207 protein-coding genes, 1 tRNA gene, 1 pseudogene and 3 riboswitches (2 of these 212 only partly in view) are annotated in these 230,686 nt (G+C 66.0%); of the genes and pseudogenes, 96 read left to right on the top strand and 113 right to left on the bottom strand.

The genetic code is table 11. The features are described from left to right. The 4 genes from A5785_RS07745 to prpD form a co-directional block, all read right to left on the bottom strand. On the bottom strand, nt 1-600 hold the 5' end (the start) of the coding sequence (locus A5785_RS07745; protein ID WP_064865611.1) for a pyruvate carboxylase. 2,790 nt of this gene lie to the left of the window's left edge; only the first 600 of its 3,390 coding nucleotides appear in the window; it begins with the start codon at nt 598-600; the stop codon falls past the left edge of the window. 116 nt (nt 601-716) lie between these two features. Then, entirely contained in the window at nt 717-1,847 is a 1,131-nt protein-coding gene (locus A5785_RS07740; RefSeq protein ID WP_064865609.1) for a bifunctional 2-methylcitrate synthase/citrate synthase, read from the bottom strand. Further along, a complete protein-coding gene (gene prpB, locus A5785_RS07735) occupies nt 1,844-2,791 on the bottom strand; it encodes a methylisocitrate lyase (protein WP_064865607.1) in 948 nt (315 codons plus the stop codon). Before prpB ends, A5785_RS07740 begins: the two co-directional genes overlap by 4 nt. Beyond that, entirely contained in the window at nt 2,791-4,302 is a 1,512-nt protein-coding gene (gene prpD / locus A5785_RS07730) for a 2-methylcitrate dehydratase PrpD (protein WP_064865605.1), read from the bottom strand. Before prpD ends, prpB begins: the two co-directional genes overlap by 1 nt. 118 nt (nt 4,303-4,420) lie before the next feature. On the opposite strand from prpD, the gene A5785_RS07725 reads away from it, so the two are divergent. From A5785_RS07725 to madC, 11 genes are all read left to right on the top strand, one after another. Next, a complete protein-coding gene (locus tag A5785_RS07725) occupies nt 4,421-5,875 on the top strand; it encodes a short-chain fatty acyl-CoA regulator family protein (RefSeq protein WP_005205835.1) in 1,455 nt (484 codons plus the stop codon). 178 nt (nt 5,876-6,053) lie between these two features. Further along, nucleotides 6,054-6,566, top strand: coding sequence for a L,D-transpeptidase (locus A5785_RS07720; RefSeq protein ID WP_231895445.1), 513 nt, complete (start codon nt 6,054-6,056; stop codon nt 6,564-6,566). Nucleotides 6,567-6,659: 93 nt separating this feature from the next. Continuing rightward, entirely contained in the window at nt 6,660-7,151 is a 492-nt protein-coding gene (locus A5785_RS07715) for a hypothetical protein (RefSeq protein WP_005205837.1), read from the top strand. A 99-nt stretch (nt 7,152-7,250) separates the two neighbouring features. Further along, a complete protein-coding gene (locus A5785_RS07710) occupies nt 7,251-8,630 on the top strand; it encodes an 8-oxoguanine deaminase (protein WP_064865602.1) in 1,380 nt (459 codons plus the stop codon). Nucleotides 8,631-8,658: 28 nt separating this feature from the next. Continuing rightward, nucleotides 8,659-9,504 (top strand): FAD binding domain-containing protein, encoded by an 846-nt coding sequence (locus A5785_RS07705; RefSeq protein WP_064865600.1) that lies wholly within the window; start codon nt 8,659-8,661, stop codon nt 9,502-9,504. Continuing rightward, nucleotides 9,501-12,329: a molybdopterin-dependent oxidoreductase gene (locus A5785_RS07700; RefSeq protein ID WP_064865597.1), complete on the top strand. Its 2,829-nt coding sequence runs from the start codon at nt 9,501-9,503 to the stop codon at nt 12,327-12,329. The genes A5785_RS07705 and A5785_RS07700 overlap by 4 nt, the downstream gene beginning before the upstream one ends. A 183-nt stretch (nt 12,330-12,512) precedes the next feature. Then, nucleotides 12,513-13,790 (top strand): Nramp family divalent metal transporter, encoded by a 1,278-nt coding sequence (locus A5785_RS07695; protein ID WP_064865194.1) that lies wholly within the window; start codon nt 12,513-12,515, stop codon nt 13,788-13,790. A gap of 321 nt (nt 13,791-14,111) precedes the next feature. After that, nucleotides 14,112-14,822, top strand: a complete 711-nt coding sequence (locus A5785_RS07690) for an MgtC/SapB family protein (protein ID WP_197500809.1) — start codon at nt 14,112-14,114, stop codon at nt 14,820-14,822. A 190-nt stretch (nt 14,823-15,012) separates the two neighbouring features. Beyond that, the gene (mdo, locus tag A5785_RS07685) at nt 15,013-16,284 is read left to right on the top strand and encodes an NDMA-dependent methanol dehydrogenase (RefSeq protein ID WP_005205843.1); all 1,272 of its coding nucleotides are present in this window, start codon (nt 15,013-15,015) and stop codon (nt 16,282-16,284) included. A gap of 132 nt (nt 16,285-16,416) precedes the next feature. Beyond that, nucleotides 16,417-17,514 carry a MadB family AAA-type ATPase gene (locus A5785_RS07680; protein ID WP_064865594.1) on the top strand — a complete coding sequence of 366 codons (1,098 nt, stop codon included), beginning with the start codon at nt 16,417-16,419 and terminating at the stop codon, nt 17,512-17,514. 1 nt (nt 17,515) lies between these two features. Beyond that, nucleotides 17,516-19,051: a MadC family VWA domain-containing protein gene (madC, locus tag A5785_RS07675; protein ID WP_064865184.1), complete on the top strand. Its 1,536-nt coding sequence runs from the start codon at nt 17,516-17,518 to the stop codon at nt 19,049-19,051. Between the two features lie 10 nt (nt 19,052-19,061). On the opposite strand, the gene A5785_RS07670 is transcribed toward madC, so the two are convergent. Then, a complete protein-coding gene (locus A5785_RS07670; RefSeq protein ID WP_064865591.1) occupies nt 19,062-20,291 on the bottom strand; it encodes an acyl-CoA dehydrogenase family protein in 1,230 nt (409 codons plus the stop codon). Nucleotides 20,292-20,421: 130 nt separating this feature from the next. Here A5785_RS07670 and A5785_RS07665 point away from each other — a divergent pair, with 130 nt between their 5' ends. Continuing rightward, entirely contained in the window at nt 20,422-21,093 is a 672-nt protein-coding gene (locus tag A5785_RS07665) for a (2Fe-2S)-binding protein (RefSeq protein WP_005207834.1), read from the top strand. 78 nt (nt 21,094-21,171) lie between these two features. Here A5785_RS07665 and A5785_RS07660 read toward each other — a convergent pair whose 3' ends face one another. Further along, on the bottom strand, nt 21,172-21,990 hold the full coding sequence (locus A5785_RS07660; RefSeq protein ID WP_005207835.1) for a CbtA family protein: 819 nt from the start codon (nt 21,988-21,990) through the stop codon (nt 21,172-21,174). Between the two features lie 24 nt (nt 21,991-22,014). Then, nucleotides 22,015-22,242, bottom strand: a complete 228-nt coding sequence (locus tag A5785_RS07655; RefSeq protein ID WP_005207836.1) for a CbtB domain-containing protein — start codon at nt 22,240-22,242, stop codon at nt 22,015-22,017. Between the two features lie 22 nt (nt 22,243-22,264). After that, a riboswitch (cobalamin riboswitch) is annotated at nt 22,265-22,419 on the bottom strand. Between the two features lie 53 nt (nt 22,420-22,472). On the opposite strand from A5785_RS07655, the gene A5785_RS07650 reads away from it, so the two are divergent. Next, nucleotides 22,473-27,140 carry an ATP-dependent helicase gene (locus A5785_RS07650; RefSeq protein ID WP_005207837.1) on the top strand — a complete coding sequence of 1,556 codons (4,668 nt, stop codon included), beginning with the start codon at nt 22,473-22,475 and terminating at the stop codon, nt 27,138-27,140. Then, nucleotides 27,133-27,945, top strand: a complete 813-nt coding sequence (locus tag A5785_RS07645) for a DNA-formamidopyrimidine glycosylase family protein (protein WP_064865173.1) — start codon at nt 27,133-27,135, stop codon at nt 27,943-27,945. Before A5785_RS07650 ends, A5785_RS07645 begins: the two co-directional genes overlap by 8 nt. Nucleotides 27,946-27,955: 10 nt before the next feature. Here the strand turns inward: A5785_RS07645 and A5785_RS07640 are convergent, their stop codons facing one another. The 5 genes from A5785_RS07640 to A5785_RS07620 form a co-directional block, all read right to left on the bottom strand. After that, nucleotides 27,956-28,378: a pyridoxamine 5'-phosphate oxidase family protein gene (locus A5785_RS07640; RefSeq protein ID WP_005207839.1), complete on the bottom strand. Its 423-nt coding sequence runs from the start codon at nt 28,376-28,378 to the stop codon at nt 27,956-27,958. A gap of 85 nt (nt 28,379-28,463) precedes the next feature. Continuing rightward, nucleotides 28,464-30,206, bottom strand: a complete 1,743-nt coding sequence (locus A5785_RS07635; RefSeq protein ID WP_005207840.1) for a glycerol-3-phosphate dehydrogenase/oxidase — start codon at nt 30,204-30,206, stop codon at nt 28,464-28,466. 36 nt (nt 30,207-30,242) lie between these two features. Further along, complete coding sequence (locus A5785_RS07630; protein ID WP_005207841.1) at nt 30,243-30,728, bottom strand: hypothetical protein; 486 nt, start codon at nt 30,726-30,728, stop codon at nt 30,243-30,245. Further along, nucleotides 30,725-31,972, bottom strand: a complete 1,248-nt coding sequence (locus A5785_RS07625; protein ID WP_141630927.1) for a hypothetical protein — start codon at nt 31,970-31,972, stop codon at nt 30,725-30,727. The genes A5785_RS07630 and A5785_RS07625 overlap by 4 nt, the downstream gene beginning before the upstream one ends. 282 nt (nt 31,973-32,254) lie before the next feature. Beyond that, complete coding sequence (locus tag A5785_RS07620; protein ID WP_005207843.1) at nt 32,255-33,658, bottom strand: NAD(P)H-quinone dehydrogenase; 1,404 nt, start codon at nt 33,656-33,658, stop codon at nt 32,255-32,257. Between the two features lie 166 nt (nt 33,659-33,824). Between A5785_RS07620 and A5785_RS07615 the strand changes: the two genes are divergently transcribed. Then, nucleotides 33,825-34,307 (top strand): gamma-glutamylcyclotransferase, encoded by a 483-nt coding sequence (locus A5785_RS07615; protein WP_039856596.1) that lies wholly within the window; start codon nt 33,825-33,827, stop codon nt 34,305-34,307. 34 nt (nt 34,308-34,341) lie between these two features. Here the strand turns inward: A5785_RS07615 and A5785_RS07610 are convergent, their stop codons facing one another. Together A5785_RS07610 and A5785_RS07605 are read right to left on the bottom strand one after the other, a co-directional pair. Continuing rightward, the gene (locus tag A5785_RS07610; protein ID WP_005207845.1) at nt 34,342-35,508 is read right to left on the bottom strand and encodes an amidohydrolase; all 1,167 of its coding nucleotides are present in this window, start codon (nt 35,506-35,508) and stop codon (nt 34,342-34,344) included. After that, nucleotides 35,505-36,218 (bottom strand): enoyl-CoA hydratase/isomerase family protein, encoded by a 714-nt coding sequence (locus tag A5785_RS07605; protein WP_064865582.1) that lies wholly within the window; start codon nt 36,216-36,218, stop codon nt 35,505-35,507. The genes A5785_RS07610 and A5785_RS07605 overlap by 4 nt, the downstream gene beginning before the upstream one ends. Before the next feature lie 58 nt (nt 36,219-36,276). Here A5785_RS07605 and A5785_RS07600 point away from each other — a divergent pair, with 58 nt between their 5' ends. The 4 genes from A5785_RS07600 to A5785_RS07585 are packed head-to-tail and all read left to right on the top strand — an operon-like array spanning nt 36,277 to nt 40,384. Then, entirely contained in the window at nt 36,277-37,089 is an 813-nt protein-coding gene (locus tag A5785_RS07600; protein ID WP_064865580.1) for a purine-nucleoside phosphorylase, read from the top strand. A 17-nt stretch (nt 37,090-37,106) separates the two neighbouring features. After that, nucleotides 37,107-38,819: a phospho-sugar mutase gene (locus A5785_RS07595; protein ID WP_064865653.1), complete on the top strand. Its 1,713-nt coding sequence runs from the start codon at nt 37,107-37,109 to the stop codon at nt 38,817-38,819. Between the two features lie 48 nt (nt 38,820-38,867). Next, on the top strand, nt 38,868-39,536 hold the full coding sequence (locus A5785_RS07590) for a hypothetical protein (protein WP_064865651.1): 669 nt from the start codon (nt 38,868-38,870) through the stop codon (nt 39,534-39,536). A gap of 53 nt (nt 39,537-39,589) precedes the next feature. Beyond that, nucleotides 39,590-40,384 (top strand): ABC transporter ATP-binding protein, encoded by a 795-nt coding sequence (locus tag A5785_RS07585; RefSeq protein WP_064865578.1) that lies wholly within the window; start codon nt 39,590-39,592, stop codon nt 40,382-40,384. A gap of 47 nt (nt 40,385-40,431) precedes the next feature. Here the strand turns inward: A5785_RS07585 and upp are convergent, their stop codons facing one another. After that, nucleotides 40,432-41,055 (bottom strand): uracil phosphoribosyltransferase, encoded by a 624-nt coding sequence (upp, locus tag A5785_RS07580; RefSeq protein ID WP_064865576.1) that lies wholly within the window; start codon nt 41,053-41,055, stop codon nt 40,432-40,434. Nucleotides 41,056-41,159: 104 nt separating this feature from the next. Here upp and A5785_RS07575 point away from each other — a divergent pair, with 104 nt between their 5' ends. From A5785_RS07575 to A5785_RS07565, 3 genes are read left to right on the top strand one after another with little or no spacing between them, the layout of a single operon-like run. Then, on the top strand, nt 41,160-41,483 hold the full coding sequence (locus tag A5785_RS07575; RefSeq protein ID WP_064865573.1) for a type VII secretion target: 324 nt from the start codon (nt 41,160-41,162) through the stop codon (nt 41,481-41,483). Continuing rightward, a complete protein-coding gene (locus tag A5785_RS07570) occupies nt 41,480-42,427 on the top strand; it encodes a C40 family peptidase (RefSeq protein ID WP_064865570.1) in 948 nt (315 codons plus the stop codon). Before A5785_RS07575 ends, A5785_RS07570 begins: the two co-directional genes overlap by 4 nt. Before the next feature lie 57 nt (nt 42,428-42,484). Then, nucleotides 42,485-43,783, top strand: coding sequence for a hypothetical protein (locus tag A5785_RS07565; RefSeq protein WP_064865568.1), 1,299 nt, complete (start codon nt 42,485-42,487; stop codon nt 43,781-43,783). Nucleotides 43,784-43,813: 30 nt separating this feature from the next. Here the strand turns inward: A5785_RS07565 and A5785_RS07560 are convergent, their stop codons facing one another. Further along, on the bottom strand, nt 43,814-44,941 hold the full coding sequence (locus A5785_RS07560) for an adenosine deaminase (RefSeq protein ID WP_005207855.1): 1,128 nt from the start codon (nt 44,939-44,941) through the stop codon (nt 43,814-43,816). Between the two features lie 186 nt (nt 44,942-45,127). Between A5785_RS07560 and A5785_RS07555 the strand changes: the two genes are divergently transcribed. Next, nucleotides 45,128-45,493 (top strand): hypothetical protein, encoded by a 366-nt coding sequence (locus A5785_RS07555; RefSeq protein WP_005207856.1) that lies wholly within the window; start codon nt 45,128-45,130, stop codon nt 45,491-45,493. Nucleotides 45,494-45,689: 196 nt separating this feature from the next. Here the strand turns inward: A5785_RS07555 and A5785_RS07550 are convergent, their stop codons facing one another. Both A5785_RS07550 and A5785_RS07545 read right to left on the bottom strand, forming a co-directional pair. After that, nucleotides 45,690-46,970: a thymidine phosphorylase gene (locus A5785_RS07550; protein WP_064865565.1), complete on the bottom strand. Its 1,281-nt coding sequence runs from the start codon at nt 46,968-46,970 to the stop codon at nt 45,690-45,692. A gap of 1 nt (nt 46,971) precedes the next feature. Beyond that, a complete protein-coding gene (locus tag A5785_RS07545) occupies nt 46,972-47,373 on the bottom strand; it encodes a cytidine deaminase (protein WP_005207858.1) in 402 nt (133 codons plus the stop codon). Nucleotides 47,374-47,593: 220 nt separating this feature from the next. Here A5785_RS07545 and sdhC point away from each other — a divergent pair, with 220 nt between their 5' ends. The 8 genes and pseudogenes from sdhC (at nt 47,594) to A5785_RS07505 (ending at nt 55,551) form a co-directional block, all read left to right on the top strand. Beyond that, complete coding sequence (gene sdhC, locus A5785_RS07540) at nt 47,594-48,001, top strand: succinate dehydrogenase, cytochrome b556 subunit (RefSeq protein WP_005207859.1); 408 nt, start codon at nt 47,594-47,596, stop codon at nt 47,999-48,001. Nucleotides 48,002-48,013: 12 nt separating this feature from the next. Then, nucleotides 48,014-48,472 carry a succinate dehydrogenase hydrophobic membrane anchor subunit gene (locus tag A5785_RS07535; RefSeq protein WP_005207860.1) on the top strand — a complete coding sequence of 153 codons (459 nt, stop codon included), beginning with the start codon at nt 48,014-48,016 and terminating at the stop codon, nt 48,470-48,472. Nucleotides 48,473-48,486: 14 nt separating this feature from the next. Next, a complete protein-coding gene (sdhA, locus tag A5785_RS07530) occupies nt 48,487-50,247 on the top strand; it encodes a succinate dehydrogenase flavoprotein subunit (protein ID WP_005207861.1) in 1,761 nt (586 codons plus the stop codon). Then, nucleotides 50,247-51,029, top strand: coding sequence for a succinate dehydrogenase iron-sulfur subunit (locus A5785_RS07525; protein WP_005207862.1), 783 nt, complete (start codon nt 50,247-50,249; stop codon nt 51,027-51,029). Before sdhA ends, A5785_RS07525 begins: the two co-directional genes overlap by 1 nt. 183 nt (nt 51,030-51,212) lie before the next feature. After that, nucleotides 51,213-51,632, top strand: coding sequence for a hypothetical protein (locus tag A5785_RS07520; protein WP_005207863.1), 420 nt, complete (start codon nt 51,213-51,215; stop codon nt 51,630-51,632). 759 nt (nt 51,633-52,391) lie between these two features. After that, nucleotides 52,392-53,898, top strand: a pseudogene (locus A5785_RS07515) (APC family permease). Beyond that, nucleotides 53,888-54,826 carry a universal stress protein gene (locus A5785_RS07510; protein WP_005207867.1) on the top strand — a complete coding sequence of 313 codons (939 nt, stop codon included), beginning with the start codon at nt 53,888-53,890 and terminating at the stop codon, nt 54,824-54,826. The pseudogene A5785_RS07515 and the gene A5785_RS07510 overlap by 11 nt, the downstream one beginning before the upstream one ends. Next, nucleotides 54,823-55,551, top strand: coding sequence for a type 1 glutamine amidotransferase (locus A5785_RS07505; protein ID WP_005207870.1), 729 nt, complete (start codon nt 54,823-54,825; stop codon nt 55,549-55,551). The genes A5785_RS07510 and A5785_RS07505 overlap by 4 nt, the downstream gene beginning before the upstream one ends. Nucleotides 55,552-55,557: 6 nt before the next feature. Here the strand turns inward: A5785_RS07505 and A5785_RS07500 are convergent, their stop codons facing one another. Then, nucleotides 55,558-56,175 (bottom strand): TetR/AcrR family transcriptional regulator, encoded by a 618-nt coding sequence (locus tag A5785_RS07500; protein WP_039856574.1) that lies wholly within the window; start codon nt 56,173-56,175, stop codon nt 55,558-55,560. 53 nt (nt 56,176-56,228) lie between these two features. Between A5785_RS07500 and A5785_RS07495 the strand changes: the two genes are divergently transcribed. From A5785_RS07495 to A5785_RS23655, 3 genes are all read left to right on the top strand, one after another. Then, nucleotides 56,229-56,675: a PaaI family thioesterase gene (locus A5785_RS07495; protein ID WP_005207873.1), complete on the top strand. Its 447-nt coding sequence runs from the start codon at nt 56,229-56,231 to the stop codon at nt 56,673-56,675. A gap of 70 nt (nt 56,676-56,745) precedes the next feature. Beyond that, entirely contained in the window at nt 56,746-57,447 is a 702-nt protein-coding gene (locus A5785_RS07490) for an NAD-dependent epimerase/dehydratase family protein (RefSeq protein WP_005207874.1), read from the top strand. Then, nucleotides 57,447-57,674: a hypothetical protein gene (locus A5785_RS23655; protein WP_005207875.1), complete on the top strand. Its 228-nt coding sequence runs from the start codon at nt 57,447-57,449 to the stop codon at nt 57,672-57,674. The genes A5785_RS07490 and A5785_RS23655 overlap by 1 nt, the downstream gene beginning before the upstream one ends. 18 nt (nt 57,675-57,692) lie before the next feature. Here the strand turns inward: A5785_RS23655 and A5785_RS07485 are convergent, their stop codons facing one another. Beyond that, nucleotides 57,693-59,114 (bottom strand): NAD(P)/FAD-dependent oxidoreductase, encoded by a 1,422-nt coding sequence (locus A5785_RS07485; protein ID WP_005207876.1) that lies wholly within the window; start codon nt 59,112-59,114, stop codon nt 57,693-57,695. Further along, nucleotides 59,114-60,613, bottom strand: coding sequence for a gamma-aminobutyraldehyde dehydrogenase (locus tag A5785_RS07480; protein ID WP_039856576.1), 1,500 nt, complete (start codon nt 60,611-60,613; stop codon nt 59,114-59,116). The genes A5785_RS07485 and A5785_RS07480 overlap by 1 nt, the downstream gene beginning before the upstream one ends. 122 nt (nt 60,614-60,735) lie before the next feature. Here A5785_RS07480 and A5785_RS07475 point away from each other — a divergent pair, with 122 nt between their 5' ends. The 3 genes from A5785_RS07475 to A5785_RS07465 all read left to right on the top strand — a co-directional run bounded on the left by A5785_RS07475 (nt 60,736) and on the right by A5785_RS07465 (nt 64,022). Then, the gene (locus tag A5785_RS07475) at nt 60,736-61,188 is read left to right on the top strand and encodes an Lrp/AsnC family transcriptional regulator (RefSeq protein WP_005174049.1); all 453 of its coding nucleotides are present in this window, start codon (nt 60,736-60,738) and stop codon (nt 61,186-61,188) included. Further along, entirely contained in the window at nt 61,185-62,558 is a 1,374-nt protein-coding gene (locus A5785_RS07470) for an aspartate aminotransferase family protein (RefSeq protein WP_005207878.1), read from the top strand. Before A5785_RS07475 ends, A5785_RS07470 begins: the two co-directional genes overlap by 4 nt. Before the next feature lie 99 nt (nt 62,559-62,657). After that, nucleotides 62,658-64,022 carry a D-alanyl-D-alanine carboxypeptidase family protein gene (locus A5785_RS07465; protein WP_005207879.1) on the top strand — a complete coding sequence of 455 codons (1,365 nt, stop codon included), beginning with the start codon at nt 62,658-62,660 and terminating at the stop codon, nt 64,020-64,022. A 5-nt stretch (nt 64,023-64,027) separates the two neighbouring features. Here the strand turns inward: A5785_RS07465 and A5785_RS07460 are convergent, their stop codons facing one another. From A5785_RS07460 to A5785_RS07450, 3 genes are all read right to left on the bottom strand, one after another. After that, nucleotides 64,028-65,083, bottom strand: a complete 1,056-nt coding sequence (locus A5785_RS07460) for a YhjD/YihY/BrkB family envelope integrity protein (RefSeq protein ID WP_005207880.1) — start codon at nt 65,081-65,083, stop codon at nt 64,028-64,030. 69 nt (nt 65,084-65,152) lie between these two features. Beyond that, nucleotides 65,153-66,205, bottom strand: coding sequence for a tryptophan--tRNA ligase (gene trpS / locus A5785_RS07455; protein ID WP_039856578.1), 1,053 nt, complete (start codon nt 66,203-66,205; stop codon nt 65,153-65,155). Nucleotides 66,206-66,285: 80 nt separating this feature from the next. Continuing rightward, complete coding sequence (locus A5785_RS07450; RefSeq protein WP_039856608.1) at nt 66,286-67,131, bottom strand: exodeoxyribonuclease III; 846 nt, start codon at nt 67,129-67,131, stop codon at nt 66,286-66,288. Between the two features lie 144 nt (nt 67,132-67,275). Between A5785_RS07450 and A5785_RS22840 the strand changes: the two genes are divergently transcribed. After that, nucleotides 67,276-67,467, top strand: coding sequence for a (2Fe-2S)-binding protein (locus A5785_RS22840; protein WP_005207883.1), 192 nt, complete (start codon nt 67,276-67,278; stop codon nt 67,465-67,467). Between the two features lie 95 nt (nt 67,468-67,562). After that, nucleotides 67,563-68,048 carry a bacterioferritin gene (bfr, locus tag A5785_RS07445; protein ID WP_005207884.1) on the top strand — a complete coding sequence of 162 codons (486 nt, stop codon included), beginning with the start codon at nt 67,563-67,565 and terminating at the stop codon, nt 68,046-68,048. A 73-nt stretch (nt 68,049-68,121) separates the two neighbouring features. On the opposite strand, the gene A5785_RS07440 is transcribed toward bfr, so the two are convergent. Then, nucleotides 68,122-69,366: an MFS transporter gene (locus tag A5785_RS07440; protein ID WP_231894917.1), complete on the bottom strand. Its 1,245-nt coding sequence runs from the start codon at nt 69,364-69,366 to the stop codon at nt 68,122-68,124. A 115-nt stretch (nt 69,367-69,481) separates the two neighbouring features. Further along, nucleotides 69,482-71,272, bottom strand: coding sequence for a cutinase family protein (locus tag A5785_RS07435; protein ID WP_064865563.1), 1,791 nt, complete (start codon nt 71,270-71,272; stop codon nt 69,482-69,484). Nucleotides 71,273-71,586: 314 nt separating this feature from the next. Beyond that, a riboswitch (SAM riboswitch) is annotated at nt 71,587-71,735 on the top strand. Between the two features lie 62 nt (nt 71,736-71,797). Here A5785_RS07435 and A5785_RS07430 point away from each other — a divergent pair. Together A5785_RS07430 and metX are read left to right on the top strand one after the other, a co-directional pair. Next, complete coding sequence (locus tag A5785_RS07430) at nt 71,798-73,120, top strand: bifunctional o-acetylhomoserine/o-acetylserine sulfhydrylase (RefSeq protein WP_064865561.1); 1,323 nt, start codon at nt 71,798-71,800, stop codon at nt 73,118-73,120. Nucleotides 73,121-73,149: 29 nt separating this feature from the next. Beyond that, nucleotides 73,150-74,298: a homoserine O-acetyltransferase MetX gene (gene metX / locus A5785_RS07425; RefSeq protein ID WP_064865558.1), complete on the top strand. Its 1,149-nt coding sequence runs from the start codon at nt 73,150-73,152 to the stop codon at nt 74,296-74,298. Nucleotides 74,299-74,358: 60 nt separating this feature from the next. Here the strand turns inward: metX and A5785_RS07420 are convergent, their stop codons facing one another. The 3 genes from A5785_RS07420 to A5785_RS07410 form a co-directional block, all read right to left on the bottom strand. Further along, entirely contained in the window at nt 74,359-75,885 is a 1,527-nt protein-coding gene (locus tag A5785_RS07420) for a hypothetical protein (RefSeq protein ID WP_064865556.1), read from the bottom strand. A 255-nt stretch (nt 75,886-76,140) separates the two neighbouring features. Further along, a complete protein-coding gene (locus tag A5785_RS07415) occupies nt 76,141-76,464 on the bottom strand; it encodes a DUF3017 domain-containing protein (protein WP_064865554.1) in 324 nt (107 codons plus the stop codon). Next, complete coding sequence (locus A5785_RS07410; protein WP_064865552.1) at nt 76,461-77,345, bottom strand: bifunctional methylenetetrahydrofolate dehydrogenase/methenyltetrahydrofolate cyclohydrolase; 885 nt, start codon at nt 77,343-77,345, stop codon at nt 76,461-76,463. Before A5785_RS07410 ends, A5785_RS07415 begins: the two co-directional genes overlap by 4 nt. 139 nt (nt 77,346-77,484) lie before the next feature. Here A5785_RS07410 and A5785_RS07405 point away from each other — a divergent pair, with 139 nt between their 5' ends. Further along, the gene (locus A5785_RS07405; protein ID WP_039856582.1) at nt 77,485-78,441 is read left to right on the top strand and encodes a serine/threonine dehydratase; all 957 of its coding nucleotides are present in this window, start codon (nt 77,485-77,487) and stop codon (nt 78,439-78,441) included. Between the two features lie 102 nt (nt 78,442-78,543). Continuing rightward, nucleotides 78,544-79,008, top strand: a complete 465-nt coding sequence (locus A5785_RS07400; protein WP_039856609.1) for a tRNA (cytidine(34)-2'-O)-methyltransferase — start codon at nt 78,544-78,546, stop codon at nt 79,006-79,008. Between the two features lie 113 nt (nt 79,009-79,121). Here the strand turns inward: A5785_RS07400 and A5785_RS07395 are convergent, their stop codons facing one another. The 5 genes from A5785_RS07395 to A5785_RS07375 form a co-directional block, all read right to left on the bottom strand. After that, nucleotides 79,122-79,349, bottom strand: a complete 228-nt coding sequence (locus A5785_RS07395) for a DUF167 domain-containing protein (RefSeq protein ID WP_005207899.1) — start codon at nt 79,347-79,349, stop codon at nt 79,122-79,124. Between the two features lie 66 nt (nt 79,350-79,415). After that, a complete protein-coding gene (locus A5785_RS07390) occupies nt 79,416-82,682 on the bottom strand; it encodes an error-prone DNA polymerase (protein ID WP_039856584.1) in 3,267 nt (1,088 codons plus the stop codon). 210 nt (nt 82,683-82,892) lie between these two features. Next, complete coding sequence (locus tag A5785_RS07385) at nt 82,893-84,284, bottom strand: MFS transporter (protein ID WP_039856610.1); 1,392 nt, start codon at nt 84,282-84,284, stop codon at nt 82,893-82,895. A 5-nt stretch (nt 84,285-84,289) separates the two neighbouring features. Beyond that, nucleotides 84,290-84,865 (bottom strand): cysteine hydrolase family protein, encoded by a 576-nt coding sequence (locus A5785_RS07380; RefSeq protein WP_064865549.1) that lies wholly within the window; start codon nt 84,863-84,865, stop codon nt 84,290-84,292. Nucleotides 84,866-84,891: 26 nt separating this feature from the next. After that, nucleotides 84,892-85,320 carry a MarR family winged helix-turn-helix transcriptional regulator gene (locus A5785_RS07375; protein WP_064865547.1) on the bottom strand — a complete coding sequence of 143 codons (429 nt, stop codon included), beginning with the start codon at nt 85,318-85,320 and terminating at the stop codon, nt 84,892-84,894. Nucleotides 85,321-85,537: 217 nt separating this feature from the next. Here A5785_RS07375 and A5785_RS07370 point away from each other — a divergent pair, with 217 nt between their 5' ends. Next, nucleotides 85,538-87,457 carry an SDR family oxidoreductase gene (locus tag A5785_RS07370; protein WP_064865545.1) on the top strand — a complete coding sequence of 640 codons (1,920 nt, stop codon included), beginning with the start codon at nt 85,538-85,540 and terminating at the stop codon, nt 87,455-87,457. Next, nucleotides 87,454-88,521 carry an alanine racemase gene (locus tag A5785_RS07365; protein ID WP_064865542.1) on the top strand — a complete coding sequence of 356 codons (1,068 nt, stop codon included), beginning with the start codon at nt 87,454-87,456 and terminating at the stop codon, nt 88,519-88,521. Before A5785_RS07370 ends, A5785_RS07365 begins: the two co-directional genes overlap by 4 nt. Nucleotides 88,522-88,703: 182 nt before the next feature. Here the strand turns inward: A5785_RS07365 and A5785_RS07360 are convergent, their stop codons facing one another. Continuing rightward, nucleotides 88,704-90,287 carry a DNA polymerase Y family protein gene (locus tag A5785_RS07360; RefSeq protein ID WP_005207906.1) on the bottom strand — a complete coding sequence of 528 codons (1,584 nt, stop codon included), beginning with the start codon at nt 90,285-90,287 and terminating at the stop codon, nt 88,704-88,706. Next, nucleotides 90,287-91,198: a hypothetical protein gene (locus A5785_RS07355; RefSeq protein ID WP_064862283.1), complete on the bottom strand. Its 912-nt coding sequence runs from the start codon at nt 91,196-91,198 to the stop codon at nt 90,287-90,289. Before A5785_RS07355 ends, A5785_RS07360 begins: the two co-directional genes overlap by 1 nt. 212 nt (nt 91,199-91,410) lie before the next feature. On the opposite strand from A5785_RS07355, the gene A5785_RS07350 reads away from it, so the two are divergent. Continuing rightward, complete coding sequence (locus A5785_RS07350) at nt 91,411-91,620, top strand: hypothetical protein (RefSeq protein ID WP_156528008.1); 210 nt, start codon at nt 91,411-91,413, stop codon at nt 91,618-91,620. A 61-nt stretch (nt 91,621-91,681) separates the two neighbouring features. On the opposite strand, the gene A5785_RS07345 is transcribed toward A5785_RS07350, so the two are convergent. Next, nucleotides 91,682-92,713: an Rv2578c family radical SAM protein gene (locus tag A5785_RS07345; RefSeq protein ID WP_064865536.1), complete on the bottom strand. Its 1,032-nt coding sequence runs from the start codon at nt 92,711-92,713 to the stop codon at nt 91,682-91,684. Nucleotides 92,714-92,818: 105 nt separating this feature from the next. Between A5785_RS07345 and A5785_RS07340 the strand changes: the two genes are divergently transcribed. Then, nucleotides 92,819-94,135 (top strand): serine/threonine-protein kinase, encoded by a 1,317-nt coding sequence (locus A5785_RS07340; RefSeq protein ID WP_064865534.1) that lies wholly within the window; start codon nt 92,819-92,821, stop codon nt 94,133-94,135. Nucleotides 94,136-94,138: 3 nt separating this feature from the next. On the opposite strand, the gene A5785_RS07335 is transcribed toward A5785_RS07340, so the two are convergent. Then, nucleotides 94,139-94,834: a response regulator gene (locus tag A5785_RS07335; protein ID WP_064865531.1), complete on the bottom strand. Its 696-nt coding sequence runs from the start codon at nt 94,832-94,834 to the stop codon at nt 94,139-94,141. Beyond that, nucleotides 94,831-96,159 carry an ATP-binding protein gene (locus A5785_RS07330; protein ID WP_231895444.1) on the bottom strand — a complete coding sequence of 443 codons (1,329 nt, stop codon included), beginning with the start codon at nt 96,157-96,159 and terminating at the stop codon, nt 94,831-94,833. Before A5785_RS07330 ends, A5785_RS07335 begins: the two co-directional genes overlap by 4 nt. A gap of 82 nt (nt 96,160-96,241) precedes the next feature. Between A5785_RS07330 and A5785_RS07325 the strand changes: the two genes are divergently transcribed. Continuing rightward, nucleotides 96,242-97,597 (top strand): PspC domain-containing protein, encoded by a 1,356-nt coding sequence (locus A5785_RS07325; RefSeq protein WP_064865527.1) that lies wholly within the window; start codon nt 96,242-96,244, stop codon nt 97,595-97,597. Next, on the top strand, nt 97,594-97,845 hold the full coding sequence (locus A5785_RS07320; protein WP_372495556.1) for a hypothetical protein: 252 nt from the start codon (nt 97,594-97,596) through the stop codon (nt 97,843-97,845). Before A5785_RS07325 ends, A5785_RS07320 begins: the two co-directional genes overlap by 4 nt. A 26-nt stretch (nt 97,846-97,871) precedes the next feature. Here the strand turns inward: A5785_RS07320 and guaA are convergent, their stop codons facing one another. Continuing rightward, a complete protein-coding gene (guaA, locus tag A5785_RS07315) occupies nt 97,872-99,497 on the bottom strand; it encodes a glutamine-hydrolyzing GMP synthase (RefSeq protein WP_064865650.1) in 1,626 nt (541 codons plus the stop codon). 114 nt (nt 99,498-99,611) lie between these two features. Between guaA and A5785_RS07310 the strand changes: the two genes are divergently transcribed. Genes A5785_RS07310 through A5785_RS07300 form a run of 3 tightly spaced genes read left to right on the top strand, consistent with a single transcriptional unit; the run spans nt 99,612 to nt 101,561 of the window. Further along, nucleotides 99,612-100,265 (top strand): biotin transporter BioY, encoded by a 654-nt coding sequence (locus tag A5785_RS07310; RefSeq protein ID WP_064865649.1) that lies wholly within the window; start codon nt 99,612-99,614, stop codon nt 100,263-100,265. Between the two features lie 22 nt (nt 100,266-100,287). Beyond that, nucleotides 100,288-100,962, top strand: coding sequence for an energy-coupling factor ABC transporter ATP-binding protein (locus A5785_RS07305; protein ID WP_064865522.1), 675 nt, complete (start codon nt 100,288-100,290; stop codon nt 100,960-100,962). Beyond that, nucleotides 100,959-101,561 carry an energy-coupling factor transporter transmembrane component T family protein gene (locus A5785_RS07300; RefSeq protein ID WP_064865519.1) on the top strand — a complete coding sequence of 201 codons (603 nt, stop codon included), beginning with the start codon at nt 100,959-100,961 and terminating at the stop codon, nt 101,559-101,561. Before A5785_RS07305 ends, A5785_RS07300 begins: the two co-directional genes overlap by 4 nt. A gap of 133 nt (nt 101,562-101,694) precedes the next feature. On the opposite strand, the gene A5785_RS07295 is transcribed toward A5785_RS07300, so the two are convergent. The 3 genes from A5785_RS07295 to guaB all read right to left on the bottom strand — a co-directional run bounded on the left by A5785_RS07295 (nt 101,695) and on the right by guaB (nt 106,292). Beyond that, on the bottom strand, nt 101,695-103,494 hold the full coding sequence (locus A5785_RS07295) for a GMC family oxidoreductase N-terminal domain-containing protein (protein ID WP_231895443.1): 1,800 nt from the start codon (nt 103,492-103,494) through the stop codon (nt 101,695-101,697). A gap of 68 nt (nt 103,495-103,562) precedes the next feature. Then, the gene (locus A5785_RS07290) at nt 103,563-104,705 is read right to left on the bottom strand and encodes a GuaB3 family IMP dehydrogenase-related protein (protein WP_064865517.1); all 1,143 of its coding nucleotides are present in this window, start codon (nt 104,703-104,705) and stop codon (nt 103,563-103,565) included. A 75-nt stretch (nt 104,706-104,780) separates the two neighbouring features. Next, nucleotides 104,781-106,292: an IMP dehydrogenase gene (guaB, locus tag A5785_RS07285; protein WP_049699606.1), complete on the bottom strand. Its 1,512-nt coding sequence runs from the start codon at nt 106,290-106,292 to the stop codon at nt 104,781-104,783. 224 nt (nt 106,293-106,516) lie between these two features. Here guaB and A5785_RS07280 point away from each other — a divergent pair, with 224 nt between their 5' ends. Next, entirely contained in the window at nt 106,517-106,900 is a 384-nt protein-coding gene (locus tag A5785_RS07280) for a DUF5319 domain-containing protein (protein ID WP_064865515.1), read from the top strand. A gap of 217 nt (nt 106,901-107,117) precedes the next feature. Here the strand turns inward: A5785_RS07280 and A5785_RS07275 are convergent, their stop codons facing one another. The 3 genes from A5785_RS07275 to A5785_RS07265 are packed head-to-tail and all read right to left on the bottom strand — an operon-like array spanning nt 107,118 to nt 109,486. Next, the gene (locus tag A5785_RS07275; protein WP_197500807.1) at nt 107,118-108,053 is read right to left on the bottom strand and encodes an anti-sigma-D factor RsdA; all 936 of its coding nucleotides are present in this window, start codon (nt 108,051-108,053) and stop codon (nt 107,118-107,120) included. Further along, nucleotides 108,037-108,624, bottom strand: coding sequence for a sigma-70 family RNA polymerase sigma factor (locus A5785_RS07270; protein WP_005207924.1), 588 nt, complete (start codon nt 108,622-108,624; stop codon nt 108,037-108,039). The genes A5785_RS07275 and A5785_RS07270 overlap by 17 nt, the downstream gene beginning before the upstream one ends. Then, complete coding sequence (locus tag A5785_RS07265; protein ID WP_197500806.1) at nt 108,605-109,486, bottom strand: hypothetical protein; 882 nt, start codon at nt 109,484-109,486, stop codon at nt 108,605-108,607. The genes A5785_RS07270 and A5785_RS07265 overlap by 20 nt, the downstream gene beginning before the upstream one ends. Before the next feature lie 452 nt (nt 109,487-109,938). Here A5785_RS07265 and A5785_RS07260 point away from each other — a divergent pair, with 452 nt between their 5' ends. Continuing rightward, the gene (locus A5785_RS07260) at nt 109,939-110,235 is read left to right on the top strand and encodes a WhiB family transcriptional regulator (protein ID WP_064863639.1); all 297 of its coding nucleotides are present in this window, start codon (nt 109,939-109,941) and stop codon (nt 110,233-110,235) included. 147 nt (nt 110,236-110,382) lie between these two features. Here A5785_RS07260 and groL read toward each other — a convergent pair whose 3' ends face one another. The 3 genes from groL to A5785_RS07245 form a co-directional block, all read right to left on the bottom strand. Next, entirely contained in the window at nt 110,383-111,996 is a 1,614-nt protein-coding gene (groL, locus tag A5785_RS07255; RefSeq protein ID WP_064865512.1) for a chaperonin GroEL, read from the bottom strand. A gap of 114 nt (nt 111,997-112,110) precedes the next feature. Beyond that, nucleotides 112,111-112,410 carry a co-chaperone GroES gene (gene groES, locus A5785_RS07250; protein ID WP_005174150.1) on the bottom strand — a complete coding sequence of 100 codons (300 nt, stop codon included), beginning with the start codon at nt 112,408-112,410 and terminating at the stop codon, nt 112,111-112,113. A 173-nt stretch (nt 112,411-112,583) separates the two neighbouring features. Continuing rightward, on the bottom strand, nt 112,584-114,119 hold the full coding sequence (locus A5785_RS07245; protein ID WP_231895442.1) for an MFS transporter: 1,536 nt from the start codon (nt 114,117-114,119) through the stop codon (nt 112,584-112,586). Nucleotides 114,120-114,218: 99 nt separating this feature from the next. Here A5785_RS07245 and A5785_RS07240 point away from each other — a divergent pair, with 99 nt between their 5' ends. Beyond that, the gene (locus tag A5785_RS07240) at nt 114,219-114,629 is read left to right on the top strand and encodes a MarR family winged helix-turn-helix transcriptional regulator (RefSeq protein WP_064865508.1); all 411 of its coding nucleotides are present in this window, start codon (nt 114,219-114,221) and stop codon (nt 114,627-114,629) included. Here A5785_RS07240 and tsaD read toward each other — a convergent pair whose 3' ends face one another. From tsaD to alr, 6 genes are read right to left on the bottom strand one after another with little or no spacing between them, the layout of a single operon-like run. Further along, on the bottom strand, nt 114,630-115,679 hold the full coding sequence (gene tsaD, locus A5785_RS07235; protein WP_005207929.1) for a tRNA (adenosine(37)-N6)-threonylcarbamoyltransferase complex transferase subunit TsaD: 1,050 nt from the start codon (nt 115,677-115,679) through the stop codon (nt 114,630-114,632). It abuts the gene before it with no gap. Continuing rightward, entirely contained in the window at nt 115,676-116,173 is a 498-nt protein-coding gene (gene rimI / locus A5785_RS07230) for a ribosomal protein S18-alanine N-acetyltransferase (RefSeq protein WP_064863635.1), read from the bottom strand. Before rimI ends, tsaD begins: the two co-directional genes overlap by 4 nt. After that, complete coding sequence (gene tsaB, locus A5785_RS07225) at nt 116,170-116,871, bottom strand: tRNA (adenosine(37)-N6)-threonylcarbamoyltransferase complex dimerization subunit type 1 TsaB (RefSeq protein ID WP_064865506.1); 702 nt, start codon at nt 116,869-116,871, stop codon at nt 116,170-116,172. The genes rimI and tsaB overlap by 4 nt, the downstream gene beginning before the upstream one ends. Next, on the bottom strand, nt 116,864-117,316 hold the full coding sequence (gene tsaE, locus A5785_RS07220; protein ID WP_064865503.1) for a tRNA (adenosine(37)-N6)-threonylcarbamoyltransferase complex ATPase subunit type 1 TsaE: 453 nt from the start codon (nt 117,314-117,316) through the stop codon (nt 116,864-116,866). Before tsaE ends, tsaB begins: the two co-directional genes overlap by 8 nt. Further along, nucleotides 117,313-118,440: an alpha/beta fold hydrolase gene (locus A5785_RS07215; protein ID WP_005207933.1), complete on the bottom strand. Its 1,128-nt coding sequence runs from the start codon at nt 118,438-118,440 to the stop codon at nt 117,313-117,315. The genes tsaE and A5785_RS07215 overlap by 4 nt, the downstream gene beginning before the upstream one ends. After that, entirely contained in the window at nt 118,437-119,639 is a 1,203-nt protein-coding gene (gene alr / locus A5785_RS07210; RefSeq protein ID WP_082946550.1) for an alanine racemase, read from the bottom strand. The genes A5785_RS07215 and alr overlap by 4 nt, the downstream gene beginning before the upstream one ends. A gap of 161 nt (nt 119,640-119,800) precedes the next feature. Between alr and A5785_RS07205 the strand changes: the two genes are divergently transcribed. Beyond that, the gene (locus tag A5785_RS07205) at nt 119,801-120,193 is read left to right on the top strand and encodes a hypothetical protein (RefSeq protein ID WP_005207967.1); all 393 of its coding nucleotides are present in this window, start codon (nt 119,801-119,803) and stop codon (nt 120,191-120,193) included. 68 nt (nt 120,194-120,261) lie between these two features. Here A5785_RS07205 and A5785_RS07200 read toward each other — a convergent pair whose 3' ends face one another. The 10 genes from A5785_RS07200 to rplM form a co-directional block, all read right to left on the bottom strand. Beyond that, complete coding sequence (locus A5785_RS07200; protein ID WP_005207966.1) at nt 120,262-121,716, bottom strand: bifunctional ADP-dependent NAD(P)H-hydrate dehydratase/NAD(P)H-hydrate epimerase; 1,455 nt, start codon at nt 121,714-121,716, stop codon at nt 120,262-120,264. Nucleotides 121,717-121,722: 6 nt separating this feature from the next. Beyond that, nucleotides 121,723-123,585 (bottom strand): glutamine--fructose-6-phosphate transaminase (isomerizing), encoded by a 1,863-nt coding sequence (gene glmS / locus A5785_RS07195; protein WP_064865501.1) that lies wholly within the window; start codon nt 123,583-123,585, stop codon nt 121,723-121,725. A gap of 6 nt (nt 123,586-123,591) precedes the next feature. Then, entirely contained in the window at nt 123,592-124,527 is a 936-nt protein-coding gene (locus tag A5785_RS07190; protein WP_064865499.1) for a dienelactone hydrolase family protein, read from the bottom strand. A gap of 10 nt (nt 124,528-124,537) precedes the next feature. Further along, entirely contained in the window at nt 124,538-124,813 is a 276-nt protein-coding gene (locus A5785_RS07185; RefSeq protein ID WP_005207963.1) for a hypothetical protein, read from the bottom strand. Next, entirely contained in the window at nt 124,810-125,787 is a 978-nt protein-coding gene (locus A5785_RS07180; RefSeq protein WP_156527537.1) for a hypothetical protein, read from the bottom strand. The genes A5785_RS07185 and A5785_RS07180 overlap by 4 nt, the downstream gene beginning before the upstream one ends. Next, complete coding sequence (locus A5785_RS07175) at nt 125,784-126,146, bottom strand: hypothetical protein (RefSeq protein ID WP_231895441.1); 363 nt, start codon at nt 126,144-126,146, stop codon at nt 125,784-125,786. The genes A5785_RS07180 and A5785_RS07175 overlap by 4 nt, the downstream gene beginning before the upstream one ends. A gap of 184 nt (nt 126,147-126,330) precedes the next feature. Then, nucleotides 126,331-127,029, bottom strand: a complete 699-nt coding sequence (locus tag A5785_RS07170) for an HAD family hydrolase (protein WP_064865645.1) — start codon at nt 127,027-127,029, stop codon at nt 126,331-126,333. Between the two features lie 16 nt (nt 127,030-127,045). Continuing rightward, entirely contained in the window at nt 127,046-128,455 is a 1,410-nt protein-coding gene (gene glmM, locus A5785_RS07165) for a phosphoglucosamine mutase (protein WP_064865495.1), read from the bottom strand. A gap of 1 nt (nt 128,456) precedes the next feature. Next, complete coding sequence (gene rpsI, locus A5785_RS07160) at nt 128,457-129,059, bottom strand: 30S ribosomal protein S9 (RefSeq protein ID WP_053117479.1); 603 nt, start codon at nt 129,057-129,059, stop codon at nt 128,457-128,459. Further along, a complete protein-coding gene (gene rplM / locus A5785_RS07155; protein ID WP_049699623.1) occupies nt 129,056-129,499 on the bottom strand; it encodes a 50S ribosomal protein L13 in 444 nt (147 codons plus the stop codon). The genes rpsI and rplM overlap by 4 nt, the downstream gene beginning before the upstream one ends. A 239-nt stretch (nt 129,500-129,738) precedes the next feature. Between rplM and A5785_RS07150 the strand changes: the two genes are divergently transcribed. Then, on the top strand, nt 129,739-130,179 hold the full coding sequence (locus tag A5785_RS07150) for a hypothetical protein (protein WP_005207957.1): 441 nt from the start codon (nt 129,739-129,741) through the stop codon (nt 130,177-130,179). Between the two features lie 61 nt (nt 130,180-130,240). Here A5785_RS07150 and A5785_RS07145 read toward each other — a convergent pair whose 3' ends face one another. Together A5785_RS07145 and eccCa are read right to left on the bottom strand one after the other, a co-directional pair. Next, nucleotides 130,241-131,569 (bottom strand): type VII secretion-associated protein, encoded by a 1,329-nt coding sequence (locus A5785_RS07145; RefSeq protein WP_005207956.1) that lies wholly within the window; start codon nt 131,567-131,569, stop codon nt 130,241-130,243. Then, on the bottom strand, nt 131,566-135,753 hold the full coding sequence (gene eccCa, locus A5785_RS07140; RefSeq protein ID WP_064865493.1) for a type VII secretion protein EccCa: 4,188 nt from the start codon (nt 135,751-135,753) through the stop codon (nt 131,566-131,568). Before eccCa ends, A5785_RS07145 begins: the two co-directional genes overlap by 4 nt. Before the next feature lie 126 nt (nt 135,754-135,879). Here eccCa and eccD point away from each other — a divergent pair, with 126 nt between their 5' ends. Both eccD and mycP read left to right on the top strand, forming a co-directional pair. Beyond that, entirely contained in the window at nt 135,880-137,439 is a 1,560-nt protein-coding gene (gene eccD / locus A5785_RS07135) for a type VII secretion integral membrane protein EccD (protein ID WP_064865490.1), read from the top strand. A 38-nt stretch (nt 137,440-137,477) separates the two neighbouring features. Further along, complete coding sequence (gene mycP, locus A5785_RS07130) at nt 137,478-138,824, top strand: type VII secretion-associated serine protease mycosin (protein WP_064865644.1); 1,347 nt, start codon at nt 137,478-137,480, stop codon at nt 138,822-138,824. Between the two features lie 43 nt (nt 138,825-138,867). Here mycP and A5785_RS07125 read toward each other — a convergent pair whose 3' ends face one another. Next, nucleotides 138,868-139,824: a 4-hydroxy-3-methylbut-2-enyl diphosphate reductase gene (locus A5785_RS07125; protein WP_005207952.1), complete on the bottom strand. Its 957-nt coding sequence runs from the start codon at nt 139,822-139,824 to the stop codon at nt 138,868-138,870. A gap of 83 nt (nt 139,825-139,907) precedes the next feature. Between A5785_RS07125 and A5785_RS07120 the strand changes: the two genes are divergently transcribed. From A5785_RS07120 to A5785_RS07110, 3 genes are read left to right on the top strand one after another with little or no spacing between them, the layout of a single operon-like run. Next, nucleotides 139,908-140,783, top strand: coding sequence for a lipid droplet-associated protein (locus tag A5785_RS07120; protein ID WP_064865488.1), 876 nt, complete (start codon nt 139,908-139,910; stop codon nt 140,781-140,783). Continuing rightward, nucleotides 140,780-142,126, top strand: coding sequence for an exodeoxyribonuclease VII large subunit (gene xseA / locus A5785_RS07115; protein WP_064865486.1), 1,347 nt, complete (start codon nt 140,780-140,782; stop codon nt 142,124-142,126). Before A5785_RS07120 ends, xseA begins: the two co-directional genes overlap by 4 nt. Next, nucleotides 142,123-142,401, top strand: coding sequence for an exodeoxyribonuclease VII small subunit (locus A5785_RS07110; RefSeq protein WP_064865483.1), 279 nt, complete (start codon nt 142,123-142,125; stop codon nt 142,399-142,401). The genes xseA and A5785_RS07110 overlap by 4 nt, the downstream gene beginning before the upstream one ends. A gap of 31 nt (nt 142,402-142,432) precedes the next feature. On the opposite strand, the gene A5785_RS07105 is transcribed toward A5785_RS07110, so the two are convergent. Then, the gene (locus A5785_RS07105) at nt 142,433-143,008 is read right to left on the bottom strand and encodes a DUF4245 domain-containing protein (RefSeq protein WP_005207948.1); all 576 of its coding nucleotides are present in this window, start codon (nt 143,006-143,008) and stop codon (nt 142,433-142,435) included. Nucleotides 143,009-143,111: 103 nt separating this feature from the next. On the opposite strand from A5785_RS07105, the gene A5785_RS22835 reads away from it, so the two are divergent. The 3 genes from A5785_RS22835 (at nt 143,112) to glpX (ending at nt 146,595) form a co-directional block, all read left to right on the top strand. Continuing rightward, entirely contained in the window at nt 143,112-144,644 is a 1,533-nt protein-coding gene (locus A5785_RS22835) for an ABC transporter permease subunit (protein ID WP_082946542.1), read from the top strand. Further along, nucleotides 144,641-145,435, top strand: coding sequence for an amino acid ABC transporter ATP-binding protein (locus A5785_RS07095; RefSeq protein WP_064865481.1), 795 nt, complete (start codon nt 144,641-144,643; stop codon nt 145,433-145,435). Before A5785_RS22835 ends, A5785_RS07095 begins: the two co-directional genes overlap by 4 nt. A gap of 164 nt (nt 145,436-145,599) precedes the next feature. Further along, entirely contained in the window at nt 145,600-146,595 is a 996-nt protein-coding gene (gene glpX / locus A5785_RS07090; protein WP_064865478.1) for a class II fructose-bisphosphatase, read from the top strand. Nucleotides 146,596-146,604: 9 nt separating this feature from the next. On the opposite strand, the gene A5785_RS07085 is transcribed toward glpX, so the two are convergent. The 3 genes from A5785_RS07085 to A5785_RS07075 are packed head-to-tail and all read right to left on the bottom strand — an operon-like array spanning nt 146,605 to nt 151,819. Beyond that, on the bottom strand, nt 146,605-148,041 hold the full coding sequence (locus A5785_RS07085; RefSeq protein ID WP_064865476.1) for a wax ester/triacylglycerol synthase domain-containing protein: 1,437 nt from the start codon (nt 148,039-148,041) through the stop codon (nt 146,605-146,607). Then, nucleotides 148,038-149,582 (bottom strand): HAD-IB family hydrolase, encoded by a 1,545-nt coding sequence (locus A5785_RS07080; RefSeq protein ID WP_064865474.1) that lies wholly within the window; start codon nt 149,580-149,582, stop codon nt 148,038-148,040. The genes A5785_RS07085 and A5785_RS07080 overlap by 4 nt, the downstream gene beginning before the upstream one ends. Then, the gene (locus A5785_RS07075) at nt 149,579-151,819 is read right to left on the bottom strand and encodes a glycerol-3-phosphate 1-O-acyltransferase (protein WP_064865472.1); all 2,241 of its coding nucleotides are present in this window, start codon (nt 151,817-151,819) and stop codon (nt 149,579-149,581) included. The genes A5785_RS07080 and A5785_RS07075 overlap by 4 nt, the downstream gene beginning before the upstream one ends. Nucleotides 151,820-152,007: 188 nt before the next feature. Here A5785_RS07075 and A5785_RS07070 point away from each other — a divergent pair, with 188 nt between their 5' ends. From A5785_RS07070 to A5785_RS07060, 3 genes are all read left to right on the top strand, one after another. Beyond that, nucleotides 152,008-153,696: a fumarate hydratase gene (locus A5785_RS07070; protein ID WP_064865469.1), complete on the top strand. Its 1,689-nt coding sequence runs from the start codon at nt 152,008-152,010 to the stop codon at nt 153,694-153,696. Nucleotides 153,697-153,783: 87 nt separating this feature from the next. After that, complete coding sequence (locus tag A5785_RS07065; RefSeq protein ID WP_005207940.1) at nt 153,784-155,184, top strand: class II fumarate hydratase; 1,401 nt, start codon at nt 153,784-153,786, stop codon at nt 155,182-155,184. A gap of 3 nt (nt 155,185-155,187) precedes the next feature. Continuing rightward, nucleotides 155,188-155,883: a PIG-L deacetylase family protein gene (locus A5785_RS07060; RefSeq protein WP_005207939.1), complete on the top strand. Its 696-nt coding sequence runs from the start codon at nt 155,188-155,190 to the stop codon at nt 155,881-155,883. A gap of 134 nt (nt 155,884-156,017) precedes the next feature. Here A5785_RS07060 and A5785_RS07055 read toward each other — a convergent pair whose 3' ends face one another. After that, nucleotides 156,018-156,974 (bottom strand): L,D-transpeptidase family protein, encoded by a 957-nt coding sequence (locus A5785_RS07055; protein ID WP_039856631.1) that lies wholly within the window; start codon nt 156,972-156,974, stop codon nt 156,018-156,020. A gap of 210 nt (nt 156,975-157,184) precedes the next feature. Between A5785_RS07055 and A5785_RS07050 the strand changes: the two genes are divergently transcribed. Together A5785_RS07050 and A5785_RS07045 are read left to right on the top strand one after the other, a co-directional pair. Next, the gene (locus tag A5785_RS07050; protein WP_005207937.1) at nt 157,185-158,144 is read left to right on the top strand and encodes a phosphotriesterase family protein; all 960 of its coding nucleotides are present in this window, start codon (nt 157,185-157,187) and stop codon (nt 158,142-158,144) included. A gap of 73 nt (nt 158,145-158,217) precedes the next feature. Next, entirely contained in the window at nt 158,218-159,750 is a 1,533-nt protein-coding gene (locus A5785_RS07045; RefSeq protein WP_005207936.1) for an AMP-binding protein, read from the top strand. Between the two features lie 60 nt (nt 159,751-159,810). Here A5785_RS07045 and A5785_RS07040 read toward each other — a convergent pair whose 3' ends face one another. The 8 genes from A5785_RS07040 to A5785_RS07005 form a co-directional block, all read right to left on the bottom strand. Continuing rightward, nucleotides 159,811-160,518 carry a TetR/AcrR family transcriptional regulator gene (locus A5785_RS07040; protein ID WP_064862240.1) on the bottom strand — a complete coding sequence of 236 codons (708 nt, stop codon included), beginning with the start codon at nt 160,516-160,518 and terminating at the stop codon, nt 159,811-159,813. Between the two features lie 72 nt (nt 160,519-160,590). Continuing rightward, nucleotides 160,591-161,628: a phosphotransferase family protein gene (locus A5785_RS07035; protein ID WP_005202007.1), complete on the bottom strand. Its 1,038-nt coding sequence runs from the start codon at nt 161,626-161,628 to the stop codon at nt 160,591-160,593. An 8-nt stretch (nt 161,629-161,636) separates the two neighbouring features. Then, entirely contained in the window at nt 161,637-162,902 is a 1,266-nt protein-coding gene (locus A5785_RS07030) for an acyl-CoA dehydrogenase family protein (protein WP_005202013.1), read from the bottom strand. A 43-nt stretch (nt 162,903-162,945) separates the two neighbouring features. After that, nucleotides 162,946-163,770, bottom strand: coding sequence for an SDR family oxidoreductase (locus A5785_RS07025; RefSeq protein WP_005202014.1), 825 nt, complete (start codon nt 163,768-163,770; stop codon nt 162,946-162,948). An 85-nt stretch (nt 163,771-163,855) separates the two neighbouring features. Then, nucleotides 163,856-165,709, bottom strand: coding sequence for an ABC transporter permease subunit (locus A5785_RS07020; RefSeq protein WP_005202015.1), 1,854 nt, complete (start codon nt 165,707-165,709; stop codon nt 163,856-163,858). Next, nucleotides 165,706-166,890 (bottom strand): polyamine ABC transporter substrate-binding protein, encoded by a 1,185-nt coding sequence (locus A5785_RS07015; RefSeq protein ID WP_005202016.1) that lies wholly within the window; start codon nt 166,888-166,890, stop codon nt 165,706-165,708. The genes A5785_RS07020 and A5785_RS07015 overlap by 4 nt, the downstream gene beginning before the upstream one ends. Continuing rightward, nucleotides 166,887-168,002 carry an ABC transporter ATP-binding protein gene (locus A5785_RS07010; RefSeq protein WP_064865467.1) on the bottom strand — a complete coding sequence of 372 codons (1,116 nt, stop codon included), beginning with the start codon at nt 168,000-168,002 and terminating at the stop codon, nt 166,887-166,889. Before A5785_RS07010 ends, A5785_RS07015 begins: the two co-directional genes overlap by 4 nt. Continuing rightward, a complete protein-coding gene (locus tag A5785_RS07005; protein WP_064865642.1) occupies nt 167,999-169,651 on the bottom strand; it encodes an amidohydrolase in 1,653 nt (550 codons plus the stop codon). The genes A5785_RS07010 and A5785_RS07005 overlap by 4 nt, the downstream gene beginning before the upstream one ends. Nucleotides 169,652-169,851: 200 nt before the next feature. Here A5785_RS07005 and A5785_RS07000 point away from each other — a divergent pair, with 200 nt between their 5' ends. After that, a complete protein-coding gene (locus tag A5785_RS07000; RefSeq protein WP_064865464.1) occupies nt 169,852-171,243 on the top strand; it encodes an NAD(P)/FAD-dependent oxidoreductase in 1,392 nt (463 codons plus the stop codon). A 443-nt stretch (nt 171,244-171,686) separates the two neighbouring features. Here the strand turns inward: A5785_RS07000 and A5785_RS06995 are convergent, their stop codons facing one another. The 4 genes from A5785_RS06995 to A5785_RS06980 all read right to left on the bottom strand — a co-directional run bounded on the left by A5785_RS06995 (nt 171,687) and on the right by A5785_RS06980 (nt 176,840). Beyond that, complete coding sequence (locus A5785_RS06995) at nt 171,687-172,994, bottom strand: PhoH family protein (protein WP_064865462.1); 1,308 nt, start codon at nt 172,992-172,994, stop codon at nt 171,687-171,689. Between the two features lie 327 nt (nt 172,995-173,321). After that, on the bottom strand, nt 173,322-174,194 hold the full coding sequence (locus A5785_RS06990; RefSeq protein WP_064865459.1) for an acyl-ACP desaturase: 873 nt from the start codon (nt 174,192-174,194) through the stop codon (nt 173,322-173,324). A 74-nt stretch (nt 174,195-174,268) separates the two neighbouring features. Continuing rightward, complete coding sequence (gene glyA / locus A5785_RS06985) at nt 174,269-175,546, bottom strand: serine hydroxymethyltransferase (protein ID WP_064865641.1); 1,278 nt, start codon at nt 175,544-175,546, stop codon at nt 174,269-174,271. A gap of 55 nt (nt 175,547-175,601) precedes the next feature. Next, nucleotides 175,602-176,840 (bottom strand): hypothetical protein, encoded by a 1,239-nt coding sequence (locus tag A5785_RS06980; RefSeq protein ID WP_064865457.1) that lies wholly within the window; start codon nt 176,838-176,840, stop codon nt 175,602-175,604. A gap of 98 nt (nt 176,841-176,938) precedes the next feature. On the opposite strand from A5785_RS06980, the gene coaA reads away from it, so the two are divergent. Beyond that, the gene (gene coaA / locus A5785_RS06975) at nt 176,939-177,880 is read left to right on the top strand and encodes a type I pantothenate kinase (protein WP_064865640.1); all 942 of its coding nucleotides are present in this window, start codon (nt 176,939-176,941) and stop codon (nt 177,878-177,880) included. Between the two features lie 136 nt (nt 177,881-178,016). Here the strand turns inward: coaA and A5785_RS06970 are convergent, their stop codons facing one another. Together A5785_RS06970 and A5785_RS06965 are read right to left on the bottom strand one after the other, a co-directional pair. Then, complete coding sequence (locus A5785_RS06970; protein ID WP_064865454.1) at nt 178,017-178,496, bottom strand: carboxymuconolactone decarboxylase family protein; 480 nt, start codon at nt 178,494-178,496, stop codon at nt 178,017-178,019. Beyond that, nucleotides 178,493-179,266, bottom strand: coding sequence for an NAD(P)H-binding protein (locus A5785_RS06965; RefSeq protein WP_064865452.1), 774 nt, complete (start codon nt 179,264-179,266; stop codon nt 178,493-178,495). Before A5785_RS06965 ends, A5785_RS06970 begins: the two co-directional genes overlap by 4 nt. Nucleotides 179,267-179,390: 124 nt before the next feature. Here A5785_RS06965 and pdxR point away from each other — a divergent pair, with 124 nt between their 5' ends. After that, entirely contained in the window at nt 179,391-180,878 is a 1,488-nt protein-coding gene (gene pdxR / locus A5785_RS06960) for a MocR-like pyridoxine biosynthesis transcription factor PdxR (RefSeq protein ID WP_064865449.1), read from the top strand. Here pdxR and A5785_RS06955 read toward each other — a convergent pair. Further along, nucleotides 180,845-181,627: an isoprenyl transferase gene (locus A5785_RS06955; protein ID WP_064865447.1), complete on the bottom strand. Its 783-nt coding sequence runs from the start codon at nt 181,625-181,627 to the stop codon at nt 180,845-180,847. The genes pdxR and A5785_RS06955 overlap by 34 nt on opposite strands. Before the next feature lie 40 nt (nt 181,628-181,667). Then, the gene (locus A5785_RS06950; protein WP_064865445.1) at nt 181,668-182,759 is read right to left on the bottom strand and encodes a hypothetical protein; all 1,092 of its coding nucleotides are present in this window, start codon (nt 182,757-182,759) and stop codon (nt 181,668-181,670) included. 105 nt (nt 182,760-182,864) lie between these two features. On the opposite strand from A5785_RS06950, the gene A5785_RS06945 reads away from it, so the two are divergent. From A5785_RS06945 to trhA, 3 genes are read left to right on the top strand one after another with little or no spacing between them, the layout of a single operon-like run. Next, on the top strand, nt 182,865-183,305 hold the full coding sequence (locus tag A5785_RS06945; protein WP_005202036.1) for a MarR family winged helix-turn-helix transcriptional regulator: 441 nt from the start codon (nt 182,865-182,867) through the stop codon (nt 183,303-183,305). Next, entirely contained in the window at nt 183,302-184,312 is a 1,011-nt protein-coding gene (locus A5785_RS06940; RefSeq protein ID WP_064865443.1) for a TIGR03617 family F420-dependent LLM class oxidoreductase, read from the top strand. The genes A5785_RS06945 and A5785_RS06940 overlap by 4 nt, the downstream gene beginning before the upstream one ends. A gap of 37 nt (nt 184,313-184,349) precedes the next feature. Beyond that, entirely contained in the window at nt 184,350-185,018 is a 669-nt protein-coding gene (gene trhA, locus A5785_RS06935; protein WP_064865440.1) for a PAQR family membrane homeostasis protein TrhA, read from the top strand. Nucleotides 185,019-185,058: 40 nt separating this feature from the next. Here trhA and A5785_RS06930 read toward each other — a convergent pair whose 3' ends face one another. The 3 genes from A5785_RS06930 to A5785_RS06920 are packed head-to-tail and all read right to left on the bottom strand — an operon-like array spanning nt 185,059 to nt 187,951. Next, entirely contained in the window at nt 185,059-186,096 is a 1,038-nt protein-coding gene (locus tag A5785_RS06930; protein ID WP_442902842.1) for an ABC transporter substrate-binding protein, read from the bottom strand. After that, nucleotides 186,093-186,893, bottom strand: a complete 801-nt coding sequence (locus A5785_RS06925; protein ID WP_064865438.1) for an ABC transporter ATP-binding protein — start codon at nt 186,891-186,893, stop codon at nt 186,093-186,095. The genes A5785_RS06930 and A5785_RS06925 overlap by 4 nt, the downstream gene beginning before the upstream one ends. Further along, entirely contained in the window at nt 186,890-187,951 is a 1,062-nt protein-coding gene (locus tag A5785_RS06920; RefSeq protein ID WP_064865638.1) for a FecCD family ABC transporter permease, read from the bottom strand. Before A5785_RS06920 ends, A5785_RS06925 begins: the two co-directional genes overlap by 4 nt. Before the next feature lie 114 nt (nt 187,952-188,065). Next, a riboswitch (cobalamin riboswitch) is annotated at nt 188,066-188,274 on the bottom strand. Nucleotides 188,275-188,389: 115 nt separating this feature from the next. Between A5785_RS06920 and A5785_RS06915 the strand changes: the two genes are divergently transcribed. The 3 genes from A5785_RS06915 to A5785_RS06905 all read left to right on the top strand — a co-directional run bounded on the left by A5785_RS06915 (nt 188,390) and on the right by A5785_RS06905 (nt 191,354). Beyond that, on the top strand, nt 188,390-190,042 hold the full coding sequence (locus tag A5785_RS06915) for an alkaline phosphatase D family protein (protein WP_064865436.1): 1,653 nt from the start codon (nt 188,390-188,392) through the stop codon (nt 190,040-190,042). A 95-nt stretch (nt 190,043-190,137) separates the two neighbouring features. Continuing rightward, nucleotides 190,138-190,755 (top strand): ClpP family protease, encoded by a 618-nt coding sequence (locus A5785_RS06910; protein WP_005202044.1) that lies wholly within the window; start codon nt 190,138-190,140, stop codon nt 190,753-190,755. After that, nucleotides 190,752-191,354, top strand: coding sequence for a ClpP family protease (locus A5785_RS06905; RefSeq protein WP_005202045.1), 603 nt, complete (start codon nt 190,752-190,754; stop codon nt 191,352-191,354). Before A5785_RS06910 ends, A5785_RS06905 begins: the two co-directional genes overlap by 4 nt. Before the next feature lie 71 nt (nt 191,355-191,425). Here A5785_RS06905 and A5785_RS06900 read toward each other — a convergent pair whose 3' ends face one another. The 3 genes from A5785_RS06900 to A5785_RS06890 all read right to left on the bottom strand — a co-directional run bounded on the left by A5785_RS06900 (nt 191,426) and on the right by A5785_RS06890 (nt 193,754). Then, nucleotides 191,426-191,842 (bottom strand): helix-turn-helix domain-containing protein, encoded by a 417-nt coding sequence (locus tag A5785_RS06900; RefSeq protein WP_005202046.1) that lies wholly within the window; start codon nt 191,840-191,842, stop codon nt 191,426-191,428. Nucleotides 191,843-191,931: 89 nt separating this feature from the next. Next, on the bottom strand, nt 191,932-193,026 hold the full coding sequence (locus tag A5785_RS06895; protein ID WP_064865434.1) for a 3-deoxy-7-phosphoheptulonate synthase: 1,095 nt from the start codon (nt 193,024-193,026) through the stop codon (nt 191,932-191,934). Between the two features lie 281 nt (nt 193,027-193,307). Beyond that, on the bottom strand, nt 193,308-193,754 hold the full coding sequence (locus A5785_RS06890) for an Lrp/AsnC family transcriptional regulator (RefSeq protein ID WP_039854276.1): 447 nt from the start codon (nt 193,752-193,754) through the stop codon (nt 193,308-193,310). 97 nt (nt 193,755-193,851) lie between these two features. On the opposite strand from A5785_RS06890, the gene rocD reads away from it, so the two are divergent. Next, on the top strand, nt 193,852-195,900 hold the full coding sequence (gene rocD / locus A5785_RS23890; RefSeq protein WP_082946541.1) for an ornithine--oxo-acid transaminase: 2,049 nt from the start codon (nt 193,852-193,854) through the stop codon (nt 195,898-195,900). Between the two features lie 9 nt (nt 195,901-195,909). Here the strand turns inward: rocD and A5785_RS06880 are convergent, their stop codons facing one another. Then, on the bottom strand, nt 195,910-197,181 hold the full coding sequence (locus A5785_RS06880; protein WP_005202053.1) for an RNA polymerase sigma factor: 1,272 nt from the start codon (nt 197,179-197,181) through the stop codon (nt 195,910-195,912). A 5-nt stretch (nt 197,182-197,186) separates the two neighbouring features. Continuing rightward, nucleotides 197,187-197,570 (bottom strand): YciI family protein, encoded by a 384-nt coding sequence (locus A5785_RS06875; protein ID WP_005202056.1) that lies wholly within the window; start codon nt 197,568-197,570, stop codon nt 197,187-197,189. A gap of 184 nt (nt 197,571-197,754) precedes the next feature. On the opposite strand from A5785_RS06875, the gene A5785_RS06870 reads away from it, so the two are divergent. Further along, nucleotides 197,755-198,384 (top strand): histidine phosphatase family protein, encoded by a 630-nt coding sequence (locus A5785_RS06870; RefSeq protein ID WP_005202058.1) that lies wholly within the window; start codon nt 197,755-197,757, stop codon nt 198,382-198,384. Next, nucleotides 198,381-199,196, top strand: a complete 816-nt coding sequence (locus A5785_RS06865) for a patatin-like phospholipase family protein (RefSeq protein WP_005202059.1) — start codon at nt 198,381-198,383, stop codon at nt 199,194-199,196. The genes A5785_RS06870 and A5785_RS06865 overlap by 4 nt, the downstream gene beginning before the upstream one ends. Before the next feature lie 52 nt (nt 199,197-199,248). Here A5785_RS06865 and A5785_RS06860 read toward each other — a convergent pair whose 3' ends face one another. From A5785_RS06860 to mca, 3 genes are read right to left on the bottom strand one after another with little or no spacing between them, the layout of a single operon-like run. Next, the gene (locus tag A5785_RS06860) at nt 199,249-201,261 is read right to left on the bottom strand and encodes a thioredoxin domain-containing protein (protein ID WP_064865431.1); all 2,013 of its coding nucleotides are present in this window, start codon (nt 201,259-201,261) and stop codon (nt 199,249-199,251) included. A 59-nt stretch (nt 201,262-201,320) separates the two neighbouring features. After that, entirely contained in the window at nt 201,321-201,701 is a 381-nt protein-coding gene (locus tag A5785_RS06855) for a hypothetical protein (protein ID WP_005202063.1), read from the bottom strand. Further along, nucleotides 201,698-202,654, bottom strand: a complete 957-nt coding sequence (gene mca / locus A5785_RS06850) for a mycothiol conjugate amidase Mca (protein WP_064865429.1) — start codon at nt 202,652-202,654, stop codon at nt 201,698-201,700. Before mca ends, A5785_RS06855 begins: the two co-directional genes overlap by 4 nt. A 15-nt stretch (nt 202,655-202,669) precedes the next feature. On the opposite strand from mca, the gene A5785_RS06845 reads away from it, so the two are divergent. The 3 genes from A5785_RS06845 to greA all read left to right on the top strand — a co-directional run bounded on the left by A5785_RS06845 (nt 202,670) and on the right by greA (nt 204,689). Next, nucleotides 202,670-203,143 (top strand): DUF4307 domain-containing protein, encoded by a 474-nt coding sequence (locus A5785_RS06845; protein ID WP_005202067.1) that lies wholly within the window; start codon nt 202,670-202,672, stop codon nt 203,141-203,143. Between the two features lie 113 nt (nt 203,144-203,256). Beyond that, nucleotides 203,257-203,964 carry a queuosine precursor transporter gene (locus A5785_RS06840; RefSeq protein WP_064865636.1) on the top strand — a complete coding sequence of 236 codons (708 nt, stop codon included), beginning with the start codon at nt 203,257-203,259 and terminating at the stop codon, nt 203,962-203,964. Between the two features lie 233 nt (nt 203,965-204,197). After that, the gene (gene greA, locus A5785_RS06835; RefSeq protein WP_005202069.1) at nt 204,198-204,689 is read left to right on the top strand and encodes a transcription elongation factor GreA; all 492 of its coding nucleotides are present in this window, start codon (nt 204,198-204,200) and stop codon (nt 204,687-204,689) included. A 93-nt stretch (nt 204,690-204,782) separates the two neighbouring features. Here the strand turns inward: greA and A5785_RS06830 are convergent, their stop codons facing one another. Next, entirely contained in the window at nt 204,783-205,616 is an 834-nt protein-coding gene (locus A5785_RS06830) for a DUF4352 domain-containing protein (protein WP_064865427.1), read from the bottom strand. A gap of 202 nt (nt 205,617-205,818) precedes the next feature. Between A5785_RS06830 and A5785_RS06825 the strand changes: the two genes are divergently transcribed. Continuing rightward, entirely contained in the window at nt 205,819-206,700 is an 882-nt protein-coding gene (locus A5785_RS06825; protein ID WP_005202072.1) for an SGNH/GDSL hydrolase family protein, read from the top strand. A 106-nt stretch (nt 206,701-206,806) separates the two neighbouring features. Here A5785_RS06825 and A5785_RS06820 read toward each other — a convergent pair whose 3' ends face one another. Then, nucleotides 206,807-207,709 (bottom strand): hypothetical protein, encoded by a 903-nt coding sequence (locus tag A5785_RS06820; RefSeq protein ID WP_231894755.1) that lies wholly within the window; start codon nt 207,707-207,709, stop codon nt 206,807-206,809. Between the two features lie 166 nt (nt 207,710-207,875). Here A5785_RS06820 and A5785_RS06815 point away from each other — a divergent pair, with 166 nt between their 5' ends. The 3 genes from A5785_RS06815 to A5785_RS06805 all read left to right on the top strand — a co-directional run bounded on the left by A5785_RS06815 (nt 207,876) and on the right by A5785_RS06805 (nt 210,228). Beyond that, nucleotides 207,876-208,205 carry a hypothetical protein gene (locus A5785_RS06815; RefSeq protein ID WP_005202075.1) on the top strand — a complete coding sequence of 110 codons (330 nt, stop codon included), beginning with the start codon at nt 207,876-207,878 and terminating at the stop codon, nt 208,203-208,205. Between the two features lie 125 nt (nt 208,206-208,330). Continuing rightward, complete coding sequence (locus tag A5785_RS06810; protein WP_064865424.1) at nt 208,331-209,395, top strand: ATP-binding cassette domain-containing protein; 1,065 nt, start codon at nt 208,331-208,333, stop codon at nt 209,393-209,395. Beyond that, nucleotides 209,392-210,228, top strand: coding sequence for an ABC transporter permease (locus A5785_RS06805; RefSeq protein ID WP_005202077.1), 837 nt, complete (start codon nt 209,392-209,394; stop codon nt 210,226-210,228). The genes A5785_RS06810 and A5785_RS06805 overlap by 4 nt, the downstream gene beginning before the upstream one ends. Before the next feature lie 70 nt (nt 210,229-210,298). Here A5785_RS06805 and A5785_RS06800 read toward each other — a convergent pair whose 3' ends face one another. Continuing rightward, a complete protein-coding gene (locus tag A5785_RS06800; protein ID WP_005202078.1) occupies nt 210,299-213,595 on the bottom strand; it encodes a BTAD domain-containing putative transcriptional regulator in 3,297 nt (1,098 codons plus the stop codon). Nucleotides 213,596-213,686: 91 nt separating this feature from the next. Here A5785_RS06800 and A5785_RS06795 point away from each other — a divergent pair, with 91 nt between their 5' ends. After that, nucleotides 213,687-214,202, top strand: a complete 516-nt coding sequence (locus A5785_RS06795; protein ID WP_005202082.1) for an SRPBCC family protein — start codon at nt 213,687-213,689, stop codon at nt 214,200-214,202. A gap of 22 nt (nt 214,203-214,224) precedes the next feature. Here A5785_RS06795 and ilvA read toward each other — a convergent pair whose 3' ends face one another. The 3 genes from ilvA to A5785_RS06780 all read right to left on the bottom strand — a co-directional run bounded on the left by ilvA (nt 214,225) and on the right by A5785_RS06780 (nt 218,085). After that, nucleotides 214,225-215,421 carry a threonine ammonia-lyase gene (gene ilvA, locus A5785_RS06790; protein WP_064865421.1) on the bottom strand — a complete coding sequence of 399 codons (1,197 nt, stop codon included), beginning with the start codon at nt 215,419-215,421 and terminating at the stop codon, nt 214,225-214,227. Between the two features lie 75 nt (nt 215,422-215,496). Beyond that, complete coding sequence (locus A5785_RS06785) at nt 215,497-216,651, bottom strand: cystathionine gamma-synthase (protein WP_005202086.1); 1,155 nt, start codon at nt 216,649-216,651, stop codon at nt 215,497-215,499. Between the two features lie 33 nt (nt 216,652-216,684). Then, the gene (locus tag A5785_RS06780; protein WP_064865418.1) at nt 216,685-218,085 is read right to left on the bottom strand and encodes a cystathionine beta-synthase; all 1,401 of its coding nucleotides are present in this window, start codon (nt 218,083-218,085) and stop codon (nt 216,685-216,687) included. A gap of 62 nt (nt 218,086-218,147) precedes the next feature. On the opposite strand from A5785_RS06780, the gene A5785_RS06775 reads away from it, so the two are divergent. Both A5785_RS06775 and A5785_RS06770 read left to right on the top strand, forming a co-directional pair. Beyond that, nucleotides 218,148-219,068 (top strand): SGNH/GDSL hydrolase family protein, encoded by a 921-nt coding sequence (locus tag A5785_RS06775; RefSeq protein ID WP_039854243.1) that lies wholly within the window; start codon nt 218,148-218,150, stop codon nt 219,066-219,068. After that, nucleotides 219,065-219,823: a LamB/YcsF family protein gene (locus A5785_RS06770; RefSeq protein ID WP_005202092.1), complete on the top strand. Its 759-nt coding sequence runs from the start codon at nt 219,065-219,067 to the stop codon at nt 219,821-219,823. Before A5785_RS06775 ends, A5785_RS06770 begins: the two co-directional genes overlap by 4 nt. Here the strand turns inward: A5785_RS06770 and A5785_RS06765 are convergent. Beyond that, nucleotides 219,816-221,207 carry a DHA2 family efflux MFS transporter permease subunit gene (locus A5785_RS06765; RefSeq protein ID WP_005202093.1) on the bottom strand — a complete coding sequence of 464 codons (1,392 nt, stop codon included), beginning with the start codon at nt 221,205-221,207 and terminating at the stop codon, nt 219,816-219,818. The two genes, A5785_RS06770 and A5785_RS06765, sit on opposite strands and share 8 nt — an antisense overlap. 68 nt (nt 221,208-221,275) lie before the next feature. On the opposite strand from A5785_RS06765, the gene A5785_RS06760 reads away from it, so the two are divergent. Beyond that, nucleotides 221,276-221,923 (top strand): TetR/AcrR family transcriptional regulator, encoded by a 648-nt coding sequence (locus tag A5785_RS06760; protein WP_064865417.1) that lies wholly within the window; start codon nt 221,276-221,278, stop codon nt 221,921-221,923. 29 nt (nt 221,924-221,952) lie between these two features. Further along, complete coding sequence (locus A5785_RS06755) at nt 221,953-223,176, top strand: acetyl-CoA C-acetyltransferase (protein ID WP_064863223.1); 1,224 nt, start codon at nt 221,953-221,955, stop codon at nt 223,174-223,176. A 70-nt stretch (nt 223,177-223,246) separates the two neighbouring features. Here A5785_RS06755 and A5785_RS06750 read toward each other — a convergent pair whose 3' ends face one another. From A5785_RS06750 to A5785_RS06735, 4 genes are all read right to left on the bottom strand, one after another. After that, entirely contained in the window at nt 223,247-224,455 is a 1,209-nt protein-coding gene (locus A5785_RS06750; RefSeq protein ID WP_168431428.1) for an IS30 family transposase, read from the bottom strand. 428 nt (nt 224,456-224,883) lie between these two features. Next, complete coding sequence (locus A5785_RS06745; protein WP_005202099.1) at nt 224,884-225,747, bottom strand: Bax inhibitor-1/YccA family protein; 864 nt, start codon at nt 225,745-225,747, stop codon at nt 224,884-224,886. A 31-nt stretch (nt 225,748-225,778) separates the two neighbouring features. After that, nucleotides 225,779-226,522 (bottom strand): TetR/AcrR family transcriptional regulator, encoded by a 744-nt coding sequence (locus A5785_RS06740; protein WP_082946540.1) that lies wholly within the window; start codon nt 226,520-226,522, stop codon nt 225,779-225,781. Next, nucleotides 226,476-228,818 (bottom strand): MMPL family transporter, encoded by a 2,343-nt coding sequence (locus A5785_RS06735; RefSeq protein WP_064865412.1) that lies wholly within the window; start codon nt 228,816-228,818, stop codon nt 226,476-226,478. Before A5785_RS06735 ends, A5785_RS06740 begins: the two co-directional genes overlap by 47 nt. A gap of 161 nt (nt 228,819-228,979) precedes the next feature. On the opposite strand from A5785_RS06735, the gene A5785_RS06730 reads away from it, so the two are divergent. Together A5785_RS06730 and A5785_RS06725 are read left to right on the top strand one after the other, a co-directional pair. Beyond that, nucleotides 228,980-229,381 (top strand): hypothetical protein, encoded by a 402-nt coding sequence (locus A5785_RS06730; RefSeq protein ID WP_064865409.1) that lies wholly within the window; start codon nt 228,980-228,982, stop codon nt 229,379-229,381. Nucleotides 229,382-229,459: 78 nt separating this feature from the next. After that, nucleotides 229,460-229,533 (top strand) — tRNA-Leu (locus A5785_RS06725). Nucleotides 229,534-229,599: 66 nt separating this feature from the next. Here A5785_RS06725 and A5785_RS06720 read toward each other — a convergent pair. Next, nucleotides 229,600-230,430, bottom strand: a complete 831-nt coding sequence (locus A5785_RS06720) for a sulfurtransferase (RefSeq protein ID WP_064865407.1) — start codon at nt 230,428-230,430, stop codon at nt 229,600-229,602. 38 nt (nt 230,431-230,468) lie between these two features. Further along, nucleotides 230,469-230,686 carry the 3' end of a dihydrolipoyl dehydrogenase family protein gene (locus A5785_RS06715; protein WP_064865634.1) on the bottom strand. 1,240 nt of this gene lie beyond the right edge of the window, so the window shows 218 of its 1,458 coding nt (coding positions 1,241-1,458); the start codon falls outside the window, past its right edge — the gene reads right to left on this strand; it ends in the stop codon at nt 230,469-230,471.

The raw sequence follows: 230,686 nt of genomic DNA, 5'->3' as shown, positions 1-230,686 counted from the left end.
CTCGAGAAACACCGTCGGGTCGCCGAACGCGGTATCGGCCTCGCGCGACGCCGCCGAAATGGCTTCGGCGAGATCCTCTCGCTTCGCAACGCGACGCATACCGCGACCACCACCACCGGCAACCGCCTTGACGAAGACCGGGAACTGCATGTCGGCAGATGCCGCAACCAACTCGTCGACGTCGGCCGACGGCTCCGAGGACGCCAACACCGGCAACCCGGCAGCCTTCGCCGCAGCGATGGCCTCGGCCTTGTTGCCGGTCAGCTCGAGTACATGCGCGGGCGGTCCGACGAACGTGATGCCGTGCTCGGCACACGCCGCGGCCAAGCCCGCGTTCTCCGACAGGAAGCCATAGCCAGGGTAGACCGCATCGGCACCCGAATGCAGTGCGGCACCGATGATCTCGTCGACGGAGAGATACGCACGCACCGGATGCCCCGGTACGCCGATCTGGTACGACTCGTCGGCCTTCAGTCGGTGCAGCGAGTTGCGGTCCTCATACGGGAATACCGCGACTGTTCCGGCCCCGAGCTCATATGCCGCACGAAATGCTCGGATCGCGATCTCACCACGATTTGCGACCAGGACTTTCTCAAACATCTCGGGACACAACTTTCGTTCGTCGAATACACGTTGCCCGGGCAGGCACCATCGGGACAGGCACCGCCGTCGTCGTCGACCCTATCCGCAAGTGAGGGTGATACCTCACTTTTGTCTCACAGTGTGAGAGTGCGCTGCGCGGGTCCTGTGTAGCTACTCAACGGACGGATCAGCGAGTTCGACGCTGCCTGTTCCATGATGTGCGCAGTCCACCCCGTGATGCGGCTCATCACGAAAATCGGCGTGAACGATCCGATGTCGAAGCCCATCAGGTGATACGCGGGGCCGGTCGGGAAGTCGAGATTCGGTTTGATACCCGTGCGCTCGTCCATCTGCCGCTCGAGTTCGGTGTAGATACTCAGCCATCGGTCGTCGCCGAGCTGTTCGGAGACCTCGACGAGAGCCGCACGCATGGTCGGCACCCGCGAATCACCGTTTTTGTAGACACGATGGCCGAACCCCATCACCTTGTCCTTGTTCGCAAGCTTGCGCTCGAGCCAGGCGATCGCCTGTTCTGGGCGGTCTATCTCGATCATGTCGTACATGACCGCTTCGTTGGCGCCGCCGTGCAGCGATCCCTTCAGGGCTCCGATTGCCGCTGTCACCGCGCTGTAGATGTCCGACTGAGTCGAGGTCACGACACGGGCTGCGAAGGTCGATGCGTTGAAGCTGTGCTCGGCGTAGAGCACCATCGACTTCTCGAACGCCGAGACGATCACCGGATCGGGAACCTCCCCGAAGCACATGGCCAGAAAATTCTCCGCGTAGCCGAGTCCGTGGTGCGGGGCTATGGGGTCGAGACCGCGTCGTCGACGCATGTCCGCCGCGACGATGGTCGGCAGGATCGAGAACATCCGCAGCGCCTTGTCGTAGTTCGCGGTGGGCGCCGCATTGTCCTCGTCCGGGTCCTCGGTGCCGAGGTAGCTGATGACCGTCCGAACGACGTCCATCGGGTGGCAGTTCTCCGGAATGCGGGCAAGGACGGCCTGCGTCGACCGATCGAGTCGACGACTCGCCCGCTCCCGCTGCGTGAACGCGGCGAGTTGGGCGTCGGTGGGCAACTCGCCGTGCCACAGCAGGTACGCGACCTGCTCGAAGCTGCAGCGCGCGGCGAGATCCTGTACCGGATAGCCCCGGTAGGTCAACGAATTCGTCTCGGGCACAACCTTCGAGATCGCAGTGGTGTCGACGACGACCCCGGCAAGCCCCTTGTGAACAGCGTGTTGGCCAACTGGCGGCGCGCTCATGGATGTACCTCCGGCGTGGAATTCAGGGTGAAGTTGAACAGTTCGGAATCGAAGTCGTTGTAGTCCGCGTAGCGCAGCAACTCGTAGAGCCTGCTTCGGTGCTGCATGCCGTCGAGAAGTCCCGATTGTGTTCCGGCAGAGTCGATCTCCCGAAGTCCTGATTCGACGGCACCCATCGCGATGCGTAGCGTCGTCACCGGATAGATGACCGCGTTGTAGCCGACGTCCCCCAGCTGTTTCGCAGTGAGCAGGTCGGATTTGCCGAACTCCGTCATGTTGGCCAGGAGCGGAACATCAACGGCCGCACGGAATCTCTCGAACTCCGAGGCGTCACGCAATGCCTCCGTGAAGATGAGGTCGGCGCCGGCATCGGCATACGCCTTGGCACGGTCGATCGCGGCGTCGAGACCCTCGACGCCACGCGCGTCCGTCCGCGCACAGATCACGAAGTTCTCGTCGCGTCGTGCCGTGACCGCTGCCGCAAGCGTTGCGAGCATGTCGCCGACGGGAACGACGTCCTTGCCGTCGAGATGACCACACCGCTTGGGATTGACCTGATCCTCGAAATGACAGCCCGACAACCCCGCGTCTTCGAGGGTGGCAACGGTCCGCGCCGCACTCATGGGTTCACCGAATCCGGTGTCGGCGTCGACAAGTGACGGCAGGTCGGTTGCGTGGGCGATCTGCCCGCCGCGAGCGGCGACCTCGCTGAGCGTCGTGAGCCCGATGTCGGGGAGTCCGATATCGGCCGAGAGCACCGCGCCGGATACATACACGCCCTCGAACCCGACGTCGGCGATGAGCTTGGCCACCAGCGGCGAGAATGCGCCGGGCCAACGCTGCAGACTCCCCGACGCCAGGCCCGCCCGCAGCGCGATCCGCTTGTCCGTGGCAGATACCGATGACGAGAACAGCCCCGCCACAGCGCTTTCCGATGAGGTCATCAGAAGATCCCCGCCCCGATGGACGGAGCCTTGTCGAGTATGACGGACAGCACCGACGGATTGAGTGCGTCGAGGCCTCCCGCCTCGAGCGACGCGAGACCGGCTGCCGCATCGAGGAATCGACGCTGCTCGGCTGTATCGATCACGCCGTCTGCCATGGCGGAGAACTTGGCCTCGTACTGCTCCCGGCCAAATGGTCGGGCGCCGAGGGGATGTGCGTCCGCAACAGCCAGTTCGTCTGTGATGATCTCGCCGTTGCGCAGCGTCACAACCGCTTTCGCGCCGAACGCCTTCTCCGCCGGATCGGTGGAGTGGTAGCGGCGCGTCCACTCGGTATCTTCGACGGTCGAGATCTTGCGCCAGAGCTCGACGGTGTCGGGACGATTCGCACGTTCTGGCGCATACGACGCCTCGTGGTGCCAAAAGCCGTCCTGGAGTGCGACGGCGAAGATGTAGGGAACCGAGTGGTCGAGCGTCTCGCGACTGGCCGACGGATCGAACTTCTGGGGATCACCGGAGCCCGTACCGATCACGACGTGGGTGTGGTGGCTGGTGTGCAGCACGATCGATTCGATGTCGGCGAGATCGGTGATCCGCTCACGCATCCGACGCGCGAGGTCGATCGGCGCCTGACTCTGATACTCGGCCGAGTGCTCCTTGGTGTAGCTGTCGAGGATCGCCCGCTTGGCCTCGCCCGGACCGGGAAGCGGTATCTCGTAGACCTTCTCGGGGCCACCGAGTAGCCACGCGATCACGCCGTCCTCGCCCTCCCAGATCGGAGCGGGCGCACCCTCACCTCGCATCGCGCGGTCGACGGCTTCGATCGCGATCTTGCCCGCGTGAGCCGGCGCGTATGCCTTCCAACTGGAGATGAGCCCCTTCCGCGACTGCCGCGTCGCGGTTGTCAGGTGCAGGGCTTGGCCAACGGCCTGGTAGATCGTCTCGACGTCGAGACGCAACATGGTTCCCAGCCCCGCGGCGACGGAAGGACCGAGGTGCGCAACGTGGTCGATCTTGTGCTCGTGCAAACACATTCCGCGCGTCAGATCGATCTGGATCTCGTAGGCGGTGGCGATGCCTCGGATCAGGTCTGCACCCCCGGCGCCGACGTGCTGCGCCACCGCGACCAGCGGGGGGATGTTGTCGCCCGGGTGCGAGTACTCGGCGGCGAGGAAGGTGTCGTGGAAGTCGAGTTCACGCACGGCCACCCCGTTGGCCCACGCGGCCCACTCCGGGGAGTACGTGCCTGCGACACCGAACACCGCCGCGCCGCGGCCGCCCCGTCCGTGCGGGTGCGCGAGCGCCTGTAACCGCGCAGCCGTCACCGGTCGACGGATCACCGACGCGGCGCTGACCGCCGCGTTGTCGATGACCCGATTGATCACCATCTCGGCTGTCTCGATCGGCACCTCGACAGGGTCGGCGGCAACCTCGGCGATTTTCTGAGCGAGATGCTCGGACTGACCGAAGTCGGAGGCACTGCGGTGGGTCCGCACGTTGTGAATGATCATGTTCGCACCGTACGCATCTCGTTCGTCTCCGCATAAGCCCTGGCGAATGCGTACTTTTGCGGATGACTGCCCTCAATTTTGCGAATGTTGTGAACACATGAGGAGTTAGGCTCTGTGCATGGCACACCCCTCTGCCGCGACGCCCGGGAGACTTCTCGTAGGAGCTCGCCTACGCAGGCTCCGCGACGAGCAGGGACTCTCCCAGGCCGCACTCGCACGTCGTATCGACAAGTCGACCAGCTACGTGAATCAGCTCGAGAACGATCAGCGCCCGATCACCGTCGGCGTGCTTCTCGCACTCACCCGCGAGTTCGACCTCAACGCCGACTACTTCGCGGCCGACACCGACGCGCGGCTGGTCGCCGACCTGGCCGACGCACTTGCGACCGCACCAGACGGCGGCGATGTCACGCGCGCGCAGATCACCGAGCTCGTCTCCCGAATGCCCGACGTCGGTCGCACGATCGCCGCCCTCCACAGGCGCCTCGTCGCGGCAGAGTCCGAGCTCGACACCTACCGGGGACAGGCCGCGAATGCGGGCGGAGCGTCGTCGACTCCGATGCCGTTCGAGGAGGTCCGCGACTTCTTCTACGACCGCAAGAACTACATCGACGTCCTCGACCGGGCAGCCGAGGACATGTTCGATCAGCATGGCCTGCGCGTCGGAGGACTCGACCTGCAGTTGGCGACGCTGCTGTCACGCGAACACGGCGTCTCCGTGTCGATCAGCCGTGACACCGACCCCGTCGCCGCCGCCCGCCGCCCCAAACGCGTCTTCGATCCCACTCGGCGCGTCGTCCAGCTCGCGGGTCGACTCACCTCCGGGCAACGCGCGTTCCAACTGGCCACCCAGTTGGCGTTGATCACGCAGAGCGATGTGATCGACGCGGTGATCGCCGACGCCGTCGAACTGAGCTCTGAGTCACGGGCTGTAGCCCGAATCGGACTCGCAAACTACTTCGCGGGAGCATTGTTGTTGCCGTACAGACACTTTCGCGACGCAGCGGAGGACGCGCGCTACGACATCGAACTGCTCTGCGTCGGCTTCGACGTCGGCTTCGAGACCGTGTGCCATCGGCTGTCGACTCTCCAGCGCCCTGGACATCGCGGCGTCCCGTTCATTTTCGTCCGGACCGATCGCGCGGGGAACATCTCCAAGCGACAATCCGCCACCGCATTTCACTTTTCGCGGGCGGGAGGGAGTTGCCCGCTCTGGGTCGTACACGACGCATTCGCCTCGCCGGGGCGGGTTGTCACCCAGGTCTCGCAGATGCCGGACGGCCGGTCGTATTTCTGGCTGGCGCGCAGCACCGACGAGGGGTTGGGCTACCTCACACAGCACAAATCCTTCGCCATCGGATTGGGTTGCGATCTCGCACACGCCGACCGCCTCGTCTACTCCACCGGCATCGACCTCGCCGACGACCGTCGTACCGTACCGATCGGCGCAGGATGCAAGGTGTGCCCGCGACCTGCCTGCCCGCAGCGGGCGTTCCCGCAGGTCGGCAGGCCCATCGACGTCGACGTCACTGTCAGTGACTCCGTCCCGTATCGCCCGGCCCGCACAGGGTAGGTGAGCTCGTGAGTGACAGTCCGACGTCGTTCGGTCCGTCACGCATGCGTCGGCGCGTGTCCCGTCTGCGGTAACGTCGGGCGAAATGATATCGGTTACCAAGAAGCACAGCCGTGCTCGCACGGCTAGGTCACTCGTACTCGGGTACGCGTGGCCTGCTCTTGCTGCCATCGCCGTCTTGGCGGTCACCATCGCAACGGTCGTGGGGCTCACCCTGCATTCGTCAGCGACTGCCGACTCAGCACCCCCGACAGATAACGCCCGGTCGGTCGCGGCCCCGATCATCCCGCGCCCCTCCTGCCCCGAGAAGTCCGACGGAAAGGCCATCGTCGTCGGACTCGCGTCGCAACACATGGTGCTGTGTCTCGACGGCCGACAGATCTCCGACGTCCCTGTCACCACCGGCAGCGTCGACCGCGGCGCAGGCACACCGCTGGGCACCTGGCGCATCGAAAGTCATGACGTCGATCGCACGCTGAGCGGTCCCGGGTACACGGTGTTCGTGCACTACTGGTTGCACCTTTTCGGCGACATCGGATTCCACGACTCGCCCTGGCAGAAGTTCCCCTACGGCGACACGACGGCATACAAGACCCGAGGCTCCGAAGGCTGTATTCACGTGCCCGGCAACGAGATCAAGCACCTCTACGACTGGGCGGGCGACGGCACGCCTGTGACGATCACGGCCTGACCGTCGGCCGATCTGCTTACCTTCCGTAACAATCCCCGCGGTCGTCACGATGTCTGTAATGCGAGATTCGAGTACATCTACCAGGGAGATCCCATGTCGAAGATCACGCATTCACCGTCGACGCGCATCCGCAGGTTCGTAGCGATCGCAGCTGCCACTGCCGCGGCGGCGGTTCCGCTGGCCACAGGCGGCGGACTCGCTTCCGCTGCGCCCGCCCAGCCCGTCGGACACTGCTCCATCACCTATCCCAACCCCAATCTGTTCGCACTGCCGACCTCGGCCACCGCATCGATCACTCAGTCGGGTCGCGGTGGCATCCAGGTACGCCTGGACTCCAGGCCGCTGTCGATCGCCGGCTACCAGCAAAAGGTGACAGTGACGTGGGCAAACCTCCGAACCGGGAAGTCGGGCAGCGTGTTCAGCGACCCGACGCGCGTCGGTGGCCTCACGTCGACGGTCTCGGTGCCACGAATCGCCACCGCCCCCGGCCGCATCGCACTGGTGATCGGCGCCACCAACACCAGTTCGATCAACCCGAACGCAATGACCAACGGCGATTGCAGCACCGAGTACGTGGTTCGCTGACGTCTGCCGACGACCCATTGGCAACGTCGGGAGCCGGTCGCTGAAGGCAACCGCCCTCCCCGACATGCCGGGCGGGCCCGATCGTCGTAGCGTGTCGCTGTGCCCTCAGCAACCCTCATCGAGAATGCCTCCGTGGTGACCGTCGACCCGGATCGTCGGGAATTGACGCGCGCGTCGGTGCTGATCGAGGGCACCACGATCAGCGCGATCATCGAGGCGGATGCCCCAGCGGCGCCGTTGTCTGACGACGTCATCCGGATCGACGGCTCGGGTTGCGTGCTCACGCCCGGCCTCGTGAACACCCATCACCACCTCTATCAGTGGATCACTCGGGGGCTCGCCGCCGATCACACGCTCTTCCAATGGCTGACGACGCTGTACCCGATCTGGGCGGGTATCGACGAGCAAGCAGTGCACACAGCAGCGATTGGCGGTCTCTCGACACTCGCGTTGTCTGGCTGCACGACGACGACCGACCACCACTACGTCTTCCCACGCGAGGGCGGCGACCTGCTCGGTGCCGAAATCGGTGCAGCCCAGGCCGTCGGCGTGCGCTTTCACCCGACGCGCGGTTCGATGGACCTGTCCGAGAAGGACGGCGGCCTACCGCCGGACACCGTGGTGCAGAGCATCGACGAGATCCTCGCCGCAAGCTCCGATGCCGTTGCGCGCTGGCATGATCCGGCACCGGATTCGATGCTGCGCATCGCACTGGCACCGTGCTCACCGTTCTCGGTGACCACCGACCTGCTCCGCGAATCCGCCGTGCTGGCACGAGAACTCGGTGTCCGGCTGCATACCCACCTCGCCGAGTCAGTCGACGAGAACACCTACTGCGACGAGCATTTCGGTTGCACACCACTGGAATACATGGAATCTGTCGGTTGGACGGGCGACGACGTGTGGTTCGCCCACGGGATCGAGTTCGCCGACGACGAGATCGCCCGGCTCGCAGCGACATCGACCGGCGTCGCCCACTGCCCCACCTCCAACGCCCGCCTTGGCAACCACATCTGTCGCACTCGTGACCTCGTCGACGCAGGGGTTCCCGTGGGATTGGGCGTCGACGGCGCGGCGTCGAACGAATCAGCCCGACTCCTCGAGGAGGCGCACCAGGCCGTGCTGATGGCGCGTACCCGGGGAGGCCCCACCGCGCTCACGACACGGACAGCCATCGAGCTCGCGACCATCGGCGGTGCTCGAGTACTGGGCCGCGCCAACGAGATCGGCTCCATCGAGGTCGGGAAGCTCGCCGATCTCGTCCTCTGGGACCTCACCACGCTCGCGCACGCCGACATCGACGACCCGGTGGCAGCACTGGTTCTCGGCGCCATCCCGCCGATCAAGGCGTCGTGGGTCAACGGCACACAGATCGTCGCCGACGCCGAGTTGCTCACCGTCGACACGGCCACCGTCGCGGCGGACTGCGCACGCGAGCATCGTCGACTACTCGACAAAGCACGTGGGGCCCTCACATGACACCTCCTATGGCACCCAGAGGAATGTGATGGATCTGCACACGATTTCGACCTACCGCTATGCCTACAGCCGCGACGACCTCACCTTGGCGGCAGGCGAACGCATCGTCGCGGGCGGCACGTGGTTCTTCTCCGAACCGCAGGTGACGTCGAGCGGGGTGGTCGACATCAGCCGAATCGGCTGGGAGCCCTTCGAGGATCTGCCCGACGGCGGGCTCCGGATCGCGGCCACTGCCACAATCGCGCAGCTCGCCGAGCTGCCCGCCGAACCCGGCTGGCGCGCACATCCGCTGCTCTTCCAGTGCGCGACAGCACTTCTGGCATCCTTCAAGATCTGGAACGTCGCCACCGTCGGCGGAAACATCTGCCGTTCGTTCGCGGCCGCATCGATGGTGTCACTGGCAGCTGGACTCGACGGTCGCGCACTGATCTGGCGCGCCGACGGCACCGAGTACAGCGTCGACGTCGGCGATTTCGTGACCGGCAACGGGACCAACATCCTGAGCGAGGGAGAAGTCTTGCGCGCCATCGACATTCCCGGATACGCGCTGCGCGGCCGAACCGGCTTCAGGAAGATCGCCTTGGCAGAATTGGGACGGTCCGGGGTGGTGGTGACCGGGCGCCGCGACGAGGACGACACCGTCGTCGTCGGTATCACCGCGGCAACTCTGTGGCCTACCGTGCTGCGCTACAACGGATTACCCGACGCCGAACGCCTGCGCTCCGACATCTGGTCAGCCGACGGCTACTACACCGACCCGCTCGGCGCTGCCGATTGGCGACGCGGGGTCAGCGCGGTGCTGGCCGAACAGATCCGTGACGAGCTGGGACGGGACGAACTAGACCGGGACACGGAAGGGGTTGGCGCACCGTGAAGTTCGAGATCAACGGAGAGCAGGTTGACGCGACTCCCGCTGCGGGACAGTGTCTCCGGACGTTTCTGCGCGACCAAGCCCATTTCGAGGTCAAAAAGGGCTGCGATGCGGGCGACTGCGGCGCGTGCTCGGTGTTGGTCGACGACACGCCGGTGCACTCGTGCATCTTTCCGGCTCAGCGCATCGAAGGTAGTTCGGTCACAACGGTGTCCGGCCTCGGCACACCCGACGACCTCCATCCCATGCAGCAAGCGTTCGTCGACAACTTCGGCTTCCAGTGCGGCTTCTGCACCGCCGGAATGATCGTCACGGCGTCAACACTCGACGCCGACACCGTCCACGACACCGACGAACTGCAGCGGAAGATGAAGGGAAACCTCTGCCGCTGCACGGGATATCGCGCAATCCGCCAGGCGATCCGGCAGGGCGTCGACGCCGCGCCCCCCGCTGGGTCCCCCGCGAGCCAACCCGCTGGTCGAGCCGACGCGAGGAACGCGTCCCCCGCCGGTCGAGCAGACGCGAGGAACGAGCGTCGTGTCCAGACCGCCTCCCCCGCGATCGGCGCGTCGCTCACGCCGCCCGCAGGCCGCCGGGTGGTCACGGGAACCGAGCCATACACCTTCGACGTCGCAGTGCCCGGGACGCGTCACCTGCGGGTGCTCACCTCGCCACACCCGCACGCCCGGATCGTCTCGATCGACACGTCGGCGGCGCAGGCTCTCCCCGGCGTCGCGCTCGTCCTCACTCACGAGAACGTCAGCACGCGAAGGTTTTCCACCGCGAGGCACGAGTCGCGCGCCGACGACCCCGACGACATGCTCGTCCTCGACTCCGTGATGCGGTTCGTCGGACAGCGGGTGGCGGCGGTGGTCGCCGACACAGCCGGAATCGCCGAGGAAGCGTGCCGCCTGATCGACGTCGAGTACGAACTCCTGCCCGGTGTCTTCGATCCGGAACAAGCACGACGCCCCGGGGCCCCGCTGGTTCATCCCGAACGCACTGCCGAGGACCGCGTGTTCGAGGCAGAACGCAACGTCATCTCCTCATTCCACGAGGGATTCGGTGGCGACGTCGACGCCACGCTCGCGGACTCTGCCGTCACCGTAGGCGGAACCTGGCAGACTGCACGAGTTTCCCACGCACAGTTGGAGACCCACGGCTCCATCGGCTGGCTCGACGACGACGGTCGACTCGTGATCCGCACCAGCACGCAGGTGCCGTTCCTGGTTCGTGACGAGCTCGCTTTGCTGCTCGACCTTCCCGCAGACCGCATCCGTGTGTTCAGCGCTCGCGTCGGCGGCGGATTCGGCGGCAAGCAGGAACTGCTCACCGAGGATCTGGTGGCGATCTCGGTGTTACGCACCGGCATGCCCGTTGCCTACGAAATGTCGCGGACCGACGAGATGACCCGCACCACGTATCGTCATCCCTTTCGTGTCGCAGTCGATCTCGGCGCCGACGCGGACGGCCGACTGCGTGCGATGAAGGTCGACGTTCTCTCAGACACGGGCGCGTACGGCAATCACTCCATGGGTGTCATGTTCCACGCGTGCGCCGAGTCGGTCTCGGTGTACAACTGCCCGGTCAAGCGGATCGACGCCGAGGTGGTCTACACCAACAACCCACCGTCTGGTGCGTTCCGCGGCTACGGCCTCGGGCAGGTGATCCTCGCCGTCGAATCCGCCATGGACGAACTCGCGATTGCCCTCGACATCGATCCGTTCGAGCTGCGTCGACTCAACGCGGTCCGCGACGGCGATCCGCTTCTCATCGCGCACCCCGAACCCGAGGACGACCTGATCTACGGGAGCTACGGGCTCGACCAGTGCCTCGACCTCGCCCAGACAGCACTACGCCGCGGCAATGATGTCGCTGCGCCAGAAGGTGATTCGTGGCGGATCGGCGAGGGCATGGCCATTGCCGCGATCGCCACCATGGCTCCGCGCGGCCATTTCTCGACCGTCACCGTCGGTGTCGACACCGACGGGAGCTACCACGTCGGTGTGGGCACGGCCGAGTTCGGCAACGGCACGACGACGGTGCTCACCCAGATCGTCGCCGAAGCGTTGGGCACCGTACCGTCGCGAATCGTGTTGGCACACGGCGACACCGACGCAGCGATCTACGACACCGGCGCCTTTGCGTCGGCAGGCATCACGGTCGCCGGAAAGGCAACCTATGGCGCAGCACTCGCGCTGCGTACGGTCCTGCTCGACGCGGCGTCGTCGATCACCGCAACGGCACCCGACGCCATCCGGTTGGTCCCCGACGGCGCACTCGTCGGTGAACGACTCGTGAGCTTCGACGAACTCATCGACACCGTCGACGCTGCGCACCGCGTGGGCGACCGCGTGGTCGCCACCGGTTCCGAGAGCGGCGCGCTGCGCTCGATTGCGTTCAACGTGCACGCTTTTCGGGTAGCCGTCGACACCGCGACCGGCAACGTTCGCATCCTGCAGTCCGTCCAGTCAGCCGACGCGGGCACGGTGATGAACCCGCAACAGTGTCGCGGCCAGGTGGAAGGTGGTGTGGCGCAGGCGATCGGATCGTCGTTGTATGAGGAGATCATGCTCGACGGCAAGGGCGTGCCGATCACACCCGTGTTCCGCACCTATCGGGTGCCGCAGATGGCCGATGTCCCCGAGACCGAGGTCTACTTCGCCGACACCGCCGACGAACTCGGCCCGTATGGCGCGAAGTCGATGAGCGAGTCACCCTACAACCCGGTGGCCCCCGCTCTTGCCAACGCGATCCGGCGGGCGATCGGCGAGCGCCCGTACGAGCTGCCGATGTCGCGTGATCGGGTGTGGCGCCTGCTCCAGTGACGATTGGCATTCCAGACGCGGCCCGAGCGTGTGGACGCAGCTGGTGTATCAGCCGCGCGTCTGCCAACTCGAGCCGCGTCTGGGATCTGAGTCGGGTCAGCCGACGGTCGCACAGTTTCGGTGACCCGAACTTTTTGATTCGCCCGTGTTGAACTCGACGTCGAGCTGTGCGAGATTGGTCAGGTGAGCACGGTCGAAGAGCGCGAGCAGCCGGAGCCGACCGAGGCCCGCCGACGCATACGTCGTCCGCGTGCGCTGTTGCGCAACGTCGCACTACTCGGCCCCGCCTTCGTCGCCGCGATCGCCTACGTCGACCCGGGCAACGTCGCAGCCAACATCACCGCAGGGTCCCGATACGGGTTTCTGCTGGTCTGGGTGCTGGTGCTGGCCAACGTCATCGCCATGCTGATTCAGTACCAGTCGGCGAAGCTCGGCATCGTCACCGGCAAGGGACTGCCCGCCCTGATCGGGGCGCGGATGGGTCGTCGTTCTCGACTCGCGTTCTGGGCACAGGCCGAGGCCGTCGCAGTGGCAACCGACCTCGCGGAGGTGCTCGGCGGGGCCATCGCACTGCATCTGCTGTTCGGACTGCCACTCGTCCTCGGCGGCGTGATCGTCGGCGTGGTGTCTCTCCTGATGCTGCTTCTGCAGAATGCGCGCCAACAACACGTTTTCGAACGGGTCATCCTTGGCATGCTCGCGATCATCGTCGTGGGATTCCTCGCAGGCCTCGTCGTCGAACCGCCGCCCGCCGGAGAGGTTCTCGGTGGGCTCGTGCCCCGCCTGCAGGGCCCCGAGACAGTGCTGCTCGCCGCGTCCATGCTCGGCGCGACTGTGATGCCGCACGCGATCTACGTCCACTCCTCACTGGTCGTCGACCGACACGGCATCAGCTCGTCGCCGTCGCGAAAGCGGCGCCTGATCAGGGTGACGCGGTGGGATGTCGTCATCGCTCTCATCGTGGCAGGCGCCGTGAACATCGCACTGCTGTTGCTCGCGGCCACCAACCTCCGCGGCAAGGAGGGCACCGACACCATCGAGGGAGCCTACGACGCCGTCCGCGACTCCCTCGGCCCCTCGGTGGCGACCATCTTCGCAATCGGCCTGCTGGCCAGCGGGCTCGCAGCGACCTCTGTCGGTTCGTCGGCGGGCTCGGCGATCATGGACGGCCTACTGCACGTTCGGGTTCCTCTCGTGGTGCGCAGACTCGTCACGCTCATTCCCGCGCTCGTCGTGCTCGCTGTCGGTGTGGACCCAACCTGGGCGCTGGTGATCAGTCAGGTGGTGCTGAGCTTCGGAATCCCGTTCGCGATCATCCCCCTCGGCCGACTCACCGCCGACCGCGGGCTCATGGGCGAGTACGCCGATGGGTGGCCGCTGCGCATCGGAGCCGCGGTGTCGTCGGTGCTCATCGTCGTGCTGAACCTTGCCCTCATCGTGCTGCTGATCATCGGCGCGTGAGCATCAGCAGCACCGCGTGTTGTCATCGGCGCCACATGGGACTTCTCTATTCCGACATCTCGGCTCCACATGTCGTCCGTCACGTTGACATCACCGGCCAGCACGGCTATCACTGATATGCACTCGACCGACCGGGTGCGAATGCGCTTGCAGGGAGGTGAGATCCGAATGCCATCTGGTGACAGTTCTTCTGACAGAACATCGTTCGAATCGTGCCCTCCCCTCGCTCGTCACAGGTGAGCCGACGCCGCGCGTATCGCGTGCGGTACCGCGGCCGTGTGCGGGTTGGGGAACCCTGACCCCAAGGCGGTCCTCATGTCCATCACCGCACTCGACATCTTTGCCCGTATCTCCGTAGCACTGCTATGTGGAGCCGCGATCGGCTTCGAACGCCAGTGGCGTTCTCGCACAGCGGGTCTGCGAACGAACGCACTCGTCGCGCTCGGAGCGGCCCTGTTCGTCGTGATGGGGGCATTCAGCTTTCACGGTCCAGACGCCGACCCGACTCGCGTTGCTGCCCAGATCGTTTCCGGTATCGGCTTTCTCGGTGCAGGCGTGATCATGAAGCAGGGCGCGTCGATCTCCGGTCTCAACACAGCGGCGACACTGTGGGCGTCGGCCGCTGTCGGCGCTCTCGCCGGCGGCGGACTCCTCCTCGTCGCCATCGCGGGCACGGCAACCGTGATGCTCGCGAATACGCTGCTCCGACCCCTCGGTAGGCTGATCGACCGCCACCCCGGCGACACCGGCCGTGAATCGCCCTCCGCGAACTACATTTTCGAGGTCACCTGTCCACAAGCGGCCGAAACCACCGTGCGCGCAATGGTGTTCGACGCCGTGCACCGTCCGGAGCTGACCGTACGGTCCATCGCCGCGACCGACGACGAAAACGGGATCGTGACGATCACCGCGCATGTGTTCAGCGCCGAGCGCAACGACCGCGACATCGAAGACGCTCTCGCGACGGTGGTGCGCGCCGAACCGGTGACGTCGGTGCGCTGGTCGGCGAGCGCCGAACCGAGCGCCGACTGAGAGACGAGCGCCGACTGAGAGACGAGCGCCGACTGACGAGCACGCACGGATTCCCTGTCCGGATGGACAGGGATTCCGCTGCTCTTCTGGTCTGATCATCTTTTCATCTGAGCAGGTGGACTTGTTCAGACGTGATATGGCGCACAGAGTGGATCGTGAATCACCGGTTACGTCACAAGGAGATCGCCACATGGCCATCGAGCTCAATCAGATCTGGGACTTCCCGATCAAGGACTTCCACCCGTTCCCCAATGCCAAGCTCGGCGTCGGCGCGCACGACATGCTCGGCGTTGAAGCAAAAAACCTGGGGATGACCCGCGTCCTGCTCATGACCACGGGATTGCGTGGCTCGGGGATCATCGAGGAACTCGTCGGCAAGATCGAGTACCAGGGTGTCGACGTCGTTCTCTACGACAAGGTCGAGTCCAACCCCAAGGACTACAACTGCATGGACGCCGCGGCGCTCTACCAGTCCGAGAAGTGCGACGGGATCATCTCCGTCGGTGGTGGTTCAAGCCACGATGCCGCCAAGGGCGCACGCATGGTGATCGCCCACGACGGCCGCAACATCAACGAGTTCGAAGGCTTCTCCAAGGCCACCAACAAGGAGAACCCCGCGCACATCGCCGTCTCGACCACTGCGGGCACGGGCTCGGAGACCTCCTGGGCCTATGTCATCACCGACACTTCGGACATGAACAAGCCACACAAGTGGGTCGCGTTCGACGACACCTGCCTCGTCGACCTCGCCATGGACGATCCGCTGCTCTACTACAGCTGCCCCGAACACTTCACAGCCTTCTGCGGCTTCGATGTGCTGGCCCACGCCTCGGAGCCCTATGTCTCGCGACTCGACTTCGCGCCGTCACTGGGCAACGCGAAGTACTCCATCGAACTCATCCGTGACCACCTGCGCACCGCCGTGTACGAGCCTCGCAATCTCGAGGCACGTACCGGCATGATGCACGCGCAATACATTGCGGCACAAGCATTCAACTCGGGTGGCCTCGGGCTGATTCACTCACTGTCACATGCGGTCAGCGCCTTCTACGACAGCCACCATGGCCTGAACAACGCAATCGCACTTCCGCGCGTCTGGGAGTACAACCTGCCGAGCCGCTACGAGCGTTACGCCGACATCGCCGCACTGCTGGGTATCGACACCAGCAAGATGTCGACCGTGCAGGCAGCCGACGCCGCAGTCGAGGAGGCGATCCGGTTGTCCAAGGACCTCGGTATCCCCGACAACTTCGGACAGCTCAGCGTCAACAGCTACGAGAAGAACCGGATGAACACCGGCAAGTACGAGGGCCGCGGAGACACGATGGACACCTCGGACAAGCAGATCCGCGCAATCGCCGAACACATGATGGACGACTGGTGCACGCCGGGTAACCCGCGCGAGTGCACCGTCGAGTCACTCATCCCGATGGTGACCCATGCAATGACCGGTAGCTACTGAGCCACCGCTACAAGCCCTCGGGAGACTGAGCACCTCCCGAGCCGCGGATCGGTCCGGGCGAGGTCGCGACCTGACCCTTCACCTGGACCGATCCGCACCCCAGGTCACCGCGCACGATCGTCATGAGGAGCCATGCCAGAGAGCACAACAGTGCCGTCCCGCCACTTGTCCAGCGCCACAACCCGATTCGACACGGTCGAAGAACTCACCGATGCACTCGCTGAGCAGGAATACCTGATCGACGACGACCTTGCCGTCGTTGTGCACCTCGCGACACTGCTCGACAGGCCTCTCCTACTCGAGGGACCCGCGGGCGTCGGCAAGACCGAGCTCGCCAAATCCCTTGCGGCAGCCTCGGATCGGCAGCTCCTCCGGCTGCAGTGCTACGAGGGTCTCGACGACTCCAGAGCACTCTACGAGTGGGATTACGCCCGCCAGCTTCTTCACGTGCAGATGTTGCGCGACAGAATCAGCGGTGAGCTCGCCGACGAGCCCACCCTGTCCGCGGCGTCGGCGGCGCTCTCGCGCACCGACATCGGCGTCTACACCGAGGACTTCCTCGTCGCACGACCATTGCTCGCGGCCATCACTGCACCGCTGCCCACCGTGCTGCTCATAGACGAGATCGATCGAACCGACGAGGCCATGGAGGCCGTGATGCTCGAGGTACTCGCGGAGCGGCAGGTGACGATTCCCGAGCTCGGCACCTTCGCCGCGCGTTCGTCACCGTGGGTGATATTGACCTCCAACGACACCCGGGAACTGTCGCCCGCCCTGAAGCGACGCTGCGTGCACTTCCAGGTCGACTATCCCGACGTCGAACGCGAGCGGGCAATCGTGTCGGTGCGCGCGCCGGAAGTGGAACCCGGGGTGGTCGCCGACGTCGTCGACCTCGCACGCCGTCTGCGGGAGTTGCCGCTGCGTAAGAGTCCTTCCATCGCCGAGGTGATCGATGCCGCGCGGGCAGCGTCGTACCTGCGCACGACGACTGCCGCACACGCAGCCGACGTCACGCACGATCGAACGTCGACAGACCGTGCACTTCTCGCACTGTTGGTGAAGTTCGGCAGTGATCTCGATATCGCCAGGGCCATGGTGGGCACACCAGCGTCGTCCGGGTCCGACATCCAGGATTCGAGGCCGTCCGCGAGCGACGGTTCTAGTCCGCGAGGGTCGCTGACAGCAACAGCTTTCGGGTCGGGTCGTGCGCGTAGCGCCCGTCGACGTTGACGTGACCACTTCTCGAGAGCGCAGCGGCGCCCGGACACGTGATCGCGTTCTTGACGCACTCTCGGTGATGTTCGGACACCTTCTCCGCGGCCACCGGGTCACCGTGTCCCCGGCCGAGGTCATCGAGATCCGTCGCACGCTGGCACTCGTCGGCGCCGACGATCTCGACCGACTGCGGGCTGCGCTGCGCGCGGTGAGCGTCAAGTATGCGCACGAGGCAGACGGCTTCGAGATCGCCTTCGATCTCGTGTTCGTTGGGGTACCGCATCGCGATACGGCCACCGACCTTCCGCGACCCCGCGGCACGGCAGCCGAACTGCCCGATGACATCGCCTGGGATGATGAGTTCGACGGCGCGGCGAGGAGGATCGGCGCAGACGAGCACACCGATGAGATCGGCGATCTGATGGCCGACGATCCAGACGCACGGGAGCGTCAAGGGGAGAGCGCGCATCGCGAAGAAAACGACTTCTCGGTATCGGCGGGGACCGAACAGTTGGCTGTCGACTCTGACAGCAACACCGTCGCAGGCGGAATCACCTACACGGTCGAGATCGACGGAGCAGCAGCAGCCAAGGCCGGGGAGCTCGTCGGCTCGACGGCCCGCGTCAGCGGAACGTCGCTCTCCATGGCCGATGCCGCAGCGATTCTCGCCGCTCTCGACGCCGCCGACGCACGCAGCGCCTACGACGACGACGGCGCGGACAACCTCACCGACGAGCAACGTGAGGAGCTCGAACATGCTCTGTCCCAGTTCATCTCGGCCCTATCCGAACGTCTTGCCGCCACACCCGTGATCACCGGTCCTGACACCGATCCGGTTCACGGCACCGACCAAGCACAGATCGACCGAGCATGTCACCGACTCGTCCAACGAATTCGGGGAGCGCCGCGCACGGTGGTGCGCGCGGCTGATCGTGGATCGCTCGACATGCGTCGCACGATGCGCTGCGCCGTCCGCACCGACGGGGTCCCCCTCACACTGTGGCGCAGGAATCGCACACCCGGCCCGGTACGGCTTCTCGTCCTTGTCGACGTCTCGTTGTCGGTGCGACCAGTCGCGGGCTTCATCCTGCGACTCGCACAAACCCTGTACGAGTTCGGCGACCACTGCGAGGTCGTCGCATTCGTGGACCGACCCGTGCTGGTCACCACCGCACTGCGAACCGCAGCAGCTGACGACGCACTCACGGCCGTGCTGGCCACCGACGACCTGGACCTGTCAGCGACCAGCGATTATGGCCGAATGCTCACCGAGTTGCTCGAGATCCACCGCGGTCTCATCACGCCGCGTACGTCGGTTCTCGTCGTCGGCGACGCGCGCAGCAACGGTTTCGATCCGCAAGTCGATCTGTTCGCCGAGCTGGCCAGGCGCGTCCATCGGGTGGCCTGGCTCACCCCCGAGCCGCGCCGCTACTGGACCCAAACAGGTTGCGCGCTCGATGAGTACTCACTGCATTGCAGTGGCGCGGTGAGCGCGCGCGACGGGACAGAACTGATCGAGAAGGTCGACGAACTCGGCTCAGCACTGGCCTGACACATCGCTATTACGCCAGCAGCCCCTTTGCCACGTGTGTCACCTGGATCTCGTTGCTGCCGGCGTAGATCATCAACGACTTCGCATCGCGCGCAAGCTGTTCCACGCGATACTCGGTCATGTAGCCATTGCCGCCGAACAATTGCACTGCTTCCATCGCGACCTCGGTGGCCGCGCGAGACGAGTAGAGCTTCATCGCCGACGCCTCGGCAAGCGACAGCGGTTTACCCGCCTTCGCTCGTTCGAGTGCGTTGAACAGCATGTTCTGCACGTTGATCCGTGCGATTTCCATCTCGGCCAGCTTGAGCTGGATGAGTTGAAACTTCCCGATCTCCTGACCCCAGAGCGTGCGCGACTTCGCATACTCGATCGAAAGTCGTTGCGCCTCATTGATGATGCCCATCGACAGTGCGGCGATACCGATCCGTTCAGCGGTGAAGCCCGCCTTGACGCCATCGTCGCCACGACTACCCGATCCGACGTCCTCGGTCTCGCCGAGCAGCCGGTCGCGACCGAGGCGAACGTTGTCGAAGAAGAGCTCACCGGTCGGCGAGCTCATGATGCCCATCTTCTTGAACGGCTTGCCCTGGGTGAGGCCTTCCATGCCCTTGTCGAGGACGAAGGTGAGCACCTTGCGTTCACGCATTGGGGTGCCATCGCCCTCGTCGAGCTTCGCGAACACGACGATCGTGTCGGCGTACGGACCGTTGGTGATGAAGGTCTTCTGCCCGTTGAGGATGTAACCGTCGCCATCGCGGCGGACCGTCGTCTTCATGCCACCGAGTGCGTCTGAGCCGGAATCCGGTTCGGTGATCGCCCAGGCACCGACTTTCTCGAGCGTGACCAGCTCGGGGAGCCACCGCTTCTTCTGTGCGAGTGTGCCTTTCGACCGGATCGTCGACACCGTCAACCCGACACTGACGCCCATCGACACCACCATGCCGAGGCTCGCGGCCGCGAGTTCCATGTTGAGGATCAGCGCCATCGAGTTCATCATGCCGCCGCCGGAACCCCCGGAACCCTTGGACTTCGACTCGCCCGCGGCCTCTGCGTCGAGCTCCTTCTCCAGGCCCTCGCGTGCCATTGCGTCGACGCCGAACGACGTCATCAGCTTGCGCAGGATGTCGTACGGCGGCAACTGACCGCTCTCGAGTTCGTCGGAATGCGGGCAGATCTCCTTGTCGACGAACGACCGCACCGCGTCGCGCACCATGAGGTCTTCCTCGGACCACTCGAACATTGCCACCCACCGTTCAACGCCGGAAATTAGAACACGTTCCATACTGTGTCAGCCCCGATCCCAACTTGTCCAGCGGCGGCCCTCGCGGGCTCGCTGGACGCGCGAGCGGTCGATGAGATAGGCAGAGAGCGTGAACGATCACGTGTTCGCCGAGTTCGGACCGTTCTTTGCGACCGACACCCACGCAGCCGCGGCACCAGTCGACGGGCCGTGGTCGACTCTGGCTGCGGCACTGGCGAATCCACGACGCATCGACAGCCGCGTCGAAAGGGTCCGGAAGGCTCTGGCTGCGGGCGCGGCGTCGAACGTCTCACCTCGCGTCGCGGCGTCGGTGACTCACCTTGGTCTCGTCGCCAGGCTGCTTGCACCGGCGCTCGCTGCAGCGGTGATCGGCACCCGCCTGTCCCTCGACCCCGCAGACGTCTGGTGGCAGGACCATCTCGGCGGGCCCTTCCCCCTATCCGTCGTGACGGTCGACGCGAAGCCTGCGCTCGACGACGGGTTCCCTCGCGCCGTCGACGACCTCACCGCACTCTTCGACGCGTCGTACCCGGTTGGGCCACACGTCCTCGGCGGCAACATCGCGTCGGCGATCAACTCGGCGGTGCGCATGATCGGTACCGCCCGGCCAGAACTCGCCGACGCGGCCCGACGCCACGCCGACCTTTTCCTCGCACGCCCCGACATCGAGGGCGGATACCTGCGGGCCGGACCGAGTTTCCGACGACGCAGCTGCTGCCTGATCTACCAGGTATCGGGCGATCGCACAGCCGTGTGCGGCGACTGCGTGCTGTCCGGATAAGCCAAACGCGGCCCGAACTTGCGAACGCGGCTGGTGTACCAGCCGCGCCTGCCAACTCGAGCCGCGTTTAAAGGAGCGTCAGGCGACCGTTTGCGTCGCGGGGTCGTCGACAACCTGCTTCGACGACCGCGAGCGCGACATCGCGCCCAGGACCAGCGCGAACACCGCGGTGAGCACCGTCCACAGGATCACCTGGTTGGCGATCGCGTAGACGCGGAAGTCGCCGATGACGTCGCCCGGGAAACCTGGGAACACGATCTGGCCCGCGTCGTTGGTGACCGGCGTCGGTACCTCGTCGAAGCTCGGCAGCAACGCGATCGCGACGGTGACCACTACCAGGTAGCCGACGCCGCCCGCGATCGCACCGAGCAGCCCACCGATGCGTGGACGCAGCCACAGCGCGAAGACGACGGCCGCGATGATCGCGATTACCGACACCACGGTGATGGTGAGATAGGCACTCGACCTGTCGGCGATGGTCTCGTCGTTGCCGACAGCCGGCGGGTTGGCCGGATAGGCGAAGTACGGGACGCCGAAGAAGGCCACGAATCCGAGCGCGCCGAGCGCGGCCGCCGCCCAGCGCGGATCGGTCGCGGGGTATCGCCGTCCGAGGTAGGTCCACAAGACCGTGAACCCGACCGCGAAGAACGCGCCCATCGCGATCGCGAAGATCACGGTGCCGACCCCGGCCCCGATGTTTTCCTGCACCGACCTGGTGAACACCTCGTGCTCGTGGCCGTGTTCGCCGCTGAGCATCTCCTCGGCGTGGCTGCGACCCTCTTCGTAGTCGATCGCCTTGGCGACCACCGGCTCGATGAAGATACGAGCGAACACATACGCAAAAATTCCGGCGATCAGGCCTGATAGCAGGCCCGCGCCGACGAACTTCTTCTCCATTGTTCTGTTGTCTCCCGGGTCAGATCAGTGGCAGGGGAAGCCGAGGAAGTGGCGGGAGTCGTGCACGAACTCGTGGATGTGGGTGTCGCTGCCGAACACCGACCAGGCGCCCTGGTCGTACCCGATGAAGTAGTAGGCCAGCGCGGCGATGAGCACAGTGGCGGTGAGCCAGAGCGCGGCCGAAGCGACCGAGAGATTCGGTACGGCGAGCGCAGCGGGCCGACGTTCGGCCTGTGATGAGGTGGCAACCATTGAGAGGGTTCCTTCCGGGATGACGCGTCCCTGACGTGGAGCAATGTGGCCTGGTTGCCACGTCCTGACTCGTCGCGACAGGTCGCTTCCCGTCGGACTTACAGTGGCGCGACCGTCCCGGATTCTCACCGGGTTCCTGGCAACCAGCGTGGATCGACTCTATACCAGGTTCTCGCCGCCGGACCAGCACGTCGCACCGCACTGTCAGACCCGTGCGGAACAATGGAAGAGTGCCCAGCTCGTCCTCCATCCTGAACCGCTTCACCGACCCGACGCGTCGGTGGTTCGGCGGCGCCTTCCCCGCGCCGACACCCGCCCAGCAGGGCGCGTGGAAAGCCATCGCCGACGGCGAGAACACCCTGGTCATCGCGCCCACCGGCTCGGGCAAGACCCTGTCGGCGTTTCTCTGGGCACTCGATTCACTTGCCGCCCGCCCCGATCGGTCCAAGGGCACGCGCGTCCTCTACATCTCCCCACTCAAAGCACTGGCGGTCGACGTCGAGCGCAACCTGCGCGCGCCACTGGCGGGCATCACACGCGCCTCGCAGGAACTCGGGATCACCGAACCGTCGATCACCGTCGGCGTGCGCTCGGGCGACACCCCCGCCGCCCAGCGTCGACTCCTCGCCAAAACGCCACCCGACATCCTCATCACCACGCCCGAGTCGCTCTACCTGATGCTCACCTCGTCGGCACGGGAAGCGCTCACCACGGTCGAGACGGTGATCGTCGACGAGGTACACGCCGTCGCAGGCACCAAACGCGGCACGCACCTGGCGCTGTCGCTCGAACGCCTCGACGAACTGCTCGACTCTCCGGCGCAACGCATCGGACTCTCGGCGACGGTCCGCCCGCCCGAGCTAGTCGCTGAGTTCCTCTCCGGCTCCCGTCCGTGCACCATCGTGCGGCCAAAGGCGTCGAAGACCTTCGACCTCCGCGTCGACGTCCCGGTACCCGACATGGCCAACATCCCGCCGCCACCGGATGCACCGGATGCGGATGAGCTCGACGACGCGTTCTCGCCGACCGCGGGTTCGCTCTGGCCCTACGTCGAAGCGTCGATCGTCGATCTCATCGAGACCAACCGTACGACGATCGTGTTCGCCAACTCTCGACGGCTCGCCGAGCGTCTCACCGCGCGGCTCAACGAGATCCACGAGCAACGCACCGAGCCTGGCCGCGAACCACCACGCAACGACCGCGTCGGTGGCGGCGCACCCGCAATGGTCATGGCCTCGGGGGCCACCACCGGCGCCGCGACTGTCCTGGCCCGCGCACACCACGGGTCGGTCTCCAAGGAGCAGCGCGCCGAGATCGAAGACGACCTCAAGAGCGGCCGCCTGCGCTGTGTGGTCGCGACGAGTTCACTCGAGCTCGGCATCGACATGGGCGCGGTCGATCTGGTGATCCAGGTCGAGACACCACCCTCGGTGGCCAGCGGGCTGCAGCGGATCGGACGCGCGGGCCACCAGGTCGGCGAGATCAGTCAGGGGGTTCTGTACCCCAAGCATCGCACCGACCTGATCGGCTGCACGGTCGCCGTCTCGCGGATGCGTGCGGGCGCAATCGAAGAGCTGCAGGTACCGCGCAGTCCACTGGATGTGCTTGCGCAACAGACGATCGCCGCGGCCGCTCTCGACGTGCTCGAGGTCGACGAGTGGTACGAGATCGTCCGCCGCGCTGCGCCGTACCGGGAGTTGAGCCGGTCGATCTACGAGGCGACACTCGATCTCATCTCGGGTCGCTTCCCCTCCGACGAGTTCGCCGAACTACGTCCACGTGTCACCTGGGATCGTGATGCTGGCACACTGACCGGTCGCCGTGGTGCGCAACGACTAGCGGTCACCTCTGGCGGCACCATCCCCGACCGTGGGCTCTTCGGTGTGTTCATGGTCGGCGAAAAGTCCAGCCGCGTAGGCGAACTCGACGAGGAGATGGTCTACGAGTCGCGCGTCGGCGACGTCTTCGCGCTCGGCGCGACGAGTTGGCGAATCGAGGACATCACCCACGACCGCGTACTCGTCTCACCCGCATTCGGTCAGCCCGGCCGCCTCCCGTTCTGGATCGGCGACGCACAGGGACGCCCGGCCGAACTGGGCGCGGCGATCGGGAAGTTCGTCGGCTCCATCGCCGACGAGGCCGAACTCGACCGTCAGGCAACAGAACTCGGGCTCAGCGAGTACGCACGCGACAACCTCGCGTCGATCATCTCCGAGCAGCGCGACGCGACCGGACAGGTACCGACCGACCGGACCCTGGTCATCGAGCGGTTCCGCGACGAGCTCGGCGACTGGCGCCTGATCCTGCACTCCCCCTACGGTTTACGCGTACACGCGCCGTGGGCGTCGGCGATCTCCGCCCGCCTGCAGGCCACCCTCGGACTCGACGGTGCGGTCACCGCATCCGACGACGGCATCATCGTGCGCCTCCCCGACACCGACGACGAACCGCCGGGCGCCGCAGTCTTCGTCGTCGATCCCGACGAGATCGAGCAGATGGTCACCGACGCCCTCGCCGACTCGTCGATGTTCGCCTCACGATTCCGGGAGTGCGCGGCCAGAGCCCTGCTACTCCCCCGCCGCGACCCCGGCCGTCGGGCACCGCTGTGGCAGCAGCGCCAGCGCAGCGCCCAATTGCTCTCCGTCGCATCGCAATTCCCCGACTTTCCGATCATCCTGGAGACGGTCCGCGAATGCCTGCAGGACGTCTACGACCTGCCGTCGCTCACCGACCTCCTCACTCGCATCCGATCGCGACGTGTTCGGCTGATCGAGGTCGAGACCCCGGAACCGTCGCCGTTCGCGGCATCGCTGCTGTTCGGCTACGTCGGAGCGTTCATGTACAACGACGACGCCCCGCTCGCCGAACGTCGCGCCGCAGCACTCTCCCTCGACACCGCGCTCCTCGCACAGCTACTCGGGCGCGTCGACCTGCGCGAACTGCTCGATCCCGCCGTCATCGCCGCCGTGGTCGCACGGCTGCAACGCCTCGACGAGCACCGCAAGGCACGCGACGCCGAGGATATCGCCGACCTGCTGCGGTGGCTCGGTCCGCTCACGACCGACGAGGTGGCGCTGCGGTATCGGCGCGACGACGACAGCCCTGCGGCGCTTGACGTGTTGACCGAGTTGCATCGGCGTGGCGCGATCATCTCCGTGAGCATCCGTGGCGTGCCGCTCTGGGCCGCTGTCGAAGACACCGCACGCCTGCGCGACGGCTTGGGAGTTCCTGCGCCACTGGGTGTTCCGGCAGCTTTCACCGAGTCTGTTCCCGATCCCGTCGGCGATCTCGTCCATCGGTACGCGCGCACGCACGGCCCGTTCACCGTCGACGAGGCCGCCGAGTCGATCGGAATGGCACCCGCGGTGGTGCGCGACACGCTGATTCGCCTTGCCGCCGAACGCAAGGTCGTCGAAGGCGACTTTCTACCCGCCACCGACGACGACCCCGACGGCAGCCCCGCGTGGACCACACAGTGGTGTCACAGCGACGTGCTCGGGCAGATCCGACGAGGCTCACTTGCCGCGAGCCGAGCCGACGTCGCACCCGTCGACGGCCCGACCTTCGCCAGATTTCTCGGAGCGTGGCAGCACGTCGCCGACGACGAAAGGCTCACCGGAGTCGACGGACTCGCGGCGGTCCTCGACCAACTGGCGGGCCATCAGCTCCCGGCGTCGGCGTGGGAGTCGCTGATCTTGCCGAGCAGGATCAGTGACTACCGGCCGGCCATGCTCGACGAACTCCTCTCCAGCGGCGACTTCATGTGGGCGGGTCACGGCCGGATCGGCTCCACCGACGGCTGGATCAGCTTCTTCCCCGCCGACCTCGCACCGCTGTTCGTACCGACCGAGGTCGAGATCGACACCACCGAGATCCACACCCGCCTCCTCGACACCTTCGGCACCGGGGGCGGACTGCGCTTCGCCCAACTGCTCGACGACGCGTCGACGGAGAGCGAAGCATCGCCGGGCGCCACCGCGACGCGCCAGCAGGTCGAGGACGCCCTGTGGGACCTCGTCTGGGCCGGTCACGTCAGCAACGACACGTTTGCGCCGGTCCGTGCGTTGCAGGCGCCTCGCCGCACCTCGTCGTCGAGTCGGTCCATGCCGTCACACCGATCGCGCGGTCAGGCTCCGCGCCTGCGGCCCGGACGGTTGAGCACGCGGCATCTCCTCTCGCAGACAGGCGGCGCCACGACGCCCTCCACGGCAACCGGTCGTTGGTTCGCAACCCCTACAGCGCTGCTCGAGACCACTGTCGCGACTCAGGCCCTGTGCGACCAACTGCTCGCACGCTACGGGGTCGTCACCCGGGGCAGCGTGACGGCGGAGGACGTCGTCGGAGGATTCGCACGAATCTACAAGGCGCTCAACATCTTCGAAGACAGCGGCCAGGTGCGACGAGGCTACTACGTCGACGGCCTCGGCGGTGCCCAGTTCGCGGGCACCTCCACCGTCGACCAATTGCGCCGCCACGCCCTGACCGACGACGCACCGGGGAGTCACCGCGCACCGAACACCGCGACGGTTCTGGCCGCCACCGACCCGGCCAATCCGTATGGGGCAGCGCTGCCCTGGCCAGACACGACGCCCGGCGCAGGCGGGCATCGACCGGGCCGCAAACCAGGCGCCCTCGTATGTCTCGTCGAGGGCGAACTCGTCGCATTTGTCGAACGCGGCGGGAAGACCGTGTTGACCTTCAGCGACGACGTCCCCGCATTAGAGGCCATGGCAGCAGCGCTCGCCGACATCGTGCGGGCCGGTCGTGTCGCCCGCCTGACCATCGACTCCATCGACGGCGTCACCGCGTTGCGCTCCGACCTGCAGCGGGTGCTCGTCGGCGCCGGATTCGCGACCACTCCCCGCGGCCTCCGAATGCGATACGGACAGCATGCCTGAGGGCGACACCGTCTACCAGGCCGCAGACCGTCTCCGTCGCGCATTCGATCAGACCACGTTGGAGCGCACCGACTTTCGCATTCCGTCGCTGGCCACCACCGACCTGCGCGGCGGACGGGTCGCCGCGGTCCGCTCCCGGGGCAAACATCTGCTCATCGACGTCGTGCCCGCGGCGGCGACTGCGACGTCGGCGCCCGATGGCGTCAGCATCCACAGCCACCTGAAGATGGAAGGCGTGTGGCACGTACATCGCGTCGGCACCAAGTGGCGCCGACCCGCGTATCAGGCGCGAATCGTGTTGCAGGCAAACGGGTACGAGGCCGTCGGCTTCGAACTCGGGATTCTCGAGCTACTTCCCCGTGCCGCCGCCGACCTCGACTACCTCGGACCCGACCTTCTCTCCGACGACTTCGACGCCGCGCGCGCCGTCGCCAACATCGAGGCACGGCCGGACGCGAAGATCGGCGAGGCGCTACTCGACCAACGGCTCATGGCAGGTGTCGGCAATGTGTACCGGTGTGAGGCGTGCTTCCTCCGGGGTGTCCGACCCGACCGACTCGTCGCCGACGTCGACGTGCCACCACTCGTCGACCTGTGCCGAAGAATGTTGTGGGCCAACAGGCTTCGCACGGCACGCACCACCACCGGTCGCACCGGACACAATGCGCGCACCTGGGTCTACGGACGAATCGGGCAACCGTGCCGACGATGCGGAACGCTCATCGCCCGCGAGTTCTGGCGCGACCGGCCGGACTCGACCAGCGAGGATCGGGTCGTCTACTACTGCCCGCGGTGCCAGAGCTGAACGTCGGCGCCTAGACCGGATACCGCTCCGGCTCTGGCCCGAACTCGAAGCGACGCGCGCTGACCTCGTCCGGCACGATCTCGACGTAGTTGTACTTCAACGTCGGGATCAGCGGGCGCAACGGGGCCTCGTCGGCCTTGGCGATCTCGGCGCCGGTGGTCAGAATTCGCGCCGACCCCTTGACCACGACACTCCACCCGCCGTCGTCGTCGTAGGCATCGGCCTCGAAGGCCACCTTGCCGTTGACGGCGAGTTCGGCGAGCTTGGTGCCCTCCGCTGTGCGCATCAACACGCGACCGTCACCGGCGAAATAGTTGATGGGAAAGATGTCGGGCTGGCCACCGACGCTCAACGCGATCCTTCCGACGTCGGAGGTGGCGAGCAGCGCCCATGCCTCGTCGACGGGAAGCTCGTGAATGGGATTGTGCACCATGGCGTCTCCTCTGCTCATGAATCCATTGTCACGCCGCCGAGGCGCCGGGCGAAGGGCATTTGGTCCTGTTGCGAAAGCGTGCCATTCAGTCCGGAATCGGCACCGGTTCCAGGATGTCGACCCGCGACTCAGGTGCAGCGGCACGCAGCGCGTCTGCCGATTCGTCGTCGGGTTGCTGTTGTGAGGCGATCTCCGCGGCGACCCGCGCCTTGTAGGTCTCGACCTCGAACGCCACCTTCTCAGGGCCCCAGCCGAGAACCGGCGCGACGAGGTCGGCGACCTCTTGAGCGCAGTCGACGCCGCGATGCGCGTACTCGATCGAGATCCTGGTTCTGCGCGCCAGGATGTCCTCGAGGTGCAGTGCCGCCTCATCGACGGCCGCATACACGACCTCCACGCGCAGATACTGCGGCGCGGCCTCGAGTGGACGCAGCAGCGACGGATCATCCGCCGCGTAGAACAACACGTCGTCGATCAGCGATCCGTACCGGTTGAGCAGTCGACGGATCCGGTAGGGGTGCAGTCCGTACTTCTCGCCGAGAGACTCGCACTGGTTGATCAGCGCGAAGTACCCGTCGGCGCCGATGAGCGGGACACGCTCGGTGATCGACGGCGCAACGCGTGTCGGGATGAAATCGACGCAGGCATCGACGGCGTCGGCGGCCATCACGCGGTACGTCGTGTACTTGCCACCGGCGATCGAGATGAGCCCCGGCGCGATCTCGGCCACCGCGTGCTCGCGTGAAAGCTTCGACGTCGCTTCGTCCTCGCCTGCGAGCAGGGGTCGCAGCCCGGCGTAGACGCCTTCGATGTCGTCGTGACGCAGCGGTGTCACCAGCACCTCGTTGACACGTTCGAGCAGGTAGTCGATGTCGGCGCGGGTCGCGGCCGGGTGCGCGAGATCGAGGTGCCAGTCGGTGTCGGTCGTGCCGACGATCCAGTGCGTCTCCCACGGGATCACGAACAGCACCGAGGACGCGGTCCGCAAGATGATCGCCGTCTCGCTCACGATCCGATCGCGCGGCACCACGATGTGTACGCCTTTGGAGGCCCGGACCTTGAACCGCCCGCGTTGCTTGGACAGTGCCCGCACCTCGTCGGTCCACACGCCTGCCGCGTTGATCACGCAGTGCGCTTTGATCTCGGCGGTCTCACCGTTCTCGGTATCGCGGACGCGCACACCCATGATGCGGTCGGCGTCGCGCAGAAATCCGACCACCTGCGTCGACGTGCGGATCACCGCACCGTAGTTCGCGGCGGTGCGCCCGACGGTGAGACTGTGCCGGGCGTCGTCGACAACGGTGTCGTAGTAGCGGATGCCGCCGATCAGCGAATCACGCTTCAACGCGGGCGCCACGCGGAGCGCACCCGACCGCGTCACATGCTTCTGGCCCGGCACCGATTTGGCGCCGCCCATCGTGTCGTAGAGGAAGATCCCCGCGGCGACGTACGGACGTTCCCAGACGCGATGCGTGAGCGGGTAGAGGAACGGCAACGGCTTGACCAGGTGCGGGGCCAGCAGGCTGAGTGAGAGTTCGCGCTCGTGGAGCGCTTCACGCACCAACCCGAACTCGAGTTGTTCGAGATAACGCAGTCCGCCGTGAAACATCTTCGACGAGCGGCTCGACGTGCCCGAAGCGATGTCTCGCGCCTCGACGAGCGCGACCCGCAGGCCACGCGTCGCGGCGTCGAGAGCCGCTCCGACGCCGACGACACCACCGCCGATGACGACGATGTCGAACTGTTCGGTACCCAGCCGACGCCACGCCTGCTCGCGGTAGAGCGGCCCAAGGTCAGCTGGTCGGTCCGGATTGAACTCCGTCTCCATGAGCCGAGACTAATCGACACCACGGGGGTTCACCGGTCATTGATACGGCGCGCCGACCGGCACGCGGGCACCCGGTCGGGTGAAGTCGACCAGCACGCCGACCACACCCGCGCTGCCACCCAGAGCGACCGACGCCTCGTACACCGCTTCTCGCATACGACGCCGAGCGACGATGTCGGCGTCGAAAATGATTGCCAGACAAGTCAATCCGCGAGCAGCGCGAAAGTGAACCCGTTGGGTGAACGCATCGCCCGCACGGTGCGCAGCGAGGCCGTCGACATCACGCTGCACCATCGCGGCGTCGAGTCGCTTGCGGGTGTCCTTCGACACCCGACCAGTGGTCTGCCATTGGGTCATCGCGTCGCGTACCGATTCGACCCCACCGATGTCGGTGACGTCGACAACGACGACCGCCAGTCGGCCGAGCGCATCGTCGACGACGTCGTCGGCAATGCGGTCGGCGAGACCGCGAACGTCAGGCGACAACCTGTCGATCCGACCGGCGGTGGCGTTCGGAGTCATCGGCCCGCACCCCGCTCACGAGAGGCCTCAGCGTGCGCACCGGATCGCTGCGCATCGACCTTCGGTTCGCTCGCGCTGGTGTCGGCAGCGGGATCGAGCGGCGGCATCGACTGCGGCGTCCAGTCGCCGATCACCGGCGGACCGACGAGCGGGAGGTCGCCGACGATCTCCTCGCCGTGCTCACGGGTGTTGAGGTAGCGGGCCGACTGGTGCTTGTTGTCGCCACGGTCGCGGGCACCGCCACCCGACGCCGGTGGCATCGCGGAGTTCGGACCCGACCGCATCGCAGGTCCCGCACTCGGGCTCGCCGACATTGCAGGCGTCGACGGCGCGGTGCCCAACCCAGGCGGTCGCGATGCGCCGAGTGATGGCGCAAGTGCACTCCCCGAACCGGCGCCGACGCCCTGACCTGCGCCGAGACCGGACGATCCGCTACGACCCGCGCCGAGCGATCCCGTCCGCCCGGAGTCCGCGGCACCGGGTCCACCGATACCGCTCACCGGTGTGCTCGCCGCGGCAGAGTCGGCGCTGCCGAACCCTCCTCGCGTCAGCCGGTCGGCATCAGCGTCGGCCGTGCCTGCCGCCGACGTTCCGGTGGAGCTCGACGGTCCGCCGGGGCCCACTCCACCCGCAGCGGGGGACGCAGGCGCCGGCGTCGACGGCGAGGTCGAGACCTCGCCGCTCGATCCCGGTCCGGCGGAGCCGCTCAGGTCGGAATCGGCGACGTTGCCCGACTGCGTGCGCCCCGATCCCGCGCCGGTGCCGGCGACGACACCCTGGCCCGAGTCGCTGCCCGCCATCGGATCCGACGACGCAGCCGGCAGTTCGGGTAGCCACGTCTGGACGCTGACCATCGGGTTCGTGTAGACGCCTTCCATCAACGACACGACCTCCGCACGCAACGTCGACGCATCCTCGGGATGCGCGCGGATCTGCGCGGCCGCATGCCTGACAGCACCGGCCTGCTGAGAGGTAGCGGTGAGGACGTCCTGGGCCTGCGCGAGTGCGTCGATCGCGGGCCGGACGGACTCGGCCGCCGCTGAGATGGCTTTGCCGACACCCGCACCCGCCGCGGTACTTCCGTCGGCCGCACGCCCGAGCATCGTGTCGTCTCCGAAGGCGCTCGTCAGACTCTTCACGACCTTCCCGACAGCGTCGAGCGCGGCTTGAATGGCGTTCGCGTCACCGCTGGCAGAGCTGTCGGTGATGCTCTCGATCTTCGCGAGGATCTCGGCGACACTCATCGAAGCCCATGGAGTGCGGCCGTTGCTGGTCGCATGAGCACCCCCGTCGTTGAACAGGTAGCTGTTCCGAGAGCCTGTACCAGTGCTTACCGCGGGCAAATCGGGATGCTCGTAGTACCGACCCGACACGCGTACCCCCCCGTCAGTCGTCGCGTGATCTCGCCGAAACGGTACCGCGACATCGCCGCGCGCGGCCGAGGATTCTCACGCCTGTGCACCAACTCCAGCCTGTGCACCAACTCAACCTGCGCTGGCCCTTCGCCGCGGGCACGCCGAGAGAACTCAGTCGAGGTCGTCGTGCCGCACGAGCTGTCGCGCGGCCTCGGTGATCGAACCCGAGAGCGAGGGATAAACCGAGAGCGTCTGGGCGAGATCGCCGACGGTCAGCTTGTTCTGCACGGCCAAGGCGATGGGAAGGATCAACTCCGACGCCGTCGGTGCGACCACCACACCCCCGATCACGACACCGGTCGCGGGGCGGCAGAAGATCTTGACGAAGCCTCTCCGCAGACCGCTCATCTTGGCGCGCGGGTTGGTGGAGAGCGGCAGCATCACGGTGCGCGCCGGGTACTCGCCGGCGTCGATCGCCTGCTGCGAGACGCCGACGGTGGCGATCTCCGGACGCGTGAAGATCGCGGAGGCAACGGTTTTCAGCTTGATCGGGCTCACGCCCTCGCCGAGCGAGTGATACATCGCGATGCGACCCTGCATGGCGGCGACGGAGGCAAGCGGGAACAACCCGGTGCAGTCGCCCGCCGCGTAGATACCCGGCACAGAGGTGCGCGACACCCGGTCGACGGTGATGTAGCCGCCCTTGTCCGTCGCGACTCCCGCACGGTCGAGACCGATTTCCCCCGTGTTGGGGACCGAACCAACGGTCATCAGCACATGCGAGCCGGTCACCGTGCGGCCGTCGGCGAGGTACACGGTCACGGAGTCGCCGGTGGGCTCCACCTTGTCGGCACGCGCATGTTTGACCAATTCGACGCCGCGCTCGGCCAGCGCATCCTCGAGGACCAGCGCAGCGTCTTCGTCCTCGCCGGGCAGCACGCGGTCGCGGCTGGAAACGAGCGTCACCTTCACTCCGAGTTCGGTGTAGGCGTGCACGAACTCGGCACCCGTCACACCCGAGCCGACGACGACGAGATGCTCTGGCAGCTTGTCGAGGTCGTAGAGCTGGCGCCACGTCAGGATGCGGTCGCCATCCGGCGCGGCGTCGGGCAGGACGCGCGGCGACGCGCCTGTCGCGATCAGGACGACATCGCCGTCGTAGTGCTCGGTCGTGCCATCCTGCAGCGTCGCCACGACGCGGTGCGACGCGATGCCGGGGTGCGTCTCCTCCAGCGAGGCGTAGCCGGACACGAGTGTCACGCCTTCGCTGAGCAGCCTGTCGCGGATGTCTGCCGACTGCGCGAACGCGAGGTCGCGGACGCGCTGGTGAATCTGCGGCAGCGTGACCAGCGCGTCGTCGGTGCGCAGGTTGATGCCGAGATCGATGGCTCGCCGAACCTCGGTTCGGATACCGGTCGACGCGATGAAGGTCTTGGACGGCACGCAGTCCCACAGCACACACGCGCCGCCGATGCCGTCGGAGTCGATCAGGGTGACGTCGGCGCCGTACGCTGCCGCAACCAGCGCCGCCTCGTAGCCGGCGGGGCCACCGCCGATGATCACGATCCTGGTCACAGAGCACACTCCTGTTCGGTGAGAGGGGCCATCGGGTACGGCGCATAGAGGCACCGCTCAACACCTCCAACCTAGTCCCACCCCGACGTCCACGCCGTCACCGGGCGAGTCGCGTCGCTCACCGTCCGCTTTCGTGACGGGCCGCGACCATCTAGAGTTTCCCGACGTGCCGATATATGCCGCGTACGGGTCCAACATGAGTCCGGATCAGATGACCGAGCGCGCGCCGCACTCCCCGATGTCGGGGACCGGCTGGCTGCGTGGTTGGCGACTCACCTTTGCCGGCGCCGACATCGGCTGGGAGGGATCGCTCGCGACGGTCACCGAGGACCGCGACGATCCCGAGGCCAAGGTCTTCGTCGTGCTCTACGACGTCCCCGACGAGGACGAGGCCACCCTCGACCGGTGGGAGGGCTCAGAACTCGGCATCCACCGCAAGATCCGTGCGCGCGTCGACACCTCCGACGGCCCCGTCCTCGCGTGGCTCTACGTGATGGACGCCTTCGAAGGCGGACTGCCGTCGGCGCGCTACCTCGGCGTGATGGCCGACGCGGCCGAAAGTGCAGGCGCCCCAGCTGATTACGTGCAGGACATCAGGCTGCGCGAGGCGCGCAACGTCGGACCGGGACCCGGCCCCATCGACTCCTGAGCGACGCCGCGGGCCCGACGCGGGGCGGGCGTGCTCAGCCTATGTCGAGCACGACGCCCGCGAGGGTGCGCACGCCGACCTCGAGTGCGCGCTCGTCGAGGTCGAAGTTGGGCTGGTGCAGATCCATCTGCGGCCCCAGCCCGTCCCACACGCCGAGCCTGCCCATCGCACCCGGAACGTGCTCGAGATACCACGAAAAGTCTTCTCCCCCAGGCGATTGCGGGGTGTCCGCGATGGCCTGTGGCCCTAGCGTCGATACCGACTTCGCCAACATCGCGATCGCGGTCTCGTCGTTGACCACCGGCGGCACTCCACGGAAGTAGGACAGGTCGTAGGAGACTCCGAGCGGGCCGAGCAGTTGCCCGACGACACTGCGCACCAACGGTTCCAACTCGTCCCACGTGCCGTGGTCCCCGGTGCGGACGGTGCCCCGCAGCATGCCCTCCTGCGGAATCGCGTTGGGCGCGTTGCCCGCATGCGCCGCACCCCACGCCATGACCGTGCCCGAGCGGGGGTCGACCCTGCGCGACAGCACACCGGGGAGTCCGGTGATCACCGTACCCATCGCGTACACGATGTCGCCGGTGAGGTGCGGGCGCGATGTGTGCCCGCCGGGCGAATGTATTTGCAGTTCAATGTGATCCGCCGCCGATGTCAGCGCGCCGGCTCGGAGGCCGACCGAGCCGACAGGAAGTCGGGGATCGCAGTGCAGCGCAAAGATCCGACTGACGCCCTCGGTCACTCCGGCGGCGACGGCGTCGAGCGCACCGCCGGGCATGACCTCCTCGGCGGGCTGGAAGATCAGTCGCACACCGACCGGTAGCAACGGCACGGCCGCGAGCAGCCGGGCCACCCCGATCAGGATCGCGGTGTGCGCATCATGGCCGCACGAGTGCGAGACACCCTCCACGGTCGACGAGAACGGCAATCCGGTGTGCTCGGTGATGGGCAGCGCGTCCATGTCGGCACGGAGCGCGATGCGCTGACTTGTCGTCGGGCCGAGATCGCAGACCACACCAGTGCCCAGCGGAAGACGCGTGGGGTTCAGGCCCACTTCTCCGAGAAGCGCCATGACCATCTGGGTGGTCTTGACCTCTTGCCGAGACAACTCGGGCTGCTGGTGAATGGCACGCCGCCAGCCGACGACGTCGGCGCGGTGAGCCGCCCACCAGTCGTCGATGATCGACGCGCCGTCGCTCATAGCAGCGCTGCAGGGGTCGGGGCCGCGAGATCGGCGAGAAGGTGCTGCCGCAGTGCCCGTTTGACGTTGGCGAGGTTCGGCCCGGCGACCGCCGTACGCTCAGCGGCGACCTCACTCGCCCGCGTGAGCAGGTCGTCGGCCGCCACAGCGTCGTCGACGATGCCCGCCGTCACGGCGTCGGCCGCACCGTAGCGGCGACTGGTCAGCATGGCCTCTGTGGCGGTGCGATCCGGCAGGCGCGTGGTGAGCAGTCCTGCCATCCCGCGCGGGAACGGCATGTTCAACGCTGCCTCAGGGAGCGACCAGAAGCCACGTTCGGTGCGCATGACCACGTAGTCGGCGCACAGCGCGAGCATGGCGCCCGCACCGAACGCGTGACCGTTGACCGCTGCCACCGTTGACTGCGGAAGCGTCAGGACCTTCGCGTAGAGCGCATGCACCCGGTCGAGGTACGCGGGCAGCTCCGACGCGTTGGCGAAGACGAAGTCTGTATCGAGTCCGTTGGTGAAGAACTTGCCTGTCGAGGTGATCACCAGGCCCTTGGCCGGGCCCGCCGCGATCTCGTCGAGCAGACCTTCGATCGCGTCGAGCCACGCAGGGCTGAACCGGTTCTCGGGATTGTTCTCGTCGAGTTCGACATCCGGCGACCCGAGGTACAGGTAGGCGATATCGGGATTCTCGGACTGCGCTACGTCAGACAGATACGGCATGGGTCGACCTTATCGCCTGGTCACACGCGGCACTCAGGATGCCCCTAGTGTGATGCCCATGGATCCCACCGTCGACGCCGACGCCGCGGCCATCTCCGCGGCAGCGACCATCGCAGCCGAAACCGATGCCTCCACGCACGACGTCGCGGTCGTCCTCGGGTCCGGCTGGGCCCCGGCGGCGGAGGCGTTCGGCGCACCGATCGCGTCCGTGCCGATGGCGCACATCCCGGGTTTCCTACCGCCGACGGCCGCGGGACACGGCGGGGTCATCCACTCGGTGCGGATCGGAAACTGTCGAGTCCTGTTGATGCTGGGCAGGATTCACGCCTACGAGGGCCACGACCTCGCCCGCGTCGTCCATCCGGTACGCACCGCGGCTGCGGCCGGTGCCCGCACGATCGTGCTCACCAATGCGGCGGGCGGTCTGCGCGACGACATGTCCGTCGGCCAACCGGTCCTCATCAGCGACCACCTCAATCTCACCGCGCGCTCGCCGCTTGTCGGTGCGCAGTTCGTCGATCTGGTCGATGCCTACTCGCCGCGCCTGCGCGGCGTCGCCCGCGGTATCGAACCGTCGCTTGCCGAGGGCGTGTACGCGGGACTGCCCGGACCCCACTACGAGACCCCCGCCGAGATCCGCATGCTCCGCACCATCGGGGCCGACCTGGTCGGTATGTCGACCGTGCACGAGACGATCGCCGCCCGCGCGGCAGCGATGGAGGTTCTCGGTATCTCGCTGGTCACCAACCTCGCGGCCGGGATCACCGGAGAACCGCTGAGCCACACCGAGGTTCTCGAGGTTGGGCGGGCGTCGGCGGCACGAATGGGCACGCTGCTCGCCTCGATCATCGAAGAACTCGGCACGGCGTGAACGACGGACCCGGGGACGTGAGCGACGGTATCGCGGACCTGAGCGACGGAGCCGCGGACGAGCGGGTCGCCGCATGGATCGCCGCCGATCCCGATCCCGCGACCCGCGCCGAACTCTCCGCACTGGGCGGCCCCGACCTCGCCGAGCGTTTCGCCGCACCGCTGCGGTTCGGAACCGCGGGGTTGCGCGGCCCGGTACGCGCGGGCCCCAACGGCATGAACGTCGCAGTCGTCACCCGAGCGACGGCGGGCCTTGCCGCGTGGCTGATCGAGCACGGACATCGGGGCGGTTCGGTCGTGGTCGGTCGTGATGCCCGTCATGGCTCCGAGCAGTTCGCCGCTGCGGCGGCGCAGGTCCTCGCTGCGGCAGGTTTCCGCGTCGTCGTCGTTCCGGCGCCGGGTCCGACGCCGCTGGTGGCGTTCGCGTGTCGCGATCTCGACGCCGTCGCGGGCGTCCAGATCACGGCATCCCACAATCCGCCCGGCGACAACGGCTACAAGGTCTACCTCGCGGGGGGCGCGCAGATCGTTCCGCCGGCCGACGGTGAGATCGAGGAACTCATCGCCGCATCGCACGACGCCGTCGACGTTCCTCGGCACGACGTCATGCACGATCCCCGCGCCGACGAGATCGTCGGCCGCTACCTCGACCGCATCAGCACCCGTTTCCCGACGGTCGCCGACGCCTCACTGCGGATCGCTCTGACGCCGATGCACGGAGTCGGCGGTGCGCTCGCCGTCGAGGCCCTTGCGCGAGCCGGATTGACCGACGTCCACGTCGTCGACGAACAGTTCGACCCCGACCCGGACTTCCCCACCGTCGCCTTCCCGAATCCCGAGGAGGAAGGCGCAAGCGACCTGCTGCTCGCACGCGCGGAGAAGGTCGGGGCCGACATCGCGATCGCCCTCGATCCCGACGCCGACCGGTGCGCCGTGGGCACGCGCGTCGAGGGCACCTGGCGGATGCTCACGGGCGATGAGACAGGAGCCTTGCTCGGGTCGTTCATCCTCTCCGACGCCGCCGCAGGCCCCGACGGCTCACCACCGGTCGTTGCGAGCACGCTTGTGTCGAGCAGTTTGTTGGAGAAGATCGCCAGGCGCGCGGGCGCCCGTCATGTCACGACGCTGACCGGCTTCAAATGGCTTGTGCGCGCGGGTGAACCACTGCGCTACGCCTACGAGGAGGCAATCGGGCACTGTGTCGACCCCGACGCTGTGCGTGACAAGGACGGCATCAGCGCGGCAGTGGCATTGGCCGTGCTGGCCGACCGCTGTCGACGCGACGGCGTCGGAGTGGCAGACCTGCTCCTGTCTCTCTACGAGACACACGGCGTGCACGTGACGCGCCAACATTCGGTGCGCGTCGACGACACCACCGTGATCGCCTCCCTGATGGACCGTCTACGCGCCTCACCGCCGAGCGCGCTGGCGGGCATCCCCGTGACGGCCGAGGACTACGCCCGCCGCAGCGACGACCTGCGTACGGACGCGATCGCGCTCAGTGGTGTGGCAGGCGACGGGATGTCGGTGCGGGTGATGGCACGCCCGTCCGGCACCGAGCCGAAGCTCAAGTACTACATCGAAATGACGACACCTCCCGGTTTCGTGGTGTCGGCAACACAATCGCCCGCGCAAACGACATACGGTGCAGATACCCGTGCACTGGTCCATCTGCTCGACGACATGACGCTGCGTGTCGCGGCCGAACTCGCCGAGTACGGCCGCACCTGATCGACACCACAGTCCGGCAACGGGTCACCGACGGAAGGAATGCTCCGCATGACCTACCCCCAGCTGCCCCCGCAGCGGTCGCCGTGGTCGTCTCCGGCGGTGATCATCGCGATCGTGACGGGAGTCCTCCTCGTCGTCGGCGTCGTTCTGGCCGCGCTCATCCTGCTCCCGCGTCTCGAAGGCAACGACTCCGACTCGGCGGCGGCGTCGAGTTCGGCTGTGCCGACAACCGGGGCACCGGCCAGCGTCGGACCCGCGACCACCACGGGCGGCTCGGGTGGTGCCCAGAACGGCACTCGCCCCACCGAATCCCAGAACCCCGGCAATCAGAACAACGCCAACCAGAACAACGGCAACCAGAACACGGGTAGCCCCACGACCGCGCACGCCACCCCCGACATCGCGGGAACCGACTGGCAGGGGTTCACCGGGGGTCCGCGCTGCAACGCAGCCGACGACCCGGCGATGGTGATCGCCCAGACGAATCGCTCGCAGATCGTGATCTGCCAGGTGGGTTCGCAGTCCGGACGCTGGTACTACAAGGGATACGCCGACGGAAATTCGGTCGAGGTCGGCTATCCGACTCGCAGCGGCGACACCTACAGCGCCACCAACGGCAACGTGACCTACGTCGTGGGGCCGAGCCAACTCGACATCGAGAAGAACGGCGAGACCATCGCCACCGAGCCGATGAGCGCGTACTGGACTGCGTCCTGATCTGCGCCTCCAGACCCCATGACGGGGCGTTGGGCTCGCTGGATTACAACTGACTGGTGACCTCCCCCGACGCGCCAGTCCTGAACGCCTCATCGGTCGACGTCGTCCGCAGCGGACGAAAACTACTGCACGACGTCAACCTTTCGGTCTCCCCGGGCGAGCACTGGGCACTGTTGGGACCCAACGGGGCGGGCAAGTCGACGCTGATGGCGATCCTGGGCGCGCGCAGCCATCCCACGACCGGAACCGTTGATGTGCTCGGCCGTCGGCTCGGTCGGGTCGACATGCGCGAGTTGCGAACTCACATCGGTCACGTCGATCCGCGCTGGCGCATCGACGTGCCGATCACCGCGCACGACGTCGTGCTGACCGGACTGACCAACACCCCCGAGCTCGACCGCCGCCACGTCTACACCGACGACGAGCATCGCCATGCCGACGACCTGCTCGAGATGTTGGGTATGAGTGCCCGCAGAGACTCCGAGTGGCCGGTGATGAGCCAGGGCGAGCGAGGGCGGACGCTGATCGCGCGGGCCCTCATGCCACGTCCCGCGCTGCTGCTGCTCGACGAGCCCGCAACGGGCCTCGACCTCGCCGCGCGCGAACGTCTGCTGTCGGCCATCGACCGCCTGCGCGCAGACGTCGATCGCCTCGCCAGCGTTCTGGTCACCCATCACCTCGAGGATCTGCCGAGTTCGACCACGCACGCGATGCTGCTCCGCGACGGCGAGGTGACGGCGTCGGGACCCGTTGCTCAGACGCTGACCTCGGACGAGATCAGCGCCTGCTTCGACCACCCGGTCGCTGTTCGACGCCACGACGGTCGCTGGTCGGCGACGGCCGCGTAACGCGCTGCGGCGTCGACATCCCCGACTCCGTCCTCAGCGTGGGGTCCTCAGCGAGGGCCGAACTGGCGGTCGCCCGCATCGCCGAGCCCGGGCACGATGTAGGCGGCCTCGTTGAGTCCGTCATCGACGGACGCGACCACCAGTCGTACCGGATGCCCTGAATCATCGAGTGCGGCAACGCCTTCCGGAGCGGCAACGACGCAGACGGCGGTGATGTCCGTCGCGTTGCGTGCGACGAGGAGTTCGATCGTGTGCAGCATCGATCCGCCGGTGGCGAGCATGGGATCGAGGACGAACACCGGGAACCCGGACAGATCGTCGGGCAGCGATTCGAGGTACGGCACGGGCTGGGCGGTCTCCTCGTCGCGCGCGATACCCACGAATCCGACGTGCGCCTCGGGCACCATCGCGAGCGCCTGCTCGACCATGCCGAGCCCCGCGCGCAGGACCGGAACGAGGAGCGGCGCACATTCGAGCCTCGACCCGGTGTAGGGCTGCAACGGCGTCTCGATCTCGACGACCGCGGATTTCGCAGAGCTCAACGCCTCGTACACGAGCATCTGCGTCAGACCCGACAGCGCCGCACGGAATCCCGCGTTACCGGTCGTCTTGTCGCGCAACGTGGTGAGCCGGGCCGCGGCGAGCGGATGTTCGACGATCTGTACCTGCATGCGGATCACTCTAGGGCGCGTCCACCGGCAGTGCGCGCTTGTCCGGCAGGCACGAGAACGCAATTCGATGGAACCGATCGGGGTTTCTCGCCGTCTCAGTTCGCATGAAGGACCTCACCTCCCATCGCACCTCACTCGACACCGGCACACTCGACGCCTACGCGGGCACCCAGCGCGCCGCGGGGCACCGTGTCGCCGCACACGCTGCGGCCGGCCGTACCGACCTCGCGGCGCTGACACCGACGTTCGGGGTGATCGGAGCCGAGTTCCTCGCGGCACTATCCGCGACGATGCAGGCCCGCGCCGAGCGTCTCGACGCCGTCGCCGTCGCTCACGATCGGATCAGCACCACCACGATGACCGCCGCCGTCGCCTACTCCGACGCCGATGCCGCGAACGCCTCCGACATGGGGCTGCGCCTGCCATGATCACCGTCGACATCCTCATCGCGCCCCTGCGCATCCTGATCACCGCACTCGGTACCGGGGTGCTGCCCGCCGAGAACCCCGCCACGACGATCCGGTCGGCGAGCCCCGATCTCGACGAGGTGCGTCGAACCTCGGCAGCGGCGACGTCGGCGGTGCAGAACGGGTGGCACGGAACCGGGTCGGCCGGCGCCGTAGCGGCAGCCGACCGTACTGCGCGCACCTCGACCACCGTCGACGACGACGGACGGCAGATCGCCACACTGGTGGAAACCGCAAGTGCTCGAATCGAACTCGCCGCCCGACAGCTGCGCGAGCTGGTCGATTCGTTCGAGCGCGCGGCCACTGCGATGGGTCCCGCGCTGTCGACGCCCGCGGGCCTGGTGGCCATCGTGCCGGTCGCCGTCGACCATGTGCAGCGCGGGCTGTCGATCGTGTCGCGTGCGCAGGCCGACCTCGCCGACGACACCAGAGCGATGAGCGAACTCGGCCGTCACGAAGCACCGGCGCAGGTCGGCTCGCAGCCCGCCGCGAACACAACGTCGCCGACAGGCAAAGGCGTAGCGGTCACGCTCCCCGACGGTTCGGTCGCGTACGCACCGAATGAACGCGCTGCCACCGCGGTCCGTGCAGCACTGAGCCAGCAGGGTGTGCCCTACGTCTGGGGTGGCACCACGCCCGACGGCTTCGATTGCAGCGGATTCACGCAGTGGGCCTACCGTCAGGCGGGCGTCGAACTTCCTCGACTGGCGCAGGAACAAGACACCGCAGGCATGGCGATCACACAGGATCAGTTGCTGCCCGGCGATCTCGCCGTGTGGGATGGACACGTCGCCATGTACATCGGCAACGATCAGCTCGTGGAAGCCGGCGATCCGGTGGGTGTTTCGCCGTTGCGCACCACCAATGCGGGGCAGGGATTCCAGGGCTTCTTCCGGCCGAACTGATCCGGGCGGACGGGGCAGGTATCGAGTTCACAGCGATCATCGCTACGCTGTTGCCTCATGGCCGGAGACATCGTTCCCATCGAACTCGGACTCACCAACGGAAACGGTTTCACCCTGTGGGCGCCACGCTGGCGTGAGGGCGACGACGAGTGGGAGGCATTCCTCGGACTCGACGATGACCTGTACGTATTCCCCGGCGTCGCCGAGCTCGTCGGCTTCGTCCGCACCGATACCGACAACGACCTCGTCGAGCACCCGGCGTGGGACACCGTCAAGCAGCTCTCGGCCGACGAACTGATCCCCGACGACCGCCATACCTACGATCTCGTCGGTGTGCCGGAGCTCGCGGCGGAAGACCCGACGCCCGAGGTGATCGCCGAACTCGAGGACGCGCTCGAGATCGTGCGCATCCTCGGCGAGGTCTGCGAACTGATCACCGTCACCAAGTTCTTCAACGGCAATCCGATCCTCGGCGCGGTGACCACCGGTACCCGCAACTTCGAGGGCCGCGACGGCGTCGACCTCTGGGTCCGGATCGGACGTCTCATCGCCAAGCACTGGGACGACGTCCTCGACGCCATCGATGACGTCATCACGACCCCCGACGTCGACGCTGCGGCCGTCACGGTCGCGGCCGACGAACTCGAAGCCGCGGCGTCGGCCGAGGACGAGGACGAGCCCGACGACGACATCGATCTGCTCGACGACGACTCCGAAGACGCCGAGCCCGCGGTGGTCGTCACAGCCGCGACGGGCGCAGACGACTCCGAGGTCGACGAAGACAACCTCGAGGACATCGACGACGACGATTTCTGGGCGGGCGTCGGCATCGACCCGATCAAGATCGTCACCGGGACCGGCGAGTACCTCTCGCTGCGCTGCTACCTCGGAGACGATCCCGTGTTCCTCGGTACACGGGGCAAGATCTTCGTGTTCACCTCGCCGCGCACGCTGTCGAAGTTCCTCGCCGAGAACAACGACCACGACCTCACCGACGTCTCGACGTTCACCGACGTCCGCACCGAGGCAACCGACGGCGCACTCGAATTCGAGGTCATCGACGACAACGTCTACGTGCTGCCCGGCCTGGCGGAGGACATCCTCGACGGCCCGCGCCGCATCGACCGCAACCAACTCGACCTCGCCGTCGAATTGTTTTCCGACGCAGCCGATTACGCCGACGACGACGCCGTCTCGGAGGCCTTGGCGAGCACGACGCCGCTCGGCTGGTTCGTCGACTACGCGATCAATCCGGACCCGAAGCGATTGGCACCGTCTGCACCCTTCGACAACGAGGCCGAGGCGTGGCGCGCACTCGAGCACGACTTCGAGGACCGCCTCGAGATCAAGCGCTGACGGGCCACCGCCTGCAGGTCGGTTGCCCGCTCAGCCGATCAGGACGGCGTAGCCGGGCTTGATCACCTCGTCGATGAACGCGAGGCGCTCGTCGAAGTGGATGAACGCCGACTTCATCGCGTTCACGGTGAATCGCTCGAAATCGGCCCAGCCATAACCGAATTGCTGCGCGAGCCGGTAGAACTCCTTGCTCATCGTGGTGTCGCTCATCAGCCGGTTGTCGGTGTTGACGGTGACCCGGAATCGCAGACGCGCAAGCGCGTTGAACGGATGGTCGGCCATCGAGGCGACAGCGCCGGTCTGCACATTCGAGCTCGGGCAGAGTTCGAGCGGAATCCTCTTGTCGCGCACCACATTCGCAATCTCTCCGAGTTCTGCACCCGCAAACGACGACGCCGCGAGGTCGACGCCGTCGGGCAACGTGATGTCGTCGATCACCCGCACCCCGTGGCCGAGTCGGTCGGTTCCGCAGAACGCGATCGCCTCGTGGATGGACGGTAGTCCGAATGCCTCGCCCGCGTGGATGGTGAACGGCGCACTGTTGGCGCGCATGTACTCGAACGCGTCGAGATGCCGGGTCGGCGGATTACCCGCCTCCGCACCGGCGATATCGAATCCGACGACACCCTCGTCGCGATAGCGCACCGCGAGTTCGGCGATCTCGCGCGCACGGGCGGCGTGACGCATCGCGGTCACCAGGCAGCGAACCGTGATCGGTCGCCCACCCGCAGCGGCGACCGCCTCGCCCTCGGCGAACCCGCGCAGCACTGCCTCGACGACCTCGTCGAGCGTCAGTCCTCGCTCGAGGTGCTGCTCGGGCGCATAACGGATCTCGGCGTACACGACGCCATCGGCAGCAAGATCTTCGACGCACTCCCGGGCCACGCGCTCGAGCGCAGATGCCGTCTGCATGACGGCAACGGTGTGCGCAAAGGTCTCCAGGTATCGCTCGAGTGACCCACTGTCCGCGGCCTCCCGGAACCAGCGCGCCAACGAGTCGGCATCGGTGGCGGGGAGGTCGTCGTAGCCGACCTCGGTGGCGAGTTCGAGCACGGTCGACGGTCGGAGCCCGCCGTCGAGATGATCGTGGAGCAAGACTTTCGGTGCGAGCGCGAGGGTGCTCAGGTCGAGGGGTCTGCTGGTCGACGTCGAGAACATGACCCGAACTTACCGACAGCGCCGACCGACGGCATGCCCGGACACGCGCAGTTTCCCGGCGGTCGCGCTCGCCGAGCAATCCCACAGGCCTCGTTGATCCGGTCAGATGAAATCGTGCTCGTATGTTCGGACGAATCCTCGCTTCGAGTGACCCTACGGTGCAGTCGTCCGTCTTGGGGTCGGCGCATGTCTTTCGACCCGCGACGCGCGCCCGGTGCCACACCGCCCGACTACCGTAGCGCCACAACACAGTTCGTGGCACCGGGTGTCTCGCGACAGCCCGGGCCGCCTCCCACAGGACCGGCGCTTCGGCTTCCCTCATCGTTCCGCTCCGTTGTCGGCGCGACGGCGGCATACATTGTGGTGCGCGCTCGCGTCGCCGTCGTGACCGCGGGTCTGGCAAGCGGCGACATCGGGCCATTTGACAACCCGAATGTCCTCAAGGTGGTCATACTGGTCGTGGGAATCGGCGGCTCGCTGTTTTCGATTCTGCCCGGGCTCGTGTTGCTCTGCCGCCGCGGTCCGCGCCCCGGTGGCCAGCCATCGGCGTAGCGTTCATCGCGGCACTGAGTGCACACCCGTGGGGAATCGTCACCGCACTGCTCTGCTTCCTCGCGCCGGTGGCGCAGGTGTACTGGCCCAGTACCTTTCCGCCAGAGGCGGCAGCGGAAACGGCAGGCGATGTCATCGGCCAAGCCGCACCTTGGTTCGCGCCCGGCTCGCCCGGCGAAAGGCCTCAGGCAGACGTCTAACCGATGCGGTCGAGGACGATCGGCCGGATGGCCGACGGCGAATCAGGCAAGATCACGGCCGCCTCATCGAGCCTCGCGCGCGCGGCGTCGAATCGTTCCGGTGTCTGGGTGTGGAGCGTGAACAGCGGCGAGCCTGCGCTGATGCGGTCGCCGGGCTTCGCGTGCATCACAACCCCCGCGCTCGCCTGGACGGCTTCGCCGGGTCGTGACCGTCCGGCGCCGAGCAGCCACGCGGCATCGCCGACGGCCCGCGCGTCGATTCGGTGGACGTATCCGGACGTCTGCGCGGTCACGTCGTCGGTGTGCGGTGCGCGTGGTAGCGGAGCATCCGGATCGCCTCCCTGCGCGGTGATCATGGCGCGCCACGTGTCCATCGCGCTGCCGTCGGCCAGTGCGGCGGCCGGGTCGGCGTCTAAAACGCCTGCGGCGTCGAGCATTTCACGTGCGAGCGCAATCGTCAGTTCGACGACGTCCGACGGTCCTCCGCCGGCCAGCACCTCCAGGGACTCGGCGACCTCGACCGCGTTGCCCGCCGTCAACCCGAGGGGGGAATCCATGTCGGTGAGTAGCGCCGTGGTCCGGACGCCCGCGTCGACGCCGAGCGACACCATGGTCTGCGCCAGTTGTCGCGCGAGCGCCTCGTCGGGCAAGAACGCTCCCGACCCGACCTTGACGTCGAGGACAAGCGCCCCGGTGCCCTCGGCGATCTTCTTGCTCATGATCGAGCTGGCGATCAACGGGACGGACTCGACAGTCCCCGTCACATCACGCAGCGCGTAGAGCTTGCGGTCGGCTGGCGCCAGGTCGGCGCCCGCGGCGCAGATCACCGCTCCGACGTTCTCGAGCTGCGCGTGCATCTCAGCTGTCGTCAGGTCGGCTCGTTTGTCGAGCGTGCCGCCCGTGTGTCCGAGGCCTCGGCCGGACAGTTGAGGCACAGCGACGCCGAAGGAGGCGACGACCGGAGCCAGCGGCAAGGTGATCTTGTCGCCGACGCCGCCTGTCGAGTGCTTGTCCACGGTCGGCAGCACAGCGCCGCCACGACGTAATCCGGAGAAGTCCATCCGTGTGCCGCTGTCGATCATGGCGCGGGTCCAGTCGTCGATCTCGCGACGCGTCATTCCCCGCAGCACAATAGCCATGAGCAGCGATGACATCTGCTCGGGCGCGACGTCGCCGCGCGTGTAGGCGTCGACGACCCAGTCGATCTGCGGCGTGGTGAGTTCCGCTCCGTCGCGCTTGGTCGCGATCACCGACGTCGCGTGGATGAGGTCGCTCATGTCACCGCACCGCGTCGAGGTCGTCGGGTCCGAATGCGTCGGGTAACAGTCGCGCCAGCGTCGTCGGTCCGGCTCGATGGTCGACGAGCAGATCACCGCCACCGTGTTCGTAGAGAACCTGTCGACAGCGCCCACACGGCATCAGAATCGACCCGGTGGCGTCGCACACACTGACTGCGAGCAGTCGACCGCCGCCCGACGCGATCAACGACGCGACGAGGCCGACCTCGGCGCAGATACCGAGTCCGTATGAGACATTCTCCACATTGCAACCAACCACGATTCGGTCGTCATCTGTGAGTGCCGACGCCCCGACCGGAAACGAAGAATACGGGGCATATGCGCGCGAAATCATTCCAGTTGCGCTGTCCCGCAATAGATTCCAATCGATATCGGGGGTCAAGACACTCTCCTGCCGGGCGGTCGCTATCGGAGTCGATGTGATGGGAGATACCCAAACAAGCTTGGTAAGGCAAACCTAATTCGTAATGCCTTGTCCCGCAGATCGGTTCGGGCAATTTAACGACTCACTCAGCATAGGTTTAAAGTCTCTTGCATGGGTCCAAGGTGACACCCAGCCGGTGCCACCGCGTCCATCGACGATGTTGGAGGCCAATTCCCCGATGAGTTCCGAGACCGAGGTCGCACCGGAGCCGGTGCGCAAACGTTCGCTGTACCGCGGCGATCCAGGCATGTGGTCCTGGGTGCTGCACCGCATAACCGGCGTGACGATCTTCTTCTTCTTGTTCGTGCATGTGCTCGACACTGCCGTGATTCGTATTGATCCGAACAAGTACTCGGAGATCATCAACACCTATAAGACCCCGATCATCGGTCTCATGGAGATCGCGCTCGTGGCGTGCGTGCTCTATCACGCACTCAACGGCCTGCGCATCATCCTGATCGACTTCTGGTCGAAGGGCCCCAAGTACCAGCGTCAGATGCTGTGGGTGATTCTCGGACTGTTCGTGGTGGTCTTCGGTGCCGCGGCGATCCGACTCCTGCAGATCCTCATCGAGTATTCGTTCTAAGGAGATACGACAATGACCACATCTCCTGCCTCACAGAACGTCGCCAAGTCGCTGGGCACGCAGTACGACCGGCCCGCCAGCCTCGACAATCCGCGCTCGCCGCGTAAGCCGCGGGGCGGCAACTTCGAGAAGTGGGCGTGGCTGTTCATGCGCTTCTCGGGCCTGGCGCTGATCATCCTGACCATCGGCCACATGTTCATCATGCTGGCGTGGGACAACGGCGTGCACCGCATCGACGCCTCGTTCGTCGCGGCCCGCTGGCGTGAACCCTTCTGGCAGATCTGGGACCTCACCATGCTGTGGCTGGCCCAGCTGCACGGCGGAAACGGCGTGCGCACGGTGATCGCCGACTACTCGCGCAAGGACTCGACCCGCTTCTGGCTGAACGTGCTGCTCGGGGTCTCGATGATCCTCGTGCTGGTGTTGGGCACCTACGCGCTGCTCACCTTCGACGTGAACAGCGCCAACTAAGGAGACCACTGAAGATGCAGGAACACCGTTACGACGTCATCATCGTCGGTGCAGGCGGCGCCGGTATGCGCGCAGCGATCGAAGCAGCGCCCCGCGCCCGTACCGCAGTGTTGACCAAGCTCTACCCCACGCGTAGCCACACCGGCGCGGCGCAGGGCGGCATGTGTGCCGCTCTGGCCAACGTCGAAGAGGACAACTGGGAGTGGCACACCTTCGACACGGTCAAGGGCGGCGACTACCTCGCCGATCAGGACGCGGTGGAGATCATGGCCAAGGAGGCCATCGACGCCGTGCTCGACCTCGAGAAGATGGGTCTGCCGTTCAACCGCACGCCCGAGGGCAAGATCGACCAGCGTCGTTTCGGTGGTCACACGCGTGACCACGGCAAGTCGCCGGTGCGTCGCGCCTGCTACGCGGCAGACCGCACCGGCCACATGATCCTGCAGACGCTGTATCAGAACTGCGTCAAGCACGACGTCGAGTTCTTCAACGAGTTCTACGCGCTCGACCTGTGTCTGAGTGAGAACGAGAAGGGTGAGCCTGTCGCAACCGGCATCGTCGCCTACGAGCTCGCGACCGGCGAACTGCACGTCTTCCACGCAAAGTCGATCATTTTCGCAACCGGCGGCTCCGGTCGCATGTACAAGACTACGTCGAATGCGCACACGCTGACCGGCGACGGCGTAGGCATCGTGTTCCGCAAGGGCTTGCCCGTCGAGGACATGGAGTTCCACCAGTTCCATCCGACAGGCCTCGCGGGTCTCGGCATCCTGATCTCCGAAGCCGTTCGCGGTGAGGGCGGCATCCTGCGCAACGCCGACGGCGAGCGATTCATGGAGCGCTACGCCCCGACCATCAAAGACCTCGCACCCCGCGACATCGTCGCGCGCTCGATGGTTCTCGAGGTTCTCGAAGGACGCGGCGCCGGACCGAACAAGGATTACGTCTACATCGACGTCACCCATCTCGGCGAGGACGTGCTGAACGAGAAGCTCCCCGACATCACCGAGTTCGCACGCACGTACCTCGGCGTCGACCCGGTGAAGGAGTGGGTGCCGGTCTACCCGACCTGCCACTACCTGATGGGCGGCATCCCGACCAACATCGAGGGTCAGGTGCTGCGCAGCAACAACAACAACGATGTCGTCCACGGCCTCTACGCCGCAGGCGAGTGCGCGTGCGTGTCGGTGCACGGTGCAAACCGTCTCGGAACCAACTCGCTCCTCGACATCAACGTCTTCGGGCGTCGCGCCGGTATCGCAGCGGCCGACTACGCCAACAGCCACGGGTTCACCGACCTGCCGGAGAAGCCGACCGACATGGTCACCGGCTGGCTCGAGACCATCCTGTCCGAGCACGGGCATGAGCGCGTCGCCGACATCCGGACCGCGCTGCAGCAGACGATGGACGACAACGCGTCGGTGTTCCGCACCGAGGAGACGCTCAAGCAGGCGTTGACCGACGTCCACGCTCTCAAGGAGCGCTACGACCACATCCGCGTGCACGACAAGGGCAAGCGCTTCAACTCCGATCTGCTCGAGGCCATCGAGCTGGGCTTCTTGCTCGAACTCGCCGAGGTCACCGTCGTCGGCGCGCTCAACCGCAAGGAATCGCGCGGCGGGCACGCCCGCGAGGATTACCCCAATCGCGATGACACGAACTTCATGCGCCACACGATTGCCTACAAGAAGGGTGACAAGCTCCTTTCCGACATCGAGCTCGACTGGAAGCCTGTCATCCAGACCCGTTACGAGCCGATGGAGCGTAAGTACTGATGACCGCCACCATTGAGGCGCCGCACACCGACGAGCCGCCGTTGCCAGAAGTCCCCGACGAAGCGACCATGGTCACGCTGAAGATCATGCGTTTCAACCCGGAGGAGCCCGACGCCCAGGGCTGGGAGAGCTTCCGCGTGCCCGCGCTGCCGACCGACCGGCTGCTCAACCTCCTGCTCTACGTTAAGGGCTACCTCGACGGAACGCTGACCTTCCGACGTAGCTGCGCCCACGGCGTGTGCGGCTCCGACGCGATGCGAGTCAACGGCGTCAACCGCCTGGCCTGCAAGATGCTGATGAAGGACTTCCTGCCCAAGGACAAGTCCAAGGACATCACCATCACCATCGAGCCCATCAAGGGTCTTCCGGTGGAGAAGGACCTCGTGGTCAACATGGAGCCCTTCTTCGACGCGTACCGCGCGATCAAGCCGTTCCTGATCACCTCCGGCAACGAGCCGACCCGTGAGCGCATCCAGAGCCAGAAGGACCGCGCACGTTTCGACGACACCACCAAGTGCATCCTCTGTGCGTGCTGCACCACGAGCTGCCCGGTGTTCTGGAACGAGGGCAGCTACTTCGGCCCCGCGGCGATCGTCAACGCGCACCGCTTCATCTTCGACAGCCGCGACGAGGGCGCCGTCGAGCGTATGGACATCCTCAACGATTCCGACGGTGTGTGGCGCTGCCGCACCACCTTCAACTGCACCGACGCATGCCCGCGTGGCATCCAGGTGACCCAGGCGATCCAGGAGGTCAAGCGCGCGCTCATGTTCTCGCGCTGATCTCGGCATCACCGACGCAGACTCTCTCTGCAGCCCCGGCGAACCCCACCATTCACGGATGGTGGGGTTCGCTGTTTTCGGGTTCGCTGTTTTTTCGTCCCCGATGAAACCGATCGGGGTTCGCGTGCGTCCAAGTCCTCAAGGCCACAGCCGTGGACTCGACACGCCGAACGGAGCGAACCCATGACCATCCGATCCATCCTCGTCAGCCTGCTGATCCTCGTGTGCGGAGCGCTACTGAGCACCGCCACGCCCGCCGCGGCGTCGACCCGATTCCCGGGCACCGGCGACGTGGTGACCATTTCTGTCAGCTCCGACCGCGAGTGGAACGAGCAGATCGTCTGGTTCGACGCCGACAACAAAATCCGCCACCAATCCGACGTGCGGCTTCCGACGCACGACGACGCGAGCGGCCTCTGGTCGGGATCGCTCACGATTGTCAGCCGGTCCCGCAATCAGAACATCGACGTCTCCTTCGGCTCGACGGGTCGCTTCGCTCGCTGCGAGATCTGGGTCGGCAAGGTCAAGGTCCGCGACCACACCGCCCGCGGCGCCCACGCCCTCGCGACGTGCGACCGCCCGACGCCGCGTCGAAAGAGCTGACACGCCGCGCGGTTGCCGGCCGGGTCGGGGGCGCGGTTCGGGGGCGGGTTCTGGCTCCCGCCCGGGGCAGAAAGTAGGGGAAGGGTTCTTTCCCCGGGGTGTCGACGTTTCCCCGCGAAGCTACCCAAGGAACGGCCTAAAACCCGAGGAAGGATCGTTTCCCCTAGTTTCTGCGCAGGTCAGCGCGCCGTCCAGCCCGCCGGCGGCCGCCCGACCACCCCAGCACCAACCACCCCGTCTTTCCCCGAGTTTCCGACGCCCCCGCACGCCCTTCCCCTACTTCCCGACGCCCAGCGCGCAGCTCTTCCCCTAGTTCCCGACGCCGGTTCACGCGCGCGGCCGCGGACAGCTCCCAAAACACACGGAAAAATGTCGCGGAAAGAACTCTTCCCCCACTCCTCGACGTTTCCCCGCGAAGCTACCCAAGGAAGAGCACACAACCCGAGGAAAGAATCCTTCCCCCACTTTCTGCGCGGGCCGAACGCCGAGCGGCCACCGCCCCACCACGACGCCGCACCCTTCCCCCACTTTCTGCGCGGGCCAAAACCGGTCCGGACGCGCGCGCCCGAGCCGCCCAGCGCACACCCCAAACCCCTGAGCGCGCCTAAAATCTTTAGCCTCGTCGAATCGGACAAAAATCGCGTATTCCGAATCAATCCCGCCGATTCGACGTCGATTTGCTCCGTCACCGCGCACAGACTCTGCGGGAACCATAGTCTTGACGAACCACTGAGCGACGTCATAGGGGGTGATCACGGCATGGCAGAGAAGCTTCACGCCGAGATCCAGTCGGGCGACAAGGGACTGCGGGCCGGGTCGATCGGACTGCTGGGCAACGTGATCATCGGACTGTCGGCAGTGGCGCCCGCCTACAGTCTGGCCGCGACGCTCGGCTACGTGGTCGCGGCGGTGCACAGCAAAGCGCCTGCGATGTTCGTGATCGCGTTCATCCCGATGCTGCTGGTGGCGTTCGCCTACCGGGAGCTCTCGCGCGACACCCCCGACTGCGGAACGACCTTCACCTGGGGCACCAAAGCGTTCGGGCCGTGGATCGGGTGGATCGGTGGATGGGGTCTCGCGGTGTCGGCGATCATCGTGCTCGCCAACGTCGCCGAGATCGCGGCCGTGTACCTGCTCCGCTTTCTGCACCTCGATTCACTCGCCGACAACCTCTGGGCCAAGGTCGCTCTCGGGTGCTTCTTCATCATCGTGATGACGTGGATCAGCATCCGCGGCATCGTCATCAGTGAGCGCATCCAGTCGGTGCTCATGTTCATCCAGTTCGGCATCCTGATCCTGGCGAGCGTCATCGCGCTCGTGAAGGTCGCGACCGACCACGCCGGCCCCCAGGCCGTCACACCTCAGTGGAGTTGGTTGTCGCCGACGGGTCTCGACCAGTCGTCGATCGCCGCGGCGGTGATCCTGTGCATCTTCATCTACTGGGGATGGGACGCGTGCCTGGCAGTGGGTGAGGAAACCAAGGATCCCGAGAAGACACCCGGCCGGGCGGCGGTGATCTGCTGCCTGATCCTCGTTGCCACCTACGTCTTGGTCGCCTACGCCGTCGAATCGTTCGCAGGTTTCGGCACCACCGGCATCGGTCTGAACAACCCCGACAACACCGACGACGTGCTCACCATCCTCGGCGAACCGGTCGCGGGCGCCGTGATGGCGTCGGCGTTGCTGCTCGTCGTCAGCATCTCGGCCCTGTCTTCGACGCAGTCGACCATCCTGCCGACGGCACGCGGCACGCTGTCAATGGCCGTGTACAAGGCGCTCCCCCCAGCGGTTCGCCTACATCCACCCGCGCTACATGACGCCTGCGTTCGGCACGGCCGTGATGGGGGCGTCGGCGCTGATCTTCTACCTCGTGCTGTCGTTCGCGAGTCAGAACACGCTCGCCGACTCGATCGCGTCACTCGGTCTCGCCGTCGCGTTCTACTACGGCATCACCGCGTTCTCGTGTGTCTGGTACTTCCGTCGAACCCTGTTCGACTCCGCCCGAAACTTCTTCATGCGCGGACTCTTCCCACTCTTCGGCGGCATCGCGATGGCCTGGGCATTCATCAAGAGCGCCATCGACATGATCAACCCCGACTACGGTTCGACGTCGATCGGCGGAATCGGTGGCGTGTTCATCCTCGGCGTCGGCATGCTGGTCCTCGGGGTCCCGTTGATGCTCGCCTGCTGCGCCGCCGACAGCGACTTCTTCAAGGGCAAGACCCTCAACGCGAATACCGAAGTGAAGGTCCCCGATGTCTACTGACGACAACTCCGCTGCGAGCCCGAAACGTGTCGCTGTCGGCTATCTCGCCACACAATCGGGGGACGACGGGGTCGCACTCGGCGCGGCCATCGCAACCAAGACGGGCGCGGCGATCGACCTCATCTGCGTGGTCCACCCCGTCCCCTACGACGGCCAACCGGGCATCGATCAGTACATGGAGCGCCTCGAAAACCAAGCGGCGGAATGGCTTGCCGACGGTGCATCACGCATCCCGGAGGGCATCGAGGTGCGCACCGTCGTCACCGTGCACGAGTCGTTCACCGAGGGCCTCATCGAGGTCGCCGAGCAATCCGGAGCGGCGATGATCGTCGTCGGCGGCACGGGCGACGGCATCATCTCGCGTCACGCTCTCGGCACGGTGAGTACCGAGTTGCTGCATTCCTCTCCCCTGCCCGTCGCGCTGGCGCCGCGTGGATACGCGCGTCGCTCCGACGTCGTGATCGACATGATCACCGTCGCCGTGCCGGTCAAGAAGTCGGCCAGCGACCCCCTCCCGTTCGCCATCCGCTTCGCCGAAGCCGCGTCGATCGACGTACGTCTGCTCTCGTTGGTGTCACTGGACCCAACGGTCGACGACACCAGCCTCGCGGTGCGCAAGCAACAGGTCGACGTTGCGCGGAAGCTCCTCGAACACACCCGTGACCAGCTCGACGTCGACCTCGAGGTGGACGTCCTCGTCGCCGATGGCGACACCCTCGACGAAGCGCTCGCCAATCTCCCGTGGGACGCCAACGACATCGTCGCTGTCGGCTCGGGGCACCTGGGCGCCGACAATCGCGTCTTCCTCGGCACGACGGCCGCACGCATTCTGCGCTGGACCACAGCCCCGGTGATCGTCGTACCCAAGGAATCAACCGCAGACACTGAAGCCACGGAACCGACAGCAACCAAGGCGCAGGAGAAGTGACGACGCTGCGACTGCTCGAGATCAGGCACGCCGAGTGCGAATCACTCGGCACGTACGCGGGCGGTCTTCCACACGACGCCGAGGTCACCACGTTGCGAGCCGAGCGCGACACGTTTCCCGACGACCCTGCGTCGTTCGACGCCATCGCAGTGATGGGCGGCGGAATGGGAGCCAACGACGGCCCGACCCATCCGTGGATCGACGACGAGATCGAGTTCCTGCGACGGGCACTGGCCGAGGATGTACCGATCTGGGGAGTCTGCCTCGGATCTCAGTTGCTCGCGAGCGCGGCCGATGCGAAGGTCAGCACGGGACCTGCCCCCGAGATCGGTATCTCGAAGGTCACCTGGACCCCGGACGGCGTCGTCGACCCTGTCTGGAAAGACCTGTCGGACAAGACATTCGACTGCATGCAGTGGCACTACGACACATTCGAACTACCCGAAGGCGCGACGCTGCTCGCGTCGTCGGAGGCGTACCCGAACCAGGCGTTCCGTCTCGGCGCGAGTTACGGCCTGCAGTTCCATCTCGAAGTCGACTCCCCGCTGTTCGCCACCTGGCTCGACGACCCCGACTACCGCACCGAACTCGTCGATGCGCTGGGTCCAAGTGGCCCCGATCAGGTCAGCGCCGACCTCGCCGACGTCGAGTCGACGACCCGCGCGATGGCTGCGGCAGCGATGTCGCGGTGGTTCGACGTCGTCGTCGCGCGACAAACACGCTAGGCCCGCTCACACATCGGACACCTGCGCCACGCGGGCAACGTGGAGTTCCACGGCGTCAGCGAGCAGGCTGTCACTGGTGGCGGCGCCGATGTGCCCACGTTGTTCGAGCGCGAGAACCCCGTTGATGGCCGCCCATGCGAGCAGTACCGACGAACGAGCGGAGGGGTCGTCGGAGTCGATCGCATCAATCACGTCGTCGGCTACGCCCGTGAGTGCCCGCGCGATCTCCGACCGCGCCTGGTCGACGACATCCCCGTGCACCTCGGACACGTCGGCGAGACCCAGCATCCGGAAGGCGAGCGGCTCGTCCCGATGGAAGCGCACATACTCCTCGAACGCCGCGCGAGCCGTCGGCGCCCCACCACCGGTTCCCTCGACGCTGCGCCGCATCCGTTCGGCGTGGTCGCGCGCCAGTCGACACGCGACCACCGCGTAGACCTCTGCCTTGCCGTCGGGGAAATTCCCATACAGCGATGTCAGCGCGACGTCGGCGTTCGCAGCGATCGCATCGACCGACGTGCCACGAAATCCGTTGCGTGAGAACAACTCGGCGGCGGCGTCGAGCACAGCGGCCCGCGTCCGCCGTCGTCGTCGATCGCGGGGCTCGTCAAGCAGTGAGGACATGTGCTAATTGTAGTCTGACTACGTTTTCATAGTCCAACTACAGAAGGATCGACATGTCTCCCACGGTCTCCACCTCCGACCTGCCAACACCCACCGACGGCTCCGAGGTGATATCACTACTCATCCCCCGCTCGCCCTTCGTGGCAGAACTCGGGCTACGACTGACCGACATCACCGACGGCCACGCCGAACTGGTCATGCCCTACCGGCCGGAGCTGACGACCATCGGCGAGATGGTCCACGGCGGCGCGATCAGCGCATGTGCGGACATCGGAATCATGGCGGCCGCCTGGGCAGGCCGACCCATTTCCGATCGGCTTCGTGGAGTCACCACCGCGATGTCGGTGAACTTCATCAGCCCACTGATCGCCGACGATCTGCGCATCGTCGCCGACCGCCTCCACAACGGAAATCGGCTGTGCCACTGCACTGTTGATCTGATCTCCGCAACTGCGGGCACACTTGTCGCCCGCGCGACGGGCACCTATCAGATCGGCTGACCAACAACTGCGGACACACTGCGCGCCAATAATTGTTGACACTGCTTACATCGACGCTTAGCGTCGAACCATGCAGACGATCCTTGGCGCCAACGGGCAGATCGGGACAGAGCTCGCTCGCGAGCTCCACCGCAACCACACCCGCGACATCCGCCTCGTCAGCAGACACCCCCGGCGGGTGAACGAGACCGACGAACTTGTCGCCGCCGACCTCATGGATGCCGCCCACACCGACGCCGCTGTCGCGGGAAGCGACATCGCATACCTGACCGTCGGACTGCCCGCCGATTCTCAGATGTGGGCGCAGCGTTTTCCGGTGATGATGCGCAACGCGATCGATGCCTGCGCTCACCACGGCACGAAGCTCGTGTTCTTCGACAACACCTATATGTATCCGATGACGAGTGAGCCACAGACCGAGTACACCCCATTCCGCCCCGCAGGCAGCAAGGGCCGCACGCGCGCGCAGACCGCAACCATGTTGCTCGACGCGATGAACGCGGGAACCGTCGACGCCGTGATCTGTCGTGCCCCCGAGTTCTACGGTCCGGACCAGACCCAAAGCTTCACCAACGCATTGGTTTTCGATCGAATCGCGCAGCACAAGCGGACGTTCGTCCCGATCCGCGACGACACCCTGCGGTCCCTGATCTGGACTCCCGACGCCAGCCGGGCGATGGCGCTGATCGGCAACACCGAGTCGGCCTACGGGCAGACCTGGCATCTCCCGATCGACAGCAACCGACGCACCTACGCACCTACGCACAGCTGATGGAGCTGACCTCACAGGCGAGCGGCCACCGGAACAAGTACACGGTGCTCGGCACACCCGTCTTCGCGCTCGGCAGACTCTTCAGCAAGAACGTCCGCGAACTGTGGGAGTTGTTGCCGCGCTACGGCGTCGACACCGTCTTCGTCTCCGACAAGTTCACCCGAGCCTTCCCCGACTTCGCCGTGACCACGTACGACGCAGGCGTCGCCCAACTCGTCACTTACTAGACAACGCGCGCGGCCACATCAGCTGTCGAAGCCCAGCCCGACCTTGTCCATCACGGTCAACCACAGGCCGCGCTTGCCCTGACGCCGCTCGCTGCGAGCCAGTTCGCGGCGGGTCATGTTGATGCCGAACGCGCGCAAGGGTTCCGGCGGAAACGGAATCGGCTTGGAGCGCACCATGTTCAAACGCGTGCGCTCGGTGTCGGCACCGTCGACGAGGTCGAGTGCCGTTGCGGCAGCGAAGTGCGACGCACCGACGCCGAGACCGGTGAACCCCACCGCGGTGACGACGCGTCCACCGTACGAGCGGTCCCAGAACGCACAGAACCGCGAGCACGTATCGATGGCCCCACCCCACGCGTGACTTGCGCGGATACCCTCGAGTTGCGGAAACATCTGCAGCAGATGCTCGCCGAGCAATGCGAACTCGCGCGGTTCCTGCTGGTGACGCGGAGAATCGTCGGATCTGTAGTGGTACAACGCATCCCAGCCGCCGAACAGAATTCGGTTGTCGGCGGTCAGACGGAAGTAGTGGAACCGCGGCCCCGCGTCGGCAAGTCCCTCCCTGCCCTTCCAGCCGATCGACGCGAGCTGCGCCTCCGACAGCGGTTCGGTCATGATCGCGTAGTCCCACACCGGCACCGTGTACAGCCGTAGACGACGAACCAGCGACGGGCTCGCCGACGTCGCGAGTACGGCTCGATCGGCGACGATCTCGCCGAGGCCGGTACCCAGTCGCAACCTGTCACCCTCGCTGCTGATTCCGGTCACTTCCGACTGCTCGAAGATCTGCACGCCGAGACGTTCCGCGGCGTCGGCAAGACCCCACGCCAGTCGCGCGGGGTCGAGCATGATGACGGCGGGATCGAACACCGCTCCCGCCACCATCGGCGAGTCGACACGTTCGCGCGCCTGCGCCTCCGTCAGCAGCGGCAGGTCTTCGCCGAGTTCTCTTGCCGACGCCGCGTACTCGGCCAATTCGTCTGCCTGCCAATCGAAATTGGCAAAGTCGAGTTCGCCGGTGCGCTCGGCGTCGGCAGCGATGCCGTGGCGGCGGATGGCCTCATCGATGGCGTCGAGCGTCTCGTGACCGAGGCGCAGCAGTGTCGGCAATTCGTCGGCAAAGCGTTCCATGCCATTACCGAGGCCATGGGTGAGGCTCGCCGAGCAGAAGCCGCCGTTGCGTCCGCTGGCGTGCTCGGCGATCCGATCACGCTCGACCAGCACGATCCGACGTCCCGGATTGCGTTCTGCGGCTTGCACCGCGGTCCACAGTCCGGTGAAACCCCCACCGACGATGACGAGATCGGCGGTCACCTCACCGAGCACGCGCGGACGCGGCGCAGGCCGATCCGCGCGATCGAGCCAATACGACGACGCGTGCGCGGTGGAGACCAGTGCTGCCCCGCGTGCTGTGGGCTCTGTGGCCCATGCCTCGCTCATCAGCAAACCTCTCCCGGATTCGTGAACACCGTTCGATGCCAAGGCTTTCGGGCAACACCGGTGATATCACTCATCACGTGTTTGACGGTCAGGTACTCGTCGAGCGAGTAGGTCGACATGTCCTTGCCAAAGCCCGACGCGCCGACACCGCCGTGCGGCATCTCGCTGATGATCGGGATGTGGTCGTTGATCCACACGCAGCCCGCCTTGATCTCACGGCTCGCCCGCTGCGCGCGGTAGACGTCGCGCGTCCACGCCGATGCGGCGAGTCCGTAGACCGTGTCGTTCGCGCGGCGCAGCGCGTCGTCGTCGTCGGCGAAGGACGAGACGGTCAGCACCGGGCCGAAGACCTCGTCGCGGTAGATCTCGGAGTCCTCCGCGACGTCGGCGATCAACGTGGGCGGGTAGAAGCTGCCGGGGCCGTCGGGCAGCACCCCGCCGGTCACCACACGCGCGCCGGCGGCGCGGGCACGTTCTACCATTGCCGAGACCTTGTCGCGGTGTGCGTGGGAGATGAGTGAGCCCATGTCGGTGTCGGGGTCGCGCGGATCGCCGACCCGCACCGACGACATGACATCGGCGACGCCGGCCACGAATTCGTCGTAGAGCGACGGCGCGACGATCGCCCGCGTGGCGGCCGTGCAGTCCTGTCCGGCGTTGATGAGCGCTCCCGCGACGGCACCCTGGATCGCCGCGTCGAGGTCGGCATCGTCGAAGACGACGAACGGCGCCTTGCCACCGAGTTCGAGTTGTACGCGCGTGCCATTCGCCGCGGCCTGCGACATCACCATGCGCCCGACCGCCGTCGAACCGGTGAAGGTCACGATGTCGACGTCGGGGTGTCCGGCGATGGCGGCGCCGACATCCGCGCCAGTGCCGACCAGGACGTTGAAGACGCCATCGGGCAGACCCGCTTCCGTCGCCAGGCGAGCGAGTGTCAGCGTCGTCAACGGAGTGATCTCCGCGGGTTTGAGTACTACGGAGCACCCGGCGGCCAACGCGGGCAACACTTTCCACACGGCCATCTGCAGGGGGTAGTTCCACGGAGTGATCGATCCGACGACCCCGACGGGTTCGCGTCGAATCGACGACGTGTGGTCGCCGGAGTACTCCGCACTCGCCTTGCCGTCGAGATTGCGTGCAACGCCCGCGAAGAAGTCGACGTTGTCGATACTGCCCGGCACGTCGAATTCCGTTGCTAGGCGGATCGCCTTGCCGGTGTGTGAGACCTCTTCGCTCGCCAACAGATCGGCGTTGGCGTCGAGCAGACGCGCGAAGGTGTGCAGTACCGCCGACCTCTCCGCCGGCGTGGCTCCACCCCAATCGTGTTGTGCGCGCGCGGCATGTGCGACCGCAGAGGTAACGTCGGAGGCGGAGGCGAGCACCAGGTGCGCTACCGGAGTATCAGTGGCGGGATCGATCACTGTGTGATCGAGTCCCGATCCGCTGCAGGGAGCACCGTCGACCCAACCACTGGGAACTGTCGTGATGGTTGACACGACAGATCACGATACCGCCAAAACAACGGATTCACGACTCGAAGCATCACTTTTCAACTGAAACCGTGGTTTCGGTTGCCAATATCTGCAGAATCCGCCACCATCGACATGTGGGCGAACCAATGTCGACACACCTCGACGCCATCGCGAAGAAGATCATCGAAGAACTCCAGGCCGACGGCCGGAGTTCCTACGCGGCGATCGGCAAGTCCGTTGGCCTGTCGGAAGCTGCTGTGCGCAACCGCGTTCAGAAGCTCAGCGAGAGCGGCCTGCTGCAGATCGTCGCGGTAACCGATCCGCTCAAGCTCGGCTTCTCCCGCCAGGCGATGGTCGGCATCCGCTGCACCGGCGATACGGAGCGATTGGCCCGGCAACTCGCCGAGCATCCCGAGATCGACTACGTGGTGCTGACCGCCGGTACCTACGACATCATGATCGAGGTTGTCTGCGAGGACGACGATCACCTCCTCGACATCATCAATCGTAGGGTTCGAACACACCCAGAGGTGAACTCGACCGAGACCCTCGTTTATCTGAAACTAGTGAAACAGCAATACAATTGGGGTACACGATGACCGCATCCGTAACCGAATCCCTCGGGCAGCGAAGCGCTGCGCACCTGTGGGGACACTTCTCCCGTCACGGCGACGAGATCACGCCACCGGTGATCACACGAGGTGAGGGCGCACGCATCTTCGACGATCGCGGTCGCAGCTACCTCGACGGACTCGCGGGACTCTTCGTCGTCCAGGTCGGGCACGGACGTGACGAGCTCGCCCAAGCGGCGGCAAAGCAGGCCAAAGAACTGGCGTTCTTTCCGCTGTGGTCCTACGCCACTCCTCCCGCCATCGAGCTCGCCGAGCGACTCGCGGCCAACGCGCCGGGCGACCTCAACCGCGTCTTCTTCACCAGCGGTGGCGGCGAGGCCGTCGAAAGCGCGTGGAAACTCGCCAAGCAGTACTTCAAGCTGACCGGAAAACCGATGAAGCACAAGGTGATCTCGCGTTCGATCGCCTACCACGGCACCCCGCAGGGCGCGCTGGCCATCACCGGCATCCCCGACCTCAAGAAGATGTTCGAACCGCTGACTCCCGGAGGGTTCCGCGCACCGAACACCAACATCTACCGCGCTCCCGACGAGGAACTTGCTGCCGACCCCAAGAAGTTCGGCCGCTGGGCAGCCGACCGCATTGCCGAGGCCATCGAGTTCGAGGGCCCCGACACCGTCGCAGCTGTGTTCCTCGAACCGGTCCAGAACGCGGGCGGATGTTTCCCGCCACCGCCCGGCTACTTCGAACGTGTCCGCGAGATCTGCGACGAGTACGACGTCCTGCTGGTCTCCGATGAGGTGATCTGCGCGTTCGGCCGCATCGGGTCGATGTTCGCCTGCGAGGACTTCGGCTATCAGCCCGACATCATCACCTGTGCCAAGGGCATGACATCGGGCTATTCGCCGATCGGCGCGATGATCGCCAGCGAGCGACTCTTCGAGCCGTTCAACGACAATACGACGACCTTCGCGCACGGCTACACGTTCGGCGGTCACCCCGTGTCGGCGGCGGTCGCGCTGGCCAACCTCGACATCTTCGAACGCGAGGGACTCAACGACCACGTGAAGACCACCGCGCCCGCGTTCCGATCGACGCTCGAGAAGCTCCACGACCTACCGATCGTCGGCGACGTGCGTGGCGAAGGATTCTTCTACGGCATCGAGCTGGTCAAGGACAAGGCCACCAAGGAGACGTTCACCGAGGCAGAGTCCGAGCGCATCCTGCGTGGATTCCTCTCAACCGCGCTGTTCGACGCCGGTCTCTATTGTCGCGCCGACGACCGCGGCGACCCGGTCATCCAGCTCGCGCCGCCGCTCATCTGCGGCCAGGCAGAGTTCGACGAAATCGAGCAGATCCTGCGTGGCGTTCTCACCGAGGCGTACACACTCCTCTGAGGTTCTCCAGGACTGAGCAACGACGGGCGCGTCGGCGGACAAGCAGTTCCGCCGGCGCGCTACCGCTATGACGTGAGGCGCTGTAGCCTCCTGTGCGATATGCGTCCTACTCGCGCCACCGCGCCCTTCGCCACAGACTTCGTCGTCCGCCGCGTGGTCGCACTGATCGTCGCTGTGGTGAGGATTGCAGCTGCGGTCGGGATCGTCGCTGTGGGCGCGATCGGTCCGGGCCTGGTCGCATCGCCCGCGTGGGCGGCCCCGACGCAGGCACAGTCGCAGGACACCTCGCCTGACACCGACCACTGCCCGCATCGGGTCTCGCCGCCTCCCGCTGTCGACGAGTCGGAAGTCGTGGCTCCCGGCTCGACGACACCAACCCCACTGCCGGTGCATTCCCCACCGGTCGGCGGCGAAGCGTTGGGCGGGTGCGGCGTCGTCGCAGACTCGTCGGCGGGTCGTGTGCCGGAGCGGCTGACGTCGGCGGCCTGGCTGGTCGCCGATCTCGACAGCGGCGCCGTGATCGCGGCCAAAGACCCGCACGGTCGGTACCGCCCAGCGTCGACCATCAAGATCCTGCTCGCGCTCACCGCATTGCGCTCGGGGATCTCGCTCGACAAACCGGTCACCGCGACGGCAGACGATTGGAGCGCCGAGGGCGACTCGTGCGGGATGGGTCCGGGCGGCAAATACACCATGCGCGACATGATGATCGGGCTCCTCATGGTGTCCGGAAACGACTGCGCCCACGTCATCGCGCGAGACCTCGGCGGCATCGACGCCACGCTGACCAAGATGAACCAGCTCGCGCACTCGCTGCAGGCGTATGACACCAGGGCGTCGACCCCGTCTGGTCTCGACTCCGCCGGAATGTCGACATCCCCATATGACCTCGCGGTGATCTTCCGTGCCGCCATGCAGAACTCGACGTTCCGCGACATCATCGCCATGCCGAACCACCCGTTTCCCGGGTACCCGAAACGACCCGACGTCCCCGGCGACGTCGACCACCCCGGCTACCTGATGCAGACGTCGAATCATCTTCTGCTGGAAGGCGATCCGGGCGTCCTCGGCGGCAAGACCGGCTATACCGACGACGCGCAGAAAACGTTCGTCGGGGCCGTCAAGAAGGACGGTCGTACCGTTCTGGTGGTTCAGATGTACGGCTTGTCGACTGCCGACGACAACTACTGGGATCAGGCACGCTCGCTCGTCGCCTACGGTGCGCACGCTCCACGCGAGGCGAAGGTGGGCGAACTCGCATCGACCTCAGGCGAACGCGCGAATACCTCCGACGACGCGCGCGTCGCGGTTCCGACGACCGAAGCCGAAGCGTCGACTCCCCAGGGCGCGGCTCTTCAAGAGTCGACATCTGGATGGTCGGTGCGCATCCTCGTCGGACTCGTGGGGCTGCTGGCGGCGCTGCTCCTGCTCCTGCTTGCGCTTCGCTTGATCCGACGCCGCTGATCGGGTCAGCGTCGCCTGGACCGCGTCACGAGAGCCACCGCGGCGCCGATCGCGGCCGCCACGGCCAACGGGCCGGCCTTCGGCACAGGATCCACCTCGTAGACCGGACGCACGACGACGGTCGGCGGCTCGGGCTGTTCGGTGGGATCGACCACCTGGTAGGGCTCATTGGCACTGTCCGTGGCACACCACGCCGTGGCGTACAGAACGATTCGCGAGGCCAGGTAGCCGAAGACCATGATGCCCAGCAGTGGTCCGAACGCCGCACCCGCCGGGCTGCCGAGCACCGATTTCAGGTAGATGCCTGCGACAGACTTGAGGATCTCGAAGATGATCGCGGTGAGCAGGGCCGCCTTGAGCACGTTACGAAACGGCAACGGATGCAAGGGAAGTCGGGCAAATATGAATACGAAGAGCAGCCAGGTCGCGACAAGGGATACGACGATGGCCACAGCCCGCACCACGACGGTCGAGCCACTGAAGCCGTCGACGTGCGCCCACTCGAGGATCTTGTTGATCAACCCGCTGTTGCCCAGGGCGGTGAGGCCGAGCGTGAACAGGAAGGCGAGACCCAGCAACACGAAAATCACGAGGTCGCTGATCTTCGACATGACCGCATTGCGGTTGACCCTGCCCCCGAACATCTCGGTCATTCCCAGGCGCACGCCGGAGATCCACCCGATACCGGTCAAGGCCGCGCCGACCAGACCGATGATGCCGACTGTCGCGCGTGATTCGATGGCCGAGTCGATCGCGCTCTCGAGCGTCGTGCCGAGCTCGCCGGGCATGGCCTTGACGATCTGGTCCTTGATGCTGTCGAGCCACTCTGGGTGGGCTGCGAGGACAAAACCGCCGATCGAGAAGGCGACCATGATGATCGGCACGATCGAGAGGATTCCGGTGAAGGTGATACTCGCGGCGTAGAGGTTGCCGCGACGATCGTTGTATCGCTGCACCGTGCGCAAGATGTGGTCGAGCCAGCCCCACCGCTCTCGGGCCGACTCGAACTCGTCCTTTCCGCGCGCGACAAGCGCTTTGCCCGAATCGATCACCGAAGCCATAGACCCTCGTTTCCCCTTCGGTCGGTGCTGTCCCTACTCACCGTGTCTACCGGAAACGAGTGCCGCGGGTCAGGATTTGGTACCTGACACGCTCGGCGCCAGGAACCCCACCTTGTCGTAGACATCGCGCAGCGTCGCAGACGCCACCGAGCGCGCTCGCGCTGCACCGTCGGCGAGGATGCCGTCGAGGTAGGCGGGATCGGCGAGATACTCGTCGACGCGTCCGCGCAGCGGGGTCACGAAGTCGCTGAGGACCTCGGCTGTCTCGACCTTCAGGTCGCCATATCCCTTGCCCTCGTACTTGGCGACGAGATCGGCGACCTCCACCCCGGACAACGCCGCCTGGATGGTGAGCAGATTCGAGACTCCCGGCTTGTTCTCGGGATCGAACGCCACCTCGCTGCCCGTATCGGTAACCGCCGACCGGATCTTCTTGGCCGACCGTTTCGGGTCGTCGAGAAGATTGATCAATCCCTTGTCGGTCTCGGCCGACTTGCTCATCTTGGCCGTCGGGTTCTGCAGGTCGTAGATCTTGGCGAACTCCTTGACGATGTACGGCTGCGGCACAGTGAACGCCTTGCCGAAGCGCTTGTTGAATCGCTGCGCGAGATCCCGGGTCAGCTCGAGGTGCTGCCGTTGGTCTTCGCCGACGGGTACCTGGTCAACCTGGAACGCGAGGATGTCGGCGGCCATCAGGATCGGATAGGTGAAAAGTCCGACGCTCGACGACTCGACACCCTGCTTGGCGGCCTTGTCCTTGAACTGCGTCATCCGGCTTGCCTCGCCGAATCCGGTGATGCAGTTGAGAACCCAGGTGAGCTGCGCGATCTCGGGGACATGCGACTGGACATACACCGTCGAGCGAGCGGGATCGACGCCGACGGCGAGCAACTGTGCCACCGACATGCGTGTGCGGTCGGCGAGCACCGACGGGTCGAACTGCACGGTCAGCGCGTGCATGTCCGGGATGAAGTAGAAGGCGTCGAACTCGTCCTGCAGCTCGACCCACTGACGCACCGCACCCAGATAGTTTCCGAGGTGGAAGGAATCGCTGGTCGGTTGGATACCCGACAACACCCGCCGCCGCGTACCCGACGCAGGTGATTTCTCGACGTCGCTCATGGCTTCCAGTCTCTCAGACGGCAGCACCTCATTATTCGGAGGTGCTATGCGGGCGTGCTGCTCAACGGTGCTCCGGCGGGTCACTCGAACACGACGGTAACCGGCGCGTGATCAGACCACCGGCGGTCGTAGGTGTCGGCCCGGTCGACGAACGCTTTGACGGTGCGCGCCGCCATTGCCTTGTTGGCGAGGTGATAGTCGATCCGCCAGCCCGAGTCGTTGTCGAACGCCTTTCCGCGCCACGACCACCACGAGTACGGCCCGTCTGCGTCGGGGTGGAGCTCGCGCATCACGTCAGACCAACCGGACTCCAGCAATCCACCGACCCACTCCCGCTCGTGCGGAAGGAAGCCCGGGCTGCGCAGGTTGCCTTTCCAGTTCTTGATGTCGTGCTCAGAGTGCGCGATGTTCCAATCACCGCCGACCACCACCGGACGTCGCTTCCGTGCCAACGAGGCGAGGTGCGCACCGAAGGCGTCGAGAAATCGCTTCTTCTCGGCGAACTTCTCCGCGTCCTTCTCCGACGAGCCGGCCGTCGGGGCTGCGGCACCCTTGGGCAGATAGAGGCTCGCGACGGTGACGGCTCCACCTTCGATGTCGAGGTCTGCTTCGAGATACCTTCCCGTGGAATCGAATTCGTCGCTGGAGAATCCGACGCGCACTGCCGTCGGCTCGACTTTGCTGAGCACTCCGACGCCCGCGTGTCCCTTGACGACCGACTCCGTCATCGACAGGTGCCATCCGTCGTCGAGCAGGGGTTCGAGGACTTCCCTGGCTTGTTCTTCGTTGGCGCGGATCTCCTGCAGGAGGACGATGTCGGTTCCGGCGGAGCGCAGCCACGGAACGAATCCAGCATTGTTCTCCGAGCGCACCTTGGTGGCCGCTCGGACGCCGTTCACATTCACGGTGGTGATCGCAGTTGGCACGGTTCGCCACATTACGGCGAGCCACCGACAACGACGCCGCGTACCCCGCCGCAGGCCAATCCGGACCGAGTCCAAAAGGTAAGGCGAACCTTGCGATCGTCAGGGTTTTATGTAAACCTTGCCTAACAGAATGCGAGGTGCGAGATGTTCGTGTGTATTTGCCGGGCCGTCACGGTGGACGAGGTCCACGAGCACTGCGACGCCGGAGCCAGAACTCCCGACGCCGTCAGTGAGCGCTGCGGCGCAGGCGAAGGCTGCGGAACCTGCATCGAACGACTCACCCAGATCGTCGCCTCGCGCACCGCAGGAAGGGTCGCCACAACTAGCGCAGCCTAGCCTGACCTGCGAAAACACCCCGTGCGGATATTCCCCACGGGGTCTTTTGGCGTGCTAGGTTCACTGTCACAATCAGTCCGAACCGGAGGTATGCCATGCGTGGAGACGATGAGGTCATCGCTCTACTCAACGAGCAATTGACCAGTGAACTCACCGCCATCAACCAGTACTTCTTGCACTCAAAAATGCAGGACAACTGGGGCTTGACCGAGCTCGCCTCGAAGACGAGGGCCGAATCGATCGAAGAGATGACCCACGCGGAGATCCTGACCGATCGCATCCTCTTCCTGGAAGGTCTGCCCAACTATCAGAAGCTGCTGCCGCTCCGCATCGGCCAGACTCTCCGTGAGCAGTTCGAGTCCGACCTCGCGATCGAGATCGAGGTGGTCAACCGTCTGAAGCCGGGCATCGTGCTGTGCCGCGAGAAGCAGGACATCACGACAGCCAAGATCTTCGAGGAGATCCTCAAGGACGAGGAGCACCACATCGACTATCTGGAGACGCAGCTCGAGCTGCTCGACAAGCTCGGTGAGCCGCTCTACCTGTCGAAGACGATCGCCACGCCTCCCGACGTCGGCTGATCCAGCCACTCACTCCGACATCGACCCCGGTACCAACAGGTGCCGGGGTCGATGTCGCTGAAGGTGAAGTCGCTTAGGTTGATGCCGCTTGAGTCGATGCCGATTGAGTCGATGCCGCTGTGTGGCGAGCGGCCGTGCGCCGGGCGACAGCCAGCGCCACACCCAGTACGACGATCCCGGCAACCGCGAGTCCTGCCCCGAGAACCGACGGCGCGCGGTACCCGAGACCTGCGGCGATGACAACGCCGCCGAGCCACGCGCCGAGTGCGTTCGCAATGTTGAGTGCCGAATGGTTGAGCGCCGCGGCGAGCGTCTGAGCGTCTTCGGCCACGTCCATCAGGCGGGTTTGCAGTGCGGGAACCATCGCCGTCGCGCTGACCCCGACGAGGAACGTCAATGGAACGGCCGCCCACGGCGATGTGACGAGTGCGGCAAACAATCCGAGCACCACCGCGGTCGCGACGAGTCCCACGAGAATCGCGCGCGGCACGTGTGAATCGGCGGCAGCACCGCCGACCAGGTTGCCGACCACCATGCCGACACCGAAGACCATCAACACCACCGGAACCCAACCGACCGAGATGCCCGTGAGGCTCGTCAGCGCAGTGTTGAGGTACGTGTAGAACGCGAACATCCCGCCGAAGCCGACGAAGCCGATCGCCGGCGTCAACCACACCTGAGGCCTCGTGAGTGCGCCGAGTTCGGTCATCGGATTGGTGACGGCCATGTCGTCGAGTGCGGGCAACGTGATGAACAGCGCGCCGATCGTCACGATGCCGATGACCACCACGACAACGAAAGCTGCTCTCCAACCCAGACTTTCGCCGAGCCAGGTCGCCAACGGCACACCCAGGACATTGGCTACGGACAATCCGAGGAGAACCAGCCCGACGGCCTTGGCACGGTTACGAGGTCCGGCCAGGTGCGCCGCGACGAGAGCAGCGACGCCGAAGTACGCGCCATGCGGCAGTCCGGCCACGAATCTCGCGACCATCAGCGTCCCGAAGTCGGGCGCCAACACAGTGGCCGCATTGCCGACCGTGAAAGCCACCATCAACCCGATCAACAGCGTGCGACGAGACATCCGCGCGGTCAGTGCGGCGATGAGAGGCGCCCCGACCACCACCCCGAGTGCGTAGGCCGAGACGACGTAGCCCGCAGTCGGCTCGGAGACATGCACCGAGGACGCGATGTTCGGCAGTAAGCCCATCGCGACGAACTCCGTGGTGCCGATCCCGAACCCGCCCAGCGCCATCGCCAGCATGGCGAACCGACGAGTTGTGTTGGAGTGGACCACGTTACTGCTGGTCCCGGCCATGTTCGTCTCGGTTGGGGCGGTTGAGGACATTCACGCTGCAACGAGCACGCCAGTGGGCGTGATTCCGTCGTCGACGGTGACATCGTTCACACCCCGCCTGCGCAGGGGTTCCGAGTCAGGCGGCGGGTGCGCCCGCCGTCGTTGATTTCGGGGTGGCACCCTGCTGCTGCGTCGACGCACCGGGTGTCGACTCGTCAGATGTCGACTTGTCGCGTGTCGACTCCCCCGATGTCGACTGCTCCGATGTTGACTGCTCCGGCGTCGGCTTCTCGGGTGCAGGCTTCTCCGGTGTCGACTCTCCTGGTCCAGGCTTCGGCGCATGCGCGCCGCCGGGAGCCTCAACCGGCTGCGAAGAGCCGCCGAGCGGCGCCTGTGTTTGCAGTGAGCCGCTGCCGGCAGGAGGCGTCGACGCAGCTTCGGTACCGGTCCCGTCACCTGTGCCTGCGCCACCCGAGCCGACAGGATCGTCGACGCCTTGTCGGCCGGAGATTCCCCCGCCGGAGATTCCATCAGTACCCGAGGCACTGCGCGCTTCGGGCCCGCCGAGAGTCTTCGCGGTGTCCACGGCCCCCGGGGCGTCGGCAATCTTCTCCGATGCTGACAGCGCCGCCACCGACGCGGTCTGGCTGGTGGTCGTCGGGGTGCGCAGCGACGCGAGCCGCTCTTCGAACGCGACCAGCGACGGTCGGTACGCGGGTCCGGGAATGCCGGTGACATCGCGGCCGGTCAGTGTGTAGGCCCAGAACTTTCCGAAGTTCACCGGCATCGACGCGATGCTCCTGACAGTGGTCCGCAACGCGTCGACGCCCTGACCCCAGAGCACCGGGTTCCACGTGAACAGCCCCTGTGCCATGTTCTGGAACGTGTAGACGTCGGTGAGCACCCCGCCGTAGCCGAGGTCGGGCAACTGCGGGAACCAACCCATGGCCCACCGGATCGGCGGCTGGAAGTCGGCCAGTGTGATGCCGAGGATGTCCGGGAACTTCCACCGCTTGCTCACGAGGTCGGGCACGGTCCAGCCGAGACCGAGCTTGTCGACGAACTGCTGGGTGAGAACCCATGCCGACGACGGCACGACGAGCTGGCAGGTGTTGACCTCAGCGGTGGTGTCCTGGCAGTCCAACGGCTTGACTCCCCAGGCGTCCCACAGGGCTCCGTTGGTGGCTGGCAGATACATGTAGAGCGGATACAGACCGTGCTTGACCCAGTAGCCCGCGAGGCCGTCGAGGGCCCCGATCGGGTCGTGAAGCGGATCGGGAAGATCGCAGATCGGATCGCCCGTGAAGCACACGGTGGTCACCGGAATCCCGCCGAAGTCGTCGACGTCGCGTCCGCCTGCCATGGTCAGTCCGGGGATCACGCCGATCAGGACGCGTTCGATGCCCTGTCCGTAGAGAGTTCCCGCTTGCCGCGGATCGGAGTAGAGCAGTCCGGACACGCCGGTCGATGAGATCTCGTAGCCAGACGTGTTGCCGGTGCCGATATCTGTGAGTACGTCGCCGCCGATTCCTGCGCCCTGCGAGTACCCGACGATCACGACGGGTTTGCCATCACACTGCGCCTGATAATTCGCCACAGTCGACATCGTTGCCGCGACGCCCTGCGACTGACTGTCGTCGAATCCGAAGGCACCCAACGGCCAGATCGACGCCGGATACTCGACGCGCTCGACGGTGTAGCCGGCATATTGGGGTTGGCGCGTGACGCCGTCGAGCAGATGTCCCTGGGGGTCCCACGTACCACCGACGAAGACGAGTGCGCCGTTGCCGCAATTGTCGGCGGTCTCGGCCCGCGCGACACCCGCGCCGGAGGTTTGACCTATGGCGAGGAGAACCGCTGCGACTGCGGCGAGTCCGAGTGTGCTCGCCGCAGTGATCGATCGCCGGAAACCGAAGTGACCACCCATGCGTTCTCCACCAATCCGGACGATCTGTACCGCGTCGCCGCGAGTCGTCGGCGTTCCGCTCCGGCCGAGTTACTCGCGAATGTTCGGATCGTAGAATTTCGTGACCCACGCCACAGCAGAATCCGACGGTCGAACAGCGAACCGACGACGATGGACGCCAAATTCGACTGTTCGGACTACACGAGAGACCCTCAATCGCGGCCTTTTCGACGCCCGCACGCAATGTCGCCGCAGCGATGCCTTGTCCACCCCAAGAACCAGGCTGCGTCGGAGGGTTCTCACTTCATTTCGGCCGTGTTATATCCTTGACGCCAGGTCATGAGTATCAGCGCAAAGCCCCGGCTCGCTGATCGGCAACCCTCCAACCGCGGTGGGGTGCTCCGGGTGATGACCGGGTTGTGGGACCCCGTTCTGCGACGATCCTTCGTCGATGATGGTTTCGGGTCCCCAGCAAGCGCGGGTCCGAAGGTCGGACCCCAACAGGGTCGTCGTGCCCTGCCGACCGTAGAAAGTGATGCGTATTCAATGTCTGACGTCGACGTCGACCAGAATCCAGCCGACAACTGGAGTTTCGAGACCAAGCAGATTCACGCAGGCCAGACAGCCGACGCGGCGACCAACGCCCGCGCTCTGCCGATCTACCAGACCACGTCGTACACGTTCAACGACACCACCCATGCCGCGAATCTGTTCGGCCTCGCCGAGCCAGGCAACATCTACACGCGCCTGATGAATCCGACACAGGATGTCGTCGAGCAGCGTCTCGCCGCTCTCGAGGGCGGTGTCGCGGCGCTGCTCGTCGCGTCGGGTCAGGCTGCGGAGACATACTCGATCCTCAACATCGTCGAGAACGGCGGGCACGTCGTGTCGAGTCCGCGCCTCTACGGCGGAACGTACAACCTCTTCCACTACACGCTGCCCAAGCTCGGCATCGAGGTCACGTTCGTCGAGGATCCGGAAGATCTCGACTCGTGGCAGGCCGCGGTGCGCGACAACACGCGCGCGTTCTACGGCGAGTCGATCTCCAACCCGAACAACGAGATCCTCGACATCGAGGGCATCTCGGAGGTTGCACATCGCAACGGCGTGCCGCTCATCGTCGACAACACCGTCGCCACCCCGTATCTGCTCAACCCGCTCGCGCATGGCGCCGACATCGTCGTGCACTCGGCCACCAAGTACATCGGTGGGCACGGCACCGCGATCGGCGGCGTGATCATCGACGGCGGCACCTTCGACTGGCGTGTACAGCGCGACGGCAAAGACCTCTTCCCCGGTTTCACCACGCCCGACCCGAGCTACCACGGTGCGGTCTTCGCCGATCTCGGCGCTCCCGCGTACGCACTCAAGGCACGTGTGCAGTTGCTCCGCGACACCGGCGCAGCCATCTCGCCGTTCAACGCGTTCCTGCTCGCACAGGGTCTCGAGACCTTGAGCCTGCGCGTCGAGCGTCACGTCGCCAACGCGCAGCGCGTCGCCGAGTACCTCAACGACAACCCGCAGGTCGAGGAGGTCTACTACGCCGGACTGTCGTCGTCGCCCTGGTACAAGCGCGGCCAGGAGCTCGCACCGAAGGGGCAGGGCGCTGTCATCGGGTTCGAGATCGCAGGCGGCGTCGACGCGGGCAAGCGGTTCGTCGAGGCGCTCACACTGCACAGCCACGTCGCCAACATCGGTGATGTGCGCTCACTGGTGATCCACCCCGCATCGACCACCCACAGCCAGCTGACCCCCGAGGAGCAACTCGCCGCGGGTGTCACCCCCGGCCTCGTCCGCCTCGCGGTGGGCATCGAGGGAATCGACGACATCCTCGCTGACCTCGACCGGGGTTTCGAAGCAGCCAAGTAGACAACGCAGAGCAAGGAGCGAGGACACCTGTGTCGGTGAGCATCGACCCGCAGACGGATACAGAGCAACGGCCGGACTGGGAGAACGCCCCGGACGGCCAGATGCTCAGCGCCCGTCTCGGGTCGATCTCACTCGACAACGGTGAGCAGATCGACGACGTGACCCTCGCCTTTCAGCGGTGGGGAAAACTGTCGCCTGCTCGCGACAACGTCATCCTCACGCTGCACGCCCTGACCGGCGATTCACACGTGACCGGACCCGCCGATGCTGCTCATCCCTCCCCCGGCTGGTGGGACGGTCTGATCGGTCCCGGCGCGGCAGTCGACACCGACGAATGGTGCGTCATCTCGGCAAACGTGCTCGGCGGATGCCGTGGATCGACCGGGCCCGCATCGCTGGACCCCACCGGCCGACCGTGGGGTTCGAGCTTCCCGCAACTCACCGTGCTCGATCAGGTCCGCGCCGAAGTCGCACTGATGGATCATCTGGGCATCGAGAGCATCGGCGCGGTTGTGGGCGGCTCGATGGGCGGCGCACGCGCACTCGAGTGGATCATCGAGTACCCCGAACGGGTTCGAAGCGCACTCGTGCTCGCCGTCGGCGCTCGTGCGACGGCCGACCAGATCGGTACGCAGACAACGCAAATCGCAGCCATCACGTCCGATCCGGCGTGGCACGGCGGCGATTATCACGGCACCGGCGAGGCGCCGACGACCGGAATGGGAATCGCGCGTCGGATCGCGCACCTGACCTACCGCAGCGAACCGGAGCTCGACGAACGCTTCGCGAATGACGCTCAGGGCCAAGAGAATCCACTCACCGGCGGACGTTACGCCGTGCAGAGTTACCTCGAGCACCAGGCGGGCAAACTGGTCGAGCGTTTCGATCCGGGCAGCTACGTCATCCTCAGCGAAGTACTCAATCACCACGACGTCGGGCGCGATCGCGGTGGCGTGAAGGCCGCACTCAACGCGTGCAACGTTCCGGTGATCGTCGGCGGTATCGACTCGGATCGCCTGTACCCCTTGCGGTTACAGGTCGAACTCGCCGAAGAGCTCGGCAATTGCGTCGGCGGCCTGCAGGTGGTTCAGTCCGACAACGGCCACGACGGATTCCTCACCGAATTCGACGCCATCGGCGATCTACTCAAGCGCACAGTCGATCTCGCGCGTCACTGAGCCTCGGGGCGTCACGGGCACTACCCCAGACGCTCGAGGAGTCAGAACGCTCTCGTCCCGTCAGGGCGGCGGCAGCAGTCCGTCGGGAACCGGCGTCGTGGTCGTCGTGGTCGGAGGTGTCAGTTGACCCGCTCCTGCACCACGATCGTTATGTGACTGGGACGCACCACCATTCGAACCAGCCCCGCCAGAGGGTTGCTGATGGTTGGGAGTCGGCGTCTCCAGGCCGGGAGCGGGCGTCCCCGACGGCGGAACGAACCCCGGCGGCAGCAGCTTGGGCGGAATCGTGATTCCGGGTGGCAGCGGCAAAGTGGGACGACTGGTCTCCGCGCTGGGTGGCCGCGTTGTCGTCGACGGCGTACTCGGACGCGCGGAGAGTGTCAGCGTGGACGGCGACGGCGTCGTCGGAGGCAATTGCGTTGTCGCCCAACCCGGTCCGTCGTCCTCGCGAGCTGTGCGCGGGGCTTCGGCCGACGTCGAGGTGAGTTGTGTCGGTTCCTGTCTCGTTTCCGAGGGAACGATGTCGGACTGGTCGGAGTCGGTCGATATCGACGCGACGCGAGCACTCGAGGGCGACGGGATGTCCGTGGAGTTGCCGGTGAGTGTCGAACCCACCGCGTACACCGTGAACATCGCTGCGGCGATGACGACGGCTGCAACAGCAATCGGCAGCGGAGAGAGCACTCCCCTGCGCCTCCCGCCTCCGATGAAGGCCAGTCGACTAGGCGCCGTTGCCTGCTCGGACGAGAGCATCGCGGCGCCCACAGCTGCGGTTTGTTCCGGATTCGTCGGGATGATGACCTCGACGAGTCCGCCTTCGGCATCCTCTTCGGGCACCATGTCGGCGATGGTCGGCAGGTTCGCCAGACCACCGACGAGAACCACCGCGCACGCCGAATGCGTTGCGAGGTAACGGCTCAGCTCTTCGCGAGCGTCTTTCAGGAATGGACGTACCGCCGAGGCGAGCGTTGCGTCGCCGATTCGGAACCGGCCGGCGGCGTCGACTGTGCCGTGCTCACCCGACTCCTCCTTGGCGGTTCTGACGGCACTACGCAAAGCGTTGCGACTGAGCTTGTTCGAGAACGAACCACTCACGGCGCCCGCGTCGTCGACCACTTGGCGGACGATCGCGTCGTCGAGCGCGCGCCCCGACAGTGCGCGTGAGTGTGTGATGTCGCCGATGGCTCCGCTCGAAGGCTCGACGGTGTAGAAGGTCGTGCCGGTATCGCCGCAGTCGACGACGACCACCGACCTGTATCGCCCGATCTGGCCCGTTTCGATCAAGCAGGCCACCACGGCCTCCTCGACGGAGACGAGGTGGATCTGCCGGCGTGGACCCGACCCCGTCGAGCCGATGAGCTCACGCCCGAGATCGCCGCCTGCCGCGACGCCGATCGGCCCCACGCGTCGGTCGGCGCCGCGCGCGGCGTCGAGCATGAGGTCGATGCCCGCGTTGACCCTGCCCGCGGTGTCGTGACCATCGCTGGGATCGACGTCGATCACCCGTGACTCCACGAGTTCGCGACCCGAGCCGTCACGTGTGAGCAGGACGAAGTGAATCATGCCCTGACCCAAGGAAACACCCATCGACGTCGTCTCGTCGTGGGTGGAGCGATCGTTTGGTCTATCCAGCGTCGAAGAGATTGGTTGCCTGCCCGTTTGTCGCCGTTCGTCGTTCGCCGTTCATTGCGGCGCGCTCTAGCACTGCCGCAGCGCACCACGACTCACTCGGTGCGCTCACGCCCGGGTTCAATGAATCCAGAGGTCCCGGATGCTGATCCGACAGGTGCCGAATCAGCTCACGTCACGGGACACTTTACCGAAGCGTGCTCCATATTGTAATCAATCCGTGCCCAACGGATCTATTGACGCAGCTAGCCATAACATGAGGGCTCCGACGCTGGCAAGGGATATAACGTCGAAGAATCTTCCTCTGACCTGCAGTAATCCGACTCGTGACGTTGGCAACACCGCGCGCATGAATGCGCCGAGAAGCAGAGCCATTCCGAAAACGAACGAACCACGTCGCCAACGGTCGAACAACACCAGCGCCGCTCCGGCGATCACGCCGAGCATCACCAGCAGATAGGGAATCTGCGCGATGTAGGCGCGGACCCGACGGGCATGGCGAAGCTGCCGCACCCGCGCATCCGTCGCTGAGTTCACCGTCCGGAACCTCCGGCGACGCTCACTCCGGCTGCAAGATCTGCCTCTGCACGCTCGACCACATTGACGAGCAGGAACGCGCGCGTCAGTGGCCCGACGCCGCCCGGGTTCGGTGACACATATCCCGCGACGTCCCACACGTCTGGGGCGACGTCGCCGACCAGCCCGTCCTCGGTGCGGCTGACGCCGACATCGATGACCGCTGCCCCCGGCTTGACCATGTCTCCGGTAACCAGATGCGGCACACCTGCCGCGGCCACGACGATGTCGGCACGCTTGATCTCTGCGGCGAGGTCGCGGGTTCCGGTGTGACACAGCGTCACGGTTGCGTTCTCACTGCGTCGAGTGAGAAGCAGGCCGATCGGGCGTCCGATCGTCACACCACGGCCGACGACGGTGACGCGGGCACCATTGATCGGGATGTCGTAGCGCCGCAGCAGGTGGATCACGCCGCGCGGCGTGCACGGGAGCGTCGACTCCTTGCCGAGGACGAGTCGTCCGAGGTTGATCGGGTGCAGACCGTCGGCGTCCTTGGCGGGATCGATCCGCTCGAGCGCGGCGTTCTCGTCGAGATGTCGCGGCAGCGGGAGTTGCACGATGTAGCCGGTGCAACCGGGGTCTGCGTTGAGCTCGTCGATGGCTGCGTTGAGGTCTTCGGTGGTGGCATCCGCGGGTAGATCCTTACGGATCGACGCGATGCCGATCTTGGCGCAGTCGGAGTGCTTGCCCTTGACGTAGGACTGCGATCCCGGATCGTCGCCGACGAGGATCGTGCCGAGACCCGGCATCACGCCGGCCATCCGCAGCTTGTCGACGCGTTCACGGAGATCGGCGAAGATCTCGTCGCGGGTCAGCTTGCCGTCGAGTCGTATCGCGCTCACCCGTCCATTGTTCCATCCTGTCCGAGCCTCGGTGTCAGGTGTCGGGCGTCGGGGTGTCAGATGTCGGGGCGTCGGATGTCGGGGCGTCGGATGTCGGGATCAGCGATTCGCTGCGTCCATCCGAGTACCGTGCTGCCATATGCCCACGAACGCCGCCCGCCCGGTCACCATCGCCGACGTCAGGAGGGCGCGAGGGCGTATCGCGACGCACGTTCGACGCACGCCGGTGCTGCGCGCGGAGATCGACACGGTCAGCGGAAGTGTTCCGGTGGTCTTCAAGCTGGAGTACCTGCAGCTCGGCGGCTCGTTCAAAGCCCGCGGAAGCGTGAATGCCGTGCTCGCGGCGCGCGACGCGGGAAAGCTCACAGATAGCGGAGTGGTGGTGGCGTCCGGCGGAAACGCCGCGATCGGCGCAGCGCATGCGGCGCGGATCGTCGGCACGCGGTGCACCGTCGTCGTACCCGAGAACGCCCCACCGGTGAAGGTGACGGCGCTGCGTGATCTCGGAGCCGACGTGCGTCTACACGGCTCCAGGTATCACGACGCGGCCGAGTTCGCGGGTGCCCTCGCCACGAAGACGGGTGCGCTGCTGCTCCACGCGTACGACCTTCCCGACATCGTCGCCGGCGCCGGGACCATCGCCCTCGAGTTGGCCGCCGACGTTCCCGGGCCGCAGACCGTCGTCGCGTGCGTGGGAGGCGGCGGACTGCTCGGAGGTCTCGCAGCGGCCCAGCGCCCCGGCGATCGTCTCGTCGGCGCGGAGCCCACCGGAGCGTCGAGTCTGCATCAGGCGGTGGAGGCGGGTGGGCCGGTGTCGGTCGAGCTCGACAGCATCGCCGCGGACTCGTTGGGCGCCACCAGGATCGGCGACATCTGCTGGTCGACCATCGCCGACAAGGCAGTCGAGAGCGTCGTCGTCTCCGACGACGCTATCATCGCCGCGCGTCGAATGCTGTGGGAGCGGTTCCGCATCGTCGTCGAGCACGGCACCGCCACCGCGGTCGCGGCGGTGGCCGCCGGGCTTGTGAAACCGGCCCCCGACTCGACGCTCTGCGTGCTGCTGTGCGGAGCCAACACCCGACTCGACGACCTCTGAGCCGACTGGGCCCTCCCTCACGCCGACTGGTCGTTCCCTCGCGCCGACTGTGCGTCGACCGCCCCGGCGGAGCGTCGGGTCGCCCTCTGCACAATGGACTCCATGTTCCGCATCATGTTCTATCAGCCGTGTATCCCACCCAACACGGGTAACGCGATCCGGCTGGCTGCCAACACCGGCAGCGAACTCCATCTGATCGAGCCGCTCGGTTTCTCGATGTCCGACGCTCAGGTGAAACGGGCAGGCCTCGACTACCACGAGATGGCGAACGTGACCGTCCACCCGAACCTCGTCACAGCGTTCACCGAGCTGAAACCGCAACGCGTCTTCGCATTCACCGCGCATGCATCGCGCTACCACACCGACGTCGACTATCGCCCCGGCGACGTACTGCTGTTCGGTCCGGAACCCACCGGACTCCCCGACGACGTGCTCGCCGAACCCGAGATCACCGACCGGCTTCGTATCCCGATGCTCGCCGGGCGACGCTCACACAACCTGGCGAATGCCGCGAGCATCGTCGTGTACGAAGCGTGGCGACAGAACGGATTCGACGGCGCGGTGTGACGAAAGTGTCTGCGCACTAACGGGACTGACGCACAGTCGGCGCCACGGAGCGCACGGTCGGCACTATGCGGGGCTCACTCGATGGAATCGCGTGGGCTTGGTAGACCGCCCGCCTAGCCGACGCGGAAACGCTTGGTACGCGCGGTCGCTCCCCCGATGAGTGCCACCTTGGACTTCGGCACGCCGAGGTGCTTGGCGAGCAGTTCGGCGACCGCCTTGTTCGCCTTACCCTCGGTGGCGGGCTCGCGCACGTAGATGGTGATGGAACCGTCCGGCCCGGTCTCGACGAGCGGCCCCTTGCGACTGCTCGGTTTTGCCGTGACGATCACCTGTTTCGCCATCTGTTCCTCTCCCCGCTGTCGTTGTGCGCGAATGCTTTCCGCGCAGTTGTCAGTGCACATTTCACATCAGTGCCAATCCCGCGAGCGGGTACCCACTCGAAGATCCATCCGCTGCAACCGATCTGCAACCACCGTCACCGCACCCTCTGCATTCTGCACTCTGCCGCGTACCAGCAGCGCCGACGCCGAGTGTGCCAACTCGCGATACCGCGACCACAGCCCGACCGAGCACACCACGTTGACCATCCCGGTCTCGTCTTCGAGGTTGATGAACGTCACGCCGGATGCTGTCGCCGGACGCTGCCGGTGGGTGACAGCCCCTCCGACGATGACACGTGACCCATCCGGCACAGACAATAGCGCCTCAGCGGGCAGGACACCTATCGCAGTCAACCGCGGACGCAGGAACTGCGTCGGATAATTCGACGGCGTGATCCCCGTCGCCCAGGCATCGGTGGCGGCCAGCTCAACATCCGACAATCCCGGCAGCGTCGGTACCTGCGCAGATGACTCCAACTCGAGTTGCTCGGCGCTCGCGGAGGCCGCGGCGCCCGCCTCCCACAACGCTTGTCGTCGACTCATGCCGAAACACTCGAACGCCCCCGCGCCCGCCAATCCCTCGAGGTGCGCGAGGTTGAGGTCGGCTCGCCGCGACAGGTCGGTGATGCTCGTATACGGACCGTCGACTCCCCTTGATTCGACGATGCGCGCCGCGACGTCGTCTCCGACCCCGCGTATCGACGCCAACCCGAGCCGCACGTCGAGCCCGTCGTTCTCCAACGTCGCCTCGGCCAGCGACGCGTTGATATGCGGCCGGTGCACGTCGACGCCATGTCGGCGGGCGTCGGCGACCAATGACTGCGGCGAGTAGAAGCCCATGGGCTGTGCGCGCAGCAACGCGGCGCAGAATGCGGCAGGATGGTGCAGCTTGAACCACGACGAGTAGAAGACCAACGATGCGAAACTCTGCGAATGACTCTCGGGGAAACCGAAATTGGCGAAGGCCGCCATCTTCTCGAAGATCCGGTCGGCGACGTCGCCGGTAATGCCGTGCGAGCGCTGCATGCCCTCGTAGAAGCGTCGACGAAGCTGGTGCATACGCTCCGGTGATCGCTTCGACCCCATGGCTCGACGGAGCTGGTCCGCCTCGGCGGCGTCGAATCCGGCGACGTCGACGGCCAGCTGCATGAGCTGCTCCTGGAACAGCGGTACGCCGAGTGTTCGCTTGAGCGCCGGCCACATCGACGGATGTTCGACGGTCGGCTCCTCCTGGCCGTTGCGTCGGCGGATGAACGGGTGGACCGATCCGCCCTGGATCGGTCCCGGACGGATCAGCGCGACCTCGACGACCAGATCGTAGAAGCACCGGGGCTTCAGCCGCGGGAGAGTCGCCATCTGTGCTCGCGATTCCACCTGGAAAACCCCGACAGAGTCTGCGCGACAGAGCATCTCGTACACCGCCTGCTCGGAGAGGTCGAGTTTGGCGAGGTCGACGTGGATGTTCTTGTGTTCGGCGACCAGATCGATCGCGTAGTGCAGCGCCGAGAGCATCCCCAGACCGAGCAGATCGAACTTGACCAAACCGATTGCGGCACAGTCGTCTTTGTCCCACTGCAATACGCTGCGATTCTCCATCCGCGCCCACTCCGTCGGACAGACATCGGCGATGGGACGATCACAGATCACCATTCCACCGGAGTGGATTCCGAGATGTCTTGGCATGTTGGCGATGTCGCTTGCGAGTTCGCGCACGTCGTCGGGCGCGGTGTCGGGCATCTTGCTCCAGGCGTCTTGCTGACCGCTGGCATAGCCGAGCGCCCGTGCCATGTCGCGCACCGACGATCGGCCCCGATAGGTGATCACGTTGGCGACCTGCGCGCTGTACTCGCGGCCATACCGTCGGTACACGTACTGGATCGCCTCTTCACGACGGTCCGATTCGATGTCGACGTCGATGTCCGGTGGCCCGTCACGCTCGGGTGAGAGGAACCTCTCGAACAGCAACTCGTTGGCCACCGGGTCGACGTTGGTGATACCCAACGCGTAACACACCGCGGAGTTGGCGGCGCTCCCCCGGCCTTGGCACAGGATGTCGTTGCGTTTACAGAAGTCGACGATGTCGGCGACGACGAGGAAATAGCCGGGGAAGGTGAGCGTCTCGACGATCGCCAGTTCGTGCTCGATCTGCCGGTAGGCCGCCGGATGTTGGGCTGGTGTCCCATAGCGGCGTCGTGCGCGGGTCATCGTAAGGTGCCGCAGCCAACTGGACTCCGTATGGCCGGCCGGCACGTCGAACGGCGGTAACTGCGGCGCGATCAATCCGAGCGAGAAAGCGCAATCGTCGGCGAGGTCTGCCGCGGCGGCGATGGCGTCGGGGTGCGCGGGGAGCAGGCGCATCATCTCGTCACCGCTGCGCAGATGCGCACCGCCGACCCCCGGCATCCAGCCCGCGATGGTCTCGATGTCGGTGCGGGCACGCACCGCCGCCATCGCCAGCGCAAGGCGTCGACGACGCGGCCCCGCGAAGTGCGCCCCCGACGTCGCGACGGTCGGCAGCCCGAACCGCTGCGCGAGGTCGGCGAGTACCGCATTGCGCTCGTCGTCGTCGGGCAGGCCCTGAGCGGTGAGTTCGACGACGACGTCGTCGCGTCCGAACCGCTCGACCATTCCACCGAGAGCGGCCTCGGCAGCACCGATACCCGCACGATCCAACGCGCGCCGAACCGCGCCCTTGCGACAGCCCGTCAGGATCACCCAGTGGCCTGCGTCGCGGGTCAGCCGGTCGACGTCGTAGCGCAGCAGCCCCTTCTCACCACCGGACATGTGGGCGTCGGCGATGATTCGTGACAACCTCCGATAGCCCTCACTGTCACGCGCGAGGACCAGCAGATGCTCACCGGCCGGATCGGTCACCCCGGTGCGGGTCACGTCCGGCTCGAGGGAGAGTTCGGCACCGAACACCGTCGGCATCGCGAATTCCTTTGCGGCCTCGGCGAATCGGACCACGCCGTAGAAACCGTCATGGTCGGTGATCGACAGACCGGTCAGGTCGAGTCGGGCCGCCTCCTCCACCATCTCCTCGGGCATCGACGCCCCGTCGAGGAAACTGTAGGAACTGTGCGCATGCAGTTCCGCATAGCGCACAGACGATCGCTCACGAGACACCTCCGGCGCCGTGTAGGCGCCACGTTTGCGCGACCACGCGGGGCTGTCGTTGCCGTCGCCCGTCTGCTCGGGACCGAAGAACTCCCCGGGACGACCGCCATCGGGCGAGCGCCCCGACAGCACCCGCTCCATCTCCCGCCACGTCGGCGGGCCCTGGTTCCAGCCCACTCAGCCAGTATAGAACACCTGTTCGACAGACGATGGGTGGCGGGCTGCCCCGCTCGCCTCGCCGACGACAATCCCCGCCACCCGACTGTGAATGTGTGTCGAACTGAAGGATGTGGGTGCTGCAGCACCCACATCCTTCGATTGGACCCACATCCTCGCCTCAGCTCGACGGCGCTCGGCACCCGCGCCCGTACCGGCGACACCGCGCCATCAGTCGGCCGACACCGCCCGCGGGATTCGACGATCCGCCACGGTCATGGCGATCAGCGCCGCCCCGATCACCACGATGGCCCACCCCGCGACGTGGAGTCCGCCATCGGTGGCGCGGGCGCCGAAGGCGATACCGATGAGGCTCGACGAGAAGATCGCCCCGAAGTACATGAACGTCCGGTACAGCCCGGATGCCACACCGATCGACTCCGGCGGACTCTGCGTGTAGAGCGTCGCCTGATTTGCATAACCGCTCAGTCCGTTGGCGACGCCGAACAGGAACGTCATCGCGAGCAGGATCCACAACCCGGACGAGTGATGGATCGCGACTGCGGTCACGCCCGCACCGACGAAGCAGAAACCCGTGAGGATCAACGGGATTCGTACCCAGCCGTGCGTCGAATTCACCCGCGCGCACACCACGCTCAGCGCCGAGTAAGGGATGAGGATGAGCCCGACCTGCGCCGCGGTGTATCCCGCGGACTGCTCCATCCACTGGCTGATGCCGTACATCGCCGTGTACGAGCCGAGCCCTGCCAGCATCTGGCGCAGGTAGGTGCGCACCAACGGGGAGTTGGCCGCGAGCATCCGCACATCAATGAGGGGTTGTGTCGCGCGCAGTTCCCAGAGCACCAGGAGCAACCCCGCTACGACGATCACCGCCAGCAGCCACCACTTCGGTGAACCGAGCGCGGCGAGGAACTCGAGCGTCGCGATCACGGTCACCGCGAAGAGCGCCACCCCGACGACGTCGACCACGCGGACGAGGCCACCGAAGCCGCCCACCTGCACCGGACCGTCACGAGGGATGCTGCGCAGCGCCCACGCGAGGGTGATCAGCGCGATCGGAATATTGACGAAAAACACTGCCCGCCAGCCGAACACACCGGTCAGCACACCACCGAGCGGCAGTCCGATCACCGCGATCACCTGGGCGGCGATCGAGAACCCGCCGAGCACGCGACTCGGCACTCCCGTTCCGAATGAGTCGGCACGAGACCGCACGAGCGCCATCGCCGTCGGATACGCCGCAGAGGTGCCGATGCCGATCAGGGCACGCGAGAGCATCAGGCACCAGAACGCCGGCGCGGCGGCACCGATGACACCGGCGATCAGCAGAATGACCAGCCCTGAGACGAAGACGCGACGAGGACCGAATACCGTCGCGAGCTTGCCCATTGTCGGTTGCGCCACTGCGCTGCACAGGTAGAGCACCGAGATCAGAATCGTCGTCTGGGCCGGACCCCGATGAAAGTCGACGCCGATCCCGACGAGCGCGGTGGCGATCATGGAACTGTTGATCGGGTTGAGTGTCGACCCCATCAACAGTGGCCCGGTGAACCGCCAGCCGAACGGATTGCGCTGTGCCACACCGGCGTCGCCGGTGGCCACGGCGCTCACTGAGCTGTGGCGTCGAGGAGTTCGAGAAGCTCTGCGGTCGAACCTGTCTCGGCGATCTGGGGAAACACCTCGCGCACGCTGTGCGCGTGACGCTCCCCGTCGGAATCGGTCATCGAGTCGGTCGGCAACGTCACGTTGAACCCCGCTTCGTGTGCGTCACGGGCCGTCGATTCGACACCTGCGCCACTGGCGATCCCGACGACGGCGACCTGGGTGACGCCCCTGGAACGCAACTCCTCCAGGAGGCCGGTACCCGCGAATGCACTGCGCGAATGTTTGGTCACCACCAGATCGTCAGGCTGGGGGGCGAATTCGTCGATGAGCTCGGTCCACTCCGTCGGCAATTGCGGCCTCGCCGATCCAGAGTTGCGGTCCGTCCGGCCGGGCGGCACGGCGTCGACGTTGACCATCACCACGAGGTGGCCGTACTTGCGGAATCTGTCGACCAATTGTCCTGCGCGGTCGACGATTTCCGACGCCGGGTACGGTGCGAGATTGTCGCGCAACGCGATTCCACGTTGCATGTCGATGACGATCAGTGCGACCCGCGGGTCGAGAGCTGTCATTGCCATGGATTCCTCCTTGATCGAAGCGACTATCAGGACTCCGCCACACGGCGGAGAAGCTCTGTTGCGGTGGCGATCTGCGCCCGTTCCTCGTCGGTGAGAACCTGCCCGAGCCGATCAGCGAGCCAGTCCTCGCGAGCCAATCGTCCACGCGCGTAGGTCTCGCGGGCCTTATCCGAGAGATCAAGGAGCGTCTTTCGACGATCGTTCGGATGAGGCGTCCCGACGATGAGTCCCTGCTCGAGCAGTGCCGCAACCGTCGTCGACATCGACTGCGGGCGAACACCTTCGGCCCGGGCGAGGTCGTTCGCCGTCGACGGTCCCCCACGTTCGAGCCTGCCGAGCACGTTGGTCTGCGACCGCGTGAGATCCCCGATCGGCCCCTGCGCGCGCAGTCGGCGATTGAGCGCCGCAAGCACGGGGCGCAGGGTCGCGGCCATCTCGGCGGGGTTCTCAGACATATCGTGAGTCTAGCAAATAGTCAGTCACCTGATAAGTCTCTTGATAGAAAGGGAGATTTCAGACAACTCCCCCGCCGATGCTGGATCTCCCGAGGCCTGACAACCCTCCGTGGTGACGTTGCCATTTGGCGATGTAAGTGTCAGGGTGAATCCGAGCACTTCTTACCGCGGAGTAAGAAAGAGCGAGTCCGCAGTTGCCAGCCGGCCGGAGGAACAGATGACCACGTATTTCATCACCGGAGGGACCGGGTTCATCGGACGCCGGGTGATCGAACGATTGCTCGCCGCAGACCGGGACGCGCAGGTCTACGCGCTGGTCCGCGCGGGGTCACGCACACGATTCGACGAGATGTTCGCCGACGCTCCGCCGGATCGCCTGCATCCGATCGCCGGGGATCTCACCTCGCCCGGGCTGGCCTTGTCCGGCACCGAACTGCCCGAGATCGACCACGTCATCCACCTCGCCGCGATCTACGACATGACCGCCGACGCCGAGGCCCAGCAGCGTGCAAATGTCGACGGCACCGCGCGCGTCGTCGACTTCGCCGTCGAACACGACGCGATGCTGCACCACGTCTCATCGATCGCTGTCGCCGGCGACTATGCGGGCGCCTTCACCGAGGACGATTTCGACCTGGGGCAGGGGTTTCCGACGCCGTATCACCGCACGAAGTACGAGGCGGAGAAGCTCGTCCGCGAGCGGGAGGGACTGCGCTGGCGGGTGTACCGGCCGTCGGTCGTGGTCGGCGATTCGCGGACGGGCGAGATGGACAAGGTCGACGGCCCGTACTACTTCTTCCCCCGATTGGCGCTCCTGGGACTCCTGCCATCGGGCATTCCACTGCCGATGCCAGACCTCGGTCGGCTCAATCTCGTTCCCGTCGATTTCGTGGCGCAATCCATCGCGACCCTCGTCGACGACGAGCCGGAGCGCAGTGGTGAGGTATTCCATCTCGGGGACTCGCGCGACCGTGGTGTCATCGGCATGTACAACGCGCTCGCGCCCGCGATCGGTTCACCCAAAGGTGTTGGCGTGGTGAGCAATCGGATCGTCGCACCAGCTATCGCGCTGACCGGATTCGGGCCGCTACGTCCGATCCGCGATCTTGTCGCGGAACAGGAGGGCATCCCACCCGCACTGCTCGACGGCATGCGAATGACGGCGGACTTCCGTGCCACACGAACCCTGGCACGATTGAGTGCGCGCGGCGTCGAACTTCCTGATCTCGACGACTACGGGCCCAGGTTGTGGGAGTACTGGACCACCCATCTCGACCCGTCGCGACACCGCAGGCACGACCCGCGCGGGCCGCTCGTCGGTAAGCACGTGTTGGTCACCGGCGGGTCGAGTGGCATCGGCAAGGCCACAGCCCGGATGTGCCTCGAACGGGGCGCCGACGTCTACGTGATCGCCCGCAGCGCAGACGAATTGGCGTCCGCGGTCGCCGATCTCAATGCGTCCCAATCGAAACCGGGCATTCCGCCCGGACGTGCTTATGCCTATCAGTGCGACATCACCGACGAGGAAGCGGTGCGGACACTGGTGAAATCGGTCATCGCCGACCACGACCACGTCGATATCCTGGTCAACAACGCGGGCCGGTCGATTCGTCGATCAACGCTCAATTCCGTTGAGCGCTCGCATGATTACCACCGGGTGATGGCGGTCAACTACTTCGGAGCCGTCAACGTCGTACTCGCACTGTTGCCGCACATGGTGGAACGACAGAGCGGGCATGTGGTGAATGTGTCGTCGATCGCCGTGCAGACGCGTGGCGCACGATTCGGCGCGTACGCGGCGTCGAAGGCGGCACTGGAGGCGTTCAGCGAGTCGACGGGTGCTGAAACCCTCTCCGAACACGTCTCGTTCACCAACGTGCGACTACCACTGGTCCGCACGCGGATGATCGCGCCCACCGAGGCCTATCAGAACTCCGCCGGGGTGTGGAGCGTCGACAAGGGGGCGTCGAAGGTGTTGCGGGGCATCGTGACGCGTCCTGCGCGGATCAGCCCGCCGCTCGGGCAGCTCGCCGAATTCGGCCGGAAGTTCACGCCGCGACTGACCGCACGGATTCTGCACCAGGAGTACCTTCTGGTCGACGAATCGGCGGCCTCCCTCGGTACCGTGGATCGGTGACCGACACCCCGTATCTCGCCGTCGACCTCGCCCGCCTCGATCGCAACCTGCAGGCGGTCGCCGAGCTCGCACGGAACGCTCACGTCGATCTGCGCCCCCACGCCAAGACGCACAAGACCGCAGAGCTCGCTCGACGCCAGATCGACAGCGGCGCTGTGGGACTCACGGTGGCGACGATCGGCGAGGCCGAGGCGTTCGCCGATGCGGGCGTCTCCGACCTGTTCCTCGCATATCCGCTGTGGGTGTGCGCGCACAAGGGTTCTCGACTGCGCGCGCTCGCCGATCGGATTGCACTCCGCCTGGCCGTCGACTCCGTCGAGGGTGCTGCGCGCCTTGCCGCCGAGCTGTCCGGCGCCGAAGTTCTCGTCGAAGTCGACTCCGGACAACACCGGACAGGTGTGGCACCCGAGTTCGCGGGCGAGGTGGCAGTAGCTGCGCGATCGGCTGGGCTCGAGGTGGTCGGGGTGTTCACCTTTCCCGGCCACGGATACCGCCCAGGACATGCGCGCCGTGACGCCGCCGCACAGGAGATCGCGGCACTCGCAGCGGCGGCAGAGCGGTTGCGCGACAAGGGAATCGATCCACGCGTGCGGAGCGGCGGCTCGACGCCGACGATCGAGTTCGCGGATTCGGGCGTGCTGACCGAGATCCGACCGGGCGTCTACCCGTTCTACGACGCCCAGCAGGTGGAGCTCGGCGTCTGCGGATTCGACGACGTGGCGCTGACCGCCGTCAGCACCGTCGTCCGTCGTGACGGGCGTCGTGTGGTTCTCGACGCGGGCAGCAAGATCATCGGCGCCGACCGCCCCGCGTGGGCCAGCGGACACGGTCGGATACTCGACGAGCCTGCCGCACGCATCGTCGCGCTCTCCGAACACCACGCGGTTGTCGAGTACCCGGACGAGTACGTCCCTTCGCTCGGCTCGACGGTGCGCGTCGTACCCAACCACGTCTGCACCGCGGTGAACCTCGTCGACGAGCTGGTCGTCGGCGGTGGTGCTGGTGAGGGTGGTGAGGGCGAGGTTGCGACGTGGCGCGTGGTCGCCCGCGGCGCGAACAGCTGACCGCGGGCTCCGCGCGCGTGCACGGCTCGGGTCGCGCCGCGCCGGCCCGCGCAGAAACTAGGGGAAAGAATTTTTCCGCGGGTTTCGTACCCCTCCCCCAGAAACAACACGAGAAAACGTAAAGAACCCAAGGAAAGAATCCTTCCCCTACTTTCCGCACCGCCGCGCACACCAGAGCACCGCTACTCGTACACGCCCTCGACCATCCATTCGCCTGCCCGGTAGTAGAGCAGCAGCGCGCGTGAATCCTCCAGGAGCACTTGGGCTCTGGCGACGATGCCGGTATCGTCCATGCCCGCAGGCCACGGTCCGGCCCACCAGCTCAACGCCCAGGTGTCGCGGGCGGCGTCGCGGCCGGGACGTGCCATGCGTACGACGGCGGGCTCGTCGGAGAACGCTCCCCGACCGGTGACGGTCACCGGTTGCCCCGACGCGTCGGTCAACGACACCGGGGCGCGGGACATGACCGCGGGTGCGGGCTGGGGCACGCGGCCTGGCCACGGTGCCTGCGGGTCGCGCTCGGGGATCTTCTCGTCACCGAGTGCGATCATCGTGATCTGCTCCGACGGCCCGCGACCACCACTGCGCACCGGCACCTGCACGGCGTCGCCACCGAGCAGACCCTGCACACGCTCCAACGACCGGCGTGCGCGCTCGGAGACCTCCGACTCGCCCGGCAGTCCCGCACCGGTCAGTGCGTAGCGCAACTCGCCGGCGTCGACCGTTTCCACCGGCTCGAGTCGAAGCATCGCGATCGGCGAGTCGGGTCGGGTGTCGCCGCGACTCCTCCCCCTGCCCGCGCCGGTCAGCCAGCCCTCCAACTGCCACCGGACGCGGTCGGCAGTGGCGTCGGGTGTCAGCGGTTGTGCACACCGCCAGATCCGTGAATGTCGTTGTCCGCGTTCGGTAACGGCCTCGACCCTGAGCTTGGTACACGCCGCGGGTACGTCGGCGAGTCGACGATGCAGCATGTCGGCGAGGCGTCGGCCAGCGAACGCCGCGGCGTCGATCCGGTCGATCGGTGGCTCACAGACGTACTCGATCACCAACTCCGGCGCGACCGCACTGCCCGACGGTCGACGATCGGTCAGCGCGTTGGCCAGCCGGTGGGCGACGGCGGCGTCGGCGGAGAATCTGGTTGCGACGTCGCGTGCAGACATCGCGGCGAAATCGCCGATGGTGACGAGTCCGAGTCGACGCAACAGATCGACCAGCTCTGCCCGTTCGGGCACAGACAAACTCGGCTCCACGTTCAGTTCTGCCACAGGGAGATCGGCCAGATAAGCGCGGCTTCCGCCCGGTTCGACGTGATGACCCCGACGTGCAGCGATCACCGCAGTGAACAGTTCATCGGCAACCCCGACCTGCGATTCGACTCCGCACACCGAGATCTGGTCGACGAGTTGTTCGGCCAGCGACTCCTCTCCGCCGTGATGTCGCGCGGCGCCATCGGCAGGCATCACTACCAGCCCCGGGCGTAGCACCTCGACCACGGCGACCACCTCGGCCACCGCAGCCACCACCGGCTCGAAGAAGCGTGCGTCACGATCGACGTCCGCGGTGAACACCCGCATCTCCGGACACACCGCCTGCGCCTGCCGTTTTCTCATGCCGCGTCGGACCCCCGCCGCTCGGGCAGTCGCCGACGTTGCGGTCACCCGATTGGCCGACAGCACCGCAATCGGTTGTGCCGGAGGCAGATCCTCGTCGGCCGCTGCCGCCATCGCTGGCCAGTCCGGGCACCACACGGCCATGACCCGACCCATCAGTTCGCCACCGCGGTGAGCATCTGGTCGTCTGCGCTGATCTGATCATCCGGTCTACCCACTACCGGTTCTTCCGGGCGTGTCAGCCCCACCAGCCCTGCTTGACCCTGCGCACTCAACGAACTCAGATCGACGTCGGCGCTGCGTCGCCTGCGGTCACGCCCGGTTGCGGTGACCTGCAGCCGCAGACCCCCGATCCGACCGTGCCCACGCCGTGCTGCGGAGAGATCGGCGCCCGACGTTCCCGGGACATGCCGGTAGGTGAGCACGCTCGCCTCCATACGCACCTGCGCGCCCGGCCAATGACCGTCGACGACCAGCAGCGCCGACGACTGCTGGCGCACCCGGCCGCTGACCACCCGGCACCGCGCGGGCGCAACGTCGACTCCACGCAGGCCGAGCACCACCAGATCCATGCCGTCGAGCAGCACCGAGGCGATCTCGATCGGATCGACCCCCGGATCCGGCACGATGGCGATACGGGCGAGATCGGCGCCCATCTCTGCGACCGACAACAAGCTCAGCCACGGCAAGCCGACGATTCCCACCTGACCACCACTGCGACTCACCGCGGCGATCATCGCGACCACCAACGACCGGGCTCCCGAACAGTCGATCACGCTCCCTCGGGCGATTCCCCCGCGGCGAGCATCATGCTGTCGAGAGTTACTGTGCGGCAACAGATCTGCGAGAACATCCGGAAGCGGCAACCTATCGCCGACCTCGTCGACACGATCGACGGACAACCTGTCCGGCATGCCGGACAGCACCGCCATTCGCTTGCGAAGTTGCGCCAACGTATCGGCCCGCGCCCCGTCGGGCAGACCATCCCGGTCGGGCAGACCGCCCTCATCGAGAGCATCGCCATCCGACTGCGATGCGTTCGGATGAGCCAACGGCAAAACACTCATGAAGACCTCCTGGCCAGCGTTGTGATGCATGGCGAGCCGGGAAGTTGCTGCGCCGTCGGTCGCTCGGATCACCGAGTTTGATCGAACGTTTTTTCGATATTCAGATCGTACGACGCCCCTCTGACACTCCGCAACAGCCCAGGTGACGAACGGTCGAGCCGCCGCCCGCGAATGGCAGATATGACCAAAATATGCCCGTTGACCTGCACTGTTTGACCGAACACAACCTTCGACAAACCGTCGACACCGCAGACGCGACGACCGGCGCAGGAGCCGACATGATCACCACCCGCAACGGCGCAGACCCACAGCGACGCAGACCCACAGCGACGCAGACCCACGACGACGCAGACCCCACAGCGACCCGCACAACAACCACGCCGCCCGAGAACACCTGGGCGGCGTGGCTCAGAACCGCTTGACTCAAAACCGCGCGGCTCAGAACTGCGCGGCCTAGAACTGCGCAGCCTAGAACTGCGCGGCTCAGAACAAGGTCAACGCCTCGGCCATCTCGGGCGGTGCGATCAGGTCGCGCTCGCCGGTATCCACCAACTCCGTCCTGCCGTGATCGCGGCCGGTCAAACCGTGCCGAGCCACCAACGGCTGCAATCGATCTCGCAGCCACGACGAGTACTCCGCGGTGACATAGGCACCACGCCCGTAGAGGCCGCGGTACTTGCGCACCAGCGCCGGGTGGTTCTCGGCGAGCCAATTCATGAACCATGGCTTCGTCGAGCTGCGCAGATGCATCGGAAACGCCGTCACACCGGCGGCGCCCGCCTCGGCGAGTGCTCCGAGCAGCGCGTCGAGATGCGCAGTGGAGTCGCTCAGATACGGGATGACCGGAGCGACCATCACATGTGGCGCGAAACCCGCATCGGCGATGGCACGAATGAGCTCCAGTCGCGCCCGCGGCGACGGCGTCCCGGGTTCGATCTGTTTCTGCAGGTCGTCGTCGAAGATCGCCAACGACACACCGATGCTCACCGGGATCTGTCCGGACGCCTGACGCAGCAGGGGCAGATCCCGACGTAACAGCGTGCCCTTCGTCAGTATCGATATCGGGGTGCCCGACTCCGCCAACGCGGTGATCACGCCGGGCATCAGGCGATAGCGCCCCTCGGCACGCTGATACGGATCGGTGTTGGTACCGAGCGCGACGGTGTCGTGTTGCCACGAGCGCCGACGTAGTTCTTTGCGCAACACCGCGGCGACGTTGAGCTTGACCACCACCTGGGAGTCGAAATCACGCCCGGCATCGAGGTCGAGGTACTCGTGCGTCGGCCGCGCGAAGCAGTATCGGCACGCGTGCGAACATCCACGAAAGGTGTTGACCGTGAACCGGAACGGCAGCCCCGACCCCTCCGGCATGGCATTGAGCGCACTCTTGGCGAGCACCTCGTGAAAGGTGATGCCCTCGAACTCCGGAGTCTGCACCGACCGGACGAGTCCGGCGCGCGCAAATCCCGGCAGTGCGCCGTCGTCGGCTTCGACCACCTGTTCGGACCACCTCATGCCGATGAGTCGAACATACGTACTAGGTGGTGTCAACCCGCCGCGCCCCGCCGCCGAGCGCACCGAGCACCGACCCGGAGTCAGCCGCGCGGCTATCATGCCGGTATGTCATTCGCCGAGAGCTACCGCACACCGGGTCCCCAGTACCTGGTGGCCGGCCGTTATCGGCTGAAATCCCGAATCGGCGGCGGTGGCATGGGCACCGTCTGGCTCGCCCGCGACCAACTGCTCGATCGCGACGTCGCGGTCAAGCAGGTCCTCTCCACCGAGGGACTCTCCGACGATTCCGCCGACAATGCCCGTAAGCGCGCGATGCGCGAGGGCAGGATTGCCGCGAAACTCGCCCACCGCAACGCGATCGCGATGCACGACGTTGCGCTCGACCGCGGTGAACCGTGGCTGGTGATGGAGTACCTTCCGTCACGGAGTATCGCCCAGATCCTCTACTCGGCAGGCACACTCGACGTCACCGAATCGGCCAAGATCGGCGCACAGGTCGCCGACGCCATGACCGAGGCCCACGCCGCGGGCATCGTGCACCGCGACATCAAGCCCGGCAACATCCTCATCTCCGAATCCGGACGTCACGCGGGGCTGGTCAAACTCACCGATTTCGGTATCTCTCGCGCCAAGGACGATGTCTCCCTGACGCAAACCGGCGTGATCACAGGCACCCCAGCATATTTCGCCCCCGAGGTCGCGCGTGGTGCCGAACCGTCTGAGGCATCGGACGTGTACTCGCTCGGTGCGACGGTCTACACGATGGTCGAGGGCGAACCACCGTTCGGAGTCGACGACAACTCACTTGTCATGTTGCACAAGGTGGCTCGTGCGCAGATCAACCCGATGAAGCGGGCAGGCGCACTCGAACCAGTGCTGCTGCACATGCTCGAGCCCAGCCCCACAAAGCGGATCACAATGGCACAGGCCCGTGACGAACTCATCGCGGTCGCGTCCGGCGGGCGCGCCTCCGCCGATCAGATACTGACGAGCCTGATTCCCCGCGCATCGGGTGCGACAACCCTTCCCCCGCATACGCCGCACGGCGCGAGTCCCGCAGGACCCGGCCAGACGTCACAACCAGATTCGGCCCGCCCCGGTGGTTTCCCGTCGGCCCGCCCCAGGTCAGACCAACGAACCTCCGGCACGTCGGTGGCCACCGGATGGCAGACCCCACCGTCGCAACCTCGACACCACACTCTGGTCTCGTCGACACCGCCATTCCCGAGCGGGCAATATCCGAGTGGCCAGTACCCGAGTGGCCGGTATCAGGGCGAGCATTACCCGATCGACCCCTACGCGAGTCTTCCACCCTCCCAACGAGCTTCGGGCACATCGCCGACGGCGCTCGCGCTGGCGGTACTCGCCTTCTTCGTGGTGCTGGCCGTCGTGATCGTCCTCGCGATCGTCTTGATGCGCTGAGCCTCAACCGATGTGGCGGGTGGCCGCCCACCGGGTCAACGCATTTCGGTTGGACTGCTGAGTCTTCCGCAAGACATTCGACGCGTGGGTTTCTACGGTTTTGATCGAGATGAACAACTCCTCGGCGATCTCGCGGTAGGTGTATCCGCGCGCCAACAGACGCAACACCTCGAGCTCTCGCCTTGTGAGAGAGTCGAGTTCGGGATCGAGGGCGGGCTCGGGCACCGACGACTTACCAGTAAACGAATCGAGCACGAATCCGGCGAGGCGCGGACTGAATACCGCATCGCCATCTGCGACGCGCCGAACCGCGTCCGCGAGTTCCCGACCGTCGATTGTCTTGGTCACGTACCCGCGTGCGCCCGCCCTGATCGTGGCGATCACATCCTCAGCGGCGTCGGACACGCTGAGCGCGAGGAAGACGGGCACGTCGTCGCCCAATGTCTCTGTGACACCGCGCAATACGGAGACACCACCACCGGCGGGCATGTGTACGTCGAGGAGCACGACGTCTGGCCGTAGTCGCGTGATCGCAGTGATCGAATCGGCGACGGTGCCCGCCTCGCCGACCACGTGCAATCCCGGTTCGTCGGCGAGTTCGGCACGTACACCCGAGCGGAACACCGCGTGGTCGTCGACGAGAAACACTCGGCACAACGCGCTCTGTGCATCCGGCCCGGCGGTCGCGTTCTCGTTCATCGTGCCTTCCCGTGGTCGATCGACTCGTCGGTGTGCGTGGTTTCCTGCGTGGCCTCGTGGCCATCGGTGTCCGCGTCGGCGTGCGTCGTGGGACGCGGCATGATCAGTCGGATGTTCGTGCCGCGCCCCGGCGTCGAATCGATACGTGCCTGTCCCCCAGCACGTTCCACCCGAGACGTGATGGAGCGGGTAAGCCCCTGTCTGTCCGGGTCGACACCGTCGCGATCGAATCCGACGCCTCGATCGCGCACGAACACCTCGACCTCCTCGTCGCCCACCTCCATGTAGACGTCGACGCTACGCTCGCCGGAGTGCTTGGCCGCGTTGACGAGCGCCTCGCGCGTCGCGCCGATCAGAGCGGGCCAGCGTCGTACCTCGCTCCCCGGTCCGTGACGGGCTCCCTCGTCGGGCCGCAGATCACCGACGGTGATCACCTCGACCTCGATCCCATACGTGTCTTCCACCTCTGCGCCGACCTCTCGGATCGACGCACTCAACGACGTGCCGCGCTGCGCGACGTCGCCGAAGAGCCACCCACGCAGCTCGCGCTCCTGACTGCGGGCCAACCGGGCAACCTCCTCGGGCTTGCCCGCCTGCTTCTGGATGAGCGCGAGGGTCTGCAGTACCGAGTCGTGCAGGTGCGATGCGATCTCCTCGCGCTCGGCGTTTCGGATACGGGCGGCACGCTCCTCGTTCAGCGCGCGCCACAACCGCATCCACAGGGGCACGGTCAGCAGAACGACACCGATCAACGTGGCCGCAACGGCGAGCAACGTGGTGCTCAAGCCGCCGTAGTTGCGTCTGCCCGCCACGACTATCACTGCAAGACCACCGACGACGAGAACCGCGCCGCCCGCCAACCGTGTCCAGGTGAGCGCGGTGCTGTGGGGCGCGGTCTTCGACGTGTCGAACTCACGCCATACCAGGCCCGCACCGACCATGACGAACACGAACGGCACGAGATAGGCGGCAGGCGTTCCCGACGCCGCGAACCCGACAACGGTCATCGCAACCAGCGCGAGCACCGCGAGACCCAATGCCTGTCGACGCTCCCCCGGCGCGGGCGATTCGGTGTCGTTGCCCTGCGGGCAGAAGAACCACAGCAGTCCGTAGGCCAGCACACCGGCACCCGCCAGCGCAGCCAACACCACAAACACCACACGGACGCGGAACGCATCGACGCCGAGATGGTCGGCAACGCCGCCCGCGACGCCACCGATGACCCGGCCCGCGTCACGCCGCACCAGCCGAGGGATCGGTGGCACGTCCGGGGCAGCAGGGGTACTCACACTTCGATACTGCCCCACACACCCCGGTCGCCACATCAGGGTTGTTCCCCGATTTCCGGGGGAACGTCAGGGTATGTCCCCGATGCCCACAGCACGCGATGCCGCCAGGATTGGACTCATGGATGCCACACAAGTTCGCGGAGACATCGAACAGCTCTGGCACACGCGTCCCGTTCGCCCGGCGATTCCACGCACCGTCGCAGGTGTCTGCGCCGGCATCGCGTTCCGTTACCGCGTCGATCCGACGCTCGTGAAGGTGGCCTTCGTCGTCTCGACGCTGTTCGGTGGTAGCGGCCTGCTCCTCTACATCATCGGCTGGATCGCATTCCCCTCGAGCAGACTGTCGGCCGCCGGACCCGCCAACGATCACAGCGCACACGGTCACGGCCGCCACCACAACCCGAAGTTCGTGATCGTCGTCGCCGTCGTGATCATCCTGGTGATGTCGTTCGGTCCGCACGGCACCTGGAGTTCGGGCGCCGTGCTCGGCACCGTCCTGATGGTGCTCGGCTGGTGGCTGCTGTTCCGTCGAACACCCACACCGCTTCCCGGTACCAGCGCCGACACGCTCGACGCGGGGCCGTCGGCCAGTTCGGATGAGTTCCAACGCTGGACTCCACGCGCGCTGCGCACCGGAGCAGCACCGACATTCGCGAGCTCGACGGGAGCGCCGGTCGCTGCCCCGACCCCCGCCGCCGTCGACGTCCCCACCGCACCTTGCGTCGACAGTGCCGACGCGGTGACCTCGGTGTTCACCACCGCCGACCGTCAACCGCCCTCGTGGGACCCGCTCGGTGCCGCACGGTTCGCCTGGGATCTACCCGAACCCTCGACGCCGACGCCCCCCGCGGTACCGGAGAACCGACGCTCCTCGACTCGGGCATCGCTCCTCGTCGTCGGAGCGGCACTTCTGGTGGCGATGAGCGGTGTGGCGGCACACCAGGCGGGTGTCGAGTGGTTCACCCCGACACGCATTCTCTCCTTGGCCCTCGCGGTCGTGGGCGTTGGCCTGCTCACGCTCGCCGCGTTGCGTCGATCCACTGGGCGACGGCAGGTCGGACTCGTCCCCCTCACCGTCGCGTTGGGCGCGGCGGTCATCGTCACAGGCGCAACGACAACGTGGGTCGGACAGTCCGACGAGAGCGTCGTGCCGTCCGGCGGCGTGGGTCAGCGCATGTATAAGCCACTGTCCGAGAACGACATTCGCGACAGCTACTCGGTCACCATGGGCGCACTCGAACTCGACGTCCGCGACCTCACACTCACGTCGGACCGCACCGTCGACCTTCGTGCGGGCCTCGGCGAGGTGACCGTGCGGGTTCCGAAGGACATGAACGTGCGGGCGAACTGCACGTTGAATGTCGGTGATCCGCAATGTCCAGAAGGGCTATCCGTCGGCACGGCCGGCGCCGACATGCCGGTGTTGACGATCAACGCGCACGCCAACGTGGGCAGCGTGGAGGTGACCCGATGAACGACTGGAGCCCAAAAGGCATGGAAGCAGAAGGCAAGGGAACCGGGAGCACCGAGCAGGCTAGTGATGCCGTCGGCCGCCGCGCACCCGGTCTCGCCCTCCTCGGCATCGCCGCGATCGCGGTGGCGATCTGGGGCCTGACCGATAAGCCCGGTCTCCCGTCGGCGTCGGTCCTCGGCTGGGGCGTCGTCGGGATCGGGCTGATCGTCGGCCTGGTGCTCCTGGTCAGCGGCGCGCGACGGCGATAGTGTTCGCCTCTACTTCCGCTTGGCCCCTATTCCCACTCGATGGTGCCTGGCGGTTTGCTCGTGACGTCGAGGACGACGCGGTTCACGTCGGGCACCTCGTTGGTGATGCGGGTGGAGATCGTCTCGAGCACCTCATACGGCACGCGCGTCCAGTCGGCGGTCATCGCGTCCTCGCTCGATACCGGCCGGAGGACGATCGGATGCCCGTAGGTGCGGCCGTCGCCTTGGACGCCGACGCTGCGCACGTCGGCCAGCAACACCACGGGGCACTGCCAGATCTGGTGATCGAGACCCGCAGCGGTCAGCTCCTCGCGGGCGATGAGGTCGGCCTTGCGCAGCATCGAGAGGCGGTCGGCGGTCACGTCGCCGACGATGCGGATGGCAAGACCGGGTCCGGGGAATGGCTGACGCGCCACGATCTCCTCGGGCAAACCGAGTTCACGTCCGACCGCTCGCACCTCGTCTTTGAACAACAACCGCAGGGGCTCGACGAGGCTGAACTCGAGATCGTCTGGCAGCCCGCCGACGTTGTGGTGGCTCTTGATGTTTGCGGTACCACTACCGCCGCCGGATTCGACGACGTCGGGGTACAGCGTGCCCTGGACCAGGAAGTCGACCTTGTCGCCGTTGGCCGCCCGATCGCCGAGCACGTCACTGACCGCACCTTCGAACGAGCGGATGAACTCGCGTCCGATGATCTTACGTTTGGTCTCGGGATCGCTGACGCCGGACAGTTCGGCGAGGAACTTGTCTGCGGCGTCGACCGTCACCAGCCGCGCACCGGTGGCGGCGACGAAGTCGTGCTCGACCTGCTCACGCTCACCGGCACGTAGCAGTCCGTGGTCGACGAACACGCAGGTCAGACGGTCGCCGATGGCTCGCTGAACCAGCGCTGCCGCAACCGCGGAGTCGACACCGCCGGACAGACCGCAGATCGCGAGGCCGTCGCCGATCTGGTCGGAGACCTGGTCGATCAGTGCGTCGGCGATGTTCGCGGGCGTCCAATCGGCCTCGAGGCCCGCGATCTCGTAGAGGAACCGGGTGAGTACCTGCTGTCCGTGCGGCGTGTGCAGCACCTCGGGGTGGTACTGCACGCCTGCCATCTTCGACTCGACGGACTCGAACGCCGCGACGGGCGCACCGGGCGTCGATCCTGTGACGACGAAGCCCTCGGGCGCCACCTGCACGGCGTCGTTGTGGCTCATCCACACGGGCTGGTTGCGATCGAGACCGCGATGCAGCACGCCGTCGTCGGTGGCGGTGAACGTCGTGCGCCCGAACTCGCGCCCACCTGTGTTGGCCACCTCGCCGCCGAGCGCGGCAGCCATTGTCTGAAAGCCATAGCAGATCCCGAACACGGGGATGCCCAGCTCGAGGATTGCGGGGTCGAGGCTCGGCGCGTCGTCTGCGTAGACCGATGCCGGCCCGCCGGACAGGATGATCGCGGCAGGATCCTTGGCCTTGAACTCGTCGATCGAGGCGTCGTGGGCGATGACCTCGGAGTAGATGCGCGCCTCACGGACACGTCGAGCGATCAGTTGCGCATACTGTGCACCGAAGTCGATGACGAGGACCGGTCGCGGGCCCTCGACGAGCGCGTTCTCGGCAGAAGATCGGTCGGCAGGCGAGTTGTCGGCGGAAGAGTCTGTCACCACCCCATTCTATGCGTGCGCACCGACGTCATCACCGCGCAGGCGGCACCCGTCACCGCCGCGCAGGCGGGGCCCTCGGAGCGCAGGTGCCGCCGTGGGATACTCCATGTCGATATGAGCACCTCAGACGAGCGCGAAAAGGCCAGGTCATCCGCCGACAGGCCGGGGCGGCGATGGCTGTCCCTGTCGATCTCCGACATCACCCAGGCCGCCGTGTTCGCCGCACTGATCGCCGCACTCGGCTTGCCGGGGCAGATCAGCGTCGGCAGCGCGGGCGTACCCATCACGTTTCAGACCCTTGGTGTGATGCTGACCGGCGCCATCCTCGGCCCCAAGAAGGGCACGCTGGCGGTGGTCATCTTCATGGTCCTCGCGATCGCGGGACTCCCGATCCTCTCGGGCGGTCGCAACGGATTGACCGCGCTGTCGTCGCCGACGGCCGGGTTCTTCGTCGGCTTCCTGCCCGGCGTGTTCGTGATCGGGTTGTTGACGGCGTTCATGATGCCGCGCTATCGAATCCTGCTGGGCATCGTGTCGAATCTGATCGGCGGAGTGCTGGTGATCTACATCTGCGGCACCATCGGCCTGATGATTCGCGCCGACCTCACGCTGTGGGCGGCGATCGCGGCCAACGGCTGGTTCATCGCAGGCGATGCCGTCAAGGCGGTGATCGCGGCGCTCGTCGCCAGCCAGGTGCACCGGGGGTGGCCGGGCCTCATCACCCCACTGCGCATCCGACGTGGACGCGTCGTCTCACTCACCGCATGACAACTCACCGCATGGACCTCGCGTGATCGAATTCCGCGACGTCTCACACTCATTCGACGGCCGTCGGGTGTTGAGTGACGTCTCGGTCGACCTCCCCGAACGACGCATCGGCATCGTGGGTGCCAACGGCAGCGGAAAGTCGACGCTGGCGCGGATGATCAACGCGCTCGTCGTCCCCGACACCGGGACCGTCGTGGTCGATGGCCTCGACGCGTCGAAGGAGAAGCGTCGTGTTCGACGGCGCGTCGGGTTCATCTTCTCCGACCCTGACCGGCAGATCATCATGCCGACGGTGCGCGAAGACATCGAACTCTCGCTGACCAGAACGGATCTGAACAAAGCCGAACGTCGAGACCGCGCGATGAGCGTGCTCGATCGTTTCGGCCTCGCCGACCACGCCGACCAACCCGCGAGCAGATTGTCCGGCGGGCAGAAGCAACTTCTCGCACTCGCAGCCGTATTCGTCACCGAACCGTCGATCATCGTCGCCGACGAACCGACGACGCTCCTCGATCTACGCAACAGCCGCATGTTGCGCCGCGTGTTCGCCGACCTGGATGTCCAACTCGTCGTGGTCACCCACGACCTCGACCTGGTCGACGACTTCGAGCGCGTTCTCGTCATCGACGACGGGGTCATCACCGTCGACGATGTGCCCGGCGTCGCACTGCCCGCCTATCGCGAGGCGATGGCATGAATCCGCTCGGCACGTACCGGCCCGGAAACTCGCTGCTGCACAGGGCCTCCCCTGGCGTGAAGTTGCTGGGCCTCGCCGCAGGCATTCTCGTCATCACCCTGTGTGTGAGAACCCTTCCGGCGCTCGGGATTGCCGCCGCCGCGGTCGTCGCGGTCTACGCCCTGGCCGGCATCGGCCCTGTCACGGCGTGGCGCCAGTTCCGGCCGACGCTGTGGATTCTGTTGTTCGTCTTCGTGTTTCAGCTCATCTTCACCGACTGGCGTCGAGCGGTTCTGGTGTGCGGCATACTCGCGCTCTCGGTACTGTTGGCCGCCGTCGTCAGCCTGACCACCCGCACCACCGACATGCTCGATTCGCTGACGCGCGCCATGTCGCCGCTGAGCAAGCTCGGCGTGCGCACCGACCTGATCGCGATCTCGCTCGCCCTGACCATCCGGACGATTCCACTGATCGTCGAGATCGCAGGCCAGGTCGACGAGGCGCGCCGCGCACGCGGACTGCGGCCCGGTGCACGAATCCTGGTCGCGCCCATCGTGATCGCCGCGCTGCGGACCGCCGACGGGTTCGCCGAGAGCCTCAGCGCCCGCGGGCTGGACTGATCACACCGGAGTGCTCGGGTTCCGAGCCGCGCAGAAAGTTACGCCTCGTGGGTCGTTCGCATGTACCGGTACAGGCGGAGGAACCGCAGGGTGTGGTTTTCTGCGCGCGCCACCCCCGCTGCCGGGCGTGCGGTCAGGACGTCACAGCCGAGGACACCGGCGTGATCGGCAGCCGCAGCGCACCGGGCGCGTCGGCGGGCACAACCGGGTGTGCCGGCGCGATCGGGGCGAGCCGTAGGTAACCACTTCCCTGCTCGGGACGCTGGTCGTCTTCGCCCTTGTTGGGCCATAACGAGATCGCGCGCTCGGCCTGCGCCGAGATGGTCAGCGACGGGTTGACGCCGAGGTTCGCCGAGACCGCAGCACCGTCGGTGACATGCAGTGTCGGATAGCCCCACACACGGTGGTACGCGTCGACGACGCCGTTCGCGGGGTCGTCGGAGATGGCACACCCGCCGAGGTAGTGGGCGGTGAGCGGCATGTTCATCACGTCGCCCCACGTGCCACCGGCGAGCCCTCCCGGCAGGATGTCGGCGATGCGTCGAGTTGCCTCGTTGCCCTTGGGAATCCACGTCGGATTCGGCTCACCGTGGCCCTGCTTGCTCGTGACGTAGCGGAACGGCCCGCGCTTGCGAACGAATGTGGTCAGCGAGTTGTCGCTGCTCTGCATCACCAGGGCGATCACGGTGCGCTGACTCCACTTGCGCACGAAGAGAAGCCGCACGAGAAGGAAGGGATTCCGCGCGATCTCCTTCAGGAACTGGCCGAACCGGTTGCGCCTGCTCCCACCATCGGTGAGCACCGTCTGCAGATACGCAATCGCGTTGCTGCCCTTGCCGTATCGAACCGGCTCGATGTGCGTGTTGGGCTCCGGATGGAACGACGACGTGATCGCCACCCCGTGCGAATAGTCGTGCTGCGGATCGTATTTCGCGGCCATCGCGCCGAGGATCGATTCGGAGTTGGTACGGGTCAGCGCGCCCATCGCGTCGGAGATATTCGGAAGCGTCGTGCCCTTCGCTCGGTGGAGAAGCTTCTGGGTGTTGAACGTTCCGGCCGCGACGATCACCTGATCTGCGGTGAAGGTGCGCTTACCCGCGCCGAACGGACCCCACGACGACGAGCCCCTGGTCTCGACCTCCCACGTCCCGTCGGCACGCTGCACGAGTCCGTCGACGGTGGTGCGGTCGATGATCGTTGCGCCATTGCGCTCGGCGAGACCGAGGTAGTTCTTCATCAGGGTGTTCTTCGCGCCGACCCGACAGCCGGTCATGCACGCGCCACATTCGGTGCACGCGGTCCGCTCGGGTCCGGCTCCACCGAAGTACGGATCCGGGACGGTCTCGCCCGGCACTCCCGCCAGGCCGGTCTTGGCACCGAAGAACACGCCGACCGGCGTCGACGTGAACGTGTCGGCCGCACCCATCTGCTCGGCGACGGTGCGCATCACCCGATCCGATTCGGTGACAGTGGGATTGGTGACGACACCCAGCATGCGTCGAGCCTGTTCGTAGTGCGGCGTGAGCTCGGCCTCCCAGTCGGTGATGTGGTTCCACTGCGGGTCGGTGAAGAACGGTGTCGGAGGCTTGTACAGAGTGTTGGCGTAGTTGAGCGAGCCACCGCCGACGCCCGCTCCCGCCATGATCATCACGTCTTTGAGTGCGTGGATGCGCTGAATCCCGTACAGCCCGAGCTTCGGCGCCCAGAGCCACTTGTGGAGACGCCAACTCGTCTTGGCGAACTCGTGGTCTTCGAACCGACGTCCGGCTTCGATCACCCCGACGCGGTACCCCTTTTCGACGAGGCGCAGCGCACTGACGCTGCCGCCGAAACCGGAACCGACGATGAGCACGTCGAAGTGAGACTTGTTCTCGCGCTGGTTGAGCTTGTTCTCGCGCTGGTTGAGCTTGTCGAAACCATGGTGGGCTGCCATAGCCAACCATTCTAACGCTCGTTGTCACATGACGTGACGGCGGTCTCACCTGATGGGCAAGTGCGGCCTCACGCGCGGACCGACAGCCCTACCTTCTGAAACTCCTTGAGATCGGAGTAGCCGGCCTTCGCCATCGAACGACGCAGCGCGCCAACGAGATTCAGCTCTCCGAACGGGTCGTCGGACGGTCCGTTGAGCACGGTCTCAAGGCTTGGTCGGCCCTCGTCGGTCGCGACGCGCAGCAGTGCGCCGCGCGGAGTGTCGGGATGTGCTGCGGCCGACGGCCAGTACCAGCCATGCCCTGGGGCTTCGGCTGCTGCGGCCAACGGAGTGCCGAGCACCGCGGCGTCGGCTCCACAGGCGATCGCCTTGGCGAGATCGCCCGAGGTGTGGATGTCGCCGTCGGCGATGACGTGAACGTAGCGTCCACCGGTCTCGTCGAGGTATTCCCGACGTGCCGCCGCGGCGTCGGCGATGGCGGTGGCCATCGGAACGCCGATACCGAGCACCTCCGACGTCGTCGTCGCTCCTTCGGCGGAGCCGTATCCGACGATTACGCCGGCAGCGCCGGTCCGCATCAGGTGAAGCGCTGTCCGGTGGTCGTGCACGCCGCCCGCGATCACCGGGATGTCGAGTTCGGCGATGAATGTCTTGAGGTTGAGGGGTTCTTCTTCGCCCCGGACAACGTGCTCGGCGGAGATGATCGTGCCGTGCACGACCAGGATCTCCACTCCGGCTGCCAGGAGAGCAGGCGTCAGTTCCGGCGCGTGTTGCGGGCTCACGCGGACGGCGGTCGTCACGCCTGCGTCGCGCACAAAGCTCACTGCTTCGCCGAGCAGATCGGTATCGATCGGGGCGCGATGCAGTTCCTGCAGAAAGCGCACGGGCGCGGACGGATCGGGATCGTTGAGCGCGATGTCGACGAGTTGCGCGATCTTTTCCTCAACTTCGCGGTGACGCGCCCAGAGGCCCTCGCCGTTGATCGCGCCGAGGGAGCCGAGCTTTCCGAGCGTCACCGCCATCTGTGGGGAGACGAGGGCGTCGGTGGGATGGCTCAGGATCGGCGAGTCGAATCGATACGCGTCGATCTGCCAGGCCGTCGACACCTCTTTCGACGAGCGCGTCCGTCGTGATGGGACGATGCTGATGTCGTCGAGTTCGTATGTTCGACGGGCGGTTCTGCCCATGCCGATATCGGTCAGGTCACGCACCGTTGCGCCTCTCTTGGGGTTTGATGGACTGCTATTCGACTGTGCGGCGTCGTGATCGCGACGATCACGACGACGTCAGCGGGAATAGTAGTTCGGCGCCTCGGCGGTGAGTGTGATGTCGTGCGGATGCGATTCCTTGAGGCCCGCCGCGGTGATCTGGACGAACCGTGCACCCTGTAGGTGATCGATGGTCGACGATCCGGTGTACCCCATCGACGCACGAAGCCCGCCGACGAGCTGGTGGACCACCTGGCCGAGTGGCCCGCGGTAGGGCACCCGTCCTTCGATGCCCTCGGGGACCAGCTTCTCCTCGGCGAGCACGTCGTCTTGGAAGTAGCGGTCCTTGGAGTACGACTTGGCCTGTCCACGACCCTGCATGGCGCCGAGCGATCCCATGCCTCGGTAGCTCTTGAACTGCTTACCGTTGACCAGGATCAGGTCGCCGGGAGCCTCGGCCGTGCCTGCGAGGAGCGAACCGAGCATGACGGTCGACGCGCCCGCCGCGAGTGCCTTGGCGATGTCGCCGGAGTACTGCACGCCACCGTCGGCGATGACCGGAACGCCTGCCTTGTTGCAGACGGCGACGGCTTCGAGGATGGCGGTGATCTGCGGGGCACCGACACCTGCGACGACGCGGGTCGTGCAAATCGAGCCGGGACCGACACCGACCTTGACGGCGTCGGCGCCCGCGTCGACGAGCGCCTGCGCGGCCTCACGCGTTGCGACATTGCCGCCGACGATCTGCACGCGATCGCCGATCTCGGCCTTGAGCTTGGCGACCATCTCGAGCACCAGCCGGTTATGCGCGTGGGCGGTGTCGACGATGATCACATCGGCGCCGGCGTCGGAGAGCGCCATCGCGCGTTCCCACTGCGGGTCGCCGGTTCCCACGGCCGCACCGACGAGCAGTCGACCGTCGGAATCCTTGGTGGCGAGCGGGTGCTGCTCGGTCTTGACGAAGTCCTTGACCGTGATGAGGCCGGTGAGCTTGCCGTTGCCGTCGACGATCGGCAGCTTCTCGACCTTGTTGCGACGCAGGAGGCCCAGCGCGGCCTCGGCGGACACGCCCTCCTGCGCGGTGATGAGCGGCGCCTTGGTCATCACCTCGGAGACCGGGCGGTCCTGGTCGACCTCGAAGCGCATGTCGCGGTTGGTGATGATGCCGACGAGTTCGCCGCGATCGTCGACGACCGGCAGGCCGGAGATGCGGTACCGGGCACACATGGCGTCGACCTCGGCGAGGGTGTTGCTCGGCGAACAGGTCACCGGATCGGTCACCATGCCCGCCTCGGAGCGCTTGACCGTCTCCACCTGGCCGGCCTGGGCCTCGATCGACAAGTTGCGGTGAAGGACGCCCATGCCGCCCGCGCGCGCCATGGCGATGGCCATGCGCGACTCGGTGACGGTGTCCATCGCCGAACTGACGAGAGGCACGCGGAGCGTGATCTCCTTGGTCACCCGCGTGGATGTGTCGACCTCACTGGGAATCACATCCGATGCCGAGGGCAACAAGAGGACGTCGTCAAACGTCAGTCCGAGCATTGCGACCTTGCCGGGGTCGTCTCCTCCGGTGCGAACCTGCGTCATTCGTCCATTCTATCTGGTAATGGGACGCCGCTGATTTCGCCCGCAGCGAAGCGATCGCGTCGGCACGTGGATGCGCCGCCCCGTTCTGCACGACGAAGAGCGAGGAGCGAAGCGACGATGCGATGAGGACGAAGAACGGGGCGAGAGGCGCAGCCACGAGCCGCGCAAAAACAATCTGTGGAGCGATGCGGCAGCCATGCGCTGCAATCGGTTACGGTGGAGTCGTGCGTGATCATCTCCCACCGGGCCTTCCACCAGACCCGTTCGCCGACGACCCCAGCGATCCGGCTTCGATGCTGGATTCGATGGAGCCTGGCATCCCTTTGGATGAGAGCGAGCGGCTCGCGGTCGAGGAGGATCTGGCCGACCTCGCCGTCTATGAGGCGTTGCTGGCACATCGGGGGATTCGTGGGCTCGTCGTGGTCTGCGACGACTGCCAGGAAGACCACTACCACGACTGGGACATGCTGCGCGCCAACCTACTTCAACTGTTGATCGATGGGACCGTGCGGCCGCACGAGCCTGCCGTCGATCCGCGTCCCGACGCCTATGTGACGTGGGACTACTGCCGCGGCTATGCCGACGCGCATCACCATCTCGACAACTAGCGCTGACCGTATCGACGAACGTCGGGGCCTCTAGATCTTCTGCCCGGCGTAGTCGGCGACACCACACAACAAGCCACGAGCCCCGCGACTGCGGAACTCGTGGCTTGTCTATTAAGGAAGGTCCTACTCCGTCTGACTGACAGCCGATCACTCGACGGTGACTTCAGCTAGACGGTGACATTCAACTAAAGGGCGACATTCAGCTAGAGCGCGACACTCAGCTCGATGGGGGCCAGCTACTCGACGGTCCTTCGTTGGCCGCCGTCGTGGTGGTCGTTGTGGTCGTCGTCGGCGGCTTTGTCGTGGTCGTCGGCATCTCGCTGGTCGGCGGCGTCGTGTGGGGCGGCGTCGTCTCAGGCTTTGTCTGACTCGTGAGCTGGTCGGTCGGCTGTTCCGGTTCAGACGTCCGCGCCTGCGAGGGGTCGGGGTTTCCGCCGTTCGGTGAGGTCGCCGGGGCACCGCTGCGCGCTGTGGTCCCGGTGTCGGCTCGCAGCCGTCCGATCCACTCGTCCATATGTGAGCGGGTATCAGAATCCCGGACCGGTCCCATCGACTTCTCCGCCTGGGAGATCAACGATTCGGCGGCAGGAGTGTTGCCCGCGGCGAGTTCAGCCTCGGCCTTCTCGAGGTTCGACCGGACGTCGTATGCAGCTTGCGTTTCCGACGCGGCCTGCGCGAACACGACCTTCTTGACGTTCCACAGCGGGTCGCCGGGTTCGGAACCCTGCGACATCACCGTGAGCCCGGCAGCGGCAACGATCGCAACCGCGGCGGCACCGGCGACAATGCGGAGCGTACGCACGATAGTGCGGGTCCGAGCGCGCGGATGTTCCGCGGCGATGGCGTTCTCGACGTCGGTGACGGTCGGGCCGAGTGGCAGCGGATCGGCGAGCGACTCATGGCGCCACGCGGAGAGCAGTCCCGCGAGCTCGTACTCGGCGTCATCGCGTGTCGGCGTCGGTACGTCGTGCGACAGCGCGTCGATGAACGCGTCGTCGAACGCAACCGCGGAGATATCCACGGGTGTGTCGTCGGGAGTCGCCCACTCCCCTGTCGGAAATCTGTACGCACCTGTTCCGGTGTCGTGCATGCCCCCCGACTGCCGCCGACCCGGCACGGAGCGACCACGATGCGACTCATGCTCGTCGTTCATCATGCCCTCCCGCCTTTCTCAGCTGTTCCTTCAACTTGGCCAATGCTCGGTGTTGCGCGACGCGGACCGCGCCGGGGGTGCTCCCCACGGCTTCTGCGGTCTCTTCAGCAGACAGTCCGACGACCAGACGCAGGATGAGTACTTCGCGTTGCTTCTCCGGAATCAACGCGAGAAGTGCCTTCATCTCTCGGCTGGCGTCGGCGTCGAGTGCGCTCTGCTCCGGTCCCCCAGTGACCTGGACGACCTCGGGGAGCTGCTCGACGGGGTCGGCTTTCACGCGACCGGCGACGCGCATGGCGTCAGCCACCTTGTGCGAGGCAATGCCGTACACAAAGGCCATGAACGGTCGCCCCTGGTCCTGATACCGGGGCAGCGCGGTCATGACAGCCATAAGGGCCTCCTGCGCCACGTCGTCAGCGGAGAACAAATGGCGTTCTCCGACACCGATTCGCCCTCGGCAGTAGCGCACGATCGGTTCCTGCACACTTTCGAGGACTGACGTGAGTGCGACCCGGTCGCCCGACGCGGCTGCGCGGACGGCTTCGTCTAACTCAACACCTGTCAGTTTCATCGTCAGTTGAGATTCCCGTGTTACACGTTTGTGTTGCCTGATCAATCGGGTCGTGATGGATCTGCGAGCGGCCAGCGAAAGGCATCCCCCGATCCACAAGCATGTCATGCGACGCGGCGATGGCTGCAATCGTCGTATACGACGTGTCGCCAAGGCCCTGCAGCAAAGACAACGATGCCCAGGTCAGCGGCACAAATCCGCCCCCTCGCGCGCGACGCAGACATGCCTGCGCAACTGCAGCAGCGTCGGATGTATCGTTCGCCGACGCTGCGGCGATGAGGTCTGTCTTGATGTGATGACGCTCATGGTCCGACGACACCGAGGCCATCATTATTTGGGCCTCACCGATGAGACGACGCGCCTGATCAGCGTCGCCGGTGTAGATGGCCAGTTCGGCACCGACCCAACGCTCGCGCACGCGCGGGCGAAGATCGGTGACAAACGTCGACCACGTGTTGGCGGCCGCATCGTCGACGTCGCGGCCGAGTAGCTCTCGAGCCCTTGAAAGTAGCCGACCCGACGCCGCGAATCGGAATAGCCCGAGGTTGTCGGCGGCGAGCCCGACGACGGCGTCGTGCGCGGCAACGCGAACCCAGGGATCTGCGGAGCCGAAAGGATCGTCCAGTGCGGTTAGCGCCGCGGCGTCGAACCCGAGGGCGAGGTCATGTCGACCCGACTGTCGGTGCAGCGACGCCGTAGTACTCCACGCCAGTGAGATCACCTCGCAGGCGTCGACCGTTCTGGCGCGCTCACGGAGTCGGTCGAGCATGGTCAGCGCCGCAGCCCCGTCGCCGAGTCCTCCGCGTTCGACGGCCTCCCACCATTGATTTCGCAGCGAATTCAACACAATCCCGTGGTCCACATCACTTCCATTGTCTCCGTTTTCCTGAATTTAACCTGCCGTCACAATTCTTTAATTCGACGCCAACGTCACGTACGCATGATGAGAACATTTCCTCCGTGTTACTCGGCGTTCTTGGTCCCGCAGGCGCCTACGATCGTACTTCCGCTCGCCCAGAGTGAAATCGATCCGCATCTGCGCAGCTCACGACCCCTCGAGGGGTTCCGATAAGGGTCTCCGCAGGTGGCGGGGTCGGCCTGTGCTAGCCGCGGCCGGCCACACAACATTTCGTTAACAACGATGGAATTTTTTGAACGATCTTGTCCTCGAGAGGCACTATTGACGCTGTTTCCGCCGTCCGCCTAGTGTTTGCCATGCACAGCCGATAGCGGCGATGCGCCAGTGTGGTTCCGCCGGTCTCGCGGTCGGTGGAGCAGTGCAGCGGTACCTCGAGAATCAAAGGAGTTCGTGCCATGCCTCAGCCAAATCATCTCCCCGGACCTAATGCCGATATCTGGGATTGGCAAATGGAAGGCCTATGCCGCGGCGTCGACTCCTCGATGTTCTTTCATCCTGATGGTGAGCGGGGACGGGCACGTGCCCAGCGCGAGCGTCGCGCGAAAGAAATGTGCCACCAGTGCCCGGTGATTGCGCATTGCCGTGAGCACGCTCTCGCGGTCGCCGAGCCCTACGGGATCTGGGGCGGACTCTCGGAGTCCGAGCGCAGCATGCTGATGAAGCGCGGCGTCGGACGACGTATCGCGAGCTGACCAAGCACTCACACAGCGCAACAAGCCATGAGAACACTCAGCAGGCCATAGGAACGCAAAAAAGCCCGGGCCGACCACATTCGCGGTCGGCCCGGGCTTTTCTTCGTGTCACGTGCGGTCAGACGTCAGACCGCGAGCACCGATCGGTCAGTGCGCGTGTCCGTGACCGTGATCAGCGGCCGCACCGGCCGGCTCGTCGGCAACTGCGGCCTCGGTGGTCAGCACCATCCGCGACGCAGACGCCGCGTTCACGACCGCAGACCTCGTCACCTTGACCGGATCGATGATGCCGTCTGCGAGCAGGTCACCGTACGAGAGCGTCGCGGCGTTGAAGCCGTGACCGGTCTCCAGGTGTGCGACCTTGTCGACAACCACGGCACCGTCGACGCCCGCGTTGCTGGCGATCCAGTACAGCGGCGACCGCACGGCGTCGCGAACGACCCGCACACCCAGCGCCTCGTCCTGGCCGAGTCCCTCTGCGAGAGAGTCGAGGACCTTCGACGCCTGCACGAGCGCAGACCCACCACCGGGGATGATGCCCTCCTCGACAGCGGCCTTGGCTGCGGCGACCGCATCCTCGACGCGGTGCTTGCGCTCCTTGAGAGCCGTCTCTGTCGGGGCACCGACGCGGATCACAGCGATGCCGCCGGAGAGCTTCGCCAGACGCTCGGCGAGCTTTTCGCGATCCCAGTCGGAATCGCTGTTGTCGATCTCGCGTCGGATCTGCTCGGCGCGTGCGGCCACGGCCTCCTTCGAGCCACCACCCTCGACGAGGGTGGTGGTGTCCTTGGTGACGACAGCGCGACGCACAGTGCCGAGCTGATCGAGCTCGGTCGTCGACAGCGAGAGCCCGATGTCGGTCGAGATCACGGTGCCACCGGTGACGACTGCGAGGTCGTCGAGGAACGCCTTGCGACGATCACCGAAGAACGGTGCCTTGACCGCGACAGCCTTGATGGTCTTGCGGATCGAGTTGACCACCAGCGTCGAGAGCGGCTCGCCCTCAACGTCTTCGGCGACGATCAGCAGCGACCTACCCGACTGCGCGACCTTCTCCAGCAGCGGGAGGAAATCGGGCAGCGAGGTGATCTTGTCGCGGTAGAGGAGCACGAGAGCGTCCTCGAGCACCGCTTCCTGGAGGTCGGGGTCGGTGATGAAGTACGGCGACAGGTAGCCCTTGTCGAACTGCACTCCCTCGGTGACCACCAGTTCGGTGTGTAGTCCCGAGCCTTCTTCGACGGTGACGACGCCGTCGGTGCCGACCGTCGTCATCGCCTTGCCGACCATCTCGCCGACCTCGGGGTCGCGCGAGCTGACGGTGGCGACCTGCGCGATGGCCTTCTCGCCCTCGACAGGCGTCGCCACGCGCACCAGTTCGTCGCTGATCGCGTCGGCAGCCTTGGAGATGCCCGCGCCGAGCGCCACCGGGCTCGCGCCCGCTGCGACGTTGCGCAAACCTTCGCTGACGATCGCCTGCGCGAGAACGGTCGCGGTGGTCGTGCCGTCGCCCGCTACGTCGTTGGTCTTGGTGGCGACCGACTTCACCAACTGAGCACCCATGTTCTCGAACGGGTCCTCGAGTTCGATGTCGCGCGCGATCGTCACGCCGTCGTTGGTGACCGACGGTCCGCCGAACGCCTTGGACAGCACCACATGTCGCCCACGCGGGCCGAGTGTCACCTTGACCGTGTCAGCAAGCTGATCGATACCGCGCTCGAGTGAGCGGCGGGCCTTCTCGTCGAATTCGATCTGTTTGGCCATGATTTCCTTCTTGAGTGCCTTCTACTGGGAAATGAATTGGGGCACAACGTAGTCCGCCCCGGGGTCTGCGTACAGACCCCGGGGCGGAACGACCACACGTTGGTCCGTGGGGTCTTACTTGCCGATCACCGCGAGCACGTCGCGGGACGAGAGGATCAGGTACTCCTCGCCGGCATACTTGATTTCGGTGCCGCCGTACTTGCTGTAGATGACGGTGTCGCCTTCTTTGACGTCGACAGGGACGCGGTTGCCCTGCTCGGTGACACGCCCTTCGCCGACGGCGATGACGGTGCCCTCCTGGGGCTTCTCCTTGGCGGTGTCCGGGATGACCAGACCGGATGCGGTGGTCGTCTCGGCCTCCACAGCCTGCACCAGGATCTTGTCCTCAAGCGGCTTGATGTTCACGCTCGCCACGATGTGAGTCCTCAACTTTCTCATCTGAGAAACGATGTATGTGTTTGCGGGCCCTGCACGAAACCTCGTCGTCGCGGGTGGCCGAGGTTCACTTTCAGTGCCTACTGGCACTCTATACGTGAGAGTGCCAGCACTCAAGGGGCACGGGTGCAAAGGTCGCCCCCTAATTTGGCTCACGCACCGACCGGCAGGCGTCGCGACCACCACGATGCCACGAGCGCTCCGAACAGTCCGACGACTGCGAGGGCACTGACCACCCAGATCGCCGTTGACATACCGCCCAGCAACTGACCGTGCTGCTGGGTGACGCCCGAACTTGCCAGAATGGCGGTGATGATCGCGAGCATCACCGCGCCGCCGACCTGAACACTGGTGTTGACCAGGCCGGACGCCAGGCCCTGCTCGTAGTCGGCGACGCCCGCGGTGCCCTGCGAGTTGATCGACGGGAAGGTCAGAGCAAACCCGACGCCCAACAGAATGATGGTCGGCAGCAGAAACTCAGCGTAGGACATGCCCGGCTGGACACGGGAGAACCACAGGTAGCCACCGAGGAACGACGCGAAACCAGCGACAAGCAGGAGTGGAGTCGGAACCCTGTCGAGGACGCGATCCATCCGTGTCGCGCTCGCGACGACGATCACGCCTGCCGGCAGAAAGGCGAGCGCCATTCCCAGCGGCGACCAACCCAACGAGTCCTGCAGATACAGCGTCGCGACGAACTGGAACGCGACGTAGCCGCCGAACATCAGCGCACCGGAGAGGTTCGCGTGGACCAGCAACGCCGACCTCAGAATTCCGGGACGCACCAGCGGGTGTCGGTGGCGGAACTCAACGGCGACGAACGCGACGCCCAGGATTGCCGACGCGGCGAAGCTCGCGATCGTAACGGGTGCGGTCCACCCGACCTCGGGAGCGCGCACGACCGCGAAGACGAGCAACAGCAGTGCACCGGTGCTCGTCAGAGCACCCAATGCGTCGAACTGTCGCCAGTGCATCGGTGTGCGTGGCGCTGCCGGGATCACGCGCAGCCCCGCGAAGAGCAACGCAAGCGCGACAGGTCCCGGGAACAGAAGCGTTGCGCGCCAGGAGAGTTCGGTCAGCAGTCCACCGAAGACCAGACCGAGCGAGAAGCCACTCGCTCCGCACACGGTGTAGATACTGAAAGCCTTGTTGCGCGCGGGCCCCTCGGCGAACGTCGTCGTGATGATCGACAGGCCCGCAGGCACGGTGAACGCGGCGGCGATCCCCTTGATGAAGCGCAGAGCGATGATGACCGCATTGATGTCGACGACGGCGCTCGCGACAGAGGCGACGCCGAACACCCCCAGGGCCACCAGGAACACCCTGCGGCGGCCGAACAGATCACTTGCACGCCCGCCCAGCAACAGCAGACCGCCGTAGCCCAGCACATATCCGCTCACGATCCACTGCAACTGCGACTGACCCATGTGGAGGTCCTCGCCGATCGACGGCAGTGCGACGCCGACCATCGAGATGTCGAGGCCGTCGAGGAAGAGCGCTCCCGCCAGAACCACGAGGAGCAGCCATACCCTTCCGGTCCACCCCGTCGCGGTGGTGATGTGGAGGGCGGTGATGTGCGGGTTCGACGTTGGTTCGGGAGCCGCCCGATCGGTGTGGTGTGCCCGATCGTCGACGCTCGACGAATCGGACCGGTGCGCGATGACCACGTCTCGTGTGTTGTGTGCCATGCGAGAAACTATATGCACATGCATTCAATGCGTCTACATTAATTGTCATCACATCTTTTGCCTGAGCATATATTGCAGTTGCAGGGTAGAATACGGGTCATGACCAAGGCGGTGACTTCTGAGGACCAGTTGGCTGCCGCGTGGCGAGATCTCTCGATCCGATACAACAAGGTCCTGTGCAGTCTCGACCGTGAGCTGCAGGCCAAGCACGGCCTGTCATCGAGTGAGTTCGAGGTGCTCGAGTTGCTCGCAGAAGCCGACGACCATCAAGCGCGGATGAGCGAGCTCGCAGGCGGAGTGCATCTGAGCCAGAGCGCTCTCTCCCGGGTCGTCGGACGACTGGAAAAGGACGGGCTGGTCGTCCGCACGATGTGCGCCTCGGACCGACGCTCGGTTTTCGCCACTCTGACCGCCTCCGGCGAACAGCGATATGCGCAGGCACGCCCGACGCAACGCGAGACGCTCGCGTCGCTCACGGACGGGTGCCCGCAACTGTTGCGCGAGGGCTGATCAGCGCTCTTGCGACACCTGCACACTCAGCCCCGGATCGGTGGCAACCGTCAGCGGTGAGGGTTGCGCGCCACCCGCGATGACGTGCGCTCCCAGCGTGGCGATCATGACGCCGTTGTCTGTGCACAGGCGAGGCTTGGGCACGCGCAGCGTGATTCCGGCTGCGGCACAACGTTCTTGCGCCAGCGACCGAATCCGAGAGTTGGCGGTCGCGCCGCCGCCGAGCACCAGGGTATCGACGCCGAGATCCGTGCACGCGCGAACTGCCTTGAGCGTCAACACGTCTGCCACGGCTTCCTGAAACGATGCCGCGATATCGGCGACCGGGACGTCGACGCCATCGCGACGGCATTTCTCCACGTACCGAGCGACCGCGGTCTTGACGCCGGAGAAGGAGAAGTCATAGCGCGAATCGCGCGGCCCGGTCATGCCACGTGGGAACTCGATCGCGTGCGGATCTCCCTGCGCCGCAGCCTTGTCCAGTGCCGGACCGCCCGGGAAGCCGAGGTCGAGCAGACGCGCCACCTTGTCGAAGGCTTCGCCGGCGGCATCATCGACGGTGGTGCCGAGTTCGACGATGGGGTCGGCGAGATCGGTGACGTGCAGGAGATGGGTGTGGCCACCCGAGACGAGTAGTGCGACGCATTCGGGCATCGGCCCGTGTTCGAGTGTGTCGACGGCGACGTGCCCGCCGAGATGATTCATCGCATACAGCGGTACGTCCCACGCCAGCGAATACGCCTTGGCCGCAGCAACTCCGACGAGCAGCGCGCCTGCGAGGCCCGGCCCGATGGTGACGGCGATGGCGTCTGGCTTTTCGATCCCGGCAGCCTCACGCGCTCGCTGCATGGCAGGCACGATCGCTTCCAGGTGCGCACGCGAGGCGATCTCGGGCACCACTCCCCCGAAGCGTGCGTGCTCGTCGACACTCGAGGCCACCTCGTCGGCAAGCAGCGTCACCTCGCCGGGCCCGTCACCCTCACCCGGCGTCCACTCGACGATCCCGACTCCGGTTTCGTCACACGAACTCTCCACACCCATCACGATCATGTGGGATCACCTCCACGCCCCGACACCGAGGGACGCGCCATCGTGTAGGCGTCGGCACCGGAGGGCTGATAGTAGTTGCGGCGCACTCCACGTCGGACAAAGCCATTGCGTTCATACAGCGCGATCGCCGTGTCGTTGTCGGTCCTGACCTCGAGGTAGACCGGGGCATCCGCGGCGTCGGCGACGTCGAGCATCACGTCGAGCAGTGCGCGTCCGTAGCCGAGTCCACGATGACTCGGCGCGACGGCGATGGTGTGGATCTCACACTCGAAGTTTCCCTCGCCGCCCAGCGTCGAGATACCCGCGTATCCGACGACGTCGCCACCGGGCGTCTCGCGCGCGGCGAAGTACCGGTTGTACGGCGCGTTGAGCTCGGCACGGAATGCGGTTGCCGGCCAGGGCGAATCGCCGACGAACATCTCACGCTCGAGCATCGCGCACCGTGGGATATCCGAATAGTCGAGGCGATCGATCAACAGTTCGTGAGTGGTCACTTCGGGGTCACCGCCTTGGCGCGCTGGTCTTTTCGTTCGACGGCATCCGGGCGGCGGAGATAGAGCGGGACGAGCGGTCCCGGCGCCACGCCCGCCACGACGTCGCCCGCACTTGCCAGGAGCAGGCCGCGCACCGTCGGCGTACTCACCAGCGACGGCTCTCCCTGCCAGCCGCACAGTTCGAGATGGCTTGGCGAGCCTGCTGCCACGTCGACCGGTTGCACCGCAAGCGATTCTGCGACCACCGTGGGTGCCGACACGTCGGGACCACTGATCCGCGCACCATCGCGGTAGCGCGCCCAGTACACCTCGCGGCGTCGCGCGTCGGTCACCACAGCCATCGACGATCCGGCCGGAAAGTGGTGTGCGGCATCGGCGGCGATCGCGTCGAGCGAGCACACCCCGTACACCGGAAGACCGAGCGCGTCACCGAATCCGGCACCGGTCGCCATACCGACCCGGAGACCCGTGAAAGGCCCTGGGCCACAACCGACCACGACAGCGTCGAGTCCGTCGCGGCGCACGCCTGCCTCGTCGAGCGCCTCCGACATCAGCGTCGTCAGCACTTCCGCGTGCCGCCGGTGGTCGGCAGTCGCACGGTCGGCGAGAACCCGTACGCCGTTCCCGTCGACCGTCCCGACACCGGTCACCACCACATCGGTCGCGGTGTCGATGACGAGCACCGTCATCTCATCCATCTATCCAACTCCATTGTGCGTGACGGACATCGGTGTCGGGATCGCGCCGCAAACGCACCAGCAGGTGCCGGTCGGCGAGACGCTCCGCGACGCCCTCGCCCCATTCGACGACGACCACCGCGTCGGTGAGATCGGTGTCGAGGTCGAGCGCGTCGAGTTCGTCGAGTCCACCGAGGCGGTACGCGTCGACGTGCACCATCCCGGGGCGGTCGGGCGAACCGGCTTTGTGCTCACGAGCGATGATGAAGGTCGGCGACGACACCCGGCCGACGACTTCGAGACCCGCGGCGATACCGCGCGCCAGTGCCGTCTTACCCGCCCCGAGCGGCCCGTCGAGGATGACGACGTCACCCGCCGAAAGGGCATGTGCGAGTTCGGCTCCCAATGCCTCGGTATCGGCGACGTCGGGCAGCTCACGAGTCTGGACATTCTCGGTGTCGGTCATCGTCGCCTGCCCAACAACGGGATTCGACGACGACGCGGCTGCGGACGTGCTGCCCGCGACCGTTCGACGAGGTCGGCGATGGCGTCGGTTACCCGGTCGGGTTGCTCCATCAGGACCATGTGGCCCGCGCCGTCGACGATGTCGAGTCGGGAGTCGTCGCCGAGATCGCCGAACATGTGCAACGAGTTGGGCAGCGGTGTCATCTGGTCGGCGGTTCCACAGACAACTGCCGTCGGAACCGCGGCGATGACGGGCAGGCCCATCGATTCGTCGTGGTGTTCCAACGCATTCAGGAAACTCACGACGGTGGAGATCGGCGTGTTCTGGATCATCTTCTCCACGGCCCGCCCGAGCGCGGGGCTGTGGAAGTCGGGTCCGAAACTCGCGGAAAAGAGAACCGGCTCGAGGACCAGCCTGGTGAGATCGCGACCGGCTTGGATCACGCGCGGGGTGTGACGAACCGTGGCGCGGAACGCGTCGACGAGTGGGTTGCGCAACCCGCGCGCGAGACCTGCCTCGGTCAGTCCACGTGCGGCAGTGGCGACGAGCGCGACGCCTGCCACCGGACCATCGGGGCCGAAGAGCTCCGAGTGGCGTCGGGCGAGCGCCATGATCGACATGCCACCCATCGAATGTCCGCACAGCACAACAGGTCCCGACGGTGCGACGGTCCGCATCACGGCGGCGACGTCGTCGGAGAGCTGCGCGATCGTGCAGGTGTCGGGGGGTGCGGCGTCGGACTTCCCGTGTCCGCGATGGTCGAAGAACACCAACCTGATTCGCCGTTGGGCCCAGTGCTCGGCGAGGTCGAATCGCTGAAAGTGCCACGACGCCATACGAAGACTGAAGCCGTGCACGAACAGCACTGTCAGCTCCGGCTTCTCACCGGGTGCGATGCCCCCGAGGTCGACGGTGCGCACCGCGAGCGCCAGCCCGTCGTCGGTGGTCACCGTCGACGGCTCGTCGGAGTAGATGGCGGTGAAATCGATTCCCGCGTAGGGATCGTCGAGTGAGTCGACACGACGGCGTGACAACGCACGCCCTGCACCGGCTGCGGCCAATCCGCCGAGCGCTCCCAGACCCCCGAGACCCGCCACGAGGCCCAGCCGTTCGTACGGCTTCACCGCTGCTCCGCGCTGTCGTCCGAGGCTGCGCCACCGACGTACTGTCGATGCGCGCGAGCGCCGATGCCGGTGATGATCTCGTAGTCGATGGTGCCGATCTGATCGGCCCAGTCACGCGCGATGGGAGCGCCACCCGTTCCGGCGCCGAACAATTCGACGACATCGCCCTCGGCGACCCCACCGCCGTCGGGTCCGAGGTCGATGACGAACTGATCCATACACACTCGACCGACCTGCGGGAAGCCCCGACCGTTGACCTGCACGTGCATCTGGTTGGACAGCAATCTCGGCACACCGTCCGCGTAGCCCGCGGGAACGACAGCGATCACCGTGTCGCGATCCGACGTCCAATGATGGTTGTACGAAACACCCTGCCCCGCAGCAAGATTCTTGACGAGAGCAACCTCGGCGCGCAGCGTCATCGCCGGCACCAACCCGAAGTCGCCGCGCTCGGGAATCGGAGTGCATCCGTAGAGCGCAATGCCTGGCCGAACGAGGTCACGTGCCAGGTCCGGACGTGTCAGTGCGGCAGGCGAATTGGCGATGTGCATCACCTCCGCGGGACTTCCGAGCCGCACGAGATCGGCGGCAGCGGCGTCGAGGCGTTCGGCCTGCTGCGAGTTCAGCGGATGCTCGGGTTCGTCGCCGCGTACGAGATGACACATGATCGCCCGAACCCGTACGGCCCCGTCGGCCTTCGCTTTGGCGAGATCGTCGGCGAAGTCGGCCCATTCGTCTGCGGCGACGCCGCTGCGGTTGAGACCGGTGTCGACCTTGGCGGTCACGGTGGCAGTTCGTCCCAGACGTCGCGCGGCGTCGGCAACCAGGGCGAGTTGACGCCGCGACGACAGCGCGACGTCGATGTCAGCGCCGATCGCGGCGTCGAACGGTGCGTGGTTGGTGTGCAGCCACGCCGTGATGTGCGCGTCGATGCCCGCCTCGCGCAGTGCCAGCGCCTCGCCGATGTGGGCGACCCCGAGTTCGGCGGCACCCGCTGCCAGCGCGGCGCGCGCCACGGGCACGGCACCGTGGCCGTAGCCATTTGCTTTCACCACGGCGATCACGTCCGTACCGGCCGCCGCGCGGACAACACCCACGTTGTGGGCGATCGCGTCGAGGTCGATGAACGCCGTCAGCGCTGCGGGCAGGCTGGTCTCGGCAGCCCCCGGCGCATCGGGCATCGAGTCATATGAGGTCATCGCGTCCATTGTCCCAGATCCGACGGAGTGGTCGGCGGCACACTCGAGCGATTCCCACCATGCACGTGAGTAATCACCCGCATCCGCACGCGGCGACCGGCGAGTGAACTGGACCGTGGCGCTCACGCCGATACCCCACTCCCCGCTCACTGGAGGTCCTGATGACATTCGTACCCTTCCACCCCAGTTCGTACCCGACGCCGATTGTCGGAGCCGCTCAGCCGAGCAAGGCTGTGCTCACCTGGTCATTCGTTCTCAACGTGGTCTCGATCGGCGTCTTGCCGCTAGCCGGACTCGCGGGGCTATTCGGATTTGTCCTCACCATCAGCGGCGCCGAAGCCGGCAACGCCATAGGGTATGTCGGAGTCGCTCTGTTGGCGGTCGCAGCGGGCCTCATCGTCGCTTCGGGCATCATGACGCTCGCGGCACTCGCGCTCACCGTCGTCGCGCAGATACGACACGTGGACGAGCCCTGGGCGATCGTCACGGCGTGGGTGGTGACAGCACTCAATCTGATCGGGCATGCAGTCCTTACCTACTACCTGCATTTCTAGCGAGGGCCAGATCTAGCGAGGGCCAGACCTTTGGCAAGCTCCCTGACCAGCCAGGGCTGCGGGCTCCCTCAGACCAGCAACGTGCGCAGGGCGGGCCGTAGCGCAGCCAGCAGATTCGACGCCCCGATCGGCGCTCCGCCGCTGGCCAGCGCCGCTGCCTGGGCATGCACCCTCGCTGCTGCGGCACCCGCCCAGATCGGCGGCAGACCCGCCGCGAGCAGCGCACCCGCGATGCCCGACAACACGTCTCCCGCTCCTGCTGTCGCCGCCCACGACGACCCGGCGTCGTTGCCGAACACGGTGCCGTCGGGCTCCGCGACCAGCGTGATGCGCCCCTTCAGCAATACCGTCACTCCCCAGCGCTGAGCGAGTCCCGCCACCGCCCCGAGGCGGTCGGCACCCACCTCCTCGCCGGTGAGGCGTGCGAATTCGCCCGCATGCGGTGTCAGCAGTGTCGGCGCCTCGCGTCCACGAACCAAGTCTGGGTGCTCGGACAGGACGGTCAGCCCGTCCGCATCGACGAGGACCGGCAGTTCGGTGGCGAGGATCTTCCCAAGGAGATCCAGAGCAGCGTCGTCTGTTCCGGCTCCCGGTCCGACGATCCACGCCTGCACACGCCCGGCGTCGGCGAAGTCCGGTACCGCGACGACCTCCGGAAAGTGCTCGACCACCTCGGCGTGCGCCGACCCGACGTAGCGCGTCATCCCCGACGTCGCGGTCACCGCGGCTCCCGTGCACAGGATGCCCGCGCCCGGATACCGATGCGATCCCGCGATCACTCCGACGACGCCCTGCGTGTACTTGTCGTCGTGCGGTCCGGGGACCGGCCAGGCGTCGGCGATCTCGGTGTCGGTGAGTGAGTACAGTCGCGGCCCCGTCGGAGGCGTCGACACCAGCGGCGCACCTTCCGGGTCCTCGGCAAGACCGATGTCGACGAGTTCTACGCGCCCGCATTGTGGTGCTGCGAGCAGGTGCGCGTGTCGTCTCACCCCGAACGTGACGGTGACGTCGGCGCGCACAGCGGGCTGGTTGACCTGCCCGGTGTCGGCGTCGACACCAGAGGGAAGGTCGACGGCCACGATCGGCGTCAGCGGATCGACGGACGCGAACACCATTGCAGCGGCAGGCCGTAGCGGCCCGTGCCCACCAATCCCCACGACACCGTCGACGACGACGTCGAGCGAACTGGGCAGCGGGTCGACGACCCGACCACCCGCACGTCGAAACGCAGCCAACCCGCCGGCATGCGCTTTGTCGGGTGCGAGCAGCGTCGCGCTGACCGCAGCGCCTCGTCTGGCCAGTTCGGCGCCTGCGTAGAGTGCGTCACCGCCGTTGTCGCCAGCTCCGACCACGATGCCGACGGCTCGCCCCACCACACCGTTCGTGCGTTCTGTGAGAAGCGCGGCCACCACCTGAGCCACACCGTGAGAGGCGCGACGCATCAGAGTCCCGTTGGTCAGCAACTCCCCTGTCGCGCGTTCCGCGGCGCGGACGGCGTCGGCGGTGAGGTAGCTGACCGGCATCAGGACCTACTCGACGGTGACCGACTTGGCGAGGTTACGCGGCTTGTCGACGTCGTAGCCGCGAGCCTGCGCGACGCTCGCCGCGAAAACCTGCAGCGGGATGGTCGACACCAGCGGCTGCAGCAGCGTCGGCGTCTTCGGGATCGGGATGAAGTGATCGGCGACGGCACGTGCCGACTCGTCGTCGGTTTCGGCGATCACGATGGTCCGTGCACCCCGCGCCTGGATCTCGCGGATGTTGCTGACCATCTTGGAGTGCAGCACCGCGCGACCGTCGGCCTGAGGCATCACGACGATGACCGGCAGTCCGTCTTCGATCAGCGCGATCGGGCCGTGCTTGAGCTCACCGGCAGCGAATCCCTCCGCGTGCATGTAGGCGAGTTCCTTGAGCTTGAGCGCCCCCTCGAGCGCCACCGGATAGCCGACGTGGCGACCGATGAACAGGACCGTGCCGCGATCGGCGAGCGACCGGGCGAGATCGCGGACGGGCTCCATGGTGTCAAGCACCGCGCGGACCGCATCGACCATGGCTTCCATCGCACCGAACTCACGAGCGACCTCATCGGCATACTTTGTGCCCCTGGCCTGCGCCAACGCGAGACCAACAAGATATGCCGCGGCGATCTGCGCAAGGAAGCACTTGGTCGACGCGACGCCGATCTCGGGCCCGGCGTGCGTGTAGAGCACGGCGTCGGATTCACGCGGGATCTGCGCACCGTTGGTGTTACAGATAGCCAGGACCCGAGCCTTCTGATCCTTGGCGTGCCGGACCGCTTCCAGCGTGTCGGCGGTCTCGCCCGACTGGGAGATGGCGACGACGAGGGTCTGGCGGTCGAGGACCGGATCGCGATAGCGGAACTCGCTGGCCAACTCGACCTCGACGGGCAGGCGGGTCCAGTGCTCGATCGCGTACTTGGCGAGCATGCCCGCGTGATACGCGGTACCGCACGCCACGACGAACACCTTGTCGACGTCGCGCAGGTCGTCGTCGGACAGGCGCTGCTCGTCGAGCACGATGCGACCGTTCTCCAGATGCCCGAGCAGGGTGTCGGCGAGCGCGCGGGGCTGCTCGGCGATCTCCTTGAGCATGAAGTAGTCGTAGCCACCCTTCTCAGCGGCCGCGAGATCCCAGTCGATGTGGAACGGCTTGCCGGGGCGAGGGTTCTGGTCGAAGTCGGTGATCGTGTAGCTCTCGGCGGTGATCACCACGACCTCGTCCTGGCCGAGTTCGACGGCGTCGCGCGTGTGCTCGATGAAAGCGGTGACGTCGGACGCGACGAACATCTCGTTCTTGCCCACGCCGACGACCAGCGGCGTCGACCGACGCGCCGCGACGATCGTGTCGGGGTGGTCGGAATGCGTGAAGACCAGCGTGAACGCACCGTCGAGTCGACGCAGCGCTGCGTACGCGCTCGCGACGAAGTCGCCTGCGGTCGGGCCGGAGTTGTACTCACGCTCGACGAGGTGCACCGCGGTCTCGGTGTCGGTGTCGGAGGTGAACTCGATGCCCTCGGCCTCGAGTTCGGCGCGCAGCGGGGCGTAGTTCTCGATGATCCCGTTGTGCACGACGGCGATCTTGCCGTCGGTGCTCACATGGGGGTGCGCGTTGCGATCGGTCGGCTGACCGTGCGTCGCCCAGCGCGTGTGCCCCATCCCGGTGGTGCCCGTCAGGGCTTCCCGACCGACCGCGGCGATCTGCTTGTCCAGGTTCTCGAGACGGCCTGCCTTCTTCTCGACGGTCGTGTGACCGTGTCCGTCGAGAATGGCGACACCCGCCGAGTCATATCCGCGGTACTCCATTCGACGCAGCGCCTCGACAACGATGTCGAGGGCTTCGCGCCTGCCCACGTATCCGACGATTCCACACATAGATGTTCAGCGTACCGGGGATTTTGCGCGCAATTGACGAGCCCCGCCGCCCGACTTGGCGCCGAGCAATCGCGATACCGAATCGAGGCGCTGCTCTGGCACTTCGTCGAGCTCGACGACCGTCGTCTTGCCGATCTGCGCCTCGGCGTCGGCGAAGGCGGCGTACTGGGGGTCGCCGGTGAGGGTGTACAGCAGAAATCCCGTGCTCATCGCACGTACGGTCGAATGAGACTTACGGTCGACCGCGGCGAATCCGAGTAGCGACTTGACCGACGGCCGTTCGACGATGCCTGCACGGGTCGCCTTGGGGATGGTGCGCAATGACACATCGCCCGCATAATCTCGGGCCAGCGCGAGCGCGTTGGCGTCGACGTTGTCGAGATCTCCGGCCGCGGTCAGCAGCAAGCACGGAGCAGTTGCCGTCTTCGCGGCCCGCGGCAGCGCCTGCGTAGTCGGAGCGGGAAACAGTGCGACGACGCCGCGCGCATCCGGCGCCTCCTGCCCGAGCAGTTGCTGGTCGCCCGCGGCGATGACGGCCGCGGACGCGCCGAAACCGTGTCCGACAAAGCCGATGCGGTCACGGTCGACGGTGATCTCGCCGGTGCCGAGCGAGTAGTTGCTGACGATCGACGCCGCTGCGCGCAGGTCGGCCGCGAGCCCGATGTCGGACGCCATCACGCGCTTCTGGTCGTCGGGAGCGGCGACGACGATTCCCCACGACGCGAAGTGATAGAGCAGCGAGCGGTAGCGGTTGGCGCCGGTGAGCCACCCGTGACCGAATGCGATAGCGGGATACCGACCGGCATCGGCGGGTGTGAAGACATGACCGGGCATTCCGACGATGCCGAGGTCGCCACGCAGCACCTTGTGCGGACCTCGCCGGGCAAGCTGCTTGGACAACTTGTCGGGGGACTTCGTGGAGACGCGCTTTTTCCGAGCCACGTTGCTCAGCCTATGTCGTCACACCGCCCGAAAGCGCCTCAGGGGGAGAATGTGGACTCGCCTCGGCCAGATCTGCGGGCAACAGCAGCCGGGGAAGCGCATCAGCCTCGTCGGCGTCGTCGACGAGTTGTTCCCGCATCCGGGCCGTTTGCGATCCCGATCGTCGTCGATGCTCGGCGAGTGTGCTCGCCAATTCGGCCTGCGTCGCGGTGAACTCGCGCGACGCCACGACGATCGATTCGGTTGCGCCGCGAGTGATCGCGTCGATCTGATCCGCGAGGCTCATTGGTCTCCTGCCAGTGCCAGGTCTGCGCCGGAATCGACGTCGTCCGGCGACGTCGGGGGCGGTTGGGAAGCGGGTGCCGTGTCGGTCTGATCCGGGCTGGGTGGGCTGTCGGATCGAGAACTCTCGGGTTGCGGCAGCGTCAGCGGAACGTCGACGTTCTCGTGGTCGACTGCGCGATCGGGCGCCTCGACCTCCCGTTCAGGTGCACGATTCCGCTCACCGTCGCTGTCGTCGTGGGCACGTTCTGCCGGTTGACTGTCCGAGAGTTCAACCGACATCTGTTGTGGTACAAGATGATTCACGTCGGGGCGGCCGCGCTCACGATCGGGATACGTCTCGACGTCGAGTCCCTCGGTCGCCCGGTTGAGCGTGTGGAGGATCTCGTCGACCGTGCGGACCGTCGTGTCGGCGGTGTCGAGAAACAGTCGCACCCGCGACGCGATGTCGGCCGCCACGAGCGAGAGCGGAACCGCCCCGGTGAGGACAGCTGCGGGCAGCTCGGCGATCGGGACGCCCGCGATGACGGGACACGAGCAACGCGCGACCGTGACGTACCAGGTGCGCAACAGTCGATCGATTCCCGACGCCGCACTGCTCGTCGACTCCGACAGGGTGCGCAGCACACCGAGATCCGACTCGGCGCGACGCTGATGTGCGACGAGGAGCGCGGTCGCGGCGTCGCCCGATGCACTCGACCACCCGTCGTCGAGTCTGATCTGCTGCTCGGGCAGGCAGTGCAGTTGCTCGGCCACTGCGCGATGTGCCGCCGCGAGCCTGTGTGCGTCTTCGGCGAGTGCGGCGACGTCGAATTGTCCGATGCGCGCCAACGGTTCTCGCAGCTCGTCGTCGGCGGGAACGTCGATACCGAGTGACCGGCCGACACCCATCAGCGAGACCAGGTCGTCGATGCTCGCGATCGCCTGCTCCCGTAGGGCGGGCAGACCCTCCAGCACTTCCTCCATCGCCTGCGTCACTCGCCGACTCCGGCCGGGCGCGCCGTCCCCGGATCACTGCCGGCGGCTCGTCGGATCACGGGCGCGAGATCGGCATCGGCGTCGTCGAGTCGACTCATCCCCCGCTCGAGCATGTCCGCGAGGTCGGCCGCAGCGATGGATTGGGTCCGAAGTCGTTGTGCGAGATGGTCGCCCATCGCGACGTAGCGTTCTGCGAGCGTCGCGTACGCCTCGCCGGAACACCACCTGCCGAAGGCCGCCGACTCCATGTCGGATGCGGCGGCGCCGACGACCAGCGACGCGCGCCGATAGAACGAGACCACCCCGTGCACCTGATCGAGGTCGACGCGGAGATGGTCTCCCGACGCCCGCGAACTCACTTCTGACACAGTCCCACCCGTCTGCCGCCTGCGCTGTCGAGATAGCACCGGACACCTCGTTCGGGTGCCCGATATGCGGCTATCTACATGTGGCGTTGAAGTCTAGACGGTGAGAATGCGCCGCGGGTTCCACCTTCGCCCACATTTTCTCGGCACCAAGAGCCGACGACGACGTCGCCGAACGCTACGACACAGCGATTCCGTGCCGCTCCACGGCGTCGACCAGGGCTGTCGGGCGTTGCTGCGGCGGGACGTCGTGCACGCGTTCGAACGCGCTGCCGATGCGCGTCGCACCGCCGTCGGCTTCGGAACTGTCGCCGATCATCAGGGCGTCGTAGCCCGCGACGCCGAGTTCGTCGAGGGCAGCCTCGAAGATCCGCGGATTGGGCTTGATCGCACCGACCTCGTAGGACAGTGCGTACGCGTCGACTAGATCACGCAGGCCGACGCGCTCGAGCACTTTGCGCACGTCGAAGGCGATGTTACTCACGATGCCGACCGGGACGCCCGCCGACTTCAGGCCTCGCAAGACCGTCGCGGTGTCGTCGAACGGTTCCCACGATGCCGGGTCGAGTACCCGCTCATAGAGTGACTCCGCCTGACCGGGAACCGTCAGTCCAGACGCCCGTAGGATCGCCAGATAGGCACGACGATGCTCGGCCGGATCGAGATCTCTTCTCTCCCAAGAGATTCGATCATCGTCTTCGACGGCGGCGGGAAGTCCGACGGGCTGTGTCATCCGTCGGATGAGTTCCATCTGGTGGTCGAGGTGCAGTGGTCGACCGTTCTCGTCGTGGAGGTCGGCAAACCAGTCGGGCTTGTCGGTGAAGCGGAACAGCGTTCCCGAGAAGTCGAACAGGACCGCCTTGGGAGTGCTGCTCATCGCGTCACCGACGTCCCTACTCCGACCGCGCTGACGCACCAACAGACTCCGATGAGCCTGCTTCGGCGACGACCGAGGCGATCCGCTCGGCGATGCCGTGTGCGAGTTCGGGAGTCGGTGCCTCGACCATGACGCGGACGAGTTGCTCGGTTCCCGAGGGGCGCAACAGAACTCGTCCTGTCGATCCCAACTCCTGCTCGGCCACCTCAACGGCGTCGCGCACCGAGTCGGCGATCGCGACCGCGTGCTTGTCGGCGACCCGGACGTTGATGAGCTCCTGCGGCAGCACGGTGACGATCGACGCGAGTTCGGCCAGACGCTTGCCCGACCTGACGATCTGCTCCATCAGCAGCAACCCGGTGAGGATGCCGTCGCCGGTCGTTCCCGCCTGCGGGTAGACGATGTGACCGGACTGCTCACCACCGAGCGAATAGCCTCCCCGTCGCAGTTCCTCAAGTACGTATCGATCGCCAACAGCGGTGGTACGCACCTCGATTCTTGCTTCGCGCATGGCGATGTGCAGACCGAGGTTGCTCATGACGGTCGCGACCAGCACGTCGTCGACGAGTCGGCCGCGGGCATGCAGTGCGGTGGCGAGAATAGCCATGATCGCGTCGCCGTCGACCAGTTGTCCGGTCGAGTCGACTGCGAGGCAGCGGTCGGCGTCGCCGTCGAACGCTATGCCGAGGTCGGCACCGTGCTCCAGAACGGCCGCCTGCAACTTCTCCATATGCGTCGAGCCGCAGTCGGCGTTGATGTTGATGCCGTCGGGTTCGGCGTGGATGGTGGTGACGGTGGCACCAGCGCTGGCGAACACTTGCGGACCCACTTGTGCCGCAGCGCCATTCGCGCAATCGACGACGACGTTGAGTCCGTCGAGTCGCGCGTCGATGGCCGCGGCGAGATGCGCTGCGTAGCGGGCACCGGCGTCGGGCGCCTCGCGCAGACGGCCGACGCCCGCGCCGGTCGGGTGGGGAATGTCGCCGGAGGTCATCACGGCTTCGATCCGGTCTTCGACCTCGTCGTCGAGCTTGTGTCCGCCCGCGCCGAAGAATTTGATGCCGTTGTCGGGCATCGGATTGTGCGACGCCGAGATCATCACACCGAACGTCGCGTCGTAGTCGCCGGTCAGGAAGGCGACGGCGGGCGTCGGCAGCACACCGACGCGGATGGCGTCGGCGCCGACCGAGGCGAGTCCGGCACAGACCGCGGCTTCGAGCATCTCGCTCGACGCGCGCGGATCACGACCGACGACCACCTGGGGCCGAAAGCCCGTGGTGCTGCCGCCGGCCGATGCAGTGTCGCCGGATGTGGAAAGGTCTCCGAGAACGACCGCGGCGGCCGAGGCCAGGCGCAACGCCAACTCTGCGGTGAGTTGGTCGTTGGCCAGGCCTCGGACGCCGTCGGTACCGAAAAGGCGTGCCAAGTCAGCGCTTGGAGTACTGCGACGCCTTGCGGGCCTTCTTCAGGCCGTACTTCTTGCGCTCGACCGCACGCGGGTCGCGAGTGAGGAAGCCGGCCTTCTTCAGTGCCGGACGATCCTCAGGGGTGACCTCGATGAGGGCACGGGCGATCGCGAGACGCAACGCACCGGCCTGGCCCGAGGGGCCGCCGCCGACGAGCTTGGCGTAGATGTCGAACGACTCGGTGCGCTCGACGGTCACCAGCGGAGCCTTGATGAGCTGCTGGTGAACCTTGTTGGGGAAGTAGTCCTCGAGGCTGCGGCCGTTGAGGGTGAATCCACCCGAACCGGGCAGCATGCGGACGCGGACCACGGCCTCCTTGCGGCGACCGACGGTCTGGATCGGACGGTCGATGACCACGGGACCACGATCGATGGTGACCTCGGCGGCAGCAGGTGCCTCGGTGTCGTAATCGTCTGCGGCCTGCTCGAGCTCGACAGCGGCCTCGACGGCAGCTTCGACAGCGCCCTCTGCGGCAGCGGTGTTCTCACCGGCAGCGGCCTGCGCCTCGGCGGCGTTCTCGACTGCGTTCTCCACAGCCTCGTCGCTGATGTTCTCGTTGCTCACTGGGCCACCTGCTTGATCTCGAAGGGAACGGGGCGCTGGGCCGCGTGGGGATGGTTCGGGCCTGCGTACACCTTGAGCTTCGAGGCCATTGCGCGGCCGAGCTTGGTGTGGGGCAGCATTCCCTTGATCGCCTTCTCGACGACCCGCTCGGGGTGCGAGTCGAGCAGCTCTGCGGTGGTCTGCACCTTGAGACCACCCGGATGTCCGGAGTGCCGGTAGTTCAGCTTGCGATCAGCCTTGTTGCTGGTCAGCGCAACCTTCTCGGCGTTGATGATGATGACGAAATCGCCACCATCCATGTGGGGTGCGTAGGTCGGCTTGTGCTTGCCGCGGAGCAGGTTCGCGCTCTGCACGGCCAGCCGGCCGAGCACCACGTCGTTGGCGTCGATGACATGCCACGTACGCGTGATGTCACCGGCCTTCGGGGTGTAAGTAGGCACAGGTGGTCCTCAACTCTTATGTCGATGGTGCTGGTCAGGGGCGCAGACGGAGACGATTCCCGGCGACCAGTGGGGACCCGGGGCTCTGCTACCTTGCTCCATGCAGGAGCGAAGGTGTCACGCACCAGCGATTCAGAGTACGCGACGCCGCAGGTCAGGGTCAAAACAGTGGTCAGGGCCAACTGGTCAGGGTCGACCCAACTGGTCAGGGTCAACACAGTGCAGAACGGGGAACGGGTGTGCGCAAGAACAGCATCGTGATCTTTCTCAGCGTCGTGGGGGTGGCGCTTGCGCTCAGCGCACTGCTCGCGCTGAAGAGCACCACCACCGTCTATGAACCGGCGATGGACACGGAGCATCCGGACACGTCGAGCACCCGCACTGCGCTCTGCGGGAGCGTCATCGGTGGAGGCACCGCCAACCACTCGAACCCGAGCACCGATGAACCCAAGAAGGTTCCCGACGCCGCCTTCTATCTCACGTGCGGGCAGATGCGGTCGGAGACGCAGACGAGGGGCATATTCGGAATCGGTGTGGGAATCGGCATGATCGTGGCCGCGCTACTCATCGCGATTGTTCCCTCGCCCAAACCACGCAACGCACCGGGCTTCCCCGCCCCGCAGTCCGCCGGCCCGCTGCCTCCCCAACCGAACCCCGGACCATTCGGTAACCAGTTCTGACGCAGTCGTCGTCAATGCTCGCGGCGCCATCACGGACACGTTCAGCGACCGCGCGCCGACGTCACCGCACCTGCACCGTCGACACCGCTCGCGCGCATACGTCGTCGATCGGATCACCGGTCGAACCCGGCTGACAACCGACGCTCACCTGCAGATCGTCGTCGACCAGCACGTACCAGCGGATCGCCGACCCCGACGCGGGTGCCTCGCGGTAGGCGATCACCTCGCGGTCCCCGAACCTCGTCGACGCCGAGAACTCGCTCACCACGTCGTCGCCGCGCTGACTGATCCGGTTGCGCAAACTGTTCGCCACCGAGTCGAGCGTCGACGCCGAGCGCACGTCGCTCTGCACCAGAAGAATCCGACCACCCGACCCTGGATCGGTGAACACACTGCGGGCCTGGCCGGTGCCACGATCGGACGGGTCGCCGGGCATCGGTGGCGCGCTGTGATGCCAGGCCACTGGCACCGACAACGTCGTACGCCCGACGACGGCGTCGCGGTATGTCGGCCCCTGCGGCGCGTCGTCGTGTCGCCATCCGACGACGCCGAGCACCACCAGACCGACGACCAGCAGAGCACAGCACGCGATCGGCAGTCGGTATCGTCGCGCGAACGACTGGCGTGCAGGTGCGTACTCCGGTTGGTCGCCCACCGCCTCCGGTAGCGGGGCGACGACGGCCGTCCGTGCCCCGTGCCGACGGACAAGTGCACGATCGACCGGCACAACGCGCCCGGCAACGGCATACGCGCAGATCTCTTCGATCGCGGCGCGAACCTCATTCCGGTCGGAACCGTCGACGAATACCGCCTCCACCGAGTCGTCGATGAGCGCGACGATCTTCTCCCCCACCTGCGCATCGTCATCCAGAGTGATGACGCCGCTGCGCTCGATCACCCAACCCGCGGAGGTGCGGACCAGCCGTGCAACATCCCAGGTCGGTGGCACCGTGTCGGCCGGATAGCTCGGCCGGTGTGTGGTCTCGACAACCACACAGTTGCCCATCACGGTGTCGCTGTGACTGCGTGCCACGAGAACTGCGCGAGGTATCAGACTCGCGGGCGGGCGCATACCCGCGGCCGCGCGCGCGAGAACCCCGCACCGCACCGACCCCCAGGTGCTGGGGTGGCCGATCAGGACAGGAACATCGCTCACGCTGCGAGCGATGTTCCACAGCACCTCACGCCAGAGTTCTCCGACGTCACGCGACGCACCGGCTACGGTCACCGCGGCCGCGTCGATGTGGTCGAGCAAGAAGGTGACGTCAAGGGGCTCCGGCCCGCTCGCAGTGTCGACGACGGCCTCGCCGTACGCGAGATCGACGACGACCGGCGCAACTGTCGGTGCGGCCGGGGCGAACGGCTCCGGCTGCCGGATCGTCACGCTCACTGATCCGCCTCGAGGGCCACCTGGATCATCTCCTGCGGCCTGACCCGCGACACGAGCTCTCCGCGGCCCGGCACGAGCTGCTGCATCCTGGATCGACCGACGATGTAGCCCTCGTCGCGGTCGCCGCTCATCAGCAGGACGTCACTCGACAGGTCCTTCAGCCGGGCGATCACCGGGTCGAACATCGCCCGACCGACACCACCCGACCGTCGTGCGAGCACGATGTGCAGTCCGATGTCGCGGGCGTGCGACGCCATCTCGACCAGCGGTTCGATCGGATGCCGAGCGCCGGTGGCCACCATGTCGTAGTCGTCGATGATGACGTAGATGTCGGGACCCGACCACCAGCTCCGTTCCTTCAACTGCTGCACGGTCAGGTCCTCCGGTGGCAGCCGGTCACGGAAGTAGCCCGCGAGTTGGGTCATCATCGATCCCGCGTTCTCGGTCGAGCTCGCATAGCCCGCCAGGTGCTCGCCCTCGATGATGCCCAGCATCGTGCGCCGGAAGTCGACGAGGACGATCTTGACCTCGTCGGGCGTCGAATTGCGCACGAGCCCCTTGACGATCGTCTTGAGCACGTTGGTTTTTCCGTGCTCGACATCGGAGAACACCATGAAATGCGGTTGGACGCCGAAGTCGAGGATCACGGGAGCAAGCTCGAGTTCGCCGACGCCGATCGCTACCTGGTTGGGTCCCAACGTGATCGACGACGCCGCCAACAACTCGTCGACGCCCTCACGGGTGATCTCGGTGCCGAGTTTGCGCACCGGCATGGCCTGCCGGTCGGCTCCGTACGCGTTCTGCAGCTTCTCCGCGGCGTGAGCGACACCGGCGCGTAGCGATTGTGCTGAGGAGACCCCGTCGAGCCTCGGCAACGCGATGAGCATGTGCAGTTCCTGTGCGGTGAGCCCGCGTCCTGGCCGATTCTGCGGGACCGATGCCGCTGCGCGCCTGCCCATCGTCGAGTCGCTGGGGTCGCCGAGCCGCAGTTCGATCCGACTGCCCATCAGGTCGCGCATCGCCGGCTTGACCTCTGCCCACCTCGACGCCGCGATGACGACGTGGACTCCGTACGAGAGTCCCTGTGAGACAAGGGTGCTGATCTGTTCGTCGAGAAAGTCGAACTCGCCGCGGAGCACCGCGATGCCGTCGAAGACGAGGAACACATCGCCGTGCCGGTCGTCGCCGAGAGGGTCGTCGTCGGCGAGGACTCCGGTGGCGAACCATTGCGCCCGACGCGCGCGGAAGTCCTGCATCGACTCGATTCCCAAGCGCGCGAACAATAATTCGCGACGACGCAGGATCGCCGACACCTCGGCGACCGTACGACGCACCGCGTCGAGATCGCCGCGCGAGGCCACCGATCCGACGTGCGGCACTCCGGCCAGACCCGCGAGGCTGCCACCGCCGAAATCGAGGCAGTAGAACTGAACCTGCTCGGGTGTATGGGTTGCCGCCATCGACATGACAAGGGTGCGCAGCGTCGTCGACTTGCCCGATTGCGGACCACCGACAACCGCGACGTTGCCCGCGCCGCCCGACAGATCGAGCAGCAGCAGGTCGCGACGCTGGTCGTACGGGCGGTCGACGATGCCGACGGCAGCGACGAGAGTGCCTGGCGCAGCGGGTTGATTCACGTCCCGACCGACGAGTACGTCGACTGTCGGAGAGTCGTCGAGCGGAGGCAACCAGACACCGTGCGCTGCGGGTCCATGCCCCGCGATTCTCCCGACGAGTGTCTGCAGCAACGTCGGAACACCAACCCCGACGACGTCTGCACCGACGCTTCCGTTGTCGCCGGAATCGCCCGCCCCAACCCCGTCGGTCATTCCCAGCTCGGTGGTGTTCGAATCGGCCCTCGGCGGCTCTTCGTCGAGCAGCGCCAGCGCGGCGTCGAGTACCGAACCCTGCTGGGCCACTGCGTAATCCCCGTCTCCGTCATTCGCGTCGCCGTCAACCGAACCGCTGTCAACCGCACCGTCGAGTGGCACCGGTAGTGCAGTGAAGATTTTCATCGTGGCGCGCGGACGATCGGAGTCCACGTCGATCTCGTCGAGGTAGGCAGATGGCGAGTGATAGGGGCCGGACACATACGAGGTGTTGAATCTGATCGGTTCGGCGCTGTCGCATTTGAGGTACGCGGAGCCCGGGACGCTCGGCAGGTGATACGCGTCGGGAACGCCGAGCACCGACCTCGACTCATTGGCGGAGAACGTCTTCAGCCCGATGCGATACGACAGGTGGCTGTCGAGGCCGCGCAGTTTACCCTCCTCCAACCTCTGCGAGGCCAGGAGCAGATGGATGTGCAGTGAACGCCCAAGACGACCGATCGCTACGAACAGTTCCGCGAAATCCGGCTTCTGGGAGAGCAATTCGGAGAACTCGTCGACGATGATGAAGAGCGCAGGCATCGGCTCGAGACGCATACCCGACGCGCGCGCACGCTCATACTCGGCAACGTTGGCGAAGTTTCCCGAGGCGCGGAGCACCTCCTGTCGACGAGTCATCTCACCGGAGAGCGCGTCCTTCATCCGGTCGACCATTGCCAGTTCTTGCTCGAGGTTGGTGATGATCGCCGCAACGTGCGGCGCCGACTCGAGTCCCAGGAACGTCGCCCCGCCTTTGAAGTCGACGAGAACGAGGTTGAGTTCGGCAGGCGAGTGTGTTGCCAACATGGATACGACCAGCGTGCGCAGAAACTCGGACTTTCCCGAACCCGTTGCGCCGATACATAATCCGTGCGGTCCGGTGCCTCCGTGTGCGCTCTCTTTGATGTCGAGTTCGACAGGCGTTCCGTTCGGCTGGAAACCGATCGGCACCCGGAGGCGATCTTTACCCGTCCGACCGCGCCACTGCACGCTCGGATCGAAGCGGGCAACGTCGTCGATGCCGAGAAGAGCGGGCAGTCCCGGATCGCCTGCTGTCGCCTCGGAGTCCAGGTTGGCCATGCTCGCCGCGGTTGCCACGTGGTAGCGAGCGAGTTTGCGTGCGATGGCCTCCGCTTCGGCGATCGTCAACCCATCCATGTCGGCGAACTCCTCGATGCCGACAGCGCTACGCGCGCAGACCTTGCCGCCGCGAATCATCAACTCGAGTCCGCGCCGTGCGGCCAGTCCATCGGGCGGGGCAGACAGATCGAGAACGGTCACCTGTTCGGTACCAGCATCGTTGACCAGCCGCTCGTCTCCGGCGACGTGGCCGTCGTCGATGATGACGACGACGTGCGCTCGCCCGGCCACGGGCGGTGCGGAGCGACTGAATCGACCGCGGTCGAGTAGTTCCGCCGCAAGCGACGTCTCCAGATCGCCGAGCGACTCGAAGACCATACGCAGCGGCCCCAATCCGTCACGAAGGCTCGGATGTCCTACGTGGGGAAGCCATTTGGTCCAGTCCCATGCCTCGCCGACGGGGTCGGCGGTGACGATCGCGATCCGCAGATGGTCCGGACCGTGAAACACACACAGTTCTGCCACGAGGGCGCGCACCACGTCGCGGGTTTCTCCGCGGACGCCGCCGATGTTGACCGCCGGGAACCCGCGCAGCGAGATCGACGTCGGTAATCGGTGAACGACGGAATGCGTTCGCACAAACCGACGTAACGCGACCATCGAGACGGGTTCGAGGTCTTCGGGCGGACCGGTCTCGGGCGGCATCAGGCGTGTCGCGAGTCCATGTGCGCCGACACCGATCCGAACGTGTGCGAAGTCGGGATCAGACGGCCGTCGTTCCCACATCCGACGTGTACCGATGAGCGTCGGCAGTGTGCGCGGGTCGGGATGGCTCCAGGTCAGCGCTGCGCGTTGCGCGTCGACGGTGTCGCGGACCTGGTCACGCAGTTGTCCGAGGTATCTGAAGTAGTCCTTGCGCTCCTCGTTGAGTTCCGCAGCCCGCTTACCGCCTCCGCGACCACCCGCCGCGAACATGCCGAACATCGACATGAGCATCATCAGCGGAAACATCATGAAAAGCGGATTGCTGAGAATGTTGCGACCGCCGGTCGCGAACATCAACGCCAGCATGCCGACGACCGCCACGATCATGACGACTGGCAGCAGTTTCATCAACAGATTCCCGGGGACCACACGGGGAACGTCCGGCGGTGGTGCGATCGTCAACTCGCCGCCTGGCGTACGCGGCATGGCGATCCGCGCACGACGCACGAACCCCTCGGTCGTCGAAGCCAACTCATCTCCCCCACAGAACCCGGACACATGCTGCGCCTCATGGCTTCTAGCCCTGTTGAGACTTGGCTGGTCGTCGATGTCGTAGTTCGCTATGTTAACTCCCAACTGCGGGGAGAACGGACAAACATGACATCTGTGGACACGTCGAGAATGGTCGAGGGCAGCCCAGTCGGGAGCGGGCCGGCCGGCGAGCGACGCGCCGGCCGCACGACGCCGATCGAGCCGGCCCTCGTTCGCGTGTCTGTCCTGGGCGGCAATACCCAGCTCGACGTCGGGCTTCCCGCAGCCGTGCCGGTGGCGGTGCTGATCGGCGAGCTCGTCACCCAGATCACCGCGCGCATATCGGCCCAACACGACCCGGACGACCCCGATGTCGATCCCTCGACGCAGCCGCCTGACCGCCAGCACCGTTGGACACTCGCACTCGTCGGACAGGAGCCGCTCGTACCGAACCGAACGTTGTCGGAGTCGGGCGTTCGTGACGGCGACCTGCTGATGCTGCAGTCGGTCGACACCGGCGAGTCGCCCGTGTTGTTCGACGACGTCGTCGACGCTGTCGCGCGACTCAACGATTCGGTGTTCGCGACGTGGTCGCCACTCGCCGCGCGATACGCCGGATATGTCGCGACGTTGATCGCCGCACTGGGTGCGGCAGCATCGCTGAGCCTCACTCGTCTCGGTGGGATGGGAAGCACGACAGCACTATTGGGTGGTATCGCAGCGCTGGCTTTCCTCGCCGCCGCGGCTGTTGTCGCCCGACACTTCGACGACGCGCCGTCGGCAACCGTGCTGTCGGCGTCGGCCATGCCCTTCGCATTCGTCGCGGGCCTATTGACCCCTCCCGGTACATTCGGCGCCGCCCATCTGGCGCTGGGGTGTGCGCTGGTGTTGCTCGCCTCAGTCGTCTCGTATCGGCTGACCGCTGTCGGACCGATCACCCACAGCGCACTGACCACCACGTCCACGCTGACCGGCGCAGGAGCAGTCCTGACGCTCGTCGCCGGCAGCGGCATCGGCGTTGAGAAGGTGTCGGCCGTCGTGGCTGCCGTCGGACTGTTGACCGTATGCACCGCATCGCGCACGACGATCCTGCTCACCAAACTGCCTGTGCCACCGGTCCCGACAGCGGGTGCCCCGATCGACCTCGATGTCTTCGAACCAACACCGGCGATCGAGGGAATCGGCGCGATCGGTGCGATCGCACTGCCCAAAGTCGATGCGCTCGAACGACGCTCACACCTCGCCAACGCGTATCTGACCGGAATCATCGGCGGTGCAACCGCTGTCACCGCTGTGGCAGCCTGCGTCGCAGCGGCTCCCCTCTCCGGATTCCACCCGATCGCGGTCGCATACGCGATCGTCATCGGTGTGGTCCTGTGCCTGCGCGGTCGCTCGCACAGCGACCTCGCGCAGGCCGCAACGCAGATCGCGGGTGGCGCATTGACGGTGATCGTGGTGTTCGTCGGACTCGCGGTTGGCGATCCGTCGCCGTGGGCATTGATCGGGTTCGGCGTCGCCACAGCACTCGCTGTCGTTGCCGTGATCGTCGGCAGGCTCGCTGCGGCTCATGACTTTTCGCCGATGTTGCGACGCAGCGCCGAGCTGTTCGAGTACGCGCTGCTGCTCGCGGTGATCCCGCTACTACTGTGGATACTCGATCTCTACCGGCTCGTGCGGGAGTTCTGACGTTGCCGCGCGCACGCGCGTGTTCTGTTGTGGCGGCGATGGTGTCGTGCATCGCGGTACTCGTGTGCTCGAGTGAGGCTCCGGCTCTCGCCGTGACACCACCGGTCATCGACACCGCCGCACTCGTCAGATCTGCACCGGTCGCACCACCCGAACCCACAGAGCAACGCACACTGTGTGCCGCACCCCTTGCCGCAGAGGCGTATTCGTCGGCGACGGGTGCGCAGGCAATGATGCGGCTGCCTGACGCGTGGCGCTTCAGCAGAGGCGCGGGCCAGCGCGTCGCGGTGATCGACACCGGCGTCAGCCCGAGTCGACGACTCCCCCGGCTGACCGCGGGTGGCGACTACGTGTCGACCGGCGACGGTTTGTCCGACTGCGACGCACACGGCACACTCGTCGCGGGCATCATCGCGAGCGCGCCGAGCAACACCGACGCCTTCGCAGGTGTGGCACCCGACGCGTCGATCATCTCGATCCGTCAGTCGAGTACGGCGTTCGGCGCCAGACGTTCTCGCGATTCAGACGATCCTCACGTCGGGAGCGGATACGGCTCGGTGCGCACGCTCGCCCACGCGGTGGTCCGCGCCGTCGACCTCGGTGCAACGGTCATCAACATCTCCGAGGTGGCGTGCGCTGCCGTGGGCGCCAAGCTCAACGACCGATCACTCGGCGCAGCGGTGCGATATGCGCACGAGCGCGATGTCGTTGTCGTCGTCGCCGCAGGCAACCTGACACGCGATTCGGCATGTACGAGTCAGAATCCGATCCCGAGCGGCGACGACCCGACGGGGTGGCGGTCGGTCTCGATGATCGCGAGCCCCGCATGGTTCTCTCCGTACGTGCTCACCGTCGGCTCCGTGGACGCGGGCACCGGCGCCCCAAGCGATTTCAGCATCAACGGCCCGTGGGTATCTGTCGCAGCACCGGGAACCGACGTCATCAGCATCGACGGCTCGGGGCGCGTCGTGTACGCGCAGCAGGATCAGTCGGGACCAATCCCCTTGCGCGGCACCAGCTTCTCAACTGCCTACGTCAGCGGCCTCGTCGCGCTCGTTCGTGCGCGCTACCCGCGTCTGACCGCAGCCGCGGTCATCGATCGTGTCACCAGAACTGCCCACGCGCCGGGCACCGGGCGCGATACCCGTATCGGATTCGGAGTCGTCGACCCCGTCGCGGCACTCACCGCAGAACTCGACGACACTCCACGCGCCGACGCTGTCGCATATCCGATCGCAGCACCGCCGTCACCGCAGGCACCCGATCACACCGCTCGCAACGTCGCGCTGCTCGGTACGGGGGCAGCCGCGGTGCTCATCGTGGTGGTTCTCGCACTCGCGCTGCCGCAGCGGCGCACCCGCACGCTCAGTCCCGACGAGTACTGAACTCGCGACGAACACTGCCCGCCGGAGCTACGACAAGCGTTGGCTACTTCGACGACGTCCGCGCGGGCCGCAACTCGCGCGGCAGTGCGAAGGTCAGCGTCTCCTCGGCGGTGTTGACCTTCTCGACGGAGTCGTAGCCACGCTCGGCGAGGTAGTCGAGCACTCCGCGCACCAAGACCTCGGGCACCGACGCGCCGGACGTGACGCCGACCGTCGAGACGCCGTCGAGCCATGCGTCGTCGATCTCGCGGGCGTAATCGACCAGGTGGCCGTCCTTGGCGCCGTTCTGCACCGCGACCTCGACAAGCCGCACCGAGTTGGACGAGTTCTTGGACCCCACCACGATCACCAGGTCGCACTGCGGAGCCATCGCCTTGACCGCGACCTGGCGGTTCTGGGTGGCGTAGCAGATGTCGTCGCTCGGCGGGTCATTGAGAAGGGGGAACTTCTCCCGCAGCCGTCGCACGGTTTCCATCGTCTCGTCGACAGACAGTGTGGTCTGCGAAAGCCAGATCACCTTGGACTCGTCGCGCACGGTCACTTTGTCGACGCTGTCGGGGCCGTCGACGATCTGGATGTGCTCGGGTGCCTCGCCGGAGGTTCCCTCGACCTCCTCGTGGCCCTCGTGACCGATCAGCAGGATGTCGTAATCGTCGCGAGCGAAACGCTTGGCCTCCTGGTGCACCTTGGTGACCAGCGGACAGGTGGCGTCGATGGTCTTGAGGCTGCGGGCGGCAGCCGTCCGATGCACCTCTGGCGACACCCCGTGTGCGGAGAAGACGACGATCGCACCCTCCGGGACCTCGTCGGTCTCGCCGACGAACACGGCGCCACGCTCGGTGAGCGTGTCCACGACGTGCCTGTTGTGAACGATCTCTTTACGCACGTAGACGGGTGCTCCGTGCTTGTCCAGGGCGCGTTCGACGGTCTCGACCGCACGGTCGACGCCCGCGCAGTAACCGCGCGGCTCGGCCAGCAGGACACGCTTTGGTTCAGACATGGTCTCCAGGGTACGTGGTGTCAGCCCAGCGAACCGCCGCGCTTCGGGTTGGTGTGACGCAGACCAGATGGCAGAGTGTGGTCATGGTTCGCGCACCCTATCCTGCACGTATCGCCGCAGGTCTCATCGTCGTGGCAATCGAAGAGACCCGCCGACTGCCGACTCGCCTGTTCACGCTGCCCATGACAGCGGTTAGTCAGACGCTGCAAGCCGGTATGCGGGCGCAGCAGCAGATCGCCGAGTTGGCGATCAAGGGCGACGAGGCCATTGACCTCCTCTTCGACAAACCCGACGAACAGCCCGAGTGGGCACGCTTCGACGAAGACGAGCTGACCGAGATCGATCCGGGGACACCCATCGAGAGTACGGACACCGAACCAACCGTGACCCGAACCGCCGAGGTCGCCACACTGCACGCGGCACCCGAGGCGCCTGCGAAGTCGAAGACGTCGGCGAAGTCGAAGACGTCGGCGAAGCCCGCGGCAAGCCACAAGACCTCGACCCACAAGAGCGCGGCCACGAAAACCGCGGCCGACAAGGGCACCGCACCCAAGGACTCAGCGCCTGCAAAGGCCCCCACGAAGGCGGTCGACGCCGCGACGACCACCAAGCCTGCGGAACCCGCGAAGGCCGCGACACCGGAGTCGAACTCCGCGGCCAAGACCGCGGCGCCGCGTGCCGACGCCGGGCGGTTCGCGCTCTACAGCTCAGCACCCGCCGACCTCATCGCGGGCGAGACACCCACCTCCGACGACGATGTCTCCGACGTCGACAAGCCGGAGATCGTCGAGTTCATCGAGTACGACTCCCTGACTCTGGCCCAACTGCGCGCCAAACTGCGGGCCGTCGACCTCGACGACCTCACCGCGCTGGTCGCATACGAAACAGCGACCAAGAACCGGGCGCCGTTCATCACGATGCTCGACAACCGGATCACCGCCCAGAACAAGCGGTCGTGACCTCGGCGAACGCAACGCCGCCCGGGAACTCCAAAGACACGGGCAACTCCAGAGACACGGGCAATAATGCCGACAACCCGTGGCCGGTACGCACCGTCAATCGCAAGATCGCGGAGTGGATCAACAAGCTCGGTCAGATCTGGGTGGAGGGTCAGGTCACCCAGGTCTCGCGCCGACCGGGTACCCGCACCTCGTTCCTCACGCTTCGCGATCCGGCCGCAGACATCTCGATCACCGTCACCTGCAGCCCCGACCTGTTGATGCGCACCGAGGTCCCCGTGACCGAGGGCAGCCACGTCGTGATGCTCGGCCGACCCGACTTCTACGCCGGCCGCGGCACGATCTCCTTGCGCGTCACCGACATTCGACCCATCGGCGTCGGCCAGCTGTTGCTGCGCATCGAACGTCTCAAACAACTCCTCGCGGCGGAGGGGCTCTTCGATCCGCGCCTCAAGCGGTCGCTGCCGTTCCTCCCGCGCACCGTCGGGTTGATCTCCGGACGCGCGAGCGCCGCCCAGCGCGACGTGATGTCGGTGGCGCAGACACGGTGGACGCAGGTGCGCTTCGCGGTCCGCGACGCTCCCGTCCAGGGACCGACAGCGGTGCCACGCATCCTGGCCCACCTCGCCGATCTCGACGCCGACCCCGACGTCGACGTCATCGTGATCGCACGCGGCGGAGGCAGCGTCGAGGATCTACTCCCTTTCTCCGACGAGGCACTGCTGCGGGCCGTCGCAGCATGTACCACGCCCGTCATCAGCGCGATCGGCCATGAACCCGACAATCCGCTCCTCGACCTCGTCGCCGACATCCGCGCCGCCACCCCGACCGATGCGGCCAAGCGCGTCGTCCCCGACGTCACCGCAGAACTCGCCGGCATCGCAGAGATGCGTCGACGCAGCGCCCACGCACTCCGTCACTGGGTCCACCGCGAAGACCGGGTGATCGCGGGCCTGCGTGCACGGCCCGTCCTCGCCAACCCGTTCACCATGATCGACCGACGCTCCGACGACGTCGACCGCATGCGGCGCGACATCCGACGCGACGTCAGCAGGATGGTCGACGCCGAGCAGCGCCGCGTCGAACATCTCTCCGCGCGCCTGGCGACACTCGGTCCGGCACAGACCCTCGCCCGCGGGTACGCCGTCGTCCAACGCGTCGACGACGGCGACCCTCACGTGGTGACCTCGACCGACCAAATGCCCGCGGGCGCGCGACTGCGCATCCGCGTCGGCGACGGCGCAGCCACGGCTGAGGTCACGTCAGAAGCACCCGACGCCGAGAAACGCACAGCGAAGACCACCGACGACGACACCCCCAGCACACAGAGGAGCACGAAGTGACCGGCCCTGCGAAAGGCAAGTCCACCAAGCCGATTCCGGTGGCGCAGCTCGGTTACGAGCAGGCCCGCGACGAGCTCATCGAGGTCGTCACGACACTCGAACACGGTGGCCTCGACCTCGACGCATCGCTCGCGCTCTGGGAACGTGGCGAAGCATTGGCGACGCGCTGCGAGGAACACCTCACCGGAGCGCGTGACCGCATCGAGGCAGCCCTTTCACCCGAGGACAGCGAGGACGACGACGAATTCGACGACTCAGACCCCGACGAGGACTGAGCTCACCAACACCGGGCTTACACGGACCTGCTCAGGAACCCGTTTTCGGCAGCGGCTGCTGGGCGAGCACCGACTGCGCCATCTGCTCCATCTCGGAGTCGGGACCGCGTGACATCACGGCGATCCGCACGTCGGAGAGGTCGGTGATCCAGAACTTGTTGCCGTCGTGCGTCGAGTAGGTCACCCAGGTGCGCCCGCCGATGTCCTTGGTGCCCGTTCCCGACGAGACGTCGTCGCCACCGAGCTTCTGGACGAGATCGTCCTCGGACGCATTGGTTTGCGTGAGCTGCAGATAGGCACCGGTGCCGGTGACCCAACCGACGTTGCTCGACGTCGAGCCGCCTGCCATCTCCCCGGTGCTGCCCGAGTTCGGCTTCCAGCCCTCTGGCGTCGGGGGTCGTCGAATCGGGAACGGCATGGTCCGCGCGTCGGCGGCGAGTCCGTTGTGGACGTCGTACGCGGGGGTTTTGTCGTCGGACGCGGTGCCCGTCAGTCCCACCGAGCAGTTGCCGGACGCGATCGCCACCAGTGCGCAGACCGCCAGCAACGGGATCAGCGTCCAGATCATGTCCTTGCCGCTGGTCAGGATGCGGGGTTTGCTCGCCATGGCTCACGAGTATCCCAGCCGCACGCCACACCCCGCGTCGCGCCCCTCGACGAGCGTGCGCGCCGCCACAATCGACCGTCACCGTCACGCGGTACGGTTCCGTATGCGCGCGCTACAGCTCGTCATGTCCCGCGTCGGGTCGACCGTCCGGCTCGGCGGCAGAGGACGCATCGCCGTCGTCGTGTTGTCCGCACTGATCGCCGCGGCAACCCTTGCTGCGTGCGGCGGTTCCGACGACCAGCGCAACGGCATGGACGAGATCCGGTCGTCCGGCGTGCTGCGTGTCGGCACCGAGGGCACCTACGCGCCGTTCAGCTATCGCGATCCCACGACGGGCGAGCTCGCAGGCTACGACGTCGACGTCGCGAACGCGGTCGCCAAGAAGATGGGCGTGCGGGCCGAATTCGTCACCACCCCTTGGGATTCCATCTTCGCCGGACTCGAGTCGGGCAGATTCGACGTCGTCGCCAACCAGGTGTCGATCACGCCGGAACGCAAAGCCAAATACGACCTCTCCAAGCCATACGCCGTCAGCGAGGGTGTCATCGTCACCCGCGCCGACGACAACTCCATCCAGTCGCTCGACGACCTGAAGGGCAAGACCACCGCGCAGTCGGCCACGAGCAACTGGGCACAGGTGGCCCGCGACGCGGGCGCGAACGTCGAATCCGTCGAGGGCTTCACCCAGGCGATCAAGCTGCTCAACCAGGGACGCGTCCAGGCAACCGTGAACGACAGCGTCGCGGTCTACGCCTACTTCGCCGAGACCGGCGACAAGAGCGTGAAGATCGCCGCCAAGACCGGAGACACCAGCGAGCAAGCCTTCGCCGCCAGAAAGAACAGCGGGATCACCGGCGACATCAACAAGGCACTCGACGAGCTCAGTGCCGACGGAACCCTGTCGACCATCTCGCAGAAGTACCTCAAGGCCGACGCCAGCGGAAGCGCAGGCGCCCAACAGCAAGCAGTGCCGCGCAGCACGTGGAAGATCATCGGCGACAACCTGTGGCCGATGGCCAAGGCGACCATCACCGTCACCATCCCGCTCGCCGCGATCAGTTTCGTGATCGGCCTGGTGATCGCCCTCGTTGTCGCACTGGCACGACTCTCGCAGACACGACTGATCAACTGGCTGGCGCGCGCCTACATTTCGATCGTCCGCGGCACGCCACTGTTGGTGCAGCTGTTCATCATCTTCTACGCGCTACCCGAACTGGGCATCAAGGTGCCGCCGTTCCCCGCCGCCGTCGTCGCGTTCTCGCTCAACGTCGGCGGGTACGCCGCCGAGATCATCCGCAGCGCGATCCTCTCGGTTCCGAAGGGGCAGACAGAAGCGGCCCAGACGATCGGCATGAACTACCGCACGACGATGCGTCGGATCATCCTGCCGCAGGCGGCGCGCAACGCGGTGCCGGGCTTGTCCAACACGTTGATCTCGTTGGTCAAGGACACCTCCCTAGCGTCGACGATCCTGGTGACGGAACTGCTGCGGGTCGCTCAGCTCGCCGCAGCACCGACATTCGAGTTCTTCGCGCTCTACACCACCGCAGCCATCTACTACTGGATCGTGTGCATGGTCCTGTCCGCCCTGCAGAACAGGCTCGAGTCCCGATTGGGAAGGTTCGTGACGCCATGAGTGAACCCGTCAGCAAGCAGCCGGAGCGAGACAATCAGCCGGAGAGAGTCGTCGACGTCGCCGGGCTGCAGAAGTCCTTCGGCGACAACCACGTTCTGCGCGGCATCGCCTTCACCGTCGACCGCGGCACGGTGACCGTCATCCTCGGCCCATCCGGCTCGGGCAAGACCACCATCCTGCGATCGCTCAACGCCCTCGACATCCCCGACGCCGGAGTCATCCGCGTCGGCGAGCAGACGATCGACTTCGACGGCACGTACTCGAAATCCGACATCGCCAGATATCGCGCGCAGAGCGCGATGGTGTTCCAGAACTACAACCTCTTTCCCCACATGACGGTCCTCGAAAACGTCATCGAGGGACCCGTCACGGTGCAGCGCCGCACCAAAGCCGACGCCACCGCCGAGGCCGAGGCACTGCTGGCCAGCGTCGGGCTCGCCGAGAAGCGCGACCAATACCCACATCAGTTGTCGGGCGGCCAGCAGCAGCGAGTGGGGATCGTCCGCGCCGTCGCGCTGCACCCGCAGGTCCTGTTGTTCGACGAACCGACGTCGGCGCTCGATCCCGAACTCGTCGGCGACGTGCTGAAAGTGCTGAAGGGTCTCGCCGAGGAGAGCTGGACGATGGTCGTCGTGACCCACGAGATCCGATTCGCGCAGGAGGTCGCCGACCAGGTGCTGTTCGTCGACGGTGGTGTGATCGTCGAGCGCGGCGGCCCCGACGACGTGATCGCACATCCCGCGGAGGAACGCACCCGACAGTTCCTCCGTCGCATCCTCGACCCCCTCTGAGGCCTCCACAACCCGCGTGCGCTGCATCGACGCGTCAGATCACTCCCGAGGCGGGTGCGTGAACTCGCACTCGTCATGAAAGGATGATCGATGGGCGTCATTCGCCCGATGCCGCGTACGCCACTGCGGCCGCGTCACTGCCAACGCCAAGGAGTCGATCAGACATGACAGCCGAAAACCACCAGGCACCCGACCGCAACCTTGCCATGGAGCTGGTGCGGGTCACCGAGGCCGCGGCACTCGCCGCAGGACGCTGGGTGGGACGCGGCGAGAAGAAGAAGGGCGACGGTGCAGCCGTCGACGCGATGCGCGAACTCCTGTCGACAGTCTCCATGCGCGGCGTCGTCGTGATCGGTGAAGGCGAAAAAGACGAAGCCCCGATGCTGTTCAACGGCGAAGAGGTCGGCAACGGATTCGGCCCCGACTGCGACGTCGCGGTCGACCCCATCGACGGAACCACACTGATGGCCGAGGGTCGCCCCAACTCGATCGCCGTCATCGCGGTCAGCGAGCGCGGCACCATGTACGACCCGTCAGCCGTCTTCTACATGGACAAGATCGCCGTCGGCCCGGAAGCCAAGGGTGCCATCAACATCGACGAGTCGGTCGAGTGGAACATCAACTCGGTCGCCAAGGCCAAGGGCATCGACGTCGGCGATCTGACCGTCGTCGTCCTCGACCGTCCGCGCCACGCCGACCTCATCGGCGAGATCCGCAGGGCAGGCGCCAAGATCCGCTTGATCTCCGACGGCGACGTCGCGGGCGCGATCGCCGCTGCCGGTGACTACTCGACGGTGGACATGCTCATGGGTGTCGGCGGTACGCCGGAGGGCATCATCACCGCAGTCGCGATGAAGTGCATGGGCGGCGAGATCCAGGGCAAGCTGTGGCCGCGCAACGACGAAGAGCGCCAGAAGGCGATCGACGCCGGACACGACCTCGACCGTGTGCTGGGCACCGACGACCTGGTCCGCGGCGAGAACTGCTTCTTCGCGGCAACCGGCGTCACCAACGGCGACATGCTCCGCGGCGTCACCTACCGCCGTGGCGGCGCGACCACCCGTTCGCTGGTCATGCGCTCGAAGTCGGGAACCATCCGCCGCATCGAGGCCGTGCACCGCACCACCAAGCTGCGCGAGTACGCGCGCCTCGACATCTAGCCAGAGCCCTTAGACGACGCGCCGCATCCCGACCCGGTCGGTGTCCTCACCGGTCGGGTCGGCGACGGCGAGCACCTCGTCGAACCCGGCGACGATGCACTCGGCGAACAGTTCCGGGTCGGAGATCGACGCGGCGTCGCAGTTGAGCCCGAGGCATGCCGTGGCGTTGTGCGTGATCATCGTTGCCATCACCGCGCATCCGGGGAGCGGTCCGAACGGGAACAACCGCTCGACCTTCGCACCCGCGACGAACGTCTCCCACGGGATACCCGGCACATTGCTGGCCTGCAGATCATTCATGCTCGTCGCGCCACTGAACTGACCGAGAAGCTCACCCGGCATCCACGCCAGCACCGACCCGAGGGTGTTGAAGATGTCGACGGCGGGCTCCGTGCGCGCGGCACGCACCTGCTCGCGGATCGTCAACACACGCTCGAACGGGTCGTCGATGCCCATCGGCCCGGCAAGCCTGCCGACCGCGATGCGGTTACCACCCTCGGGATCTTCTGGTCGACGCACCGAGATCGGGATCGCGACGGGAATCGCGTCGACCTGCTCACCCATCTTCTCGTGATAGATGCGGAAGCCACCGATGAGCCCGCCGAGATAGACGTCGTTGATCGACGCCTTCATCGACTTCGCCACGGCTTTCAGCTCGACGAACGGCACCTCGAACGCAAGGAAGCGCCAGGAGAGGCTGCGCTCGGCGAGCAGTGGCGAACCGGGCGGACTGACGAGGCCGGCAACGCGCGGCACCGACCGCCCGTAGCGCAGCACCTTGCTCAACGCTTGCTTCGGATCTGTCAGCGCCAACGCTCCACGCAACACCACGCCCGCCCGGTAGGGCGTACGTCGAATCTCCTCCCCCACCTGTCGAGCGAGCACCTCGAACGCCGACAGTTCGGTCGGCGGCGGCGCGGGCGGCTGAGGCTTGTCCGGGATCGGGTCGCGCGACGGCGAATGCAGTTGCGCGAGAGCGAGAATCGCGCCGAGTCCGTCGGTCAGCGCGTGATGCGCCTTGAGGAAGTACGCAGTCTTGCCGTCGGCGAGTCCGGTGATCAGGTAGCCCTCCCACGGCGGGCGTGCCGGGTCGAGCGCGGTCATCGCCAATTGCTCACACGTCGACAACAGTTCGCCCATCGAGCCGTCGCCGGGCAATCGGATGCGTCGAACGTGATAGTGGAGATCGAACTCCGGGTCGACGGCCCAACTCGGCGTGCCGGTGTGCAGCGGCGAATCAACAACGCGCGAACGGAATCTGGGCGCCATGCGGCTGCCCCAGTCGTGTGCCGCGATCAGTCTGTCCCAGTCGGGTTCGCAATCGTAGATCTCGATCATCGAGATCGTCCCGCGCAGTCGACGGTCGGTGTCGCCGCGCCACATCAGCGCGTCGACCGGACTCATGTGCTGCTCGGTGCCCCACTCGAGGGGTTGATCCTCACTCATTCGACAGCCTCCCCTGCGTCGTCACTGCGGCTCTCGTCCCGTTGCGAATCATCCGGTTGCGAATCGTCTTGTTGCGACTCATCGTGTTCTGCAGTTCCGTTCGGCTCCGGCCACTCCGCCAGCGCGGTGATGAACATCTGGCGCACCTCCTCGGTGTGGTCGTCGATCGTCTCCGCCTGCCACTCCGATGTGTCGACGGGCGGCAACACGCGCACCTCGATCGTGCCCGGTGCCACTAGTTGCGAACCGCGCCACATCAATTCGCCGACGTTGCGCAGCACGACCGGAACCACGGGCACTCCTGCCTGCATGGCGATGTGGAAGGGCCCCTTCTTGAACCGTCCGATCCGCGGCGTCGGCGATCGCGTGCCCTCCGGCGCCACGACCAGAGACGCGCCCTCGTCGCGCAGTTTGCGGACCGCAGGCTCGAGCTGGTTGATGGCCTTGCCTGCGTCGGCCCGATCGATGAAGACCAAACCGGCCGCGTCGAGAATCTGACCGAACACCGGAAGCCGCTGGATCTCCTTCTTCGCCACACCCGTCGCGTCGCGCTGTATCAGGTGGATCATGACGGGGAGATCGAGTTTGGACTGATGGTTGAACGCGAACACGCAGGGACGGTCCGACGTCAGGTACTCGTTGCCGTCGAGCACGTCGACGTGCACACCGGCCAGCGCCAGCCCGACGTCGTTTCCGGTGGCGATGCCTGTCTGGACGGCGCTCTCGAATCGACTGCGCGCCACGACACCGCCCGCGATTCCGGCAGCGGCACCGGCGAGAAACGACCCGTACATCGCACCGGTACGCAGAGCCATCCCGAAGCGATTGTGTGACGGATTGCGTAGTTCGAGGATCAGCCACCCTCTGGACTCCGCCTCGGCCCGCAGCGTCCTCCGAGGCGAGACCGCCGCGGGATGTCCGACGCTTTCGAGATACGGGATGTCCTCGTTGCCATCGCTGTAGGCGAAGGACGCGTCGAGATCCATGTCGTGTTCGCGCGCCAGGGAGCGCACCGCCGCCGCTTTGCCCGGCCCCCAGAGCGGACGGCCGAGCACCTCCCCGGTGACGATGCCGTCGACCACCTCCACGTCGGTGGCCAAGGCGTGATCGGCCTCGATTTCGCGTGCGATGGGCTCGATCTGGAATCGCGTTGCCGACGACGCGATGACGATGCGGTGCCCCATCTCGCGGTGCGCGTTGAGGATCTGCCACATCTGAGGACGTAGTTTGGCGGCCGTCTCCTGCCGAAAGAGCCTGTCGCCCAGGTCCAACAGCTCCGCGTACGTCTTGCCCGCGAACGTCGGCTTGGTGGCTTGGAGCACCTCTGCGTAGTCCTGTTCGGACTCCACTCCACGCAGGCCGATCAGCGCGAAGTCGGCGACCTCCCCGATCCCGAACTCCATACTTCGAATCCGGGCTCCGAAAAGTGCTGTCGCAGAGAATCCTTCGATCAGGGTCCCGTCGTAGTCGAAGAACGCGCCGATGTGCTTGCCGCGCGGTGCAGAGCGGATCTCGGCCAGGCGATCGCCCAGTGCGCTCATACCGCCGTCACTCCCGTCTGCTTCGCCTCGATCTCGGCGATTCTGGCAAGGCGATCCCGCATGTCCTTGACCTCGTCGAGCCACTCCTGCCGTGCCGCAACCAGATCGCGTCCGTCGTGGGGATCGATCAATCCCCGATTGTCAGCCAGCTTGTACGCGGCGGTGTAGAGCTCGGTCGACACCGAATCCCTGCTCTTCACGACCCCCTGCAGCGCGAGCTGCTTACCCAACCCGAGGCAATCGGCGATGATCTCCTGCTTCTCGCGCGACTCCTCGCCCAGTTCCACCAGGCGCCGCGACATGACCAACTGTGCGTCGAAGAAGGGCTGAAGGGTTCTGCGGGCAAACAGCTCTCCCGACATCGCGACGAAGGTGTCGTGCAGCCACGCGGGCGTCGGCCTGACCTTTCGCCACTCGGGCGCGATGAGATCCATCTCGGCGCCGAGTCGGTGCAGAAACTCCTGCTTGGTCGGGAAGAAGAACTCGAACTTCAGCAGATCCCGAATCCGCAGCGCCTCGGCTTGCGCTGCGGCCAGGCGCGTTTCGCGATCGTCGTCGATGGTTCGACGGTCCGCGGCGAACAGCGCGACCTCGACGATCGCACGGTCGACGAAATGATGGATCGCACCATTGCGGTAGTACGCGGCCACCGCGTGGTTCTCCCCGGCGATCGACCACACGTCGTCGACACCGCCCGCGAAATGCGTCAGCACACCCGCGTCGGTCAGTTCTTTCAACGTGGATTTCAGCCCGAGTCCCCGGCACATCGCCGGATCGGGCCCCGGTAGCTCGCGACGCTCGATGTAGGCGAGCAGCGGCCGCAGGATGTCCTCGATCTCCTTGGCCGTGTATGCCCGATCACCCGCTCCCAGCAGCGCGAAACCCGCAAGCGAGGTCGCCGAAATCGGTGTCGCCGCGTTGATCTCGTCCATCACCTTGAAAGCGATCTTCTCCAAACGTGCGGGATCGTCCTCACTCAACTCGACGATCGACTCCCGCAGCGAGAACGGCTCGCCGAATCGTACCCGCGCCTCACCGAGGTAGGACCGCTGCGCCTTGGCGTATTTGAGCAGCCACGTCACATCTTCGGGTTTCTTTGTGCCACCGGCAGATTCGCGCGTGATGGCCGCGATCTCGTGAAGCTGGTCGTAGACGATGGAGGTGGGCACCACCATGACGTCTGCGGTGTCGAGTTGCTCGACGGCGTCGACGACGTAGGCGAGCAGCCCCATCATCGGCGGCCGGAGCTTGCCCGTGCGACTGCGACCGCCCTCGATGTACCACTCGAGGTTGAACCGCTTCTCGACGATGAACGACAGGTATGCGCGCATCGCGAACTTGTAGACCGGGTCGTCGCCGAACTTGCGGCGAATGAAGATCACTCCGGCGCGTCGGGCGATGGCCGCGAGTGGCCAGAGCGCCAGGTTGTTGCCGCCGAGCACCAGATTGGGCGGAAAGTCATGGCGCCGTAACGCATCGGACAGAACCAACGTGTCGACGTAGGACCGGTGTGAAGGCAGGAACACCAAGCCGTGGGTCTTGTTGAGATTGCGCAGTTCGCTCAACGTGTCGAGGTCGACCGAGACCGTCCAGGTACGTTCGTACAGCTTGCCGAAGGTCGTCGAGAACACGTCGTCCATCAGCGGGCTCTGCGTGGCCACGAACGTCGACATCTTGTCGATCGCATCCTGGATGATCGCCGCCGCAGGGCGACCGAGATCGGCGGCGAGCTTGGCGGCATTGGCCTGAAAGCGCGCCGATGAACCGATCTGCTGCGCCACGAGTTTCGGCACCTTGTAGCGGTCGCCGATCAGTTGTCGCTCGGCCCGCTCCGCCGACAGTGCGGCCGCCAGTTCGACGAACTGTCCGAAGTCTTCTCCCTCGGCCGACGACTGCTCGTGCCTGCGGCGCAACTCCTCCACGGTCGCCGGTTCGCCTGCGACCACACGCACACGGTCGGGCGCACGCTTCTTGATCGCTCCCTGACGAAACGCGGGTGGTCGGCGCGGGTTGGACAGCACCAGAACGTCGGCCATCGACACGCGGCGCTCACCCTTGCGCATCGGGGGAAGCCAGACGACCCGGGCGGGAATCAGCGTCGTCGCCGGGTCAAGGGTCTCGGGATCGACTTCGTCGAGTGTGCGCACCGGGGCGTCGGGATGTCTGCTCGACGCCCATTCGGCGACGGCCTCGCGTTCACAGTTCGTTCGAATCTCGGCGAGCACGATTGCGGCCAATGCGTTCCCCTCCCGTGTTGACATCACTGAATCGACAACAGTTCAGTGAACTGTGACCCACCACACACTAATACCCCTTCCGTTCGTCACGCACATCGGACTAAAGCTGTGACGAATCCCCGTGGCGTGGCCCACATCAGGCACCGGGACGCGGGAGGGTCGCTGACCGGCCGCGATAGGATCCGCACGTGAGCAAACCAGCCCTTGCTCCGGAGTTTCGCTATGCCGAATTGCTACCCTCCGGCGCCGATGACACGCCCTATCGCCTGATCACCACCGAGGGGGTCTCGACGGTCGACGTCGACGGCCAGACCTTCCTCAAGGTCGCGCCGGAAGCCCTCGAACGCTTGACGTCCGAGGCGATGCACGACATCAGCCACTACCTGCGCCCCGCACACCTGCGGCAGTTGCGCAAGATCATCGACGACCCGGAGGCGTCGGGCAACGATCGTTTCGTCGCGCTCGACCTGCTCAAGAACGTCAACATCTCCGCGGGCGGCGTACTGCCGATGTGCCAGGACACCGGCACGGCGATCGTCATGGGCAAGAAGTCCGAGGGGGTGCTGACCGGCGTCGACGACGGCGAGTGGATCTCGCGCGGCGTCTACGACGCGTACACCAAACTCAACCTGCGCTACTCACAGCTCGCGCCGTTGACGACATACGACGAGAAGAACACGGGCACCAATCTGCCTGCGCAGGTGGAGATCTACTCGACCCAGCAGGGGCCGAAGGGACCTGAGTACAAGTTCCTCTTCATGGCCAAGGGCGGCGGCAGCGCCAACAAGTCGTTCCTGTTCCAGGAGACCAAGGCGATCCTCAACCCCGACCGCCTGCTGACCTTCCTCGACGAGAAGATCCGGTCACTGGGTACCGCCGCCTGTCCGCCGTACCACCTCGCCGTCGTCATCGGCGGGACGTCGGCCGAATTCGCTTTGAAGACAGCGAAATACGCATCGGCGCACTACCTCGACACGCTGCCCACGGAGGGCTCGATGTCGGCGCACGGCTTCCGGGACGTCGAGCTCGAGGAGGAGGTCTTCAAGCTGACCCAGTCCTTCGGCATCGGCGCTCAGTTCGGCGGCAAGTACTTCTGCCACGACGTCCGCGTCGTGCGTCTGCCGCGTCACGGCGCATCGTGCCCGGTGGCCATCGCGGTCTCGTGCTCGGCCGACCGTCAGGCACTGGGCAAGATCACCTCCGAGGGCGTGTTCCTCGAGCAGCTCGAAACCGATCCGGCGCAGTACATGCCGGACGCCGGCGTCGCCGAGGACATCGAGGGAGGGCAGGTCGTCGAGATCGACCTCAACCGGCCGATGCCGGAGATCCTCGCCGAACTGTCGAAGTATCCGGTCAAGACTCGACTGTCGCTGACCGGGCCCCTCGTCGTGGCTCGCGATATCGCACACGCCAAGATCAAAGAACGCCTCGACGCAGGCGAGCCGATGCCGCAGTATCTGCGCGATCACCCCGTCTACTACGCGGGTCCGGCCAAGACTCCCGAGGGCATGGCGTCGGGTTCGTTCGGACCGACGACGGCGGGTCGCATGGACTCCTACGTCGAGCAGTTCCAGGCCGCGGGCGGATCAATGGTCATGTTGGCCAAGGGAAATCGCTCCAAGCAGGTCACGCAGGCATGCGACGCCCACGGCGGCTTCTACCTCGGTTCGATCGGCGGCCCGGCAGCTCGCCTCGCCCTCGATTCCATCAAGAGCCAGGAAGTCATCGAGTACCCGGAGCTCGGGATGGAAGCGGTCTGGAAGATCGAGGTCGAGAACTTCCCGGCCTTCATCGTCGTCGACGACAAGGGCAACGACTTCTTCACCGACCCGTCCGGCACGGTGACGGTCCCGCTCGGGGTGCGCGTCAGGTCCTGACCGGGCCGCGGATGGGCGGTAGGTCGCGGCGAGTAGCGTGGATTGAGGTAGTCCTAACCCACCGCAGACATCCGGAGGACGCATCAGATGAGCGAGCAGCAGTACCGCATCGAGCACGACACCATGGGCGAGGTCAAGGTCCCCGTCGACGCACTGTGGCGCGCACAGACGCAACGCGCCGTCGAGAACTTCCCGATCAGTCACCGCCCGCTCGAGCGCACGCAGATCCGTGCGATGGGACTGCTCAAGGCCGCCTGCGCGCAGGTCAACAAGGACCTCGGCCTGCTCGACGCCACCAAGGCCGACGCCATCATCGCCGCTGCCAAGGAGATCGCCGAGGGCAAGCACGACGACCAGTTCCCCATCGACGTCTTCCAGACCGGGTCGGGCACCAGCTCGAACATGAACGCCAACGAGGTGATCGCGTCGATCGCGAAGGCGAACGGCGTCGAGGTTCACCCGAATGACGACGTCAACATGTCGCAGTCGTCGAACGACACCTTCCCCACCGCGACGCACGTCGCTGCGACCGAGGCCGTCGTCACCGACCTGATCCCCGCGCTCGACCACCTGCGGTTGGCACTGCTCGCCAAGGCCGAGGAGTGGCGCGAGGTGGTCAAGAGCGGCCGCACCCACCTGATGGACGCGGTGCCGGTCACGCTCGGCCAGGAGTTCAGCGGTTACACCAGGGCTGTCGAAGCAGGCATCGAGCGTCTTGTCGCGACGCTGCCGCGGGTCGGCGAGGTGCCCATCGGTGGCACCGCCGTCGGAACCGGTCTCAACGCCCCCGACCACTTCGGCACCAAGGTCGTCGAAGAACTGGTCAAGCTCACCGACGTCGACGCGATCACGTTGGCCAAGAACAACTTCGAGGCGCAGGCCGCCCGCGACGGACTCGTGGAACTGTCCGGTCAGCTCAAGACCATCGCGGTCTCGTTGACCAAGATCGCCAACGACGTCCGGTGGATGGGTTCCGGTCCGCTCACCGGTCTCGCCGAGATCCACCTCCCCGACCTCCAGCCAGGCAGCTCGATCATGCCGGGCAAGGTCAATCCCGTTCTGCCCGAGGCGGTTACGCAGGTCGCGGCGCAGGTCATCGGCAACGACGCGGCGGTGACCTGGGGTGGCGGCAACGGTGCGTTCGAGCTGAACGTCTACATCCCGATGATGGCGCGCAACGTCCTCGAATCGCTGAAGCTCCTCGCCAACGTGTCTCGGCTGTTCGCCGACCGCTGCATCTCCGGCCTCAAGGCCGATGAGGAGCGCCTGCGGACTCTCGCCGAGAGCTCGCCGTCGATCGTCACGCCGCTCAACTCGGCCATCGGTTACGAGGAGGCCGCGGCGGTCGCGAAGCAGGCCCTCAAGGAGAAGAAGACGATCCGGCAGACCGTTCTCGATCGTGGTCTCGTCCCCGACAAGCTCAGCGAAGAGGAACTCGACAAGCGCCTCGACGTGTTGAAGATGGCCAACCTCGACCACAAGCGCTGAGTCATGACCGATCTCGCGCCCTTCCCCACCGACTGGCAGACGGCGCTCGCGCTCGTGGCGCATCCGGATGATCCGGAGTACGGCATGGCGGCGGCGGTCGCGAAGTGGACGAGCGAAGGCAAACGCGTCGTGTACGCGCTGGCGTCAAGCGGTGAGCTCGGCATCGAAGGCATGGCGGCAGCCGAGGCCGGTCCGCTTCGAGAAGGCGAACAACGCGCGTCTGCCGCCATCGTCGGCGTCGACGAGGTGGAGTTCTGGGGCTTTCCGGACAGCAACATTCGCAACACTCCCGAGCTCCGCGCCGCGATCGCAGAGACGATCCGACGGGTCGGCCCGCAGGTGGTGCTCTCGCTCTACGGCGGAGCGGAGTGGGCGCCGGGTAAACCCAACCAGCGCGATCACATGGAGTTCGCCGCAGCGGTTCTCGATGCGTACGACTCACTCGGCGACGAAGCTCCGCGCTGGCTGTTCGAGAACGGTCCACACCCGACGCACGCCGTCGACGTCACCGAGCAGATCGATGTCGCAGTGAATTCCCTTGCGGCACATGAGGTGTACCTCAGAGTGCTCGATCCCGACACACCGGTCGTCGACCAGGCGCGTGCACAGATCGAACTCGTGAGCGCGCCGCGCGACGACTTCGGTGGTCGTCGCGCGGCGTGCTTCGAGCTCAAGAGGACGCGCGCTACTTCGGAGTGACGGCCGAGTCGCCCTCGGGTTCACTGGCCCTCACTTCGTCCTATATGTGTGTCATATCGAAGGACGTGGGTGCTGAAGCACCCACGTCCTTCGATTCAACACATATTCAGCGCGCGGCTACCGCCGCGAGTGCGCTATTTGGTCCCGAGCAGAGTCGGGATGAGGTTGACCAGTTGCGTCAAGAGGTCACTCAACCCCTTGTCGCCCAGGATGTCTGACACTCCCGGCAGGCTCGGCGTTGTAGGCGTCTTCGGCGTCGTTCCCGACGGCGCGGTGGTCGACGGCCCGTCGCCCGTGGGGGCGGCGGCGTTGACGCCGATGGTGATCTTGGGGTGCTTGGCGGGGTCGAGCCACGCGAGGATCTTGCGCATCACGTCGCGATCGATGGCAACGCAGCCCTGCGTCGGCTCGCCGTTGGTGACGTGGAGGAACATCGCCGACGCCTTGCCGGGGGTGCGCTGCGGGTTGTGTGCGATGTTGACCGCGTAGTCGTACACCGGACCTGCGTCGTAGAGGTTCTCGCTGTCACCGCCGGGGCTGTTCGCCTGGCGGACGTGGGTGTTGTAGGTCGGGGACTTCATGTTGGAGTCCCACCAGTCCTGACGCGTCGCCTGGAAGTACGGCATCTTGGTGCCGGGGTTGGCCTGCCTACCGAACGCCTGGTCCAGCGCGAAGGTGCCCTCGGGCGTGCGATAGACGTTGTCCTTGGGCTCCCCCATTCCCAGCGAACCCAGGAACGCCTTGGTCGGCCCGAACACGGGCTTCCACGACTTGTCCGCACCCTTCTCGAACGCGGTGAGCGTCGCGGTGGGGTCGGACGCCTTGGGTGCCGTGACCACGATCATCTGGCCGGTGTCCGACGCCGTGGTACCCGGCTTCGACGATCCGTTACCCGCGAGAGTGTCGAGGATTCCGTCGACCTGCGGGATACCGACAGAGGGCAACGTCGGCGTTCCCGTGTGGGGTGTCGTGGGTGATGTGGGAGCGGGCGATGTCGGAGTTGTCGAGGTTCCCGGCGCGGCCAATGCCTGGCCGGCACCGGCAACGATTGCAGCCATCACCGCAATCGCTACAAGTCCCAACAGTCTCATTCGCCTCATCAGTAACTTCTGCACCACTCAAGTGTGGCAAATGGCATCAGGGCGTGAGTCTCAGGGGCATCACGGTGCTGCACTGATCGGATGACAGAGCAGTGAAAACTGCTACTTGAACATGAACTCAGCCTCATCTATTGTCTTTTGGTGATGCAGCGCACACCGACCACCGTCGGCGACTGCTCACACACTTCGAAGGGACATCAGATGAGCACTGTCAACACCGTCACGGGCCCCGTGGACTCGGGCGACCTGGGCCCGACTCTCATCCACGAGCACATCTTCGTCCTCGGCGAGGAGTACCGGGAGAACTACCAGGACGACTGGGACGAGGATCGCAAGATCGCCGACGCCGTGCGCGATCTGCGCGAGCTCAAGGGGCTTGGAATCGACACCATCTTCGACCCGACGGTGCTCGGCCTGGGCCGCTACATCCCCCGGATCAAGAAGATCGCCGACCAGGTCGACCTGAACATCGTGGTGGCGACGGGCCTCTACACCTACAACGACATTCCCTTCCAGTTCCACTACACCGGCCCGGGACTGCTCTTCGACGTCGACGAGCCGCTGGTGAACCTCTTCGTCCGCGACCTCACCAAGGGCATCGCCGACACCGACGTGCAGGCCTCGTTCCTCAAGTGCGCCATCGAAGAGCAGGGCCTGACGCCCGGCGTCGAACGCGTGATGCGGGCCGTCGGCCAGGCACACGTTCAGACCGGTGCACCGATCACCGTGCACACCAACCCGCACACCGGCTCGGGCCTTGTCGCGCAGCGTGTTCTGCGCGAGGAGGGCGTCGACCTGAGCAAGGTCGTCATCGGACATTCCGGCGACTCGACCGACCTCGACTACCTCATGAAGCTTGCCGACGAGGGATCGATCCTGGGCATGGATCGCTTTGGACTCGACGTCCTGCTGCCCTTCGACGACCGCATCAACACCATCGTCGAACTGGCCAAACGCGGTTACGCCGATCGGATGGGACTTGCCCACGATGCGTCGTGCTTCATCGACTGGTTCGATCCCGAGGCCAAGAAGCAGGCGGTCCCGAACTGGAACTACCGCCACATCAGCGAGGACGTGCTGCCCGCCCTGCGTGAACGGGGTGTGAGCGACGCCGACATCACCACCATGCTCGTCGACGTCCCGCGCCGCTACTTCGAGTGACCACCATGCGCCCGGGGCGACTACCGCCCCGGGCGCATGCAGCTCCACAACCCTTCTGTCATAAGGAATTCTCATGGCCAACCCCGTAGCCGCCCTGTGGAAGGGTGCCGACACCTACCCCGACCGCATCGCGGTACGCAGCGGCGACCGCATCCTGCGTTACGGCGACCTGCGTGCTCGAATCACCCGCAGCGCAGCGCGTTTCGCGGCCTTGGGAGTCTCTCCCGGTGACCGCGTACTGCTTGTTGCGCCGTCGATTCCCGAGTTCGTCATCGCCTACTACGGACTCCATACGATCGGCGCAACCATCATCACGGTCAACACGATGTCGACCACCCACGAGATCGACTACGTGGTCGACGATTCCGGGACCTCGTTGATCGTCGCATGGCACGAGTCGGCAGCGGCGGCCGATCTGGTCGCGACGAACCGTGGCCTTCCGTTCGTCGAACTGAAGCCGTTCGAGGATGATCCGGCCGCAGACGCGCCGTCGGTCGATTCGTACGTCGAGCGCGACGAGCACGACACCGCGGTCATCCTGTACACCTCCGGAACCACCGGAAAGCCCAAGGGCGCCCAGTTGAGCATCGCCAACGTCAACGCTGCGCCGATCGCGTTCCGCCCGGCACTGCGGCTCGGCGACGAAGAGCGTTGGGCCACAGCACTTCCCCTGTTCCACTGCTTCGGCCAGGTCGTCGTGATGCACAACTCACTCACCTGGGGCGGCAGCCTGTCGCTGCTGTCACCCTTCGCGCCCGTGGAGTTCATGAACCGCATCCGCGACGAGCATGTCACCATCGCCTGTGGCGTGCCGACGATGTGGAATGCGATGTTGCAGAACGCGTCCGGATACTCGTCAGACGATTTCGTCGACCTGCGACTGGCATGCTCGGGCGGAGCGTCGATGCCGGGTGAGGTCATTCGTGCGTTCGCCGACAAGTTCGGCTGCGCGATCCTCGAAGGCTACGGCCTCACCGAGACCGCGGGCACCGCGACCTTCCGCGACCTCAACGGCGAACCGAAGGTCGGAACAGTCGGACCGGCGTTGCCGGGCTTCACCATCGAGATCCGCGATCCCGACGGCACACCACTCGCCGCCGACGAGGTCGGTGAGATCTTCCTCAAAGGACCGACGGTGATGACGGGCTATTGGAACCGCCCCGAGGCCACCGCATCCGAGCTCGTCGACGGGTGGCTGCGCACGGGCGACATCGGCGCGATGGACGCCGACGGTGACCTCCGGATCATCGACCGCGCAAAGGATCTCATCATCCGCGGCGGCTACAACGTCTACCCGAGAGAAGTCGAAGAGGTGCTCTACACCCACCCCGACATCGTCGAGGTCGCCGTCATCGGAGTGCCCGACGCCCACTATGGCGAGGAGATCGCCGCGGTCATCGCGTTGCGGCCGGACGCCGTGCTCGACACCGATTCGCTACGCGGCTGGGCGAAAGAACGACTCAGCGCCTACAAGGTTCCGCGGATCGTCCACGTCGTCGACGCGCTGCCGAAGGGCGCGACCGGAAAGATCCTCAAGCGCGCGATCGACCGTGACTCGCTGCGCGAACTCAGCTCGACGGGTACTGGTATACGGCAGCCTCGATGAGGTTGCGGTCGGGAACCTCATCCGAGGCTGCGGACCCGTGCGAGAGTGCCGTCCGGGTGATCAGGCGCGCGACGCCGAACCCGGACGGCGAAGGCCGATCGCGTTGACCCACAGGCGGGTGGCGGTGTCGACCATCGCGTCGACGTCATGCGGCTCGCCACCGACGATGAACGCCTGGTAGGCCATCCGCGACACCATGCCCGACAACGCCGCGGCCGCTGCCGTCGCATCGAGTTCTGGATCGGCGATGCCTCGTTCCTGCAATTCCTGGATGTGGCGCGCATTGCGTTCGACGAACACGTGGCTGCGCTGGCGCCGCTTCTCACGGAACTCCGCCATCGTCGACGACACCTGCTCGAGCACGAGACGCAGGCCGGCGTTACGCCGATACGCCTCGAAATAGGCCCGGTTGGCTGCGGCGAGGATCTCGGTGGGATCGTCGTCAGAACCCGGCTCCACGTGCGGGAAGCCCGGATGCAGCATGTCCTGATGCGCCTCGGCCAACACGGCGTCGAGGATCTCTTCCTTGCTGTCGAAGTAGGTGTAGAACGACCCGATCGAGCACTGGGCCTCAGTGGTGATGTCGGTGAGCCGTGAGTCGGCGAATCCGTCGCGCTCGAAGACCGTGCGCGCCGCAGACACCAGAGCCGCCCGCGTTCTCTCTCCGCGAGCGGTCAGGGGTTTGCGAACCGCGCTCGGGGCAGCCGAAACCGACGGCACCTCGAGCGCGGTGTCATGCGCGGCGGTGTCGTCGGTTTCGGTACTCATCTGGGTATCCTCGGCAATCTCGGGCCTCACGTCGCTGCCGGCCGGGCAGTTCGATCGATCAACGGTATCCGGTCACGCCAATCCTGCCTCGTCGGCCATCGCGCTCGCCTTGTCCACGAAGCGGTTGACCAACTCTGCGGTAGGGGCTCCGACGACGGCGCGGTTGGTCGGGTCGTCCTGAATTCGACGCACGACTCCCTCGATGATGATGGCGACCTTCCACAACCCCAGCGTCCGCCAGTACTTGAGCGCTTCCGGGTCCCGCCCGGTGATCCGGAGGTAGTCGGCTGCCACGTCGGCCGGGGTCGGGAAACCCTCCATGGTCTCTGCGCTGAATCGTCCGGGGATCTCCTCCCCCACCTCGGGCCAGTACGCCAGGGTGCTGCCGATGTCGGCGAGCGGATCGCCGAGCGTCGACAGCTCCCAGTCGAGAGCAGCCTGCACGTCGCCGGTCGTCGGGTCGACCATCACGTTGCGGATGTGGAAGTCGCCGTGCACCAGCGACGTCTCGTGCTGCTCCGGGACGTTCTCGGCGAGCCTGCGGGTCAGCGAATCCACCTCGGGGATCTCTCGGGTCTTCGAGTTCTCCCACTGCGCGGCCCACCGCTTGAGTTGGCGTTGCGCGTACGGCTTGTGGCTGGCGAGATCGGTGAGACCGGTCGCATCGAGATCGACGGCGTGGATGTGCGCGAGCGTCTCCATCATCGACGTCCCGACGTTGCGGCGTGCGGGCAGGGGAAGAAGCTCCGCATTCTCCTTCTTCTCCAACGAGATGCCGTCGACGAAGTCCATGACGACGAGCGGCACCGGAGCCACCGCTTCGTCGGTGCACACGCCGTACACCTCGGGTACGGGCACATCCGTCGGTGCGAGCGCCGACAGAATGCGCGCCTCGCGCGCCACATCGTGAGCCGACGCGAGCAGGTGCCCGACGGGAGGTCGGCGCAGGACATAGCGCCGACCCGATCCGTCGGAGAGCAGATACGTCAGGTTCGACTGTCCGCCACCGATTCTCGTCGCCGTGACCTGGCCGTCGAGGCCGATACCGTTGTCCGACAACCACGTGAGCAAAGCATCGGTGTCGACGTCGGGGATGGCGAGATCAGTCACCGATGCACTCACCACCGCGCGGCCAGAGCCTGATCCGAAACGCCTGCAACGGTTTCCGGAACCGGTCCGGTGCGGTACGGGCGCAGTTCGCGACGCGCGATCGAGCGCTTGTGCACCTCGTCGGGACCGTCGGCGAGTCGCAGTGTCCGAATGTGTGCGTAGGCCATGGCGAGGGGGAAGTCGTCGGTCACGCCCGCGCCGCCGTACACCTGGATCGCACGGTCGATGATCTTGAGCGCGACGTTGGGCGCGGCGACCTTGATCGCCGCGATCTCGGTGGCGGCGGCCTTGTTTCCGACGGTGTCCATCATGTCGGCGGCCTTCAGGGTGAGCAGACGCACCATCTCGATGTCGATGCGCGACTCCGCGATCCAGTCCTGGATGTTCGCGCGATCGGCGAGCGGCTCACCATAGGTCACTCGGGACGCGGCACGCGCACACATCAATTCCAGTGCGCGCTCGGCCATTCCGATGGTCCGCATGCAGTGGTGGATGCGGCCGGGTCCCAGGCGAGCCTGTGCGATGGCGAAGCCTTCGCCCTCGCCCTTGAGTACGTCGGCCGCGGGCACGCGGACGTTGTCGAAGACAAGTTCTCCGTGGCTCTCGCGATCGACATATCCGAAGACGGGAAGGTTGCGCACGATGGTGACGCCCGGCGCGTCGGTGGGTACGACCATCATCGACTGCTGCTTGTGCGTCGGCGCGGTCGGATCGGTCTTGCCCATCACGATGAGCACCTTGCAGTCGGGGCGAACCGCGTTGGACGCGAACCACTTACGCCCGTTGAGCACGTACTCGTCGCCGTCGCGGACCATCGAGAGCTCGATATTGGTGGCGTCCGAACTCGCGACTGCGGGCTCCGTCATGGCGAAGGCCGACGAGATCTCACCATTGAGCAGCGGCTTGAGGTAGCGCTCCTTGTGCTCGTCGGTGCCGAAGAGCGTGAGCACCTCCATGTTGCCCGTGTCAGGAGCGTTGCAGTTGAACACCTCCGACGACCAGACGACGCGACCCATGATCTCGGCGAGCGGCGCGTACTCGAGGTTGCTCAGGCCCGGTCCCCACTCCTTGTGCGGGTGGAAGAGGTTCCACAGTCCCTCTGCCCGTGCCTTCTCCTTGAGCTGATCGAGGATCTGCGGGTTGGCGTGCGGATTGTCGAGCTCGCGCATCTGCTGCTCGTACACGGCCTCGTTGGGGTAGATGTACTGGTCCATGAAGTCGAGCAGGCGCTGGCGGTATTCCGCTGCGCGCGGCGACATCTCGTACAGACTCATGAAATTCTCCTTGTGGTGTAAGGCTTTCGGAAGAACAGGTGTGTCACGCGTTGGTGAGCTGATCGCGGAGCGTGTTCTGGTACCGACGCATCCCGCGCAACCAGCGGTCGTAGTCGGCACCCTTGTTGCGGTACATGTCGAGTACTTCGGGGTGCGGCAGGATCAGGAAATGGTCGTCGGCGATCGCTGCGAGTACCACCTCGGCCACCTCGGAGGGCGTGAGCACCCGGCCTGCGGTCTCGACGGCGGCCTGCATCAGCATTTCGTCACTGTTGTCCGGCGACGTCGGCGGACGGAGCAGCGCGGTGTCGACGCCCATCGGGCACAGACAGCTCACCTTGACGCCGTCATCGCCGTAGGTGACGTTGAGCCATTCGGAGAAGGCGACGGCGGCGTGTTTCGTGGTGGAGTAGATGGCCGACCCGAGCTGGGTCAGCAGGCCTGCCGCCGACGCCGTCGAGATGAAGTAGCCGTTGCCGCGTTCGACCCATTCGGGAACGAGGCGACGCGCCGCACGAACATGTGCGAGCAGGTTGACGTTGAGCGCCACGTCCCAGTCGGCATCCGACGCCGACAGTCCCGGCCGACCTCCGATGCCCGCGTTCGCGACGTAGATGTCCACTGCACCGAACCGGCTCTCCGCGAGCGCGATGGTCGCATCGATGTGCGTCGACGAGCCCGCATCCCCGGCCAGCGTCGCCACGTTCTCGCCACTCGGATCAATCTCGGCCGCTGCGCGCTTGAGCGCGTCGTCGTCGAGGTCGGTGGCAACGACCCGAGCCCCACCCGCGATGAGCGCACGCGTGATGGCGGCACCGATACCGCCAGCCGCGCCTGTGACGATCGCAACATTTCCGTCGATGTTCATAGACGAAACCGTACTTGAACCCAATTTCAGGTTCAAGTACGGTGTGGATCTTTTTTCGATTCGGTCGAGGTTCCCCCAGACCCGGTCAGCCCAGCATCTTCACCATCGAACTCGAGTCCTCGCCGCTGCGACGCAGGATCACCGCGGAGATCGCGAGTACTGCCAGCGTGAGCGCCAACATCAGCGTCGACATCGCCGCGACCTCCGGGCGCAGCGCGACACGCACGTTGGAGAACACGTAGACCGGCCACGGCGTGTACCCCGGTTGCTGCACGAAGGTCGAGATCACCACGTCGTCGAGGCTGAAGGTGAACGCCAGCAGCATGCCCGCGATGATGCCCGGCATGGCCGCCGGCAGGATCACGTGGCGCAGTCGCTCGAGTGGCGGTGCATAGAGATCGGCGGCAGCCTCCTCGAGCGCGGGATCGAGCGACGCGACTCGCGCCCGGACGATGAACGTCACCACGACCATCGACACCACCGCATGCGAGATCACGAGTCGGAAGAGACCGTTGTTGAACGGGCTCAGGCCACCGTCGACGCCGAGCGTGACGTACCACGGCAGGAAGGCGACGGCGTCGGCGATATCGGGGGTGACGAGCGTGACGGTGAGCAACCCCAACAGGCCGATCGACCACCATCGCGGCCGACGCGAGATGCCGATTCCGATACCGGCGAACCCACCGAGCACCGTTGCCAGCAGTGCGGAGAGCACGCCGACCTCCAGCGACACCTGCACCGAACGCACGATGGTGTCGTTGGTGACGGCGTCGGAGTACGCGGTGAAGCCGAACGATTCGAACTGTTGCAGCAGACGGCCGGTGTTGAACGAATAGACCACGATCACCGCGATCGGAAGGAACAGGAACAGATAGACGATCACCGCCCACGCCTTGATCGCGAAGGTGTACCAATCTCGCTGGGTCCGCATGGGTTTCATCGTCAACGGCGCCAACGGGCCCGGCTTCTCCCCTGCCGTATCCACCTCGGGCACGTTGAATACGCGCCTGTCGAGCAGTGTGACGACGGCTCGCACCACCACGCCCGCGATCACCACACAGATGAGCACGACGAGCATCAGCGACACCGTCATCGCCGAACCCAATGCCCAGTTCTGCGCGGTCTCGAACTGCGCGGCGATCATCTGGCCCGCCATGGTGCCCTTCGCCCCACCGAGCACCGACGGCGTCACGTAGTCGCCCATCAGCGGGATGAACACCAGGAGCACGCCCGACGCGATACCGGGTGCCGCGAGTGGCAATGTGATCCGGAAGAACGTCGTCCATCGGTTGGCGCCCAGGTCACGGCTGGCCTCCCGGAGCGAGAGTCCGGCCCGGTCCATCGCGACGTAGAGCGGGAAGATCATCAGCGGCAGGTAGTTGTAGACGACGCCGATCTGGACGGCGGCACGCGTGTAGAGGATGCCGAGTTCGCCGAATCCCGCGCTCTGCATCGCGCTCGACAACCAACCCGACGGCGCGAGGGTGATCTGCCAGCCGATCGTTCGGACGAGGAAGTTGGTGAAGAAAGGCACGATGATCAACGCGAGATACAACGGTCGACGTCGCGGATTGCTCTTCACCGCAAGCCAATACGCGAAGGGAATGCCGATCAGCAGGGTGAGCACAACTCCGACGATCGCGATCTGCAGCGTGTTGGTGAAGGTCGAGCGATAGTCCGCGCCGAACGCCTCGCCGTAGTTGTCGAGGGACAGCCGGTCGGTCGCGTACGTGGTGAACTGGTCAGGCTTGTAACCGAAGCTGTACCAGACGACGAGCGCGAGTGGGATGACGAAGAAGAAGACCAGATACGCCCATGCGGGAAAGGTCAGCCCTCCGGCGCCGAAGAGTCGTTGCCGCAGTGGCGGTTTGGGAGTATCCGAAGCGGGTTCGGGTTGGTGGTTTCCGGTCTGTGAAGGCGTCAGGATGTCGGTGGTCATCGGGCACTCCTCGCCTGCATCTGATTGAGGATCTCGGTGCGTTCCTGGGTGGCGGAGTCGACGGTCGCGACGACCAGCCGGTCGACGATCTCGTCCGAGGGGAACAGCAGTTCCGGGTAGGGCAGATCTGCTGCCTTACCCTTCTCGGCCATGCCCTTCACACCCGTCTGATATCCGATGTACTGGAGTTCGCGGAACGACACCTCGGGGTCGAGCATGTGGTTGATGAACGCGTACGCGGCCCCCGGATGTTGGGTGCCCCGCACGATCGCGAAGTTGTCCGTGAAGAGATTCGCCGTCGGCAGCGGATAGACGAATCCCCACCTATCGGGGTCACTTTCGTTCATCAGCGTCAGCCGGGCGTCGCCGTTCCATGCCTGCAGCAGGCTGTACGAACCGCCGGACACGATGGACGTGATCGACGAGTTGTAGCCCTGGATGGTCGGGGCGAGTTGGTTGACCAAGATGTTGCGCGCGGCCGACAGGCTTTTGGCATCGGTGGTGTTGGGGTCGATGTTCATCGCGCCCATCGCGATCGAGACGACCTCCCACGGGTCTTCGACCACGCTCACCTTGCCTTTGGCAGGCCCCCGCGCGAGACTGATGAAGTCGGCCCACGACGTCGGCGTCTTGTCGGTCAGCGACTTCAGATACATGAAACCCGTTGTGCCCCAGTTCTTACAGGCGGCGTGGCGAGACTGTGGATTCCACGGCGGATTGAAGAACCGCTCTTCGAGATTCGCGAGATTGGGGATGCGCGAATGGTCGAGTTCGTCGAGGAGTCCGTGCGCAACCATCTGCGGGATGTAGACCCCGGTCGGCACGATGACGTCGTAACCCGAGGTTCCGCGTGCCGCAGCGAGTTTCGCGATCATCTCTTCGTTGGAGCCGAAGGCGTCGACCTGCAGGCGCACCCCGAACTTGTCGCGGTAGGCGTCGAGATCGGCGGGGTCCTCGTAGTCGCCCCAACTGTAGTAGTTCAGCTGACCCTCGACGTCGTCCGAGAGAGGTTTCGACGGTGCGATGGTCTTGTCGCCACCGCACGCCGTCACCGCGAGACCCGCGACCGTGACGCCGATTCCGGCCAAAAAGCTGCGTCGGGTGATGCGCGAGACCGCTGCCCTGGGAACGAGCGCGCGCACCGTCGTCGACTCGGTGTCCATGTCGTGCTGAGTTCTCATTTGGTGAACACCCGCGTATCCGCCTGCGAGAACGTGCATGTGACGCGCTGGCCCTCATGCAGATCGGGGAAGTTGCGTGTTGCGCCGCGCACCAGCACCTCGGTATCCGCGTCGGTGGTGACGACGACCTGGGTGGAGTCGCCGAGGAACGAGACGCCTGCCGCAGTCCCGGAGACGACGTTGTCCGCGGCGTCGATATCGGCCTGTCCCTCGGCGAACCAGATCGCCTCCGGGCGGATCGCGACGACGAGATCGCCACTGAGACCGTCGAGATCGTCTGCGACGGCAAAGGGTCCGTCGGTGGTGGGCAGTCGCCCGTCTTTCAGCGCGCCGGTGACGTCGAAGAACGTCTGCTTGCCGACAAAATCGGCGACGAAGCGGTTGACCGGCTTGGCATAGATGTCCTTGCCGTCACCGACCTGCGCGACGCGCCCCTCGCTCATGACGACGATGCGGTCGCTCATCGACAACGCCTCCTCCTGGTCGTGCGTCACGAACACGAAGGTGGTGCCCAGATCCTTTTGCAGCAGTTTGAGTTCGATCTGCATCTCCTCGCGAAGCTTGCGGTCGAGTGCACTCATCGGCTCGTCGAGCAGCAGGACGTCGGGCCGGTTGGCGAGCGCTCGTGCGAGCGCGACGCGCTGCTGCTGCCCACCCGACAGCATGGCGGGCTTACGGTCGGCGAACCGCGTCATCTGCACCAATTCGAGGGCTTCTGCGACGCGCTGGCCGATCTCCTTCTTCGCGACTTTGCGTTGCCGCAGACCGAATCCGACGTTTTGCGCGACGGACATGTGCGGGAACAGCGCGTAGGACTGAAACACCGTATTCACGGGTCGACGCTCCGGCGGAACGTTGACGATCGACGCGCCGTCGAGCGTGATCTCGCCCTTCGTCGGACGCTCGAAGCCCGCGAGCATGCGCAGCAGCGTCGTCTTGCCGCAGCCGGAAGGCCCGAGAAGTGAGACGAATTCGCCTGCGGCGACGTCGAGATCGATGTCGGTCACCGCGACGTGGCCGTTGTCGTAGATCTTGGTCACGCCGTGCATCGAGATGGCGCCGCGCTGCGCGGCGCTCACCTCCGTCTGCTTCGTGGCTTCGACTGCGGTCATGGGTTGGTCCTCTCATAAACGATCTCACCGTCGGCGACGGTCAGGTCGGCTCTGGTACGCCAAAGCGAATCTTGTTGCTCTGCAAAGGGATTACGGTCTGCGATGACCAGGTCCGCACGTGCTCCCGGTCGAATGGTCCCGACCTGGCCCCGCCTGTTCAGGTGCGCCGACCCGCTGGTGTACGCGGCGAGAGCCGTGGTCAGGTCGAGGGCTTGTGCGGGGAGAAGGGGTTCGACGTCCTCTCCGGGTGGGATGCGGTTGACCGCAACCGAGATCGCGGCCCAGGGATCGGGGGTGCTCACCGCCCAGTCACTGCCCATCGCGAGTGATGCACCCGACCGTGCGAGCGACCCGAACGGGTAGTGCCACTGATAACGCTCGTCGCCGATCGCGGACCGCACCAACGTCACCATCGAGTCGTCGTTGCACGCCCAGAGCGCCTGCATGTTGACGGTCACGCCGAGTTGAACAAAACGGCCCAGGTCTTCAGGGCGAACCAATTGCAGGTGGGCGATGTGGTGTCGGCCGGCTGTGAGGCCATTCGCGACCCGCGCGGACTCGACAGCATCGAGCGCCGCGGTGACGGCGGCGTCGCCGATCGCGTGGAAGTGGATGTCAAGCCCAGCTGCGTCGCACGCGATGACCGCTTCGGTCAGCACCTTCTGGTCGAAGTAGGTCAGCCCGGTGTCGGCGGGCGCGCACGCGCAGTCGTGACAGTAGGGCTCCGACATCGCGGCGGTGCGGTTCTCCACGACACCGTCGACCATGATCTTCACCGAGTGCATGCTCCAACGTCGACCGGCGGTGCTCGCCCGACGTGTCGCGAAGCCCGTGACGACGTCGTCGATGGCCCAGCGGTCGAGGTCTCTCGGCAGCCACGACGCACCGACGACGTCCGCGGTGAGGTCACCCGACTCCTCTGCGGCGGTGTACACCGAGTCGAGGTCGGCCATGCCGGGGTACTCGCCGACGATGGCCTCCTGCCACCCTGTGATGCCGAGCGAGTGGAGGTACTCCTGGGCGGTGAGCAGGCCCGCGTACTGCTCGTCGACGTCGGGCTGCGGCACGAGCCGGGAGACGAGGTCCATCGCGCCCTCGTGCAACGTCCCGGTGGGTGATCCGTCCGCTGCTCGCTCGATGCGCCCGTCCGACGGGTCCGGCGTCGTGGCGTCGATTCCTGCGAGTTCGAGGGCTCGCGTGTTGACCCAGGCGTCGTGGTGATCGCGATTGAGCAGGAACGCAGGTCGGTCGGCGACGACGGCGTCGAGTGCGCTCGCGGTAGGGCAGCCACGATCGAAGTGACTCATCGTCCAGCCTGAGCCGACGATCCACTCCCGGTCGGTGGCGCGTGCGTACGCGGCGATCGCGTCGAGGGTCTGCGAAGCGTCCTCGGCGTCGGTGAGGTCACACGCGTTGCGATCCACGCCCGCTGACAGCGCATGGATGTGAGCATCGGTGAATCCCGGGTGCAGGAGCCGACCATTCAGGTCGACGCGCTCGGCCCACGGGATCTGAGCCACGACACGCTCGACGGCTCCGACTGCGACCACTCGCCCCGAGCGAACGCCGACCGCCATGTCGTCGTGAAGTCGATGCCCGTCGAAGACCGGACCCGAATGGAAAACGGTGTCCGGAAGCGGTACTGCCACGAGCGTTGCGATCCTTCCGTGCCGGCAGCCGGGGCCGACGGCCTCACGACCGACGACTGCGACAAGCTCCCCCAAGCGGTGGATCGACTACCGAAATTCGATGTACTTGCGGAGAATCGTCACTGATTCCGCAGGTTTTCACCATCTGAACGGACGCTTCTTAATCTGCTCGCAACATTTGGTGGCTTACGGTCTGTGGCATGCGCAATGGAGATGTCTCGTTCTGGTATTCGACAATCGATCCCGTCCGGCGTCGTTCGCCCCTTGGCGGAGACCTCGACGCCGACATCGCCATCGTGGGCGGCGGACTCACCGGCCTCTGGTCGGCGTACTACCTGCGCGAGGCGCTTCCGGACGCCCGCATCGTGGTGCTCGAGAAGGAGTTCTGCGGCTTCGGGGCCTCGGGTCGCAACGGGGGGTGGTTGTCGGCGGAGGTTCCTGGCAACCGGTCGCACTACGCCGACATCGCCGCGTCGCGCGGTCGGGACGGCCTCGAGGCGAATCGTCGACTCACCGCCACCATGCGCGCGGGCGTCGACGAGGTACTCGCCCGCGTCGCCGCCGAACACATCGACTGCGACGCCGTGAAGTCGGGCGTGCTGCACATCGCGCGGTGCCCGGCGCAGGAATCGCGACTGCGCGATGAGCTCGATGCCGAGCACCACCTCGATGCGACCGACTGGGAGTACCTCGACGCCGCCGCCCTTGCGGAGCGACTCTCGATCCTTGGTGCGCAGGCCGCGATGTTCTCACCACAGTGCGCTCGGGTGAATCCGATGAAGCTCACGCGCGGCGTGGCCGACGCCGTCGAGCGTCGAGGTGTGACGATTCACGAGGACACCGCCGTCGTCGAGATCCGTCCGCGATCGGTCCGCACCAACCGCGGGACCGTTCGTGCCGAGACCATCCTGGTCTGCCTCGAAGGCTTCACCGCGACCATGCCCGGTCGACGCCGCACACTGCTCCCCCTCAACTCGTCGATGATCGTGACCGAGGTGCTACCCGACGCGATGTGGGACGAGATCGGTTGGAGTGGAAGCGAATTGCTCGGGGAGACCGCTCATGCCTACACCTATTCGCAACGCACCGCCGACGGTCGGATCGCGCTCGGCGGACGCGGCGTCCCCTACCGGTACGGCTCCGGGATCGACCACGACGGCGAAACCCAGGAGCGCACCGCGCAGTCACTGGTCGACGCCCTACACGAGCTCTTCCCCGCGACGGTCGACGTCGGGATCGCACACGCGTGGTGCGGCGTGCTCGGGGTGAGCCGCGACTGGTCGGCGTCGATCGACTTCGACCCGACGACGGGTATCGGCTCGGCGTCCGGCTACGTGGGGTCGGGACTCACGACGACGAATGTCGCCGCCCGCACGCTGCGCGACCTGGTCGTCGGGCAGCGGACAGAACTCACCGACCTGCCGTGGGTCGCGCACCACGCGAAGAAGTGGGAGCCCGAGCCGCTGCGCTGGCTGGGGGTCGCGTCGATGTACGGCGCCTACCGCGCCGCGGACCGCCGAGAGCTGGGCTCGACGTCGTCGAAGTCGAATGTCATTGCCCGCGTGGCGGATCGGATCTCCGGGCGGGCGTAGGTGGTCTCGCCTTTCCCGCTGGTCGGGTCCTCGCCGCTGGTCGAGCCCTAACCGCTGGTCGAGCCCTTTCCGCTGGTCGAGCTTGTCGAGACCACCCCGCCGCTGGTCGAGCCCTCACCGCTGGTCGAGCTTGTCGAGACCACCTCGCACCGCTCGAATCCCGGGCGCGCGCAAGTGGTCTCGACACGCCGCTCGTCCCTCGCGGCTGCTCGACCAGCGGATGATGCGCGCAGCTCAATCCGGAACCGAGCTCATCGAGCCTTTTCCCGCAGGCCGAGCCCTCACCGCTGGTCGAGCCCTCACCGCTGGTCGAGCTTGTCGAGACCACCCCACACCGCTCGAACCCCGGGCGCGCGCAAGTGGTCTCGACACGCCGCTCGTCCCTCGCGGCTGCTCGACCAGCGGATTCCCCGCTGGTCGAGCTTGTCGAGACCACCCCGCGGTCAGTACGTCGCGCCCGGGGCGAACTCCTCGAGCATGTCGGTGACGAGCGCGGCGATCGGCGAGCGCTCGCTGCGCGTCAGGGTCACGTGCGCGAACAGCGGGTGCCCCTTGAGCTTCTCGATGACCGCCGCGACGCCGTCGTGGCGTCCGACGCGGAGGTTGTCGCGCTGCGCCACGTCGTGGGTGAGCACCACGCGCGAGCCTGTGCCGAGTCGGGACAGCACCGTCAGCAGTACGTTGCGCTCCAAGGACTGCGCCTCGTCGACGATCACGAACGAGTCGTGCAGTGACCGACCGCGAATGTGCGTGAGCGGCAACACTTCCAGCATTCCGCGGCTCAGCACCTCTTCGATGACCTCGGGCGACGCGAGGCCTTCGAGCGTGTCGAACACCGCCTGCGCCCACGGCCCCATCTTCTCGGCCTCGCCGCCGGGCAGGTAACCGAGCTGCTGGCCGCCGACCGCGTACAGCGGACGGAAGACGACGACCTTGCGCTGCGTCCGACGTTCGAGCACGGCTTCGAGGCCGGCGCACAGCGCGAGCGCCGACTTTCCGGTACCCGCCTTGCCGCCGAGGGACACGATGCCGACGCTGTCGTCGAGGAGCAGGTCGAGTGCGACCCGCTGCTCAGCCGAACGCCCGTGCAGCCCGAATGCCTCACGGTCGCCCCGGACCAGCTGGACCTGCTTGGCCTCGTTGACCCGGCCCAGGGCACTCGACGAGCCGTGGCCCAACAACCGAACTCCCGTGTGGCAGGGCAGTTCTCGTGCAGCGTCGAGATCAACGACCCCGTCGGAGAACAGCGTGTCGATGACGGGCTGGTCGACGTTGAGCTCCGCCATGCCCGACCATCCGGAGACGACGACGTCCTGTGCGTGGTACTCGTCGGCGTCGAGTCCGACGGCACCCGCCTTGACGCGCAGCGGCGTGTCCTTGGACACCAGCGTGACGTCTTTGCCCTCGGCGCGCAGGTTGAGTGCGCACGCGAGGATGCGGGAGTCGTTGCTGTCGGTGCGGAATCCGGCGGGCAACACCGCGGGATCGGTGTGGTTGAGCTCGACCTGCAGGGTGCCGCCCTCGTCGCCGATCGGCAGCGGGACGTCGAGTCGGCCGTGCTCGAGCCGCAGGTCGTCGAGCAATCTCAATGCCTCACGTGCAAACCATCCAAGCTCGTGGTGGTGACGTTTGCCCTCGAGTTCGCTGATGACAACCAACGGCAAGATGACGTGGTGTTCAGCGAATCGTGTGACTGCCCAGGGATCTGAGAGCAGCACGGAGGTGTCGAGGACGTAGGTGCGTGTGGTCACGTGGGCTCCTACGTTTGTGCGGCACCCGCACAAACCAGTTCTTCGATGACCGGCTGGTTCTTGTCCTTTTACCCGGCGTCAGCCGAGATGGACGAGGACCGGGGCCGGCCCCCTCGTGCTGCTGGTGCAACCCACGATGTGAACCTCCCGGACGAACCGCTTCCCCGCGGCCCGTCACTGGTCAACGTACGCGGATGACGACGTTCCGGCGCGTCGTAAACGGGTGTGTCTACGTGAAATATGCGTAAACGGACGTATCGTCGAACCACGACGCGCAGAAGCGATGCCGCGGGGACGATACGTCCGTCAGCAGGGAAAATGTGTCGGTCAGCGACCGGCGCGAGCGAGAATCCTGGCCTTGGCCGCGGCTGCCTCGTCGTTCAGCCCGTCGACACTTTCGAGCTTCAACTGATCGACGATCGACGCCGCGATTGCATCGATCGTGGCCTCGCCCTGGTAGTCGGCGATCAGTGCGCGCTGCTCGTCGAAGTCGACGACGTCGAATCCGATCGGTTCGTCGAGTCCGCGTGCGAGCGCCTTGTCGAGCGCGATCACGGCCGTGTCCTGGTCGGCGACGAGTCCCGCGCCGAGCAGGTTGACGAAGGTGCGCGACGACACCTCGTCGTCGCCCGCCACCTTGTGCAGGATCTGCGCGAGGATGTCGTCGGCGACCGACGCCTGCATCTTCTCGATGAACTTCACGCTCTGCGCCTCGTGCACGGCCATGAGTGCCAGCACGTCGAGCGGCTTGAGTTCGTCGACCTGCGCCTCGTTCTGCCGGTAACCGGCGGTGACGTGGACTCGACGACGCTCCTCGGCGTCGACCGGATCAATCGCGCGGCGGACAACGAGGTAGTCGCGCAGGACCACGGCGTGGCGGTTGTCCTCGGCGGTCCACACGCCGACGAGCTGACGCCAGTCGGAGAAGGCCGGGAAGTACTTGGCCAGGATGCGGTGATACGACGGCAGGTTGTCCTTGGTCAGGAGCAACGCGAGCAGCGCGGCCGCTGTCTCGTCGGACAGCGTCTGCTGCGAGGGGTCCCAGTCGTCGCCGCCCATGAAGGCGAAGTTCCGGCCGTCGTCCCACGGCACGTACTCGTGCGGATTCCACACGGCAGACGCGAGCTGGTGATCCTCGGCCACCTCGGGGAGGGCCTTCTCCAGCGCGATGATCAGTTCGTCTTCGCTCAGTACGTTCACCGCGCCAAGGATACGGATGCGTAGGCGGCGATTTCAAACCGCCCCGACATCTCGAAGCTGGCCAGATGTCCAGGTCAGACCCGGCTCATCAGCCCCCACTCCTCGAGCCCGTCGTACAGCGGGAAGTCGAGTGCCAGGCGAGAGACCCGGCCACGCAGCGCAGACACGTCGGCGTCAGGCCCTGCCGCGAGCGCGGTGGCGATGATGTCGGCGACCTCGCTGAACTGCTCGTCACCGAAGCCGCGGGTCGCGAGTGCGGGCGTACCGATCCGCAGACCGGAGGTGACCATCGGCGGACGCGGATCGAACGGCACCGCGTTGCGATTGACCGTGATTCCGACCTCGTGGAGGAGATCTTCTGCCTGCTGACCGTCGAGCGTGCTGTTACGCAGGTCGACGAGGACCAGGTGCACGTCGGTGCCGCCGGTGAGGACCGAGACGCCCGACTTCTCGACGTCGGAGCCGGTCAACCGCTCGGCGAGGATCTTGGCGCCCGAGAGCGTACGACGCTGCCGATCGGCGAACTCTTCGGTGCCCGCGATCTTGAGTGCGACGGCCTTGCCGGCGATGGCGTGCATGAGGGGTCCGCCCTGCTGCCCCGGGAACACCGCCGAGTTGAGCTTCTTGGCCCACTCCTGCTTGGCCAGGATGATGCCCGAGCGCGGGCCGCCGAGAGTCTTGTGCACCGTCGACGAGACGACATCCGACGCAGGCACCGGGTTGGGATGCAGGCCGGCGGCGACGAGTCCGGCGAAATGCGCCATGTCGGTCCACAGGTAGGCGCCGACCTCGTCGGCGATCGAACGGAAGGCGTCGAAGTCCAGGGTGCGCGGGTATGCCGACCAGCCGGCAACGATCACCTTGGGCTGCACGTCGAGGGCGATCTTGCGCACCTCGTCCATGTCGATGCAGAAGTCTTCTTTGCTGACGCCGTAGAAGTGGTTCTCGTAGAGCTTGCCCGAGAAGTTCAGACGCATGCCGTGGGTGAGGTGACCGCCGTGCGCGAGGTCGAGGCCCAGGAGCCGCTCCCCCGGGTTCATCAGTGCCATGAGGACCGCGGCGTTGGCCTGCGCGCCCGAATGCGGCTGAACGTTGGCGAAGTCGGCCCCGAAGAGTTCCTTCGCGCGGTTGCGTGCGATGTCCTCGACGACGTCGACGTACTCGCAGCCACCGTAGTAGCGGCGACCCGGATATCCCTCGGCGTACTTGTTGGTCAGGACGCTGCCCTGTGCCTGCAGCACGGCCCGCGGAACGAAGTTCTCCGAGGCGATCATCTCGAGTGTGTCGCGCTGGCGGCTCAGTTCGCCGTTCATCGCGGCCGCCACGTCGGGATCGACCTCTGCCAGGGACATCGAGTTCAGGCTCGCGGTGTTCGCGGAGATGGGATTCTCGCTCATGGCGCCCAGTCTATTGGCCCAGTTCGGCACGCAGCAGAGCTGGGGTCAGGGGTTCGTCGAGAAGGCGTCCGAATCGCGCGAGCCGCGCGTCCTGCGGCACCTGCTCGAGCCACTCACCCAGGAGCCGATAGCCCTCGACGTAGGTCGAGATGTACGCGCGCCACAACGGCGACGTCAGGAACCGCAGCATCTGTCGCGCCCGCTCCGACGGCGCGAGCAGCCACCGCTGCAGAAAGCCCGCGACGACGTCGACGTCGAGGTGCTGATCGTGCAGCATCAGCGCGGCGTCTTGGCGCACGGTCAGCAGTCCCGACGACGCCCCGCCGACCCGCTGTGCGCGCTCGCCGTCGAATCGCAGTCCGAGGTCGGCGTAGATCTCCTGCGCCCAGAGTCCCCAGTTGTCGCCGACGGCCGCGTGCAACGCGTGGTCGGCAAGCCCCTCGGCCATCAGGCACTGCGGCGTGTTGACCAGGAAGATGGTCTGCTCGGTCTGTCCACCGCCGACGAGGATCTGCTCCTTTCTGCAGTGCTCGGTGTGGTGACCGGGATACGCCTCGTGTGCGATGAGGTGCGGCAACGACGACATGTACTGCGTGAGGTCGGCATTGATCGCCACCCGCGACCGATAGTTGCCGAGGTAGTAGTTGAAGCCCGACCACGGCTTGTCGGTCACCACCTCGAATTCGACGATCTCGTTGTCCGCCAACGGGAAAACGTCGCGGACCCGTTCACGCAGCGCACCACCGAAGGCGCGGACGCATTCGTCGACGCGCTCGGGCGGGATCTCGTCGGCGCGACGGTAGGCAGCGTAGGCGTCAGCGAGCACCGGCCCGCTCGCATCGGGTGTGCCGAGCGCAGAAGCCAACTCGCCGTGCGCTTTTCGATAATCGTCGGTGTCGGCGGGCGCGATGTCGACGTCGAAGTAGGCGCGCACCTCGTCGACGAATCCGATGGGCTCGCCCGCGAATTTGCGTGCAGAACATTCCAGTGCGCGCAGATGCGCGTCGACGAACGCCGCCCGATCGGGGGCCAGACCCGCAGGGAGTTCGGATCGCAGACCGCGGGCCCGGTCGGCCAGCACGGCGGGGTCGGGGGCCGGACCTCCCGCGACCTCTGCGCGCAGTGCGGGGTCGCCGGTGTAGGCGTCGACGAAGCCCTCTTCGAGACGGTCGAAGGCGAGGCCGAGCCGTAAATAGTCGGTGACCAGATCCGTATCGGGGGTTGCCGAACCGCTGTACGCCGTTGCCATGGTGGAAGGCTACCGACAGCGGCGTCGACGCGTCCTTCTAAGCTGTAGGCCATGACGACGAGGTGCGACCCGCGATCGCCGATGGGACGAGCCCTCTGATGGCGCGCGACACCACCGGCCGCGATCCCAGTCTTTATCTGGAACTCGATCGCAAGCAATGGCGTAACCTGCGTGAATCCATGCCGATGGTGCTCAATGAGAACGAGCTCGACCAGCTCGTCGGTATGGGCGAGAACGTCGACCTCCAAGAAGTCGCCGAGGTGTATCTCCCGCTGTCGCGACTCATCCACCTGCAGGTCGCCGCGAGGCAGCGCTTGTTTGCAGCGACGTCGACCTTCCTCGGCGACCGGCAGACCACCAAGCAGGTTCCGTTCGTCATCGGGATCGCGGGCAGCGTCGCCGTCGGAAAGTCGACGACCGCCCGCATCATGGCAGCGCTCCTGGCCCGCTGGGAGTCGCACCCGAAGGTCGACCTCGTCACCACCGACGGTTTCCTGCTTCCCACGCGTGAGCTCGAACGTCGAGGCATCATGCACCGCAAGGGATTTCCCGAATCCTACGATCGCAGAGGCCTGCTCCGCTTCGTCACCGAGGTCAAGTCGGGGGCGCGCGAGGTGACAGCGCCGGTCTATTCGCACCTCACCTACGACATCGTTCCCGACGTCATGCACTACGTGCACCAGCCCGACATCCTGATCCTCGAAGGCCTCAACGTGCTGCAAACAGGTCCGACGCTGATGGTGTCGGACCTGTTTGATTTCTCCATCTACGTCGACGCGAAGACCACCGACATCGAGAACTGGTACATCTCGCGGTTCCTGCAGATGCGGTCGACGTCGTTCGCCGACCCCAACTCGCACTTCCACCACTACTCGTCACTGACCGACGACCAGGCGCGTGCCGCTGCCCGCGACATCTGGACGTCGATCAACCTGCCGAACCTTCGGGAGAACATCCTCCCCACCCGCCCGCGCGCAACCCTGGTGCTGCGCAAGGATTCTGACCACTCCATCAACCGGGTCCGGCTGCGCAAGTTGTGAGTTCGCGCGGCTGCGCGAAGATGTAGGCCGCGCGAAGCTGTAGGCCGCGCGAGGATGTGTGTCGAATCGAAGGATGTGGGTGCTGCAGCACCCACATGCTCACGTTCGACACACATTCAGCGTCGGGTCAGCGGCGCTACTTCCGCTCGTCGAGCTCGTACGGGTACTTCGACGCGATGGCGACGCGGTTCCAGGCGTTGATCATCACGATCGACGCGACGACCTGGCCGAGCTCCACCTCGTCGAACACCGCCCGTGCACGCTCGAACGCGTCGTCGGGAACTCCCTCTTCGCCGATTCGGGTCACGTATTCGGTCAGCTCGAGGGCTGATCGCTGCCGCTCGTCGAAATGGTTGAAGGCCTCGTGCCAGACCGGGATCAGACCGATGACCATCGGGTCGATTCCCATCGCGAGCGCATCGGCGACGTGCATGCGCAGGCAGTAGGCACACCCGTTGAGCTGTGATGCGCGGATCTTGATGAGCTCGATCAGCTCGGGCTCGAGACCCTCCGACGACGCAAGCTGCAATGCGATGAGCGCTTTGTACACGTTCGGATTCTGCTCGAGCATCCAGAGCCTGCGCGTGGTGGCGGCTTCTTGTGCTGTGGTGGTCATCGGTTGGCCCTTTCTGTAGTGGGTGGACTTGCTTCGAGCCACTCGTCGAATGTGGTCGAGGTCTTGTCGAATGCTCCGCGCGGCATGAGTCCGCCGTCGCGAAATGCTCTCCCGCCGAACGGGACTGCCACAACCCATCGGGGTGATCCGTCGCGCCGAGCAACCGCGCGCGCCAGATCGACGAGATCGTGCTGCCCGGGTCCGGCGATCTGCCGGTCCGATGGGTCGTCGGATAGAGCAGCGTCTGCGATCAGTCCTGCGGCGTCGACGGCGGCCAGTGGGCGGCACACCATGCGCGGAGCCATAGCGATCGGACCGAGTCGTGCGCGGGTCAGCATCTGATCGGCCAGTTCGTACCACTGTGCCGATCGGATGATCTGCAAGTGTCCGGCGTCGACGTTGTCAGCGTAGGTCTTCTCCTGCGCAGCTTTCCCTTGGTAATAGCCGAATTTCGCGTTCACCGCCGGGTCTGCGGCATTGACGATCGACACGCACACGACTCGTCGCACACCCGCCGCCGCGGCGGCTTCGGCGATGGTGCGCGCAACCGTCGAGAAGAAGTCGACGGCTGTCGAACCGCGCGTCGTCATCACGTTGGTGCAGTCGATCACCGTGTCGGCACCCGCGCACGCCTCCCGCATGCCGGTGCCCGCATACGCGTCGACTCCCGACGACCGTTGCGCGCGAACCACTTTCTCGCCTCGCCGTTCGAGGTCGTCGGCGAGTCGCGCACCGATCTCACCGCTCGCTCCGAACACCACCGTCGTCATCGGTTCTACTTCCTCTCGGATCGTCTGCCTTCTCTGAACGCAACACCGTCAACGCTAGTGGCAGATTGATCCAGAAATGAGGTTCAATCGAGACGTATTCTTGTGCGTCAATTCAGGAGGCGTGATGACAGGTGATCGATGGTCTGCGCTCGCCGAGCGACTCGGGACCGACCTCTATCTCGATCTGCAGCCCGATCCCGACGCGCCCACCCGAGGCCGTAGCGCGCAACTGCGCTCGCGGCTCGCCGACGAATTGCGCAGCGCCATCGCGGACGGTCGCCTCACACCCGGCATGCGCCTGCCTCCCTACCGATCGCTCGCGGCCGACCTCGGCCTCGCTCGCGGGACCGTCTCCTCGGTGTATTCCGAACTGATCGCAGAAGGTTGGCTGACCGCGCGGCAGGGCGCGGGCACCACGGTCGCAGCGGGTTTCGGGTCGCCGGGTTCCGCAGGCGAATCGTTCACGACCGTCGTGTCCGCACCACGCGTCGCACATGACTTCTCCCTCGGCCAGCCCAACACGTCGCAGTTCCCGCGTACAGCATGGATCAGGTCGATGCGGCGGGCGATCTCGACAGCCGACGACTCCGCGTTCGGTCCGACGCCGCCCAACGGCAGTGAACGCCTACGCGTCGCGCTCGCCGGCTACCTCGCCCGCGCACGTGGCGTTCGTGCTCATCCCGACCAGATCGTGTTGACCACGTCGGTTCTGTCGGCGTTGAATCTTCTGGCACGCACTCTCTTTCGTGAATCCGTCGCGGCGGAGGCGTACGGCCTACCCTTCTTTCGAGACCCGTTCACCCGGCGCGGTGCACTCGTGTCACCGATTCCGGTCGACCACGACGGCGCAGACGTGACAGCGCTGGCCGGCCTTGCCGTCACACCCCAGGCCGTCCTGCTCACCCCAAGCCACCAGTCCCCGATCGGGGTGCCACTTGCTCCACAGCGCCGAGCGGCGGCCATCGAATGGGCAAGGGCGACAGACGCATTCCTGATCGAGGACGACTACGACGGCGAACTGCGCTACGACCGCGAGCCCGTAGGCGCGATGCAGGCGCTCGCTCCCGATCACATCATCTACACGGGATCGGTCAGCAAGAGTCTGTCCCCATCGATACGCATCGGTTGGCTGGTCCTGCCACCGGCGTTGGTCTCAACTGTGATGTGGGCCAAGGGAATGCGCGAAACTGATGCGAGCATCGTCGATCAGCTCGCATTGGCCGACATGATCGAAACCGGCTCGTATGACAAGCACATTCGAAGCAGTCGGCAGTTCTATCGACACCGCAGGCAGGCGCTGATCGAGCGACTGCACGCGCACAAGATCCCAACCATGGGTATTTCCGCCGGCCTGCACGCGGTGTTACCCGTTCCCGTCGACGTCGAGGCGTCTGTGCTCGCGGCAACCTACGAGCGGGGTTTCTCGCTCGGAGGGCTCGACGCCCTACGGCATCCGGACGCCCCGCGCCTTCGCGACGCCCATGGTGAGCCGACCGGAGGAATCCTCGTCGGCTTCGGCACGCCGCCGGTCTCGACATTCGACGCCGACGTGACCGCGCTCATCGAACTACTCGACGATCACTTACCGAATCGCCGACTGCGCGCGGAGTAGTCGCGCAGCGCACGCAGGAAATCGACCCGACGGAACTCGGGCCAATAGGCGTCGGTGAACCAGATCTCCGAGTACGCGCTCTGCCACAGCAGGAATCCGGACAGCCGCTGCTCCCCCGACGTCCTGATGACCAGATCGGGGTCGGGCTGTCCCTTGGTGTACAGGTTGCGGTCGATCGCCTCGACGGTGACCGCGTCGACGAGTTCGTCGACGGTCGCGCCCGCCTCGGCCTTCTCCACGAGGACCGCGCGCACAGCGTCGGCGATCTCCTGTCGGCCCCCGTACCCGACCGCCACGTTGACGTTCATGCCCGATCTGTCGAGGGTGCGTTCAGCGGCGTTGCGCAGACGCTGGGCCGCAGCCTCGGGGAGCTGATCGAGGGTTCCGACGATGCGCACCCGCCAGTGCCCGTCGGGGGTGGCGATCTCGTCGACGATGTCGGGCACTATCTCCATCAGCGCGTCGAGTTCGTCGGAGGCGCGCTGCAGATTCTCGGTGGACAGCAGATAGATGGTGACCGTCTCGATGCCCAGCTCGGCGCACCACTCGAGCATCTCGGCGATGCGCTGTGCGCCCACCCGATGTCCGTGACTGACATCTTCGAAGCCCGCCTCGCGAGCCCATCGTCGATTGCCGTCGCAGATGATCGCCACGTGCTGAGGCAATCGGTTCTCGTCCGTCAACTGGATCAGCCGCCGCTCGTACACGGAGAGCATCGGCCGACGCAGACGATCGGGTAGGAGTTTCATCGCGAACCAGATTAGACCTCACCTCTAGGGGCACACTGAATCAGGCCACGACATCCTCGGCGAGTTCTTCGGCCTCCTCCTCGGTGAGCTGGTCGCGCTCGTGTCGCCCGGCAGCGGCAGGACTCGCTTCTACCGCGCCTTCTACTGCACCCTGAACGACGTTTCGACGGTCCCGCAGCGCAACGATGCCGACGAGCGCCGCGCCGACGACGAGCCAGCCGATGATCTTCGCGATATCGCCTGCGCTGGACACCTGCGGGAAGTAGGCAAGGTTGCGCGACGCCTCGTTCAGGCCTGCGCCGATCCAGAAGTCGTGCAGGACGGCGAAGAACTTCGGTTGCAGCGCAGGCGCGAACACGCCGCCGCTGGTCGTGAAGTTCAACCCGACGAAGATAGTGACCATCGCCAGCGTCGTGAATCGACCGATAAACGGGTGCAGCCCGATCGCGAACAGCATGGTCGCCAGGGCGTAGAGGATCGACAGCCCGAAGATCTGCCACTGTGCACCCGGCAGGGCGTCGAACACCCACACGGCAATCGCCGTGGTCACCGCGGCAGAGATCACCGAGCAGACCGCCGCGAACCCCAGACGCACGCGAATCCTGCGTCCACCTGCGGCGACGGCGATCGCGATTCCGCATCCGTACGAGCCGACGGTGAGTGCAACCAGGAAGAAGAAGATGCTCTGTCCGGACGGATCGCGCTGCGGATCAGCCTGCACGACGTCGACGATCTTCAGCGGTTGGTCCTTGGCGATCGTGACGCCGTTGAAGATCCGTTCGACCGTCACCGCTGTGGGATCCGACGCTGCTGTCGATACGTAGAGGACAGGCGTGTCGGCTTTCGGCTCGAAGGCCGCCGCGATCTCCCGGTGCTCGATGGCCGCGCGCGCCTCATCGGCGGTGGCAACGGTCCGGATCGAGACGTGGTCGCCGAGTTGTTGCTGAAGAGTCTGTGCGGCCACCTGGGTCGATGTACCGGCACCGACCACATCGATGCGCAGATCGTGCGGATCGGGCTTGTGGAATCCGCCGAGATAGGCGAGCGCCATCACGGCACCGATGACGAGCGGAACGGCGACATGCGACGCGATGGTCTTGATCGACAACGCATGGGTGGGAGCAGCGGACATCGATTACCTTCTGGGCTAGTCGGGAACACGATCGTTCACCAGGAATGGTTGCAGAATGCAACTTGGATAGGTTGTAATATGCTGGCACGCGCAGCGTGCACAACTATGGCTTCACCCGAGCAACCCGATGCCGCCGAAGTCGTCGGGCAGGAATTGGTCACGCTGTCGCGGCGGCTGCGCAACGGCGCCCGCGACATCTACGCCGAGGGCGGCCTGACCTTCGTCGAGTTCTCTCTCCTCGCACTGATCTCGGACAACCCGGGAATCAACGCGGCGTCACTGGCGCGGGCCGCGAATATCGACAAGTCGACGGCCAGCCGCCAGCTCGGCGAGCTCCGTCGCCGTGGTCTGCTGCGCCGCACGCAGGACGCGACGTCGTCGAGGTCGCAGTCGTTGGAAGTGACCCAGGAGGCACTCGACACCCTGGGCGAGATCCGCCGACGCAGTGGAGACGCCATCGCACGCAGGCTCGACACGTGGACGCAGGACGATCTCGAACTGTTCGCAACGCTGTTGCGCCGCTACAACGACGCCGACGCGACATGACCCCGATAGCCGTGACGACCGCCCTGTTCGAGCCGACGGGCGCGGCACAGCGAGCCACCGACCTCGCCCGCGCGGGTGCAGCGGGGCTGTTCACCTTCGAGGGTCCGCACGATGTGTTCACCCCGCTCGTCGTTGCGGCGTCGGTGCCGGAACTCACCCTGCTGACCAACGTCGCAATCGCCTTCCCGCGCAATCCGATTCACCTCGCACACGCGGCCAACGACCTTCAGTTGCTCTCCGGCGGCCGATTTCGACTCGGCTTGGGAACGCAGATGCGCCCGCAGATCGAGAAGCGGTTCTGCGCTGATTTCGACGACCCGGTGGGCCGCATGGCCGACAAGGTCAGCGCCATCAACGCCATCTTCGATGCGTGGGAGACCGGAGCCCCGCTGCGCTATGAAGGGGCCTATCACCGTCACACCTTGATGACGCCCACCTTCAACCCCGGCCCCAACCCGTTCGGTCGGCCGCCGGTGTTCGTCGGCGCGCTCGGGCCGTTGATGACGCGCGCCGCGGCAAAGCACGCCGACGGAGTGTTGGTGATGCCGTTTTCCACCGCCGACTTTCTGGCATCGACGACCGTCCCGAACATTCGACGCGGCCTCGCCGCACGCGATCACGGCCGCGGCTTCACCGTGATCCCCGAGGTGATCGTCTCGGTGGGCACCGACCACACCGCCGCTCGACGACTCCTCGCCTTCTACGGCTCGACGCCCGCCTACCGGCCCGTCCTCGCAGCGCACGGCGCCGAGCAGCTGCAGCCAGAACTCAATGCGCTGTCGAAGCAGGGGCGGTGGGCCGAGATGGCCGATCTCATCGACGACGAGCTACTGCACACGATCGCCGCTGTCGGTGGTCCCGCAGACGTCGCACAGCAGATCCGGGCCCGCGTCGACGCCTTCGACGCGCTGCGCGATCTCGACGTCCGCGTCGACGAGGTGTGCATCTATCAGCCGACACCTATCGACGTCGACCAGCTCGCGGCGATCATCGCCACACTCGGCTGACAGCGTTCTCACCCAAAGTTACGGTACCGTAGCTTACGTGAACTCAGCCCTGGTGACCGCTGTCGCCGACAGACCTCGCCTCCGCGGCGTCATTCATCAGTGGTCGGCCTACGTCGCAGTGGTCGCAGGCATCGCCCTTGTCGTCGGCGCAGGCTGGCTACGTGGACCGGGAGCCGCGGTGGCCTGTGCCGTCTACGCGGCAACCGTCGTGGGACTGTTCGCGACCTCGGCGTCGTATCACCGGATCGCGTGGAAATCGCTGAGCGCTCAGATACACATGAAGCGTGCCGACCACTCGATGATCTTCGTGTTCATCGCGGGTACCTACACGCCGTTCTGTGTGATGGGTCTGCCGAGTCCGATGCGGTGGTGGGTGCTCGGCATCGTCTGGGTCGGCGCGGTCGCCGGTGTCGCACTGAAGATCGCGTGGCCTGGCGCGCCCCGCTGGCTCGGAGTCACGCTCTACATCCTGCTCGGGTGGGTCATCATCGTCGTCGCCCCGACGCTCGTCGCACATGTCGGTTGGCTCGTACTGATCCTGCTCGCAGTAGGCGGTGTCTTCTACAGCGTCGGCGGGGTGCTCTACGCACTGCGCTGGCCCAATCCCTGGCCGACGACGTTCGGCCATCACGAGGTGTTCCACGTCTGCACAGCCATCGCCGCGCTACTGCACTACATCGCGGTCTGGCTGGTCGTCGCAGCCTGAGCGCACCTCACCTCCGAGCCGCCGTCTGAAGACGGCCTACTCAGAGCCCCTGCGATCGCAAGTATTCGGCAAGGGCCGTGATGGTCTGCGGGTTGCGCGGACCCTCGACGAGCGCCGCATACGGAAACGAGATGTAGCGGCGCTCTCGCACTGCGGTTGTCTGCGCCATCAACGGTTGCGACTCGAGTTGTCGGATCTTGGCCTCGACGGTGTTCTGCGGCCCCGCCCCGTAATCGACGATGACGATGACCTGCGGATCGCGCTGCGCAGCCGCCTTCCATGATGCCGACGTCCAGGAGTCGTCGATATCGCCGAAGATGTTGCGTCCACCGGCTTCGGCGATGATCTGATCCGGTGCCGCATTCCGACCCGAGGTGAATGGCGTCGGATCGGCGCTGTCGAAGAGGAAGACCCGCGCCGCTGTGGACGCGGCAGGCGCCCCCACACGCGCAGCCTCGACCTGCTTGCGATAGCCGGCGGTCAGCGTCGCGGCCCGACCACTCACGCCGAAGATCTGCCCCAGATTCGAGAGGTCCGCGTACAACGCATCGAGGGGTCGTACGACGCCGCGCCTGGTGGTGCCTGCCTGGCGACAGGCTTCGGTCAGCTGGTATGGCACGGCACCGGTCGAACGCACCCAGTCGGGGGTGACGCCGGTCGATTCCTTGAACCCGTAGTTCCAGCCCGCAAAGACGAAGTCGGGCCGCGCGGCGGCGATGATCTCCCGGGAGAACGCCGTGCCCAGTGACCGCGTCTTCTCGAAATCCGCTCGCCACGGGGATGATTCGATATCGCGCTCTTTGCCCTCGTATGTGGTGTAGCCGGCCATCCGGTCGCCCAATCCGAGGGCGAACATGAGCTCTGTGATCCCGGTGTCGTTCGTCACCGCACGATCGGGTACACCGCTCACCGTAAGCGGTGCACCACAATTGGTTACCGTGACCTGCTCTCCCGACGATTCGGGAGTCGACGACTCGACGTCGGCGCCGCAACCGGAGACCACGGTCATCGCGGCAAGCGCAGACACGACGAGTGCGCGCGGTCTGCTGAGTGTTGTCCAGGTCGTAGGCGCTGTCATGAGTGCTCTTCCTCGGAGATGGCTTGTGGGACTTGGTCGTCGAAGATGATCTGCGGAACGCCTGTGCGGGGGTGGGCGACGACGTACGCACCAACGCCGTACCACTCGGCGATGTTCGTCGCGGTGAGGAGTTTGTCCGGTGGCCCGATGCACGCGATCGTCCCGTCGAGCACAACAGCGAGCGTGCTGCAGTACTGTGCCGCCATATTGAGGTCGTGCAGCGCCGCAATGACGGTGACCCCGCGTCCGCGCGCCGCACCGAGGATGTCGAACTGGTGGCGGATATCAAGGTGATTGGTCGGCTCATCGAGGATCAGCGCGTTGGGCTCCTGCGCGAATGCGCGTGCGATGAGTACGCGTTGCGCCTCTCCGCCGGAGAGCGTGGTGAACACACGATCCGCGAACATCTCGACGCCGGCCGTGGACATCGCCGCCGCGCACACCTGGCGGTCGCGGGCACGAGCCGCCACACCCAGTTCGCGGTGCGGTAGCCGTCCCGTCGCGACAACCTCTGCCGCAGTGAAATCGAAGTCGAGCGAGGCTGATTGGGTGAGCGCGGCGACTCGTCGTGCGTTCTCCCGCATACTCACCGCACGCACGTCGTGGCCGTCGACTCGGACACTGCCACCCGACGGTGCCAACGCGCGGTACACGCATCGAAGCAGGGTCGATTTGCCGCTGCCGTTCGGTCCGATCACCCCGAGGAACTCTCCGGAGTCGACCGTGAACGATGCGTCGCGAACGATGACGGTGCCATCGATCTCGACCGTGACCGCGTCGTACTCGACAGCACTCATGAGTCGATCCGGGTACGTCGACGTTGCATCAGCCCGAGGAACACCGGCACACCCACGGCCGCCGTGATCGCACCGAGCGGGATCTCCTGCGGTGGAACGACAATTCGAGCCATCAGATCGGCGACCACAAGGAACAGTGCACCCAGCACGGGGGCGACGAGAATGATCTTGCGGTGATCCGCACCGACAACCATGCGGGTCACGTGCGGCACGATGAGACCGACGAATCCGATTGCGCCGCAGACAGAGACGATGAACCCGGTCATCAGCGCGGCGATGACGAAGAGCTCGAGCCGAAACCGTGACGCCCGTATGCCGAGCGACGCAGCGACCTCGTCGCCCATCGCCAGCGCATTGAGTTGTCGTGCTCTCGCTGCGACCACACCTATCCCGATGACCACCACCACCGCGACCAGCGCGACCGAATGCCATGTTGCCGCAGCAAGACTGCCGAGCAGCCAGAACATGACGCTCCGTGCGGCATCACCCACCGGACGCAAAAAGATGAGCACGGTGGTCAGAGCCGAGAACCCGTATCCCAGAGCGGTTCCCGTCAACACGAGCCGCAGTGGTGTGAGACCTCCGCCACGCTGTGCAATGCCGAAGACGAGCAACGTCGCCACCAGTGCGCCGAGGAATGCCGCGGTCGGCAACGCATACAGGCCGAGACCCGAGAAGACCCCGAACAGCACGACGGCGGTGGCTCCGACCGACGCACCCGACGAGATCCCGAGCACATAGGGATCCGCCAGCGGATTGCGCACCATCGCCTGCACGATCACGCCGACCACCGCCAAACCGGCACCCACCAGCGCTCCCGTCAGCACCCGTGGCACACGCGAGTCGACGACGATCCAGTACGACGCGGCGTCGACCGACGAGACCGGTCCCCCGGTGATTGCTGCCCACACCATCCGCAGCGATACGGACCAGCCGATCCCCACGGTTCCGTATGCGACGCCGCACGCCGCGGCCACGATGAGCGCCACACTGCAGCCGATGGCCACGGAGACGGGTCGCGCCCAGGTATCCCGAGGGTTCGCACTGCGCGTCGACATGCCCGCCCTCCTGATCAGCCCGGAGCGGGTACAGCAGATGTCGCCACGCGGGGTCGACGAAGACCACGCGAGTTCAACACCGACCATGTCCCGCGAAGTCGATGGGGCCGCCTATGCCCGGCGGCCACGTCGGCAGGTCTTCGGACTTCGGACACGGCACGTGATGTGCCACCTATCGACGATCGCTTCCCGAGCCGCAGGCCCAGTGCTGTTGAACGCCTTCGTTTCCGTTACCGCTGCGGGGCAGCTCTGGATTCTCACCAGATTCCCTCTTGGCTCTCACCGACGATCTCGGCTGGAGAACCGACGCCGCTGCAGTGTAACAACGGTCTCGAATCGGACATATGGCGCATGCGGTTTCACGAACTTCACCATCCCATCACCGCGAGGCCGACGGCGGGTAGGACGACGTCCATCCTCTCTTGGTCGGGTGGCGGCATGCCGAACATCTCACCTCGACCGTCACTGGCCGACCTCCGGATCGATCGGGACAAGACCCTGCACGCCGGCACCACCCGCCGACGCTTTCTCACCTGGGCGGGCGTCGCTGCCGGTATCGCAACGGTCCCAGCGCTGTTCACGACCGACGCGGCGTCGGCTCCCCCGCCACGCCGTGGCAGTGACCTGTTCACGCTCGGTGTGGCATCAGGCGATCCGCTTCCAGACGGCGTGGTCCTGTGGACACGGCTGGCCGCCGATCCGCTCGCCCGCGGCGGAGCAATGGGTCTGCTTCCGGTACCGGTCGAGTGGGAGATCGCCACCGACCACGGCATGAGGCATGTCGTCGCGCGCGGCGTCGAAGTGGCGACACCGGAGAACGGACACAGCGTGCACGCCGACGTACGCGGCCTACGGCCCGCGGCGGACTACTTCTACCGATTCCGTGTGGGCGGTTCCCTGTCGGCGATCGGGCGCACGCGTACCGCTCCGTCGCACGGAAGTCGGCTGAGTGCATTGACTTTCGCATTCGCCTCGTGTCAATCGTGGGCTGACGGGCACTACCCCGCGTACGCCGATATGGCGGCGCACGCACCCGACGTCGTCTTCCATCTCGGCGACTACATCTATGAAAAGCCGATCCCGGTCGACGGCGGCCGACGAAAGACCGCCGCAACACCGGTGTCGGCGCACCGGGAGTGCGCGACGCTCGACGATTATCGCGATCGATATGCGCTCTACAAACTCGACCCCCATCTGCAGGCCGCGCACCGGGCGAGTCCGTTCATCACGATCTTCGACGACCACGAGGTCGACAACAACTGGGCCGCACGGGTTCCCGAGGACAATCAACCCATCCCCGAATTCCTCGCCCGGCGCGCCCAGGCGATGCGAGCGTGGTGGGAGAACACACCGGTGCGTGTCGCGCAGCGGCCTCGCCCCACGCCGACAGCCGACCTCTACGACCTGCGCGCCTACCGTCGGTTCAGCTATGGCGACCTCGTCGAGTTCAGCGTCCTCGACACCAGGACCTTCCGCAGCGATCAGGCCAACGGCGACAACGACACCGCGCATAATGCCGCGACCGCAGACCCCCGGCGCACCATCACCGGTGCCGCACAGGAGAAGTGGCTGCTCGACGGATTGGCCGCCAGCCGTGCCCGCTGGAACGTTCTCGCGCATCAGACCACCATCGCCGACCTCGCCCGCCGAAAGAACGGCGAGCGGGCGGTCAGTATGGACGGGTGGAGCGGCTACGAAGCCTCTCGCGCAAGGATTCTCGACGGCGCGCGTGAGCGCGGCGTGCACAACCTCGTCTCGATCGTCGGCGACATCCACCGCAACGTGGTCTCCGAGTTGCGCTCCACGTATTCGCGACCGTCCCCGACCGTCGGCGTCGAACTCGCGGGCACCTCGATCGCGTCTGGCGCAGACGGCGAGGACAGCGACGCCAGCGACAAACAACTCAAGGCAGCCTCACCCCACATCCGCTTCGGCAACGCTCAGCGCGGGTACGTTCTCAACAGACTGTCGGCCGACCGCTGGGAAGCGGACTATCGGGTGAGCGATTCGATTGCCGCGCCGGATGTTTCGCTGCACCGCCGGGCGCAGATCACCATCCCGTCCGGTCGGCCCGACATCGACGTGCTCTGACCCGGCTGCTCTGCTCTGCTCTGCTCAGTGCGGAATCGTGCCGCTCTGAGCGGAACCGACGTGACCGATATCCGTCGGTCACCGACGATCGGTGCATGACCGATGAACAACGACCACTGCCACTACGCAAGCGCACCGCGGAAAGCCTTTTCGGGCAACGCATCCTGACTCTCGACTCCGCACTCGACGACGAGATCGGCACGCAATTGTGCTCGCAACTCGTCATGCTCTCCGACGACGATCCCGTCGCCGACATCGCGCTCTGGATCAACTCTCCGGGCGGTTCGGTACCCGCGATGCTCGCGATCACCGACATCATGCGCTTGATTCCCAACGACGTGATCACCGTGAACCTCGGAATGGCCTACAGTGCAGGACAATTCCTGCTGTGCAGCGGCACCCGGGGCAAGCGGTTCATCACGCCGCATGCCAAAGTCCTGCTGCACCAGGGATCGGCGGGCATCGGCGGCTACGCACCCGACATCGAACTGCAGGCCGACGACCTGCGACACGTCCGCGACACCGTACTCACGATCATCGCTGAGCAGACCGGACACACCCGCGAAAAGATCTTCGACGACTCGCTACGCGATCACGTCTTCACCGCCTCCGAGTCGGTCGACTACGGATTCGTCGACCACATCGTCACCGACATCGCACAGATACGACCGTTATCCCCTGCCGCAACGGGTTTCGAGGTGAGTCACGCATGAGCACATACACCATTCCCAACGTCATCACCCGTACTCCGCAGGGCGAGCGCGTCATGGATGTCTACAGTCGGCTGCTCGACGACCGAATCCTCTACCTCGGAACCGAACTCGACGACGGCGTCGCCAATGCGCTCATCGCGCAGATCCTGCATCTCGACTCCGAGAACCCCGACATCCCCATCGAGCTGTACATCAACTCTCCGGGCGCGTCGGTGACCGCAACCTTCGCACTCTACGACACCATGCAGTACTGCCATGCGCCGATCGCCACCACCTGTGTGGGACAAGCACTCTCGTCGACGGCACTACTGCTGGCCGCGGGCTCGCCGGGCCAGAGGTCGGTACTCCCCCACGCCAGGGTCCTGCTCCACCAGCCGTCGGGTCAGGGCCGCGGCACGATCCCGGATCTGATCCTCGCCGCCGAGGAGATCCTGCGCATCCGTGAGGAAATAGAACAGGCACTGAGTCGGCACACCGGGCGCGACATCGAGACGCTGCGTCACGACACCGACCGTGACCGCGTGCTGCGGGCAGATGAGATCGTCGAGTACGGACTCGCCGATCAGGTCATCGACACCAGGGCCACAGCGGCCCGGTGATCGTCAGGCGCACGCTCGACGCGAGGGAGCGCCCAGTCGACGGTATTGAACGCTCGCTCGGCTGACGTCGGTCACGCCGCCAGCGCAACCGGGCCACGCATACGCGAGAGCGGCATGATCGGTTGCATTGCAGCAGGGGTCGAACCGGCGGGGATCGAACGCAGCGTGACCGGGACGCGGGACGCGCCCGGCCTGCGTGCGGCGCCGAGAGCACTCTCGACGCGGGCGAGTTCGGCGGCGGCCTCGCGGGCCAGGTCGAGCAGGCTCAGCTCAACAGCTCCCGCGACGGCCGCAAGCAATTCCGACGATGCGTCCTTGCGTCCGCGTTCGATCTCCGACAGGTACTGACTCGAGACGCCCGCGCGACGCGCGGTCTCGACGAGTCGCTCGCCGCGCTCGTGGCGGCGGCGACGCAGCACACGCCCGGTGACCTCACGCCAGAGCGGCTCGGGCGCCGGCTGCGTATGCGAGTCGTTCCTCGATGCCATGCAACCGAGCGTAGGTCACCACTGCTGCGGGCAGCCGTCCCTTCTGCTCTGGGCAGAACGGCGACAACAGCAGAACGCGACCCTGCCTGTCAGCTGCGCGCGAGGTCGGCGAGGACGCGTGCGCTCGACTCCCAGTCCATGCACTTGTCGGTGACCGACTTGCCGTACACGAGCGGCTGGGCGTCGGGCGACTGCGCACCGGCCTCGAGGAAGCTCTCCAGCATCACACCGCTGATCAGCGGTGTGTGTCCCGCAGCGCGACGCGTCCGGATCGAGGCCGCGATCTCGGCGGCGACCTGCGCCTGCCGGATGTGGTCCTTGCCGGAGTTGGCGTGGCTGCAGTCGATCATGACCCGTGCGGGCAGGCCCGCCTTGTCGAGTGCGTCGACCGCGGATGCCACGGACTCGTCGTCGAAGTTGGGTCCGGTGGTACCGCCACGCAGGATGATGTGGCAGTCCTCGTTGCCCGCCGACTCGACGAGCGCACCGTGACCGAAGTCGTCGATACCGAAGAAGACGTGTTGCGCGGCAGCGGCATTCACTCCGTCGATGGCGACCTGGACGTTGCCGTCAGTACCGTTCTTGAACCCGATGGGCATCGACAGTCCGGATGCGAGCTGGCGATGCACCTGCGACTCCGTCGTCCGTGCACCGATGGCACCCCACGCGACGGCGTCGGCGATGTACTGCGGGCTCGTCGGCTCGAGGAACTCACATCCGACCGGGAGGCCGAGGTCGATGATGTCGAGCAGCAGCGACCGTGCCGTACGCAGACCACGCTCGACGTCGTAGGTGCCATCCATGCCGGGATCGTTGATGAGTCCCTTCCAGCCGACCGTGGTGCGCGGCTTCTCGAAGTAGACACGCATGACGATCTTCAAGCGGTCGGCGTAGTCGTCGGCAAGCGGTGCGAGGCGTCGCGCGTAGTCGAGCGCGGCGATCGGATCGTGCACCGAGCAGGGTCCGACGACGACGAGTAGACGGTCGTCTCGGCCGGCGAGGATGGCGGCGATCTCGTCGCGATCGGCCTGGACCCGAAGCGCTCGACGGGAGGTCAGCGGCAATTCGGCGCGGATGGTGTCCGGCGACGGGATGGACCGGAAGGATCTGACCCGCCGGTCGGAGGTGGAGGTCGATTCGGCCTCGTGAGCGGCAGTGGCGGCGAGATCCGGGAGGGTGGTCACTTCTGTGTTGCCTTTCGCGGGTGGTGGCCTGTCTTCTACGACTGGGACACCCGCTTGCTTGTCATCGGAGGCCCCTGACATGAGAAAAGCAGCGACCTTTCGGTCACTGCTCGGGCTCCGGGTTTGTTGACGTGCGACGCAGATTCAGCGCTTCATCGCAGGCTCACCCGGAGCCTCGATAAAGAATCGCCAATAGGCGCGTACGTTGCTGGTCACGTTGGCGAGGTTAACACGATTACCCAGAATGGGCGAAGAGCGCCCGCTCGAGAACCCTCCTTGACTCACGGATGCCCCCTGTCGATCAGCTGGCTCAGCACGATGATCGACTCGCTCCGGTCCACCGGGCCCGCCTGCCGGATGCGCTCGAGGGCGTGCTCGAGGTGGTGTACGTCGCGGGCCATCACACGCAGGATGGCATCGGCCTGGCCAGTGATGGTCGCGGCGCTGACCACCTCGTGTATCGGCTCCCATGCCGCGGTCAGTTCCTCCGGCGAGATGTTGCCTCGGCAGAACACCTGTACATAGGCCTCGGTGGTCCACTGCATCGCCGTCGAATCGATAACGGTCGTGAACCCTTTGATCACTCCCTCGTCGACCAGCCGATCGACCCGACGCTTGACCGCGGGCGCCGACAGACCGACCTCGTCGCCGATCTGTGCGTACGTCGCTCGCGCATCGCGAGCCAGACATTCGAGCACCTTCTCGTCGAGCTCGTCGATCTGACGCAACTTTTCCACCCTCTGCCACCCGTTAATAGAGATTGCTTAATCAAATGCGCAATTCACGTCGATTGTTTGCGCTAGACGCTGACGCTACCGTCGAATTATGACGCTGACGAGTCCACGGTTTGCTGCGCTCACCGAACGCACCCCACGCACCCGCACCTATGCGATGACCCCTCCTTCCCATTACACGGTCACCTACTCGATCAACCCGTGGATGGATCCGTCCGTCCCCGTCGACACAGAACTCGCCATGACGCAATGGGAGTCGTTGCGCGACATCTATCGATCCCTCGGCCATTCGGTCACACTCGTCGACGCCCAGCCGGGTCTGCCAGACATGGTCTATGCCGCCAACGGCGGACTCGTCGTCGACGGAAAGGCCGTGGCAGCACGGTTCCTGCACCCCGAGCGCGCGCCGGAAGGCGAGCACTACACGGCATGGTTACACACCTGCGGCGCCGACGCTGTGCATGAGACCGCCGGCGTACAGGAGGGCGAAGGCGACTTCCTCCTCGTCGGGCGTCGCATCCTGGCGGGGACCGGGTTCCGCACCCACCCCGATACCCACGCCGAAGTCGCGACGATCACCGGACTTCCGGTCGTCAGCCTCGAACTGATCGATCCGCGCTTCTACCACCTCGACACGGCTCTGGGCGTGCTCGACGACGACACCATCGCCTACTTCCCCGACGCCTTCTCGACTGAGTCGCGCGCGGTTCTCGCCGACCTCTTTCCCGACGCGATCATCGCCACCGAGTCCGACGCCGTCGTCCTCGGACTCAACCTCGTGTCCGACGGTCGCCACGTCGTGATGACCGACGCCGCACCGGGATTGGAGTCACGACTGCGCGACGCAGGCTACCTCCCGATCACCGTCGACCTCTCCGAACTCCTCAAAGGCGGCGGAGGAGTCAAGTGCTGCACATTAGAATTGCGGCTACCAGAGATGTCGGACGAGAAGACCATGCAACCGCTCACCGAACCCCATGTGGCACACAACTATTCACCCTTGCCGGTCACTGCGGCGACCGCCGAGGGAGCATGGATCACCGACGTCGACGGCAGGCGTTACCTCGACGCCCTCGGCGCCTACTCCGCGGTCAACTTCGGTCACCGCAATCCCGAGATCGTCGCGGCTGCGAAGGCACAACTCGATCGCGTCACGCTCACCAGTCGCGCATTCGGCTCCGACACCCTCGAACCGTTCTGCGCGGCGCTCGCCGAGCTGTGCGGCAAGGAGATGGTGCTGCCGATGAACACCGGCGCCGAGGCCGTCGAATCGGCACTCAAGGTGGCCCGCAAGTGGGGGTACGACGTGAAAGGCGTTGCGCCGGGACACGCGACGATCATCGTGGCCGGCGGAAATTTCCACGGCCGCACGATCAGCATCGTGAGCTTCAGCGACGACGAGGACGCGCGCGGCGGATTCGGGCCATTCACACCGGGTTTCACGCGGGTGCCGTTCGGCGACGCCACCGCGCTGGCCGACACCATCGACGACACCACGGTCGCCGTGCTGATCGAACCGATCCAGGGTGAGGCCGGAATCATCGTCCCGCCCGACGACTACCTGCCCGAGGTCCGTCGACTCTGCACGGAGAACAACGTGCTGATGATCGCCGACGAAATCCAGTCGGGTCTCGGCCGGACAGGCACGACATTCGCATGTGAGCACTGGGGCGTGGTGCCCGACGTGTACACGCTCGGCAAGGCACTCGGTGGAGGCGTACTCCCGGTGTCGGCGGTGGTTGCCGACCGAGACGTGCTCGGAGTGCTCCACCCCGGACAGCACGGCTCGACGTTCGGTGGCAACCCGCTCGCCGCCGCCGTCGGACACACCGTTGTCCGCATGCTCGCCGACGGCACCTGGCAGGCTCGCGCAGCCGAACTCGGCGAACACCTGCACGCCCGCCTGCGCGAGTTCGTCGGTCACGGCGTCGTCGCCGTCCGCGGCAAGGGACTGTGGGCAGGCATCGACATCGATCCCGCCCTCGGCACCGGCAAAGAGCTCTGCCTGCGTCTCGCCGAACGAGGTGTGCTGGCCAAGGACACCCACGGTTCGACGATCCGCCTCGCCCCACCGATCGTCGTCACGCACGACGAGATCGACTGGCTCATCGAGCGATTCGCAGAGGCGCTGAAGGGCTGAGCCTGCTCGTCACTCACCGATCGCAGCGAGTCGTCGTCGTAGATGGCGCGTTTCGACCGGGTTGCGCGCACAGCCGATCGCCGTGGTGAACGCTGCACGCGCATCGTCGGGTCGGTCGAGACGCACCAGCATCTCTGCCCGCGCAGCGTGCCAGAGGTGGTGCCCCTCGAGCCCGACGATCGCGTCGAGGTCGGCGAGACCCGCGGTGGCGCCCTGCGACATCCCCACCGCCACTGCACGATTGAGTGCGACGATGGGTGTCGGCGTAATGCGTTCGAGTATGCGGTAGAGGCCGACGATCGCTTCCCAATCGGTGTCGTCCGCGGTCTGCGCACGCGAATGTATTCCGGCGATCAGGGCCTGGATGCGATACGGACCGACCCCCGGTAGGGCGACAGCGTCGCGCAGGATCGCCTGTGCCCGGTCGATGAGTGCGCGGTCCCAGTCACGACGATCCTGCTCGGGAAGCGACACGAGATCTCCTGCGCCGTCGACACGCGTTGCCGACCGCGCATGGGTGAACAGCTCGAGCGCCAGCAATCCCCTGGCCTCACCGTTGTCCGGCACGAGGCTCACCGCCACCTCGGTGAGCCGGATCGCCTCGTCGACGAGGTCGACACGCACAAGTCTGTCCGCCACCGCTCCCGACGCCAGGTATCCCTCGTTGAAGACGAGGTACAGCACGGCGAGCAGGGCGTCGACACGTTCGTCGAGGTCGGCGGGAATCGACAGCGGAATGCGCGCGGCACGTATTTTTCGCTTGGCGCGCACGATTCGTTGGGCGAGTGTCTCCTCGGCGACGAGGAACGCGGCCGCGATCTCAGCGGTCGTCAGACCTCCGACGAGCCGGAGCGTCAAGGCAACCTGTGCCTCGCGCCGCAGGGCGGGATGGCAGCACAGCAGCATCAGCCGCAGACGCTCGTCGCCGATCCCGGCGGAGTCGACGATCCGCGAGAACTCCTCCGCCGCGGGCGTTTCGCGGTCTGCGTCGACGGCGAGTTCACGCGCCGCACCGGCCAACCGCCGGTGCTCGACGGCCCGTCGGCGCAGTCGATCGACGAGCTTGTTGCGCGCAACGGCGTAGAGCCAGGCGGCAGGATTGTCCGGGATGCCTGAGACAGGCCATGATTCGACGGCCTGCACGAGCGCCTCCTGCACACAATCGTCTGCCAGGTCGACGTCGTCGTACCGGGTCGCCAAGAGCGACAGGACGCGCCCACTGTCGGTCCGCGCGAGCCGGGTGACGGCAGTGGCGACGTCACCCGGCTGCGCACCGAACACTGCGGTCAATTCGCGACGACAGGCGCGCCGTCGGCTCCAGGGATCAGTCGTGCCGGGCGGACCTCGACGACGCCGAACGGCACGGGAATCTGGCCGGCCCACTTCACGGCGTCGTCGAGGTCGGCGACGTCGATGTGGTAGAAACCGGCGAGCTGCTCCTTGGACTCGGCATAGGGTCCGTCGATCACGGTCGGATCCTGTCCCAGGGTCAGCCGGAGCGTCGTGGCCGTCTCCGACGGTTGAAGGCCTGCCCCGTCGACGAGCACGCCCGCCGCTTTCAGCGCCCTGCCGTAGTCGGCCCAGGCCTGGCGGCCTGCCTCGAAGTCGGCGCTGCCGGGCTCGGGAGCCGGAACCGACTCGTCGACGGTGATGGCGAGGATGTAGTGCATAGCGGGTCCTTTCCCTGGTGACCCGGGATCTCCGGATCACATGATGACAGCCCTGCGCTGTCACCACACCCATGACGCGGCGCCGGCCTCGAATCGACAGTCGAGATGTAGTCAATGTCGCTGACGTTTCCGACGCCCACGCAATTACGGTTATCGCTGCGCGATCGCTACTAGCATCGGAACGATGAGCGACTCTCGGCGCGACGCCACCCACCACGTGCTCCTCATCCGTCACGGGCAGACCGAATGGTCGCTGACCGACCGGCACACCGGCCGCACCGACATCGACCTGACCCCGAAGGGCGAGGAGGACGCGCGAGCACTGAACGGGATCGAGGACCGCGCGGGACTCACAGACCCCTGGGTCATGGCCTCTCCCCGGAAACGCGCCCAGCGCACCGCGCAACTCGCCGGACTGCACATCGACGAGACCAGTGAGCTGTTCGCCGAGTGGGACTACGGCGACTACGAGGGCCTGACCCGCGCTCAGATCCACGAGCGCTACGACCCCGACTGGACGATCTGGACCGGAGGCGGCCGTAACGGCGAGTCCGTGTCCGACATGACAACGCGTGTCGACGCCGCTGTCGACCACGTCGAGGAGCGTTTCGAGAAGTCCGACGTCATCGTGGTGTCGCACGGGCACTTCTCGCGGTCGTTCATCTGCCGATTCCTCGGATGGCCGATCAGCCAGGGCGCCAACATCGACCTGCGCCCCGCGGGCAGCGCGCTTCTCAGCGATCACGCGGGTGATCGACGGCTCGTCGAGTTGCGCGGACCCGAAGGCGCACGTCCGCGCAGCGGCTCCCTGTGACCCTGTCGACGGCGCTCGTCCTCGGTGGTGGCGGGCTGCTCGGCATCGGTTGGATGACAGGCGTTCTGGCCGCACTGGAGGAGTCCGACGCTCTTCCCGCGGCCGACGCCGACGTCGTCATCGGAACGTCCGCGGGTTCGGCAACGGGTGCCGCCGTTCTCCAGTATGGCTCGGCGACAACGCTTTTCGACGCGATGACCCGCAAGTCACGTCGCAACGCCGAGATGACTCCGACGGGTGATCTCGCCGCCCCGATGCAGGCTTTCGGGTCGATCGCCTCATCGACCGCCCCCGATCCTGAACGCGCACAACGTTTTGTCGCGCTGTCCGACGCACTGTCGACGGCCGACCCGCACGAACGCCGCGACGCCGTCGCATCCAGGTTGTCCGGAACGACGTGGCCGATCTCCCTGCGGGTCACGGCACTACGATCCGACGGCGAGCTCGTGGTCTTCGCGGCTGACTCGGGCGTCGATCTCGTCGACGCGGTGACCGCGAGCTGCGCGGTACCCGGAATCTGGCCGACGGTCACCATCGATGGCGCGACCTACGTCGACGGCGGCTCGTTGAGCCCGACCAACGCACATCTCGCCGAAGACGTCGAGCGCGTCATCGTTCTCGCGCCGATGGTCGACGATCCGGCGACGGCCCGACCCGACGTCGCAGCGGTTCTCGCGCGGGCCACAGTCATCTCGCCATCGTCGACCACATTGAGCCGCTCCGGCGACAACCCTTTCGATCCCGACATCCGCGGCCTGGCAGCGGTTCTCGGCTACGACGACGGACTCGAAGCGCTCTCACTGCTGCGTTGACCGTCGCTGATCGCTCGGCGATCGGCGCGCACACGCACGCATCAGCGCCGCGTCAGTTCGCTACTTCTCTGGTCAGCGCAGCGGCCAGGTCGTTCGCGTTCACCACCGGAAGGTCGCACACCGCGCCGCGGCAGACGTACGCCGCGTCGTGACCCTTGACCGGCCCGCGGCCGTCGAGCAGCGGCTGCGAGTCGCGCGCACCCGACACGACGATCGCCCCACCCGGAGCGAGTCGCCTTGCCGCAGTGGCCAATTCGCCACTGCTGCGGGAGTCTTCGGCGATCGCGACCTGGATCGGCCCATCGCGGCGCGCCTCGGCGACGGCCAGCCAATGCCCCGCTGACCGAGGCACTTTGGCCAAGAGCACGCTGCCACGCGTCAACGTCTCGTCGACGATGCTCGCGTAGCGGGTCGCGGGACCCATCCGGGCGAGTGCCGACGCGACGAGCGTGGCCTCGGCCACGAGCGAGGCGCCCGACGGCGTCGCACCGTCGGCCGGGTCCCGGGGCCGCGCGATGAGTGTTCCCTGCGCGGCGTCGAACCAGGCTCCCGCCTCGTCGGGGTCGGCGAACGTCTCGATAGCCTCGTCGAGCAACGCCAAACCCTTGTCGCACCAACTTGTTTCGCCCGTGACCTGATAGACGGTCAGCATCGCGGTGACCAGTGCAGCGTGGTCGTCGAGTGCAGCCAGCGGCGCACCGACAACTCCGCCGAGAGATGAACGCCGCAGTTGTCCGTCGACGAGATGACTGTCGACTAGCTCGGTCAGCACCTCGACAGCCAGGTCCACCCAGTCGGAATGCCCCAGCGCCGCGCCGGCCTCGGCGAGTGCGGTGACCGCCATGGCGTTCCACCCCGTCACCACCTTGTCGTCGCGCGGGGGTTGCGGGCGCGACGCCCGCGCGGTGAGGAGTCGACGCCTGACGTCCGCGTACCGGTCGGGGTCGTCGGGGTCGGTGCGCAATTGCAGCGTCGACGCACCGTGCTCGAAGGTTCCCGCTTCGGTGACGCCGAAAAGCGCTGCGGCCCAATCGCCGTCCTCGTCACCGAGAACCTCACGCAGTTGGGCGGGAGTCCACACGTAGGTCGAGCCCTCGACGCCTGCGGCATCGGCGTCGAGCGACGAGGCGAACCCGCCGACGACACGCAGATCCCGACGCAGGAAGTCGACGATCTCCTCGGCGATCCGGCCGGACAGCGGGTCGTCGACGATCCTCGCGAGATGCCCGTACACGCGGAGCAACTGGGCGTTGTCGTAGAGCATCTTCTCGAAATGCGGTACGACCCAGTCGTTGTCGACCGCATACCGCGAGAAGCCACCGCCGAGTTGGTCGTAGATTCCGCCACGGGCCATCGCATCGGTTGTGCGCATCACGGCCTGCAGAGGCGCGGCGTCTCCTGAACGTTCGTAGTGGCGCAGGAGACCTTCGAGCAACGCGGACGGTGGAAACTTCGGCGGTCCACCGAACCCGCCCGCGGCCTGATCCTCGTCGCCGAGCACGGTGGTGACCGCGTAGTCGAGTAGCCGTTCATCGACGTCGACACCACCTGCCGGAAGCGCAGAAGCGGCGTCGGACAACGCTTCTCGGACCCGTGCGCCCATCGACTCGATCTCGCTGCGCCGCGTCGTCCACGCCTGCGTCACCGCGGAGAGGATCTGCCGGAACGAGGGCATTCCGCCGCGTGGGGTGTCGGGAAAGTAGGTGCCGCAATAGAAGGGCTCACCAGAAGGGGTGAGAAAGCACGTCATCGGCCAGCCGCCCTGGCGTGTCATCGCGACCGTCGCGTTCATGTAGATCGCGTCGATGTCCGGACGTTCTTCGCGGTCGACCTTGATGCAGACGAAGTCGCGGTTCATCTGCGCGGCGGTGTCGGCGTCCTCGAAGGATTCGTGCGCCATCACGTGGCACCAGTGACATGCCGCGTAGCCCACCGACAGCAGTATCGGGACGTCGCGTCGCACCGACTCCTCGAGCGCGGCATCGGTCCACTCGCGCCAGTCGACGGGATTGTCGGCGTGCTGCCGGAGATAGGGACTCGACGATGCGCTCAGTTGATTCGGCATGTCCGATCCGTTCCGTCGCGAGAGTCGGTGGGGTCCCTGCTACCGGTCGAACCACGGGGTCAGGTGTTGCCGGAATCCCGCCGCAGCCCGGGGTTACCGGTGGTGTCGGAGGCGCTGGTGGTGTCGGCGCTGACCGATACCCCGTTGCCGGCGTCCGTCGCCATGCCGTGGTCGTCGGCGTGGGCGGCCCGCTCGGAGTCACCATCGGCAATACCCGCGCCCGCCGCATCGGTGCCCTCATCAAAGGCCTGGTCGGCTTCGGGGTGATTGGCGTCGAACGACTTCGGCAGCTTGCGGAGTTGCTTGTTCATCGAGCGGATCAGCAGTGCCGTGCCGATGAGCAGAACCACGATCACCAGCAGACCGATCGGCGAGGCCTTGCCGAACTCGGGTCCCTGCGGTTGCTGTGCGGCCAACACCGCGATTGTCGAGAACGTCATGACGTCGCCTGCTCCCCAACCCCGACGGCTTCGTCGTCGAGCGATACACCTGTGAACAGGTCTGTTTCCGGAATCGCGGTGGTCACCCGCGTCTGTGCCAACTCATATTCCTCGGTGGGCCAGAGTCGCTGCTGCCACTCGAGCGGGACCGCGAAGAACATGCCGTTGGGGTCGATCTGCGTCGCGTGTGCAAGCAACGCATCGTCACGCTGAGGGAAATACTCCGCGCATTCGACCTGAGTCGTCACGCGTCCCATCAGATCGCCGCGACTGGGATCCCACTTGGAGAGCCACTCGGCGAACGGACTCTCCTGGCCGTTCTTCTCGAACTCCTCGGAGAACAGCACCATGCGGTCGCGGATGAATCCATGCGTGTAGTACAGCTTCGACACCGTCCACGGTTCGCCCGCGTCGGGGAAAGCCGCCGGGTCGCCCGCGGCCTCGAACGCCGCCACCGACACCTTGTGGCACATGATGTGGTCGGGATGGGGATATCCACCGTGCTCGTCGTAGGTGATCATCACGTGCGGGCGGAACTCGCGGACGAGCGCGACGAGTTTCTCCGTCGGCACCTCGACGGGCAACGTCGCAAACGAGCCTTCCGGCAGTGGAGGCAGCGGGTCGCCTTCCGGCAGGCCAGAGTCGACGTAACCGAGCCACGTCTGCTCGACGCCGAGCGCAGCTGCGGCCTTCGCCATCTCCTCTTTGCGGACCTCGGTCATCCGCTCCTTGATGCCCGGACGATCCATCGCCGGGTTCAAGATGTCGCCGCGTTCGCCACCGGTGAGGGTCACGATGAGGACCTCGTTGCCCTCTGCGGCGTATTTGGCCGATGTGGCCGCACCCTTGCTCGACTCGTCGTCGGGATGGGCATGCACTGCCATGAGACGGTAGCCGCCCTGCGTGCGCGATTCGGTCACGGTTCCTCGCCTTCGGATACGTACTCCTCTCATGGTAGGTATTGACCCGTGAACAGTTCAGACGGGGGCACGCCGCAGGAACCCGACCTGCACAAACAACCGCGTAGCGGACCGCGTGCCACCTATCCCGTCGCACAGTCGGCGCGGAGTCGGCGCCTGTGGTTCATCGCATCGGCCGTCACCGTTGTCGTCGTCGGTGTGATCCTCGCCGCAATCGGCTACAACAAGTTCGCCGATCCCGATGTCAGCGGACAGGCAACCGGCTACGAGATTCTCGACAACTCGTCGGTCGCCGTCCTGTACACGGTCACCCGCAAGGATCCGACCCAGCCGGTGGCGTGCGTGGTCCGCGCCCGGGTCAAGGACGGCTCCGAGGCGGGGCGTCGTGAGGTTCTCGTACCGCCCGGCACCCAGCAGCAGGGACTACGCACCGTCGTCAAGACGTCCGGACCACCGGTCATCGGCGAAGTCTTCGGCTGCAGCACCGACGTGCCCGCCTATCTGACCTCCACCGCGTCGTGACAGACGAGCGCCCCGTGCCGACCTCGGCCACTCCCGACGGTGACGCCGGCGTTCGTGACGCGAGGGATGAGCACGTCAAGAAGGGGAAGCCGGACAAGGCGGTTTTCGCCCGTCTGAGCAGCCCGTACTTCCCCGCGTTGGTGGCACTGTTCATCGGCGTCATGCTCATCAGCAACATCACCGGCACCAAGGGTGTCGTGTTGTTCGACAGTTGGCTGCACCTCGACGTCGGCCCGATCCACATGAACGGCCTGGTCACCGACGGCGCGTTCTACCTGTTTCCGCTGGCATACGTCCTCGGCGACGTGATCAGCGAGGTCTACGGGTTCAAGGCGATGCGTCGAACGATCCTCGCGGGCTTCGCCGTCCTTCTGCTGGCCTCCCTGTGTTTCTGGGCAACCATCCACCTGCCGGCAGCCGACTTCTACGACGGCCAGGACGCGTTCACCCGCGTCGCCGGAGTGGTGCCCCAGTTCCTCCTCGCCGGGTTGGCCGGATACCTCGCAGGCGAGTTCCTCAACTCGTTCGTGCTCGTGAAAATGAAGCAACGCGCGGGCGAGAAGCGACTCTGGGCACGACTTCTCGGTTCGACCGTCGTCGGCGAATTCGCCGACACACTCGTCTTCTGTTCCATTGCCGCATCCGCACTGGGGATTTCGACCTGGGGCGACTTCATCAATTACACCGCCGTCGGATTCATTTGGAAAACGCTCGTCGAAATCCTCGTCATGCCGATCACCTACGGCGTGGTCGCCTGGCTGAAACGAGCCGAACCCAGCTACCAGCAGGCACTCGCCGAGGTCAACACGACCGACGTGTGATGTGCCACATCCGTCCGGATTTGGTATCCTGACTGAATACACGGCTCCGAGAGGGGTCGTGTTGCTGCATTTAGAGCAGGCCCACATGCCCTACCGCGTGTGACAAAACGAAACACGTGCGCGCATGAAGCATGCGGGCAGACCAAGCATTTAGAGCAGTCCATGTGTCCCGATTCGGGACAGTGCCCCGGTTCAGACATTGCCGGGGAGCGGACAACACAAAGGAGTGACCGATGACCGACACCCAGGTGACCTGGCTGACCCAGGAGTCGCACGACCGCCTCAAGAGCGAGCTCGACTCTCTGATCGCCAACCGTCCGGTCATTGCTGCCGAGATCAACGAGCGTCGCGAAGAGGGCGACCTCAAGGAGAACGGCGGCTACCACGCCGCACGCGAGGAACAGGGCCAGCAGGAAGCGCGTATCCGACAGCTCCAGGAGCTGCTCAACAACGCAAAAGTCGGCGAGGCCCCGACGCAGTCCGGCGTCGCATTGCCCGGTTCCGTCGTCACCGTCTACTACGACGGCGACAAGAGCGACGAAGAGACCTTCCTCATCGCCACCCGCGAAGAGGCCCAGGCAGGCAAACTCGAGACCTATTCACCGAGTTCGCCGCTCGGCTCCGCTCTGATCGACGCCAAGGTGGGCGACACCCGCGAGTACACCGTTCCCAGTGGCTCGGTGATCAAGGTGACGCTCGTCAAGGCCGAGCCGTATCACAGCTGACCCACTTCGGACCACAGCACGATTGAAAGGTTGCTGGGGGTTGCGGTTTCCGCAGCCCTCAGCAACCTTTCGTCGTATCTCACCGCGAGGTGATCAGTTCAGGCGCACCTTCACGCCACCCGAGAACATCGAGTCGTGCAGCTCGATGGTCGTCGGATTCGCATCCTTCGGCATGTCGAAGACAACCTTGGCGTTGACGGTGTTGCCGGGATTGATGTTGTCCCACACCGGAATGTCGGAACCGCCGAGAGCGATCTGCGCGGACGTGCTCGGTTCGAACGTGCGGCCCTGACCGTCGACGAGCTTCTGCTCCGACGGCGAGAAGCTCTGCGGCTTGTTGCTCGTGTTCTGCACCGTCATCGAGACGACGACGAACTGCCCCTGCGCCTGCTCGGTCAGGTAGGGATTGTCGCCGACGCTCGACAGACCCTTCTCCACTCCCGTCACGACGAACTCGAACTTGCCGTCGCGCACAGGAGTGTTGAGTCCTGCTGCCCCGCCGCCCTTCTCGGAGTCGGCGTTCTTACCGTCGCCGTTCTTCTGGTCGGCACCCTGCTGCGACGAGCCGGCCGACGTCGAGTTCGACGACGAATCCGAATCCGACCCGCCTCCGGACACCGCGACGATGATCACGATCAACACCACCAGCGCACCGAGGACCCACGGCCACTTGCGCCGCTTCTTGGGCGGCTGGTTGACGGGCTGACCGCCGGGAGCCTGAGGAGGAAAGCCGTACTGCGGCACCGCGTTCGGCGCTCCGGCGTACTGCCCGGCATCAGGCTGCGGGTACGCGTACTGGGGTGCACCGGACTGGGGCGCACCGGACTGGGGTGCGCCGGACTGGGGCGCACCCGACTGGGGAGCGCCCGACTGGGGAGCGCCCGACTGGGGAGCGCCCGACTGGGGCGCATTCGGGGGGTTCGTCATTGGTCTTCCTTCGTTCACGACGCCGTACGTTCGGCGACGAAGGGGACTCTATGGATCGAGTCCGACAAAAACGGCCTTGCGGTGCGTCGTCCGAACGAGTGAATCTGATGCCTCGCGGATTCACCGCGAGCCCTGACCCCGACCTGAGACGAGTTTGGCCAAAACGTCTCGTGCGGGTGTTTCGCGATGCTAAGACTCAGGTATGAAAACGCACATCACCCTGCGTCGAGTCGGGGCCTTCGCCGCTGCCGCGGCCGTCGGATTCCTCGCCTCGGTCTCGACACCTGTCCCCGCCGACGCGGCCCCCGCGCCGCTGGCGTACGTCAATCTCGGAGACAGCTACTCCGCGGGTTCAGGCGTATCCCCCACTGCGGCAGACAAACCCGGCAGTTGCACGCAGTCGAGCAACAACTTCGCGCACGTGATCGCGCGCCGCAACGGCTTCTCCCTCAACGACGTCAGTTGCGGTGGCGCACAGACGAAAGACTTCTTCACCCGCCAATATGCCGACGTCGCACCACAATTGCGCGCACTGCGCCCCGATACGCAACTCGTCACACTGATGATCGGAGGCAACGACGGCAACGTCTTCGCTGGCACCGTCGAAAAGTGTGTCGCAGCAGGCGTCGCCGCGGGATTCCGGGACACGCCATGCAAAGCTCAGTACGGCTCGACGATGACCCGCGAGATCCAGACCGCAACGTACCCGAAGATTGTGAACGCGCTCAAGGCAATTCGGGCGAAGTCGCCCGCAGCCCGGGTGGCGATCGTGAGCTACCCGCTCATCATGCCCGCGACCGCGCAGGCGTGTCCCGATCTGCCGGTTGCCGCGGGCGATCTGCCCTATGCGCACGGCATCCAGACCGCACTCAACGACGCCGTCAAGCGTGCCGCCGCGGCGACCGGGGTGACCTACGTCGACGCGACCACACCGTCGATCGGCCACGACAGCTGCAAGCCCGTCGGCGTCCGCTGGGTGGAACCGATCTTCGGCATCGTTCAGCCGGTCCCCGTGCACCCCAACGCACTTGGCGAGCGCGAGATGGCAGGCATCGTCAGTCGCGCCCTCGGCCTGGCTCGGTAGCGAGCCTGGAACCCACTACGCATATGTGTGTCGAATTGAAGGAGTTGGGTGCTGCAGCACCCAACTCCTTCGATAAGGTCCACATGTAGGTGTGGCGCAGCCGATCTCACGCAGCGTCGTCGCGCCTGATGGTCAGCGCGCCCGATTCCTCGGAAACCTGAATGTCGCTGCGCTCCAGCGTGACTCCGAGGCCGTCGAGCATCTGGAAAAGCGGCCTACCCGACGGCACGCTCGACATGTCGTCACCCGGTTCGACACTGTAGTTGGCCACCTCGGTCACCAGCGATAGTCGCCATGCCTCGCCGCGCAGCGGCTGCAGGTCGCGGCTGCGGGTCAACGGCTGCACCTCGAACGACCCGCATGTCGTCGTATCCTCCTTCGTGCACGCTCCCCCGAGCCCGATGTCGGCGAATTCGGCGTGCGACCACCACAGCACGGCGTCGACGTCGACGGTCGGCGTGATGAGCCCGTTGGGTAGCGGCCCCTCCGTCATACGGGTCAGTGGCTTCTCGAAGACGAGGAGCCCGGCGGTGCCCAGTTCGGGTAGTACGCGAATGCCCGCACCGCCGTCTGCGGACCGCGCCTCGCCGGTGACCGACTCGGGCACCCAGATCGGCGAGACCCTCGAAAGAACCTCGGCGGACGTATCGGCGCGGCCGAGGAGTCCGCGCAGCATCTTGTAGAGGTCGACGCTCTCGATGTAGTCCTCGGCGAGATCGGCGCATTCGTCCTCGGTGAGTGCGAGATCCCCGTCCCGGTACTGATCGAAGCGCGCCATCGCGTGGAGCATCCGCACGCCGACCGGGCGTATGTACGCCGCCCACTCCTCGGCCAGCCCGCGGAAGGCGTGGACCAGGGCGGCCTGAACGTCGGGCATGCCCGACGCCGCCCACGGAATCCGATTGAGCTGTCGTCGGGTAGCGGCGTGATACTCCCGATCACTGCCGGTGGTGCCGTTGCGCTTGCGGCCGACAGTTGGCTTGCGTGACTTGTGATTTCGTCTCCCCATGCGCTGCACGCTAAGCCTGATCACGCCGGGAGTCACCGCGCCCATCCACAGGCAACGCGCACATCACAACGGGTCACAGGTTATCCACAGCTCTGCCCCAGACCCTCGCTAACCTGCGCGTTCATCGTGTAGTCAGAGCATTCAACCATCCAAAGGAGGACGGACCATGAAGATGCACAAGCAGCCAATCCCCGACGTTCCGCTCGTCGTCCTCGACGACGACGCCCTCGTTTCCCATTACGCCAAGACCCTGTTCGACGAGGGCACGCCGGTTGCCGTGGTCAGCAGCAACTACTACGACGTCGTGCCGTTCATGTTGCGCAACAACGGCCACACCGTCGCGCTGGTCGCCGACGTCGACGACACGACACAGCTGGCGGAGGCGATCATGATCGTCGAACACCGCCTCGGACACGTCGCAGCGGTCATACGTTACGAAGCCGACCTGGCGACAGCGCCTCACCGCGACTCGACGCACTCCGCATCCGCGGCGTGACCTCTGCTGCCATCGCCGGCCACCGCAGATTCCGACACCGCAGATCAGACGCTGAAAACCATCGACGCCACCGCATGACAGATGACGTAAGGCCCACGACAGTCGCGTAGTACAGGCTTGATGCCATGACTACGACAACCACCACCACTGCGACGACGAGCGCGTCGAACCCCCTGGGGTCCGAACTTGCCATCGATGCACGCGGACTGGTCAAGCAATTCGGCTCGAACCGAGCCGTCGACGGGGTCGATCTGGCGGTCCCGACCGGTTCTGTGTACGGCGTCCTCGGCCCCAACGGAGCGGGCAAGACGACCACCGTCAGCATGCTGGCCACGCTCCTGCGACCCGACGCGGGCTCAGCCAAGATCTTCGGCTACGACGTCGTGCACGATTCGACGGCCGTCCGCTCGCTGGTCGGCGTCACCGGCCAGTACGCCTCGGTCGACGAAGACCTGACGGCGAGACAGAACCTCGTCGTCTTCGCGCTGCTGCTCGGCTTCTCGCGGAAGGCCGCCAAGGTCCGAGCCGACGAACTGCTCGACGAGTTCGCCCTCACCGAAGCCGCCGACCGCCCGCTCAAGGACTTCTCCGGCGGCATGCGTCGACGCCTCGACCTCGCGGCAAGCCTCATCGACACCCCACCCCTGCTGTTCCTCGACGAGCCGACCACCGGACTCGACCCGCGCACCCGCGCCCAGATGTGGGACACCATCCGCCGACTCGTCGCCGACGGCGCAACCGTGCTGCTGACAACCCAGTACCTCGACGAGGCGGACCAACTCGCCGATCGCATCGCGGTGATCGACCACGGTCGTGTCATCGCCGACGACACCGCCGACGCACTGAAGAACTCGGTGGGCGCGGCGACACTGCAACTCGCACCTCTGGAACGGTCCGACGCCCCGCGCGTCGCCGAGATCGTCGAACGCGTTCTGGGCGAGCCCGCGGCGCTGTCGGCCGAAGCAGGCAGGATCTCCGCTCCACTGCATCGTCCGGATCTCGTACCAGACGTCCTGATCGCGATGCGCTCCGACGGCATCGCCGTCGACGAGATCAACGTCCAGAAACCGAGCCTCGACGAGGTGTTCCTCACCCTCACCGGCAAGCCTGCCGACCCTCAGGACCCCACCGACTCTCGAGACACAGCCCCCACCGACGACGCAGCCACGCAGCAGGAGGACCTCCGATGACCACCGCACTCCCCCGAGCCGCCACGCCCGCGGCCATCACCACCGGCGCCATCCGAGCACGGGCGAAACAGTCCGTCTCGCTTGCGGAGACCGCACGCCAGTCGCTGACCATGGCCTACCGCGGCGTGCTCAAACTCCGGCACAACCCCGAGCAACTGTTCGACGTGACCATCATGCCGATCATCTTCACGGTGATGTTCACCTACATCTTCGGCGGCGCCATCAGTGGCAACGTCTCGTCGTATCTCCCCGTCATCATCCCCGGCATCCTCGTCCAGACCGTGGTGATGAGCTCCATCGTGACCGGAACGCAGTTGCGTGAAGACATGGACAAGGGCGTCTTCGACCGATTCCGCTCGCTGCCGATCGCACGCATCAGTCCCCTGGCGGGAGCCTTGCTCGCCGACGTGATCCGCTACCTCATCGCGAGCATCATCACTGTCGTGATGGGCCTCATCATGGGCTGGCGTCCGAATGTCCTCGGCGTCATCGCGTCGGTTGTCCTGGTCATGGTGTGCAGCTTCGCCGTCTCCTGGATCTTCGCACTCATGGGTTGCATCATGAGCAAAGCCTCTGCCGTGCAGGGAATCTCGATGCTCGTCGTCTTCCCGTTGACCTTCATGTCGAACGCGTTTGTTCCCGTCGACACGATGCCGGGCTGGTTGCAGGCATTCGTGAACGTCAATCCGGTGAGCCACCTGGTCACCGCGGTGCGTGAGCTCACCGCGACGGGTCACGCCGGTATCCACGTGGTGTGGGCGCTCGCGGGCGCTGCGGTCATCACCGCGGTCTTCGCTCCGCTCGCCGTGCGCGCATACATGCGCAACGCCTGACCAGCACAACGCCTGACCCAACACACAACGACGGGCCTGCCACGCGGCAGGCCCGTCGCTCTGTGTGATCTCAGGCCCGGCGGGGCGCCTTCGACGCAAGCAGTTCGGCGAGTTCCTCGGTCGCGCGTCGGCGTGACATGCTCGGGATGTCGGCGGTGACGTCGTCCCACTCCTCCTGCGTCAGCTTCGACGCCCCGACCAGATCGGTCACGACGGCGTAGTACCCCGGATAGTCGACGCGAGCCTTCAATCGTTTGCCGAGCATCAGTAGCCGAGCGCCGTCGCGCCTGGTCTCGCTCCTGTCGCACAACACGCATCCCGCTGCGAGCGCGAGGTTCGCGGACTGAGGAATGTCGGTCCACCCACTCGGCGACAGGGTCTCGGCGACGCCCGCGGCGAGCACGGGCAACAGCGCACGTGCACGATCAAGCTGCTCCGTGCGCACCAGACCGATGGCGGCAACACCGATCAGCATCGCGGCCCCGGGATCCCGCGCCGCCATCGGATGCTCCCGCAACAGCAGGTCTTCCGCCCGGGCGAACATCGCAGCAGCATCAGCCAGATCTCCACGCGCGTAACGGAGTTCGCCGATTGCCAACATCATTCCGGCGAAAACCTCGGGAAACCCGCGCGGATCGGGGTCTTCGGGCGTCCAGCCGTCGGCGACGTGCACCAATTGTTCTTCTGCGGCGTCGAGTTGGTCCAGGTTGATCAGCGTCACCGCGAGGTAGCAGCGGGTCTGCATCTCGTCCTCGAAGGAACCGAGTCGCACCAGATCGGCGATTCCGCCCCGATAAAAGTCAACGGCGGCAGACCAATTCGCCTGCTGACTGTGAATTCCGCCGAGACTCACCTGAGACATCGCCGACATCCAGTGGTCACTCCCGAGCCGCGACCGCTTGCGCAGAGTCTCTCCGTCGCGTTCCGCCTTGTCCAGACGTCCGAGGTTCTCGGCAAGATTCATTCGTCCGCCGAGCGCTGTCGTCGCGACCCGCTCATCGGGACTCTGGGTGCCACGCACGATGTAGCGGATGGCTTCGGTCGTGCTCCGACTCAGCACGCAAGCGGTCATCAGTTCGGTTGGCTCGAGATAGATCCGAGCGGGATTGTGCAGTCGTCGCAGGTAGTACCGCGCACGTGCGAGCTCTCGAAGGTCTTGGCGCAGCATCTGGTGCGTCATCGACGCGAGAACCGTTGCCTCCCAATCACGCCGCCGCTCATCGGAAAGATCGCGAGGAGGCGTCGGCAACACGTCGATCAGCCGCGACCCCCAGTTCATGATCTCCGCGTGCAGGCCACGCGCCATCCAGAACCCCGCGAGAATGGGAAAAATCCGCACCGCACAGTCGACGGCGTCGGCTACCTCTGCGTCGTCCTTCTCGCCGTGCGCGATCACCCCCGTACCGATCACCTCCGTGCAGTGGCGGAGCACCCAGACGAGGTTGTCGACGTCGGCGGCCACGCGGGTCATAAGCCCTGCATCGACACCGGACTCATAGCCGGCAACCGCCTCCGACGCAACGGATCTGGCCCACTCGCGCATCGCGGAGTTGACCTCCGACGACAGTCCCGGCTCCGCGGCGAGTTTCTCCTCGCCGAACTCGCGGACCATCTCCAGCATCCGATACCGCACCCGACCGTCGGCCTCGATCACGGTCAGCAACGACTGATTGACCAGCGAAGCGAGAGTGTCGTCGAGCCGAAACCCGCGATAGCCCAGCACGATTCCCGCCGCGTCAGCCGTGAACCCGGCCGGAAATCTGCAGAGCCGTCGCAGCGCCTCACGCGCATCGTCGTCGAGAAGGTCCCAACTCCAATCGATCACGGCCCGCAGCGTGCGATGCCGGTCCGGAGCGCTGCGGTCCGTCCCGCGAAGCAGTGCGAATCGCTCCGTCAACCGATCGGTGATCTCCTCGACCGTCATCGTGCGAATTCGGGCTGCCGCCAACTCGATTGCCAACGGTAGGCCGTCGAGGTGCCGGCACAGTTGCGCGACGGATTCGTGCGGCAGATCGGCGTCGGGCCGCACCGCGCGGGCACGGGTGACGAACAATTCGACCGCGGCGCCGTCGTCGGTGACGTCGAGCGTCGGTAACCCGAAGATCTGCTCGGCGGGCAGCATCAGCGGCGAACGGCTCGTGACGAGGATCTTCAACGACGAGTCGGCGGCGAGCAGATCGGCCACCAGGCGTGCACACCGCTCGATGACCTGCTCGCAGTTGTCCAGGATCAACAGCGCGTCCCGCCCACGTAGGGCGTCGATCAATCGGTCCTGCAGATCGCCGGTCGGCGCGATGCGGGGTCGGGCGTTGGTGCCGAGGTCCGACTCACCGACACCGAGCGTCGCGGCGATGGCGGGCACCACGTCGTCGTCGTTGCGGATCGGTGCGAGCGGCACGTAGTAGACCGACGATCCTTCGTCGACGAGGCGGTGTCCGACGCGGTTGGCTACCCGCGTCTTGCCCACTCCGCCCGGTCCCTGGATGGTGACGACGCGATTTGCCTTCAGCTGCTCGAGGATCGACGCGACGTCGCCCTCGCGTCCGATGAGGTCGCTCGTCTCCACCAGCAGACCCGCCTGCATGCTCGAGCGTCGCGGACTCGGAGCGGGTCGTCGAATATCGAGTTCGCCCTCGGCGAGAAGCGCGTTGTGGAACTCGGTGATCGTCGACCCGGGGTCGACGCCCAACTCTGTCGATAGCCGACGGCGCAGCGCGGCGTACACGGCGAGCGCGTCGGCGATACGTCCCTCGCCGGCAAGTGCACGCATCAGGTCAAGTGCTGCCGTTTCATCCAATGGATCACGTGCACACCGTTGTTCAGCGAGCTCCCGCGCCGTCGTGTAGTCGCCGGCGTTCATCGCAACCGCGCTGCGGGCACGGTTGAGCGCGTCCTCGACGTGTCCGGCTCGTGCCCGGATCTCGCCGATCAGCGGTGCGGCCTCGTCTCCGAGGTCGTCACCCGGCTCGCCCCGCCACCACGACGCGGCGTCGTCGAGCGCGGTTGCGGTGCCCTGCGCGATGAGGTCGTCGACGATCTCGATGTCGGTGCGGGCGCCGACCAGGCGATACCCGCTTCCCGACGCCTCGATGCGCCCGGCTCCGAGGACGCCACGCAGTCGCGAGATCTGGGTGTGCAGCGCCGCGCCGGGTGACCGTGGCGGATCGTCGCCCCACACATCGTCGATGAGCCGCTCAGCCGAACGGGTGCGTCCACCGGCCAGCGCCAGCGATGCCAACAACCTCTTGGCGCGGATACCCGGTACCGTCACCAGATCGTCCGGCGTCACCGGCGAATCCGGCGCCGCGGACACGCCTGCGGCGACGGGACCGAGCAGACCGATCACGGTTGTTGCGGGGGCGGACACTGTGCCAGATTAGCCCCCGCCGTACTCGGCACGAGTGCCCGCGCTGGACGTATCGCCGAAAGACCGTGCGGCGCCGTGCTTGAATGGCACGATGGCGCGCAGCTACGCACTCAACTCGTTCGATCTCGACTTCTTCGACACGGCACCGGTGAGCTATCGCATCGACGTCCACCTGCCGGTCACGCCCGAACGCGCGTGGGCAGAACTGACGCGCCAGCACACACTCGACTGGTGCCGGGCGATCAAAGGCATCGAGTTCACTTCGCCACCGCCGTACGGGGTCGGCACGACCCGTCGGGCCAAACTCGGTCTGGGCGTCGCACTCTCCGAGTACTTCTTCGACTGGGTCGAGGAGCCAGGAGAACACCACTACCGCAACGCATTTCGCGGAGAATCGGTGACCGTGCCCGGCCTGTCGCGGTTCGGCGAACTGACCGAGGTCAGCAGCGCCGACGTCGGCTGCCGACTCGTGTGGCGCTTCGCTCTCGAACTCGCGACCGGAGCCAAGCCCGTCAGGCTGTTCAGTGCACCGACGGCGGCGTCGGTGTTCAAGACGGTCGAAACCGACACCCTGCGTCACTTCTCGACGCTGCGCCCACAGGTCTGATCCGACGCCGCTCGCCGGACCGTCAGCGCAGGAAGCCTGCGTCGGCGAGCGCTGTGCGCACAGCCTCCTGGTGTTCTGCGCCCCTGGTCTCGGCGCTGACCGTCACCTGCACCTCGCCGAGCTGCAGGTCGTCGGCGACACGCGAATGCACGACGTCGACGACGCTCGCCCCCTGCTCACGCAGTAGTTCGAGCAGCGAGATGAGACCACCCGGGCGGTCGGGGATGGTGGCGGTCACGGTCAAGAAGCGACCGGACGCGGTGAGTCCCGCCGTCGTCACGTGGCTGAGCACGAGGGGGTCGATATTCCCGCCGGAGGTGACGACGCAGATCGGTCCCGGCAGATCGAGATCGAGACTCATCAGCGCGGCAACGCCCGCGGCGCCCGCGGGTTCGACGAGCAACTTCGCGCGTTCGAGCAGCAGGAGCAGCGCGGTGGCCAACTGCGCCTCGTCGACGGTGACCACCTCGTCGACGAGCTCACGAACGTGCGCGAACGGAACGTCGCCGGGCAGCGCGACGGCGATACCGTCGGCCATCGTCGACATGTGCGTCGCCGCGACGGGCATGTCCTCCTGCAGCGACGTCGGCCATGCCGCCGCCTGCGCCGCCTGCACACCGACGATCCGCACGCCGGGGCGCCTGGCCTTGACCGCAGCGGCGATCCCGGCGAGCAGCCCACCCCCGCCGAGCGGGACGATGATGGAACCGACGTCGGGCATCTGCTCACAGATCTCGACTCCGACGGTCGCCTGCCCCGCCACGATGTCGCGATGGTCGAACGGGTGGATCAGCGTCGCTCCGGTCTCGTCGGCGAAAGCTCGTGCGGCGACCAGTGATTCGTCGATCGTCTCACCGACGAGCACGACCTCGGCCCCATATGCCTTGGTGGCGGCCAACTTCGACAGGGCGGCACCCACCGGCATGTAGACGCGCGAGGTGATGCCCAGGTGCGCGGCCGACCACGCCACGCCCTGCGCGTGGTTGCCCGCGCTGGCCGCGACGACACCCGCCGCGCGCTCGTCGGGCGTGAGCCGCGAGATCCGGTAGAACGCACCGCGCGGCTTGAACGATCCTGTGCGCTGCAGGTTCTCGCACTTGAGCCAGACGTCGGAGCCGCTGCGCTCGGACAACACCCGCGACGCCACCATCGGTGTGCGGCGCATCACCGGCGCCAACACCACCGCGGCGGCGTCGATCTCGGACTGTGTGATCAGCATGATGAGCGTCAACGTACGCGGTCGCGATGCCTCACGCAGCGCAACCTCCGACGGTCCCGGATCTGGCGGTCGGCCCTACTGCAGCGCCTGCTCCAGGTCGGCGAGGATGTCGTCGATGTCTTCGATGCCGACCGAGAGACGCACCAGGTTCTCGGGGACCTCGAGCAACGACCCGGCGGTCGACGCGTGGGTCATCGCACCGGGATGCTCGATCAGCGATTCGACGCCGCCCAGCGACTCGGCGAGGGTGAACACCTCGGTGCGCGCGCAGAACTTCTTGGCGTCCTCGATGCCGCCGGACACCAACACCGAGACCATCCCGCCGAAGCGCTTCATCTGCTTGGCGGCGACCTCGTATCCGGGATGCGAGGGATCGCCCGGGTACAGCACGCGCTCGATCTTGTCGTGACGGTTGAGGTACTCGGCGACCTTCTCGGCGTTGTCGCAATGCCGCTCCATGCGGACCGCGAGCGTTTTGATGCCGCGCATCGTCAGGTAGGCATCGAACGGCCCCGGTACAGCGCCCGCACCGTTCTGCAGGAACGCGATGTCGGAGTCGAGTTGCTCGTCGTCGGTGACCAGCGCGCCACCGACGACGTCGGAGTGTCCGCCGAGGTACTTGGTGGTGGAGTGCAGCACGACGTCGGCGCCCAGCTCCAGCGGACGCTGCAGGTACGCCGTCGCAAAGGTGTTGTCCACCACCAGTTTTGCCTTCGCCTCGTGCGCGACCTCACCGAGTCGGGCGATGTCGCCGACGTTCAGCAGCGGATTGGTCGGCGTTTCGACCCACACGAGTTTGGTCTTCGGGGTGATCGCCGCGCGCACCGCGTCGATGTCGCTGACCGGCGCCACCGAGTAGTCGATGCCCCACTGCGTGAAGACCTTGTCGATCAGCCGGAAGGTGCCGCCGTAGGCGTCGTTCGGGATCACGAGGTGGTCGCCGGGACGCAGCGATGCGCGCAGCAGCGCGTCGGTCGCAGCCATGCCGGAGGAGAAACCGCGTCCGTAGGTGCCGCCCTCGATCGCGGCGATGTTCGCCTCGAGCACGCGACGCGTCGGATTTCCGGTACGCGCGTACTCGAATCCGTCACGCAGACCGCCGACGCCGTCCTGTGCGAACGTCGAACTCGCGTAGACCGGGACGTTCACCGCGCCGGTCTGCGGGTCGGGGTCGTAGCCTGCGTGGATGGCTTCGGTGGAAAAGCCGCGTGGACGCTGATACTTCTTCACGTGAGAACTCCTCGCTGAGTGGTGATCTGGACGCTAACCGGCGGTGATCGTCGGATGGGTGCTGACGAATGCCAGCAGATCGTGTCGGGTGATGACGCCGATCGGCTTTCCGTCCTCGACGACCATGAGTGCGTCGGACTCGCCGAGCGCCTTGGTCGCCGCGGACACCGGCTCACCGGAACCGATGAGCGGGAACGGATCTCCCATGTGCGCCGACACGGGATCGGCGAGGTTCGCACGACCCTCGAATACCGCCGAGAGCAGGTCACGTTCGGTGACCGCGCCTGCAACCTCGCCAGCCATCACCGGCGGCTCGGCGCCGACGACCGGCATCTGCGACACCCCGTATTCGCGGAGGATCTCGATCGCGTCGCGCAGGGTCTCCTGCGGGTGCGTGTGCACGAGGTCTGGAAGCGTACCGGTCTTGCCGCGCAACACATCTCCGACGAGCAGCTCCGGCTTGTCGCCGTCGAGCGGGGTGCGCAGGAAGCCGTAGCTGCTCATCCACTCGTCGTTGAAGATCTTGGCCATGTAGCCGCGCCCACCGTCGGGCAGCAGGACCACCACGACGGAGTCGGGGCCCTCTCGCTGCGCCACCTGCAGTGCCGCGACGACCGCCATACCGCAGGAGCCGCCGACGAGCAGCCCCTCTTCGCGGGCGAGGCGTCGGGTCATGTCGAACGAGTCGGCGTCGGAGACCGCGATGATCTCGTCGGGGATGCTCGGGTCGTAGGCGTCGGGCCAGAAATCCTCACCGACACCCTCGACGAGGTACGGCCGCCCGGTGCCGCCGGAGTAGACCGAACCCTCCGGGTCGACGCCGACGACCTTGACCTTGCCGTCGGAGATCTCCTTGAGATAGCGACCGGTGCCGGTGATGGTGCCGCCGGTGCCGACACCCGCGACGAAGTGCGTGATGGTGCCGTCGGTGTCGCGCCAGATCTCCGGGCCGGTGGTCTCGTAGTGACTCTGCGGACCGGCGGGGTTGGAGTACTGGTTGGGCTTCCATGCGCCGTCGACCTCGCGGACCAGACGATCGGAGACGCTGTAGTAGCTGTCGGGGTGTTCCGGCGGGACGGCCGTCGGGCACACGACAACCTCGGCGCCGTAGGCGCGCAGGACGTTGCGCTTGTCCTCGCCGACCTTGTCGGGGCACACGAAGATGCACTTGTATCCGCGCTGCTGCGCGACGAGCGCCAGCCCGACGCCGGTGTTGCCCGACGTCGGCTCGACGATCGTGCCGCCGGGCTTCAGCTCCCCCGACTTCTCCGCGGCGTCGACCATCCGCACAGCGATCCGGTCTTTGCTGCTGCCGCCGGGATTGAGGTATTCGACCTTGGCCGCGACCAGCCCCGATCCGGGGGAGGTCACCGAGCTGAGCTTGACCAGTGGTGTGTTGCCCACCAGGTCGACGACGTGATTGGCGATGCGCATACCCCTATGGTCCCAGAGCGTCGCAAGCCGTCCACATTCGACTTGCCGCTAAGCTGGGACGCGTGTCCGATTCGCGTCACGTCCTCCGCGATGTCGGTGCCGCAGCGACCGCGACGGCCGCAGGGGCCGGCGCCACGTGGGCGGCATACAACGTGCTGGTCTGGCAGGCGCAACAAGCCAGAACCACCATCCCGCACCGCACCGACAACGCCCCGAACGGCGACGGCATCTACCTCCCCGACGGCGGCGAACCGCTACGCGTCACCCGCGACACCCCTGCCGATCTGCACCTGACGGTGTTCGGCGATTCGACGGCCGCGGGACTCGGCGTCGAATCGGCAGACGACACCCCCGGCGTGCGCGTCGCCCGTCGCGTCGCGGCCGACACCGGTCGGGTCATCCGCTACAGCAACAAGGCCATCGTCGGCGCGACGTCGAAGGGCCTCGGCGCGCAGATCGACGCGATGTTGATCGCGGGACATCGACCCGACGTCGCGGTCATCCTGGTCGGCGCCAACGACGTGACCGCCACCAATGGCATCCGGGCGTCGGCGAATCGTCTGGGCGCCGCCGTCCGCCGACTGCGCGAGACCGGCGCCGTGGTCGTCGTCGGTACCTGCCCCGACTTCGGCGTGATCACCGCGATCCCGCAGCCGCTGCGGTCGGTGCTGCGTATCTGGGGCCTGCGGCTTGCCGCCCGCCAGCAGTCAGCGGTGCGCAGCGCGGGAGGCGTCGCCGTTCCGCTGGCCGATCTGCTCTCCGAGGAGTTCAAGGCGAAGCCCGATCACATGTTCTCGCCCGACCACTTCCACCCGTCCGCGGCCGGATACGAGCTCGCCGCGGCGATCCTCACTCCCCCTGTCCTCGAGGAGATCGGCGAGTGGGGACCGGCACCGCTGCCCGAGCCCCCCGAGATCTCGGAGACCGTGCCCGCCAGCAAATTCATGTCCCGCCTGCTGCGGCGCGCACGGACCGTCGAATGACGCACATCGATCTCAACAGCGACGTCGGCGAGTCGTTCGGCCGCTGGGAGCTCGGCGACGACGACGCCGTGCTCGAGGTGGTCACCAGCGCCAACGTTGCGTGCGGTTTTCACGCGGGCGATCCGAGTACGTTGGCACGAACATGTCGCAGCGCACTCGCGAACGGTGTCCGCATCGGCGCACAGGTCAGCTATCGGGACCTCGCGGGCTTCGGTCGGCGATTCGTCGACGCCACGCAGATCGAGTTGACCGACGACGTCGTCTACCAGATCGGCGGACTGCAGGCCATTGCTCGCGCCGCTGGCGGCACGGTCAGCTACGTCAAGCCACATGGGGCGCTGTACAACACGGCCGTTCACCACGACGTGCACGCGCGTGCCGTGGTCGAAGCGATAGCCGCGGTCGACCCGCACCTCCCCGTACTCGGCTTGCCGGGTTCGCGGCTGCTCGAGATCGCCAGAGATCGCGGAATCCCCACCGTCCGAGAAGCTTTCGCCGATCGGGCGTACCACTCCGACGGCACCTTGGTCTCCCGACGTGAACCGGGCGCAGTCCTCGACGATCCCGCGGTGGTCGCCGGGCGGGTGATGCGCATGGTCTCCGATGGCGTCGTCGACTCCATCGACGGCGACACGATACGCATCGACGTCGACTCCGTGTGCCTGCATGGCGACAGTCCAGCCGCTGTCGCGATGGCGGTGGCAACCCGTGAACTGCTGACCTCCGAGGGCATCGAGATCACGCCGTTCACGTGAGCGCAGGCCGCGACGGCAGCATCAGCGCGAGCACGGCGCCCACCAGCGCGAACACCACCGACCACCAGAACGCCGCGGAGAAACCTGCTGCCACGGAGGCAGCCGACATGACCACGACGGCGAGGATCGCGGTACCGAAGGAGCCGCCGAGTTGCTGGGTGATCCGGGTGAGCATGCTGGTGTCCTGACGCGCGGAGTCGGGGACGCCGATGAAGCCTGCGGCCATGATCGGCGACAACAGCAACCCGAGCCCGAGGCCACGGAACAGCAGGGCGATCATCAACCAGATCATCGAGGTTCCCGCATCGGCGAACGCGAACGGCACGGTCGCGGCAGCCACGATCACGAACCCGCACGCCGCCACCCAGCGTCCGCCGAACCGGTCGGTCAACTTACCCGCCAGCCCGCGGGTCACGAATGCTCCGACGCCCTGCGGGATCAGATAGAGCGCCGCCCGGAGTACCGAATCGCCGAACACCTGCTGAAAGAACAAGGGCAGCAGGAACATTGCCCCGAACGATGCGATGCCGAACGCGAACAGTCCGGCCGACGACGCGGCAACTGCGCGATGAGCAAGAATCCGGATATCGACGATCCCCTGGCGCGCAAACACCAGGCTGCGCACCACGAACACTCCCAGCGCGATCACGCCCACCGCCAGCGGAATCATCACGCTCTGACTGACGAAGCCCGCGTGGGCGTTGGAGAGTCCGAGCAGGATCAGCGCCAAACCCGGTGCGAGAAGAAGTAATCCGACGACATCGAGGTGAGCGTGGTGCTCGTCGGCGCCGCGGGTGCGGTCGTCGTCGGGGATACGCCGCGCGAGGTAGAGCGCGACCGCCACGATCGGGACGTTGATCAGAAAGAGCCACCGCCAGTTGAGCCAGTTCAGGATCACGCCGCCGAGCACGGGACCCAGGATCGGCCCCAGCGCGGTCGGCATCGACACCAGAGCGATGACCTGTCCGAGCGCCACTCCACGACTCGCCGACACCAGGATCGACATCATCAGCGGCATGATCAGTCCGGCGCCGAGGCCCTGTAGAACGCGAAATGCGATGAGCGACGGGGCATCCCATGCCATTGCGCACAGGATCGAGCCGAGCAGGAAGATCAGCAGCCCCGCGATCCAGGCGACGCGTGACCCGAATCGCGTTGCCGCCCAACCCGCCAACGGCACCGCGACGGCGAGCGCCAGCAGGTATCCGGTACTGACCCACTGGATCGTCGACACCGGAACGTCGAGGTCTCGGCCGAGCGTCTCGAGCGCGATGGTGGTGATCGTGGTGTCGAGAATCGGTGCGATCAGACCGATGATCACAGCCCATGCGACACGACGCGTCGCAGGATCGATGGTCTGCGCCGGGGACGCTGTTGCCGCCATGGGAACCCCTTTAAGAATCAGTTGTGTATCCTATTTCCGACGATAGGCCGGCGCGATAAGATACGCAAGTGGATCTTGAACACCAGGACGCCAACCCCACACGACGCCGCGGCGCCGAACTCGAGGCCGCCATCCTCGACGCCGCGTGGGAGCAACTGCTCGACCGCGGCTACTCGGGGCTGACCTTCGAGGCCGTCGCCGAACGAGCCGGAACCAGCAGGCCCGTGCTCTATCGCCGGTGGGCAACACGCGGCGACCTGCTGCGCGCCGCGATCTCCCATCGTGGGCGGCAGGTCGAGGTCGTCGTACCCGACACCGGAAATCTGCGTGACGACGTCCTCGAAGCGCTGCGCGACATGAACGACACTCGCGCCGATTTCGTGGTCATGATGGCGTCGAGTCTCGGCGAGTACTTCGCCGAAGGCGGCACCACCCCCCGTGAGGTTCGCGCGCTGTTCATCGGCGATCGTGCGTCGACCATCGCCACCATCGTCGAACGTGCGATCGCTCGTGGCGAGGTGGACCCGGCACATGTGACCGAGCGGGCCATCGCGCTGCCCGCCGACCTCTATCGCTACGAGGTACTCATGTCCCTGAAACCCGTGTCCGACGACGTCCTGCGCACCATCGTCGACGACGTCTTCTTGCCTCTCGTCCAACCGGACACCGCATCGAAGGCTCCGCGCTCCGACGAGTGTCAAATCCGGCTCATCTGACATCCGAGCTGTCCAGTAACGTGTTTCACATGCCTGAAGCTGTCATCGTTGCCCATGCCCGCTCCCCGATCGGCCGCGCCGGAAAGGGATCCCTCAAAGACGTTCGTCCCGACGAACTCTCTCGACAGATCGTCACCGCACTTCTCGCCAAGGTCCCCGAGCTCGACCCCAAGGAAATCGAAGACATCCACTGGGGAATCGGCCAGCCCGGCGGCCAGGGCGGCTACAACATCGCCCGCGTGCTCGGCGTCGAACTCGGCTTCGACCACATCCCCGGTGTCACCGTGAACCGCTACTGCTCGTCGTCGTTGCAGACCACCCGCATGGCCCTGCACGCCATCAAGGCCGGCGAGGGTGACGTGTTCATCTCGGGTGGCGTCGAGAGCGTGTCGAGCTTCGCCATCTCCGGCGGCGCCGACGGTGCGCCCGATTCCAAGAACCCGCTGTTCGACGAGGCGCTGGCCCGCACCGAACGCTCCGCCGAGGGCGGCGCTCCCGCGTGGCACGATCCCCGCGAAGACGGCCTGATCCCCGACGTCTACATCGCGATGGGTCAGACTGCCGAGAACGTCGCGAGCTTCACCGGTATCTCGCGTGAAGACCAGGACCACTGGGGCGTGCGCAGCCAGAACCGCGCAGAAGAGGCCATCAAGGCCGGATTCTTCGAGCGCGAGATCGACCCGATCACGCTGGCCGACGGCACCGTCGTCAGCACCGACGACGGTCCCCGACCGGGCACGACCTACGAGAAGATCTCGCAGCTCAAGCCCGTCTTCCGCCCCGACGGCACCATCACCGCCGGTAACGCCTGCCCGCTGAACGACGGCGCGGCCGCGCTGGTCATCATGAGCGACACCAAGGCCAAAGAACTGGGCCTGACCCCGCTCGCCCGCGTCGTCGCCACCGCCGCGACCGGACTCTCGCCCGAGATCATGGGCCTCGGCCCCATCGAGGCCGTTCGCAAGGTGCTTCGCGTCGCGGGTAAGTCGATCTCCGACATCGACCTGTTCGAGATCAACGAGGCATTCGCCGTGCAGGTCATCGGTTCGGCAAACGAGCTCGGGATCGACCACGACAAGCTGAACGTGTCCGGCGGCGCCATCGCGCTCGGCCACCCCTTCGGCATGACCGGTGCACGTATCACCACCACGCTGCTCAACAACCTGCAGACCTACGACAAGACGTTCGGCATCGAGACGATGTGCGTCGGCGGTGGCCAGGGCATGGCGATGGTGCTCGAGCGCCTGAGCTGACCAGACCCCCATCACAACACCGCGGCCCCGCACTCACGGGCGGTTTCAAGGGGTCGGCGCAACACTGCTGTTAGTTGGTGGTGATTAGATCACGCAAACGCTCGGCTGGGGTATCCCAGCCGAGCGTTTTGCGTGGACGGCCGTTGAGTTCCTGCGCGACGTGCTCAAGATCGGCTGGACCGTAGACACTGAGGTCAGTGCTTTTGGGGAAGTACTGCCGTAGCAGCCCGTTGGTGTTCTCGTTGGTACCGCGCTGCCACGGGCTGGCCGGATCGCAGAAGTACACCTGCATGTCGGTGGCGATGCTGATCTGCTTGTGTCGGGCAAGCTCGGCGCCCTGGTCCCAGGTGAGCGACCCGCGTAGGTGCGCGGGTAGGTCCTTGATCGCGGTGATGATCGCGTCACGGACTTGTTCGGCGTCGTGCCCATCCGGCAGGTGCAGCAGCATCGTGTAACGGGTGGAACGCTCGACGAGAGTGCCGATCGCGGTCTTGTTCTGCTCCCCGGTGATCAGATCCCCCTCCCAGTGCCCGGGGACCGCACGGTCGTCCACCTCTGCCGGCCGGTCGCTGATCATCACCATCGGGTCGATGAATCGCTGATATCGCTCACCCTCTCGGCGCTGCGACCTCCGGCGCGTCCTACCGGTCCGAAGTGCTTGTTGGACTTCACGTTTCAACCCTCCGCGGGCTTGGAAGTACAAGGCTTGATAGATCGTTTCGTGGCTCACCCGCATGCTTTCGTCGTCGGGATGATCCCGGCGCAGGCGGTGAGAGATCTGCTCCGGCGAGAGCTTCCTCGACAAGCCGTCCTCGACCGCTGCCCGTAGGACCGCGTTCACCACCAGTTTGGACTGCTTGGGCCGCGCCCGGGTCGCCGCCGCGATTCGATCGGCCTGATGCGGCAGGTACCGGCCGGCGACACTATGCGCACGCACCTCGCGGGAGATGGTCGAGACGTTCTTTCCGATCCGCGTGGCGATGGTCCTCATCGAATCCTTGACCACCAGCCCGTCAGCGATCGCAATCCGATCCTCCAGCGACAGATACCGATCGCTGATCACCGAGATAGCCGCATCCGGGCAGGTCATAGTAGCCACGGGCTGTTTGTAGACGGTTCCGAGCCGGTAGTCCACAACGGTGCCGTCCGGGCGGACCCGGGTGTTGCCGACCTTCCGAATTCCCTGACGCCAATCCCGGGCGGTGCGCACATTGACTCCCACCTCGCGCGCCGCGCTCGCTGAGGACCAGCCTTGCTCGATCAACGCAAAGAACCGCATCCTCGCCGCAGGCTTGCCAGACACTGTGATCTTGTCCGCGTCTACCAGGCCAGCATCGACAAGTATCCGACGCGCAACGGAGAACGCCACATCACACTCGAACGCCGCCCTGTTGATCGACCCGGTCCGATCGAACACCGCCACGATCCGTCCAGGATCAGCCGGCTTACCCGGCCCACGAGGCCGCCCCACCGGCCGACCGATCGCCCGGAGAATCGCGTAGCACCGATGCCGCGGCACGCCCACCGCAACAGCGGCTTCCTTCACCGGCACCCCGGCATCCACCAGCCTCGCCAACTGGTCACCGAACCGAACACAGTCCTCCTGAAACGACATGATCGCCGCAACCTCTCACCTGAGAGTGTTGCGACGATCATGTGAACCCGCCACGAAGAGTGCGGGGCCGCGGTGTATCTGAGGGGGCGAAACTAGTTGTTGGAGTTGAAGTAGCTCAACAGACGCAGGATCTCGACGTAGAGCCACACCAGGGTGACCGTCAGGCCGAGCGCAACTCCCCAGCCCGCGCGGGCAGGTGCACCAGCACGGATCAGACGATCAGCGGCGTCGAAGTCGACGAGGAAGCTGAAGGCCGCCAACGCGATGCAGACCAGCGAGAAGATGATCGCGATCGGACCACCGTCGCGCAGCACACCGGCTCCGCCGGTGAACAGGCCGATGATCAGGTTGCCGATCATCAGCACCATCACACCGATGAGTCCGGCGAACAGCATGCGCGTGAAGCGCGGTGTCACACGGATGGCGCCGATCTTGTAGACCAGCAGCATTCCGAAGAACACACCGAACGTGCCGAGAACCGCCTGGCCGATCAGCGCGCCCGCACTGGTGTCGCCACTGACCATCCAGTTCGCGAACACGAACGAGATCGAACCGACGAACAGTCCCTCGAAGGCCGCGTAGGCGAGGACGATCGCGGGATTGTCCTGCTTACGACCGAACGAGGCGACCAACACGAGCACGAGGCCCACGATCGCGCCGATGCCCATGAGAGGGCCGGCCAATGCGTTGTTGTAGCTGCTGATGACGTAGCTGAGGATTGCGGTGACCGTCAGCACGCCGAGAGTGATCGCCGTCTTGGTGACGACGTCGTCGATGGTCAGCTGGCGTCCGACGGCCTGCGGGGGCGCATACTGCGGCGGGACCTGCTGACCGTACTGGTTGTACATCGCGGCCTGCCCGGCCCCGGCCGCGTTCGACCCGAAGCCGGCGTAGCCGCCGGGATTCTGGTTATCGCGGACGACGCCGCGCATCACCGGGTTACTGCTGTCTCGCACAGGTGCTCCTTTTATGGACGTGTACGTCTCATCAACGGGGATCGACCCGTTCGAGTTCCGACTTTACCTTCTCTTGACCAACTGAGTGATCCGACGGCGCACTCAGTGAGTCGAGGAACACGCGGACCTCGTCGGGTGACTCGTACTCACGAATCGACAGCACCGCTCGCCCCAGACAGATCGAGCGCAGGGTCTGCGCGGCAATGGCGAAGTCATCGCCCCAGCCCAGACCGGGCTTCGCGATCATCAACGACGCCAGGCCATGCGCAGCGGTCCACAATTCGAGGACGACGTCCCCGACCTCGTCGGGGTGGAAGATCCCGGCGTCTGCGAGTTCGCTGACAGTTCCGGTGAACCGCACGAACGCCGACGCCGCGAGCACCTCGTCGACCTTGCTGCGCTCGGCCACTGGTGAGACGTGATGGAAGGCCTCCCGGTAGAGCACGGGCGTGGCGACCGCGAATCGAACATAGGCGATGCCCATCTGCAGAGCCCGTTCCAGCGGATCGTCGATTCCTTTCGACGCCGCGGCCAGCTCCTCGTCGAGACGTTCGAAGTATCGAGCGCAGACGGCTTCGAGGAGTGCGTCCTTGTCGTCGAAGTGCAGATAGATCGACGGCGGGGTGACGCCCACCCGGTCGGCGACGGCTCGGATGGACACGGCCGACGCGGCTTCGGAGTCGAGCAACAGCGACGTGGCGGCGTCGATGATCTCGTCGGCCAGCAACTCACCCGACCCGCGGGGCGAGCGGCTCCTGCGACTGGTCCGTGTCACTGTTCTCCTGCGTGTTGTTCTCGTTCTCGGTGGTCTCGTGTGTGCCCGTGTCGGCGACCGTTGTCCGCGGCGGCTCGTCGTCGACCTCCTCGGACAGTCCGAAGCGGTCATGCAGACGTCGCAGCGGTGCGGGTGCCCACCAGTTCAGGCGCCCGGCGAGGCACATGAACGACGGAACGAGCAGCATCCGGATCAGAGTGGCATCCATCAGCACCGCAAGCGTGAGTCCGACACCGAACATACGCATGAACGACACCTCCGACGCCGCGATTCCCGCGAACACGATGCTCATCAGTAGCGCCGCGGCGGTGATGACGCGACCGGTCCTCGCAATACCGAGCGCGACGGCCTTGTCGTTCGCCGCGCGCGACCTGTCCGACGCGAGCCACGATTCGCGAATCCGGCCGAGCAGGAACACCTCATAATCCATGGACAGCCCGAACGCGATGCAGAACATCAGGACGGGCATCGTTGCCGCGAGGTACCCGGTTGACGTGGTGCCCAATCCGTCGAGGTGCCCCTCTTGGAAGAACCACACCATCGCGCCGAACGTCGCCGACAATGACAACACGTTGAGCACCAACGCCTTCAGCGGAAGCACAACGCTTCCGGTGAAGAGGAACAGCAGCACGAACGTCGCGATGGCGATCGCCCCGAGTACCCACGGCAGGTGCGCATAAATGGAGTCGACGGTGTCGACGTTGGTCGCCGCAGAACCCGTGAACTTCACTGTCAGTCCCGCGGGCACCGGCACGTCTCGCAGCTGAGCCAGTTGATGCTCGCCCGCGGGCCGCATCGGTTCGAGGTTGGTGGCGACCGTGATCACTCCGACGTCGCCGCGTTGGTCCGCGGGATTCGGCGGGGCAACAGCCTTCCCCTCGACGAAGGTTCCGCCCGCGCCCGACACCGAGTTGACGTCGGCAACCCGCGACAGCTCCTGCGCATACGACGCCCTCGTCTGCGCGGAGACGTCTCCGGTCGCGACAACGGTGACCGACGACGAGAGGTTCTGGGCGAAGTCGTCGCGGATCTCCTGCTGTATCTGATGGGCGCTGGCGCTGGTGGGCAGCACGCGGTCGTCGGGGAAGCCGAACTTGATCGACAGGAATGGTGCGCCGAGCACCAGCAGAATGACGACGACCGTCGCGCCGACCGGTGCCGCTCGTTTCAACACCCACGACGCCGCGCGGTACCACCAGCCCTCTTCGACCGGGCGTGGTGTCGGTTCGGGACGGCCCAGCAGCTTGCGGACACCGCGGCGCACGTCGAGGGAGTCGATCCGGTCGCCGAGGAGCATCAGCACCGCGGGCGTGATCACCAGCGACGTCACGGCGGCGATCACCACGACGCCGAGTCCTGCGTACGCGAAGGAACGCAGGAAATACATCGGGAAGATCGCCAGTGCGGCAAGCGCGAGGGCAACGGTCACCGCAGAGAACGCGACGGTGCGTCCCGCCGTCTGCATCGTGCGCAGGATCGCCGACGCTCTGTCGCGGCCGTCGGCCACTTCTTCGCGATACCTCGTCACCAGCAGCAGCGTGTAATCGATCGCGAGCGCCAAACCCATTGCGGTGGTGAGGTTCAACGCGAAGATCGACACGTCGGTGACGGTGCCAATCAGACGCAGCAGCGCGAACGTCAGCACGATCGCGATGATGCCGACGCCGATCGGCAGCATCGCCGCGATGACGCCCCCGAATACGACGATGAGAACGAGGAAGCTGATGGGGATCGCTATCGCCTCTGCGACGGCGAGGTCGCGCGTGGTCTGCTCGTTGACCTGCTGGAAGACCATGCCCTGGCCACCGACGCGGACCGTGATGCCGTCGCGGGTGCCTTCGAATCGGGAGGCGACCTCCTTGGCATGCGCAGGAGCCTCGGCTTCCCCGCCGTCGAGCGTGGCGATGATCAGCGCCGAACTGCGGTCCTTGCTGATAAGGCCGGGCGCGAGCGTCGGGTCCTGCCACACCGACAGAACCGGTTGCTGCACATAGGGAAGGGCGTCGAGTTCGGAGACGATCGACTTGCCGACCGCGGCGGCCCGCTGGTCCTTCTCCATGTCGGTGCCGGCAGGCGCGTCGAGTTTGATGACGACCTGCAGGCCCCCGCGCTTGAAGGTGTCGTCGATTTGCTGCGCCGCCTGCGCCGACTCGCTGTTCGGATCGGAATATCCGCCCGCCAGCAGGTGCTGCGATGCCGACGCTCCGTAGATTCCACAGAGCACGAGGAACAGGAACGCCAGTGCGAGAACACGTTTGGGCGCAGATATAGCCACTCGGGTAAGTCTTGCCAACATGCGAGTCCCCTAGCGCGTCGTGGTCACTTACCCGCGTTAAGTTATCGGCATTAAGTCAGCGCGTCAAGGGGTACGTCGGCCGATTGCAGGATGCGCCCGGGGTCACCCGTGCATTGATCTCCGGCCCGAAGGGGGCGACCTCTTCTGCGTTACGATGGGGTGTGGTCTACCTCTCACTCGCTCTCGCCGCCGTCGCGGTCGGAGCGTGGGTGCTGTCGTACTACCGATCGTCACAGCCGCGCCGCAGCCCCGATCTGTTCATCGCCCTCTCCGAGCTCAACGACTCGACGTCGGACCATCAGCGGCACGCGGCAGAGGTCATCGACGAGAAGCATCACCTCGAGGCGCGCGCAGGCTGGCCGTCGGCCGTGATCGGGCTGCTGTCGGTGATGGCAGTGGTGTTCATGGTCCAAGATCCGTCGAGCACCGTCAACGGAAATCGGCTCGTGTGGATGACAAGCGAATTGCTGGTGATCGCACTGATCTCGGCGGTGTGGACGGTGTGGTGCGTTCAGCGCGCCGCGCGCCTGACTGTGCGCCAAGCCGGGCTCCATCGCTGGTGACGCTCCTCTGCCGCTCCGATTCCGCCGCCTAGGGTTTCGTTCGATCGGGCCGAGGCCACATGGCATGCTTGTCGACGCGCCCCTATAGCCCAATTGGCAGAGGCAGCGGACTTAAAATCCGCACAGTGTCGGTTCGAGTCCGACTGGGGGCACCCAGCGAGAGTTGTGTGGGATCCTCGGGAGCATTTTTGCACCCCTGGATCCCACGCAACTCGGCGTCAGCTTGTCTCCAGCGGCCGCGAGGGGTCGGACGTCCACGCGTTCATCGAACCGTCGTAGACCGATGCGTCGTCGCGGCCAACCGCCGCGAGAGCGAAAGCTGCTGCGGTGGCGGCGATTCCGCCTCCGCAGTAGGTGACGGGTCGCACCGAGTCGTCGAGGGCGCCCACCGCGTCGAAGATCGCTCGAAGCGCGGGAACGTCTTTCAACGTGCCCCGCTCGTCGACCAATTCGCCGAAGGGCACGTTCACACTTCCGGGAATGTGGCCGGCCGCGAAGGTGTCTCGGTCGAGGGCGTTGATCAATAGCACGCCCGAGTCGTCGACGTCGGTGACCACCTCGTCGGTGGTCTCGATGCGTTCCTCGCGCCGCTGAGCTGTGAATTCTGCAGGCGGATAACTTGATTCGCCACGGTCGACGGCGAAGCCCGCGTCAACCCACGCCTGCAGGCCCCCGTCGAGCACCGCGACATTGCCGAAGCCCTCGAGACCGAACTGCCACCACAGCCTGGTGGCCCAGATTCCGTTCTCCGAGTCGTAGACCACGACGCGCGAGTCGTCACCGACACCCGCCGCACCCACGGCTGCAGCGAACTGTTCCGACGACACGACGGCGAACGGCGCCTCCCCGTCGGGGTCGGTGAGCGCGAGCAGTTGATCGACGAACACCGCGCCGGGAATGTGCCCGGCCAGGTACGACTCCTGCCCGGACTCGATCTGCGGCGCTCCGTCACCGAATCGGAGATGCACGGTCGCGTCGATGACCCGCAGCTTGGGATCATCGCCCAGATCGCGCAGGTCAGAAGCTGTGATGAGATGTGGCGTGCCCATACCCCGACACTACCGGCGACCGGCGCACACCCCGCCGATCAACTCTGTTCCCCGCGCAGGTTCTCGAGCAGCCTGAGCCAGATCTCACTGACCGTGGGATACGACGGGACGGCGTGCCACAACCTTTCCAGGGGAACCTCGCCGATGACGGCGACGGTGGCCGAATGCACGAGCTCCGCGATGTCGGGTCCGACAAACGTGGCTCCCACCAACACATTTCGCGCGCGGTCGATGACCAGCACCGCGTGGCCGCTGT

The organism is Gordonia sp. 852002-50395_SCH5434458, from assembly GCF_001665905.1.
Taxonomy (GTDB): domain Bacteria; phylum Actinomycetota; class Actinomycetes; order Mycobacteriales; family Mycobacteriaceae; genus Gordonia; species Gordonia jacobaea.
Note: the sequence above shows the minus strand (reverse complement) of the source record. Positions and strands in the feature narration are given on the sequence as shown.

Bases quoted from the DNA above. Each gene is read 5' to 3' on its own strand.
- A5785_RS07740 (WP_064865609.1), bottom strand. From the start codon at position 1,847: ATGAGCGCGCCGCCAGTTGGCCAACACGCTGTTCACAAGGGGCTTGCC.
- prpB (WP_064865607.1), bottom strand. From the start codon at position 2,791: ATGACCTCATCGGAAAGCGCTGTGGCGGGGCTGTTCTCGTCATCGGTA.
- prpD (WP_064865605.1), bottom strand. From the start codon at position 4,302: ATGATCATTCACAACGTGCGGACCCACCGCAGTGCCTCCGACTTCGGT.
- A5785_RS07725 (WP_005205835.1), top strand. From the start codon at position 4,421: ATGGCACACCCCTCTGCCGCGACGCCCGGGAGACTTCTCGTAGGAGCT.
- A5785_RS07715 (WP_005205837.1), top strand. From the start codon at position 6,660: ATGTCGAAGATCACGCATTCACCGTCGACGCGCATCCGCAGGTTCGTA.
- A5785_RS07705 (WP_064865600.1), top strand. From the start codon at position 8,659: ATGGATCTGCACACGATTTCGACCTACCGCTATGCCTACAGCCGCGAC.
- mdo (WP_005205843.1), top strand. From the start codon at position 15,013: ATGGCCATCGAGCTCAATCAGATCTGGGACTTCCCGATCAAGGACTTC.
- A5785_RS07680 (WP_064865594.1), top strand. From the start codon at position 16,417: ATGCCAGAGAGCACAACAGTGCCGTCCCGCCACTTGTCCAGCGCCACA.
- A5785_RS07670 (WP_064865591.1), bottom strand. From the start codon at position 20,291: ATGTTCGAGTGGTCCGAGGAAGACCTCATGGTGCGCGACGCGGTGCGG.
- A5785_RS07660 (WP_005207835.1), bottom strand. From the start codon at position 21,990: ATGGAGAAGAAGTTCGTCGGCGCGGGCCTGCTATCAGGCCTGATCGCC.
- A5785_RS07655 (WP_005207836.1), bottom strand. From the start codon at position 22,242: ATGGTTGCCACCTCATCACAGGCCGAACGTCGGCCCGCTGCGCTCGCC.
- A5785_RS07645 (WP_064865173.1), top strand. From the start codon at position 27,133: ATGCCTGAGGGCGACACCGTCTACCAGGCCGCAGACCGTCTCCGTCGC.
- A5785_RS07640 (WP_005207839.1), bottom strand. From the start codon at position 28,378: ATGGTGCACAATCCCATTCACGAGCTTCCCGTCGACGAGGCATGGGCG.
- A5785_RS07635 (WP_005207840.1), bottom strand. From the start codon at position 30,206: ATGGAGACGGAGTTCAATCCGGACCGACCAGCTGACCTTGGGCCGCTC.
- A5785_RS07630 (WP_005207841.1), bottom strand. From the start codon at position 30,728: ATGACTCCGAACGCCACCGCCGGTCGGATCGACAGGTTGTCGCCTGAC.
- A5785_RS07625 (WP_141630927.1), bottom strand. From the start codon at position 31,972: ATGAGTGTCGCCGAGATCCTCGCGAAGATCGAGAGCATCACCGACAGC.
- A5785_RS07610 (WP_005207845.1), bottom strand. From the start codon at position 35,508: ATGAGCGACGGCGCGTCGATCATCGACGACTGGTGGGCGGCTCACCGC.
- A5785_RS07605 (WP_064865582.1), bottom strand. From the start codon at position 36,218: ATGCCGTATCTGTCTGACGTAGCGCAGTCCGAGAATCCCGATATCGCC.
- A5785_RS07600 (WP_064865580.1), top strand. From the start codon at position 36,277: ATGGATCCCACCGTCGACGCCGACGCCGCGGCCATCTCCGCGGCAGCG.
- A5785_RS07590 (WP_064865651.1), top strand. From the start codon at position 38,868: ATGACCTACCCCCAGCTGCCCCCGCAGCGGTCGCCGTGGTCGTCTCCG.
- upp (WP_064865576.1), bottom strand. From the start codon at position 41,055: ATGCAGGTACAGATCGTCGAACATCCGCTCGCCGCGGCCCGGCTCACC.
- A5785_RS07575 (WP_064865573.1), top strand. From the start codon at position 41,160: ATGAAGGACCTCACCTCCCATCGCACCTCACTCGACACCGGCACACTC.
- A5785_RS07570 (WP_064865570.1), top strand. From the start codon at position 41,480: ATGATCACCGTCGACATCCTCATCGCGCCCCTGCGCATCCTGATCACC.
- A5785_RS07565 (WP_064865568.1), top strand. From the start codon at position 42,485: ATGGCCGGAGACATCGTTCCCATCGAACTCGGACTCACCAACGGAAAC.
- A5785_RS07560 (WP_005207855.1), bottom strand. From the start codon at position 44,941: ATGTTCTCGACGTCGACCAGCAGACCCCTCGACCTGAGCACCCTCGCG.
- A5785_RS07555 (WP_005207856.1), top strand. From the start codon at position 45,128: ATGTCTTTCGACCCGCGACGCGCGCCCGGTGCCACACCGCCCGACTAC.
- A5785_RS07550 (WP_064865565.1), bottom strand. From the start codon at position 46,970: ATGAGCGACCTCATCCACGCGACGTCGGTGATCGCGACCAAGCGCGAC.
- sdhC (WP_005207859.1), top strand. From the start codon at position 47,594: ATGAGTTCCGAGACCGAGGTCGCACCGGAGCCGGTGCGCAAACGTTCG.
- A5785_RS07535 (WP_005207860.1), top strand. From the start codon at position 48,014: ATGACCACATCTCCTGCCTCACAGAACGTCGCCAAGTCGCTGGGCACG.
- sdhA (WP_005207861.1), top strand. From the start codon at position 48,487: ATGCAGGAACACCGTTACGACGTCATCATCGTCGGTGCAGGCGGCGCC.
- A5785_RS07525 (WP_005207862.1), top strand. From the start codon at position 50,247: ATGACCGCCACCATTGAGGCGCCGCACACCGACGAGCCGCCGTTGCCA.
- A5785_RS07520 (WP_005207863.1), top strand. From the start codon at position 51,213: ATGACCATCCGATCCATCCTCGTCAGCCTGCTGATCCTCGTGTGCGGA.
- A5785_RS07510 (WP_005207867.1), top strand. From the start codon at position 53,888: ATGTCTACTGACGACAACTCCGCTGCGAGCCCGAAACGTGTCGCTGTC.
- A5785_RS07500 (WP_039856574.1), bottom strand. From the start codon at position 56,175: ATGTCCTCACTGCTTGACGAGCCCCGCGATCGACGACGACGGCGGACG.
- A5785_RS07495 (WP_005207873.1), top strand. From the start codon at position 56,229: ATGTCTCCCACGGTCTCCACCTCCGACCTGCCAACACCCACCGACGGC.
- A5785_RS07490 (WP_005207874.1), top strand. From the start codon at position 56,746: ATGCAGACGATCCTTGGCGCCAACGGGCAGATCGGGACAGAGCTCGCT.
- A5785_RS23655 (WP_005207875.1), top strand. From the start codon at position 57,447: ATGGAGCTGACCTCACAGGCGAGCGGCCACCGGAACAAGTACACGGTG.
- A5785_RS07485 (WP_005207876.1), bottom strand. From the start codon at position 59,114: ATGAGCGAGGCATGGGCCACAGAGCCCACAGCACGCGGGGCAGCACTG.
- A5785_RS07475 (WP_005174049.1), top strand. From the start codon at position 60,736: ATGTCGACACACCTCGACGCCATCGCGAAGAAGATCATCGAAGAACTC.
- A5785_RS07470 (WP_005207878.1), top strand. From the start codon at position 61,185: ATGACCGCATCCGTAACCGAATCCCTCGGGCAGCGAAGCGCTGCGCAC.
- A5785_RS07465 (WP_005207879.1), top strand. From the start codon at position 62,658: ATGCGTCCTACTCGCGCCACCGCGCCCTTCGCCACAGACTTCGTCGTC.
- A5785_RS07460 (WP_005207880.1), bottom strand. From the start codon at position 65,083: ATGGCTTCGGTGATCGATTCGGGCAAAGCGCTTGTCGCGCGCGGAAAG.
- trpS (WP_039856578.1), bottom strand. From the start codon at position 66,205: ATGAGCGACGTCGAGAAATCACCTGCGTCGGGTACGCGGCGGCGGGTG.
- A5785_RS22840 (WP_005207883.1), top strand. From the start codon at position 67,276: ATGTTCGTGTGTATTTGCCGGGCCGTCACGGTGGACGAGGTCCACGAG.
- bfr (WP_005207884.1), top strand. From the start codon at position 67,563: ATGCGTGGAGACGATGAGGTCATCGCTCTACTCAACGAGCAATTGACC.
- A5785_RS07440 (WP_231894917.1), bottom strand. From the start codon at position 69,366: ATGGCCGGGACCAGCAGTAACGTGGTCCACTCCAACACAACTCGTCGG.
- A5785_RS07435 (WP_064865563.1), bottom strand. From the start codon at position 71,272: ATGGGTGGTCACTTCGGTTTCCGGCGATCGATCACTGCGGCGAGCACA.
- A5785_RS07430 (WP_064865561.1), top strand. From the start codon at position 71,798: ATGTCTGACGTCGACGTCGACCAGAATCCAGCCGACAACTGGAGTTTC.
- A5785_RS07420 (WP_064865556.1), bottom strand. From the start codon at position 75,885: ATGGGTGTTTCCTTGGGTCAGGGCATGATTCACTTCGTCCTGCTCACA.
- A5785_RS07405 (WP_039856582.1), top strand. From the start codon at position 77,485: ATGCCCACGAACGCCGCCCGCCCGGTCACCATCGCCGACGTCAGGAGG.
- A5785_RS07400 (WP_039856609.1), top strand. From the start codon at position 78,544: ATGTTCCGCATCATGTTCTATCAGCCGTGTATCCCACCCAACACGGGT.
- A5785_RS07395 (WP_005207899.1), bottom strand. From the start codon at position 79,349: ATGGCGAAACAGGTGATCGTCACGGCAAAACCGAGCAGTCGCAAGGGG.
- A5785_RS07380 (WP_064865549.1), bottom strand. From the start codon at position 84,865: ATGGCAATGACAGCTCTCGACCCGCGGGTCGCACTGATCGTCATCGAC.
- A5785_RS07375 (WP_064865547.1), bottom strand. From the start codon at position 85,320: ATGTCTGAGAACCCCGCCGAGATGGCCGCGACCCTGCGCCCCGTGCTT.
- A5785_RS07370 (WP_064865545.1), top strand. From the start codon at position 85,538: ATGACCACGTATTTCATCACCGGAGGGACCGGGTTCATCGGACGCCGG.
- A5785_RS07360 (WP_005207906.1), bottom strand. From the start codon at position 90,287: ATGGGTCGGGTCATGGCCGTGTGGTGCCCGGACTGGCCAGCGATGGCG.
- A5785_RS07355 (WP_064862283.1), bottom strand. From the start codon at position 91,198: ATGAGTGTTTTGCCGTTGGCTCATCCGAACGCATCGCAGTCGGATGGC.
- A5785_RS07345 (WP_064865536.1), bottom strand. From the start codon at position 92,713: ATGAGGTGGTCCGAACAGGTGGTCGAAGCCGACGACGGCGCACTGCCG.
- A5785_RS07340 (WP_064865534.1), top strand. From the start codon at position 92,819: ATGTCATTCGCCGAGAGCTACCGCACACCGGGTCCCCAGTACCTGGTG.
- A5785_RS07335 (WP_064865531.1), bottom strand. From the start codon at position 94,834: ATGAACGAGAACGCGACCGCCGGGCCGGATGCACAGAGCGCGTTGTGC.
- A5785_RS07330 (WP_231895444.1), bottom strand. From the start codon at position 96,159: ATGTGGCGACCGGGGTGTGTGGGGCAGTATCGAAGTGTGAGTACCCCT.
- A5785_RS07325 (WP_064865527.1), top strand. From the start codon at position 96,242: ATGGATGCCACACAAGTTCGCGGAGACATCGAACAGCTCTGGCACACG.
- A5785_RS07320 (WP_372495556.1), top strand. From the start codon at position 97,594: ATGAACGACTGGAGCCCAAAAGGCATGGAAGCAGAAGGCAAGGGAACC.
- A5785_RS07310 (WP_064865649.1), top strand. From the start codon at position 99,612: ATGAGCACCTCAGACGAGCGCGAAAAGGCCAGGTCATCCGCCGACAGG.
- A5785_RS07300 (WP_064865519.1), top strand. From the start codon at position 100,959: ATGAATCCGCTCGGCACGTACCGGCCCGGAAACTCGCTGCTGCACAGG.
- A5785_RS07295 (WP_231895443.1), bottom strand. From the start codon at position 103,494: ATGGCAGCCCACCATGGTTTCGACAAGCTCAACCAGCGCGAGAACAAG.
- guaB (WP_049699606.1), bottom strand. From the start codon at position 106,292: ATGACGCAGGTTCGCACCGGAGGAGACGACCCCGGCAAGGTCGCAATG.
- A5785_RS07275 (WP_197500807.1), bottom strand. From the start codon at position 108,053: ATGAACGACGAGCATGAGTCGCATCGTGGTCGCTCCGTGCCGGGTCGG.
- A5785_RS07270 (WP_005207924.1), bottom strand. From the start codon at position 108,624: ATGAAACTGACAGGTGTTGAGTTAGACGAAGCCGTCCGCGCAGCCGCG.
- A5785_RS07260 (WP_064863639.1), top strand. From the start codon at position 109,939: ATGCCTCAGCCAAATCATCTCCCCGGACCTAATGCCGATATCTGGGAT.
- groL (WP_064865512.1), bottom strand. From the start codon at position 111,996: ATGGCCAAACAGATCGAATTCGACGAGAAGGCCCGCCGCTCACTCGAG.
- A5785_RS07245 (WP_231895442.1), bottom strand. From the start codon at position 114,119: ATGGCACACAACACACGAGACGTGGTCATCGCGCACCGGTCCGATTCG.
- A5785_RS07240 (WP_064865508.1), top strand. From the start codon at position 114,219: ATGACCAAGGCGGTGACTTCTGAGGACCAGTTGGCTGCCGCGTGGCGA.
- tsaD (WP_005207929.1), bottom strand. From the start codon at position 115,679: ATGATCGTGATGGGTGTGGAGAGTTCGTGTGACGAAACCGGAGTCGGG.
- tsaB (WP_064865506.1), bottom strand. From the start codon at position 116,871: ATGGATGAGATGACGGTGCTCGTCATCGACACCGCGACCGATGTGGTG.
- tsaE (WP_064865503.1), bottom strand. From the start codon at position 117,316: ATGACCGACACCGAGAATGTCCAGACTCGTGAGCTGCCCGACGTCGCC.
- alr (WP_082946550.1), bottom strand. From the start codon at position 119,639: ATGACCTCATATGACTCGATGCCCGATGCGCCGGGGGCTGCCGAGACC.
- A5785_RS07205 (WP_005207967.1), top strand. From the start codon at position 119,801: ATGACATTCGTACCCTTCCACCCCAGTTCGTACCCGACGCCGATTGTC.
- A5785_RS07200 (WP_005207966.1), bottom strand. From the start codon at position 121,716: ATGCCGGTCAGCTACCTCACCGCCGACGCCGTCCGCGCCGCGGAACGC.
- glmS (WP_064865501.1), bottom strand. From the start codon at position 123,585: ATGTGTGGAATCGTCGGATACGTGGGCAGGCGCGAAGCCCTCGACATC.
- A5785_RS07185 (WP_005207963.1), bottom strand. From the start codon at position 124,813: ATGAGCCTCGCGGATCAGATCGACGCGATCACTCGCGGCGCAACCGAA.
- A5785_RS07170 (WP_064865645.1), bottom strand. From the start codon at position 127,029: ATGAGCAGCACTCCCAAGGCGGTCCTGTTCGACTTCTCGGGAACGCTG.
- eccD (WP_064865490.1), top strand. From the start codon at position 135,880: ATGACATCTGTGGACACGTCGAGAATGGTCGAGGGCAGCCCAGTCGGG.
- mycP (WP_064865644.1), top strand. From the start codon at position 137,478: ATGGTGTCGTGCATCGCGGTACTCGTGTGCTCGAGTGAGGCTCCGGCT.
- A5785_RS07125 (WP_005207952.1), bottom strand. From the start codon at position 139,824: ATGTCTGAACCAAAGCGTGTCCTGCTGGCCGAGCCGCGCGGTTACTGC.
- A5785_RS07120 (WP_064865488.1), top strand. From the start codon at position 139,908: ATGGTTCGCGCACCCTATCCTGCACGTATCGCCGCAGGTCTCATCGTC.
- A5785_RS07105 (WP_005207948.1), bottom strand. From the start codon at position 143,008: ATGGCGAGCAAACCCCGCATCCTGACCAGCGGCAAGGACATGATCTGG.
- A5785_RS22835 (WP_082946542.1), top strand. From the start codon at position 143,112: ATGCGCGCGCTACAGCTCGTCATGTCCCGCGTCGGGTCGACCGTCCGG.
- A5785_RS07095 (WP_064865481.1), top strand. From the start codon at position 144,641: ATGAGTGAACCCGTCAGCAAGCAGCCGGAGCGAGACAATCAGCCGGAG.
- glpX (WP_064865478.1), top strand. From the start codon at position 145,600: ATGACAGCCGAAAACCACCAGGCACCCGACCGCAACCTTGCCATGGAG.
- A5785_RS07085 (WP_064865476.1), bottom strand. From the start codon at position 148,041: ATGAGTGAGGATCAACCCCTCGAGTGGGGCACCGAGCAGCACATGAGT.
- A5785_RS07080 (WP_064865474.1), bottom strand. From the start codon at position 149,582: ATGAGCGCACTGGGCGATCGCCTGGCCGAGATCCGCTCTGCACCGCGC.
- A5785_RS07065 (WP_005207940.1), top strand. From the start codon at position 153,784: ATGAGCGAGCAGCAGTACCGCATCGAGCACGACACCATGGGCGAGGTC.
- A5785_RS07060 (WP_005207939.1), top strand. From the start codon at position 155,188: ATGACCGATCTCGCGCCCTTCCCCACCGACTGGCAGACGGCGCTCGCG.
- A5785_RS07055 (WP_039856631.1), bottom strand. From the start codon at position 156,974: ATGAGACTGTTGGGACTTGTAGCGATTGCGGTGATGGCTGCAATCGTT.
- A5785_RS07050 (WP_005207937.1), top strand. From the start codon at position 157,185: ATGAGCACTGTCAACACCGTCACGGGCCCCGTGGACTCGGGCGACCTG.
- A5785_RS07045 (WP_005207936.1), top strand. From the start codon at position 158,218: ATGGCCAACCCCGTAGCCGCCCTGTGGAAGGGTGCCGACACCTACCCC.
- A5785_RS07040 (WP_064862240.1), bottom strand. From the start codon at position 160,518: ATGAGTACCGAAACCGACGACACCGCCGCGCATGACACCGCGCTCGAG.
- A5785_RS07030 (WP_005202013.1), bottom strand. From the start codon at position 162,902: ATGAGTCTGTACGAGATGTCGCCGCGCGCAGCGGAATACCGCCAGCGC.
- A5785_RS07025 (WP_005202014.1), bottom strand. From the start codon at position 163,770: ATGAACATCGACGGAAATGTTGCGATCGTCACAGGCGCGGCTGGCGGT.
- A5785_RS07020 (WP_005202015.1), bottom strand. From the start codon at position 165,709: ATGACCACCGACATCCTGACGCCTTCACAGACCGGAAACCACCAACCC.
- A5785_RS07015 (WP_005202016.1), bottom strand. From the start codon at position 166,890: ATGAGAACTCAGCACGACATGGACACCGAGTCGACGACGGTGCGCGCG.
- A5785_RS07010 (WP_064865467.1), bottom strand. From the start codon at position 168,002: ATGACCGCAGTCGAAGCCACGAAGCAGACGGAGGTGAGCGCCGCGCAG.
- A5785_RS07000 (WP_064865464.1), top strand. From the start codon at position 169,852: ATGCGCAATGGAGATGTCTCGTTCTGGTATTCGACAATCGATCCCGTC.
- glyA (WP_064865641.1), bottom strand. From the start codon at position 175,546: ATGTCCCTGGCAGAGGTCGATCCCGACGTGGCGGCCGCGATGAACGGC.
- A5785_RS06980 (WP_064865457.1), bottom strand. From the start codon at position 176,840: ATGGCAACGGCGTACAGCGGTTCGGCAACCCCCGATACGGATCTGGTC.
- coaA (WP_064865640.1), top strand. From the start codon at position 176,939: ATGGCGCGCGACACCACCGGCCGCGATCCCAGTCTTTATCTGGAACTC.
- A5785_RS06970 (WP_064865454.1), bottom strand. From the start codon at position 178,496: ATGACCACCACAGCACAAGAAGCCGCCACCACGCGCAGGCTCTGGATG.
- A5785_RS06965 (WP_064865452.1), bottom strand. From the start codon at position 179,266: ATGACGACGGTGGTGTTCGGAGCGAGCGGTGAGATCGGTGCGCGACTC.
- pdxR (WP_064865449.1), top strand. From the start codon at position 179,391: ATGACAGGTGATCGATGGTCTGCGCTCGCCGAGCGACTCGGGACCGAC.
- A5785_RS06955 (WP_064865447.1), bottom strand. From the start codon at position 181,627: ATGAAACTCCTACCCGATCGTCTGCGTCGGCCGATGCTCTCCGTGTAC.
- A5785_RS06950 (WP_064865445.1), bottom strand. From the start codon at position 182,759: ATGTCCGCTGCTCCCACCCATGCGTTGTCGATCAAGACCATCGCGTCG.
- A5785_RS06945 (WP_005202036.1), top strand. From the start codon at position 182,865: ATGGCTTCACCCGAGCAACCCGATGCCGCCGAAGTCGTCGGGCAGGAA.
- A5785_RS06940 (WP_064865443.1), top strand. From the start codon at position 183,302: ATGACCCCGATAGCCGTGACGACCGCCCTGTTCGAGCCGACGGGCGCG.
- A5785_RS06930 (WP_442902842.1), bottom strand. From the start codon at position 186,096: ATGACAGCGCCTACGACCTGGACAACACTCAGCAGACCGCGCGCACTC.
- A5785_RS06925 (WP_064865438.1), bottom strand. From the start codon at position 186,893: ATGAGTGCTGTCGAGTACGACGCGGTCACGGTCGAGATCGATGGCACC.
- A5785_RS06920 (WP_064865638.1), bottom strand. From the start codon at position 187,951: ATGTCGACGCGCAGTGCGAACCCTCGGGATACCTGGGCGCGACCCGTC.
- A5785_RS06915 (WP_064865436.1), top strand. From the start codon at position 188,390: ATGCCGAACATCTCACCTCGACCGTCACTGGCCGACCTCCGGATCGAT.
- A5785_RS06910 (WP_005202044.1), top strand. From the start codon at position 190,138: ATGACCGATGAACAACGACCACTGCCACTACGCAAGCGCACCGCGGAA.
- A5785_RS06905 (WP_005202045.1), top strand. From the start codon at position 190,752: ATGAGCACATACACCATTCCCAACGTCATCACCCGTACTCCGCAGGGC.
- A5785_RS06900 (WP_005202046.1), bottom strand. From the start codon at position 191,842: ATGGCATCGAGGAACGACTCGCATACGCAGCCGGCGCCCGAGCCGCTC.
- rocD (WP_082946541.1), top strand. From the start codon at position 193,852: ATGACGCTGACGAGTCCACGGTTTGCTGCGCTCACCGAACGCACCCCA.
- A5785_RS06875 (WP_005202056.1), bottom strand. From the start codon at position 197,570: ATGCACTACATCCTCGCCATCACCGTCGACGAGTCGGTTCCGGCTCCC.
- A5785_RS06870 (WP_005202058.1), top strand. From the start codon at position 197,755: ATGAGCGACTCTCGGCGCGACGCCACCCACCACGTGCTCCTCATCCGT.
- A5785_RS06860 (WP_064865431.1), bottom strand. From the start codon at position 201,261: ATGCCGAATCAACTGAGCGCATCGTCGAGTCCCTATCTCCGGCAGCAC.
- A5785_RS06855 (WP_005202063.1), bottom strand. From the start codon at position 201,701: ATGACGTTCTCGACAATCGCGGTGTTGGCCGCACAGCAACCGCAGGGA.
- mca (WP_064865429.1), bottom strand. From the start codon at position 202,654: ATGAGAGGAGTACGTATCCGAAGGCGAGGAACCGTGACCGAATCGCGC.
- greA (WP_005202069.1), top strand. From the start codon at position 204,198: ATGACCGACACCCAGGTGACCTGGCTGACCCAGGAGTCGCACGACCGC.
- A5785_RS06830 (WP_064865427.1), bottom strand. From the start codon at position 205,616: ATGACGAACCCCCCGAATGCGCCCCAGTCGGGCGCTCCCCAGTCGGGC.
- A5785_RS06825 (WP_005202072.1), top strand. From the start codon at position 205,819: ATGAAAACGCACATCACCCTGCGTCGAGTCGGGGCCTTCGCCGCTGCC.
- A5785_RS06820 (WP_231894755.1), bottom strand. From the start codon at position 207,709: ATGGGGAGACGAAATCACAAGTCACGCAAGCCAACTGTCGGCCGCAAG.
- A5785_RS06815 (WP_005202075.1), top strand. From the start codon at position 207,876: ATGAAGATGCACAAGCAGCCAATCCCCGACGTTCCGCTCGTCGTCCTC.
- A5785_RS06810 (WP_064865424.1), top strand. From the start codon at position 208,331: ATGACTACGACAACCACCACCACTGCGACGACGAGCGCGTCGAACCCC.
- A5785_RS06805 (WP_005202077.1), top strand. From the start codon at position 209,392: ATGACCACCGCACTCCCCCGAGCCGCCACGCCCGCGGCCATCACCACC.
- A5785_RS06795 (WP_005202082.1), top strand. From the start codon at position 213,687: ATGGCGCGCAGCTACGCACTCAACTCGTTCGATCTCGACTTCTTCGAC.
- ilvA (WP_064865421.1), bottom strand. From the start codon at position 215,421: ATGCTGATCACACAGTCCGAGATCGACGCCGCCGCGGTGGTGTTGGCG.
- A5785_RS06780 (WP_064865418.1), bottom strand. From the start codon at position 218,085: ATGCGCATCGCCAATCACGTCGTCGACCTGGTGGGCAACACACCACTG.
- A5785_RS06770 (WP_005202092.1), top strand. From the start codon at position 219,065: ATGACGCACATCGATCTCAACAGCGACGTCGGCGAGTCGTTCGGCCGC.
- A5785_RS06765 (WP_005202093.1), bottom strand. From the start codon at position 221,207: ATGGCGGCAACAGCGTCCCCGGCGCAGACCATCGATCCTGCGACGCGT.
- A5785_RS06755 (WP_064863223.1), top strand. From the start codon at position 221,953: ATGCCTGAAGCTGTCATCGTTGCCCATGCCCGCTCCCCGATCGGCCGC.
- A5785_RS06750 (WP_168431428.1), bottom strand. From the start codon at position 224,455: ATGCGGTTCTTTGCGTTGATCGAGCAAGGCTGGTCCTCAGCGAGCGCG.
- A5785_RS06735 (WP_064865412.1), bottom strand. From the start codon at position 228,818: ATGTTGGCAAGACTTACCCGAGTGGCTATATCTGCGCCCAAACGTGTT.
- A5785_RS06720 (WP_064865407.1), bottom strand. From the start codon at position 230,430: ATGGGCACGCCACATCTCATCACAGCTTCTGACCTGCGCGATCTGGGC.